Raw genomic sequence first — 230,686 nt, forward strand, 5'->3', positions numbered from 1 at the left:
TGTATCAGGGAGTCATTGTGAGCAACTGTGATCTGCATATCGATACGTATAAGCCTGCGGACCGGACGATGTATTACGGCGGCAATAACCACGGCAGCATCGTGGAGGTTAATGGAGCGTGGTATATCTTCTATCACCGGCATACCAACGGGACCGCGTTCTCGCGCCAGGGCTGCATCGAGCCGATTACGTTCCGTGAAGACGGCACCATCCCGCAGGTGGAGATCACAACCTCCGGCCCGAACGGCGGCCCGCTGGAGGGACGCGGAGAATATCCGGCTTATCTAGCCTGTCATTTGTTCACGAAGGATCAGGAGATGTATACCGGAGGGTTTGGCAAGGTGGGTGCGTGGATGGACAGCAGGTTCCCGAAGATTACCCAGGACGGCAGAGACGGCGACGAAGAGGTTGGCTATATTGCCAACATGACGGAGTCGGCGACCGCCGGGTTCAAGTATTTTGACTGCAAGGGAGTTAGCCGGGTCTCCATCAAGGTGCGGGGATATTGCCATGGGGAGTTCCAGGTGAAGACGGCTTGGGACGGGCCTGCGCTTGCTTCTATTCCGGTAGGCTTCACTAATGTCTGGAAAGAATATGCTGCGGAAGTGGAGATTCCGGACGGCGTGCAGGCCTTGTATTTCACATACACCGGAGGCGGCGGCGCTCAGTTTGCTTCATTTACACTGGAATAGACCGGAGGCATCAGACCAGGCATGACACAGACAGCAGGACCAGGGAGCGTGTTCCCGGTGCTGCTGTTTTGTCGTTCACATCGTAGAGCGTACGCTCTCAACCTGCTGCTACACGCCGGAAGAATACCGGGCCTTGTATTCTGAGGGGGTCATGTTCATATAATGCTTGAACCATTTGGAGAAATAGCTGACATGCTGGTAGCCTGACTCCAGTGCAGCCTCCAGCACATTGTATGATCCGCTGCGGAGCAGACTGGCCGCCTGGCTGATGCGGATATAATTCAGATACTCCATCGGGCGCATCCCTGTCTGAGCTTTGAAAAACTTGCAGAAATGCGAGCGGCTCAGCGCTACCACGGCGGCAAGCTGATCCAGCTCCAGCCTGTCGCGGGAATGCGCCTCCATATAGCTCAGCACCTCCCGGATCTGCCGGTTATATTCCCGGCCGTGCCGGGTCTCCGCGGCCGGGTTCAGCGTGGTCAGCCCGTATTGATAGCTGTCTGCGATGAACAGCAGTAAGAGCGCCTTCAGGCTCATTTCGTATGCCCCGGGCTTACGCTCATAGCGGCTTAACAGCTCCCTGATCAGCTGAAGCAAGGGGGAGTGGGCGGCATCTGCAGTAGATAACAGAGCGGGAAGCCGGACCTTCCCTTGCAGCACGGGGTCCAGGAACAGCTCCTGGACCCGGTCGGGCTGCGGCGAAGACAGCCAGGAGCCTTTGAACACGATGGAATAATAACAGGTGCCGCCCATTGCGGTGTCCATGCCCGAATGAAGCTCACCGGGATGAACGATCAGGGCATCTCCAGCCTGAATGGAGAACTCGCGGCTCTCAATATGGAAGGTAGCGTTGCCCTCTGCCAGATAGATCATCTCCATTTCGTTATGCCAGTGCACCGGAAGAATGGAATGCACGCGGGCCTGATGCTCCACCCGGTAGATATGCAGCGGGAATTCCGGCTGGCCGTGCAGCTTGTTCTCCCGGTAACGGTGTTCGTACATGATGCCCTCCTCTGAATCGCTATATTATGATGATATCGCGCAAATATATGTTAGATGAACCGCTATCAATAATAATATCATTATAACCAGAGGAAGTCATAAGGAAGGGTGGAACCATAATGAAACTGATAACTGTTCAATCCGGCGAGGCTGGCGTAAGGCTGGAGACTAGTGAGGGAATAATGCATATTGCCTGGTGTACGCCGGGGATTGCCAGAATCCGCTATACGCTGAATGCTGAGCTGAGCGGTAAAGAGAGTCTGATGGTGGTAAGCCGGCCAGAAGCCGAGACCGTACCTTACACTATCACAGAACCGCCCGGCCATCTGCAGATCTCAACGGCGCAGCTAATGATTGAAGTGGATAAAGAGACCTGTGCCTTCAGCTACAGAGCTGCGGACGGCACGCTGCTGACACGGGAGCCGGCCAGAGGCGGCAAAACCCTGGAGCGCACAGAGGTCTATCATACGGTATTCGATGCTTCGGCAGACACGGTAGAGACCGGACAGGGTGCGGATGGGCTGCGTGCCAGAGCGGAGGGAGTTAACCGGAGGCTGGACCGGGAGGCTTTTCATACAAAGGTGGAATTCGAATGGCAGGAAGGGGAGGCCCTGTACGGACTGGGCTCCCATGAAGAGGGGATGATGAACCTCCGGGGACGGCAGCAATACTTGTACCAGCAGAATATGAAGGCGGTTGTTCCGGTACTGGTGTCTACACGCGGCTACGGGATTCTGGTAGATTCGGGATCTTATATGACTTTTCATGACGATGCCTTTGGCTCGTACCTCTGGAGCGATGCGGATGAAGAGATGGATTACTATTTCATTTATGGTCCGGAATTCGATCAGATTACGGCGGGAATCCGCTATCTGACCGGAGAAGCACCGATGCTGCCGAAGTGGTCCTTCGGGTATGTGCAGTCCAAGGAAAGATACGTCTCCCAGGCGGAACTCCTTGCCACCGTGCAAGAGTATCGTGAACGTTCGCTTCCCCTCGACTGTATCGTACTTGACTGGCAGTCCTGGACGGGTAATCTGTGGGGACAAAAGACTTTCGATCCTGAGCGCTTCCCCGATCCCTCGCAGATGATGAACCGCCTGCACGCCATGAACGCCAAGCTGATGGTATCGATCTGGCCGATTATGGGCGCGGGCGGGGAGAATCATGAAGAGATGAAGGCACGCGGTTTCCTGCTCGGCAATCAGGCGACTTATGATGCCTTCTCGGAGGAGGCTCGTGCGCTGTACTGGAAGCAGGCCAACGAAGGGCTGTTCGCCCACGGCATTGATGCCTGGTGGTGCGATTGCACCGAGCCGTTCGAAGCGGACTGGAAGGGTGCGGTGAAGCCGGAGCCGGAGCAGCGGCTGCTGATTAATACGGAAGAATCGAAGCGGTACCTCGATCCGGGCTTGATCAATGCTTATTCCATGCAGCACTCCAAAGGGATCTATGAAGGCCAGCGTGCAGCGACCTCTGCGAAACGGGTGATCAATCTGACACGCTCCGCGTTCGCAGGACAGCACCGCTACGGCACGATTACATGGTCAGGCGATATAGCCGCCAACTGGGAGACGCTGAGGAAGCAGATAGCAGACGGCCTTAACTTTTGCATGACCGGTTCGCCTTATTGGACATTGGATATCGGGGCATTCTTCGTGAAGAATCACAAGGAGCAATGGTTCTGTAGCGGGGATTATGACGAAGGTGTTGCGGATCTGGGCTACCGGGAGCTGTATGTCCGCTGGTTCCAGCTCGGAGCCTTCCTGCCGATGTTCCGTTCCCATGGCACGGATACGCCGAGGGAGATATGGCAGTTCGGCCAGGAGGGTGAGCTGATGTATGACACGCTGGTGAACTATCTGAAGCTCCGTTACAGGCTCATGCCATACATCTACTCCCTGGCCGGAGCTGTGGCACACCGCAGCTATACTATGTTCCGTGCGCTGGCCTTCGATTACCGGGAAGATGTGCAGGTCCATGCCATCGGCGACCAGTTCATGTTCGGTCCGGCCTTCATGGTGGCTCCTGTGACAGAGGCCATGTATTACGGTCCCGGCTCCCGCGAGCTTGAGGGGGTTCTTAAGCAGCGCCGGGTCTACCTCCCTGAAGGCGAATGGTATGATTATTGGAGCGATGAACGGCTGGAGGGCGGCGTGACGATTGAAGCCAAGGCGGATCTGGAGACGCTACCCCTGTATGTCCGTGCCGGGTCCATTGTTCCGCTCGGCCCCGATGTTCAATATACGGATGAACAGCCGGAGGCGGTGACGAGACTCAAGGTATATGGCGGCAAGGATGCAGCCTTCACCCTGTATGAAGATGAAGGCGATAATTATAATTATGAGACCGGCGCCTATGCCATGATTGAGCTGAGCTGGTGTGAAGCGGACCGCAGCCTGACTATCGGGAAGCGGGCCGGAGACTATGCCGGAATGCAGGCGGTAAGGCAATTTGCCGTAGAGCTGGCCGGTTATGCGGGAAGCCGCATCGTCACTTATGAAGGGGAAGCTGTAATTGTCCGTGAAGCGGACCTGCAGAGCTGAGACTTCATTCGATGTGTGACTCATTGTACGCTTGATAGAGAAGCTCTACTAGGCTCTGTTACTCTTGCGGTAGGCGGCGGGTGTCATGCTGGTGATTCTTTTGAATGTACGGTAGAAATGGGGCAGGCTCTCGAAGCCGCAGGCCATGGCAATCTGCTCGATGGTATAGCTTGATTGCAGCAGGCTGTCCTTGGCGGCAAAAATCCGCTTCGTCGCAATATAATCCGTCACATTCATGCCCAGACGCTGCTTGAAGACCCGGCTGAAGTGGGCCGGTGAGATCGACGCCCGTGCAGCCAGAGAGCTTAGCTCCAGCGGCTGATCCAGATGATCGTTGATATAGCTGAGCGCCTCACGGAACCACTCCGGCAGCAAGGGACTTGAAGCGACAGGCTCAGTGGCTTGCGGCAGGCAGTAGCGGTTCAGATGCAGCAATGTAAGATGAAGCAGCAGCGTAAGCGCCTGCCCGCCGTCCGGCTGATTCTGCTCACGTTCCCGGTGGATCGCATCGATATCATTTTGCAGAATTTCAGCATGCTCTGGAGACAGGGTATACTTGTACTGCTTGTTTGTCTTGGCAGCGTCGAACAGCTTCAGATAGGGATAAGACTCACTGTAGGTATGGTTATGGACCAGAGCCGGGCTGAAAAAAAGGGCAGAGGAGGTCACCGGCTCCTCATTGTCGGGAAATCCCCGGTGTACCGTGTTTCCGGGAACGACAATAATGTCACCCGGATGCATCTCATAAAAGGTCTGATCGATGAAAAAGCTTCCTTTGCCGCCGTATACGTAAATGAATTCGTACCAGTCATGCTGGTGGTCGGGCAGCTCGCGCTGCGGACTTTTTGTTTCCTTATAGTCCAGCAGCAGCGTAACCGGCAATTGATGGTCAAAATGCCTGCGGATCGGTTCCATGAAGTCGCCCCCTGAGTTATATCTCTGCATTCTTACCCACATCATATCAAAATAAGGTATAGATTTGTTTGTTTAAGCTATTTTTATTCCTTTATCGGATGTTTACAATAAGGTGGAATGGAGGCGTTATCATGTATATTGATGCTCACCAGCATTATTGGAAGATAGACAGGGATGATTATGGATGGATTACGCCGGAGATTCCGGTGCTGTTCCGGGATTATCTGCCCGCTGATCTGGAGCCGGAGCTAATGAAGCACGGGATCAGCCGTACGATTGTCGTACAGGCTGCACCTACGGTGGAGGAGACGGAATATATTCTGGGACTCAGCGGGCAGGCGGAGTCTGTCGCGGGCGTGATTGGCTGGCTGGATCTGGCAAGCCCTTCCTTCCAGGCCGAATTCGAGCGTCTCAGCAGACATCCGAAGTTCACCGGGCTGCGGGTGATGATTCAGGAGATGGCGGACCCCGGTGTGCTTTTGACCCGGCCTTATATAGAAGCGCTCTCATACCTTGCGGAGCGGGATATGCCGGTGGACCTGCTGGTGCTGACCGATCAACTTCCGCAGCTCATTGAGATGCTGGAACAGGTTCCGGGACTGCGGGGAGTCATTGATCACCTGGCCAAGCCGCCGATTGCTTCGGGTAGCCTGGAGCCGTGGCGAAGCCTGATGGCGGAGGTTGCCAAGCATCCGGGAATTTACTGCAAGCTGTCCGGGATGGTCACTGAAGCAGATCCCCAGGGCTGGACGCAGGAGGATTTCACGGATTACGTACATGCTGTGCTGGAGCTGTTCGGACCCGGGCGGGTGATGTTCGGCAGCGACTGGCCTGTGTGCCTGATGGCGGCAACCTATGAGGAGGTTGTGGGGATTCTGCGCACAGCACTGCAAGGACGATTGTCTTCGGAAGAGATGGAGCCGGTATTTGGAGCGAATGCTGCTAGATTTTATAAGCTGGATTCACTAATTATAGGAGGTTGAGCGATATGAAATACAGAAAGCTGGGCAATACGGGACTGGATGTCTCCGCATTAAGCTTCGGGGCCTCTTCGCTGGGCAGCGTGTTCCGGGAGGTTCCGAAGGATGAGGCTATCCTCACGGTTCATACGGCGATTGATCTGGGGATTAACCTCATTGACGTCTCCCCTTACTACGGCCTGATGAAGGCGGAGACAGTGCTGGGTGAGGCACTCCAGACGGTACCGCGCGACAAGTATATCCTGAGCACGAAGGCCGGACGTTACGGCGAGGGGGAATTCGATTTCTCCAGAGAGCGGATCATCCGCAGCGCGGAAGAGAGCATGGCCCGCCTGGGCACGGATTACCTGGATATTCTGCTGCTGCATGATGTTGAATTCGGCTCGCTTACACAGGTGATGGAGGAGGGGATTCCGGCGTTGGAAGAGCTGAAGCAGGCGGGCAAAATCCGTTACTTCGGCGTCAGCGGCCTGCCGCTGAGTGTATTCGAGAAGGTGCTGCCGCAGACCAAGCTGGATGTCATTCTGTCCTATTGTCATTATTCGCTGAACGATACCACACTGCTCCGGCTCCTTCCGCTGCTGGAGGAGAGCGGCACAGGGCTGATGAATGCGTCGCCCATCTCGATGGGGCTGCTCAGCAACCGTAAGGTGCCGGATTGGCATCCGGCAGGAGCGGAGATTCAGGCCGCATGTCAGCGCGCCGCTGAGTATTGCAGGGACAAGGGAGAAGACATCGCCAAGCTGGCGGTCCAGTTCTCCACCGCGAACGAGCAGATTCCTACGACCTTGGTCAGCACGGCGACGCCAGCCAATATCCGCAACAATATCAAGTGGACCGAAGAGCCGATGGACGAACAATTACTGGCAGAAGTACGCGATATTCTGAAGCCGATTGATGGGGCTACTTGGCCGAGCGGCCGGGCAGAATGGAACGAAGCACCAGGCCGGAACGGGGAGCGCTTATAATGAAGGGAATTATTTGTGAGGAGATCGGAAAATTCGTATTCAGGGAAGATCTGCCGGAGCCGGAGCTGGTGGACGGGGAAGCGGTTGTAAGCATCCGCCGGATCGGCATCTGCGGGACAGATCTCCACGCTTACCGGGGCAACCAGCCTTATTTCACTTATCCGCGTGTGCTGGGGCATGAGCTGTCCGGGATTATTGAGCGCATTGGCGACAACGCGCAAGGGCTACAGGCCGGTGACCAGGTCAGTGTCATTCCGTATCTGCATTGCGGAGAGTGCCGGGCCTGTCTGAGCGGTAAAACGAATTGCTGCCAGAAAATGAGAGTGTTCGGTGTTCACCTGGATGGCGGAATGCGGGAACGGGTGAGTCTGCCTGTCGGCAATCTGCTGAAGACAGACGGGCTGACGCTGGATCAGGCGGCCATGCTGGAGCCGCTGGCGATCGGTGCCCATGCGGTGCGGCGCTCGGGTGTCGGTGCGGGGGAGCAGGTGCTGGTGATCGGGGCCGGACCGATCGGACTGGGCGTGATGGCCATGGCCCGGTACGCTGGGGCGAAGGTCATTGCGATGGATGTCAACGATGAACGTCTGGCCTTCTGCAAGGGCTGGGCGCAGGCAGAGCATACGGTAAGCGCCTTGAAGGAGCCGAATGAACAGCTATCGGCGCTTACAGACGGCAATTTCCTGCCGCATGTCATTGATTCCACCGGCAACATCTCTTCTATGGAAGGGGCTTTCGGATTGGTCGGGCATGGCGGTACGTTGACTTATGTCGGCTTGGTTAAAGGGAACATTACCTTCAGTGACCCTGATTTCCATGCCCGTGAGATGACGGTGCAGGGCAGCAGAAATGCGACCCGCGAGGACTTCGAACGGGTGATTAACGCCATTAGGGACGGTTATATTAATGTGGACCGCTATATTTCCCACCGCTGCTTCTTCGGTGAGATGATCGGGCAGTTCGAGAGCTGGCTGAATCCTGAAACCAAGGTGATCAAGGCGCTGGTGGAACTGAATTAACTGCGAAGGAGCGAAGAAACGATGACAAGCAAGGAACACAGCCAGCGGTTATGGTATAGTGAACCGGCACAGAATTGGAATGAGGCGCTGCCGATCGGCAACGGCCGGCTCGGGGCGATGATCTTTGGCGGGGTGGCTGAGGAGAAGCTGCAGCTTAATGAGGATTCCGTATGGTACGGAGGTCCGCGTGACCGCAACAATGAAGATGCGCTGCCCCACTTGCCGAAGCTCCGCCAGCTGATTCTGGAAGGCAAGCTGAGGGAGGCGGAGGAGCTGGCGGCCATGACGATGATGGGGCTGCCGGAAGCGCAGCGCCATTATCTGCCGCTTGGCGACCTGTTACTGTCGTTCGGCGGACATGAGCAGCCTGCTCAGGACTATCAGCGGGAGCTTAATCTCGAATCCGGTGTATCCCAGGTGAGTTATTCCACCGGCGGAGTGCGGTATACCCGTGAGCTGTTCGCCAGCTTCCCGGATCAAGCCATCGTGGTGCGGATTACCGCTGACCGGAAGAACGCAATCTCCCTGAAGGCCAGATTCAACCGCCAGAACTGGAGAATGCTGGAGAAAACCGAGAAATGGAATGACAGCGGGCTGGTGATGGGCGGAGAAAGCGGCGGGCGCGGAGGCAGCTCCTTCGCTGCCGTACTCAAGGCCGTCACAGAAGACGGAACCTGCCGCAACATCGGCGAATATGTGCTGGTGGAGGGGGCGAGCTCGGTTACGCTGCTGCTTGCCGCAGGAACCACGTTCCGCCATCTTGATCCGGCGCTGCATGCCAAGCTGCAGCTTGAAGAGCTAAGCAGCGTTCCTTATGACAAGCTGCTTGCCCGCCATGTCGCGGATTACCGCAGTTTGTATGGCCGGACCTCACTGACGCTCCCGGAGAACCCGGAGCTGAGCGGACTGCCGACCAGTGAACGGCTGAATCGGTTCCGGCAGGGGGGAGAGGATCACGGGCTAATTACAACCTACTTCCAGTATGGCCGTTATCTGCTGATCGCCTCCAGCCGTCCCGGCTCTCTGCCTGCGAATCTGCAGGGCATCTGGAATGACAGCTTCACCCCGGCTTGGGACAGCAAATTCACGATTAACATCAACGCGCAAATGAATTACTGGCCGGCCGAACTCTGCAATCTGGCGGAATGCCATGAGCCGCTGTTCGATCTGATCGAACGGATGCGTGAGCCGGGACGGGTGACCGCGAAGGTGATGTACGGCTGCGGCGGCTTCACGGCACACCACAATACAGACATCTGGGCAGATACTGCTCCTCAGGATACGTATATGTCAGCCTCGTTCTGGCCGCTGGGAGCAGCTTGGCTGTGTCTGCATATGTGGGAACATTACCGGTTCAGCCAGGACCGCCAGTATCTGGCGAATGCCTACGATACGATGAAGGAATCTGCACAGTTCCTGTTGGATTACCTGATAGAGGATGAATCGGGCCGGCTGATTACCTGCCCGTCCGTCTCGCCGGAGAACACGTACCAGCTTCCCGGCGGGGAATCAGGCGTGCTGTGTGCCGGAGCCTCCATGGACTTCCAGATTATTGAGGCGCTGTTCAAGGCCTGCATTCAGAGCGCGGAAATCATCGGACGGGATGAGGCATTCCGCGAAGAGCTCCGCTCAGCGCTGAACCGCTTGCCGGGGCCGCAGATCGGTAAATACGGCCAGATTCAGGAATGGATGGAGGATTATGAAGAGGTAGAGCCTGGGCACCGTCATATCTCGCATCTGTTTGCGCTATATCCGGGGGATGCCTTCACAGTGGAGCATACACCGGAGCTGGCGGCAGCTGCCCGTACGACGCTGGAACGCAGACTTGCCAGCGGCGGAGGACATACCGGCTGGAGCCGGGCGTGGATCATTAATTTCTGGGCGCGGCTCCAGGATGAAGGCAAGGCTTATACGAATGTACGGGCGCTGCTGGAGCATTCCACCTTGCCGAATCTATTCGATAACCATCCACCGTTCCAGATTGACGGGAACTTCGGAGGAACAGCGGGCATCGCGGAGATGCTGCTGCAGAGTCATACAGATAGAATCAGACTGCTGCCTGCATTGCCTGCGGACTGGAACGAGGGCAGTGTCAAGGGACTGCGGGCAAGAGGCGGCTATACGCTGGACTTCTCGTGGGCGGACGGACATGTTACTGAAGTGATTGTTACCTGTACGGTATCCGGCACATGCCGCCTGGAAGGCCCGGGACTGGCTCCGGTATCGTTCGCTGGAGAAGCGGGTAGTTCGTATACCTTCACCGGGTAGATTAATATTAGGCTGGCTAGTTGACGAATAGGATAGTATAGTAATGTGGGATTGGCGTATTTGCGCCAGTCCTTTTTGCGTGCGTGGTTGGCTAGAACGTCGAGCGGGCCGGATGTAATCGAAAAACCGATCACAATGGAACCGGGAGCGGCGCGTGGACCAATGAAGAGCATTAATGCCTTTGATTTCGCCGGAATCCGCCGGATTCCGCCAAAATCCGGCAACCCTTGCAGGCCGTAAGCAGGCTCATCCCCAAGCGCAGCCAGCTCTGAAAGAACGGCAATTCCGCTGCCACGCTGCAAGCAAGCGTTTTCTTTTTATGAATTTTCAGGGGGGAAGACCTATATTCTATGAATTGTAAGCGCATTCTGAAAACGTATAATTAAAGTTGTCACCAGGAGAAATGATAAGCATAAGCGATTAGCCAAAAAGGGGAGGCATAACAACATGCACAAAACGGCAAAACGTTCAGCAGCAGCCGCTGCGGCCGGTGTATTAGCACTCACACTGGCATTGACAGGCTGTGGATCAAGCAATAACACCAGCAACACAGGCACCAAGGATACCGCCACTGGAGGAAACGCCAGCCCGGCAGCAGCCGGAGACGACACGGCTCCGGTAACGTTCTCGGTATTCATGAACGGTCCCGGACAACAGCCAACGCCTGACAATAAGATTCTGAAGCTGATCAAAGACGAGACCGGAATCACCTTCAACCAGGAATTCCTGGTCGGCGACCTGCAGCAGAAGCTCGGGGTCATGATTGCCGGGGGCGATTACCCGGACATCCTGTCGGGTGACGACAAATTAATCAATGCCAAGGCATACATTCCGCTGGAGGATCTGATTGAGAAATACGCTCCCAACCTGAAGAAGCATTACGGTGCGGTCTGGAACCAGATCAAGGATGAGAGTGACGGCCACATCTACGTACTGCCAAGCTATGGCGTCTATCAAGGTAAAATTACCGAGCCTACTTATCAGGGACCAGGCTTCTGGCTGCAAAAAGGCGTGCTTGAGGAAATGGGCTACCCTACTCCCAAGACCCTGGATGAGTACTTCGATATCATTGCCAAATATAAAGAAAAACACCCGGATATGATCGGGTTCGAATCACTCAACTTCGACTGGCGCGTGTTCCCGCTGCAGAATCCCCCAGAGCATCTGTCGGGGCATCCGAATGACGGGGCCGTTATTGTAGATAACAATGTAGCACAGATTTTTGCCGACAAGGATATCTCCAAGACCTACTACAAGAAGCTTAATGATATCAACGCTCAAGGCTTGATGGATAAAGAAGCGTTCGTACAGAACTATGACCAGTACCTCGCCAAGGTAGCAAGCGGTAAGGTCATCGGGATGTTCGACCAGCACTGGAACTTCCAGGACGGCGAGAAATCCCTGATCTCCCAAGGCAAGCTGGAAAATACGTATATCGGCTTCCCTCTGCTCTATCCGGGCGCAGAAGAATGGTATCGTGACCGCGGAGCGGTCGGTACTAACCGCGGATTCGGAATTTCGATCAATGCTAAGGATCCTGTCCGCATTATCAAATTCTGGGATAAGATGATTACCGAGGATTGGCAGAAGACGCTTCAATGGGGCGTGAAAGGCGAAGATTATGAAGTGAATGCAGACGGCTCCTTCTACCGTACACCTGAGCAACGGGCCAATGCGGATCAGACCAGTTGGCAGGTTGCTAACAAAATCTCAGGGATGTTCGGTTACATGCCTAAGATTCAAGGTACGTACAGCGACGGCAACGCAGCAGATGCCGGTACACAGCCTCAGGAATTCTTCGACAGCCTGAAGCCTTACGACCAGAAGATTCTGAAGGCGTACAACAAGAAATCATGGTCCGAATTCTTCAAGGAACCAAAAGAGAACAATATCTACTTCCCTGCGTATTCCATCGTGCTTAAGGATGGTTCACCTGCACAGCTCGCACAGTCCAAACTGAATGACCTCATGATTAAGTATTTGCCGAAAGCCATTATGGCCAGCCCTGCTGAGTTCGACGGCGTGTGGCAGGATTATGTGGACAGAATCCACAAGCTGGACATCAAGGCCTATGAGGACCGGATGAATGAAGGCATTCAGCAGCGTATCGAAAAATGGAGCGTTAAATAAACCATTCAATACAGAAATAGGAGCGGGAAATGCTGTTTCCCGCTCTTCCTAAATAGGAATGCGTGAATAGGACAACGTGGAGAGAATGATTTTTACAGGAGGGAATACAACATGTCTGATGCCGTACTGGACAAACAGGTCAAAAAACAGAAGACCCGAAAAAGCAAAATCGATCCGGAAATCGGTGTGGAACTCAGCTGGAAAACACTGAAAACACAGAAGCAGCTTATTTTTATGTCCGTGCCGATTGCACTCTATCTGATTATCTTCAACTATGTTCCCATTTGGGGCTGGCTCATGGCCTTTCAGAATTACCGCCCGGCGGTGTCCTTCGGCCAGCAGGAATGGGTAGGCTTGCAGCAATTCAAGTTTTTATTCTCTGATGATACCTTTATGCTGGTGCTTCGCAATACCATTGCGATGAGTTTTATTAACCTTGTACTGGGTACGGTTACGGCTATCGGTCTGGCTCTGCTGCTGAATGAGATCAAGCTCAAGTTCTTCAAGCGCGCGGTTCAGTCGATTTCTTATTTGCCGCACTTTCTGTCCATGGTTATCGCTGCGGGGATTGTGTCCACTTCACTCTCCATCGATGGCGGGATTGTCAATGTCGTTCTAATGAAGCTCCACCTGATTAAAGATCCGATTATGTGGCTCAGTGAAGGGAAATACTTCTGGGGCATTATCGGGGCATCGAACGTGTGGAAAGAGGTGGGCTGGGGGACGATCATCTATCTGGCTGCTATTACCTCCATCGATCCTTCCCTGTACGAGGCAGCTTCCATTGACGGCGCGAAACGTTTTCAAAAGATGCGTTATATCACGCTTCCGGGAATCAAGGCTACATTCGTTATTTTGCTGATTATGAACATTGGACATATTCTGGATGCCGGCTTCGAGCTTCAATATCTGCTGGGCAACGGACTTACTGTGGACTATTCGCAAACCATTGATATCTTTGTAGTGAAGTATGGTCTGGCTATGGGTAACTACTCGCTGGCTACGGCGGCAGGGATCTTCAAAACGATTGTCAGTGTCATTCTCGTATTCATCGCAAACAATGTCGCAAAACGCCTCGGCGAAGAGCGATTACTATAGAGGAGGAAGCCCATATGAAAGCCGGGACCAAAGGTTCAAGCCGGATTGAGCCGGTTGTATTTCATACATTCAACACGATATTTATGCTCTTTGTGGTTACTGTCACGCTCTATCCGTTCCTCCAGACGCTGGCCGTATCCTTCAATGACGGAAGTGACACGCTTACCGGGGGAATCTACCTCTGGCCCCGTGTATGGACGCTGGAGAATTACCGGGCGGTCTTTATATCAGGAACGATCTATCATGCCGCATTTATCTCGGTATCCCGTACGATTATCTCAACGGTGCTTGGTGTTTTCCTTACTACGATGCTGGCGTATGCACTGGCGCAGCCGCAATATATTTTCCGCAAAAAGATCGGCCTGCTGTTCATCCTGACCATGTATTTCAATGCCGGGCTGATTCCGAACTACTTCCTGATCAAGAATATGGGCCTGCTGCATAACTTCATGGTCTATATCCTGCCGAGTCTGGTCAGCGCGTTCAACCTGATTATCATGCGGACGTATATCCGCGGGCTTCCGTTCAGCCTTACCGAATCAGCGAAGATTGACGGAGCAGGTGAATTCAGGATTTTCTGGAAAATCATCTTCCCGCTCTGTACGCCTGTCCTGGCAACCGTCGCATTGTTCATCGCGGTAGGCTCATGGAATTCCTGGTTTGACACATTCCTCTATGCCTCCTCGGATATCAAGCTCAGCACGCTGCAATACGAAATGATGAAGATGCTCGGCTCGATTATGAGTGCGAACAATGATCCGTCGATGCTTGCGGGAGGCCAGAACAATCAGGTCCAGTCGCTGGTTACGCCAGCCTCCATGCGTTCAGCCATTACGATCGTTACAGCAGTTCCGATTCTGTTCGTCTACCCTTTCTTGCAGAAGTATTTCGTGGTAGGATTGAACCTGGGTAGCGTAAAAGAGTAATTGTCAATACGTATTATAGTAAGAAAAATATGTATACTATAACCGTTTCGGGTGCAGCCGAAGCGGTTTCTCCTGTTCAACAGTGGTGAGCCAGCAGATCATAAAAAAACTAGAACAAAGATGGTGATTCCATGCTTAAGGTACTGTTTGCCGACGATGAGCCGATTATGCTGGAGGGGCTGCGCTTTCTGGTGGACTGGAAGGCACTCAACTATGAAGTATGCGGCGAGGCGCTGGACGGGGAGGATGCGCTGCAGCTAATTCACAGCACCCGTCCTGATCTGGTCATCACCGATGTGCGCATGCCGGTCATCGATGGCCTTGAGCTCATTCGAAGAGCCTCAGAAGGCGATTGCCGCCCGAAGTTTATTATTTTTAGCGGCTATGCTGACTTTGAGTATGCCAAGCGGGCTCTGAAATACGGAGTCTCAAACTATTTGACCAAGCCTCTGGATGAAAAGGAGCTGACGGAGGCGCTGCATACAGTAACCGAACAGATTCTTAAAGAACACAAGGCATCCTCACGGCGTGACGCGCTCTCGGCTCTGATGCAGGAGGATACGGTATCCCGGCTCCTGATGCGGGAGAATTCGGAGGAGGAGCGGGAGAAGGGGCTGAATATGCTGGGGATCGGCCCTGCCTCGCGGCTATGCTGTGTCCTGATCCATGGAGCCGCGCCGGACAGCCTGCAAATGCGCAAGCAGGTCGCCGCCATGAGCGGCAAGGAGCCGCTGCGCAGCATTTCAGTCTATCCGTTCACCGCAGGCAGCGGGAAGCACGGGTATCTGCTGGTGTCACCGCAGGAAGGGCCGGCGCTCGACCGGACACTGCTTACCCGGTGGATGGAGGAGATGCGGCCGCTGTACACCACGCCGGTCTTTTTCGCGGCAAGTCTCCAGCATCAGGGCAAGGAGGCCTTGAATACGGCATACCGTGAGGCGCTGGCTGCTGAGCTGTGCAGGCACGATACCACGGGGGGCGAGGCCGCCGGCTTCTTCGAGAAGCAGGATAAGTCGCAGATGGCCATGCTTCCGGCAGAGCTGAGACGATCGCTGTTGCAATCCGTCACCGAAGGGAAGGCCCAGCATCTCACGGATCAGCTTGGCGAGGTGTTCAAGATTTTCTCGGCGGAGGTGGCGTCCAGCTCCTGGATCGACGCTTTTCTGGCCAATGTCAAAGCTGAGCTGCTACGTGAAATTACCGCTAGAGGGGGAGACTATGCGCAGTGGGTGCAGAAATGGTTCCCGTCACGGCATACGGCCAATTGTCTGCCGCTGCTTGAGCGTCAGATAGAGGAGGAGCTGTGTGATGCTGCAGAGTGGTTCGCAGCGGCTGCGGACGGCAGGGCGGAGGATCAGATTGTGGCCGCAGCGATCGAGTATGTCCGCGGGCATTATCAGGAGAAGCTGAAGCTGCAGGATATTGCGGGGCACCTGCATGTGAACTCGGCCTACCTGGGACAACGGTTCAAGAAATATTACGGCAGCTCCTTTAACGATTATCTCCATGAATTCCGCATTGAAGAGGCGAAGAAGCTGCTGCGCCGGACCGATATGGGTATTTCCGATATTTCAAGCAGAGTGGGCTATTCAGACGCCGATGTGTTCGCCGCCAAGTTCAAGGCGCTTAACGGAGTTACACCTTCCGTGTACAAGAAGAGTTAATTCATGAGGAAGGAGGGGGCGTGCATGAAGAATAACCGGAAGCCATCTGCCTTCATCAATGATATTCCGCTTAAATACAAGTTTTTGTTTATCTACTTACTGTGTGTGCTCGTCCCCATACTTAGCATCAATGCCCTCTTTTATGTGCAGATCAGCCGTAATGTGGAGGCACGGGAGAGGGAGAATCTGGAGATTTCGGTAGACCGGGTGGCCTATGACCTGATGCAGATCGTGAACGAATGCTTGGCGATCAGCAATACGGTGGCTGCGGACCGGCCTTACATGGAGATGATGGATTACGCCTACCCGGATAATGAGGCTTATTATGATGCCTATAATGATTCTCTGAAGGATAAGCTGCGGCAGTACAGCACGCTCCACTCCTATATTTCGTGGATGGGCATATACACCTCTAATCCGACCATCCAGAACGGCAACAGCTACTTCATTCTGTCGTACGCGGATAAGCAGAGTGAATGGTACCGCAAAATCTCAAGCAGCACAGGTAAGGTGCTGCTCACTTCTTATCAGGGAACCGACCCGCTGAATCCGCCGCAGCAGGAGGTGCTGGTCAGCCTGATCCGCAAGCTGGATAACTTCACGGGCCAGCCCTACACGAAATATCTGAGGATTGATCTGCGGCTGAACAATGTACAGGAGCTGTTCCAGAAGGAACGTGACTATCTGGATTTCAAGCTGCTGGACGAGAAGAACCGGGTTGTGCTGGACTCGAACCGTTCCTTCTCCTCGCTGGATGCGAGTGCCTTGCTGAATGTGGACACCAGTCTTGACCAGCCTTCCAAGCAGATTGTCCGGGCGCTTAGCAGTGCGGCCTATACCAAGGGCTGGCGGCTGGTCGGAACGCCGGAAGGGCGTAAGATCAGCCATGAGATGGACCGTGCGCTCAGGAACTCGCTGATTCTGGTTCTGCTGACGATCATCCTTCCCACTCTGCTCATGATCGTGATTATACGCTCCTACAATCTGCGGGTACGGCTGCTCTACAAGCATATGAAGCTGGTCAAATATGAACAATTCGAGAGCATTGATATGTATGAGGGGAAGGATGAGATCGGCGGTCTGATCCGCAGCTTCAATCTGATGACCGGCAAAATCCGCAATCTGATCAATGATGTCTACAAGCTGGAGATCCAGAAGAAGGATCTGGAGCTGGAACGGGTGCGGGCGGAGCTGAAATATCTGGAGAGTCAGGTAGACCCTCATTTCCTTTTTAATACGCTGAATGCGATCCTGGTCATCTGTAAGAAGTATAAATATGAGCAGGTTACCGATGTCATTAGGAATCTGGCCCTGATTATGCGCAGGCTGCTGAGCTGGAAGGATGATCTGATTACGGTGGAGGAGGAGGTATCCTTCATCGAGATGTATCTGCAGATTGAGAAGTTCCGCTTCCAGAACCGCTTCTCTTATGTGCTGGATATTGCGCCTGAGGTGCTGAACTGCCGCATTCCCAAGATGAGTATACAGGCTCTGGTGGAGAATTCCTGCAAGCATGGCCTGCAATCGGTCAAATGGGCAAGGGAAATTCACGTGTCCGCTTCACGGAATGAGACAGGTCTGCTGATTGTGGTGACTGATAATGGCAAAGGAATCGAGAAGGAGAAGCTGGAATGGATCAGGTCCCATCTGGAGACAGAAGAGGATACGGGACAGAATGTTGGCCTCCGCAATGTGTATAAACGCCTCATGCTGTACTATAACGGCAGAGCCGAATTCAGTATTGAGAGCACCGAATACGAACGTACGGTCATTACTATCCAGATTCCCGAGGATTTGAGTCTGGTTCCGATGGGGGAGGGAGCTCATGTATAAAGTAGTGCTCGCAGATGATGAGACCATTGCCTTAGAGGGGCTGCGGACGCTGACCGACTGGGAGGAACTGGGCTTCGAGGTATGCGGCGCCTGTGAGAACGGGGAGGAAGCACTGGCTGCCGTTATCCGCAGCTCGCCGGATCTTGTGATTACGGATATCCGCATGCCCGAGATTGACGGGCTTGAGCTGATCCGGCGCGTACGCAGCCTTGATATGGAGCAGCCGGTCTTCATTGTGCTCAGCGGCTACGGCGAATTTGAATATGCCAGAACAGCCATCCGTTACGGGGTGAGGCATTACCTGCTGAAGCCGGTTATGGATGCGGAATGGGATAAGGTGCTTACGGACATTACGGATGAGCTGGAGCTGCGCCTTAAGCAGACCATGCAGCAGAGTATGCTGTCCAGCCGTCTGCTGCCGCTTGCCATTGCGCGCATGCTTGAGGGACACTGGGCAGAGCCGGATGAGGAAGCTGCTGAGCAGATGGACCGCCTGGATGAGGCGGCCACTGGGTGGACGTATGTGCATGTGGAGGGCAATAGCAGCCGGATTACGGAGCTGTGCCGGGAGCTTGCCGGACCGGCCGGTGCGATGCTCATTGATCTGCCCGGGGATCAGGCCGGGCTGGTCGTGGAGAGCTCGGGGGCGGCGGCAGGGCTGGCGGAGCAGCTATACGCCGGGCTGACCCGCAGCGGAGTAAAGGGCTCGGTCAGCATCGGGCCAAGTGTGCGGTCCCTCCGCGAGCTGCCGGTCTCCTACCGCGAAGCGGCAGACGCTGCGGCCCGCCACTACTTCTATTCGGACGGGTGCGGTCCGGTGGATTCGGCCAGTGAAGCCGAGGGCCAGGTTAATTACACGCTGCCTTCCGCAGAGCTGATTGAGGAGATCATCAGCGCAGTGGAGCGGCTGCATGAGCATAAGGCAGCGGAGAAGCTGGGCGAATTGTTCCGCGGGTTCAAGGAGAATCGGATAGATCCGGGAGTCGTCCAGATGACGGGTATGGATATCATGCTGCGGAGCATGGAGCTGCTAAAGGAATTTGGAGGCGCGGACGATCAGTGGATCGGCACGCTTGATTTTTTCAGAACCGAGCCGAGGTCCCTGGAAGCTCTGCAGGTCACCCTGGAGACAGCGCTCTCCACCAGTATGAACTATATCCGCCAGCACAAGGAGCGTAACTCCGAGCACCCGCTGACCCGCGTGGAATGCTTCCTGCGGGATCATTATCCGGAGCATCTGACGGTGAAAGAGATTGCAGAGCATTTCTATATCAATCCGGTGTATCTGGGCCAGGCCTTCATCAAAAAGCACGGCATCAGCATTCTGGAGTACATTCATAATTTGCGGATCGAAGCAGCCAAGAAGCGGCTGATCGACACTCAGGACACGGTCAGAAGCATTGTGGAGAGCATCGGTTACGTACACTATCACCATTTCTTAAGAGAGTTCGAGAAACGGACGGCGCTGAAGCCCGTTCAGTTCCGGGCACAGGCCCAATCTGAACAAGGCTAGGGTATCCATTTATTTATTAGGGTCCAAGTCTTTACTATGGTGATGGTAAACGCATTCAAATACGTTATGATAGAGATAGCTGTCCAAAAATTGCTATTCAATGGAGGTTAGAAAAGATGAAGCAAGCCAGCAGCGAAATTCCTGCATTACATGAGATGTTCCGGGAGGCCTTCAAGATAGGGGCTGCCGTCAGTACCGGCATTATATCTGCTCAGGGTTCATTCATTGCCAAGCATTACAACAGCATTACAGCCGAGAATGAAATGAAGCCGGTAGAGGTTCAGCCGGAGGAAGGGAGCTATACCTTCGATGCTGCGGACCGTATCTTTGAATTCGCAGAGGCACATGGAATCGGCGTCCGGGGGCATACGCTTCTGTGGCATAACCAGACCGGAGACTGGATGTTCAAGGAAGCGGAAGGCGGAGCCTGCAGCAGAGAGCAGCTGCTTGCCCGCCTGCAGACCCACATTAACACGGTAGTGGGCCGTTACCGGGGACGGGCCTATGCCTGGGATGTAGTGAATGAAGCGATTGAGGATAAAACAGACCAGTATCTGCGGGATACGCGGTGGCTTGAGATCATCGGCGAGGATTATCTCCGTCAGGCCTTTGAAATGGCACATCAGGCAGATCCTGATGCGCTGTTGTTCTACAACGACTATAATGAGACCGATCCTGTCAAAAGCGGCAAAATCTACAAGCTCGTGCGCAGCCTGCTGGATCAGAATACGCCGATTCACGGGATCGGAATGCAGGGACATTGGAATATCTACGGCCCTTCCATTGAGGAAATCCGTAGTGCTCTTAAGCTCTACGCGTCGCTGGGGCTTAAGATCCATATTACGGAGCTGGACCTCTCCGTGTTCCGTCATGACGACAAGCGCACGGATTTGAAAGCGCCAACAGCTGAAATGCTGAAGCTTCAGGAGGAGCGTTATGCCGAGATCTTCGCCCTTTTGCTGGAATTCAGAGACTCCATTGACTCGGTGACCTTCTGGGGCGTGGCCGATGACTACACCTGGCTGGACGGCTTCCCCGTCCGGGGACGCAAGAACTGGCCGTTCCTGTTCGATGAGCAGAAGCAGCCGAAGGCTTCATTCGCCCGGCTGGCCGAGCTGGCGGCTTCGCAATCTTAATATTCGTCCCAAGCTGGACACCATATCATTTCTGGAGGGAATCCAATGACAACTCAATTGAAGCAGGCTGCCGGCAAGGTACAGCCAAATGGCAATCCGCTGGTGGCACACAGATACGGAGCCGATCCTTATGCCCTGGTATTCGGGGACAGAGTCTATCTGTACATGACCAATGATGCGCTGGAGTATGATGAGAACGGTGTGGTGAAGGAGAACTCCTACAGCAGCATTAATACGATTACCGTAATCTCGTCCGCTGACCTGGTGAACTGGACCGATCATGGTCCGATAGCTGTAGCCGGACCGGAGGGTGCAGCGAAATGGGCAACCCAGTCCTGGGCACCGGCAGCACTTCATACCGTAATTGACGGTAAGGACAAGTTCTTCCTCTACTTCGCCAATAATGCCAGCGGCATCGGCGTTCTGTCGAGTGACAGTCCGGTGGGTCCATGGGTGGACCCGATCGGGGAGGCACTGATTCTGCGCTCCACTCCTGGGGTAGAGGATGTGACCTGGCTGTTCGACCCGGCAGTGCTGTTGGACGACGACGGCAAGGGGTATATCTACTTCGGAGGCGGCGTTCCGGAAGGACAGTTCGCCGAGCCGGGCACAGCACGGGTAATGCCGCTGGGTGAGGACATGACCAGTGTGGCGGGTACAGCGGCAGTGATTCCGGCCCCGTTCATGTTCGAGGATGCCGGAATCCATAAGTGGAATGGAGTCTACTATTATACCTACTGCTCGAACTTTTATGACGGGGAACGGCCGGAAGGCAGCCCTCCTGCGGGAGAGATCGCGTATATGACGAGCAGCAGCCCAATGGGTCCATGGACTTATCAGGGGACGATCCTGAAGAATCCGGGACATTTCTTCGGCGTATCCGGGAATAACCATCATGCGGTCTTCCAGTTCCATGACAGCTGGTATATAGCTTATCACGCCCAGACCTTGTCCAAGGCCCAAGGGATTGCGAACGGCTACCGCTCCACCCATCTTAACCGCCTGACTCATCATGAGGACGGGTCCATTCCCGAGATTCATGCGGATTACGAAGGTGTGCAGCAGCTTGCAACGTTGAATCCGTATGAACGGATTTCGGCGGCAACGATGGGCTGGAGCGCAGGGGTGAAGACAGAATACCTGGCCAAGGGCGGAGTTCAGGCGGTCACGGATGTGGAGCAGGGCGGCTGGATCGGACTTTCCGGGGTAGACTTCGGCAGCGGAGCTGAGTCGTTCCAAGTCTCGGTCCTGAGCCTGGAAGCGGGCGGCGTGCTGGAGCTGCATTTGGATGAGCCAGCGGGTCCGGTTATCGGCAGACTGACGGTTCCGGCGGCGGACGGCTCGCAGGAATGGGTAGAATTGAAGACAGAGGTCCAGGGAGCAGAGGGAGTTTACAACCTCTATCTGGTGTTCACAGGAGAGAGCGATAAGAGCCTGTTCAAGCTGGCCGCTTGGCAGTTCACTGCACAAGAACACTAACTTAAAGGGGGCAGAACATTGAATACAGCCAGAATTACCAATCCAGTGATATGGGCAGATGTCCCGGATGTGGATGTCATCCGGGTCGGCCCTGTGTTCTATATGGTCAGCACCAGCATGCACTCCATGCCGGGCTGCCCGATTATGAAATCGGTGAATCTGAAGGACTGGGAGATTGTCAGTTACGTCTTTGATACCTTCGAGGACACTCCGGCCTTCAGGCTGGAGGACGGCGAAGGCATTTACGGCGGCGGTTCCTGGGCTGCCTCGCTGCGGTGCAAGAACGGAATCTACTACGTATGCTTCTCCTCCAATGACACGGACCGGTTCTATATCTACCAGACTACAGATATTGAGCATGGACCCTGGGAACGTTCGGTTATTCCCGGACTCCATCATGACCCGGCTCTGCTGCTGGATGAAGATAACCGCAATTATGTAATCTATGGCAACGGGGACATCCGCATCAAGGAGTTGACGGAGGATCTGAGTGCGCTGAAGCCCGGCGGAGCCGATCAGCTGCTGCTGGAGGGCGAGCGGGAAGACATCGGTCTGCGGATTGAAGGCTGTCATGCGCATAAGCGGAACGGTTATTATTATCTGTTCTTCATCGAATGGCCGAGAACCGGCAATCAGCGCAGACGCCAGCTATGCTACCGTTCCCGTGAACTGCTCGGTCCTTACGAGTGGAAGGTTGTGCTGGATGACGATCTGGGGTATTTCAACAACGGGATCGCGCAAGGCGGCATTGTCGATACGCCGGATGGCGACTGGTACGCGGTGCTGTTCCAGGATCATGGGGCTGTCGGACGGATTCCCTGCGTTCTTCCCGTAAGCTGGGAGCAGGATTGGCCGGTAATCGGGGAGAATGGTGCAGCACCTAAAATGTTCCAGACGAAGCTTCCTGCGGGTGAGCCGAAGCCGCTGGTGATCAGCGATGAGTTCGATTATACCAGCGACCGGCTGGCGCTGAACTGGCAGTGGAACCATAATCCTGACAACGGTCTATGGTCGCTCACCGAGCGGCCGGGTTATCTGCGGCTGCGCGCCGGACGTACAGCAGACAGCATCCTGCGGGCGCGCAATACGCTGACCCAGCGGACGGAGGGTCCGGCGTGCAGCGCGGAGACCCTGCTGGATCTCTCAGGGATGCAGACCGGCGACAGGGCAGGGATGGTTGCCCTGCAGAACGGGTATGGGACGGTTGAGGCTGCCGCTTTGGAACAGGGCGGGTTCAACCTGAGTATGTGTGTCAACAGCGGTGACGGCTGCCCGCAGGAGGTGGAAAGTATTCCCTTCACCGGCAGCAGGCTATATCTCAGAATCGACTTCAATTTCGAGGACAGCGTGGACCAGGCCCATTTCTTCTATTCGGCAGATGGGGCGGCCTGGAAGCCTATTGGCGGGACTCTGCATATGAAATATTCGCTGGATCATTTCATGGGCTACCGGATCGGCTTGTTCAATTATGCGACCCGGCAGACCGGCGGCTATGCCGATTTCGATTATTTCCGTTATCACAGAGAGGATTAAGCCCGGGTCTGGAAATGGGAAGCATATTCGCTGGGTGTCATCGATGTATGCTGTTTGAATATTCTTCCGAAATACGTCAGGCCCGTGAATCCGACCCGGAAGGCCACCTCCTGAATCGAATGCCGGCGAAGCTGGAGCAAGCGGCTGGCCTCATGCACCCGCAGCATGTTCACATATTCGATTAAGGTCTTACCGGTATTCTTTTTGAACAGATGGCAAAAGTAGTTGGGGGTCACACAGCAGATCCGTGCGGCCTCCTCCACAGTCAGCGGTTCATGGAAATGGTTGCTAAGGTGAATCAGCAGGGGCTGGATGCCCGTCTCCTGCCGGTCTCTTTTGGAAGGCGGTGCTGTGAACTCTGCCAGGGGATAAGCTAGACCCAGGGAAGAGAACAGGCCGCCTTTGATACATAATTCATACCCGGGGCTCTTGCTCTGGTAGCTGTAAATAATCTGTTCAATGCATCCTCTGATCTGGCGGGTAACCGGCTGGTCCGCCCCATAGAAGGCGGGCAGCCGGATCTCACCGGAGAGGAGCGGCCGGATATGCTGAAGCTCAGTCAGGTCCCGTATACCGTTCAGCAGCGCTTCGTTGTAGACAACCGCATACAGCTCACTGCCATCCTCTGTCGGGTAGGCCGCATGAATCTGCGGACGGCTGACGAAGGCAAGCTCACCCTGCACCAGCTCTCTGGAGTGGGGGCCGACCTGGACGCGGAAGCGGCCCTTGGTCACGAGAATCCATTCGAGATGGTCATGCCAGTGAGGCGGAATAATACTGCGGTCCGGAAAGCAGATATGAAATACATTGATGGGAAACAGGCCCTCGGGAATTTCAGTGTGCTCTTTTTTCCATGGATACGGCTTGTCCTCGAACGCTCCACTCATCTTATTCCCTCCACACAATCGTAATATCGTATGATAGATGCGTACTTTTATGTATAGTATAGCGGCTTTGCACTCTTTATAATGTGGTTGCAACCTTATTATAGAACTGTTGGAGGGATCGCGCTATGTTTCGTGAAGAGAATGGCAGACTAATCAGAGAATATGACCATGAGAGAGTCTGGATAGAGCCTTGGGGAGAGCATTCGCTGCGTATCCGGGCTTCGTATGCGGAGATTACCGATGAGCAGTGGGCACTTCTGCCTGCTGTGCAGACGCTGAGTCATATATCGATTACCCCAGAACGTGCGACGATTGTGAACGGGAATATCCGGGCGGAAATAACAGATAAGGGACAGATCTTCTTCTATAACCAGCATGGCAAGCTGCTTCTTAACGAGACGGAGGATACCTATCAGTTAAAATACGGGGGCAGAGAGCTAAGCGCCATCCCCGGCAGCAGTGACTTCTCCGTGAAGCTCCGGCTGGAGGCGGACCCGCTAGAGAAGCTGTATGGCATGGGGCAGTATCAGCACTCCTTCCTGAACCTGAAGGGCTGCTCGCTGGAGCTGACCCACCGCAACAGCCAGATTAGCATTCCATTCGTGCTGTCCAGCGCCGGTTACGGGTTCCTGTGGCATAATCCGGCGATCGGACAGGCGCATTTCAGCCTGAATGTGACCGAATGGACAGCCCCGTCCACCAAGCAGCTGGATTATTGGATCACTGCCGGTGACTCGCCTGCCGAGATCGAGGAGGCATATGCCAAGGCTACGGGAACCGTGCCGATGATGCCGGAGTATGGCATGGGGTTCTGGCAATGCAAGCTCCGCTACCGTACGCAGGAGGAATTGCTGGAGGTGGCGAGGGAGCATAAACGGCGGGGTCTGCCGATCGACGTCATCGTCATTGATTTCTTCCACTGGACGAATCAGGGGGACTGGCGGTTTGACCCGGAATATTGGCCCGATCCTGAGGCGATGGTGCAGGAGCTGCAGGAGCTGGGCATTGAGCTGATGGTCTCGGTCTGGCCGACGGTCCAGACGGAGAGCGAGAATTATAAGGAGATGCTGGAGAAAGGGTACCTGTTGCGCTCGGACCGCGGGGTGCGGACGCAATTCCAGTTCCTCGGCCAGAATGCGATCTTCGATGCGACGAATCCGGAGGCCCGCAAGTTCCTGTGGGGACTGATTAAGCAGAATTATTATGATAAAGGGATCAAGGTCTTCTGGCTCGATGAGGCGGAGCCGGAGCTGACGGTCTATGACCATGATATCTACCGTTATCATATCGGCTCGAGCAAGCAGATCGGCAATATTTACCCCATGAAATACAGCCAGACCTTCTATGACGGCATGGCGGCTGAAGGCCAGGAGAATATCATCAATCTGGTCCGTACCGCCTGGGCGGGCAGCCAGCGCTACGGGGCGCTCGTATGGTCCGGAGATATTCACTCCAGCTTCAAGGTGCTCAGCATTCAGGTGCGGGCCGGACTGAATATGGCCGTGGCCGGGATTCCATGGTGGACCACCGACATCGGCGGCTTCCATGGGGGCAATCCGGCAGATGCCTCCTTCCGGGAGCTGATGGTCCGCTGGTTCCAGTACGGCGCATTCTCTCCGGTATTCAGGCTGCACGGGGACCGTTCCCCTTTTGTTCAGCCCACCGGAACGCGGGGCGGGGGCGTATGCGGAAGCGGCTCGGATAATGAAGTGTGGAGCTACGGGGATGAGGCGTATGTCATCTTCAAGGAGTTCATGCAGATGCGGGAGCGGCTGAAGCCGTATATCCGCGGGCTGATGCAGGCGGCACATGAGAAGGGCACGCCGCCTATGCGTCCATTGTTCTATGATTTCCCTCAGGACCCGGCGGCCTGGGATATCGAAGACCAGTATATGTTCGGTCCCGATCTGCTGGTCGCCCCGGTGCTGGGCGAGGGTGAACGGGCGCGTAAGGTGTACCTGCCGTCCGGCTCAGAGTGGACTCATGTCTATACCGGCACTGCCTATGCTGGCGGACAGGCTATTATGGTCGATGCGCCGCTTACGCAGATTCCGCTGTTTGTGCGGGACGGTGCCGAGTTGCCTGTGCTTGGCGGGACTGAGGAGTAAGGCAGAAAATAGTTAAATAGAGCAGCGATTCTCCTGATAGTGGAGGGTCGCTGCTCTGTTATGTGGGCCGAATGTAAGCAAAAAACCGAACACAATGGGCGTGGGCGAAGGTAGATAGCGAAAAGTAAAGCATTATTGGGGGGTATACAAGCTAGAAACAGCCTTGGCAAGGGTTTTGCCATGCCTCTAACTAGGATTAGTTGGAAATTATCCACGTGTTAAGGAACGGAGGAGCGCTAGCCAGAGAGCAGATGGAAAAACAGCACTTAATCTGAAGCGGAACATTCAAAGTGGAGGGAATCCTTGAATTTAAATGACGTTTATCCAACTATTTCCTTCAGATGCTGCGAATGATCACAATTAAGATACTTTTTTCCAACTATATAGATTGAACTAAAAACTTAAGTTAAGGGAAAAGTGGCGGAGGGGAATTTTGGAACTGGAGGAGCGGTAGCGACCGCCTTTGTATTTGGATTTCTACCGCTAAGAGCGGTTTTATTCAGGAAATTCAAATACAACAGCGGCCGGAAGTCCAAAACTTCTCTGGAGTCACGGCAATCCCAAAACATAAAAACCATTAGTTCAATTTATATAATTATTAATGTTGCTTGGAAGCCAACCGCTCCCGGTAGGCGCGGGGGGAGAAGCCGGTCAGTTGGCGGAACTGGCGGCAGAAATGCTCGACATTGGCGTAGCCGCAGAGGGCGGCGATCTCGGCGATTTTATGCTGGCCGAAGCCCAGCTTCTCCTTGGCCAGCCGAATCCGGCATTGGATGACATCCTCCATGCAGGAGATGCCGAAGGCGGATTTGTAGATGGTCTGGAGGTAGCCGGTGCTGATGTGCAGATACCCGGCCATCGAGGATACAGTCCAAGGGTGGCCCGGATTGCTGTACAGCGTCTTGCGCAGCTCCAGCAGATTATAATACTGCGGCGTCAGCTTGTCCTGGGACGCTTCGGACAGCTTGTTGAACAAGAGGCGGAACAGGTAGTCAATGGACAACTCCCGGTAATCGTTCTGGAACGAGTTCTCCAGCGACAGCAGCTGGAACAGCTGATGGCAATACCCGGGGTCGGGCAGGGAGAACGGGCTGCCCAGCGGCAGGACGCTTTCGGTGATATACGATTCATCCGCATCGAAACGGACCCAGTCGTTGACATACCTCCGGGAGCAGGCGCGGTAATAGATGTTGTGCCCTGGAGGATACAGAGCGACAGAGTGAGCGGGAAATTCCTTCAATTCACCGTCCACTTCGAACACCGCCGGAGTCTGGGTCAGGACAAGAAGCCAGGCGTCCAGTCCTTCGGGGATACTGTAGACGAAATTGGCCGGATGTGCGGCATCGTATTCCACGTAATGAATTGTGGGCATGGGCTTCTCCTTTCTGCGGATAGATCAATTAATGGTCAGTAAATATCATTGTTAGAATTTCGGTGAATCTCTATAATTTGTAGTGGATATAAGAGTGAATTCTAAGGTTAACCGAACAGTGCGTGATTATTGTTATTAGTAATTATCAATATGAAGGAAGGTTATGAATCCATGATACCACAACAAAACGAGGATCGGAAAGATATCCTTTGCTATACAAGACTGCCGCAGGAGGATATCGTGTATGCATCGAAGCTGGCTTACAGTATGCACCTGGCTTACAAGACGGAGAGGGGCCAGTATCAGGCATTGAATCATAACTCAGGTGTCCTGTTCGCCAAGGCGACGGAGAATGAGGATGGGACGCTCCGGGCCAAAAGCCTGAAGCAGCCGTATCTCTTTTACTTGGCAGACGGGAATTTCGGCGTCCTTGCCGTGCGCACCGAGGCAGACGGTGAAGCGGATGACCAAAGCAAGGGCAAGGTACTGCTATTCACTTCGGCCGATCTGCTGCAATACAGTGAGATTGGACTGCTGGAGCTTAAGGCGGACACTCATGTAAGCGATGTCTCCTGCACCTATGACCCGGAGCAGAGAGGTTACCTGATCCGCTGGATCGACGGGCAGGGTCAGGGCTATGAGAATTTCACCGCCGACATTATGAGCCTTACGAATGTCTCAGCACCGGTGGAAGCGGAGCCGTTCACGCTGGAAGCGGTGCAGACTGATATCGAGGGAATCCAGCCGCGTAATAGGATCGCTGTCTCCCCCGGGATAGCCCGCAGACTTTTCTGTAAGCTTACGGTACCGGAGAACATTGCTGTCGTAGTACCGGACCGTGTGAATGCGGCATCGGTGGAGGATGTGAAGGGGGTCCGGGCAACGGCCCTATATAGTGATGGAACGCAGGCTGTCAAAAAAGTCCATTGGAACACGGATGCCATCAACTGGGACAAGGCCGGAACCTATAGCATCTCCGGGAAGATCCATCAGGATCACTTTCCATTCCCGGTTGCACTTAACCGTGCGGACCCTTGCATTGCAGAGTGGAGGGGGAAATATTATTTCATTGCGACTAATGATGCGGATAAGGAACATACGTTGTATATGAGGGAAGCCGATACGATTCCTGGGCTGGTAACTGCCGAGGAAGCCCTGATCCTCGATTCCTCCACGTATGAAGAGATTGGCGGCCTGCTGTGGGCACCGGAACTCCATATCATTGAAGACGAGTTGTATATTTTCCATGCCGCAACGCCAGGGGAATTCTTCCACGAAGAGTCGCATGTGATGAAGCTGAGCCCCGGCGGAAATCCCATGAATGCTGCGGACTGGTCCAGGCCCCGCCGGGTAGTGAAGAAGGACGGCAGCTATCTGTGCGAAGCAGGCAAAACAATCTCGCTGGATATGACCGTCATCCGCTGGAACGGCAAACTCTATGCGGCATGGTCGGAGCGCCAATTCCTGCCGGTGGATCTTGGAGCCTGGGTCTATATCGCCACCATTGACCCGCAGGAGCCGTGGAGGCTGACGAGTGATCCGGTGCTGTTGACCCGGCCGGATTACGGCTGGGCCAATAACCATACGTTCGTGGATGAAGGTCCGTTTGCTCTGTATACCGATGATAAGCTGTACGTGACTTTTGCCAGTGCAGCGGTGGATGCTACTTATGTGGTCGGTCTGCTGACCGCAGACAAGGGGGCGGATTTGTTGGATATTAAGAGCTGGACCAAGGGCAATTATCCGCTGCTGACCTCCAGAAGCGTGCCGGGAGAATACGGGCCGGGCCATAATTCCTATGTGATGGACGAGGACGGGGTCATCTGGAACGCCTACCACGCCAGACCGGGAATCGAGGGACCGCGCAGCTCCGGCCTGCGCCGTGTGCATTTTGACATTGATGGTGCTCCAGTTCTGGATCTTACCGAGGAGAAGGACCTGAATCCGGGCCTGAAGCAGGTATCCATGGAAGTCATCGTAGGCTAGACTACGGGCCCGCCTAACTCTATAATATTCCTTATCATCGGGGAATCCTTGACCGTTTACTTAGGCCGGGGATTCCCTTTGTTTCACGATCTTACCGGAGGAGTGGATGCTGAAGTGTACGGGATCATTATTGTCGATGATGAGCTGTTTGTCCGCAAGGGCCTGATCGGAATGATTGACTGGGAGGGCAGCGGATTCCGGATAGTGGATGAGGCGGACAACGGGGAAGATGCGCTGGAGCTGATCCGGGCCAAGCGGCCGCAGCTCGTAATCACCGATATCCGCATGCCGGTCCTGGATGGCATCGGGCTGATTGAGGCGGTGACCGAGGAGCAGCTTGGAACGGAATTTATCATTATCAGCGGATATAACGATTTCCGGTATGCCCAGCAGGCGGTCCGGTATGGCGTGCTGGACTATGTGCTGAAGCCGATTAATGAGCACGAAATTGTGAAAGCGCTTCATAAGTTCCGCGATTTATTCACTGCGCGCAAGCAGCTCCAGGACCGGCTGAGCATTCATGAGGGAGTGAAGCGGGTGGAGGCGCTGATCCGGGGGGAAGCGGCGGATGAAGTGCTTGACGCCTGGGAGCAGCAGTGGATAGAGGCGGGGTCCCGCCAGTTCACCTATGTGCTGCTGGAGGTGAACAATGTGTTCCCCTGGAGCGGGCAGTCCATGCCCGGGAAGGCGGAGCTGAAGGAGGCGATCCGGCAGGCGGTGCAGCAGTTCACAGCAGAGACGCCTATTATCTATGAGCACCGGAGGTTCTTCGGCTTCATTGTGCCGGAACATTATCTGGCGAACCATGAAGGGGAGCTGCGCAGCTTCCTGGAGGATTGTCTGAGCAAGCTCTATCAGCGTTATCCCTTGCAGGTTCAAGCGTATGCGGGCAGACCGGTGAGCACGCTTCAGGAACTGAAGCATTCGTATACCTCGGCCAAGCAGACTGTGGAGTACAAATATGTCCGGCCTGCCCAGCCGATTCTGCTGTCCTCTGATATTGCCGGTCTGTCCCTGAACTACATCCATGCCAGTAGTAGGGGGTTTCAGGCGCTGATTGAAGCGATTGAGGAGGGTAAGCACACGGAGATCATGGGCGGGATCGGTAAGCTGTTCGCAGAATTTCAGGAGAAGCTGGTCTCCCGGGAAGCGATGAAGGCCGTAGCCATTCAATGCGTCCATAGTGTGCTGCATACTATACGGAGCATGGAGGGGGATGAGAAGCAGCTGGCGAGCCTTGTCCCGATGATGAACTGGCCGGATCATAACATCACCCTTGCGGAGCTGAGGTCCTTGTTCGAAGCCTTTGCGCTGGAAGCGGCGGAGCGGATTCAAGAGCTGTACCAGAGCTACGGCAGCAGCGGGCTGTACCGGATCAAGTGCTATGTGGACCGGAACTTCCATGAGAACCTGAACCTCAAGCAGATCGCAGGCCAGTTCTATATGAACTCAGCCTATCTTGGCCAGGTGTTCAAGAAGAATTACGGCATGTACTTCAATGACTATCTGCTCCAGCTGCGTATCACCGAGGCCAAGAAGCTGCTGCGGCAGACCGATCTGCGGATCTATGAAATCGCCGAGCAGGTCGGATTCAAGAATGCCGATTATTTCGTCACCCAGTTCGAGAAGCTGGAGCAGAGAACGCCTACAGAATATAGAAACCGGACGGGCAACCGTTAATGCCAGGAGGGGGCGCTGCATGAAGCTGCTGAATAATATCCGGCTCAGGAATAAAATGTTCCTCGTCTATTTCCTCGGGGTCATCGCTCCGATTATTCTCACGAATGTGATCTTCTACAACACGATTACCGGAAATGTAAAGGCGCAGCGGATCAAGGACATCGATCTGGCGGTGGAACAGATTAAGAATGAGTTCCGGCTGATAGTGGATCAGGCCGTGGGCTTGTCCTCTTTTTTCTATGCGGATTACAAGACCAATGAGGTGCTGGACCGTAACTTCACACAGACCGAAGACTATGTCGAGGCTTACGACCTCTATCTCAGGTCCACCCTGAACAACTATTCCCCGTTCTCTTCCTCGCTGCAAAACAAGACCATCTATGTGGATAACCCCACGCTGCTGAATTCTGGGAATATCGGGATTCTGTCTGCGGAGGTCCGGGAGAGTGTCTGGTATAAAGAGTGGATGCAGGAGGCCTCTTCCCAGCCGATGTTCGTCCGCACCCAGGATGCAGGCGGCCGGTTCCAGTCGTTCTCGCTGCTGCGGCGGATGGATTATTTCGCGGACCGCATGGTCAAGGAGAAGCTGGTGAAGATTGATTTTAAGACGATTGATCTGATGGAGGTCTTCGCCAATCTGAACGTGCAGGGGGATGTGTATCTGCTGGGGCCGGAGGGCCGGATTGAATATACGACGAACCGGGCCATAGACTGGCAGGGGAAGGACCGGCAGCGGTATGCCTCCCTGAAGCAGGAGCAACTCATTGATTTCGAGAAGGAATACGGCAGTATCAGCTATCTGTCCGGCTGGCGGATTGTCGGCACAGTGAATGAGAAGGAGATCATCAAGGAGGTGCTGAAATCCCGTTATTTCATCCTCTGGTCGGCCTGCCTGATGATGATTGTCCCCACCGTTATTATTCTGATCATTACCCGTTCGATCAACCTCCGGATTATTGAGATCCTGAAGCATATGAAAAAGGTGAAGACGCAGCAGTTCCAGATGATCATGCACGGGGAATCGCGCGATGAGATCGGCCAGCTGACCCTGGAGTTCAACAGTATGATTATGCAGATTAAGGCTCTGATTAACGATGTGTATCTTACAGAGATTCAGAAGAAGTCGCTGGAGCTGGAGCGGCGGAAGGCGCAGCTGAATGCTCTGCAGAGCCAGATTAACCCGCACTTCCTGTTCAATGCGCTGGAGACGATTCGGATGCGGAGCCTGCTGAAGCAGGAGAACGAGACGGCCAAAATCATCCAGAGCATGGCGATGATCCTGCGCAGCTCGCTGACCTGGAATAAGGAGTGGGTGAGCGTGGAGGAGGAGCTGGGCTTCATTCTTTGTTTTCTGGATATCCAGAAATACCGGTTCGAGGATAAGCTGAGCTATCATATCGATGTGCAGCCTGAGGCCTACGCCTGCGTTGTCCCCAAAATGGTGTTCCTGCCCTTCGTGGAGAACGCCAGTATTCATGGCATCGAGCCGCTCAAAAAAGGCGGAAGCATTAAGATCCGCATCAGCGTGGAGGGGGATGAGGTGGTCTTCCAAGTGGCGGACAACGGGATTGGCATGAGCAGTGAGCAGGTTGACACTCTGTACGGATACCTCGACATGGAAGGGATTATCGGCGAGCGTATCGGAATACAGAATGTTATCTATAGAGTAACCATGCTATATGGCAGGCGCGCAAACTTCCAGGTGGACAGCAGACCGGGTGAAGGTACACGGATTGAGCTGAGAATTCCAGTTAATCCATAGTTTTCAAAGGAGAAGCCATAATTTCACGGGTAACGGAGGAATGAAAACGCTTTTATACTAAAGGAGCACTAAACCATGAATATACAAGGGGGAGTACAGGCAATGGGTAAAAGCAAGAGAATATGGCTTCTCGCTCTGACGGCAGTCGTCTCATTATCCGTGGTGACGGCTTGCTCGGGGCCTAATAATGCCAAGAAGAATACGGGGACGACGGAGCCGACAAGCGCTGCCGCTACCACAGAGACCGAACCCAAGCAGGATAAGGTAACGTTCAAAATCTTCAACGGGGTGGCCGGCTCGAAGGACGGAAATACCAATGAGACGACCATCGGCAAGCTGCTGGAGGATCAGACCGGTGTCAATTTCAAGCTGGAATTCGTGGTGGGTGACCTCAATACTAAGATCGGAACGATGATTGCCGCCAACGATTACCCGGATGTGCTGATTCCCGATGCCGCTATAGAGGAAGTGCTGAATGCCGGTGCATTCATCCCGCTCGACGAGCTGATTGAGAAGTACGGGCCGAACATCCAGCGTGTCTACGGCAAATCGCTGAATCAGATGCGCTCCAAGGACGGTAAAATCTATTTCCTGCCGATTGCCGCCCAGGTGAACGATTTCATTCCTGAGCCGGAAGCCGGTGCGGGGTTCTGGGTTCAGCGCCGTGTGCTGGAGGAAGCGGGTTATCCGAAGATCAAGACGCTGGATCAATATATAGAGCTGATTAAGAATTACCGCGACAAGCACAAGGATGAGAATCTGACGGGCATGGTCTCTCTTACGCATGACTGGAGATTCTTCGCCACCTCCAACCCGCCGATGCATCTGATGGGCTATCCGAATGACGGTAACGTTACAGTGGATACGAACACCTGGGAAGCCAAGACCTATGCCGGTGCCGAGTCCACCAAAAAGTGGCTGAAGGCGCTGAATGACCTCAATGCTGCCGGTCTGTTCGATAAAGCCTCCTTCGTCGATAACTATGACCAGTATATCGCCAAATTAACCTCCCACAAGGTGCTCGGCTTCTTCGACTACCGCTGGCAGGTGGATAATGCGCTGAATGTGCTGAAGGATGCCGCCCGTAAAGATCCTTCCCTGGACGGCTTCAAGTATTTCCCGCTGCCGGTAACCTTCGAGGAAGGCACGCCGGATGCTTATCTTGATCCGCCTGGGGGCCTGGTAACGAACCGCGGAATCGGGATTACCGTCAGTGCCAAAGACCCGGTCCGCATCATCCAGTTCTTCGACAACATGCTGACCGAAGAGAACCAGACCCTGATGTCCTGGGGCATCAAAGGCGAGACGTATGAAGTGAATGAACAGGGCCGCTACTACCGTACGCAGGAGCAGATCGACAAGATTGACGAGCCGTTCAGAGAGAGCTTCGGCTTCAAGTACTTCAGCTGGAACTGGCCGATGTATAATGCCACTTCTACCCTGGCTGACGGAAATGCCAAGAATGTTGCCAGCCAGCCGGAGGTGTTCCAGATGACGCTGACCGACAAGGATAAGGCGATCTTAGAAAAATACGGCGTACAGACCTACAGCCAGCTGTTCGCTGAACCGGTTCCGCGTCCATACTTCCCGGCGTGGGGCTTCGCGAAGGAGCAGAATTCCCCGGAACAGCTCTGGGAAGCCAGCAAGGATGAAATGACGAAGAAATATTTCCCAAAGCTGGTGCTGACGACTCCCGATAAGTTCGAAGCAGTCTGGGAGGAATACATGAAGGAATTCGGCAAGCTCGATACTGCGGGTTATGAGAAATGGACCACTGAGCAAGTCAAAGCGAAGGTCGAACTGGCGAACCAATAGCCGCCGGAATCGGCGGGAAAGACCAGGGCTGTACCGAGATGCTGGTCTTTCCTGCTTGCCGCTTAGACACCCCGGTGCGCTGAAGGAGAGAGATACGGATGGATAAAAATACGGTACCCGCGTTATCCCGGCCGGCGGCGGATAAGGAGCCGGGCCGGATGAGGCTGTTCTTCAAAAAGCTGGGCCAGCAGCGGGCCTTGGCAGTGATGTCAGTCCCTTTTCTAATCTGGCTGTTTGTATTCAAATACTTGCCGCTGTGGGGCTGGAGCATTGCCTTCCAGGATTATAAGCCGGCCAGGAAGTTCATGGAGCAGACCTGGATTGGCTTCGAGCATTTCAAATTTCTGTTCGGGGATGACCGCTTCCTCCGGGTGCTCCGCAATACGCTGGCGATGAGCTCGATTAACCTGTTCTTCGGCTTCGTCACCGCGATCACCCTTGCGTTGCTGCTTAATGAAATACGCAATATTGCTTTCAAGCGTGTAGTGCAGACTGTCAGTTATTTGCCGCATTTTATCTCCTGGGTCGTGGCGGCGAGCATCATTCAGACGACGCTGTCCCCGGATGGTACGATTAACCAGCTGCTGGTGGGTCTGGGCTTCCTTGACCGCGGCAATGAAATCCTGTTCCTGGGTATCCCGGAATACTTCTGGACCATCTTCGGAGCCAGCTCTGTCTGGAAGGATATCGGCTGGAACACCATCGTCTACCTGGCCGCAATGACGACGATTGATCCCACACAGTATGAAGCAGCGGAGATCGACGGCGCGAACCGGTTCAAGAAAATGATCTATGTCACGCTTCCGGGCATCAAGTCTGTTGTGATTGTCCTGCTCATTATGAATATCGGCTATCTGCTGGAATCGGGATTCGAGCCGCAGTACCTGCTGGGCAACGGCATGAATGTGGACTATTCCGAGAACATTGATATATTCGTACTGAAATACGGAATTGCCCAGAGTAATTTCTCCCTGTCCATCGCAGCGGGAATGTTCAAGACGGTCGTCAGCTTCATCCTGCTGTTCATGGCGAATAATGCCGCGAAGCGCATGGGCGAAGCCAGGCTGTATTAATAAAGGAGGCGCAGGCATGGAAACCGCAGCTGTCCATAAGAAAAAACGCAAGCCCCCCATAAGCTCTTCCACCGGCGACCGCTTGTTTGTCATTTGCAACTACTGCTTCATGATCGCATTAATGATCGTTACCCTGTATCCGTTTGTGAATGTCCTTGCTGTGTCGCTTAATAACGCGCAAGACTCTATCAAAGGCGGAATCTACCTTCTTCCCAGAGAATGGACGCTGGCGAATTACAATTATATTCTGAGAGAGGCCACGATTTTTCATGCGACCTTCATCTCGGTGCTGCGCACCGTGATCGGAACGGTAGTCACTGTCTTCTGCTCGGCCATGCTGGCCTACACGCTTAGCAGACAGGATTATGTGCTGCGCAAATTCATCACCGTAGCTTTTATCATGACGATGTACTTCAACGGCGGCCTGATTCCCAATTACCTGCTGATACGGGATATGGGACTGGTCGGCAGCTTCTGGGTCTACATTCTTCCGGGGATCATCGGGGTGTTCAACCTGATTATTATCCGTTCCTTCATTGAAAATCTGCCGGAGAGCATCATCGAATCGGCTAAGATTGACGGTGCGGGCGATTACCGGACCTTCTTCAGCATCATCCTGCCGCTTACGGTACCCGTGCTGGCTACGGTGGCGCTGTTCTCGGGGGTGTTCCAGTGGAACTCGTGGTTCGATGTCTTCCTCTATAACTCGTCTGATGCAAGTCTCAGTACCCTGCAATATGAGTTGCAGAAGATTCTGCAGAACTCCAACACCACCACCGGCACCTCGTCGCTGGACGGGATGATCCAGGGGGCAACGGGAGGCCAGCAGAATGCGGTCACTCCGATGTCCGTGCGGGCAACGATGACGATAGTAGCGTCCGTGCCGATTATTATGGTGTATCCGTTCCTGCAGAAGTATTTTGTCAAAGGCATGATGGTCGGCGGGGTCAAAGGTTAGGTTGTCTAATTGTATACATGGTTATAGCAAAATAAAGTATTTTCATTTAAAATGTCCATATGACATACAAGAAAGAGGAGGATGCTCATATGGAATATCATGTTGCAATGCAAGGGAGCGATCAGGCTTCCGGTACAGCGGACAAGCCCTTCCGTTCCATTTCCCGCGCTGCGGCGCTGGCGGAGCCTGGAGATACGGTCACCGTTCATGCGGGGACATACAGGGAATGGGTGAACCCGGCTAACGGAGGAACAGAGGATCAGAGGATTGTCTATCAGGCTGCCGGGGACGGGGAAGTCGTCATCACAGGCGCTGAGCCGGTAGCTGACTGGCAAGATGAAGGGGACGGTGTATGGAGCGCGGAGGTGCCGAACAGCCTGTTTGCTGTGCGCAATCCTTTTGAAGAAAAATTATATGGCGACTGGCTGTTCGAAGGGGCGTTCGAGCCGCATCTGGGGGAGGTCTACCTGGACGGAAAATCGCTGTATGAGTGTGATAGCGTTACCAAGCTGCGCGATCCTCAGGTATGGCCGCAGGCCAAGTACCCGGCGGACTCTCTGCTCCAGTGGTATGCAGAAGTAGGCTCGGCTTCCACCAGGATCTGGGCGACCTTTGGGGGCAAGGACCCCCGCCGCGAGAATGTAGAGATCAGTGTTCGTCCTTATTGCTTCTGGCCGGAGCAAACGGGACGGGGCTACATTACGGTCAGAGGCTTCACGCTCCGGCAGGCCTCTCCGCAGTGGGCTCCGCCAACGGCGTTGCAGGAAGGGCTGATCGGACCTCACTGGAGCAAGGGCTGGATCATTGAGGACAACCACATCTGCGAGTCCAAATGCACAGGGGTGAGCCTGGGCAAAGAAATCTCAACCGGGCATAACGAGTGGTCAAATGGCCGGATGAAGGGCGGGACGCAGCGGGAGCAGGAGGTTATTTTCCGCGCACTCCGCCAGGATTGGCATAAGGACAACATTGGAAGTCATATCGTCCGCAATAATGTAATTCATGATTGTGAGCAGGCCGGGGTCGTCGGCCATTTGGGCGGGGCCTTCAGCCAGATTCTCCAGAACCGGATTTATAATATCCATCATAAACGGATTTTCCACGGGGCAGAGGTAGGCGGAATCAAGCTCCATGCTTCACTGGATACCCAGATTTGCGAAAATGTCATCTACAGCTCCTACCGGGCGTTATGGCTGGACTGGCAGGCACAGGGCACCCGGATCAGCCGGAATGTGTTCTACGACAACCTGTCCGAGGATTTCTTCATGGAGGTGTGCCACGGTCCTTATATGGTGGATCACAACCTGTTCCTGTCGCCGATGAACTTCCGCAATATGGCCCAGGGCGGCGCGTTCGTCCATAACCTGTTCGCCGGAAGATTCGTGGTGCGTCCCGAGCTTACCCGATATACACCGTACCATATGCCGCATGAGACAGCGGTTGCGGGCTACAGCAATATCGCGGGCGGGGACGACCGGTATTACAACAATATCTTCCTGCGTGATGAGGACACAGACAATGAGGTAGTGCCGATGACGTTCTTCGAGCATCTGCCGCTTACCCCGAGAGAGCAGCTTAATGATAACGGTGAACGGGTAATGGACGGTATCCCTGATAATTCCCGCTGTTATCTGCATCCTGTTGGACTGGGCGGCTATGACGAGCACCCGAATGCGCTGCATAAGCAGTGGTGGGAATTGACCAAGGAAGAGATCAAGGCGATGATCGATTCCGGCAAGCCGTTCCATCCCGAACAGATGGCCCTGCCTGTTGCCATTCAGGGCAACCTGTATCTGAAAGACGCGGTGCCGGGTGCGCATGAGCCGAACGCGAAGGTCTATGCTGATAAAGGCATTGAGATTGAGGTTGATCCGGCTTCCGGCAAGGTGCAGGTGCATATTGTGAACCCTGAGCTGCTGCGTGCTGCCGCGCCGACCGTGGTCACCACGAATCTGCTGGGCCGAAGCTATCACGCCGAGATGTGTTACGAGGAGCCGGACGGCTCGGCGTACCGGTTCGACCGCGACTTCTTCGGTAAGCAGCGCCCGGACTCGAATGTGACACCTGGACCGTTTGAATTATCCGATAATAGTCCGGTGAAGATTATGCTGTAAGTTAGAATAGTTGAAAGCCTGTCCGTGAGGACAGGCTTTTGTGTTCCTTTAGAAAGGTAGGCGATAAACCGAACACTATCGGTGCGTTGAGGATGCGTGGGCGGAATATGGTCGAAAAACCGACCACATTGGGCACGGCGTGGGCGCGTGGGCGGAATATGGTCGAAAAACCGACCACATTGGGCACGGCGTGGGTGCGTGGGCGGAATATGGTCGAAAAACCGACCACATTGGGCACGGCGTGGGTGCGTGCGTGGAATATGGTCGAAAAACCGAACACATTGGGCACGGCGTGGGCGCGTGGGCGGAATACGGTGCGACCCCCTTATCCCGGAGTCCTCCGTATAAAATCGGTACTTGTCGTAGATATGCTCTTTATTTCGCTTTTTCTCTCGGCCAGAAGAAGCGGGAGCGGTCTTCTAGGGTCAAGACCCATTCCGCAAAGGTAGCTGGCGGCATGTTCCGAAGGCTTGTATGCATTCTGCGATTGTTGTAGAAGTCCATGTACCGGTCCACGGCTTCATAGGCCTCTTCGAACGTGTCGAAGGCTTCTTTGCGGAATAAATCCCGATCGATATTACTGTGGAACGATTCAATAAAAGCATTTAAATCCGGCGTTCGAGGCGGAATGCGTTCATGGGTCATTTCCCAGCTTTCACACATGTCGCCAAACAGATGGCTGACGAACTGTGGGCCGTTGTCGGTGCGGATCACCGGGCGTGCGCTGTCAGGGGCGCAGTGTTGCTCCATGGCGCGTCCCAGCGTCTGGCAGGCGTGCTTGGCCTCACACGACGATCCGCGGTGGTAGCCGACGATGACACGGGTAAACACATCGATAATGCTAAGGACAAAGAAATGCCTATCGCGGCCCGCCACGTAACCGTACTTAATGTCCATCTGCCAGAGCTGGCCCGCCCCTGTAATGACCCGGTTCTCCGGCAGCTTCCGAGGGTGCTTAAAACGCTTGTGACGCTGCGGCTGCAGGATATCCAGCGCCTGACACAGCCGGTAGCTTTTCTTGTGATTGAGCCTCAGCCCGTGCTGGTTCCACAAGCACTTGGCCAGCAGTTTGTACCCGTACACGTGCTCCTCTCCAGCAATTAATTCCAGCAGCCATTCCTGGATTTCCTCGTCGCTAATCTTCTCTCCAGACTCGGTCAGGGAATAGCCGGGTACGGGTCTTCCGCGCCCCTGGGGTACGGCCTGTGCATCCTGCTTCTTGCGTTTCTTACGGTCGTAATACGTAGACTCTGCTAGCCCCACGAGACGTAGTACCAACGCTGCGGTATTCCCCTGCTTAATGAACATGTCGGCTACCTCGATTTTTTCGGATAAGCAGGGGTTGGCTTTTTTAGCAGTTCACGCAGAATCTCGATCTCTAACTCCTTTTCGCCGAGGATCTTGACGGCCTTCTCGTATTTCTGCTCCACGTCCAGGAGGCGCTTCAGTTCCTCCACCTGCTCCTGGGGATACGGATGATCTTGTTCCCCATGGGTCTCTCGGTAGTCCCTCACCCACTGATTCACCGTCGATGGGGTCACCCCATACTTGCGGGCAACCACCGCTGCCTTAATGCCAGACAACACCTCTTGCGCTGCCTTCTCTCTTGTTCCTGTTAAGTGTCCCATACCGTTCATCCTCCTCCTATATCTAGTCTACATTTTTGTGGGGGAGGACTCCAACTTCTTTAGGGGGCTGTGGAGAATATGGTCGAAAAACTGACCACATTGGGCACGCCGAGGGTGCGCGAGCCCAATGTAGGCGAAAAACCGACCACATTGGGCACGGCGGGGGTGCGTGGGCGGAATATGGTCGAAAAACCGACCACAATCGGTGCGTCGAGGGTGTGAGGGTGCGCCACGTAAGCCAAATGTATGCGGAAAACCGAACACAATCGGTGCCGCTGCGCTGAGGGATGGGCCCCATCTCCGCAGCCCGTACCCTTTTAGAGAAATCCTGCAAGAAATGCAGCAATGCGGCCTAAGTCACAGTATACAATGAGGCACAAAGCATCCTTCACCCGCAGGGTGAATTTGTTCTATACAGAGCAATGCAATAAATGATCCTAACAGATCTCTGCCTATAAAGGAAAAGTGGCCCTACGTATAATAGAAGAAGCGTGAATGATTAGAGTCGAAAGAATGGAGATGCGAAGATGACGGCGTTCAATGAAAAGTACATAGACACCCCGGAGAATTTCATCAACGTTCATGCCTTTCTTAGCAAAACGCTTACCTTGACAGGGCAGCTTCAAACCTGGGAATTTGTCAGATTCGAGTTCTGGAACCGGTACGAAGCGCCCAAAAGTGCAGACCCTAATTTCATGGAGTATAATGCACACCTATGGAAGAATGAAGCAGGTGAGATCACAGGCCTGTTCATTTCCGAATCTGGAGGCGGTTTCTTCAGTTTAATCGTTCATCCGGATTATCCGCATCTGGCGGACGAGATGGTCGCATGGACCCGGAATGTATGGGGCAAGGAGAAAAAGAAGCTCAACACCGATTGCTATCCCTACGGTCTGGAGGTTCAGGCATTATTAGACCATGGTTTTGTGCAGGATTCCCATATTGGGAATACAAGAAGATACGATCTTGTGCATACTGAGTACACTTTGAACCTGGAAGAAGGCTTCTACATCCGGTGCATGGCGGAAGGGGCAGACGAAGAATCGAAGGGCGAGTTGATTGAACAGATCTTCTCTCCATCTGATTCCGGCCCAGTCAAGGTAGAGTATTGGAGAAAAACTCTGCCGTCCTATCTTGCGGAGCTTGATTTCTCTGTGGTTGATGATAAGGGCCGGCATATTGCCTTCTGTTTCGGGTTCGTGGATCAGGATAACGGGATTGCGGTCATAGAGACCATTGGGACCCACCCCGATTACCGGCAACGCGGATTCGGCAAGGCGGTTGTTACTGCCTGCTTCTTGCGGCTGAAGGAGCAAGGTGTGACAACTGCTTATATAACGGGTTTTTCTGCTGAGGCTAATGCTCTATATCAATCCCTGCAGCCGGTGGAGATTACTACGATGCATTCGTATGTATACGAAGATTAAATACAATCGGGACTGTCCAATGTAGGAAAAAGCAGAAGACCTTCTATCCTACATATATTTTTTTCTGCAACAGGTTCCTCAGCAGGATTCTACACTTAGTTTATTGAATAAACTAAGTGTAGAGGAGTACATATAATCCAAGAGAGGAATGAGCAGCATTGGACATGAACCATCAGAAGTATACAACACAAGCAGCGGGATATGATCAGGAGAGAGAATGGATCGAGCGTGGTAAGATCACAATGATCGAATACCACTCTGCCACAGTAGGCAACACCCGGAAGGCCAGAGTCTATACGCCGCCTGGATACTCTAGCACAGAGAAATATAGTGTCTTGTATCTGCTGCACGGCATTGGCGGAGATGAAGACGAATGGTACACTCACGGCACGCCACAGATTATTCTGGACAACCTTTATGCTGATCACAAGCTGAAGCCCATGATTGTTGTATTGCCGAACGGGCGGGCGATGTTGAATGACCGGGCGGAGGGTGACATCTTCGCTCCTGACAAGTTGGAAGCCTTTGCAACCTTTGAGTCTGATCTGCTGAACGATCTGATCCCTTATATTGAAGCGAATTATTCTGTGCTGACGGACCGGGAGCACCGTGCGCTGGCCGGGTTGTCCATGGGCGGAGGGCAATCGCTCAACATGGGTCTGAATAACCTGGACCGATTCGCCTGGGTGGGAGCCTTCTCTGCGGCACCTAACACGAAGGAGCCTGAGCTGCTGGTACCCGACCCGCAGAAGGTAGCGGACGCGCTTAACCTGCTCTGGTTATCCTGCGGAGACCTCGACAGCCTCAAGTATGTCAGCGACCGCACCCATGCTTATTTCTCAGAGCATAACGTACCGCATATCTGGGTAGAAGAGCAGGGCGACCATGACTGGCCGGTCTGGAAGAACGGGCTGTATCAGTTCGCTCAGCTTATTTTCTAAATGGTTAGGGGGCGTTCGAAATGGGCGTCTCGTATGCCGCTCCGTCAATCGCCTATTAGTCACCCACCCAACGTCCGCCGATCGCCAACTAATCACTCACTAATCACTTACTAATCAATCACCTATCGTCCGCCAATTGCACAAGACTGCACTGCACGCGACCATGAGCACGTTATGAGGAAATAGTTGGATTTTCTACACTTGCTGGTGAACAAATCTGCCTTCCGGGAACAGTAGTTGGACAAACAACACTTAATCCATCACAATTCAACCAAAGTGGGTAAAAAAACAATATTAGATGCTGTTTTTCCACTTGCTTATCTGTAAACGCCGGAATCAGCTAAATTAAGATACCTTTTTCCATCTGCTTGCCAATGAGTGGGCTTGATTGGTTGGATGTGAGTAGGCAGATTGCCGACGAGGGGTTTCATTAGCCGGAGAAGTTGCTCTACATACTTAAGCGCAAGAGAGGCAGCCCCAAGCCATTTCCATGGCTCCGGGGCTGCCTCTTCTTTTACTTTTACAGCTTACGCAGTAACGCTCATTTGCTTACTTATTGGCAACCGCATCAGCGCGCATTTTAACGATTTTCTCTGCTCTTTCCTTGTCTACGGCGAACACATCGTTCCAGCCGAGCCCTTCGACATCGCTCTTCAGCTTGGTCCAGAGCTGGTCGAATTCGGCCTGGTCCTTGGCGAAGATCATTTTCCAGGAGGTGTTCTTGACATAATCCGAGATCTGGCTGCGTTTGTTCTTGACGTCAGAAGAATCGGAGCCAAGACTGGTATTGATATTCGGCACGATGTCGATCATGTTGTTCTTCGTATAGTACTCGGTCGGAGTAGTAGCATCATAGGTCTTCTGCCAGTCTGTAGTCAGCGCAGTCTTGTTGGCTTCAATGGTGGAAGCCCAGTACGTGCTGTTGTAGAATTCTTTGGTTTCCGGGTCGGTCACGAAATCACTCATAATCATCGAGTTGACCTTGCTCTGGCCGTCCTGGTAACCGCCGCCGCCGTATTCGGCAGGGACCGGGGTGTTTTCCTGGAATGCCGTCTGGCCGACTTCGGTCAGCTTGAATTTGCCGTCCGGTGTCTTCTCATAGTTGAAGCCTTCGAAGCCGTTGGTGTAGTAACGCAGACCTTCCGGTGAAGACATCCAGTCCATCAGTTCCATAATTCTTTCCGGCTCTTTCGCCTTGGAGCCGATAGCGAACACTCTACCGTTCCCGAAATAAGCATCACTGTTCTGGATCAGGTGGGTATCGCCGATCGGAACGGCTACGTTGCCGTCGCCCTGGTTGCCGCGTTCAATCGTATTGTAGAACCCTCTCTGCCAGGAGTACCACAGGAGCAGAACCTGCTTGTTGGTCAGCTTCTCAGATACCTTGTTCCAGTCCTGGGAAGGAGAGTCGGGGTCAACGAGACCCATTTTGTTCGCGTCATAATAGAACTGCAGAATCTTCTTGTACATGCTGTTGTCGTCCACGATTGGCACGATGTCACCTTTGGCATTCAATTGAATCGTTGTCGTGCCGTTCGGCTGCTCATAGCCATACCAGTTGCTGAGCCAGCGGACATTCTCCATGCTGCCGCCATCCCAGTCCTTCCAGAGGGTGATCGGAACAATCGGCTTGCCATCCGGAGTCTTCGGATATTTAGCCTGCATGTCCTTCAGGGCGGTCATCAGGTCGTTCAGATTATTCAGCTTCGGCGCGCCGATGCCCTTGTAATAATCCCAAGGCATAATCGGGCTGGAGTAAGGCAGCTCTTCTGAGAAAGTCGTTGGCGAAGTATCGGCGGTGAAGGCCGGGAGAGCATAGATTTTACCGTCCGGGTTCTGCTTCTCGAAGGCTACATTGAACGGCTTAAAGTGATTGTCTACATATTGGGACAGATGCTCCGTGTTCTTAATCATGTCGGTTAGATCCATAATCATGCCTGCCGGAATCAGTTCCTCGAGCTGGCTGTTCTCAATAATCAGGAGGTCGCCGAGGTCGCCGGATGCCGAGCGGGTCTTGTACAGCTGGTCGCCCGCTACCTGCGGAGCCAGAATGTTCAGCGTGATATTGAATTTGTCTTTCAGCAGCTTGCCGTACCATCCCGTCTGCTCGCCTTGATAGTTAGCTGCGTTGTCGAATACCGTAATGGTTAGAGGTTTGCTGTGATCGATGCCTGTGCTTGTGCCCGGATCGGATGACTCAGTAGGTGTTCCGGGTTCGGCCGTCCCCGCAGCAGTTCCTCCATTGTTGGAATTACCGCTGCAACCACTTAACGCCGTTGTTACCAGCAGGATGGTCGTCCCTAGTAACAGCGCGGACTTTCTGCCCAGCTTAATGTGTGTTTTCATGTGTAGCCCCCCGAATGATTAATGTATCATAATGGCGCAGGTCCGTTAGCCTTTCACAGCGCCAATTATAATTCCTTTGACAAAAAATCTCTGGAAGATCGGATATACCAGCAGGATTGGTGCGACTACGATAATGGTTACAGTCATGCGGATGGAGGTAGAGGTCTGCTTGGTCGCCAGAGTAGCCATAGCCGTTGAGCCGGCATTCTGCAGGTTGACCATGGTGGACAAGGAGCTCGCCTGGTTGATGTAGTTATACAGAATGAATTGGAGGCTGTAGAGCTTGCTGTCCGTCACCAGCAGGAGCGTATCCTGGAAGGAGTTCCACTGGTTGACTGCCGAGAAAATGGCAACGGTTGCAAGGATCGGCTTGCTGATCGGCAGAATGACTTTGTAGAAAATCGTGAAGATTCCTGCACCGTCAATGCTGGCCGCCTGCTGAAGCTCCTTCGGTGTTGCCTCTACGAAGGTTTTGACCAGGATAATGAAGAAGGGCGCTACTACGGACGGAAGAATATAAGCCAGGAAGTTGTCCGTCAAATGCAGCGATCTCATGGTCAGATACCAAGGGATAATCCCGGCATTGAAGAACATCGTGATGATTGTGAAGCGGTACCAGAATTTCTTGCCCCACATGTCCTCCTGGGCAAACATGAATCCGAGGAAGGCCGAAGCGCCGACTGTTAGCAGTGTACCGATCACAGTTCTGCCGAGGGAGATCATAAAGGCATTGCCCAGACCCGGGATTTTGAACACATCGATATAATTCTGGAAATGAATCCCCTTAGGCCAGAAAATAATTTCGCCCTTGGCGCTCAGGTCGTTCGCGCTGATCGTGTTGATAATGATCGAGTAGAACGGATAAACGCAGATGAAGGCGAACAGTGAGAACAGGATATAAATAATAGTAGAGATGATTTTATCGGTAGCGCTGACCTGCATTTTTACCGTTTTTTTGGTGATGTCGATCTCCCGGGTGTTTGGCGTAAGACTGGTCTGGTTGTCACTCATACAATGCCCTCTCCTCTCAGCATTTTGGACAGCCCGTTCACCGAAAAGAGAAGCACCACGCTGATTACACTCTTCAGCATACTGATCGCAACGGAGACGGAGTAGCTGCCGCCGCCCATGGCGAGGTTATACACATATAGATCAAGAACCTGAATAGTGTCCTTGTTAAACGCATTCTGGAACACGAAATACTGCTCCAATCCGTTGTTCAGGAAGCTGGCAATCTGGAGCATCAGCAGGACGAAGTAGGTTGGCATCATGCTTGGCAATACGACATGGCGGATAACCTGCATCCGGGTAGCCCCGTCCACATAAGCCGCTTCATACAGCGATTCGTCGATGCCCATGATGGCTGCGATGTACAGAATGGCGGACCAGCCGAGTGTCTTCCAGGTAGCCCAGGCCCACATCGTCCACCAGACATGCTCCGAGCTCTGAAGGAACATTGTAGGTGAATCGGTCAGCCCGGTCATATGCAGGAAGCCGTTGACCATCCCCTCACTGGAGAACATGGAGAAGGCGAGGGAGTACACAAGCACCCAACTGATAAAGTTCGGCAGCGTGGTGACCGTCTGGATGAATTTGCGGAACCGTACCGCCTTGATCTCGGTCAGGAAGATGGCGAAGATCATCGGGAGCCAGGAAAAGAGGATGCCCAGTCCGCTGATGCCGAAGGTATTCCAGATGACCTGCATCAGCTGGTCGATCTTGACCTGATTTTCAACCAGGGAATGGAACCATTTGAAGCCGACGAACTCAGATTGGGACAACGGGATAGGCGGGGTGTAGTCAAAAAATGCATATACCCAACCATAGAGCGGATAGTAGGCAAAGACAGCGAGTAAAAGCATAAAGGGAGAGATGTAAAGGAATTTCCGGAACGAATTGCTTCTCATGCTCTGGCTGCGCATTGTTTCACTCCTCATCATATTCTCTTTGTATGATTGCTTCCTGAAGCTAAGCCGGGGCAAGCAATCCCGGGCATCTTGTCTGTCTGTCATCCCCCTTCTTCAGTAAGCAACTTCCGTTTTTGATAACGCTTTCATGTATGAAACTATAATAAGTTATCGTTTATCTTCCTACAATGACCGATCCTCACCAATTATTGATCTATTGTCAGGTGAAAGAGACGCGGATGAGAAGGGCAATTGTATGGGAGGGGCAAGTGAGAGAAGCAGGAGTCGGAGCCGAAACGGGAGTTTATAGGAGTGGGAAGAAAGGAATGCGGGAGGCTAAGTGGAAAACGTGAGAGTGATGAGGGGCATTAGTGCACTTGATTTCATCAAAAGTGGGCGGATGATCCAAATGAGGGGCATTAGTGCCCCTGATTTCATCAAAAGTGGGCGGATGAGCCGAATGAGGGGCATTAGTGCCCCTGATTTCATCAAAAGTGGGCGGATGAGCCGAATGAGGGGCATTAGTGCCCCTGATTTCATCAAAGTTGGGCGGATGATCCAAATGAGGGGCATTAGTGCACCTGATTTCATCAAAAGTGGGCGGATGAGCCGAATGAGGGGCATTAGTGCCCCTGATTTCATTAAATGGACGGGGAGCAGCGCTTCGATGGTCTGGCAGGCAGCAGGCGTACTTATCCAGAGCCTTGCTCCAGATTTCGTACAGGCCGCTCCCTCCACTCCCCTCTGCCTCAGGCAATGACGAAGCATTGTTTGCGGTATTCATTGGCGCTGGTTCCCGTGTACTCTCTGAATTTCTTGTAGAACCAGTCGATTTCCGAATATCCGACAGCATCTGCAATCTCATAGATCTTCATGTCGGTCGTTTCCAGCAGCAGCTTGGCCTTCTCCATCCGCTGGCGCAGAAGGTATTCGTTGAAGGACATCTTCTCCTGCTGCTTGAATTTCTGTCCGAGATAGGCGCAATTGAAGTTCAGGGTGTCGGAGATCTGCTTGAGTGTAATATTATGATGGAGCTGCTCATCCACGCATTGCTTGATCGTACTGACGATCGGACACGGGGAGGACGGCTCTTTTTGAATGGTGAACTGAGCATAATCCCGCTCTACAGTAGCGGGTCTGCCAGCCTGAGCCAGCACCCGACTAACCGCCTCCAGACTTCCGCCCAGCTCAGCCGGGTCCACCGGGTCTGTTAAGTAATCGCTTACATTATAGAGTAAGGCTTGGCGCGCCAGCCCGAAATCTCCGCTGCCCCCGAGCAGAATAATCGGAACGGAGCTTCCCTGCCTGATCTGCTCACAGACTCTCATGCCCGGCGTATGGGCATTCCTGATATTCAGAAGAACCAGTGATATCCCCTCGCTGCGGATCAGCCGCAGAATATCGGATGAATAATCAGCATGCGCATGAATGATGAAATTCTTAAGTCTGCTCCCTGCCATATAAGAAGCGATCTCCCGCACTTGGGCGTTTCGCTCTACACATAAGATTCTGTACAACATGAAGACCCCGCTTTCAGAGAGAAGTTAAGCTTCCTTCATTCATTATGTGCAACAGAGCCGGGCGCTACAATGTGCAATTCTTGCACCAGGCTCCATTTGTTTACCTGATCGAAATCCGGTTGCCCGGTGGATAAGGACTTGCGGGCCGGACCTATAATTTGACAGGTGAACACCTGAAGTTAGACGGGTTGCTGCCTGAAAATGTAAGCGCTAAACTTTCGAGGTAAGTCATTCATACTTGGGGGGACAGATCATGCGGGCAAAAAAGGTAATGTCAGTATTCATTAGTATGTTGTTATTAGCTGCAACGACGGCATGTGGAGGAGCGGGGAACGGCGGGAACGCCGGCGGGGGAGCGTCAGCCCAGCCGGCAGCGGCTACAGAGGCTCCGGCAGCTGAAGCCACTGCAGAAGCTACACCGACTGCAGAGCCGAGCAATGCTACACCGGAAAAAGATTTCGATATGGGCGGCAGAACGATCAAGATTGTCTCCTGGTGGGATATGACGATTCCCGAGGACAATCCTGATAATATCCAGCGCTCGAAGAATCTGAAGGAATTGATGGCCAAGCATAATTTCAAGGTTGAATATGTAGCGCTGGACTTCGGTGAATACCAGAAGAAGGTTGTGGCTTCACTGGTCGCCGGTGAACCGCTTGGCGATATTGTCAGAATGGGCAAGGGCTATATGATTCCGGTGCTGACGAAGCAGGATATGTTCTGGCCGGTTGACGAGTACACCAAGAATGAGAATGCCTTCAATCAGCGTATGACTACAGAATTCTCGCAATATGAGGGCCGGGGCTATGGCTTCTCGGAGAATGCGGGCAACCTGATCAGCGGAGTATTCTATAACCGCACCCTGATGAAGAAGCTGGGCATGAAGCCGCTCCAGGAATATGTGAACGAGGATAACTGGAACTGGGAGACCTTCACCCAAGTCGCCAAAGAAGCGAACAAGGATACAGATAACAACGGAAAACTTGATGTTTGGGGTTTGGCCTCAGGGGGGTTCCTGGAAATGGCCCTGGCCTCCAACGAGACCGATCTGACCATTGACGATAAACAGAATCTCGATGATCCCAAGCTGCTGGAGGTCTTCAAGTTCATCGCCAAGCTGGGTGCCGAGAAGGTAGCGCGGCCGACAGAAGGCGGGGACTGGCAGGAACCGGCGCAGTTCTTCCGTCAGGGGAACACGCTGATGTATGCAGGAGCAGATTATGAGGCGAACGGCTTCAAGACGGATATGAAGGATTATGATATCGGCTTTGTTCCTTTTCCAAAAGGACCTAATGCTACCGAATACCACAGTGTGGAATCCAATGTCCAGTTCCTGACCATCCCGAAGAAGGCCGAGAATCCGGATCAGCTGCTGTATATCTGGGAGAAGATCAACGATATCGAGTCCATCTACGATTATCCGAAGCAGGCTTCCCTGGAGAGCACGTATGACAACGAGGATGATATCAACAACGCCAAGCTGGTCGAAGGCGGCATGCTGCTCACGAACCATAATACCTTCTCAACCATGCCTTACTACGAGATGATTGACGAACTGAAAAAGGGAACCTCGGCATCTACTGTCATTCAGAAGTACAAGGCGAAGGTTCAGGCTTCTGTAGACGCAGTCTACAAAAAATAAACGGATATCCGCATGGAACAACAGTCCCCCGCGGACTGTTGTTCCCATTCTTGCGGCAATTATAGAGCTGGAACTTGAAATATATGAACTTATGATCCATTGCTTAAGGGGAGGAGTACGTTGAATATTCGAATCAGGAACATAGCGATTATATTGGTTGTTGTCCTGCTGGCCGGGACGATCTGGATATTTAATTCCTCGGGGCAGCCTGTGCATTCCGACTCTCCCGCAGTAGGCAAGTTCACGGCAGCCGCGCAGGATGCTGAAGAAGGCAGCTATGAAGCCTATCTGAAGCAACACGGGGATGCCCCGCGCCCTGACCGGGAGATCCGCATCGAAGGGGAGAGCTATTCCCCCGGCAGCGGAGATGTCTTTGAGGTGAAGCAGCAATTCGAGGGGCTTGACGGAGCAGCAGTCATTACCCAGGAATCGGGAACCATCTCCTGGGAGGTGCCGGTTCCGGAATCCGGGCTGTACAACATCCGGGTTCATTATTATCCGGTGGAAGGCAAAAGCTCGTCCATTGAACGTTCCTTATCCATCAACCGGGAGGTGCCGTTCAAGGGAGCGGATACCTTGCTCTTCGACCGGGTCTGGGGGAACCGTGAGGAGGTCATTAAGCAGGATGACCGAGGCAACGATCTGCGCCCCAGACAGGTGGAGCAGCCGGTGTGGCAGTTCACGGTCATTGCGGACAGTGAAGGCTTCTATGAGGAGCCTTATGCCTTCTATCTGGAGCAGGGGAACCAGACCCTGTCGCTGACCGCACTCCGTGAGCCGATGGCCATTGATTATATTGAGCTGTTCCAGGACCGGACAGTGCGCTCCTATGCAGAGGCTAAGCAGGAGTATGAGACTAAGGGCCTTCAGCCGGTACAAGAGCCTTATATCGAGGTCCAGGCCGAAGCGGCATCCGCCAAATCCTCGCCTACCTTATACCCGTTATCCGACCGCTCCAGCCCGGCAGTGGTTCCTTATGCCGTCTCAAATTTAAGGATCAACACCATCGGCGGGGTGAACTGGAAGCTTCCGGGGCAATGGATCGAATGGGAGATTGATGTCCCTGAAGAAGGTCTGTACCGGATAGCGCTCAAGGAGAAGCAGAATCAGCTCCGGGGCGTCTATGCCAACCGCAGCCTGACCATTGATGGTGAATATCCGTTCACCGAGATGAAGCAGATCCGCTTCAATTACTCTCCCGGCTGGCAGATGAATGTACTCGGTGGGGAAGAGCCTTATCTGTTCCATCTTACACAAGGGACGCACAAGCTGAGACTGACCGTGACCCTGGGCGATATCGCGCCGCTGGTCCGTACCGTCCAGTCCAGTGTCCTGACCTTGAATGAAATGTACCGCAATATACTGGCGATTACCTCCAACAACCCGGATAAGTTCCGCGACTATCAGCTGGAGAAGCGGATACCGGAGATGACCAAGGTATTCCGGGAGCAGGCGGAGATTATCCGCGGTGTCGGCGAATACCTGGAGCAGGCCACCGGGGAACGCAGCGACAAGGTATCCGTGTTGTATTCGATGGTTACCCAGCTGGAGGATATGGCGAAGCATCCGGACACGGTAGCCAAACGGCTGGTCTCCTTCAAGACGAATGTCGGCGGACTGGGGACCTGGATTCTTAGCGTGCGGGAACAGCCGCTGACACTGGATTCACTGGTGATCTCGGCGCCGGATAAGCCGCTTCCGTCTGCGCAGGCGACCTTCTTCCAGAAGCTGAAGCATGAGCTGAGAGCGTATGGCGCCTCGTATACCGAAGACTATGACAGTATCGGTAACGTGACGAAGAACCAGAAGGCGATTACGGTCTGGATTTCGACCGGCCGGGATCAGGCTCAAGTGATGAAGAGCATGATTGACGATACCTTCACGCCGGATTCGGGCATCTCCGTGGCACTGCGGCTGGTGCCTCCGAACATTCTGCTGCCGGCAACCCTGGCGGGCGAAGGGCCGGATGTAGCCATGCAGATCGGTGAGGATCTTCCAGTGAACTATGCGATGCGCAAAGCATCGGCCGATCTGTCCCAGTTCGCCGATTTTAAAGAAGTGGCTGACCGCTTCCGCGACAGCGCCCTTACGCCTTATAAGTACAATGGAAGCGTCTACGGGCTGCCTGAGCAGCAGATCTTCCCGATGCTCTTTTACCGGAAGGATATTCTGCAGGAGCTTGGCCTGGAGCCCCCTACTACGTGGGAGGAAGTCTACAATGTCGTCTCTGTGCTGCAGAGACATAATCTGGAGTTCTATCTTCCCCTGGAGGATACACTGAACAATGCGACGCTGGTGCCCAATGCGGCCTTCACCATGCTGCTCTACCAGAACGGCGGGCAGCTCTACACGGACGACCAGAAGCGAAGCGCGCTGAACTCGGAGACCTCCATGAGTGAATTTAACAAGTGGACCCAGTTCTATACCAATTACAAGTTCCCGGTGAAGGTGGACTTTCCGAACCGTTTCCGTACAGGCGAGATCCCAATCGGGATTGCCGATTACACCATCTATAACAGCCTGACAGTAATGGCGCCGGAAATCCGCAATTTGTGGGAATTCACGGTGGTGCCGGGAACGAAGCAGGCGGACGGCACGGTGGACCATAGCGTAGCCAGCCATACAACCGGTGTCATGCTGCTGGAGAATGCCAAGGACAAGGATTCGTCCTGGGAATTCATGAAGTGGTGGACAGACAAGGACACCCAGGTCCAGTACGGCCGGGAAATGGAAGGGCTGATGGGAGCGGCGGCACGTTATCCGACCGCGAACATTGAAGCGCTGGAGGAGCTGCCGTGGCCGGTGAAGGATTACAAGGAGCTGGAGAGCCAGTGGCAATGGGTGAAGGGTAACCCTCAGGTTCCCGGCGGGTACTTCACAGGCCGGCATCTGGACAATGCGTTCCGCAAGGTGGTCAACGGGAATGTGAATCCGCGTGAAGCCCTGTCGGATTATCTGATCTACATTAACGATGAAATTCAGATCAAACGGAAGGAATTCAAACTTCCGTATTAGGTTGGAGGCTGTAAGCTGATGGTACAAATACAGAATACCACTGAACCAGCCTTGCCAGGGCTGGCTGGCGGTCCGGTCAAGGAATCCCGCCTGGCACAATTATGGAGAGATATCAAGAAGAGCAAGCATTATTATTTCATGATGAGTCCCTATATGATCATCTTCTTCCTGTTCACGGTGATCCCGGTGGTCGTCTCCTTCGGGCTGAGCTTCTTCTACTTCAATATGCTGGAGACGCCGAGATTCATCGGCTGGGAGAACTATTCCAGGCTGCTGCTGGGCGATGATGTGTTCATGATCGCACTGAAGAACACCTTTCTGTTCGCTGTGATCACAGGCCCGTTAAGCTATATCGCATGCTTCCTGTTCGCCTGGCTGATTAATGAGCTGTCGCCCTTTGTCCGGTCGCTGATGACGCTGGTCTTCTATGCGCCTTCGATCTCGGGCAATGTGTTCTTCATCTGGCTGATTGTCTTCTCGGGGGACAGCTATGGTTATCTTAACGGCTTCCTGATGAAGATCGGGGTGCTGCTGGAGCCGATTATATGGCTGCAGAATGAGAAGTACATTCTCCCCATTATCATTATTGTGCAGCTCTGGCTGAGTCTCGGCACAAGCTTCCTGGCCTTCATCGCCGGACTTCAGACCGTGGACCAGACGCTGTTCGAGGCGGGGGCGATGGACGGGATCAGGAACCGTTGGCAGGAGCTGTGGTTCATTACCTTGCCGTCCATGCGCCCGCAGCTGATGTTCGGCGCGGTCATGCAGATTACCGCCTCCTTCGCGGTGGCTGAGGTCTCTATTGCGCTGGCGGGCTTCCCGAGCGTTAACTATGCGGGACATACGGTGGTCACGCATCTGATGGATTACGGGACACTGCGCTTTGAGATGGGCTATGCCTCTGCGATTGCCACTATTCTCTTTGCAATTATGCTCGGAACCAACATGATGACCCAGAAGCTGCTTCGAAAGGTGGGTGAATGACCCTGTATTCAAGAGTGATAGGGGCCCTTCGCCCTCAAAAAAGACTGAACCGTTCCTTTGCTGTCAGCTTTATGCTTTTCGGCCTGCTGCTGGGCTTCGGCGCGTTCATGGTTCTTCCGCTGATCTACACGGTGAACAATGCCTTCAAGCCGCTGGATGAGCTGTTCATCTTCCCGCCGAGATTCCTGGTGCGGAACCCGACGCTGGAGAACTTCACCGATCTGATGGTGATCATGGGGAATTCCTGGGTGCCGTTCACCAGATACATTGCGAATACACTGCTGATCACCCTGGTAGGAACCGCAGGACATATCCTGCTGGCGTCGGCAGCGGCGTATCCGCTGGCCAAGTTCAAATTCCCGGGCTCCAGCATTCTGTTCAAGATTGTAGTGCTGTCCCTGATGTTCTCGCCGCATGTTACGGCAATACCGAACTATCTGGTCATGTCGCAGCTGGGGTGGATCAATACCCAGGCGGCGATTATCGTCCCGTCACTGGCCTTTTCACTAGGTTTGTTCCTGATGAAGCAGTTCATGGAGCAGATCCCGGATGCACTGATTGAGGCGGCCAAAATCGACGGTGCGAACGAGTACCGCGTGTTCTGGCAAATCGTAATGCCGAATGTGAAGCCGGCCTGGCTGACGCTGATGATCCTGCAATTTCCGGCGCTGTGGGGCACAGATGGAGGAAGCTTCATCTACAGTGAGAACCTGAAGACACTTCACTACGCGCTCAGCCAGGTCATCCAGGGCGGAATTGCGCGTGCCGGGGTCGGAGCGGCCGTCGCTCTGCTGCTGATGACCGTGCCGATTCTGTTGTTCATTATTTCACAGAGCAGTGTCATCCAGACGATGGCCACATCCGGTATGAAAGAGTAGAGAGGAGGAACGGTGACAATGGTCGCAAGGATAAAGAAACTGAGAACCGGTCTGCTGGCCTTGTGCTGCCTGGTCAGTCTGGGGCTTGGCGGAGAGCTGGCCCTGGCAGAGAGCGCAGCCCCTTCCTACAATTATTCATACTGGGGGAATGCGGTGGCGGCTCCGTCCGCCTACGAGGCTACTACGCTCATCACGGGTGCCAGCTCCGGTGCGGGCCCATTCAACAATCCGCAGGATATTCAGGTTACGGCGGATAAGCAGATCTATGTTCTGGATAGCGGCAATAACCGGTTTGTGATTCTGGATCAGGATTACAAATCCGTCAAGACGGTAGACGCGTTCCAGTTCAAGGGGAAGGCGGAGAAGTTCAACAATCCGCAGGGCATCTATGTGACGCAGCAGAAGGAGATTTATGTCGCGGATACGGGCAATAAGCGTATCGTCCATCTCGACAGCGACTTCAAGGCTGTGGGGATCATTGAAGCCCCGAAGTCCGAGCTATTGCAGGCGAACTTTGAATTTCAGCCTGTCCGTGTTGCTGTAGACAAGGCGGACCGCATCTATGTGATGTCGGCCGGCGTCTTCGACGGTTTCATGGAATTCGGGGCGGACGGTGTGTTCAAATCGTTCATTGGCGCGAACCGGGTGCATGTCGATGCGGTAGAGTATTTCTGGAAATCGATCTCCACCAAGGCGCAGCGTGAGCAGATGGTGATGTATACGCCTACCGAGTTCACGAATCTGGACATTAATGATGAAGGCTTTCTGTACGCTACCAACGGTGACGATTACGGGGACCCGATCAAGAAGCTGAACGCGCAGGGGGCAGATATTCTGCGGAGAGAGGGCTATTACAAGCCCAGCGGTGATCTGCTCTACTCCACGCGCTCAGGGGGTGCCCCGCGGCTCGTGGATATTGATGTGAGCGACAGTGAAATATACGCGGTGCTGGATGCCAGCCGGGGCCGGGTGTTCACGTACAACGGGGACGGCTATCTGCTGTACATTTTCGGCGGAATTGGTAACCGTATGGGCGAATTCAACACCCCGGTTGCCATTGAGCACAGCGGTGACGATATTCTGGTACTGGATCAGGCGCTGGGTGAAATCACGGTATTCCAGACCACAGAGTATGGAAGAACGCTGAACAGTGCTGTGCGCAGCTACTATAACGGTGATGAGGAGATGGCTTCCCAGGAGTTCAGCAAGGTCGTCAACTTGAATGCGAATATGGAGTATGCCTATGCGGGTATAGGCAAGGCTTATCTGCGGCAAGGCGAGTACAAGGAGTCGGCGGAGTATTTCGAGCGCAGTATGGACCGGACCAACTATTCCAAAGCGTTCCTGCTCTACCGTAAGGAAGTGCTTCGCGGACATTTCTCCACCATTATGACGGGTCTGATCGCGCTGGCAGCCCTATGGCTGGGCCTGAGAATGTACCGGAAAATGAAGGCCAGAAAGAAGGTGGAGCTCCATTGAACAGAGAAGCGCTGCAACATCCGCTGTATGTGATGGTTCATCCGTTCAACGGATACTGGGACCTCAAATATGAACGCAGTCAAAAAACCAGTCTGATCCTCTCGTTCGGCATTCTGTTTATGCTGATTCTGACGAATGTTCTGGGCAATCAATACAGCGGGTTCCTGGTAAATATGAATAATCCGAGGTATCTCAACAGCCTGCTGGAAGCGGTCTATGTGCTGGTTCCTGTTCTGTTCTGGTGTGTGGCGAACTGGTCGCTGACCACGCTGATGGACGGGGAGGGGAAGTTCGTGGAGATTTTTATTACCACCTGCTTCGCACTGCTTCCGGTTGTCCTGATTAATTTCCCCTGGATCTGGATCAGCAATTTCATCTCGGCCCAGGAGAGCTCTTTTTATTACTTTTTCAAAAACTTTGCCATTCTCTGGTCGGGACTGCTGCTGTATGTGGGCATTATGACCGTTCATCAGTTCTCCCCGTCCAAAACGATCGGGACGATTCTGCTGACGCTGCTCGCTATGGCCTTCATGGCTTTCCTGACCCTGCTGTTCTTCAGTCTGGTTCAGCAAATGATTGCATTCGTCTCAACCATATACCAAGAAATTGTCTTGAGGAGATAGGAGGAGGACCGGGAATGAGGAAGCCGTTAATCATGCTGCTCTCGATTCTCTTCAGTATGAGTGTGCTGGCCGGCTGTTCGGCGTCAAGTTCTGGCAGCCAGGCCAGCGGGCATGAACCGAATCTTGAAGTGTCCTTTACGGAAGGGAGCGCGCTGAAATCTGCCTTCACCGATACTGGGATGAGCGGGATGACAGGTGTGCTCGAGAACGCGCAGCTCCGGCTGTTCATGGATGAAGCTACCGGAGGGATCGCTGTCAAGAATCTGTCGGACGGGACGCTCTGGTACAGCAACCCGCTGGACCGTGAAGCGGATGCCAAGGCCAGCGGGGATAATAAAGACTTGCTGTCCGCGCAGCTCAAGCTGGATTTCTATAACAACCTGGGTCAAGTCAGCTCTGTCAATTCGTATACGGACAGCGTGGCCCATAAGCAAATGAAGATGGAACTGACACCGGAGGGCGTCAAGGTCTTTTACCAGTTCGGAACGGCCGCTGCAACAGCGGAGGATCTGCCGATGAAGATGGGCAAGGAGCGGTTCGAGGAGAAGATCATGAGCAAGATGGATAAGACTGGGCAGCGGACGATGAAAATTGCCTACAATTTCGATGAGGAGAACGGAGTATATACACGAAACGATGAAGCGCTGAAGGGGCTTCAGCTGGAGCGGACCCTGAAGGGCTTCGAGAAGGCGGGGTACACAGAGGAGGATCTGCAGCAGGATATCGCTGAGAACAACCTCAGCCAGACCAAGCCTGCGCCGCGTATTTTCCAGCTCGCCATTGAATATGCCCTGGACGGGGACCAGCTGGTCGTCAAGGTTCCGGTAGCGGATATCCGCTATCCTGCGGATTATCCGGTGAATGACATCTCCCTGCTGAGCTTCCTGGGTGCCGGAGGGAGCAAGGATTCCGGGTCCATCCTGGTGCCGGACGGCTCAGGAGCGCTGATTCATTTCAATAACGGCAAGACCCGTTATCCCGCATACAAGCAGGCAGTGTATGGTGTGGACGGGACGATGGAGACCACGGATGCCTATGCACAGCAGCAGGAGGTCAAGCTGCCGGTGTTCGGCCTGATCCGGGAGGAAGGCGCCATGCTGGGCATTATTGAACAGGGCGCGTCCTTGGCCACCATCAACGCGGATACCAGCGGCAGATTGAACGGCTACAACTATGTGTATCCGAGCTTCACCCTGATTGCCAAGGGGGATCTTACCCTGACGTCAAGCGATCAGAACCGCACCCTGCCGAAATTCCAGCAGGAGCCGCCTAAGACAGATTATATCGTCCGTTATGCGTTCCTGAGCGGATCGGAGGCGTCCTATCCGGGCATGGCGCGTTATTACCAGAGCTATCTGGCGGAGCATGGCGGACTGCCTGAGGCGCAGCCGGCAGCTTCCGCAGAAGCCCCTATGAATACGCCATTCTATCTGGAGCTGGTGGGCGGAATTACGAAGACCAAGCATGTCCTGGGTATTCCGTATCAATCGCTGGAGGCACTGACCACCTTCGAAGAGGCCCAGAGCATTCTGGAACAAATGAAGCAGCGCGGTATTGATAATATCAAGCTGAAATATGCCGGCTGGTTCAACCGGAGCCTCGATCACAAGGTACCGGACCGGCTGTCGGTGGATAAGGCAATCGGCGGCAGCAAGGGGCTGAACCGGCTGGCTGCATACGCCAAGGAGCAAGACATTCAGCTCTTCCCTGACGTAGCTCTGCTCCAGGCGAACCAGACCTCCGGCTTCCGGATTAACCAGAAGGCTTCCCGGATGCTCAGTGAGATTCCGGCAGCCGTCTATCCGTACAATATGGCCTTGAACCGGCGGGACCGTTCCTTCACCCCTGCCTACATTATTTCGCCAAGCAGGGTCGGCGGATATGTCGATGCCACGCTGAAGGAGCTTGCGCCGTTTCAGACCGGCGGCATCTCGCTGCGGGATATGGCCGATCAATTGAACAGTGATTTCCGCAAGAACCAGGAGATCGACCGGTCTGCGTCCGAGCAAATATCGGTCCAGTCGCTGGAGAAGATCACCGGACAGTCCTTGCGCATTCTCGCAGACGGCGGGAATGCCTACGCCCTCCCGTATCTCTCTGATATTACGGATGCTCCGGTGTCCAGCAGCCGGTTCAAGCTGGAGGATGAGGAGATTCCGTTCTATCCGATGGTGGTGCGGGGATATGTGAATTACACCGGTAAGCCTTTTAACCTGTCCACGTTCACGAATCCAAGGCAGTATATCCTGAAGAGTCTGGAGTACGGCTCCGGCCTCTATTATGAATGGATGTATGCGCCTAATTACAAGGTGAAGGATACCGACTTCGATAACCTGTATGCGGTCCATTATGAGCAGTGGATCAACCAGGCGGCTGATATGTATACCGAAGTGAACGGAGTGATGAAGAACGTTCAGCATCAACGGCTGACCGGTCATGAGAAACTGGCAGACGGTGTCTATAAAAGTACTTACGGTAACGGGATGTCTGTCATCGTCAACTACAATAAGACCGCAGTCCTTGCCGGGGGCCGGACGGTTGAAGCCGAAAGCTATATTACGGGTGGTGAGCAATCTTGAAATCCATACTTAGACTGGACCGCAGATCTTACAATGAGCAAAAGGCATTCATGGGCTTCTTCTATGTGCTGCCCTGGCTGCTCGGCTTCATCTTCTTCTTCCTGATTCCGTTGTTGTCTTCGCTGCGCTACAGCTTAAGCTCGGTGCAGGCCAATTCCGACGGACTGATTGTTCATTTCAGCGGCTTCCAGAATTACGTTGAAGCGCTGACGGTGAATACCGAATTCAACCGCTCGCTGGCCGATGCCATGATGAATATGGTCATCAATGTGCCGCTGATCGTTATCTTCAGCCTGTTTCTGGCGGTGCTGCTGAATCAGAAATTCATCGGCCGCTCGCTGGCCCGCTCGATCTTCTTCCTGCCTGTCATTCTGGCCTCCGGGGTCATTCTGAGCCTGGAGAGCAGCAGCCTGATTCAGGCGGTCAACGATCAGAATGCCGGTGCGGGGGCGATTCAGGGACTGGGCACCTTCGAGCTGGAGGGGCTGATGCTGGACGCGGGCTTAAGCGAATGGGTAGTGAACTATCTGACCAGCGCTGTGAGCCGTATCTATAGTATTGTGAGCCAGTCCGGCGTACAGATTCTGATTTTCCTGGCCGGCATCCAGACCATCTCGCCGCAGCTGTATGAGGCGTCCAAGATGGAAGGGGCAACCGGCTATGAGGCCTTTTGGAAAATCACTTTTCCCATGGTCAGCCCGCTCATTCTGGTGAATTCCATCTATACGATTATCGATTCCTTCTCGAATAACGCCATGACTGACCTGATCCGGGAGACCGGCTTCACCCAGTTCAACTTCGGTCTAAGCTCTGCGATGGCCTGGCTGTATTTCGCCGCAGTGGCCTTAATTCTGGCCGTCAGCAGCTATCTGATCTCGAAGAAGGTCTTCTACTATGATTAAAGGGAGGATGGGACTATTGCATGCGACCCGCTTACTGTCGCCCGAACGCTGGAAGAAATGGATATGGTCCTTCGTGCGGCTGACGCTCATTGCAGGCCTGTCGTTCGTGATCCTCTATCCGGTGCTCCAGAAGATATCCACGGCCTTCAAGGCCAAGAGCGATCTGTATTCACCGATTGTCGTCTGGCTTCCCGAGAATTATACGCTCGACAACTTCGTCAAAGCGATTGGAATTATGGATTACTGGCAGGCCTTGCTGAATACCTTCACCCTGTCGGCGCTGACTACAATCTTGACCGCCATCTCCTGCGCGCTTGCAGGGTATGGCTTCGCCCGGCTGAAGTTCAAGGGAAGCCAGCTGTTATTCGCCGGAGTCATATTGACGATTCTGGTCCCGCCGATCACGATTCTGATTCCGGTCTACCTGAATTTGAAGGATTTCAGCCTGATGGGGCTGATTCCGCTCTTAACCGGCGGCAAATCATTGAATCTGCTCAATACCTACTGGCCGTTTATTCTAACCTCTGCTACGGCGAACTCGTTGAAGGCGGGGCTGTACATTTTCATCTTCCGGCAGTTCTTCCGTGGGATTCCCAAAGAGGTGGAGGAAGCGGCTTACATCGACGGGGCCGGGGTAGGCAAGACCTTCATCCGAATTATGCTGCCTAATGCGATACCCTCCATTGTTACGGTGCTGCTCTTCTCGTTTGTGTGGCAATGGAACGACAGCTTCTTCACCACGACCTATCTGACCTCCAGCAAGGTAATGGCGACCCAGCTCGGCTCACTGCCGTATAATCTGGCGATTCTGCTGGAGGACGGGGCCAATTCCAAGGCTGATCCGTTCTACCTCAGCATGGTCCAGGATACAGGGATTCTGCTGGCGATTCTGCCGCTGATTATTATCTACCTGTTCGTGCAGCGGTATTTCGTGGAGAGTATTGAGCGTACCGGGATTGTGGGTTAACCGTAGAAGGAGGATGACTATGCGCCAAAATAACAGAACAAGCACTCCGGCCAGACTGGCCCGGAGTATAGTCTTCGCAGCCGCGCTTCTAGGGTTATCCGGTTGCTCCGCTCCGGGCGGGGATGCGGCTCCGGCTGCCCCCTCGCCGGGGCCGCAGGAGAGCGCAGCGTCATCCCCGGCAGCCTCGCCCGCCGGGACTCCGGCCGCTACAGCTTCGCCTGAAGCTGCGGCGGAAGCTCCGGCGCAGCAGGAGGCCCCGCCGCTGGCGGCAGCCTATGCGGATTACTTCCCCATAGGTGCTGCAGTGGAGCCGGACCAGACCGAAGGGGCCACGGCAGAGCTGCTGAAGCGGCATGTGAACTGGCTCGTGGCCGAGAATGCCATGAAGCCGGATGCGATTGCACCGGCTGAGGGCACCTTCACCTGGGAACGGGCCGACCGGATCGTCGCCTTCGCGAAGGCGAACGGCATGGGGCTGCGCTTCCACACCCTGGTGTGGCACAGCCAGACCCCGGAGTGGTTCTTCCGCGATGAAGCCGGTCAGGCGATGGTGGATGAGACCGATGCAGCAGGGCGCGAAGCGAACAAGAAGCTGCTGCTGAAGCGGCTCGACAGCTACATCACCGCTGTTGTCAGCCGTTACAAGGACGACATCTCCTCCTGGGATGTAGTGAATGAGGTGATTGAGCCGAATGACCCTGACGGTATGCGGGCCAGCGACTGGTACAAGATCACCGGCACCGGCTTCATCGAGACCGCCTTCCGGGCGGCCCGCAAGGCTGGAGGACCGGAGCTTAAACTGTACATTAATGATTACGGCACAGAGAGTCCGGAGAAGCGGGACCGGCTCTACGAGCTGGTGAAGGATATGCTGGCGAAGGGAGTGCCGATTGACGGGGTTGGCCACCAGACCCATATTAATCTGGAGTATCCTTCGGTGGAGAGCATAATCGAGTCCATGGAGAAGTTCCATGCCCTGGGCCTGGATAATCAGATCACCGAGCTGGATATGAGCCTGTATGTCTATAATGATCTCAGTGATGTCGGCCCTGTAGTTCCTGAGGATATCCTGCAGCGGCAGGCCGCGCGGTACGGCGAGCTATTCGCTGCTCTAAGAGATCGGAAGGAGCTGTTAAGCGGGGTCATGTTCTGGGGCATTGCAGATGATCATACCTGGCTGAGCACATTCCCGGCCAGGCGGACCGAGGCGCCGATGCTGTTCGACCGGCAGCATCAGCCCAAACCGGCCTTCCAGGCGGTCACGGATTTCTAAAAATATATAGAATTTATATGTTGCACACGATAACTTATCCTTCTATTTCCCGCTGAAACGGTACCGTCCTTAAAAAGGACGGCAAAGCCGTTTCCACTTGATTGGTAAAGAACGGGTAAGCCAAACAAGAAATGCACCTTACAATTCCTTTATTTTTGCCTGGATAATATAATATTCCGGTAATAAATAATCTTGCAAAGTGAGGTTGCAACTGGTGCCCAAAACAATCAAGAATACAATGGCCTGGACTGTCGCTGCATGCATGGCCGTACAACTGTTGACCGCTTGTGAGAAGAGTGATAGCCTTGCGGAGCGTTCTCCGGTCCCAGAAGGACAGCCGGGGAGCGCTCCGCTCTATGAGGAGCCGGGTCTAAGCAAATATGATCCGCCGATTCAGCTGTCGTTCGTACGTGAGAACAACGATGCGCTGGAAGAAATACTGAAGGAACTGCCGGGGGAGTCGCTGGAGCATAACCGCTGGACCGAGCTGTATGAAGAGGTGCTCGGGATTAAGATTACCTATGATTGGACGGAGTGGAGCTCCATCTACTCCCGTAAGCTGGGGGTATCTCTGGCCTCCGGGGATATCCCCGATATTGTGCGGGTGAATGCTTCGCAGCTCAGGGTGCTGAGCAATGCAGGGCTGATCCAGGACCTGAGCGAAGTCTATGACCAGTATGCAACCCCGTTAACCCGCAAGGTGCTGAACGAGGAAGGGACCGGTCCGTTCGAGACGGTTACCCTTGACGGCAAGCTTATGGCCATCCCGGAGACCAATTCGTCCATTGAGGGCGCGATGTTCCTGTGGATTCGGACGGACTGGCTGGAGCGGCTCGGCTTGCAGCCGCCGCAGACGATGGCAGAGGTGCTGGCTATTTCGAAAGCGTTTACGCAGCAAGATCCTGACGCTAACGGCAAGCATGATACTTACGGTCTTGCGGCAACCAAATACCTGTGGGACCCGGTCATGGGACTTACCGGCTTCATGGCCGGTTATGGTGCGTATCCCGGAATCTGGATGAAGGACAAGACCGGTAAGCTGGTCTATGGAGGTATCCAGCCGGAGGTCAAGCATGCCCTGCAGGTGCTTCAGGACTTGTACCGGACGGGACAGATTGACAGGGAATTCGCCTTCAAGGACGGGGTCAAGGCCAGCGGCTGGATTGAGCATGAGCAGGTCGGCATGATGTATGGGGAGCAGTGGGGCTCCTTCCTCGTGCAGCTCAGCCGTGAGCATAATCCGCAGGCCGAGTGGCAAGCCTTCCCGCTAGTCTCGGAGTCCGGGGCACCGCCGAAGGTGCCGCTTCCGTTCAGCACGAACCAGTTCCTGGCGGTCAAGCAAGGTGTTCAGCATCCTGAAGCGCTCATCAAGCTGATTAATCTGCATCTGGAGAAGAACTGGGGGACTACGAGTGAGGTGGAGCGGTATTATAACGCTCCGCAGGCGGTGTGGAAGCTGTCGCCGGTGACGCCGTTTCCGGTGCAGAAGAACCTGGAGGCCTTCCGGGAGCTGGAGACCTTCCGGCGCACCGGCGATGCCTCCGTGCTTCAGGATGAAGCGAAGACGATCCAGAAGCGGATTGCCGCATACGAGGCCGGAGGTGCGGACAGCGAGACAGGCTGGGGCTGGGAGCGGACGTATGGGCCTTCGGGTGCTTTTTCCATCCTGGACGGGTATGAACGTAAATCTCAGCTGCTCTATGAGAGCTTCGTCGGCGCACCTACAGAGACGATGATCGAGAAGCAGAATATTCTAAATAATCTTCAGATTGATGCCTTTCTTGATATCATTCAGGGCAGACCGATCAGTCAGTTCGATAATTTCGTGGCCCAGTGGAACAAGCTGGGCGGCGAGCAGATTACGGCTGAGGTTAATGACTGGTATGCAGAGAAGGGCGGGAGCGGCAAATGATCGGGCCTGAGCAGAGCAATGGAGGCGGTACACGTGCTTAAGTTTCCTGCGGTGTCGATGCGCCACACTATTTTTATCCGGATGGTTGTCACGTATCTCGCGATTATTCTGCCGATTCTGCTGCTGGGACTCTACCTCTACAACTGGAGCTACAGGAATGCAAGTCAGGATCTGTCCAGAGCGACTCTGTCGCAATTAACCTATTATCTGGAGGACCTGAACCGCGAGGTGGAGTGGATGGAGATCCAGCAGTATGATCTTGCCCAGGATACCGAGCTGAATAAGATTGCCGTTACCTGGAATTATATGGACGATGTTCAAAAGCGGGAGAGCCTGAACTACATCACGCAGCGGCTCACCTCCCTGAAGAACAGCAGCGCCTATATCGGCGATGTGTTCGTTCATATCCGGACCATTAACAAAACGCTGTCCGCGATGAATGGCATCGATGATTTTGACAGCAGCAAGTTCAATTTCTTCCGGTCGGTCGATCTGAGAAAAGAAGGCCGGCTGATCAATTGGAACAACTTCCTGGAGTTAAGCGTTACCCAATCCAGCGGCAGGAGGAATGAGCCACCGCTGTTCATCGTTCAGATTGAGCTGGATAACGAGAAGCTGAAGGATTCGCTCCGGGCGATCAACGCGTATGAGGAGAGCGGCTCGCTGCTGGTTTCGCGGCTGACGGACTTTGCACTCGGTACAGAGAACAGCTCCCCGGAGCTGATTGAGAGCTATCACCAGGCGATCGATGAAGGGAATCTGTATAACTGGGAGCTGGACGGAATCCGGTATCATATCGACAGCTTCACCTCGGACAAGCTGGGGATGGCTGTGGCTACCTACTTGCCGGAGAAGGCGGTCAAGCGGCCGCTGACCAAGTTCGTGGTCTGGGCCTGGCTGTTTGCAGCAGCGTCCTTTCTGGCGGTGCTGATCTATTCCTATGCGACCTATAAGTTCGTCCAGAAGCCGCTGCTTGTGCTGATCCGCAGCTTCAAACGGATGGAGAGCGGCTCGCTTGATATTCAGATTGACCATGGCCGCAAGGATGAATTCGGCTATCTGTATCTCCGGTTCAACCAGATGCTCAGCCGGCTGCGGATGCTGATTGACCAGGATTACACCCAGAAGCTGATGATGCAGCGGGCGGAGCTGAAGCAGCTCCAGTCGCAGATCAACCCGCATTTCCTCTATAACAGCTTCTTCATCCTTAGCGCCCTGGCGAAGCAGGGGGACAGCTCCCGGATCGAGGAGTTCTCCGGTATGCTGGGCGAATATTTCCGGTTCATCACCCGGAACGGGGAGGATAATGTCCGGCTTGCGGAGGAGACGCGCCATTCCCGGATGTATACGGAGATCCAGAAGATGCGCTTCTCCAGGCGCATTCAGGTGCAGTTCGACGAGCTGCCGGAAGCCATGAAGGAGCTGCGGGTTCCGCGTCTGATTATCCAGCCGATTATCGAGAATGCCTATGAGCATTGTCTGGAGAAGCAGGCGGAGGATGGGGAGCTGCGGGTTTCTTTTGAACAGGAGGAACGGGAGATCCGCATTATTGTCGAGGATAACGGAAGCGGGCTGACCGATGAACGGATCGAGACCTTGAGAAGGCGGCTGAATCAGAACGGCGGAACACATGAAGTTACCGGTATGAGCAATATTCACCGGCGCATCCAATTAATCTACGGGGAAGGCAGCGGCCTGTTCCTGGACAGAAGCACATTAAGCGGCCTCCGGGTAGTGATCCGGATCAGGCTGACAGGAGGTGAAGGTCTTGTACAGACTATTGATCGTTGATGATGAAGAGATAATAACAGACGGCTTATACGAGGCGTTCAACCAACTGCTTCCGGACAAGCTTGATGTCTACAAGGTCTATTCGGCAAAAGCGGCCCTGGAGTGGCTCGCGCGCACCCGGATCGATATTGTGCTGACGGATATCCGCATGCCCGGCATGAGCGGGCTGGAGATGTCTGAGCAGATCCGGGAGTTTTGGCCGCGGTCGCGGATTGTTTTTCTGACCGGCTACAGTGAATTCGATTACGCCTATAGTGCGCTGCAGATTCCCGGGGCCCGTTACCTGCTGAAGACGGAGGGCTTCGACAAGATTATTGAGACGGTGCAGGAGGTGCTGCAGGAGATTGAGCAGGGCAATATGCTGAGCGAGCTGCTGGAGCAGTCCAGGGAGCAGCGCGATTCCATGGAGACGGCGGCGCAGGGTGATTATCTCCGCCATCTGCTTCAGGACAGCCAGGTCTTGTGTGCGGATACGGATGCTTTAAGCGCAGATTTCAGCAAGCTGGGTATCAGTTTGGAAGCCCAATTCCCGGTCATGCTCGTGCTTGGACGGCTTACCTACCCGGAGGGCATCTCTTACATGGACCGGCGTGAGCTTCTGACCTCTTCCCGGCTGATCTGGAATTCCCATCTGGCGGAGATGACCCGGCATGCCTGGGTGCTTGACAGGCACGGGGATCTCCTGTGGCTGCTGCAGCCTCTGCATAATGCCGAGGCTGTCTTCGGCGGGAATTTCGCGCGGTATCTGGAGGGGACGCTGGAGATGATCCAGGAATCCTGCCGGCAGACGCTGGGCCTGCCGGTTGCTTTTACGGTCAGCGGCTCGGCCTGTACCTGGACAGAGACCGGACGCCATTACGAGCGGCTTCACCGGCTGCAGCAGATGAAGATCGGGGACGGCATCTCCATGGTGCAGATTGACCGCAGCGGTCCGCCCGAGCCTGACGTAATCCGTGAGACGGGGGTCCGGCTTCACCAGCGGGTGGAGAATCTTGCGGCCCATCTGGATGCCGGACGGCGGGAGCGGTTCGCCGAGACGCTGGAGGAGATCCGGGAAGGCATTCATTCGGGCGTCTCTGTGGAAGAAGCCGCCGAGCTGTATTATACAGTTGCCCTTGTCCTGCTGTCCCATATGAACCGCTCGGAGCTCTACAGCCTTGTCAATGAATATGGCAAGCTGATGCGGCTGGACGAGCATTCTTCCCTGGGGGAGGGCATCTATTATCTGGAGAGGCTGGCCGCAGATCTCTTCGAGCGGAGAAGCACAGCCGAGAAGGAACGTTCCTCGGAGGTTATTGAACGGATCTGCGAATATATCCACAGCCATTTGGGCGAGGACCTGTCTCTGGTGCGGCTGGCCGAGCTGCATTATTTCAATCCGTCGTACCTGTCCCGCTTCTTCAAGCAGGAGCAGGGCATTAACCTGTCAGAGTATATCGATCAGTGCCGGGCGGTCAAGGCGAAGGAGCTGCTGGGGAACGAGGCGCTCAAAATCCGCGATGTGGCGCAGGATGTCGGCTATGAGGCCCACCATTCCTTCACCCGGTTCTTCAAAAAAATGACGGGAATGACCCCCCAGGAATACAGGGAGTCTCTGCATGTAAATTTATAATCTGAGTCTATCAACTATAATTTGTAAGTCTATCAACTATAATCACACAGGTTTCCGCCTGTCTCCCCGCAGAGTACAATTCAAATGTATTCGCTTTCATTAAGACGGCATCCGCCGATTTCACGAAATGAGAAGGAGATGGGTATCTGTGAGAAAAAGGAAATTAAGCTGGTCCATGAAGCTGCTGGTGATGCTGGCCCTGCTGCTGACGCCAATGCAGTCCGGCGGCGGCACGGCAAACGCTTGGGAGGGTTCGCCTGTTCCCAAGCTGCATGTAAGCGGCAATCAGCTGGTGAACAGCAGCGGACAACCTGTGCTGCTGAGCGGCTGGCATCAGCCTACCGGGGCTTACTGGACGTATCAGAACAGCAATTATTATCTGAACCGCAACGGCGGGAACCGGCATAAGGCCACTCTGGAGTACCTGAAGGAGATCACGGATACCTTCACCAGCACCTCCGGCAAATACGGCAACAGCCACGGCTGGTACTCGAATCAGGTCCGCCTGTTCATCGACCGGGAGGATATGGGCGATGTCGCGGCAGGAACGTATAACTTCGCGGGCCTTCAGGCAGCTACCCAGAATCTGATCATTCCTTATGTGGAGTATGCGAAGACGAAGGGGCTGTATGTCACGCTGGGGCTGGACTTCACCCTGCTGGACAACAAAGCGACCACCCAGGCCAATCTGGACAAGTTCAATCAGATCTGGGGTTATCTGGCCTCTCAGCCGGGACTCAAGAGCGCGGATAATGTTATGTTCGAGCTGGTGAACGAGCCTGTGCTGAGCGATGTGAACGGACAATGGGGCGGCAATCCCTCCCAGCCGAACTTCGCGGCGTTCTGGAATTCGCTGAAGAATTTCCAGAACTCGATGATCTCGACCATCCGCAGCAAGGGCGCGGATAATGTGATCTGGGCTTCCGGGCTCGGCTGGGATCAGCATTATCAGCTGACGGCATCCAGTCCGCTGACCGACCCGCTGAACAATTACGGCTATGCCGTACACTGGTATCCGGGCTACGGTGCTTATGACAATTTCAACTCGCTTCAGCAGATCTGGGATAGCAGCATCAAGCCTGCTGCCGATGCTTACCCGATCAATATTACTGAAACTACCTGGTTCAAGAACCAGCCGGGAGACTCCTCGTATTGGGATCTGTTCAACGGTACGAACGCAGGCTTCGGCAAGAATACCAAAGCGATCTTCACCGCCGCCGGCAATGTCAGCATTGCCGTCCATATGAACGGCTTCCTGCTCGATTCCGGTCCCAAAAGCTCCTTCGCCGATCCGGACGGCGGATTGCTCTATGACGGCAACGCCACCCGGGACGGCATGGCGCGCTTTATCTTCGAATGGTATTATGAGCGGGCACAGTTCAACCCCTGGAACGGGGTGTGGAACGGAGTCACCAACAATGCGAAGTATAAGCTGATCAACCGGGCGTCAGGCAAGGCGATTGATGTGCCGAACGGGCAGAATACGAACTCCCTTCAGCTCCAGCAGTGGCCGGAGAACACCGCGCTGGCTCAGCAATGGACGGTTACGGATATGGGTACGTACAATAATATTTACCGGCTGCGCAGCGTGAATTCTTCCGACAATAAGGTGATGGATGTGCGTAACAGCACGAAGAATAACGGCGAAGCCATCCAGCTGATGCAGGATTTGAATAACACCGCCCAGCAGTTCCGCCTGATCAAGCTGAGTAATGGCTACTGGAGCATTCTTAATGTGAACAGTAACAAGGCAGTCGAAGTCACAGGAGCCTCCACCGCAGACGGCGCGAAGCTCCAGCAGAACCTCTACCGCGGCGATCTGCACCAGCAATGGAAGCTGGTTCAGGTGAACTAGAGCTTTATGGTAAGAGCCCCCTTCTCCATCTGCAGGGCGGTCCGGGACAGTACCGGATTGCCGCGTGGGGTGAAGGGGGCTTTTTTGAGCGTGCGGGAGGTGCGAGTGCCGAATGTAGTCGCAAAACCGATTACATTCGGCGCTGCGGAGGCGTGCGGGCGAAAGGTAATCGCAAAACCGATTACATTCGGCGCTGCGGAGGCGCGTGGGCTCAATGTAATCGAAAAACCGATTACATTCGGCGCTGCGGAGGCGCGTGGGCTCAATGTAATCGAAAAACCGATTACATTCGACGCTGCGGAGGCGCGCGGGCGCAATGTAATCGAAAAACCGATTACATTCGGCGCTGCGGAGGCACGTGGGCTCAATGTAATCGAAAAACCGATTACATTCGACGCTGCGGAGGCGCGTGGGCTCAATGTAATCGAAAAACCGATTACATTCGGCGCTGCGGAGGCGTGCGGGCTCAATGTAATCGAAAAACCGATTACATTCGGCGCTGCGGAGGCACGTGGGTGAAATGTAATCGAAAAACCGATTACATTCGGCGCTGCGGAGGCGTGCGGGCGAAAGGTAATCGAAAAACCGATTACATACGGCGGGCGAGGAGGTGTGGAGGACGGGTGGCGAAGGCTGGAGGTTCGGGCGCAAAGGTGTGGAGGGAAACAGTTGCCTTTTATACACTTACTGGTGAACAAAAGGCTCCTCCTACGGCAATGGTTGGATAAACAACACTTAATTTTGCGCATTTCCACTAAAGTGACGAAATCAAACCCATTAGATGCTCTTTATCCACTTGCTCCCGCCTAATCCTGAGAATACGGAAAATTAAGATACCCTTTTCCACCTATGTTCAGAAGTGGAGACGGATCAAGCAGTTTTGATGGCGGCTAAGGAGGCAGATAAGCATCGCACTCAAAAGCAACATTTGTCGATATGAAAGCAACGTCAAACTATAGATTACAAGGATTTGGTGTGATTAAATACATAAAGAATACAGCATTTATGCAGATGACTACTAGCTGGTAACTATTTATTTAATGATGGACTCGAAAGGATGAATACGAATGATGGACAAACAGCAACAGCTTGGCTTAACGCCGCCGATGGGATGGAATTCATGGAACACGTTTACTTGGGATATCAACGAGCAATTGATCCGGGAAGCGGCCGATACGCTGGTGGCGGACGGTTACAAGGATGCAGGGTACGAATACATTGTCATTGACGACTGCTGGAGCCTGAAGGAACGGGACAAGGATGGCAAGCTGGTGGCTGACCCGGACAAATTCCCGAACGGAATGAAGGCGGTTGCAGATTATATTCACTCCAAGGGACTGAAGTTCGGCATGTACTCTTGTGTGGGAACGCATACCTGCGCCGGGTATCCGGGCAGCTTCGAGCATGAATTTCAGGATGCGGAGTCCCTGGCTGAATGGGGCGTGGATTTTCTTAAGTACGACTATTGCTTCAAGCCGAGACATATGTCGGGAGAGCTGCTGTACAAGCGGATGAGTCTCGCACTTAAGAACTGCGGAAGAGATATTCTTTTCTCCGCATGTAACTGGGGTGAGGATAATGTCTACCAGTGGATTCGTGAATCCGGCGCGCATATGTACCGTTCCACCGGCGATATCCAGGACAGCTGGGAATCGATCAAGACCCTCGCGCTGTCGCAGCTCGACAAAGCCGCCTACACCGGAGCCTACTGCCATAATGATCTGGATATGCTGGTAGTCGGCATGTACGGGGGCAGCAACAGCGACTTCATCGGCAGCCAGATCGGCGGCTGCACGGATGTGGAGTACAAGACGCACTTCTCGCTGTGGAGCCTGCTGGGCTCTCCGCTGATGATCGGCAGTGACATCCGCAAGGCCAACGAAGCGACCAAGAACATTCTACTGAACCCGGATCTGATTGCCATCAACCAGGATATCGAGGGCCGCGGAGCTTACCGCATTAAGCCTGAGCCGCAGTGGTTCCATACCAATGAAGTATTCATGCTGGTAAAAGTATTAGCAGACGGTGACCTCGCGATCGGATTCTTCAATCTGAGTGATGGTCAAAGAGAGATGTCGCTGCAATTCTGGGATTTCGGGCTTCCGTATGCTTCCGGCAAATCGCTGTCCCTGTATGACTGCTGGGAGCACAAGGAGCTTGGGGTGTTCAGAGAACGGTTCGCTCCGGTCGTTCCAGCCCATGACTGTCTGATCGTGCGGGCGAAATTGGTCTGATTGGTCTAGAGATAAGAAAGAAGAGAAGCGTATGAGCATGAACAGAACCTGCAGACAATGCGGGGTCCCTCTGATGACGGATGATGTGGCGATTTACCTGAAGCTGGTCACGCGCAATGCCCAGGATTTCCTGTGTATCGACTGTCTTGGCGAGCAGCTGAAATGCGGACGCGAGCCGATTGAGCGGCTGATCAAGTATTTCAGGGAATCGGGGAAATGCGTGCTATTCCGTTAGTTATACCCTTGCATGACCCTCTATTGGCAGACACCAGAAGACAGCAGCGGACAGACTGCTGCGGACCGCGTGCTTGCCGGTAGTGGATTTTTCGCATATATAGAACGACAAAAAGCTCACCGTCAAGGCGATTGCCTCTTTGGTGGGCTTTTTGGCCCGGAATTACCGGGAGCGTAATTAGAGAAGCGTGCTCTCCCTGAATTCCTGGGGGGTGACGCCAAAATGCTCCTTGAAGACTTTGATGAAATACGTGGGGTTCTTGTATCCCAGGCGGTTCGCTACTTCATAAACTCTGTATTTACTGTCCTTCAGCAAGAATACAGCCTTCTCCATCCGCAGCCGCAGCAGGTAATCGGACAGGTTCTCTCCCGTCTCCCGCTTGAAGACCTTGGATACATGGGTTGGATGCATATACACATATTCGGCGATAGCCTGAAGGGAGACATCCTCCGACAGATGCTCCTGCACGAATTGATGAATCTGCGCGACAACGGAGTGACGGGAGGCGGACAGCTCGGTGTTCATCTCATGCTGCAGCCTGTCCAGCAAGCCCGTTGCCCAATATTCCAGTTCTCCGATGCTCCTGATATCAAGCGGCGTATGCAGGCGGTAGTCTGTCAGCAGACCGCCGTTCTTATGCACAAAGTAGGAGAACGCGGACTTCAATGCGTAAACAATCTCCGATAAATGCTCATACGAGCCGCTATACTTCGTGCCCCATTCCTGCAACACCACATGCAGCTTCTCTCTTGCCGCCTCCCAGTTCCCGGCCTCAAGCAGATGCGGGAACAGGGGAGGAGAGTAGAGGGAAGCGACCACCAGAGAGGCCGGTTTGACATTATGACCGCCGAGCTGGACGACGAAGTCGTTGTCGTAGCCGATCTGCGAGCGGACCGTGGCGACGCAGCGCTGATACAGCTCCTCCACACTGGCAGGAAAGGTCCCGGAAGGGGAGAGAATGACCGAGATCGTCAGATGCAGCAACCGGCTGACAATCTGCCTCATCTCATCCGCGGTCTGCTCCAGTTGACGTCCCCTTGCATCCCCGCCGCTATTCACAATGAACAGAAGATGGCCGTATACATCCTCGCAGCTCCAGCTTTTGAAGTGCTGGGACACCAGCTCCTCCACAATATTGGTAACGGCGAAGCCCGGGAGTGACATATCGGACGGATCGTAGCGCTTCTGCGGGTCCTCGATGCGGATCAGAATCAGGGAGATCGTATCACCTAATCCGATTGGAAGGCCGTATAACTGGAGCTGCTCTGTCAATTTGCGTTCAGTCCACATGCGTCCCTGGATCAGATGGTTCAGCAGGTTGGAGCGCAGGATAGGCAGATTGCGGTGAACCATCGCCTGGGACTGCACATAGGCGTTCATCTGCTCCCGCTCGGCCTGCAGCCCGCAGGCCGCTTCAGAGACGGCAGCGAGCAGCTCCTCATCCTTCACAGGCTTGAGGAAATAATGAGCCGCCCTAGCTTTCAGCCCCTGCTGCGCATATTCAAATTCTGCATGGCCGGTAAGCAGAATACAGACCGTCTGAGGCCAATTCTGCTTGACCGCCCGGATCAGCTCAATGCCGTTCATGCCGGGCATACGGACATCGGTCACCACGATGTCCGCGGCATGCTTCCCCATCAGCTCCAAAGCCTGCTTGCCGGAATAGGCTGAGAATACGCTGGTAATGCCAGCCGTCTCCCAGGCAATGCTTGCGGTCATGCTCTCCACTAAGTGCTCTTCATCATCCACGATTAACAGCTTCATCCTCCACCGCCTTCTCTGTCCAGTACAGCTCTACCCGCAGTCCCGATGCCGCATTGACCGACAGCCTCACCCCTGAATCCGCTCCGTACCGGAGCTGGAGCCGCCGGTGCACATTCAGCAGGCCGCAGGCTTCCGACCGTTCGCCATACCGGTTCGTGAGCAGCTTCTGTAGCTCCTGAAGCCGGACGGTGGTCATAGTACCGCCGTTGTCGTCAACTATCAACGAATATCCGTTGCCGTCCAGGCTCCCGCTAATCGTGATCCTCCCGGGGCCCTCCAGGGCTTCAATCCCGTGAATCAGCGCATTCTCGACGATCGGCTGGAGAATCAGCCGGGGCACTTCAAGGTCCCGCATGAGGTCCGCCACCTCGATGCTGTAGCGGATGCGGCTCATCCGCATCCGGTGGATGCTGAGGTAATCGGCAGCATTCTTCAGTTCATCCGCCAGCCTCACCGCCTGATTCTCCACCCGGGTCGTATAACGGTAATAATCGGACAGGTGATAAGCCATTTGCAGCACGGCATCCTTACGTTCCAGCTTGGTCATGCTGATCACGTAGGACAGGCTGTTATACAGAAAATGGGGATTAATCTGTGATTGCAGCTGCTTCAGCTCAGCTTCATGCGTGAGCAGCTGCTGCTCCAGCACATTCTCGATCAGCTGCTGGATTTGCGCCGACATGTCATTGAATCTCGATACAATGAGCCGGAACTCGTTGTTCGCCTGAAGCGGAATTCTGGTCTTGTATTGTCCCATCTTGATGAGCTGCACCCCTCTGACCAGAGCGCGCAGCGGGACCTGAACATTGCGGTACAGCAGCCACGATAAGGCAATGCCTACGATGAGGATCAGTCCGAGGACCAGATAGGCGAACCGGTTGGTCACCCTAAGTGGCGTCAGAATCTCGGATAAAGGCACAAGGTTAACCACATACCCGTCCAGCACCTGCACATCGGAATAAGACAGAAGATAGGAAGTTCCGCTGACATCCAGAGTAATATTGCCCTCATGCGCCAGCTGCGTCCGCTGCGTCCGCTTCAAGACGGATACAGCCTCCTGGAGAAGCTCAGGCGGGCAAGAGGGCGTGGATAAGAAGATGTCATCAGGTTTATAAAAAAGCGCTTCCCCAATTCCCTGCGATTGAAACTGCTCCAGCATCCGGATTACGTTGTTCATGTGAAAGCTGATTTCAATGATCGAATTGGCTCTGGCGATGCCGCTGCTGGACTGGTAGGGCTCAAAGGTCAAGTGGATGACCGTGCCCTGTTTATTTCCATGATCGTCATCCATAATGAAATTCCAGTTGTCCTTGCTCAGCCGCTGAAGACGTTCCAGATCATAGGAGGTTCCGTTGACCGTAGATATGGTCTGCCCTGAACGCGGCGAATAGACCGTGATTTCATTGATCCATTCCGTCGAGGCGCTTTGCAGATACAGCTTATCCTGAATGAGCTTTTTGCGGCTGATTTGTTCGTAGTAGCTGGAATTCAGCAAGGACAGGTCCTGAAATTCAATGACGTTCGGATCACGGATCAGGAGGTAGGTGAAGGTCTCCAGCTGAGTAATAATATTGTCCATCTGTGTGGCTAAGGTAGATAACCGGCTGATTCCTGATTGTTTGATTTGGCTGGTAATCACGTTCTCATTGACTCTGTTCGAATAGACCGACAAGATCAGAACCGGCAGTAACAATATAACCAGCGAGCCGACCAGCTTGGAGAAGAGACTGCGTTCCTTGTTGCCCATCTGCTTCTGACTCCTAAGTTTTGTGCTTATCTTATTCTTTAACCGCGCCCATCGTCAACCCTTGTACGAAGAACCTCTGCAGGAACGGATAGACGAGCAGGATCGGCAATGCTCCTATCAGGATTTGCGCAGAACGCACCGTGCGTTCCGACAGAATTTTCAGCTGACTGGGGTCAATGTTCGTGTTGCGCATGTCGCCGCTCTGAATGATCGTCTGCAGAAATGTCGCCAGCGGATACTGCCGGTAATCGGTCATATAGATCAGCCCGTCAAACCATGAGTTCCAGTGCCAGACCATCGAGAACAAGGATAAGGTGGCCAGGGAGGGAAGCGACAAGGGAAGATAGATCGTGATCAGAGACCTCAGATAACCCGCTCCGTCAATGCTTGCCGCCTCCTCCAGCTCTTTGGGAATGGCGCGGAAGAATTGCATCATCAGAATGGTATTGAACACGTTCACCGCAGACGGCAGAATCAGGACCCACAGCGTGTTGGTTAAATGAAGCTGCGTGATCAGCAGATAGGTTGGAATCAGGCCGCCGTTGAACAGCATGGTAAAGACAAAAAACCAGGAGTAGAAGCTTCTGCCGTAAAATGAGCGCGAAAGGGTATAAGCGGCGGTAACGGTCAATGCCATAGACAGCAGGGTTCCGGCGAGCGTTCTTTCCACAGATAGAATTAGGGAACGCAGAAACAAGGGATTCGTAAGCGTTCTGGAGTAGGCTTCAGCCGTGAAGCCGACCGGCCAGAAAAACACCTGATTAGCCGTAGCCGCCGCGCTGGAACTGAAGGATACGGCCGCTACGTGCACAAGGGGAAGAATACATAATATAGCCAGGACTGCAAGAAGCACAGTGTTGAGCACTGTAAACCAGCGGTAAGAGATTGTTTTCCGATACATAGATTCCGCCTGCCTTTACTCAAAAGATGCGATAATTTCCGAACCGGTAGGCCAGCCGGTAAGCCGTAACGATCAGGATGAAGCTGATGACCGATTTGAATAAGCCGACGGCGGTCGCGAAGCTGAAGGAGCCGTTCATGAGACCTACCCTGTAGACAAAGGTATCGATAATATCCCCTTCCCGGTAGACCAGCGGGTTGTACAGGTTGAAGATCTGGTCGAAGCCCGCATTGAGGATATTGCCCAGCGCGAGCGTGCCCACAACCAGGATAACGGGAACCAGCGCCGGCAAGGTGACATGGAGCGTCTGCTTGAACCGGCCTGCGCCGTCGATCTCGGCGGCTTCATACAGCGACATATTGATGCCGCTCATGGCGGCGAGATAGATAATTGCGGCGAAGCCGAACTCCTTCCAGACATCACTGACCACTACGGTGATCCGAAACCAGGTTCCGTCTCCAAGGAAAAATACAGTATCGGCGCCAAGGAGCGTCAGCAGGTGATTGACAATGCCTTTATTGCCGAGGATATCCGTCAGAATCCCTCCCAGAATCACCCAGGACAGGAAATGCGGGAGATACACGAGGGTCTGCACGAACCGTTTGAATAGCAGCGCGCGAACCTCATTCAGCAGCAAGGCAAAGAGGATCGGGACTATAATGTTGGCCGTAATCTTAAGTGAAGCGATGAGCAGGGTGTTATAAATGACCTGCACGCTGTCAGGATACGTAAACATATATTGAAAATGCTCCAGGCCCACCCATGGTGAATGCAGGAACCCAAGCCGGGGCTTGAAGTCCTGAAAAGCCATCAATAGCCCCGCCATAGGCGCATAATTGAAGATCAGCAAACAGATTACAGATGGCAGTATGAGCAAATGAAGAGGTAGCTGGCGAGTAAATCGCGTCTTGCTCTTCTTCCATTCCATCATCCGGACAACTCCTCTATAGGTTCATTTGGCAAAAGTCTTCTATTGGTTAAGCGCCTGATACCACTCGTTCACCTCTTTGGTAATATCATCTCCGCCGGAGGACTTCCATTTCTCCACGAAGCTGTCGAACGAATCCGGCGATTCTTGCCCGTAAATGATTTTCAGGAAAGCTTCACTTTCCATTTTGCGGAGCAGCTCGCCCTTTTGGGCCATGGTTGCTGTCGGAGGGCCGGTATATTTATCGAATACGGAGGCTTCGTCGATGTAAGTCTGCAGTACGGCAGCAGCCTCTGCCCATTTCTTCGGTCTGGCCGAGAAATACATTTCGTAAGGGGTTTCGGGTGTTTTGCCCTGGCCGAGCTTGGCCATGACCTCCAGCTCCTTTTTGGGCGTCTGAATGTCGTTGCCGTAGATGGTGTATTTCTTCACATCAATCCATCCGCCCGGGATTTTGTCCTGGTCATAGACCGGTTTGCCGTCCACGATGACATAGTCGTAGCCCTCGGCCCAGCCGTTAGCCAGTTCGGAGGAAGGATCGTAGAAGCCGGGTCCCATGATGGCGTCCAGATAGTTGAAGAAGGCCTCCATATATTTGAAATCCTTGTTGAAATAGAAGCGGACGGAGGATTGCGGTTCACTGCCAAAGCCCATTTTGCCGTCAATGCCTGCAGGAATGGGAACCGGTATATAATCAAAGGTCATATCCGCACTGAACGGATAGGAAGCCATCCAGGTCGGGCCGAAGACCATGCCAGATTTGCCCTGAACAAAGCTCTCCGCCGCCTTGGCTTCATCCATGATCCCGGCGTCTTTATCCAGATAGCCTTTGCTCATCCATTCGCTAAGCTTGATCAGGCCCTCCTTGACTGTAGGCTGAACAGAGCCGTACTGAAGCTTGCCGTCCGGCCCCTCTGTCCAGTAAGTAGGGATAGCAGATTGTCCGAACAGGAAATCGCTGGATACCATGAAGGTGTCCTTCACGGCCGTGACGCCTTTTTTGAGCGACAGGGATAATCCGAGGGTATCCTTGATCCCATTGCCGTCAGGGTCGCGGTTGACGAACGCATCCATTACAGCTTCCATATCCGCGATAGTCTCGGGCGCCTTCAGGCCTAAGGTATCCAGCCAATCCTGGCGAATCCAGAGCACACTGAAAGAGCTGTTGGCGTTGAAGGTAGGCAGGCCGTAATGCTTGCCGTCATAAGTAACCGTATTCCATATTTCGGGGTACTGGGCGTACAGATCCTTAAGCCGCTGCGAAGCGTACTTGTCAAAAGCCTCGTCGATATCCATCACCTTGCCGGAATCGACGACCTGATTCTCAAGCGTCGGATCGTTCAGGGTGAAGACATCCGGCAGCTTTTCATTGGAGTTAAGCAGAAGGCGGAGCTTGGTCGTGTAAGCATCTCCGGTTCCTACGGTCCAATCTACCTTAAAGTCAATGCCGAACTTCTCCTTGGCCCATTTGGTATGGACATTATTCTCGATGGTCTCCCCATTCTTGAATTTGTTGTCGGAGCCGACCACACGGCCTAAGGTAATCGTAGCCTCTTGTTGCCCGGTATTTCCCTGATCCCCCTGTACAGCCTGACCCGGATCGGATGCCGCACTGCAGCCGGCAACAGCTGTCAGCAGGACTCCGGCCACAAGGGCGATAGACGCCTGCTTCGCAAACTTTATCTTCATGTATTGACCTCCCTGTATGTGATGCTGTTTAGTATATAGCCCATGGGACCCAGGGATAAATAACAATATTGCGAGATTCATGCAAATATATTGGCCGTTCTATTTTACTTTCATTTTATTATATCAATTGATTCATTTATTATATTTCATATTATCAAGGCAGCATTTAATATAGTTTGTGTATTTTACTATTTTTATATGGCGGTGATTAGATTGTTGTATGCAGGAGCGAATTACCATCCGCATGACTGGCCCAAGGAGAGATGGGCACAAGATATTGAATGGATGCGGGCAGCATCCTTTAACGTTGTCCGGCTGGGGCATTTGTGCTGGGACAGCTTTGAGCCCTCTGAAGGCAACTTTACGTTTGAATGGTTCGATGAAGTCATGGATCTGTTTCACGAGGCGGGTATACAGGTCGTGCTGGATATCGCAACCCGCCCGGCTCCGACATGGCTCCACAAGAAGTATCCGGCGATTGACCGGACCGATACAAACGGCATCCGTATGGAAGCGCAAACACGCTATATGGAGGATATCGGCCACCCGGCCTTCCAGGAATACGCGTATAAGTTCGCCGAGACACTGGTATGTAAATACCGGAATCATCCGGCCCTGTATGCCTTCGGACTGTGCAATGAGCTGGGCTCGGGAGCGCCTTCCTATTCCAGAGAGGCCAGAGACCGCTTTGAAGCTTGGTTGAAAGACAAGTACGGCACGGTAGACCAGTTGAACCGGGCATGGACTACCCAGCGCTGGTCGCGCAAATTGAGCAGCTTCCACGATGTCGTGCTTCCAGTCTCCGGCCAGATTCATGGCGCGCCGGAACGGGTGCTGGACATGTGGCGATTTTATTCCGATGAAGTCTTGGCTTATATGCAGGGTCTGAGCCGGATTGTCAGGCAGTTCGCGCCTGAAGCCAGGGAATCGACGAATCACTGGTCAGAGAATCCCGGCTACGGGTTCGATTATCTGAAGCAATATGAGGAGATCATTGATCTCCCCGGTATCGGGTTCTACCCCGGCACCAATCCCGAGGACAGACGGGCCTTGACCGCCGCCTGCTTCTTCATGGATCACCGCATTGGCGAGCTTGACCAGCCCATCTGGTGTCTTGAATTCCAGACTGGCGACTTCGGAGGCTACGCTTCCCCGCGCCTGGCCATGAGAATGTATGCCTATCTCTCGCTTGTCCACAGGGCTCAGGCTGTCTGCGCATGGACCTGGCGGACGATGCTGGGCGGTGAGGAGCAATATGTATTTGGTCTGGTGGATCATGACGGCACGCCGGGCTGGAAGTATGAGGAGTTCAAACAAATCGCGGAGGAATTCAAGCTGCTGCAGGAACGCGGGCTTCCCAGACAGACCTCTCCGCAGATTGCCATCGCCTACTCGTACGAGAGCCTGAAGGTGATGGACGGCAACCGGAGCTTTTACAAGACCGATTATACCCAGCAAGTCCTCCAGGTCTACGAGGCTCTGGAGCGGGCCAATCTGGACTGTAATATTGTGAATCTGCGCAGTCTGCGTAAGGATTACAAGCTTCTGATCGTGCCGGGACATGCCGTCATGGATGCAGCCTCAGCGGCCGCTATTCGCACTTTCGTTGAGGCAGGTGGCACCGCTGTGATGACGGCGTATTCTGCGAAGGTCAATGAGCATAACCGCGTGTTCGATACCCCGATGCCCGGCGGGCTAAGCGATGTCTTCGGCATCCGCAGCGGAGCCTTCATGAGAACCAGAAGCCATACGCCTGCGGAGAATGCCGGAGGTCTTGAGAAGACAGAGCTTCATCTGGAACGGGAAAAGCCGGCTATTCTCCTCGGGGAGCAGGAAAGTCAGCCTGAGATCAGCTATTACGAGATACTGGAAGCCCGCACGGCAGAGACTGTGGCTTCGTTCACGAATACACTCGAGAAGTCGCCCGCAGTCACGCGGAACCGTTATGGCAAGGGAGAGGCGATCTATGTCGCGATACCGGCAGATGCCGATTTTCTAAGTCTGCTTCTTGATAGGCTGTACCCGGCGCTTGGCATCCAGAAAGGTCCGGTTACCCCTTCAGGCGTGGTCGCACGCAGCCTGGAAGACGGCTCTTTACTCTGTGTGAACACCACCGGTATAGAGCAGACCATACAGCTGGATAGGGAGGCATCCGGGCTGCTGTCCGGCAGCCGCTTCGCGGATTCGCTGACTTTGGGCGCTTATGAGGTAGAGCTGGTAACGTACTAGATAAGAAGCACTAAAGAAATAAACAAAAAGCAAAAGAAGCGGAGGGGAAATTTGGAGCTGTAGGAGCGGTAGCGTCCGCCTTTGTCAACGGATTTCACCCGCGAACAGCGGTTCAAAATCAAGAAATCTGGTGACAACAGCGGCCGGAAGTCCAAATGTTCACCGCAGTGACGACGAAGCTTCAAGTTCAAATCTTAAGTGCGTCTTATATAGACTACTATCAAAGGGGAGCATAGGGATGAATGATAATATCAGAATCGCAGCGCAAGTAGTACCTTCTCCACGGCAGCTGGCCTGGCAGGAGCTGGAATTCTATTCATTTATACATTTTGGAATCAATACGTTCACCGATAAGGAATGGGGGCTCGGCGACGAAGCACCGGCAATCTTCAATCCCGAAGAATTTGATGCCAAACAGTGGGTGGAGGTGTGTAAATCGGCGGGAATGAGAGGCTTGATCCTGACCTGCAAGCATCATGACGGCTTCTGTCTCTGGCCCAGCAGCCATACCGGGCATTCCGTGAAGCACAGTCCATGGCGTGATGGCCAAGGCGATATGGTACAGGAGGTAGCGGATGCCTGCCGTGAGGGAGGACTGAAATTCGGGGTGTACTTGTCTCCGTGGGACCGCCATGACGGACGGTACGGGACTTCGGAGTATAACGAATATCTCAAGGATCAATTACGTGAGCTGTTAACCGGGTACGGGGACATCTTCTGCGTCTGGTTCGACGGTGCATGCGGTGAAGGTCCGAATGGCTTGAAGCAGGTCTATGACTGGGACGGATATTATGAGGTGATCCGGGAGCTGCAGCCGGGCGCGGTGATCTCCGTATGCGGTCCGGACGTCCGCTGGTGCGGCAATGAGGCCGGCCATACCCGTGAGTCCGAGTGGAGTGTCGTTCCGGCAGAGCTGCAGGATTGCGAGAAAATCCAGGAAGAGTCGCAGCATGTGGACGACGGCGAATTCGCCAGACGCAGCAACTCCCGCGATGAGAATCTGGGCAGCCGGGAAGCCATCGCCGGGAAGGAGCTCGTCTGGTATCCGGCGGAAGTGAATACCTCGATCCGGCCCGGCTGGTTCTACCACGCTGCTGAGGACGACCAGGTCCGCAGCCTCGAAGAGCTGCTGGACATCTATGATAAGTCGGTTGGCGGCAACTCGACGTTCCTCCTCAATCTTCCGCCCGACAAGCGCGGTCTCATTCATGAGAACGATGCCCGCCGAATGGCCGAGCTGGGAGAGGTAATCCGGTCCACCTTCGAGTATAATCTGGCTGCGGGGGCTCAGGCCGCCGCAACGGAGACGGCGGGAGAGGCCAATGCGGCCGGCCGGGTACTGGACGGGAACAGAGATACATTCTGGTGCCCCAAGGAAGGAACGGAGCAGGCTTCCATTGAGCTTGACCTGAATGTGGAGCAGTCCTTCGATACGATCGTGCTCAAGGAGCATATCCAGTCAGGCCAGCGTATCGAAAAGCTTCATCTGGAATATCTGGACGGAGCTACCTGGAGAAGGTTCTGTGAATGTACGGTTATCGGACATAAGCGTATTCTCAAATTCCCGGAGCTTACGGCAAGGCAGATCCGCCTGACCATTGATCAATCACGCTGGTGCCCGACCTTATCCGCATTTGAAGTGTATCTGAGCGCGGTGGAGTAAGCCGAGATAGCAGGGGGCGTCCCATAAGCCATGTAATGGCTGCTTGGGACGCCCCTTTATCTAGGATTTGTTGTTCCTTATTTTTTGTAACAGTCGATCCAGAATGAAACCAACAAGATACCAGAAAGCTAATGTTGTGAGATAGACTACTGCTATTGGAATGCCTGTTTTTCGTACAAAATGAGATGATTCGTATATCCAGACCAACGGACTAGTTATGGCCAACAGGATGTTATAGTCGTCATTCCCTGAAATATTTACAACAATAGCAACAAATGAAATTAAAACTAACCAAAATCGGAATGATTTCATTAAACGAATTAGTTTCATTAATCACACCTCCAATTCACTTATGAGAGCGTCCCCATGGATGGAAACTTGGCGGTGAAAGTCTGCTACAGGCCGCTATGGGGCGAGTTATATGCTACTACCGTACACGATCTACCATCAAAAGTAAAAAGAAATTGGCTAAGATTGTTGAAGAAGCAAAATGAGCTGTAGCGGCTTGCTATGCGTTTAGATACCAAGGAAACTCCGGTTTTATGTGCAATCATTCCATCCTTTACATACATCAATCCACACTGAATAACTAGAGTATTGTTCTAATTGTTTTATTGTAAGTTCAAGCGCACTGTTGCTACTCCCGCAAGCTGGATAGATTGTCTTAAAACGTTTTAAAGAGATGTCTAGATAAACAGAAACATCATTTTTAATAGCAAATGGACAAACACCTCCAATTGCATGACCAACCCTATCAATGGCTTCATCTGGAGAAAGCATTTTTGCTTTTGTTTTGAAATACTCTTTGAATTTTTTGTTATCCACTTTTGCATCCCCGGCGGCAACTACTAAAACAGCTTGTCCATTTACCATAAAAGAAAGTGTTTTTGCGATTCTCTCTGGCTCACAACCTAATGCAGATGCAGCCAAATCCACGGTTGCACTAGATACTTCAAATTCTTTAATTTGAGAATCCATCCCATATTGTTTGAAAAAATCTTTTACTTTTTCAATTGCCATAATCATCACACCTCATTTTTAAATATTTTCTAGAAGATCTTAGATGAAACTTGCCTATGCTCTTGGGTAAAAAATCATGTTGTAAATGACACATGTTTCTTGATAGGGATTATTGTAGGAATGAGAAACATTAGCCCGAAAGCGGAGTGCTTGCTTTTCTTTTAGAACAATTTTGTTGTTGTTGACTACCATTTCTAACATACCTTGCTCCACAAAAACATATTCTTCCACACCATCAAGGTGCTTTTTAGATGGATGCTGGCATCCGGGATCAAATTCGATATAGAATATTTCAACGTTACGGGTAGGGTCAAAAGGAAAAACAGGAAAGGCTCTCATTTTTCCATCCTCTTCGAGGATAGCGTTTTTGGACAGTGTATCAACCACACTGCACTCCTCTTCTAGCTCTTCCAATAATAAAGATAAAGGAACTTTTAAGCCCACTGCGATTTTCCAAAGAGTTGTAATAGTTGGTGAAGACTGCCCTCTTTCAATTTGTCCAAGCATGGGCTTACTTACATCGGTAAGTTTAGAAACATCTTCAAGTGTAAGATTTCTAGTTGCTCGTATTTCTTTTAACCGTTCTCCAATAGCTAATACTGGCGATTGCACTGCATCACTCCTGATGTATGTCATAACATTTTTTAATATATTATAACATACAAACCACAGATGCAAGACCAATAAATGAAGTGCAAGAAATGTAAGCTGCCTTCTATAAACAAGCCTCCATAAACCAAAAACAGCAGAGCAGCGATTCTCCTGTTATTGGAGAATCGCTGCTCTGCTTGATTTTTATGGTGTTGATAGCATAGCTTAGTTCATTAATTTCGCTTGTGACAGCAAGCGGAGGATGACGGTTGCCGCTTCCGCACGGGTTGCGGATTGACCCGGCTGGAATTGCCCGGTAGGTGTACCGGTGATCAGGCCTGCCTGAACCGCCTTGGCCACATCCTGCTGCGCCCAGCCCGAAATTTTGTCTGCATCCTTGAAGGCTGCAGGCTGAAGCTCTGAAGCCGGGAGCGGCGAGCCTGCAAGGGCCATCGCCTTAACCAGAATAATGGTCATCTCCTGGCGGGTAATGATGTCGTTCGGCCGGAAATTATTGTCCGTTCCGCCCTGCACCAGACCCAGCTCTACGGCTGTTCCGACGCTTCCGGTGTACCATGCGCCGGAGGGGGTATCCTTAAACGAAACATCTGCTGAATCGGAGGAGGAGTAGCCCAGCGCACGAACTATCATCGCTGCGAATTCCGCGCGCGTTGTGGTAGCGTTCGGTGCGAACCTGCTGTCCGTTAAGCCGGTGAGGATGTACTTGGAGGCCAGCTTTTCGACGGATGCCTGTGCCCAGTGCCCCTTGATATCCTCGAATGTCTTGTTGCTTGAAATTACCGCAAATGTGCCGTTGTTCGGACTGTAGAAGGTTACACCGGTGCCGTTGAAGACCGCCGGGACGAAGGTGAAGCTTCCGTCCTTCCCGATCCGGACCACGGTCGTATTCCGGCTGTCTGCCGGACTGTCGAGCTGCAGGGTGCCCCGGGAATAGCTGCCCTTGAACCCTGGAATCTCCACTGTGCGTCCGTTGGCTTCAGCCGTTACCGTGTATTCAATGGCAGGGCTGATTAATTTGCCCTGGGCTGCCAGAACAGCCTGAAGGATCTCTTGCTGCCGCTGTTCCGGCAGGACCGTCATACTGACCTTAAGCTTCCAGTCCCCGGTTCCCAATTGCTGTCCCCAAGCTGCGGTATCAACCGCTTTTACAGGGAAGTGGAAGGTGCCGAGCGGAGACGAGACGGTGATCTGTTCTGCCGCTTTTACTTTCTGCGCATCCAGTGTGGCTGTAGCAGTAGTTCCTGTCACCTCTGCTTCGACGGTCAAATGGCCGCTGCCGCTTGGTGCTTCCGGCTGAACAGGGGTGATCGAACCAATGGTAGGGTTACCGCCGTTGCCACTACCGGCGTTAGTACCACCGTTATTGCCGCCGTCAGTTTCGCCGCCGCCGTTATTGCCGCCGCCAGGATCGCCGCCGCCGTTGTTACCGCCGCCAGGATCACCGCCGCCGTTGTTACCGCCGCCAGGATCACCGCCGCCGTTGTTGCCGCCGCCGGGATCACCGCCGCCGTTGTTACCGCCGCCAGGATCACCGCCGCCGTTATTGCCGCCGTCGTCAATCGCAAGCGTATGCCGCGCATAAATATCGAACCGGTCGAACGCAGGCGCGTATTGGCGCGGAACCGCTGTGTAAGGAGTGAAGCCTTGCGCCCCGGTTCCTCCATAAGGGTTGGAGCCGCCGTCATACGTATTATTATTGGAGAAACGGATGCTGTTGGTGCCTGCTTTCAGTTCAACATCAAAGGTCTGTGTGGCGAACTGCTGCCATGAGATGGTGTTCTTGAAGTAGACTGTCTGCGGCTCGCCGCCGTTGACGCTTACTTGCGCATAGCGTTCAACAACGTCATTGTTGTAAGCATGGGTCCCCGCACTTTCACCGTTCGCGTAGGTAACAACCAGTTTATAAGTGCCTGCTTTGGACACCGTGATGTCCTTAAGCTCCAGATACCGCTCTGCTCCGTCGAAGGAGGTAATGCCGTTCACATATTTGCCGCCGGAAGCGTATTTGGCAAAGGCATCCTCACGGATGAGTGGCAGCTCGGAGCCGGCTGGAGTACCTACGACCGTTGCCGCCTCTGCCTCAACGGAATATACAGAAGTCTGGTTGACGAAGGCTGCGTTAATATAATCGAGACTAAGCGCAGCGCTGGAACGTACATCAACCAGGTTAATGCCTGTGCGTAAGAAGGTTGGGACTGTAGCGGTCTGCCATTGTCCTCCAGTATCCGCAACAGGCAGATCCACGAGCGGCTTGCGGTCATGTTGAATTTGCATTTTGCCCGCGCCAGATGCGGCATAGCGGATCTGCAGATCATACATGCCGTCCTGCAGCACACTTACCACAAAGCGGGTATTGGCTTCCTGGCTGCTGCCGTAACCGGTCACATATCCGGCGCCCTCGAAGCCTTCAAGGCTGCTCTCTCTCGACAACCCCAGCGTAGGGTCGTAGTCGGCGAATTCCGCCTGCACACGGTAGTTGGGGTGTGCGCCCGGTAAGCCGCTATACGTTAGTTCGATTGCGTCAAGGGTGGATTCGCCCTGGCCTGCTTCTCCCGTATCCGGGTTGTATTTGCTGATGCCGATGGAATGTGTTCCTTGCGTCAGATCGGCAAAGATCGTATTGCCTCCCAGCAGCTGCATGTTGTAATCCGCACGCAGAACCACCTTCGTTGCCGGCTGATCGTCAATCTTGATGAACCATTCGGAATTGATGCGCTGATTCGCATCTCCGGTATTGGACTGATTGCGCAGGGTGGAGGTTGCGCCGCTGCCGCCAATCAGATCCAGACGGTAGCTCCCGTCTGCCGGAACCGTAACATCGGTCCACTTCACCAGGCTGTCCGCAGCCTTGATGCCTTGGACGTACTGGCCGTTCGAGGCGGAGCGTCCGGTACTCTTGCGCGGATAGTGATCCGTCAGGGTCACATTGGTCCGCACCTGCGCATTCTCAGCCTCGAAGCGCTTATAGAAAGTCTCCTTCGGGGCATGATCTACAGCCGGAGTAATGACTGCATAATACGCCGAGGTGTAATCGTTCAGGTTGACATCCAGTGTGACCGAGCCGTTCTTGACGGGATAATCACGGTCCAGGATCTGGGTAGGCTCTACGAGAAATCCGGTCAAGCCCGTATATCCAGCATGCCATACGGTGATATGCACCGCTTCTGCTTCTGTGAGGAAGGAGGGGCTGTTCCCATTGCCTGTCACGTTATTGAACACGATCTGGCCGTCTCCTTGGGTGCCTCCGAACGCGATACTGACCTGCTTTTTGTTGTCCTGAATGGAGCTTAGCCCGTACAAGCCGGGGCCGAAGGCATCATTCTCATGTCTGGCGTTGATGACCTCAATCTTGGCCATGTCGCCGCCCATCATATCGGCATACCACTTGTAGAGCCACCATGCCCCGTTAGGCTCGTTCTGCCCGGCGAGCAGGGACCCGTAGGAGTTGGCCGTGTTCCAATACGGCAGCATGCTGTTCATTTTCAGCTCATCATAACGTGCAATGTAATGAATCAGCGATCCGCCTACGGCAATCTCCGAGGTAGCGGCATACTCGTTGATGTCCACCTTGATCGGGAAGGGAACCGTCCGGTCCGGGTACAGCTCTTTATAGCGCTGCACGGACCCCGCTTCCACCGTCCGGAAGGTTGCTACGTTCGAGGGAGCCTGGTTGAAGGCTTTGTCCCACAGCATATGCCAGCTGATAATGTCCGGCAGACAGTCATTCTCTACGCAGTAGGGAATGAAATCCTCGAATACCTTGGCTCCGTACTGGGTTAGATTTACTCCAGAAATGACTGCACCTGGGTCAATCTCCTTGATTTTCTTCGTTACCGCCAGCCAGTCGCTGTTGAATACGGCTCTTGAATTCTTGCCTGTCTGGTTATCCGCCAGCAGCTGGGGATAACGGGTATTGTTCTGCTCAGGCTCATTGAACGGGATATAGATGAATCTGGCATCCGCATCCCGCCCCGGATTCGCCGCCGCCCATTGCTCTTTATACGCTTTGACTGCCGTTGTAATCGGAATGACGGCTTCCTGAATATATTCGTTAGCCGTTCTGGACGGATAGTACCAATGCTGATAATAATCCTGCATGACAATATTGACAGCTTCCCCGCCAGCCTCGAAGAAATAGTCCGACACCCGCAGCGCGTCACCAGTCGGGTGCTGGATGCCATTCGGCGGCTTCTGGGAGATATGCGAGGGCTTGATCGGAATCAGTGTATTGATATCCGGCACATTCGGCTCGCTGATCGCATACAGTGCGCCGGAAGAGCCATGGAATACAGGTCCGAGCGAGCGGTCTGCCAGATCGACCGAGATTTTGGCCGGCTTGGCTGAAGTGTTCTCTTCATGCTTCGTCGCCGCATAGAGTGCGCTTACCTGAGCGGCATTTAACTGGACATTGTAGATCCGCAGATCGTCGAATTTCCCCTTGATATCTCCATCTGAGGTATAGAGCGATCTGCCGAAATCATTGAATTTCAGGGCGTTCAGATAATCACGCGAGAAGAAATGCTCCAGAACGGAGGGCATGGTCGCTCCAGATGAGCTTTTGCTCTGATCCAGACCTTTGATGCCAACAGGAACACCGTCCAGGTATACCTCATAGGCCCCGCTGCTGGTCATAGTGACGGTCACCTGCTGCCACTTGCCCTTGGCCGGGTTGCGGTTCCAGACGATATCGCCTTTGTAGCTGGCAATCTGACTTGGATTCGTGCCGGTATAGATCCGGTTGCTGAACGTGCCGTCCCCGGCGATGATAATGAACTCGGAGTCCTGCCAGCCGCTTACCCCGGCATTGCTCAGCCCCTTCTCGGCAATTGTGGAGGACAGCAGACGGTTATAGGCGTTAGCCGAAGAGTCGATGTTGGCCCAAAAGGAGATGGACAGTTCATCCTTGATCCTGCTGTAGAGCTGATCGGGCAGCTTCAGCCAGGCAGTACCGTTCCCGCCGCCGGGTAAAGAGAGGACGTCTCCGCGCTGGTCGTCATAGACAATGGCAGCTACTCCCTTAAGCTCGGCGTGTTCAGCGGCCGCATCGGGGTAGACGCTGTTTACCACCGAGGTGCGGGCAAGCACCTGCCCGGAGCGGAAGCTCCACTGGAACAGCGGGGCCGCCTCAGCAGCGGTCTTCAACTGGAGCTGATCCGGCGCAGTCTCCTGAACAGTAGCAGCCTCCGGCAGTGCAGCAGCATCCGCCACCGCAGCAGCATCCGGCTCCGCCGGGGAAGCAGGGGTTTCATCGGAATCAGGTGCCGTAACCGGAGTGGTCACTAACTCCGAATCAGTCACCCATACAGAATCTTCCACAGGAACCGGGTCTGCGGCCGGAGCTGTGGAAGCGCTTGCCAAACTGGAGGGCAGGAGAGTCAGAATTGCCAGTATAGATATCAGTGAACGCTTAAGATATAGCCTCAATAGATACTCACCTCTTTTTGTTTTTTGGGGATACCTGTCCTAATAGAACGGTCTGCGCACTTGAAACACTTCTCTATTCACTAACACTTATCTCCGCATAGGCACCGCAACCTCCCTGTCATGGCTGTTCGCTTCACCGAGAATGTTAAGTGAATGACCCTTACTATAAAATCAAGCTTTTTTACTGTTTTTGTTCCTTTCTTTACGTCTCTGGGTTACTGCCTGGAGCGGGCAGACAGGGAAGCTGATGCGGGAGCCGTAGAATTCTGCCAGCCCTTTCTCCGTAATCCCCCTACATGTAAAAAAGGGAACGAAAAGAGTAAAAAAAAGACATGCAGAGCAGGGTGGCGGGAAAGCAGCCGGGAGTCTATCATTATAGGTATTCTACAAAGGTATTCCACCAACTCTGCCGCCGGAGGTTATGACTTGAAAGCTCCCTTCACCTTGAAGCCCAGCCGCCGTTTTGTGAGCGTGAAGAACAAGATGCTGTTCTTTTTCCTGCTGGCCATTCTGATTCCGGTTGTGATTCTGTTCGCTAACTCCTATATCTCCTCCCAGCAGATGCTTGAACGTAAATATACAGATCTGCTGGCCGATGTGACGAGACAGTCGAATATCCGCATCGAGGAATTCCTGGAGGACACGAAGCAGATTTCGCTCATCGCCAGCTACGGGATTAACAGCTACATCTCAGCGGTCTCGCAGGAGAACTACCCGGTACAGAACTATCTGCACGACAGCTCCGTGACGAACGAACTGCAGGCCACGCAATTGCTGATGAATTACATCACTATGAAGGACCGCGCCATCTCTATCTATGTCTACAATCTGGTGAATGGCAGCGACCTTTATGTGGCCCCGAACAAACCTGTCGATTATACCTACAACCCCCGCAAGGAGGACTGGTTCACCGAATTCCTGCGTTCTGACGATATTACGCGCGATTTGCCGACCCGGCTGGACCTGCAGACCAAGGCGGACAGCAATTGGACGATCTATAATCTGCGCAAAATCTTCGATATGGAGAACGGCAAGCTGATCGGCGTAATGGCGGTAAGTGTAGACATAGATTTCATCAACCGGTTGAACAAGCGGATGGAGGCGGGCAACCGTTCGGCCTTCACTGTTACCGATGACAGCGGCATAATTATATTCAACAACAATTATAACCTGATCGGCAAGCCGTTCAGGACACTTTTCCCGGTCCGTGAGGAAGAACTTGCCGCAGGTTCAGGCAGGCAGATTGTCCGTGTATCCGGCAAGGATTATATTCTGATCCAGTCGCCATTTGAGGAACATAACTGGAAGACTTATATGTATATGCCCGTGGAAGAGCTCGCGGTGGAAGGCGATATCCTGAAGCGGAATCTGTGGACGATTGCTGTCGTGCTTATCCTGTTCGCCCTGGCCAGCTCGGTGTACATGTCGAATCTGATCACCCGGCCGATCAAGCAGCTGATCCGCAATATGACGCTGGTGGAGCAAGGGAAATTCGATAATCTCCCGGCGGTCCGCTCGAATGATGAGATCGGTGTCATGGCCAGCCGGTTCGAGCAGATGTCCGCTGAACTCAAGCAGCTGGTGGAGCGGATCTACGTGGAGCAGGAGCAGAAGGTCGAGGCTGAAATTCGCGCGTTGCAGGCCCAAATCAGTCCGCATTTCCTGTACAATACGCTGAATTCAGTCAAATGGATCGCCACCATGCAGCAGTCGGAGAAGATTGTTGAGATGACCGGGGCGCTGATCTCCATGCTCCGTTATACTGCCAAGACGGACAACCGGCTGGTGCCGATCCGTGAGGAGCTGGAGCACATCGGCCATTATATAATCATTCAGAAGGTGCGATATTTCAACCGGATCGAGTTCCATTCGGAAGTGGAGGAGACGCTTGCGGAGCAGGAGATTCCGAAGCTGAGCATCCAACCGCTGGTCGAGAATGCGATCTTCCACGGAATTGCCGACCAGGAGGACGGGCTGCTGTCTATCGAGGTCAGGCGGGCCGGGAATGCTGAACTCACCATTACGGTCAGAGACAACGGTGCGGGCATGAGCGCTGAGGCGGCAGCGAAGCTGCGCAGCAGGCTGGGCGGTGCAGAGGACAGCGGCGGCATCGGCGTTATCAATGTGCATCAGCGGGTACGCCGGTTATACGGCGAGCCGTACGGGGTATCGTTCGAGAGCAGTCCGGGGCAAGGTGTGGTATTCGTAATCACAATTCCCATTCGGGACAGGAAGGGGGTCTATTGAGTATGCTGGGTGTGCTTATCGTGGATGACGAGCTGCTAATGCGTATCGGCCTGAAATCGATTATTCAATGGGAAGATGAGGGATTTACGATTCTGGGGGAGGCCGCAAACGGGCGCGAAGCGCTGGAACTGGCCGGGACGCACCGGCCGGATCTGATTATTACGGATATCAAAATGCCGGTGATGGACGGTCTGGAGCTGATCCGGGAGGCCCGGCGGCTGGACATCGGCGGGCAATTCGTCATCCTTAGCTGTCTGGAGGAATTCCAGTATGCCCAGGAGGCGCTCAGGCTCGGGGCGGCGGACTATCTGATCAAGAGCGATATGAAGCCGCACGAGCTGGTGCATGTGCTGGAGACGGTTAAGAAGCGGGCGGTCCGCATCTCCGCAGGCAGCTCCTCTGGAATGCCGCCCGGCTCCTACAAGGAGAGCATCGGGTATTTGAAGGAGACGCTCTTTAAGGAGCTGATCAGCGGCTTCAAGGCCGCCGGGGATGTGCGGGTTAACCGCGAATCTCTGCGCATCCGCTTGGCGGATGAGCCGATGGTGCTCCTGAAGCTGCGGATTAACCATTTTGAACAGCATAGACGCAAGTATGTGGAGCAGGATGAGAAGCTGCTGCGTTATTCAGTCACCAATATTCTTGAAGAGATTCTTCCGCGCAAGCGGGCGAAGGAGATCATTGTGATGAACTCTGCGGAATATGTGCTGCTGCTGGATCTCGGGCCGGAGGGGAGGATTGTCCGCGCGGAGATTGAACGCGCCGCCGCCAAGATTCAGGCGGCTATGAAGGATTTCCTGAAGCTGACGCTGTCCATCGGCGTCAGCGGTCCGGCTCCCGGCTTTGGCGGCCTGAAGCAGGCCTATCAGGAGGCAGACATGGCGCTTGACGAGCTGTTCTTCGCCAGCGGGAGCGGCCTGTCCTTCTATGATAAGGCCAGGAGCCGTCAGAGAAGGGGGGAGCGGCTGTTCATCGACAAGCCTTGCATGCGGAAGTTCAGGCAGGATACCGAGAGCGGAAGCGAAGGGGCGCTTGCCTTCCTGAACAGCCTGAAGGATACTATGCTGCTGGAGGGCTGCACGAAGCAGGCGGCGCGTTCGACCTACATACGGATGCTTGGTGCGATTCTGTCCTGCTTCCCGGCGCTTCCCGAGCCGAATGAAGCCGGGCTTACGGTGTACGAGAGCATTCTCCATGAAGAGAGTCTGGAGGGGCTGCACCAGACCGTCGCCGGTTATCTGGAGCAGTGCAGGGCGCAGATGTCGGAAGGCGAATCCTCCCGGAGCTATGCAGAGCAAGCGAGTGAACTCATCATGCAGCTGTATGCGGAGGATATCTCCCTGCAATCTGTAGCGGACCGGATCAACGTGAACGCCTCCTATCTCAGCAGGGTATTCAAGCAGGAGACCGGCGAGAACTTCGTCAGCTTCCTGACCCGGCTGCGCATGGAGAAGGCCAAGAGCCTGCTCAGGGACAGGAACATCAAGGTCTATGAGGTTGCTGAGCGTGTGGGTTATCCGAACACCGCGTACTTCAGCAAGCTGTTCAAGAAGCTGAGCGGGATGAGTCCCGAGGAATACCGGGGCTAGAAAAGTATTAGATTTAATTCAGTAAATAGGGTAAATCCCGCAGGTTCCGAAAAACGGAACTGCACTGGCCGGATGAGTTTGCTCCTAACGGACCTGAGAGACCACTATTCCCAGCAAAACGCCACCTTTTGCGGATTAACGGACTGAGGATCCCTTATCGTCTCTCTACGAGAGGTTTAGGAGTAGAGATTTCAAGAATAAGCTCCATGAGGTCCGTTACTACTTGCCCAAGTGGTAATGTTAAACCAGAATAAGCGCGCCTCAGTCCGTTACGCCGAGCTATTACGCCTTTAATGGACAACTCCCGTCTTCATCTGGGAATGGCACCTGAAGGGGCGCTCCACTCCTCTAGTCATTCAGGCAGGATAGTGGCCCATCCACCAGTATAAATCTGACGCTGTACTAGAACGGCAATTGTCAAAAAAAGAACAGAGTCTGTAAAAGAAGTGCATCCGCTGCGGGTGCGCTTTTTGCATCTTCCGGGGATTGGTCAAAAAAAGGAAATGTTCCGTAAAAAACAGCCATTTCGATACCTGCCCCCTTCACCTACTATTGGAAGTGCAGCAGATGCAGCACATCCTAAATGGAAGTTGGGGGTAATTCTAGTGAAGAAAAAAAGCTTAGCAACCGTATTGTCCATCCTGCTTGCAGCGGCCACCTTGACCGCTTGCGGCAGTGGCAACGGCAACAGCAATACATCGGCTTCACCACCGGCAGAGGCAACGGATGCCGCAGCGGCCACCCAGGCGGCAAGCGGAGAGAAGGTCCAGCTGACCTACGCGATCTGGGATTCCAATCAGGAGAAGGGTCTGCGGACCATTGCCGATGAATTCGAGAGCAAGAACCCGGACATCAAGGTCGATATCGAGGTGACCGGCTGGTCCGATTATTGGACGATGCTGGAAGCGGGAGCCACCGGCGGCTCGCTGCCGGATGTCTTCTGGATGCATTCCAATGAGATCTACCGCTATGCGAATAACGGCATGCTGCTTGACCTGACAGACCGCATCAGTAAGAGCGAGGACGTCAAGCTGGAGAATTACCCGGAAGGACTGAACCAGATCTATAATCTGGGGGGCAAGCAATATGCGGTTCCGAAGGATTTCGACACCATCGGGCTGTGGTACAACAAGACACTGTTTGACCAGGCGGGTGTGAAATACCCGGATGAGAACTGGACCTGGGATGATCTTCACAGCGCCGCGAAAGCGCTCACGAAGGATGGGGTATACGGCTTCCTCGCGCCGATGCATAACCAGGAGGGGTATTACAACTTCGTCTATCAGAATGGCGGCACCATTATTACAGCGGACAAGAAGTCAGGCTATGACGATCCGAAGACGATCGAAGCCCTGGATTTCTATATAAGCTTCGTACGTGACGGACTGTCCCCTGAGGTGTACGGAGATGCCGAGCGTGCCGATCTGCTGAAGAACGGCAAGGCGGCGATGGGCCTGTTCGGTTCATGGAACCTGAGCGGGTTCACAGAGAACGAATTCATGGCGAAGAATTTCGATGTGGCCGTCCTGCCCAAGAAGGCTGCGCAGGCCTCCATCTACAATGGTCTGGGCAATGCGATTGACGCCAAGACGAAGCATCCGGAGGAAGCGTGGAAGTTCGTGGAATACTTAAGCTCCAAGACCGGCCAGGAGCGCCAGGCGGAGCTGGGCGTTGCCATCTCGGCGTACAAAGGTGCAGCTGACAAGTGGGTGGATTCGAACAAGACCTTCAACATCAAGGCATTCGTTGACATGGTCAGCTATGGCGTAATCCGTCCGTATTCCAATACAACGGCTGTCTGGGAAGACAAGGCTTATGAAGCGCTGAAGCCGGCGTTCTCCGGCAAGGTGTCCGTAGAGGAAGCAGCCCGTAATGCAGCGAAGGTGATGAATGAGAGTCTGGCGGAAGAGAAATAAGCAAGAGTCATATGCCTGCGGCAGCCTCAGGGCTGCCGCAAGTTTGATAGGAGAGGGAAGCAGATGAATCATACCGTCAAGAGGAAAATTGGAGCCAAAACCTGGAATGAATGGTCCTGGGGCTGGTTCCTGATTGCGCCAACGATGATCGGCCTTATCGTCCTCAACTTCATTCCAATAGTGCAGACCGCTTACCTTAGCTTCTTCAAGAGCGGAGACTTCGGCAAAGGCAACATCTACATCGGGTGGGACAATTACCGCAAGCTGATTCAAGATCCCCAGGTATGGCATGCTGTCGGCAATACACTGCTCTACACCTTGCTGGTCGTTCCTGTCAGCATTGCCATCGCCATGCTGGTGGCCGTCCTGCTGAACGGTAAGCTCGCGGGCCGCTCGCTGTACCGCACGATCTATTTCATTCCGATGGTCGCCGCTCCTGCGGCAGTGACCATGGTATGGCGCTGGATGTATAACCAGCACTACGGGCTCATTAATTACGGGCTGTCCAAGCTGGGCCTTCCGGCCGTCAACTGGACGACGGACCCGAGGGTAGCGATCTTATCCATCGCGGTGATCGGAATCTGGAGTGTCATCGGCTATAATATGGTGCTGCTGCTCGCCGGTCTGCAGGAGATCCCGAAGGACTACTACGAGGCTTCGGATATCGACGGAGCCAGCCGGGTACGCCAATTTTTCGTGATTACCCTGCCGCTTGTAACGCCAACCCTGTTCTTTGTTGTGGTGACCACGATTATCCAGGCCATGCAAGTGTTCGATGTCATCTATATGATGATCGATGTGAGTAACCCGGCCTATGACCATACAGTATCGCTTGTGTATCTCTTCTATAATAACTCGTTCAAGTACTCGAACAAGGGTTATGGCTCAGCGATTGTAATGGTGTTGCTCGCGCTGATCATGATCATCACCTTCTTCCAGATGCGAGCGCAAAAAAAATGGGTCAACTACATGTAGGAGGCGGCACTATGGCCAAACATAAACAACTTAACCGTATCTTAGCCCACCTTGTGCTGCTCCTGGGAGCAGCCGCGATGATTCTTCCGTTCGTCTGGATGGTGCTGACCTCGTTCAAGTCGGTTACGGAGTCCACCTCGATGAATCCGTTTATCTTTTTCCCCAAGACCTGGAGGGCGGAGAATTATCTGGAGGTATGGCGGCAGAATAACTTCCTGATCCTGTACTGGAATACGTTTGCGATGATGGCTCTAAGGGTGCTGTGCGCGGTGATGTTCAGCGCGATGGCGGCGTATGCTTTTGCCAGACTAAGATTTCCGGGGCGTGACTTCTGCTTCAGTCTGGTGCTGTTCCAGATGATGGTGCCGACCCAGATCTTCATCATCCCGCAATATCTGATGGTCGATGCGCTGGGGATGCGCAATACGATCTTTGCCTTGCTGTTTCCAGGGCTGGTCAGTGCCTTCGGCACCTTCTTATTGAGACAATTCTTCATGGGCCTGCCTAAGGAGCTGGAGGAAGCGGCGAAGATCGACGGCTGCAATATCGGCCAGACCTTTGCCAGAATCATGCTCCCGCTGGTCCGCTCCGGTCTGGTGGCCCTCGGGATATTCACGGCTCTCTTCTCCTTCAAGGACCTGATGTGGCCGATGATCGTCAACACAAGCTCGGACGCGGCGACCCTCTCCTCGGCCCTGGCTAAGATTCAAAGCGCCTTCGCCGTGGACTACCCGGAGCTGATGGCGGCTTCCGTGCTGGCCATTTGGCCGATGCTGCTCATCTACATCCTGTTCCAGCGGCAATTTATCGAAGGAATTGCAACTTCGGGGGGCAAGCTATGATTGTTCGTTGACTGCAATCTATTGAATCGGTCAGAATATAACGATAGGGCAAGAACGTTACAGAACCGAACGGAGAATAGATTAAGGAAGGGGAAGCGTCATGAAGAAGTGGAGACCCGGTATCGGGGGCAGCATTGTTCTGCTGCTGTTCATGATTGGCGGCTGTGATAACCGGAGCAGTACAGACGCTTCCCTGCTGTCCGGCGGAGGCGGAGCGGCAGACACCCGCGAACCCGTCATCCTCCGCTACTCCAGCTATCTGCTGGATACGGCGCAAGCAGGCAAAGTGTATTTTGATGCGATTGCCGAATTCGAGAAGCTGTATCCCCATATCCGGATCGATGCAGATTTCATCCAGAACAATAATTATACGGCGGGGATTAAGATCAGGCTGCTTGGCGGTGAGCCGATGGATGTATTCGATACGTGGTCGCCCAGCCTGTTCGAGGAATTCCGTGCTCTGCGGAGCGATATGTACCTGGACCTGACCGGAGCCGATTTCCTCAAGGAATTCTACCCGAACTCCCTGCTGCCGGTTACGGTGGGCGGCCGGGTATACGGAGCGCCGGAGGTCATGCACAGTGACGGGCTGCTCTACAACAAAACCTTGTTCGACTCTCTCGGGCTGGAGGTTCCGCGCACCTGGGACGAGTTCCTTGCGCTCTGCGTGAAGCTGAAGCAGGAAGGGCTTATTCCGGTGGCAATGGATGCGGAGTGGTCCACAGCCCAGTTCTTCTGGGGGTCTATCATGTCGGATAACGGGGCGGATGCCGCCTGGACGAAGAAGCTGGAGAGCGGGGAGATCCGGACCCATGATCCGGTGTTCGTGGATGCCATCCAGAAGCACCGGGAGATTATCGACCGGGGGTTCGTGCCGCCGAACTGGAAGAGCCTGAAGCATGAGCAGGCCAAGGATCTGGTCGGCACAGGCCAGGCGGCCATGATTATTACCGGAACCTGGGACATCCCCAGCATCAAGGAGCGGAATCCGGCACAGGATATCCGCTTCATGATGGTGCCGGGCAGTGTGCGGACGGTGCCGAATATCAATGTCGGCACGTACCGGGTGATCAGCTCGCGGACGGAGCATCCCGAGGAGGCCAAGCAGTTCGTGGCGTTCATGAACGGCAGGGCTACGCAGGAGAAGCTGGCCGCAGGCGCTTTGGCAGTGCCTTCGGTCATCTCGGCCCCGACGGACCGGAGCGATTCGGTCTCGTCCATTGCCGCTGCGGTAACGCGCGAGGACGCCACGCTCTATTGGCCGCATACGGTATCGACCGAGTCGCTCCAGGTGAAGATTCTGGAGGGCGTCAACCAGTATCTTGCCGGACAGCCCTTGGAGACCGCACTGGCCAATATCCAGCAGGCGATTGATGAGGCTGCGGCCAAGCGGCGGAAATCTGAGTGACCTGAGCAGGAGATAGGAGATGCCTCTAGAATATAGTCAGGGAGGCAGTTGAATATATAGACTGAAAGGGTAGGACACAATGGTTAAATACAGAACGGCAGCTCCGCACGAACGCGAGGAATACATAGATTTGGCCAACCTTGCCTTCCGCTTTGATTTTGAGGTCCTGATGCCCAAGGCTTATGACAAAAGTGTAGATTCTTCCGCCATGCATAAGGTTGCGGTGGACGAGCAGGGCAGGCTGCGTGCGCTGGTGGCTGTTTTTCCAGAGTCACTGACGGTATGTGATCATACGCTGCGCACCGGCTATCTGGGTACGGTATCTGTTCATCCGCGTGCGCGAGGCGAAGGGCATATGAAAGCGCTTATGAACCTGTGGCTTGAAGAGCTGCGGGGTACCTGTGATATGGTTGTATTATATGGACAGCGGCAGAGATATGAGTATTTCGGCTTCACGCTTGGCGGTGTCAAGTTTAAATATACCGTGGCAGAGGCCAATGTGCGCCACAGCTTAAGAGGGGTGAATGACACCGGAATAACCTTCCGTCCGCTGTTTGAGGTTGAAGGAGGAGCAGAATTTGCGCATAACCTGAACACCTCGCGGCTTGCTTATGTTGAACGCAGCTTAGAGCAACTGCCGCTGATTTTCGGTACACTCTGTCAAAAGGCACTTGGCGTTCTGGATCAGGGCAAGCTGATCGGGTATGTGGTTGTCAACGAAGCGGGCGATGATATAGCTGAATTCGCGCTGGAGAAAGCGGATGATATCCAGCGTACGATTAAGGCTTACATGGCCTACAGCAGAGCCGGGCGAATAACGTTGCATGCGCCGGAATATGACCTGCCGCTGAACACAGCGCTTGGCAGCATTGCCGAAGACTTCGTAATCGAGAATTCGGATATGTATCATATTCTGGATTTCGCCAACATCCTGAAGGCTTACCTTACGCTGAAGTTCAAGACCACAGGCATTATCCCGGGAGAATTCTCCGCAGTAATGGACGGACAGCCGGTGACGGCGCGGGTGGACGAAGAGGGCGTGAGCGTCGAGCGGTCTGCCATGCCGGATGCAGTTGTCCTCAGCAAGCAGCAGGCTCAGACGCTTCTGCTTACCCAGCATGGCCGATATATGGCAGTGGATGCACCCGCAGGCTGGTTCCCGCTGCCTCTGTTCTGGTACAAGATTGATAAATACTGAGCCATCCGTTGCGCGATAATCCCTACCCGACGCGGGCAACGGACAAGCCGGAGACGGGCGCTTATGCGTCTGCCTCCGGCTTGTTGTTATACACCAGTCTAGAAGGACTTCCGGAATTCCGCCGGAGTCATGCCGGAGAAGTTACGGAACAGCTTGATGAAGTAGCTGACATTGTCATAACCCAGCTGCTCTGCGATTTCCACAATTGTCAGGTTCGTCTGATTGAGGAGGTCACGGGCGTGCTCCATTTTCACCCTGGTTACATACTCAATGAAGGTCAGCCCGGTCTCCAGACGGAATAACCGGCTGAAATGGGTGGGGTTCAGGCCCAGACGCTTCGCCATCTCCTCCATACCAGCCTTCTCGCTGATATGAGTCATTACATAACGTTTGGCTTCGGCTATTTCTTTGCGGACATTCTGCTTCCACATGGAGCTTAGCATGAGTATTTTATCCTTCAGGAATTCCTCCAGCCATTCCATGAGCTGCTCCAGCGTTTCGAATTCCTGGATCGAGCGCTGGAGCCGCTCACTGTTGAAGTTGCTGACGAAGTTCTGCATGACGACATATTTCAATTCCAGCTCCATCACCATCTTGAGCAGCCAGCTCTTCACACTCTCCACCGGATATTTCTGGTCCCCGATGTACTGCTTGATCTCCCTGACCTTGGCTGCAAGCTGTGAGCTGTCCTCCTGCTGAATGCAGTCCCTTAGCTGCTGGAGAATCTCCGAATAATGCACGAACAGGTCCTCGCCGCTGGTCTGGACAGGCGCAAGCTTCATAATCGCTCCCTCGGCGGCATAGAAGCGCAGGGCATGGGAATCCAGCAGCGCCTGAATCTGCTTCTTGATGTCGATCAGACTTGTAGTAGCCTCCCCGTAAAAGAAGGAAATCCCCATCCGCAAATGCAGCTTCGCCATTCTCTGGACATGCCGGAAGTTATCACGGAATTCCTCGTAAAGATTGCGGACGAGGATATGCGGCAAAGGAATGAACAGGATGAACTGCCGTTCCGTCAGCGCGAACTGGATAATGCCGTCTATCTCCAGGAATTCCTGCAGCACATTATCCATCACGAACTGCAGGTTCACCACTCCGCCGAACCGCCTCTCCAGCTCATAGGAGCGCTCCGGGACTGCCAGTACAGGCAGATACGGGGTGCCTGTGTGCAGGTGGATGCCCATCGCTTCGGCATGTCCGAACCACTCGGCTTCATCCCAGACCGGTTGCTCCACGAACATGCGGATGAACCGGGTCCGGATGGCGGCATGGTTCTGACTGACCAGCTTCTCCATCTGGAGATAGTGGTTACGGGATTTCAATTTCACCTCCAGCCGGGCCACCGCCTCCGTCAATACGGCAATTACCTGATCGATCTGCAGACTCTCCTTCAATATATATTCGGCCACATTCAGTTTCACAGCCTTCTGGGCATATTCGAATTCCCCGTGGCAGGACAGGATAATCGTCTGCAGCTGAGGGTTCACCTCCCGCGCCTTCTGGATTAGCTCCAGTCCATTCATCGCCGGCATGCCGATATCCGTAAGCAGAATATCCGGCTGATGCAGCTGGCAGGCTTCCCAGGCCTGTCTGCCGTCCGAGCAGCAAGCCGATAGTTCAAGGCCGAGGGTGTCCCAGGGAATCGAAGTGCTTAAATACTCCAACACCGGATAATGATCGTCTGCCAGTACTACTTTATAGGTCATGATTATCTGCTCCTATCCGCTTCACGGGCATGATTAACTGTACGGTGGTGCGTAGCCCGTGAATGCTCTCAATGTTCATCTCGAAGCGCTCCCCGTAGATTAGCTTGAGCCGCTGGTAGACGTTGATTAATCCGATGCCGCGAGCGGACTCTGCCACTGGCGTCCCGTCAGCACTCAGGGCACCTAACTCCGCATCCTTCTGCCTGATGTGCTGAAGCAGGGCTGCGAGTGTATGCTCCTCCATTCCCGTGCCGTTATCCTCGATGGTAATGGTCAGCCTGGACTGAACGAGTCCGATGGTGATGACGACCCGCCCTCCGCTCTGCAAGAACCCGTGCTTGTAAGCATTCTCAATAATGGGCTGCAGGATGAACCGCGGCACCGTCTCCAGCAACAGCTCTTTGTCCACATGCACTGCATATTCCGTAGGATATCTCATCGTGAACCGCATTAACTCCATATACTGCTTCGTGAAATCAAGCTCACTGGCAATGGAGACGAATTCCTCCCGGCTGGAGAAGCTGGCCCGCAGCATAGCGGAGAGGGAGCCGACGATCGCAGCATTCTCCTCATCCTGCTTCATCAGCAGCTTCAGCCGGATCGAACTAAGTACATTGAATAGAAAATGAGGGTTAATCTGGGCCTGCAGCATCGCAATCTCTGCCTGGCGCTTCAATTCCTGCTCCGTCTCCACCTGCCTGAGCATCAGCTGTACCCGGTCCAGCATGTTATCGAAGGAGTGTCCCAGGCTGCCGATCTCATCGGCTCCCCGGATGCCCGAGCGCACCATGAGATCCCCGTCCTCCACCCGGCGGGCCGCCTTGCCCAGGACAAGCACGGGCTTGGTGAATCTCCGCAGCAGAACCGTCAGCGCGAACAAGAAGCTGACAGCAAATATCGTCTGAATAATCAGGCCGGTCCGGTTAATCCCGTTCAACCTTTCCGTCAGCTGCTCATAGGGAGCAACACTGATGAGTCTCCATCTGGCAAACTTCAGCGGCAGTTCAAGGAGGAGCTGATTCTGCCCCTTGAACTTGACGATGTCAGGGAAGACCAGCTCATCTACAGGCAGCAGTTGATCAAAGCTTGTGCCTATCAGCTCCTGGTTCCGGTTCGACAGAATGTTCTCCTCTTCATCCAGCAGATACACATCCTCTTCCAGTGAAGCAAACCGCTCACGGATCGAAGCCTCACTGCGGCTGACAATCAGGTAGGCGTAGGGAGCGGCAGTCGTTTCTTCTCTTAAGGCACGCGCTGTCATGAAGATATACGGCTGCTCAGCCTGCAGGGAGGTCAGGTAATTGTCTTCTGCTCCCATAAATAAGGTGTCATACGGCGGGAGCTGCTCCAGAGTGGAGAACCAGCGCCGCTTCAGAAATTGCCGGGGATCATAATCATAGAAGGAATAATCGGAATAGGCATGTCCATCCTTATCCAGCAGAGTGATCCTCAGATCGATGGTATCTCCGGCCACCTGCTCCAGGCGGCTGGTCAGGTTCCGCGCAGCTACGGGATTGGTCTTGGCATCCTCCAGCAGGGTCTTGATCTCCGGATCGAAATGGACGAAGTTCGACACCGAGACCATCTCTTCGAAGATTACATCAATTTGCGACTGGACAATCCTCAGGGACTGCGTGGACTTCTCCAGGGAATGCTCCCGGATAATCAGCTTGGAATAGACATTGGTAATATAGAGCATCCCCAGTGCCGGAATTACGAGGCAGGCAATGGAGGTAAGGATTAGCTTTTGCCGGAAGGAGAGCTGACTGAGCCTGTGCTTTTCTTTCATTAATATCCCTCCAGTAGTATACCTTCACAGACTTATGGTACTTGATTCTGCGGTTCGGCTCATCCAATAATTTTTTCGATTTAGAAAAAATAATGCTATACAAAGTTTTCGCCACAGATAAATTCGTTGCATGTGCTATGAAATTTGCCCTTCTATAATAAAGCTACAAACATAAAAAGAGGTGGATAAAGTGGAGGTTATTACTGAAGAGGGGACGGCAAAACGGTCCGGCAGCCCCGGGATAAGCAAGATGCGCAAGCAATCCTTTTATGACAATATTGCAGGGTATTTATTCATTGCTCCCATGCTCATTCTGACCGTAACGCTGGTAATTATTCCGATTCTACTATCCGGTGTCATCAGCTTCTCGAACTGGAACTTTGTATCCGGTCTGGACGGGTTCGGGTTTGTCGGTCTGGATAACTACACCCGGCTGGTGCAGGACGAGTCCTTTCACCGCTCGCTCTACAACAACCTGATCATGATTGCCGTCGTTCCGGTCGCGATGTTCCTGGCGCTGGTGCTGGCGGTGCTGATCAACAAGGCAACCTATTTCAAAACCTTTTTCAAAGTGATCTACTTCATGCCCTTCATCTCGAGCTTCGTGGCCATCGCCCTGCTCTGGAGAGTACTCTATCACCCGAACAACGGTCCGATCAACGGCTTCCTCAGATCTATAGGGTTCGAGCATCCGCCCATGTGGCTGGCTGATCCCAAGTTTGCCCTGATCTCGGTCATGATTATTATGGTGTGGACTTCACTGGGCTTCAATATGGTCATCTATCTGGCGGGCCTTCAGAATATCTCACGGGATCTGTATGAAGCCGCCGATGTGGACGGGGCCTCACCGCTCAGACAATTCTTCAGAATTACACTGCCGATGCTGTCGCCTACGTCCTTCTTCCTGCTTATCACAGGAGTTGTCGGGTCCTTCAAGGTCTTCGATCTGATTATGGTGTTAACCGGCGGCGGCCCGGCAGGCTCAACCTCAGTTATTGTCTACTACCTGTATGAGGTGGCGTTCGTAAATCTGGAGTCGGGCTATGCTTCGGCGATGGGCATTATTCTGCTGATCCTCATCCTGCTGGTGACCTTGTTTCAATGGGTCGGACAAAAGAAATGGGTCAACTACTAGGAGGTATACACATGCGATCGATCAAGCTTAACCGTGTTATTGTTACCGTTTTCATGGGGGTTGCGGGCATCCTGTTCATCATGCCGTTCTTATGGATGCTCTCCGCCTCCTTCAAGCCCGAGCTGGATGTCATGAAATATCCGATAGAATGGATTCCCTCGAAATGGAATGCGGTGGAGAACTACAAGCAGGTATGGGCGGGAGCCGTGCCGTTCACACTCTATTACTGGAACACGACGAAGGTTACCCTGATGTCTACAGCGCTGTCGCTGATTATTTCCGCTATGGCGGCTTACGGCTTCTCCAAAATCATTTTCAAAGGGCGGGATATTCTCTTCCTGGTTGTCCTGGCCACCTTCATGATTCCGACGCAGGCCATTCTGGTTCCGCAGTTCATTATGTACCGCTGGCTTGGACTGTTCGACAGCCATTTCGGGCTGGTGCTGCTTGCCGCCTCCGGGGTGCTTGGAACCTTCCTGCTGAGACAGTTCTTCCTGGGAATCCATGATGAAATTATTGAATCGGCGCGGATTGATGCAGCGGGCCACTGGACGATCTTCATGCGGATTGCCATGCCACTGGTGCAGCCAGCCCTTGCTACCTATATGATTCTCCGCTTTATCTGGACCTGGAATGATTACCAGAATCCGCTGATCTTCCTTCGTTCCGATTCATTGTTTACCCTGCAGCTGGGCATCCGGAAATTCGCTGATTTCAGCGGCGAGTTCTACTCCTTGATGATGGCAGGTGCCGTATCAGCCATTCTGCCATTGTTAATTATTTTCATGATCGGCCAGAAGCAGGTGATTGAGGGAGTTGCGATGGGCAGTGTCAAAGGCTAGACTAATTACATTACAGGGGGCCAAATCATGTCAAAAGTAAAACGCAATCTATTCATCGCTGTACCGCTGTTATCCCTGCTGGTATCCGGTTGCGGAGGCGCCGGCAATGCAGAGAAGGAGCCAGCGGCAACGGGTACCGGAACAGATGCAGAACAAGCGGTAACCATTAAGCTGAGCAACTGGTACGCCAAAAAAATGGACAACTGGGATATCGTCATTGCCGAGTTCGAGAAGCAGCATCCGAACATTAAGGTGGAATTTGCCTCTGCGGAGGACAACAACTCCAACGAGTATTATAAAAAGCTCGACCTGGCGGTGGCCGGGGGCGATGATCTGGATATCCTCATGTTCAGTAATATGACCTTCCTGTCCCAGCGTGCAGGGCTCGGTATGATCCAGCCGCTGGATGATTATCTGGCGAAGGACGGCATTAATTTCAAGGATGAATATACAGCCGATACCAGCATTGACGGCAAGGTCTATGGACTGCCCGGCAAGTCCTCCCAGGGTCTGGTGATTATTAACGAGGATCATCTGAAGGAGGCAGGACTTGAGCTGCCTAAGGACTGGACCTGGGATCAGTACATGGATTACGCCAAGGCGATGTCGAAAAAAAATGGCGATAAGACCCGGTACGGCACCTACTTCCACAGCTGGATTCAATATGGATATGTGGCGCAGAACTTCGGCCAGCCGGTGAATGCCAATCTGACCACCGATGACGGCAAGACCGCCAATATCGACAATCCGTTCATGCGCAAGTCGCTTGAGCTGCGGCTTCGGGGAGAATCAGAAGGCTCCGCAACCCCGTATTCCGAGGTGGTCAGCCAGAAGCTGAACTACAGACCGCAATATTTCAACCAGGACACCAGTATGCTTGTTACGGGGACCTTCCTGATCCCGGAGACTGGCGGAACGGATACCATTCCAGCTACCTTCAAGACCGTGTTCGCTCCGCTGCCTAAGATGAAAGCGGAAGATCCGATGTCATCGAATGTGAGCGGGGATGTCCTGAGCATCTACAGCAAGTCCAAGCATAAAGACGAAGCCTACACCTTCATCCGCTGGTTCTCTACGGAAGGGATTGTACTGCAAGGCAAGAATATCCCGTCCTGGAAAAAAGCTGATCTGAATGATGTGGTGGACCGGATCATCGCAGGCAGCAAGACCCCGGAAATGATCGACAAAGCTTCCCTGCTCTATGTTCTGGAGAATACCAAATCTACTACTGCAGCTACGGCAGTACCTTATCATGCTGAGCTGGAGAAGGTGCTGCTGGAGGAGTTCGACAAAATGATGCTGTCCGGTCAAAGTATCGATGATACGATTCAGCATGCACAAACCAAGATTCAGAAGATTATTGATTCCAAATCCTAAGAAGCAGATATCACAGATTAGATAGGAGTGCTGCCCGTGCTGTATCCAATAATGACGGAAACCCGCAGTCTGTACGATCTGGGCGGGGTATGGAATTTCAAGCTGGACGATGGCTCCGGCTGGGACGAGAGCTGGCAGGCATCGAAGCTCACAGATACGATCCCTATGGCGGTGCCCTCGGCTTACAATGATCTTGGCGTAAGCCCGGAGATTCGTAATCATGTCGGCTGGGTCTGGTATGAGCGGGAGCTGTCCCTTCCGCGTAACGTCATGAATGAGCGGCTTGTCCTGAGGTTCGGGTCGGCGACCCATAAGGCGAAGGTATTTATCAATGGAAGCTTGGTGATGGAGCATGCCGGCGGCTTCCTTCCCTTCGAGGGAGTGATTAATGACTATATCCGGCCTGGAACGAACCGGCTGACGGTAGCTGTTCATAACGTCGTGGATTACACCACATTGCCTGTTGGCCTGTACACGGAGACCGAAGGGCCGGACGGGAAGCTTAGGGTGAAGAACCAGCCGAACTTTGATTTCTTCAACTTTGCCGGATTGCAGCGGCCGGTGAGAATCTACTCCACGCCACTCACCTTCGTTCAGGACGTCACTGTAGTGACCGATTATAAGGAGGAGCAGGGGGAGGAGAGGCAAGGGATAATCCGCTATAGCGTGGACATTAGCGGCGAAGCCGAGGTCCGGGTTACGGTACTGGATGAAGATGGGAACACGGTCTGCTCAGGGACGGAGCCGTCCGGTGTACTGGATATTCCATCTGTCAGACTATGGCAGCCGCTGAACGCCTACTTGTACACCCTGAAGATTGAGCTTCTGCAAGCGGAGCAGGTGGTTGATGTCTATGAGCTGCCGTTCGGCGTGCGGACGGTCGAAGTGCGGGACGGACAGTTCCTGATCAATGGCGAGCCGTTCTACTTCAAGGGCTACGGCAGACATGAGGATACTCCGTTCCATGGACGGGGTCTAGATGAAGCGGCGAACATTATGGATTTCAATCTGATGAAATGGTCCGGGGCCAACTCCTTCCGCACGGCGCATTATCCGTATGCCGAGGAAGTGATGCGGCTGGCCGACCGTGAAGGCTTCGTCGTGATTAATGAGACTCCGGCGGTAGGCCTGGATCTTAATTTCCTGGTGATGTTCTCAGGAGGTTCGAAGAAGGATACCTGGGCAGAGGTCCAGACCTTCGAGCATCACCGGCAGGTGATCCGGGAGCTGATTAACCGGGATAAGAACCATGCCTGTGTAGTGATGTGGAATGTAGCGAACGAACCGGCATCTTATGAGGACGGAGCGTACGAATACTTCAAGCCGCTGATTGAGCAGCTGCGGGAGGAAGATCCGCAGCACCGTCCGGTGACCCTGGTGACGCATATTGAGGCATCCCCGGCGAACGACAGAATCTCTGAGCTGATCGATGTGCTGGCCTTCAACCGGTACTACGGCTGGTATGTAGACGGGGGAGATCTGGAGTCAGCGAAGGTCAAGCTGCGGATGGAGCTGGAAGCTTGGAGCCGGCGGTGCCCCGGCAAGCCGATGATGATGACCGAATATGGAACCGATACCGTGGCCGGACTGCATGATGTGGAGCCGATCATGTTCACAGAGGAGTATCAGGTGGCGTTCTACAAGGCTAACCACGAGGTCTTCGACGAGTTCCAGGAGTTTGTGGGCGAGCAGGTATGGAATTTTGCCGACTTTGCCACCAGCCAGGGCATCATCCGGGTGCAGGGGAACAAGAAAGGCATCTTCACCCGTGACCGCAAGCCCAAGGCGGCAGCCCACGAGCTGCGCCGGAGATGGACGGAGATACCGGACTTTGGGTATAAGAAGTAATTTGAGTTTAAGTTGCAACGTAAGTTTGCAAGCCTTCAAGATTGCAAGCCTCGAAGCCTCGAAGCTTGCAAGTCTCCAACCCTTCAAGCCTCCCGTTATGGGAGGCTTTTTTTATACAATAACCCCCGGCTCGGCTGGGGGCCTTATGTGATACGTTGCAAGAGGGAAGGGCGGATATAGTTGGAAAAAAGGCACTTAATTTTGCCGAAATCGAGGGTTGAGAGCAAGCAGTTTGAAAAAGTACACTTAATTCCTGGAATCCGATGGATTTAGCAGAAGTCGGGCTGAGTAAGCTGCATTTTTCCAACTAATTAGTTTACGTACCCCTTTACCGCCAAATTAGATGTACAATTTCCACTTGTATAAGTCCGCCGCCATGAGTCAGACGCTGTAAGTCCCCCGCGCTCTCAACTGTAAGCAACACTCTCTCGAATCTGTAAATCCCCAGCCCACTAATGATCCAGTCCCGCCTTCCGCAGACACTGCGCCTGCCCGCTCCACTTCCCGCGAGACATCCTACAGTTCCTGCTTGGCGTATCTGCCCGGGGACATGCCGGCCACCTTGGTGAAGCTGCGGATGAAATTGGCATAATCGCTGAAGCCGGATTGATAACAGGCCTCGGTGATGCTAAACCCTTCGCGGAGGCAGGCCTTGGCTAACGAAATCCTGCGGTCCAGGATATAGGAACGTAGCGTCAGGCCTGTGTGTTGTTTGAACTGGCGGCTGATATAGGTGCTGTTCAAATGAAAGGTGCTGCTAAGCTGCTCAAGCGTGAGGGTCTGGCCCAGATGGGCATCAATATACTCCATCGTCCTGCGGACCAGCTCCGGCATGATATCTGCAGGAACGATGCTTGTTCTATGAAACACGGTGTTGGTCAGCACCAATAATTGAGCAAGCATGCTGTTGGCGAGGATATCTGCCCCATACGCATCCGATGAGAGGACCTCCTCCAGATCGCCGGTCAACCTGAGAACCTGCTGAAGCTCGGCTTCCTCCAGATGCACGATGTTGCCCTTACCCTTCGGGCGGTAGTCGAAGCACCAGGATAGAGGGGTAGCCGGAGTAGACAGGCGGTGCAGATAAGATTTTTGGAGATTGATCGTAATCCGTTCATATTCCGATTCATCCTGGCTGAAGGAACGATGCATTTCTTCCGGGTTCAGCACAAGCAGATCTCCGCGCTGCAGGTGGTAGCAGCTGTTCTCAATATAGAACTTGACGTTGCCGCGCAGAAATAAGTACAGCTCATACGCTTCATGGCGGTGATAGAAGGTTCCCATATTATAGGTGGTTGTCCTGTGCAGGTAGAGGTAAGCTTTATGGATAGGGTCATAGCGAAGCTCAAATGGCTCGTTCATGGGTAACCTCCGGATCATTTCGCGCAATAATAACAGCGGAACCTGCAATGATTCTTCTCTGGAACTACTTTAAAATGACATTATCCTAGCATGCAGGAATATGATTTGCAATCATTTTATTGTATTACAACAGACTGGAGGACAGGATAGTGGAACTGATCATAACGGCAAGAAGCAAGGCTCAGGAAGATCCTGAATATACCGGACTTAACGGGCATGGACTGCATGCATCCGTTGAGATAACAGGCGGGACAGGCAGTGCACAGCATCCCTTTCAGGCTCTTGTACAGATCACGAATCTGAACAGCACGCCTTGGTCAGGCGTTATTCATGTGGAGTTGCCGTTCGCCAAGGCTGATCCGCGCTTTTTTCTTCCCGCCTTTATGTATGGGCGCAACCGCGGAGAGGCTCCGCAGAATGTTCCGAATGAGTTTCCGAGATTAAGGAATGGGCAGCCTGCGCGTCCTTCTTCTTCCTGGTGGATGGTGCGCAGCGACCGGCTGTCGCATCCGGCGGCGCTGGTATATGACACGGGCAAAGTGTACGGATTATGCGCCAGCCCTTATTTTATATACAGGGAGGGGGAGAAGATCCAGTGGAAGCCTGGGCTAGAGGGGGAGTTCTTGCAGTATGGCGGCTTCACCTGCTCGCTTGCCAAGGGAACGGTCGGCTATACGCTGGGGTATGAGAATGCTCCGCTTCTGTTCATCAAATCGCGTCTTGTCAAGGAACGGGCACCGCTGGAGGAGAACTGCTTCGAACTGGCGGCCTCAGAGTCAGTAGCGTTCATGCTGGATTTGTATGACTACAAGGCTGAGTCTGAGCTAGGCATCAATGCTGCACTGGAAGAGATCTATTCCCGCTATCATCAGCCCCCAAGACCCGGGAGCGGGTTCAGGAGCGCTGCGGCCGATCTGTCGAAGGCCATCTATCAGTATGCGTGGCTGCCTGAGGACCGGAGTTACACAACCTTTGTCTATGAGGACAAGGAGACGGGCGGGTACCGGTACAATAAAATCATCTCCATCAGCTGGACAAACGGTCTGACTGTAGCCACTCCTATGCTGATGGCTGCGCTGCGGCTGGGAGATGAGCCTATGCGCGGGCAGGCGCTCTCCTGCATTGAGCATATCATCGGGAACTCCCTGAACCCGGCTTCCGGTCTTCCCTATGAGGCCTATCAGGACGGGAAATGGAGCATTCACGGCTGGTGGTTTGACGGGATGCGCACGCCCGGACATTCCGCTTATCTATGCGGACAGGCCTTGTTCTATATTATGAAGGCCTATGAATACGAGAAACGGCTCAAGCATGTCGTTCACGAGGAGTGGGTGGACTTCGTGCGGAAGATTCTCCCTGTACTGGAGAGAAGCCGGAATTCGGACGGTGAATACCCTACGATTCTCTCCGAGCGAACCGGTGCCGGGCTTGAATACGATTCCTTCAGCGGAACCTGGATCATGGCTGCCATAGCCTACTATAGCTGGCTAACCGGAAACCGGTCGCATCTGGACAGCCTGAAGCGCAGTGAGCGGCATTATTATGAGACCTATGTGATGCGGATGGAATGTTATGGAGCGCCGCTTGATGCAGATAAGGCGGTAGATTCTGAAGGGATTCTGGCGTATATCAGAGCGGTCAGATATCTGCATGCCCTCACTGGGGATGAGCTGTATCTGGATCATATGAGGGATGCACTTGCTTACGAATTTACCTTTAAATTTGCTTACAATTCACCAGTGAAGGTGCCGCCGCTAAGCACGGTGGGGTGGTCGAGCTGCGGGGGAAGCGTGACCTCCGTCGCCAATCCGCATATTCATCCTATGTCGAGCAGCGTGGTAGATGAGCTGTATTATTATGTGAAGCGGCGTGAAGATCCGTATGTGAAGCAGCGGATGCTGGATACCGTCGGCTGGGGCTGTCAGACCTACAACCGGTATGACCGGGAGTTCGATCACGGCCTGACGGGCTGGATGTCCGAGAGATTCTGCCACTCGGAGGGTCTGGTGACCGAGACCTACAGTGACGGTTCACCGGCCAGCACCTGGTTCTGTCTGATGCCTTGGGCCAGCGGCAGTATTATTGAAGGTCTGGTTGGCGAGTACTGGGAGGCGGACAGCGAGTAACGCTATTAATTCTCAATGTTGATATTCTGCCAAAAAGATGGGGCTGTCCCAAAAGGGACAGCCTCTTTTATCGTGTATGCGAAAAACAGCATACATTTGCTGGCGCGCAGGCGTGAGGCCCGAATGTATGCGAAAAACAGCATACATTTTGCTGACGAGCAGGCGTGAGGCCTGAATGTATGCGAAAAACAGCATACATTTTGCTGGCGCGCAGGCGTGAGGCCTGAATGTATGCGAAAAACAGCATACATTTTGCTGACGCGCAGGGAGCGGTCCCACTCCCCCAAATGCTTATGCTGAATCTACTCCAGCATAAAGAGCTATCGTAAATTTCATACCCATCGTCTGCACTGCATTTCCTTGAATTTCAGTGGAACCGTCTTCTACGAATACCGGAATTTCAAGTGCGGATATCAACTTCGTCCAGAACTTAACAGCTTTTACATTCGATTTGAACATCCCCACCTCATAGCGGCCAGAATGCAGTTGGAAGATTTGCATGACAGCATCTTTGGCTATATTCGTGCCTCTGTATTTGGGAAATACAAATAGCTCCTGCACTGAATAGTCTACTTCCTTTGCAACATAAGGAGGAGAGGTAACCAGAATAAAGCCAACGATTTTGTCATTAAACGTGATGAAGTAAGGATACAACCGTTCGTCCCTATAATATGGCGAGATATCTTCCATTTCGAATGTACCTTCTGCTCCAATATCCTCCTGTGAGTAAGCAGAAAGCTCATAGAGATAATAATTAAATAAATTTTCAAATGGTTCCTTGTTTGTTTCTGTTATATGCTGAATTGCCGTCTTCATCATTAACCTCCATATATTATTTTCTTTTCATTGCCCTAAGTTCGACGGACACTTGTGCAACCCTAAACCTACTGTATCAACACATTACGCCGGACGTAAGGGAAAAGACAGCTATAATGAACCTTACCTTTTTCAAAAGAATGCCCGGGCACTCAGGACAGCATACTGGCCCGGTACCTGCCCGGGGACATACCGGCTACCTTGGTGAAGCTGCGGATGAAGTTGGCGTAATCGCTGAAGCCGGACAGCTCGCAGGCGGCCGCGACACTCTTGCCGGAGGTAAGGTGGCTCATGGCCAGGGAGACGCGCTTGTTAACGATATAGGAGCGGACGGTAAGTCCCGTGTGCTCTTTGAACTGCTGGCTTATATATTTGCCGCTGTAATGAAATTCCTGCTCCAGCTGGGCGGAGTAGATCGGTTCGAGCAGATGCTCCTCGATGTAAGCCATCGTCCGGCGGACAAGCTCCGGCATGAGATTATGCGGCAGAGCGGCGGAGGACTGCTGCAGAGTGTTGATGAATACAAGCAGCCGGGTGGCATAGGAATCGGCCAGCAGATCCTGTCCGTACTCCTCGGAGTGCAGGCTATAGATCAATTGGTCCGCCAGTCTGGAATAGAAGGCGCACTGGTCGCGGGAGAGCCGGATCAGCGTGTTCAGCCCCGAGGGAAAGGCGTTGAAGCAGGCCAACAGGTTCGTGCGGCTGCTGGATAGCCGCCGCAGGGCGGATCTTCGCAGGTTCAGCCCGATCCGTTCATAGGTCTGGTTGTCGGCACAGACACAGCGGTGCATCTCACCTGGACGGATCAGAATCAGATCGCCGGGGGAGAGCTTGTAGCAGGACTGCTCCACATACATATAGGTATTGCCTCTCAGGAACAGGTAGATTTCGTAGGCATCGTGCCGGTGGTAAGGCTGAGCCGGGCTGAGCTGCTCCGTGGTGGTTGATTTGTGGAAGCAGATCATTTCTTCGGGGATCGGGGTGAACACATACTGGGCAAGCTGCTCCATGGCATCCATTCCTTTAATTGGATATATAAGGATTATCGGTATCCGCGCAATATAGTATCGCTGATATGCAACGACGATATATCAACTATTTAATATAATACAGGAATAGGAAGCGCTTGCAAGTGTTGCAAGGAAAAAGGACAAGCCTGTACAGGGTACAGCTGCCGCTTCGATTAGACAGGGGGTGCGACCAGAGGCAGAATTCGGCAGGAATGTTGTGCAGAAATCATATAATAAGGAGATGAAGCAATGAAATCAACGTTTAAAAAATCACTATGTACCTTGCTGGCAACGGTAACTATGTTGTCTATGCTGGTGGTGCCGCCGCCACCCAAAGTTTCAGCAGCCAGCGATGTGACGGTCAATCTGTCCGCCCAGAAGCAGGTGATCCGCGGATTCGGGGGCATCAACCACCCGGTCTGGATCGGGGATCTGACGGCCGCGCAGCGGGAGACCGCCTTCGGCAACGGAGCGAACCAGCTGGGATTATCCATTCTGAGAATCTCTGTGGACGATAACAAGAACAACTGGTCTAAGGAGCTGGACACGGCCAAGGCGGCCGTTGCCAAGGGAGCCATCGTCTTCGCTTCACCCTGGAATCCTCCTGCAAGTATGACGGAGACCTTCAACCACAATGGGAATACGTCAGCCAAGCGGCTCAGATATGATAAATACGGCGCATACGCCCAGCATCTGAATGACTTCGTGACATACATGAAGAATAACGGGGTTAACCTGTATGCGATCTCGATACAGAATGAACCGGACTATGCCGAGACCTGGACCTGGTGGACACCTGCCGAAGTCCTGAACTTTATGAAGAATTATGCCGGTTCCATCAATTGCCGGGTCATTGCTCCTGAGTCCTTCCAATATCTAAAGAATATGTCTGACCCGATTCTGAATGACTCCCAGGCGCTGGCCAATATGGACATTCTGGGTGCGCATTTGTATGGAACACAGGTGAACAACTTTGCCTATCCGCTCTTCAAGCAGAAGGGTGCAGGCAAAGAGCTGTGGATGACCGAGGTCTATTACCCGAACAGCAATAACAACTCGGCCAACCTGTGGCCGGAAGCGCTGGAAGTAGCCTACCATATGCACAATGCGCTGGTGGAAGGGGATTTCCAGGCTTATGTATGGTGGTATATCCGCCGCCAATACAGCCCGATGAATGAAGACGGCACGATCAGTAAGCGCGGGGACAGCATGGCCCAGTTCTCCAAGTTCGTCCGCCCGGGTTATGTAAGAGTTGATGCTACGAAGAACCCTAACACCAATGTCTATGTCTCGGCTTACAAGGGCAGTAACAAGGCAGTGATTGTCGCTATTAATAAAAGCACTTCGGCGGTCAGCCAGCGGTTCGTCCTGCAAAATGGCTCCGCATCGAGTGTGTCCCCATGGACCACAGACGCCAGCCGCAAGGTAGCCGCCGGCTCTAACATTAATGTGTCGAACGGCGCTTTCACCGCCCAACTGCCTGCGCTTAGTGTAACTACCTTTGTAGCCACACTCGGAAGCAGCAAAAGCTCAGTAACGGATGCAATCTATGACATTGAAGTAGATCCCGCCTTGGCTGAGGAAGTTCTTGCCCAGTAGAATACAGTCGCAGCATTTATGACTTAACCGAAGATAGAATCAGCATCCCGGCCTGTGAATCGCAGCTTGTATAGTGCGCTTACAGGCCGGGATTTTTGGTGCTTTCGGGTCATCGTTTAAATTTGAAAGAGAATAGTGTTATTTTAAAATGAATCGTGCATCCTTCTTCTATAAATGTACAATCTGATTTGTTAGGATATTACCAGGCAAAACAATGTAAGCGCATACAAGAGGAGGAATCTCTAGGATGAGTAAAAAGATCAGGAGAAAGGCACTCTCAGTTTCAATGGCTGGTGTGCTGCTGCTATCAGTCATTACCCCTATGCCATTCTCTAACCCGCTTCAAGCTGCTCCGGCTGCTGCCATGCAGGCTGCTATTGCTCCGGCACAGGTAACCGCCGATTGGTACAAGAGCTATCAGACGATGGATGGCGTAGGAGCCGCCTATGCGTATACGGATTCCGTCCATATGCTGCAGCTCGCTTCGGCCGGCCATCAGGATACGGTCCGGCATCTGCTGGATCTGACCTTCAGTGAACAGAAGGGTACAGGTCACGACATTGTCCGGGTGATCATCGGTGACAACGGCGGCCTGACGACTTCCGGGGCTACTGCGGCAAGCCCGGGGTTCAACCCGCTCACCAGTCTCCTGGCCGATGTGAATAATCCCGGCTTTGACATTGAGGGGAATGCCATTCCCATGCGTGGAACAGCAGGACAATACGGCTACAAGATCGAAGCGGAGAACCGCTATTATGACGGCAATACCGACAGCATCTGGCCGGTTGAACCGGAGCATGCTCCTGGAACGCTTGTACCTGTGCAAGACTTTGTATGGGATTATCCCTCCTGGAATCAGCCGATCGGCAATGACGACGGCGGCCCGACCAATCTCCTCAGTAAGCCCGGTGAACAGCCTGTAGTCATCAAGAATTCCCCGCGTACCCGCAAAGAGCTGTTCGATATCGATCAGGTCTGGACCATGCGCCAGGCACAGCAGTATGGCGTCAAGCAATTCTACGCCTGCACCTGGACCGTACCCTACTGGATGAGCCAGTCCAACACCAATTCTCCAAGCAAAATTGTCCGTGGCGACATCGCCACCATTGGCGGAAAACCAGTCAAAATATACTATCAGGCCTATGCAGATTATCTTGTCAATTATATCCGCGGTATGTGGGAGCAGTATGGGATTCCGGTTACCCACATCAATCCCTTCAACGAAGTCGATCTGGCGGGCGGCTCAGCCGCTTACGTTACGGAATTGATTAACGGTTACATCGGACCTGCCTTGAAAAAATCGATGCAGCCTGGCGGCGACCTCTATGATATTAAGAACCCGGAAGGCAAGCTCATTGACTTCATTCCCCAGCTAGCCGCAGTGGACGGCACCAATCTGGGCGCTTCCTTAAGCAGAGGCGGCGAGGTGTTCTCGCAGACGGACCCGGATAATGCGCTCGACAAGAATCCCTATCTCGATGTATTCACTACCCATCTCTACGGTACAGTTGGCATCGGTACGGATGAGAACAAGCTGTACCACACCGGGGATTTCTCCAAGAATCCTCTGGATTATACCAAGGATGGAAGCAAGTATCCCGAATATCTTACTAAGTATAAGCTCTGGCAGGCAGAATTCATGAACCAGGACACCGCTGACGGTTCGGCTGGAGCGTATACGCAGCGCTACGGCAATCAGAATATTAATGATGCCGTGCGCTGGTCAAATCTGATGACCAATATGTTCACCAGCAACCCGGGCTTCACCGGCTTTGTCTGGTGGAGCATGTGGGACAGCAACGGAGCAGACGGCTCTGACCTCATCCGCTTCGTGACGACCAACTCCCAGCAGGAGCCGGGACGGATCAGCACACTGACCGGTGAATACCGGTTGTTCAAGCGCTTTTACAGCTACGGGCATTTCTCCCGGTTCATGAATCCCGGCGATGTGCGCTTTGAGGTTACACGTGTACCGGCGCCTGATCTGAATGTGGTCGGCTTCAAGAATCCGGCTACGGGTGATTTCTCGATGACGGTATCGAGTGCCAACAACGATGACAGCGTTCAGCCGCTGGAATTCAATCTGAAGGACTTCCCGGCAGGAACAGATAGTGTGACGGTGTTCCGCACCTCGGGAAGCGAGAACCAGAAGAAGCTGGGTACGATTCCTGTATCGGGCGGCAAATTCGTCATTAATATTCCGTCGGCCAGCGTTGTGACGGTTGTTCCGTCCAAGGGAACCTTTGCCACTTATCAGGGGCTGGACGGGGAGCGCGATATCTTCTCCACGCTGGAAGCAGAGGGGAATGACAACAGCGTGCCCGGCGACAGTGCAGGCCAAGCAGGCCGTGCCAATGAGGCAGTGACACTGGGTGCAGGCGGTTATCTCGCTTACAACAATGTGAATTTTGCAGACGGCTCGGCGAACGGCGGTGTGGTCCGCAGACACTTGCTGTATCTTACCGCCCAGACGAAGTCGGCGCAGGGAGGCAAGCTTGCTGCTTATGTGCTTCCGGTGGGAACCCCTGCCGGCAGCAGCGCCGATATCCTGTCCCAAGGTACGCGGGTCGCAGAGATTCCGGTACCGGCCAATGACAGCTACGGCAAATTCCAGGACATGGTCGATACAGGCGATCTTAGTGCTTACGGCCATAAGGATCTGTATATCGTGGCCGAACCAAACGGGACTGCGGGTACGATCACCGTTGACCGCTTCCTGTTCGGAGCAGGCGATTCCGACTGGAGTACTGCCGCCAACAATTCTACAGTATCCATTCCGGGCAATCTGCTGCTCAACGGGGATTTTGATACGGCAACCGCTTCCAATACAGACAACTGGTCTGCCGGACGTTACAACAAGGGAACCTTTGAGCCTGCTGCTGCAGGACCAGTGTTAACGGCGGATACCATACAAAGCTATTCGGGTCTGTCACGTTACTTGAAGAACAGCTCGACCTCGAAGGTTGCCGGTTCCGGCAAGCTTGCTGGCCGCATCGACGCTGCGCAGCAGTATGATGGAATGTGGCAGGATGTTACCGGTAAGCTGAACAAGGGAGAGAGCTATAACTTCAAGGGCTACTTCCTCTCGATGATGAGCCGCCCGGACAGCTATGATGTTGCTGCAGAGCATCCGGGTGATGTCGAAGCGGCGCTGGTGTATTACGACGGGAACGGGAATCAGCTCGGAATGACTCCGATCAATGGCCGCGATATGCCTGAACCGTACGCAGCCCGTGAAGCCGGTGATCCTGCATACTGGGCGGGCGGCAAGTTCGTCGGACGCATTCTTGAGGGCGGGCCGCTTAGCTTAAGCTCCTTCCAGCCCGTGGATGTGAAGGTGGCAGACTGGCATGAGACGCCTAATCAGCCATTCACGTATGAGGAACCCGCAGGCACAGCGAAGGTGGTCCTGGCGGTGTATGCGAAGGATGCGAACATCCTGTATGCTGATCAAATGTCGCTTACTCCTGAGGCGGTCGTGTCGCACAACCTCTTTATTGATGGCGTTCAGCCGTCTGATTTTGACGAAGCGAAGCATGAATATAAATATACAGTCACCGGGAACGCCATTCCGAAGGTTACAGCGGTAACCAGCGATCCGGCTGAGCTTGTGAGTATCTCGCAGGCGGACAGTGCGCAGGGCACGGCAGTGGTCCGGTTTATCAAAGGGGAACAAGTTAAGACCTATAAAATCTTCTTCAGTACGAACGAGGTGGTTGATTTCTCGTATGGACTTCCGGCAGGCTGGGAGGTCGTGAATCCGGCTGATCCGCAGAACGTACTTAGCTATAGTGCTGAGGGTGCGGCCATCCAGACCTTGAAGAGCGATACGGACTATCCGGGCAGCCATAATATGCTGCAGATGCCGGGCTCTGCTGAAGGCAACTGGACGCTGACAGCGAAGCTCACCGTTGACAAACCGCTGAATGATCCGTCCATGGGTGAGAATGCCCAGGTTGGACTTGGCATCAGCGCTACTGCAAGCGGAGAATTTTACAGAATCAATGCAAGGAAGGTCAGCAGCAATATCAAAGTCAATAATTCAGGCAAAATTGGCACCCAATCCTTCACCAACAATACGAACCAGACTAACCTGAGCGGTACTAATTATTTCTTGCGGATTGTAAAAGAAGGCAATGTGGTGCAAGGCTATTTCTCCACAAACAGTGGTGCTTCCTGGCTGGCGATGGGGAATCCTTCAACGTATACCCCGGACTTCTTCAAGGATGCCAAGGTGCAGTTGTACGGAACCAATACGAGCGCTGTAACGGACTTCAAAGTCACCTTCTCGGGGGTTACCCTGGTGAAGACCCTGGGAGAGACGGGGGAAATTACTGCAGATCAACAGGCTGTAGAGGAAGCGGCGGCCTTGATTGGCAACCGGATTACCGTTCCTAATGCAGTGGAGGGTGAAGATAACACTAAGCTGATGGCCAAAGCGCAGGCGATTCTGGATGGCAATGAAGCGCTGAAGCAACTGGGAGTGAAGACCGCTATTACTCTCCAGGGAGGCGGATTCACGCTGACTGTAACTAAGGGAAGTGTCAGTGTAAAGGTCAGCCCGTTCACTATTGCAGCGGGGATGAAGGCGGTAAGAGATTTCGAGGATGGGACCGTGCAAGGCTTCCAGCCGAAGGGAAGTGCTGGCGTGAAGCTGGATCTTACCAAGGAAGCTAACCACACCACGGGCGGCGCTTATGCCCTGAAGGTCACAGGCAGAGCGGCTAACCCGGACGGACCTGCGGTCCAGGTCAAGGATGCCGTCACCATCGGCAACGAGTACAAAGCGGCGGTATGGGTTAAGCTGATCAGCCCGGCAAGCGCACAGCTCAAGCTGACGGCACAGGTCAATGCACCTACGCCGTACTATGTCAGTCTGGCTACACAGACGGTCAGTGCAGGCGGAGACTGGGTGAAGCTGGAGGGAACCTACCGTTATCTGCATGATGATGTCACTTTATATGTAGAGAGCCCTAATAGCACTACTGCATCTTACTATATCGATGATTTCAGCTTCACAGACACTGGTCTGGAGAGCATTCTTCCGCTCCAAGAAGTGTATAAGAACGACTTCCTGCTCGGCAATATACCCGGCACTAATGATCTTAATCCGGGCAACGGGCAGAATGCGTTCTTCAATTACCACTTCAATGCCGTGACCTTCGAGAACGAGATGAAGCCGGACGCGCTGCAGAAGACCAAAGGTACCTTTACCTTCAACAAATCAGACGATATGGTTGCCAAATCCCGGGCGATGGGGGCGGAGGTCCATGGGCATGTGCTGGTATGGCATAGCCAGACTCCGGCGTGGTTCACGCAGCAGGTGGATGCCTTAGGCAATGCCGTGAAGGATGGGACGGGGAATCCGGTCTATCTCAGCCGCAGTGAGGCACTGGCAAATATGAAAACCCATATCCGTACGGTCATGGAGCATTACAAGGATTCGGTGATCTCCTGGGATGTGGTCAATGAGGCGATGCAGGATGGTCCTCCGGCCGTAACGGACTGGAAGGATGCGCTGCGTAAGTCACCTTGGTACTATTCTGTCGGCCCTGACTTTGTAGAGCAGGCATTCCTTGCCGCCAGGGAAGTGCTGGATGAGCATCCGTCGTGGAATATCAAGCTGTATTACAATGATTTCAACGATGATTTCCCGGAGAAGCGGGATGCCATCTATGACATGGTCAAAGAGATCAATGACCGTTATGCGCTGGCCCATCCCGGCAAGCTGCTGGTTGACGGCATCGGGCTGCAATCCCACTACGACATGAGAACCAAGCCTGCCAATGTGGAAGCGGCGATTGAGAAATATGCTTCCCTGGGCGTGGAGCTCTCCATCAGCGAGCTGGATGTGCTGGCAGGCATGAATTATTCCCTCTCAGCAGAGTGGGCAGAGAAGCAGGCGAACCTGTATGCCCAATTGTTCCAGATCTACAAGAAGCATGCGGATGTAATCGCGCGTGTCACCCTTTGGGGATATGCAGACAGCGCGAGCTGGAGAGCAGGTCAGAATCCGTTGCCGTTCATCAGCTCGCTGGCACCGAAGCCGGCGTATTATGCCATCCTTGATCCTGAGAAGTATCTGGCCGGGCATCCGCTCTATGTGACTCCAGAGACTAAGAGCTCTACGGCGCTGTATGGTACCCCTGACATTGATGGAAGCATAGACGACCTCTGGGCGAATGCGCCGGAGATCCAGATTGACAATCATCTGATGGCGACATCGGAGACCACAGGAACCGCCCGGACGCTGTGGGATGAAGAGAATCTCTATGTGCTGTTCCAGGTCAAAGATACGCAGTTAAGCAAAGCCAGCACGGATAAGACGAAGCAGGACTCCGTGGAAGCTTATGTGGACGAAGACCGTATCAACGCCTGGCCGTACCGCGAGGATGACGGGCAATACCGGGTCAACTATGCCGGAGAGCAGTCCTTCAAGTTCCTCAGTAATTCGACACCGGCGGTCTCACCGGGATTTGAATCGGCGGCGGTAACCGAAGGGACGGCTTATACGGTGGAGATGAAGATTCCATTCCGCACACTGAGGCCGGAGAACGGGACACAGATCCGGTTCGATGCGCAGGTGAACAATGCAACCGGATCCAATCTGATCGGCGTAGCTACCTGGAATGATCTGCTGGGCCGGGCTGCGAAATCAACAGAGGTGTTCGGCAACCTTACTCTCAGCGGCAAGGGAGACGCAGCTCCGCCTGTGTGGGCTGAGGGAAGCAAGCTTGAAGCCACCGGTATTACGCCTACAGGAGTTACCTTATCGTGGCCGGCTGCAATGGATAATCTGGGTGTTACCGGATACCGCATCTACAATGGGATCGATTCCGAGTCGGTGCTTGTAACCGGTATCGAACCGGTGGAGACCGCAACCGGAGCCGTATATCGTTATGAGGTAGCTGGACTGCTGCCGAACACGTCATATACCTTCAAGGTAGAGGCAGGCGATGCAGCGGGGAACTGGAGTAAGGACGGACCGTACGTTATAGTGACCACCCTTCCAGGTGAAGACATCACGCCGCCGGTCTGGGCGGAAGGAAGCACGCTTGCCGCTTCCGGTATCACGAGTAGCGGACTGACGCTGACCTGGTCGGCTACGGCCACAGATGACAGCGGCATCTACGGGTACCGGATTACGAATGGAACCGGAGATAAGCCGATTACGGTTACAGATGCTGTGTATACGGAGACCGTAACCGGTGCTGTATACAGTCATCAAGTAAGGGGATTACAGCCGGGTAAGCAGTATACGTTCAAAGTAGAAGCGGGAGACACGGGCGGTAATTGGAGCGAGGGCGGGCCTTCTGTGTCAGCAACGACACTGCCTGCTACCGACACCACACCTCCGGTCTGGATGGAGGGAAGCAAGCTTGAAGCTTCACGGATCACAGCATCCGGTCTGACACTAACCTGGACGCGGGCTGCTGACGATACGGGAGTGACCGGCTACAAAGTCAATAGGGGAGCAGAGGAAATCGCTGCGTTGTCTGGAACAGAGCTGCGGTACGAGGTAACCGGGCTTGCCGCGGGAACAGAGTATCATTTCTCGGTGCAGGCCGGGGATGAAGCCGGGAACTGGAGCAAGAATGGTCCTGCCCTCTCTGTAACTACGCTGAAAGACAGCGGCGGTCCGTCTGAGCCGACGCCAACACCAACAACAAGACCAACACCGACACCGATGCCGACGCCAACACCAGTACCGACGTCAGTACCAACATCAACAGCTACGCCAACACCGACACCAACATCGACGCCGGGAGCAACAGGTACACCGGCTGCGTCACAGACACCAGCACCTACGCAGACACCAGCACCTACGCAGACACCAGTGCCAAGCAGCCCGTTCAAAGATGTAGGTGCCAAATACAGCTGGGCTTCGGAGGCGATTGACACACTGTACAGTCTGGGCATCATCCAAGGAACCTCCGCGGTCACCTTCAGCCCGGAGAAGAACATTACGAGAGCGGACTTTGTGCTGCTGGTAGTGAGAGCATTGGGTCTCGAAGCGGAATCCGGTTCCGGCTTTGCAGACGTAAGCCAGGGAGCCTACTATTATGAAGCGCTCAGTATTGCGAAGCAGCTGGGGATTATCAATGGAACAGACGGCAGCAACTTCAATCCGAAGGGCGAAATCTCGCGGCAGGATATGATGGTGATTGCAGCCAGAGCCTTGAAGGTAGTGAACAAATTATCTGCCGGCGGCAGTACCGGAGATTTAAGCGGCTATACGGACAGCAATAAGGTGGCGAAGTATGCTGTAAATAGTGTAGCCGCTCTGGTCAGAGAAGGCATCGTGCGGGGAGACGGCACATCCATTCATCCCGCTGCAGCCACCACCCGGGCGGAAGCCGCCGTCATGATCTTCCGCATACTGAAGAAGTAAAGAAGTAACACCCTGCAGGTAAAGCATAGAATCACATCATATAACCCTCACGGCCGCGAGCGTCCACCCATCGGAAGATGGGCCGGATGCTGGCTGGCCGGAGGGGATTTTTGAGTAATATAAACTTCCACGTACCAAGCGCAATCCCTCGCCATACCTACCCGCCGGACAACCTAGTAGACCATCAGAATTAAACAAGTGATTTCATTCCAACAAAGCGGTAAGGGATGAAGCTGCGTTTATAGCGAAAAAACAGGGATAAGTGTATTCAGTGCAACTAAAAACAGTGAAACGGATGGACATCCTCTTCTAATTGTATTTTGTGCAACTACATTTGCCCGGATGGGCGAAAATCCAGGTATAGGGGCATTTTAATTGCACGAACTACATCTAAACGGAGATTTGGCGGCACATCGGACGATTTAGTTGTACGAATTGCAATTAAGCCTCCAACTTGCCTCCTAATCGGGGTGAAGTAACCCCTCAGCAAGCCATTAGTTAAAGTAATTCTCCCGTGTAATCCTGCCCGGAAAAACGAAGCTACCGGAACCGGAATTGGGACTGGAACTAGTTGGAAAATGAACACTGGTGGATTAAGATACGTTTTTCCAACTGTATACTGCTCGAAGCTGTACGTTGGAGCCGGTTACTTCCTGTATCCGATGAGCCACACCCGCTACCTTGTTCCCTGTCATTACTCAACTATTCAGCCTGCCTAATAAACATCGCGTATCCTGCCTATCTCTGGGTCTTCCACATAGCATCCCGCATCCCACCTATTCTGGGTCTTCCCGCCCAGACCTGCCGCTACGCGTTTACCTTGCTGTTATACCGGAAGTACTAATATTTCCTCTGCATCTTCTTTTTTACAAATAATTAGTTTATCATTGCTTCATTCCAAAGATTAGGAGGATTTACTATGCATGGAGTAATAAAACATATAAGCCGATTGTGTGCGGGGCTTATGCTGCTGGGTGCTGTATCATATGCGGGAGGGGAGCAGGTACTGGCTTCGCCTGTCCAGAGTGGACAGGTGATCGGGACAGGCGAAGCGGCTCTGGCTGCTGTGGACGTCAGTTCTTCCATTACAGTGCTGGGCAGCCCGTTCAAGAAAGCGGCTTATGCGCGTAATGTCTGGGACATGCAGCTTTTTGGCGGCAAAATCTATCTGGGCCACGGCAACAGCAGCAACAATGCGCCTTCGCCCAATGCGGGGCCGGTTCCAATCTATTACTGGGATCTTGCCCAGAATAAATTCTCTGTGCAGGATGTTACGTATACGAACCCGGCGACAGGCAAGGTAACCACCAATGTCTATGTCATGGATGAGCAGATCGATACCTTCAAGGTGCTGAACGGGGAGCTGTATATTCCCGGGCATGACTCCAGGGTACCAGGGTGGGCTTACGGGAATTTTTATCGGCTGAACGGGGATCACTGGGATCAATACATGAACATTCCCGGAGGCATCCATGTGTACGATATGGCCTACTACAAAGGCAAGCTGTACGCAGCACTGGGCGCTAACGAAGGGCCCTTGATTTACGTATCTTCTAACGGAGGCAGCACCTGGACCCGCTTCGGCACGGTCTCCCAATACGGTATTATGCGTGCGTATAATTTGTTCGAGCTGGGTGACACACTGTTCGCTTCCTCGGCCACGGCAGGGAAGACCCAGGGGATTCCAAATGAAAAGGGGTATATGACCTCCATCAAGCAGAGCACAAGCGGGGGAATTCAGACCTCCAAGCTGACGTTTACCAGTACCCAACTGTTCCCGGGTCTCAGCTTCGTGACCAAACCCGGTGAAGTGAATGTTCCCGGTGTCAGCGGCCAGCCTTGGCTGAAGCTCCTGCGTACGACCCCGGTGAACGACCGGCTGCTCTATATTCCGGGTGTGATCTATAACGACCATCAATCTATCCCGCAAGGGCTGTACTCGGCAGCGGCCAACTTCCAGAATGTGCGCAAGGAGCTGTTGCCTGACTCTGCTGTAGTGCCTATGGATATTCTGGAGCGCGGGGAGACGGTGTATGTGCTCGGTTATGTCAAGGAAGCCTCGGGACAATATACGAATTACGTCTACCGCAAAAGCACCTCCAGCTTCGCAGCCGGCAGGGAGGGCTGGAGTGAAGTCTTCCACTTCAGCCGGGACACGTTCGCCCGTTCCTTCGAGGAACAGGGTGGCGATTTCTATTTCGGACTGGGGAGCTATGCCGACGTCCTTCCGGCTTCCACCGGCACGATTCTTAAGCTGAGCGCCGGGTCTTATTAATGGCTACTCCCCAATAATCGCAATATCCGTGTTGATCCATTTGGCTGTGTCTACACTCTTGGCCTGTAGAAGCAGCGTGTTGATGATATCCTCACCCCAGTTTTGCTCGTTCTGTGAGATCACACGGGTAATCTGGCCGTTATCCAGCGCTTGCTGCAAGGCCGGGGTCAGGCCGAGGGCGAGGTTATAACGCTTCAGCCCCTTGGCCTTCCAGACCAGGACAGAGCTGGTGCTGGAGACAAAATCCAGATTAACCAGCGCGCTGAAATGGGGATGATCCGAGATCATCTGCTCCAGCTGCCCGGCAGCCCGCTCCTCACTGCCGTCGTTGTGACGGATCTCCAGTACATCAATGTCCGTATGCTGAGTCAGGTAAGTCTCAAGTCCCAGCAGTCGTTCCCGGGTGCTCTGCATCCGGGACATTCCGGACTCCACCAAAATCATTCCTTTGCCGCTTAGCAGACGTTCCACCGTCTGTCCCATCACTGCGCCGGTTGCCCGGTTATCCGCCCCGATATAGGCTGCTCTCCGGCTGGCAGGCGAATCCGATTCGAAGCAGACCACAGGAATTCCTTGGGCGGCCGCTTTGTTAATCATGGCAGTGAGCGCCTGCGAATCCACCGGAGCAATCGCAATGCCGTCTACCCCCCGCTTAATCATCATCTCCATGATGCGGATCTGCTGCTCCAGATTGGCTTCATCGGGAGCTTGCACCAGCAGCTCTACATTATGCTTCCGCGCTACCGCTTCCGCTTTTCCGGTGATCATCTCGTAAGTGGCATTCACCATAGGGTAGATAATGCCGAAGGTCAGCGGAGGTTCTTCACCTGCACTTAACGGAGAATCTCCCGTTGTCTTCTCAGGAATATCCGCTGCTCCGGCTGCCTTAAGACAGCCGCCAAGCAGGAAGCCTGCCGTCAGCAGCAGGAGAACCACGGACCATCCCCTAAGCCTGTTTACGCTCACGCATGTCCCGCCCCTCTGCGGATCGTGTGCAGCTGCTCCCCGGTATTTCCCTGCCTGCGGAATTCCATGGGCGTCATCCCCGTTACTTTTTTGAACAGATTGGAGAAATAATGCTGATCGTTGTAGCCGACCAGATAGGCGATTTCAAAGGTTTTGTGCCCCGTGGATTTCAGTAGCTCCTTGGCCCGGTCCATACGTGTAGCTGTCAGGAATTCCGTGATGGTCTGCCCGGTCGCCTGACTGAAGGTCTTGCTCAGATGGCTGGGACTGACCCTGACCACCTTGGAGATGTCATTCAGGGAGAGCTGCTCCTTGTCGTATTGCTCACGGATATACTGCTTCACCCGGTCGATCAGCTCACGGTGCTTGTCTGCTCCTTCGGACCGCCATTCCCACAGCCGCTCGTACAGCTGCTTGAGATACTGAAGGCCGTCATCACTACTGGAGATTTGCTTCAGCTCTGTCTGCAATTCTTGGAGTATGCCGGCGTGGCCCGCGGCTGTGCGGAACCCGTTCTTCGCCGTCTGCACCAGCTCCAGGGTGATATCGTTCATCAGGTAACAGGCATATCCTGAGTTCCAGTTCATCTGCTCAAGCTCCTTGGACAGCTCCAGCAGGAAGCCGGACATCTGCCTGTGGTCGCCTGACTTCAGGAACTGGACCAGCCGGCTTCTGTCGAGCAGAACCCCATGGGCGCTAGGGTCATAATACGCCTCAAGCATAGCGGCGGAATGCATTCTGGACATCTGCTTGAACATCCGGTCATTCTCGGCCTCCAGATAGGAGAGGTGAATGCCCTGAAGACGTTCACAGACCTTGCCCCGGCTGACGGACAGCTCCAGCCCGCAGCCCTCCCTCAGCCGCTTCTTCGCAGCCGCGCACAGGTCATCCAGAGTATGGTTCATCCGGAGCGGATCACTGCCTTTATAGATCAGAACCATCTCCATGCGGCTGCGCTTGTAGATGAAGCTGTCGGCCGCCTCCTTGAGCAGGCCCGCTAACAGCGCCTCAGCATCCGGTGAAGCGGGGGGAAGCTCCGGGGACTCCTCCATATTGGGCGGATGCAGAGTAAATATAGCGGCGGCGTAGTAAGGAGCTGTTAACTGCAGCTCAAGCTGGGCCGCCGCTTCATAGGCGGCAGCGGTGCTGATCAGGCCTCCGCACAGATCGGCGAACAGATTCTCGGGGGTGTAGGCATATTTGTGCCTGATCCGTAATTCCTCATCAATCCGGGCGCTGACGCTGCGCAGAAGCTGCAGCAGGTCGGCTGCGCTGAATGGCTTCAGGCAGTAATCCTCGACCCCCAGGCGCAGCGCCTGCTGGGCATACTGGAAGTCATCATGGCCGCTGAGAATAATGATTTTGATCTGCGGGAATTTCTGGCGGACGACAGAGGTAAGCTCCAGGCCGTTCATGAACGGCATTTTGATATCGGTAATCAGAATGTCGGGCAGCTGCGCTTCAATAATAGGCAGCGCCAGCTCACCGTCGGGAGCGTCACCGCAATAGAGGAAGCCCTCCTTCTCCCAATCGATGCATTCCCGGATATTCTCGCGGATCAGGATCTCGTCATCCACCAGCATAATCTTCTTCATCACTAGACCCCCCTGTTCTTGGGTATGCGAACCGTAATCTGTGTGCCATAGCCTTCCGAGCTGTCCAGACGGATACCATATTCGGGCCCGAAATACAGCCGCAGCCGCTGATGCACATTCTGCAGGCCGAAGCCGCCCTGGCCGGTGTCCTCGGGTTCTTCCGACTGAATGGGATGCTCAACCGATTCCCTTAGCGCCTCCAGCCGCCCGGCGGGGATGCCGATGCCATTGTCCGAGACCGTAAGCATAATGGTGCCTCCGTCGGTGTACCCGCCAATGCGGATGAGTCCCATGCCCCGCTTATTCTTAATTCCGTGATACAGGGCGTTCTCAACCAGCGGCTGCAGGGTCATATTCAGAATCGGATACTCCTGCAGTTCCTCCGCCACCTCCACCTTGAACTCCAGGATGTCGTGGTAGCGCATCTGCTGGATGATCAGATAGCTCTGCACATGGGCAAGCTCGGAGCGGATCTGTATCCAGTCGCGCCCGTTGTTGAGACTAAGCCGGAAGAACGCGGATAACGCCTTCACTAGCCGGATCACGCCATCGTGATTCCCCGCTTCCGCCATCCAGACAATAGAATCCAGCGTGTTATATAGAAAATGAGGGTTAATCTGCGCCTGAAGCGTCCGCAGCTCTGCCTTTTGCAGCTGCTGCTGCTTACGGATGCTCTGGGCCAGCAGCTCTTTGATCTGCTCCACCATAATGTTGAAGCTCTGCCCGAGATCGGCGATCTCATCGGTACCGTCCGGCTTGACTTTGGCTTCCAGATAGCCACTTGCGGTCAGGCGCATCTTGTGCTGGAGCAGCTGGATGGGCCGGGTTAGCCGCCGGGTCAACAGATAATGGAGCGTGATCGCAAAAATAATGCTTAAGCCCACGCTGATAATAATCAGCTGCCTGATCCGGTTCGCCTCGGCCACGATCTCCTGCAGCGGGGCTATGCCGATAATCGTCCAGCCTGTTGCAAGCGACGAGGTATGGACGATGAACCGGGGCGGTCCGCCCGTCTGAAGCACGAAGCTGCCGCTTCTGCCCCGTTCCCCCGCAGGAATCAGGTTGTCCTGAATAACGGCAAGTTCTCCCGCCCTCACAGGAGGAACATAGAGGGGATTGTTCTGCTCGTCCAGCAGGTAGAAGAATCCGGTAGTACCGATCGTCACCTTGTCGCAGAACTCTTTAATGAAGGAATCGCTCAGATCCACAATGATATAACCGATGACCTCATGCGTAATCCGCTGCTTGACCGCCGTCATAATCGAGATCACACCCTCGTCCCCGTAGGTGAATCCGTCCACCCGGTCATAGCCGGTGATCAGCGGCGGGGGCACCCGGAGGATCAGCTCCGGATTCTGGGATAACGCCTGAAAATGCGGATTGCGCAGCGGGTTGCTGGCCGACTGGAAGATTCCCCGGCGCTCGCTGATGCCTTTGCCGTACAGATTAATCAGGCTGATGTTGAGCACATTCTCATACTTGTAGGTGTCCCGGTAGAGGGTGAAGGTCTGCAGAATGTCCTTGGCCTCCTGATAGGTCTCCGACTGCGAGAACAGAAAGTGGATGACCTGAGGATTATTGCTAAGCTCCAGCAGACGCTCGGTATCCTTGAACAGGTTGTCCATATTCGTTCCCAGCATTTCGGCCTGAAGCATGCTTGAAGCCTTGCTGTGACTGGAAATGGATTGGTAGGATTTCTGGTAGGAAATGAGGCCGACGGCAATCAGCGGTATGGTGGACAGCACTATGAACAAAGCCAGCAGTTTGGCTCTAAGACTGGAGGAGATCCAGCGTGTAATCCGCATTATCGGGAATTCCCTTTCACAAGTAGAGTAGATGCCGTTCCTAACTCTATTTTATAACAAATATTGGAATACCGAAACAAAAAAGAAAGCGCAAACAAAATATCCACCTTTTGAATAAAAAAGTACACCAAAATACCTATTCGGAGGGAATAAACCCAAAATTAGAAAGTAAACGCCAAAGGCTGCCCGTATAATGCTCTTCTGTAAGCGTTCTATAATGGGCACAACACCGGAACAAGGTGAACGTCAAGGGGGAGGAATAAGGAGATATGAAGAAGCTTGGAAAAGTGGGGGCTGTGCTGGCCCTGACCCTGTCCATGACCCTGTTAGGGGCATGCAGCAGCAATAACGGCGGGAACACGGCGGCGGATACAGGTAAGACAGACAGTGCAGCAACGAAGGCGCCGGCGGCAAATGCCACCAAAGAGGCCAAGGACATCACGCTCGGCTTCTCACAGGTTGGGGCGGAGAGCGGCTGGCGCAGCGCGAATACGAAGTCCATTCAGGATTCAGCCAAGGAAGCAGGCTACACGCTGAAATTCTCGGATGCCCAGCAGAAGCAGGAGAATCAGATCAAGGCACTGCGTTCTTTTATCCAGCAAAAGGTCGATGTCATCTCCTTCTCTCCGGTAGTAGAATCCGGCTGGGATACGGTGCTGAAGGAGGCTAAGGCTGCGGGCATCCCGGTTGTTCTGACAGACCGTGCGGTAGATTCCAAGGATACCTCACTGTATGTTACCTTCCTGGGCTCCGATTTCGTGGAAGAAGGCCGCAAGGCAGGGAAGTGGCTGACTGAGCAGTATAAGGACGCTTCCGAGGACGTTAACATTGTAGAGCTGCAGGGAACTACAGGCTCAGCTCCGGCTAATGACCGGATGGCAGGCTTCGCCGAGACCATCAAGGATAACCCGCACCTCAAGGTCATTGCTTCACAGACCGGCGACTTCACCCGCGCCAAGGGCAAGGAAGTCATGCAGGCCTTCCTGAAGGCCAATAAGGATATCGATGTGCTGTATGCCCATAACGACGATATGGCGCTGGGGGCGATTCAAGCGATAGAAGCAGCAGGCCTGAAGCCGGGCCAGGATATCAAGATCATCTCTGTCGATGCCGTGAAGGACGGCATGCAGGCGGCCAGTGAAGGTAAAATCAACTTCATCGTTGAGTGCAACCCGCTGCTTGGACCTCAGCTGATGCAGGTAGTTAAAGATGTGGTCGACGGCAAGCCGGTAGAGGCCCGGATCGTGACCGAGGAGACCACCTTCACTTCCGAGCAGGCCAAGGAAGCTTTGCCTAGCCGCCAGTATTAATCAGCAATTCGGGTAGAAACCTTGCTCCGGCGGTCCTTGAACCGCCGGAGTGGTTGTCTATGGAGAAGAAGGAGTGGATATAGCCTTGAGCACACAGCAGCCCATATTGCAAATGACCCGGATACATAAACGTTTTCCGGGGGTGAAAGCCCTGACAGATGTGAGTCTGCGCCTGTTCCCCGGCGAGGTTCATGCCTTGATGGGCGAGAACGGCGCCGGCAAGTCCACCTTGATCAAGGTGTTGACCGGCGTCTATTCGATTGATGAAGGACTTGTGGAGATGGAGGGCACAGCGATCTCCATGCGCAGCCCGCAGGAGTCGCAGGCTGCGGGCATCAGCACCGTGTATCAGGAGGTGAATCTGTGCCCCAACCTGACCGTGGCCGAGAATATCTTCATCGGCCGGGAGCCGCGGCGGTTCGGCTGCATCCAGTGGAAGCAGATGAACCTGCGGGCAGCGGAGCTGCTCCGGGAACGGATGAATCTGCACATTGACGTCACCCTGCCTCTACAGAGCTACTCTGTAGCGGTTCAGCAATTGGTTGCCATTGCCAGAGCGCTGAATATCTCGGCGAAGGTGCTGATTCTCGATGAGCCGACCTCAAGCCTGGATCAGAACGAAGTGGATCAGCTGTTCCGCATTATGAGGAAGCTTCAGCAGGAGGGGCTGTCGATCCTGTTTGTGACGCATTTTCTGGACCAGATGTATGAAATCTCCGACCGGGTCACTATTCTGCGCGGCGGCGAGCTGGTCGGAGAATACATGGCGAACGAGCTAAGCCGCCTGGATCTCGTACTCAAAATGATCGGCAAGGAGCTTCATCTGCTGGATGAGCTGCCTGAGCTTGCGGCACAGGACAAGAACAGCCTGGGCGATGAGCTGCTGAGGGCGGAAGGGCTGGGCCGCCGGGGCGGAATCGAGCCGTTCGACTTGAATATCCGTAAGGGAGAGGTCGTCGGACTGGCCGGGCTGCTGGGTTCCGGGCGGACGGAGGCGGCCCGGCTGTTGTTCGGTGCCGACAAGCCGGACTTCGGGCAAGTGATCCTGCCGTCAACTGGCGGCGGGGTGCACTCCCCCCGGGAAGCCATAGGACGGCGGATCGCCTTCTGCTCGGAGAACCGCAAGACCGAGGGGATCATCGGCGATCTGACAGTAAGAGAGAACATTATTCTGGCGCTCCAGGCCAAGGACGGGATGTTCAAGACGATCCCGCGCAAGCGGCAGGAGGAGCTGGCCGGAGAATACATCCGTATGCTGAATATCAACCCTCCCAGCCCGGACCAGCTGATCAAGAACCTCAGCGGCGGCAATCAGCAGAAGGTGCTGCTGGCCCGATGGCTGCTGACGGAGCCGGAGCTGTTCATCCTCGATGAGCCGACGCGGGGCATCGACATCGGAGCCAAGGCAGAGATTCAGAAGCTGGTGCTGACGCTCTCCCGGCAGGGGATGTCGTTCCTGTTCATCTCCTCGGAGCTGGAGGAGGTGCTGCGGGTCAGCGACCGGATCGCCATTCTGCGCGACCGCCGCAAGGTGAAGGAAATTTCAGAGAAGGACATGAGCCAGCAGCAGATTATGCAGGCGATTGCGGGAGGCTGAACCGATCATGAGCTCAATAATGAAGCATCACTTATTCTGGCCGCTGTGCGTTCTGGCTGCACTGCTGCTGTTCAACCTGTGTTATTCGCCGGATTTCTTCTCGATCACCGTCCATGACGGGCATTTATACGGCAGCTTGATCGACATACTGAACTTCGGTGCCCCGCTGATCCTCGTAGCTATCGGAATGACGCTGGTAGTCGCTACCAAGGGGATCGACCTGTCGGTCGGTTCCATAGTAGCCATCTCGGGCGCTATCGCATGCTTGAGTATCAGCAGGGGAGCGGATCAGAACAGTCTGGGGCTGATCCTGACCTCGGTGCTGCTCGCCGCAGGCTTGTCCCTGATGCTGGGAGCCTGGAATGGACTACTGGTCTCCGGGGCCGGGATTCAGCCGATTATTGCCACGCTGATTCTGATGGTTGCGGGAAGAGGCATCGCCCAGCTCATTACCGGCGGACAGATTATTACGGTAACCAGCACCAAGTATGCGTACATCGGGTCCGGTTCACTGGCGGCGCTGCCTTTTTCTATTTTTGTCGTAGCTCTGGTTCTGGTGATCGCTCTGCTGCTTACCCGGCGGACGGCCCTCGGCCTGTTCATCGAATCGGTGGGCTGCAATCCGGCCGCCAGTAAGATGTCCGGCATCCGTGCCCACTTAGTCATCTTGTCTGTCTATGTGTTCTGCGGCTTATGCGCCGGTATCGCCGGCCTGCTGCTTAGCTCGAATGTCTCCAGCGCTGACGGCAATAATGCCGGTCTCTGGTATGAGCTGGACGCTATTCTCGCCGTGGTCATCGGCGGGACGTCGCTGAACGGCGGCCGCTTCTATCTTACCGGCACCGTGATCGGAGCGCTGATCATCCAGACGCTGACCACCACCATCTATATGATCGGTGTGCCGCCGGAGATTACGCTGGTTGTTAAGGCCTGTGTCGTCCTGGCCGTCTGTCTGATCCAGTCGGATACCTTCCGCGCCGCGATTGCCGCCCGCTGGAAGTCGCGGCATTACCCCGCTGAGAAGGAGATGAGCCGTCATGTCTCTTAACCGCAAGTATATTCCGATCGTTGTCACCATTCTGCTATTCATCGTCATGTTCACCGCCGGTTCCTTCCGGTACACCGGCTTCTTCTCCCTTCAGGTGCTGATGAATCTGCTGGTGGACAATGCTTTTCTGCTAATCACGGCGGTGGGCATGTCCTTCGTCATCCTGTCCGGCGGTATCGATCTGTCGGTCGGCTCGGTAATTGCGTTATCCACTATGGTCTCGGCGAGCCTCGTGCAGCAGCAGGGCTGGCCGCCCGCCGTGGTGATCCCGCTTGTGCTCCTGATGGGTGCGGTATTCGGCACGGCTATGGGAGCGATTATTCATTATTTCTCCATCCAGCCGTTCATCGTCACACTGGCCGGAATGTTCCTGGCCCGGGGCTTATGCTATGTGATCAGCATCGATACCATTACTATTGATAACACCTTCTATACCGCTATGGCCCAGACGCGAATTCCGCTGCCGGGCGGCAGCTTCCTCTCCATCAGCGCTGTTATCGCTATACTTGTCGTAGCAGCCGCTATCTTCACGGCCCACTATACCCGGTTCGGGCGCAATGTGTATGCCCTTGGGGGCAGTGAGCAATCGGCACTGCTGATGGGGCTGCCTGTGGCGAGAACCAAGGTGCTGGTCTATACGCTTAGCGGGCTATGCTCGGCGCTGGCAGGCGTGGTGTTCACCTTTTACATGCTGTCGGGGTACGGGCTTCATGCCGTCGGCTTCGAGCTGGACACTATCGCGGCGGTCGTCATTGGCGGCACACTGCTGACCGGAGGTGTAGGATATGTGCTGGGCACCTTCTTCGGTGTACTGATTCAAGGCGTAATTCAGACGATTATCAGCTTCGAGGGCACACTCAGCTCCTGGTGGACGAAGATCGTCATCGGCCTGCTGCTGTTCATCTTCATCCTGCTGCAGCGGGTGCTAAGCTCCAGGCGGCTGACTTTAAAAGAATAAGCACTGCGCATGGAGAGACAAATTATACTTGTCTCTCCATTTTATTGAAATATAAGAATGTATATGTTTCACGCTATACATTATCCTTCTATTTCTCGCTGAAACGAATACCGTCCTTTAAAAGGATGGCAAAGCCGTTTCCACTTGCTATATAATTGTAATCGCTATCATACGGAAGGGGGGGAATCTGCTTGCGAACAGTAAAAGGGTACCTAGTGCTGCTGTTCTTCGTCCTAACACTGATGCTGACGGGCGGCTGCACGGGTGGCGGAAATAACGGCGGGCCACAGTCGATTCCCATGTCCGAGCCTTCTCCTGCGGCCCTTACAGGCCTGCTGCCATCCGCAGCGGAGATTGCCGCTGACAACAAGCCTATCGTGCTGGGCTTCTCCCAGCTCGGATCGGAGAGTACCTGGCGGGAAGCGAACACCGCCTCGATCCGCGAAGCCGCCGGGGAGGCGGGGATTACGCTGCTGCTGAAGAACGCCGAACAGGATCAGCAGCAGCAGTTCGAGGCCATCCGCTCTTTTATCCGCAGCGGGGTCGATGTGATCGCCATTGCGCCTGTGGTGCAGACCGGCTGGGAGCCGATTCTGCTGGAGATTAAGCAGGCCGGAATTCCGGTGATTATCCTGGACCGTTCAGTGAATGTACCGGACAGCTCGCTCTATGTCACGTTCATCGGCTCTGACTTCTACGAAGAAGGGGTGAAGGCGGCCAAGTATGTGAGGGACAAGATGCGCCATCACAGCGAAGAGATCCGCATTGCCGAATTGCAGGGAACCGTAGGCTCAACGCCGTCCATCGACCGCGGACGCGGGTTCCGCAAGCTGATCGCGGATCAGCCGAACCTGCGGATTACCCTGAGCGCCCCGGCAGATTTCACGCGCAGCGGTGGTCATGAGGTGATGAAGACCTTCCTGCAGCAGCCGAAGGAGCAGTGGCCCCGCGTACTCTATTCCCACAATGACGATATGGCGATCGGCGCGGTAGAGGCCATTAAGGAGGCAGGGCTTGTGCCGGGGGAGGATATAATCATTGTGTCGGTGGACGGGACGCGGCGGGCATTCGAGCAGATGGTGGCGGGAAGCATCAACGCGGTGGTCGAATGTAATCCGCTGCTCGGGCCTCTGCTCATGCAGGCCGTGAAGGAGATTATGGCCGGCCGGACCCTGCCGAAACGGATGGTGACCCCGGAGGATATATACACCCAGGAGCTGGCTGTAATAGAGATCAACAACCGCAAATATTAAGACAAAAAAACCAAAAAATTTCAACTTTTCAAACAAAAATCTACATTGTTCATTGGGCAGAAGTATAATAAGATGATCTCGAATAACAAATATTAGTAGATTCATTCAAGTAATTCAATAGGAGGGGAGGATTGTGAGCTTCCGGCATAAGTAACGCATCCGATTGAAAGGGTTTACAAAAAATGTAATGGAGGAGAATGCCGATGTTCAAAAAGCTCTCGGTGCTTGCGATGACCTTTGTTCTGCTGCTGGGCTGTCTGCCTATGCTGTCTGCTCAGGCGGCAGGGAATGCCACAGCCAAACAGCCGGGAAATTCCAATCCGCTGATGGACCACAAGCTGGGTGCCGATCCCTTCGCATTGACGTACAACGGAAGAGTCTATATCTATATGTCGAGTGATGCCTATGTCTATAACAGCAACGGAACGGTAAAGGATAATGATTTCAGCGCACTGAACAAAATTAATGTCATCTCTTCGGCAGATATGGTGAACTGGACAGACCATGGCGCCATCCCGGTAGCCGGAGCCAATAATGTCAACGGTTCTGCGGGTATTGCCAAATGGGCCTCGCTCTCCTGGGCGCCTTCAGCAGCCGTGAAGAAAATCAACGGACAGGACAAGTTCTTCCTGTACTTCGCCAACGGGGCATCAGGCATCGGGGTACTGACAGCCAACTCTCCGATTGGCCCATGGTCCGATCCGCTGGGCAAAGCGCTGGTGACAGGCAGTACGCCGGGAATGTCCGGGGTGACCTGGCTGTTTGACCCGGCGGTGCTGGTCGATGACGACGGCAGCGGTTACCTGTATGCAGGCGGGGGCATCCCCAACACTTCGGACCCGGCATCTATCGCGAGTCCCAAGACAGCCCGCGTGCTGAGACTGGGTGCGGATATGACCAGCATTGTTGGAAGCGCCTCCACTATTGATGCTCCCTATATGTTCGAGGATTCGGGCATCCACAAGTACGGCGGCAAGTATTATTACTCGTATTGCTTCAACTTCTCCGGCACGCACCCGGCTGCCTATCCGGCAGGTGAAATCGGGTACATGGTCAGCAACAGTCCGATGGGGCCATTTACGTACACCGGACATTTTCTGAAGAATCCTTACACCTTCTTCGGGGTAGGCGGCAACAACCACCATGCGGTATTTAACTTCAACAACCAATGGTATGTTGTCTATCACGCTCAGACTGTGGCGAAGGCTGTCCTCGGTGACGGCAAAGGCTACCGTTCTCCGCATATCAACAAGCTGGTCCATAATTCGAACGGAACCATCCAGGAGGTTCAAGGAGACATGGCGGGCATCGCCCAGATTGTAAGTCTCAATCCGTACACCCGGGTGGAAGCCGAGACGATCGGCTGGAATGCAGGCATTACAACGGAACGTACGCAGGCTGCGGGCGGTCCTGTCAGCAATATGAATGTGACCAATATTAACAATGGAGACTGGGTTGCTGTGGGCAATGCCGATTTCGGCTCCTCCGGCGCTTCCAGCTTCAAGGCGAATGTAGCTTCCGCCACAGGCGGCGGTAAAATCGAAATCCGGCTCGACAGCGCAACCGGCCCGCTGGTCGGCACGCTAAATGTTCCTAATACAGGAGGAGCCCAGTCCTGGCAGGAGGTACAGACTATGGTCAGCAATGCGACAGGAGTGCACAGACTCTATCTGGTCTTCACCGGATCAGGCTCCAACAATCTGTTCAACTTTGATTACTGGCAGTTCTCTACGGGCGGTGATGGCGGCACGACGCCTCCTCCGGTGAGCAAGGTGGAAGCGGAGGATATGACGCTCAGCGGGACCTATGCGGGCAAGATCACTTCCCCTTTCAGCGGAGTGGCGCTGTACGGGAATGATGACGCTGCTGCGTTCAATCAATATTATGCCTACGGCACGCATAACTTCTCGGTCCGGGGGGCTTCTAACAATTCCTCTACGGCGCGGGTGGATCTGCTGATCGGCGGTGTGAACGTTGGCTCCTTCAATTTTAGCGGCACAACCCCTTCTGTACAGACGTTGACCAATGTGGCCCACGCCACCGGCAATCAGGAGGTCAAGCTGGTCGTAACTACGGACAATGGAAGCTGGGACGCCTATGTGGATTATATTGAATGGAGCCAGTGACGAAGCAATGGGGCGGGAGGAATGGGATTATGGCTAAAAAGGCAGGGCTGTACCTGCTGGCAATTTCGCTCATGCTTGGCATCCTGTTCAATCCTTCTACGGCTGCGGCGGCGACCTTCACCAACCCGTTTATCTATGCCGATGCCCCGGACAATGATGTCATCAGGGTAGGCAATGTGTATTACATGACCAGTACCACCATGCATATGACCCCCGGAGTCCCTATCATGAAGTCCTATGATCTGGTGAACTGGGAAATCGTGAACTATGTCTACGATACGTATGCGAACGGGGATGCCCAGAACCTGAACAACGGACAGAATGAATATGGCAAGGGTTCCTGGGCCAGCAGCATCCGGTACAATAACGGGATCTACTATGTGTCCTTCGGGTCCAACTCAACCGGCCGGACTTATATCTATCAGACCTCGAATATTGAAAATGGCCCCTGGACCTCATCGGTCCTGAACAGCTATTATCACGATGCGTCGCTGCTGTTCGACAATGGCCGGGTCTTCCTGGTATACGGAGTGGATAATATCAGCCTGATTGAGCTGACGGCAGATGCCAAGGCGATTAAGTCTGGCGGAATCAGTCAGGTCATCATCCCGAATTCCAGCAATATTGCCGGTTCGAGCTTCATCGTGAAGGCCGAAGGCGCGCATATCCAGAAGATCAACGGCTATTATTATGTGTTCCTGATCTGCTGGCCTTCGGGAAGCGGACGCACCCAATTGACCTACCGCTCCACCAGCTTAACTGGAGGCTATACGGGGCAGGTGTCACTTAACGACTCGGGCATTGCCCAGGGTGGAATCGTGGACACGCCATCCGGCTCCTGGTACGCGATGCTCTTCAGAGACAGCGGGGCGGTCGGGCGGATGCCGTATCTGGTGCCGGTAACCTGGTCAGGGAACTGGCCGGTCTTCGGAAGCGGGGGCAAGGCGCCGCGGACCCTGAACCTGCCTGCCGAAGGGTATCCGGTGAAGAAGGTGTACGCGTCAGACGAGTTCACAGCCCCATCTTCAGGCTCAGGGCTGGCTAAGGTCTGGCAGTGGAACCACAATCCTGATAACTCGAAGTGGTCGCTGACTCAGCGCCAAGGCTTCATGCGGCTGACGACCGGCAAGGTAAGCACAAGTCTGCTGGATGCCCGGAACACGCTGACCCAGCGGACGTTCGGACCGAAGGGCACAGGCGTCACGGCTCTGGAGACGGGCGGAATGAAGGACGGGGACGTTGCCGGACTGGCAGCTTTTCAGGCGAAATACGGGTTCGTCGGTGTGAAAATGTCCGGCAATTCCAAATCCATTGTGATGGTCAATGCCAGCTCCGGGTCTATGACTCAAGTGGCGGGTGTGCCGCTCAGCCAGAACAGAGTCTATCTGAAGGTGCTCTGCGATTTCACTAATCAGACGGATAAGGCGTACTTCTCCTATAGTCTGGACGGCAACAACTGGACATCCATAGGGAATACGCTGCAGATGTCTTATACGCTGCCTCACTTTATGGGCTACCGGTTTGCGTTGTTCAATTATGCGACGAAGTCAGCGGGCGGCTATGCGGATTTTGATTATCTGCGTCTGGAATAGTTGTCTGAATTTCAACCCAATTAGAAGAAGGAGATGTATTCACTTGAAAAACAGAATTAAGAAGGTCGTGGGCGGGCTCGCCTTAGCGAGTGTCCTGCTCACCTCTGTGATGGCAGGCAATGCCAGCGCAGCGATTACCAATGGATCGAAATTTCTGGGGAATATCATTGCAGGCAGTGCTCCGGGCAACTTCACTACCTACTGGAATCAGGTAACGCCTGAGAACGGCACCAAATGGGGCTCCATCGAAGGCAACCGCAACCAGATGAACTGGGGCAATGCGGACATGATCTATAACTATGCTTCCAGTAGGAACATCCCGTTCAAGTTCCATACCCTCGTCTGGGGAAGCCAGGAACCGAACTGGGTGGCCGGCTTACCGGCATCGGAGCAGAAAGCGGAGATCAGCTCATTCATTGCTCAGGCAGGCCAGCGTTATTCGGCGAAGACTGCTTTCGTGGATGTCGTCAATGAACCGCTTCATGCCAAGCCGTCCTACCGCAATGCCATCGGCGGCGACGGAAGCACCGGCTGGGATTGGGTCATCTGGTCCTTTCAGCAGGCCAGAGCCGCCTTCCCTAACGCCAAGCTGCACATTAATGAATATGGCATTATCGGTGACCCCAGTGCGGCCGACAAGTACGTGAACATTATCAATATCCTGAAATCCAGAGGACTGATCGATGGTATTGGTATTCAGTGCCACTACTTCAATATGGATAACGTAAGTGTGAGCACCATGAATACTGTACTGGGTAAGCTTGCTGCAACAGGCCTGCCAATCTATGTCTCCGAGCTGGATATTACCGGTGATGACAACACCCAGCTTGCCAGATACCAACAGAAATTCCCTGTGCTCTGGAACCATCCTTCCGTTAAGGGCGTAACCCTGTGGGGCTACATCCAGAATCAGACCTGGGCAGCCAATACCCATCTGGTGAATTCCAACGGTACAGAGCGCCCTGCCCTGAAATGGCTAAAGCAATACCTGGGCGGCTCGTCAGCCCTGATGGAATCCAACGACGCCCAGGACCTCACTATCACTGACAGTCTGATCCAGCCGGACAGTGTGGTTGAGCCAGACCTGCAACTGGATCTCCAGCCCGTGCTGGAACCCGTTCCGGCCGAGTAAGTTGAGGCAGGCACGAAGTATGTACTAAAAGCATTACTTAAGGGCTGCTCCCGTGGCGCATTACACGCCGGGAGCAGCCCTTTTTTGCTGAGATGGGCAGTGTAGAGGCGCGTGGACCAAATGTAGTCGAAAAACCGAACACATTGGGCAGACGCGAGTTGTGCAATTGGCCGATTGTATACGAAATAACGAACGCCAGCATCAGGACCAGCATGGCTCACCCGCCCAGGCAAATTATCCGCGCGCCGCCCAGGCGTCCTCATGTGACCCACCTCATCCTCACCCCCTACCCCCATCCGCCGGAGGAAGAATGAGTGTCCCCTCCCTATACACCTTCCTGTACTGTGACGGCGTGTACGAAGTAACCTTCTTAAATATCTTCGAGAAGTACAGCGGGTCGTGGTAGCCGACTGAGTAAGACAACGACTTCACCGACAACCGCGACTCCGCCAGCAGCTCGGAGGCCCGCCGGATGCGCACGGTGGTCAGGTAGCCGGAGATAGAGGTGCCCGTCTCTTTTTTGAACAGCCGGAACAGGTAACTGCGCTCAATCGACACATATTCCACCACATCCAGCACCGACAAGGAAGACTTCCAATAGTTACTCTCAATAAAGGCCTTCGCTGACCCTACATAGTCCTTCTTGAGACTGGCCTGCTCACTCGGATAATATTCCATGTAATACGACAGCAGCAGATGAAGCGCCGCATCCGAGCGCTCCCGTGCATACGGCTCCTGTTGATACCCCTTGACCTGATCGAACATAGCCCTGAAATCCTGCGGGGCAGCCGTTACAACGGGCTGGTCCGGTGAGATATGAATCATGGCAAGTAAGCGCAGAGCCTCCGCCCCGCTGAACTCAATCCAGCAATACGCCCACGGGTCCTGCGGATCAGGATAATAATACACCTCCGTCTGCGGAAAAATCATAAAGCTCTCACCCGTCTCCACAGGGTGTACCGCCTGGCCGGTCTTCAAGTAACCTCTGCCGCTCACGATATAATGCAACGCATATACATCACGGACGCCGGGTCCCCATCTGTGCAGATTGGGGGGCTTGTACCCGTTCCCTTTTACCATTGGACCCTCGCCAAGTCCGAATTCCTTTGAGTTCATAGTTGGCACCTATATCCTTCATCTTAGAACTTCTGTTATAAGAAGCACTAATGAAATTAACGAAAAGCAAAAAGAAGCGTAGGGGAAATTTGGAACTGTAGGAGCGTTAGCGACCGCCTGAAAGCTTTCCGCAGGAAAGCTCGCATCGTAAGCATCAGCTAGTCACCGGATTTCTACCGCGAAGAGCAGATATAATCGGGAAATCCTAATACAACAGCGGCCGGAAGTCCAAATGTTCACCGCAGTGACGACCAAGCTTCAAGTTCAAATCTTAAGTCTGTCTTCTATACTATAAGACGAATACAACAAATAAACAAAGGAAGCGTATTCAAAAATGACAACGCTTTCTTAAGAATGTTGGCTTACGCCGTCCCCGGGCTTGCAGGTAAACTAAAGGTACGAGGGAGGAGCGCATATGGAATTGGAAACACAGCCAAGAAGTCTCGGAACCGGCGGCGGCCGGCGGTCGATATTATGGAAGCGGTTTAAAAAACAGAAAGTACTGCATTTGTTCGTCGGGCTAGGCATGATCTATCTGCTGATCTTCGCGTATACTCCGATGTTCGGTATTCTGATGGCGTTCAAGGATTACAGCATCTCCAGCGGCATCAAAGGAATCTTCACCAGCGATTGGGTCGGGCTGAGGTATTTCGATGAATTCGTCCATGACTATCAATTCGGCAAGCTGGTCCGCAACACGCTGGTCCTTAGTCTGCTGAAGGTCATCTTCGCCTTCCCGGCGCCGATCCTGCTGGCGATCATGCTGAACGAAGTGAAGCACATGGCCTTCAAGCGGTTTGTGCAGACAATCAGCTATCTGCCGCATTTTATCTCCTGGGTGGTCGTGGTTGGCGTATCCTATGCCTTCCTGTCCGCCGATGTCGGTGTGGTCAATAAGGCGCTGATGGCGATGGGCTTCACGGATGAGCCGCTGGCCTTCCTGACCAGTCCGAATTACTTTTGGGGGCTGGCGGTAGGGAGTGCGGTGTGGAAGGAGATGGGCTGGTGGACGATTATTTTTCTGGCGGCAATATCGGGGATCAGTCCTTCCCAGTATGAGGCTGCTGAGATTGACGGTGCCGGAAGGCTGGCGCGAATCCGTTATATCACCCTGCCGGGGATGAAGGGAACTATCGTTGTTGTGCTGGTGCTGACCATCGGGAGTATTCTCGGCGGCGGACTGGTCGGCTCCAACTTCGAGCAGGCCTACCTGTTAGGCAACAGTATCAATAATCCAACCTCTGAGATTGTCCAGACCTACGCATTCAGGGTGGGGTTAAGCGACGGGCGGTTCTCCTATGCAGCGGCGATAGATTTAATTCAATCGGTGATTTCGGTAGCGCTAATATTCTCCAGTAACTATATTGCCAAGCGGGTATCAGGCTCCAGTCTGTTTTAGAGAGAGAGGAGGGAAGGCTATGCTGAAGAGTCAGCGGCAGAAGGATTTGGTTTTTGACAGCGTGATCTATGTGGTATTGTTCATTATTATGCTCACGATGCTGTATCCGTTCTATTATGTGTTAATTGCTTCCTTCAATAAAGGCTCGGACTCGCTGCTGGGCGGTGTGTATCTGTGGCCCCGGAACTTTACCCTGGAGAATTACCGGGTGTTCATGGATGATCCCAAGTGGGTGAAGGCGTTCCTGATCTCCGTACTGCGGACGGTGTCCGGCACCTTGCTCGGACTGCTGCTCACCAGCATCGTCGCTTACGGTCTATCTCATCGTGATCTGTTATTCAGCAAGGTCTATTTCACAGTGATCGTATTCGCCATGTACTTCTCCGGCGGACTGATCCCTTATTATGTAGTCCTGCGTTCACTAGGCTTGTTAAATTCCTTTGCGGTGTACATTATCCCGTCCATGCTCAGCACGTTCTTCCTGCTCATTGCGATCTCGTTCTTCCGTGAAATTCCCGCTGAGCTAAAAGAATCTGCGCATATAGACGGGGCCGGTGAGCTTACGATATTCTTCCGCATCATCCTGCCGGTCTCAACGCCGGTGCTGGCAACTATGGCCTTGTTCATGGGGGTCGGGCAATGGAATTCCTGGCTGGATTCGGCTTATTTCGTCCAGTCCGAGGAGCTGCGTACGCTGGCCTTCCGCATGATGGAGGTCATCAACAAGAGCAACTCTCCGATGGATTCGCTGGCGGTAGCCAACAGTGCCTCGGCGGGTGTGACCAGCTTCTCCTTACAGGTCACTTCAATGGTGGTGTCGATTGTTCCCATTATCTGTGTGTACCCGTTCCTGCAGAAGTATTTCGTACATGGCATCATGCTGGGTTCGGTAAAAGGCTAGGCCAGTGCTTCAGTGTTCAAATGTTCCATTGCACATACAGCTCATTAATTCAATCATGGAGGGATTAGCTTGAACAAAAGCAGAAGCTTCAAGATCGTTGCAGCCGCACTCTCAATGGCCGTCGTGTTATCCGCCTGCGGCGGTAACGGGGGAAATACCGGCCAGCCCGCCCCGTCCGGCAGCCCGGACGCCGCAGCAGGCGGGAATGCGCCGGCCAAGCCCGGACAGGTGAAGGAGTTAAGCCTCTTCATCGATGCATCTTGGTACCCGGTTACGGAATGGAAGGGCCCGGTTGCCGACATGATTACCGAGAAGACAGGAGTGAAGCTGAAGGTTACGGTCGCTACCGATGATAAGCAGCTTCCGCTGATGATTGCCTCCGGTGACCTACCGGACCTGGTGTTCACCTCTTCCAACATAGACCGGTTATCCGACTCGAAGCTGTCATATTCCTGGAATGAGCTGATTGAGAAATATGCGCCGGATTTCAAGATTGACAAGACCCGGATTGCCATTCATACCATGGATGACGGCAAGTTCTATACCGTGCGGAACTCCTTTGCGACCCAGGAGGAGATGAAGAATAGTAAATATTCGTTAGGCAGCGACGGCAACCCGGGCATCGCGGTCCGGGAGGATATTCTGAAGGAGCTGGGGAATCCGCCGATCAAGACCCTGGATGATTTCGTCAAGGTGCTGGGCATGGTCAAGGAGAAATATCCCGAGATGGTCCCGCTGATCATGGACAAGGACTGGATCGAACAGTATTTCCTGGCCCAGTTCGGTACGGAGACCCTGCTCGACGGCTGGTATGAACAGGACGGCAAGGTGGAATATGCGATCAGACAGCCCAAGATGCTGGACTTCTTCAAGTTCATGAATAGCCTGTACCGCAATGGCTATATCCTGGCTGAGAATTTCGCACTGGCCAATGACCAGATTGATGATCAATATGCTACGGGCGGCAAAGCCTTCGCCCATAGCCATACGGTATCCACGGCAGATACCGATAACATCAAGATCAAGAGCAATCAGGGGAACTTCTCCTTCAAGATGCTGCCAAGCGTATTGTCGAAGGATGCCAAGGTAGTCAGCTCAGGACTGGGCTTCTCCGGAACCTTCATCACCAAGAAGAATAAGGACCCGGAGGCCTCCATCAAATTCCTTCAGTATCTGGCGAGCGATGAAGGCAAGAAGCTGACGATGTTCGGAGTCGAAGGGGTACACTGGACCTGGAATGAAGAGGGCCACCCCGACTTCAAATATAATCCGTCCGATGCTGATTTCGTGAACAGCAACGGGATTAAATGGTGGTATCTCTATAACGATGGGGTTACCGAAGGTATGCTGTCCTATGTTCCTGAGCTGCAGAAGACCCAGGCGCTGATGGAACTGAAGGCAGTCCGTATCTACAAGCCGGAGCTCGGCTTGATCCAGACCCAGCCGGATTCACAGGAGAAGACCATTAAGACCAAGATCGATGAGATGGTCAAGAATGAGAAGGTCAAAATCTATCTGGCTGAATCGGAGGAAGCCGCAGTAGCAGCCTATGAGAATATGCTGAAGAACGCAGAGAACATCGGCCTGCAGAAGCTGACCGACTGGGCGAATGCGACCTATCAGAAGAAGAAAGAACTGTTCAAGTAAGCGAATTCCTGCCGGTAGAGACCTGTCTCTACCGGGTTTTACATGTTCATGGTAGGATTAGAGAACACAAGTCGGGCACCGGAGGGACAGACTGCCGTGAGCATCGTACGCAAGATGATAGTAGGATATATCTTTCTGATTTTTATTCCTGTAGTTACGTTTGGCTACTATTATTATAGTAAGATCTATGACAGTGTAAGCAGCCAGTTTGTGGAGAGCCGTCAAAAGATACTGGAGCAGGCCTATGCCAATATGAAGGCGGATCTGGCCCGGATTGATTCCACCCAGCGTATGCTGCAGTACAACCCGTATGTCACTGACTATCTGGATGGCAGCTATGAGACGGACTCAGAGAGCATATATGCCTATAACCGTTATATCAATCCGGTGATTCTGCAATCGCTTAATATCAGTCCTGAGATCGACACGTTCAGAATCTATATAACCAAGCAGGGCGTGCTGCCCATTACTGACCGGCTGCTCGAACTATCGGCGCTAGATGAACAGGGTGCCGAGGCTACCCGTATGCTGCGGCCGGGACAGGGCAAGTGGATCATTCCCGATCCTGAGGTGGAAGCGCCCCCGCTGGTATTCTACCAGAAAATATATAACAATGACTTTACCGAGATTGTGGGATTGCTGGAGCTGCGGGTCGGCAGTGAGCTGATCCGCAAATTCTACCGGGCGACAGGCGGAGGGGATTGGACCGCGCTGCTTCTGCCGGCAGAGGGCGGGCCGCTGGAGAGGGAAGGTATCCCCGAAGCGGTGGACGATGCCACCTGGAGAAGACTGACTTCGGGAGAAGCGCAGACCTATTTTATCAACCGGGAGGTCATTGTTAATCAGCTATATATGAAGGAACTGGGCGTACGTGTCGCCGTCATCGGCAAGGTATCCGAGGTGTTCCGCTCGATCCGGAGCCAGGAGCTGGTGATGATTACGACATTCGCGGTGCTGCTTGCGTTATTGTCATTCGCCTATTACACACTCGCATCAACGATTACGAAGCGCGTACTCCGGCTCGCCAGACATATGCGCAACTTGAATGATGATAATCTGAAGCAGTCCATCAGCAAGGAAGATAAGCCGGGCCGCAGAGATGAGATCAGCTTCCTGACCGAGACCTATAATTCGATGCTCCTGCGCATGGATGAGCTGATCAACAATGTTCACCGGGCCGAGCTGCGCAATAAGGAAGCCGCTTACAAGGTGCTCCAGGCCCAGATAAAGCCGCATTTTCTATATAATACGCTGGAGACCATCCGCATGCTGGCTGAATCGAACAACGACAAGGAAGTGGCGGAGATCTCTTACTGGTTCGGTAAACTGATGCGCTACAGCCTGTCCGCCCAGGACGATCATACCGTTCTCTCCCAGGAGCTTGAGACCGTGGTCTTCTACCTCAATATTCACAAAATGCGGCTGCAAAAAAGACTTACCTATGAGGTCGATATCGCTGTGGCTGCGAAGACCCTGATCTGTCCAAGATTCATCCTCCAGCCGCTGGTTGAGAATAGTATTATTCACGGAGCTGCTGTGACGCTGCGGCCGGTCCATATCCTGATTCAAGCGCAGGAGACGGCAGAGGAGATCCGAATCAGCGTATCCGACAGCGGCATTGGCATTCCTGAGAACCAGGTGCGGCTTATTCAAGCTCGGTTATCCCGCGGGGAAGAGGTGAAGACTCAGGAAGAGGCGGAGGGAGGCGTGGGCCTGTATAATGTCAGCGAGCGAATTAAATCATTTTATGGCGGGACCTCACGGCTGGTTCTTGAGAGTGAGGAGGGCAAGGGGACCTGCCTGACCATCATCCTATCGAAAGGGGCGGCAGAGCAAGCATGAGAATTCTGATCGTAGACGATGAGCCGATTATCCTTGGAGGGCTGGTGAAGGTGATTGGCGGAGCCGCGCCGGTCGGGGCTGAGATCCGCGAGGCCGGTGACGCCTTCGAGGCGCTTCAGATTATGAAGGAATACATGCCGGATGTGACGGTAACCGATCTGCATATGCCGGAGAAAAACGGGTTCGAGATGATGGAGGAGGCGAAGGAGAACGGTTTATGTGAGCGCTTCATTATTCTTACCGGACATGATGACTTCGAATATGCCCGCCGGGCGCTCCGCTACGGGGTAGTGGACTACCTGCTGAAGCCGGTGGATAAGGAGGAGGTAGCCCGGCTGCTGAGTCAGGTGAACCGGAATCTTCCCTCCCTGGACAGTACGGACTGTCCGCCTCATGCCAAGCGGATTCTTGCCTATACCCGGCTGAATTATATGAATGACCTGTCCCTGGATCATTTGGCCGAGCTGATGAACCTTCATCCGAATTACATCAGCAGCCTGTTCAAGAAGGTCACGGGTGATACCTTTGTCAATTACCTGAATACCACCCGGATCAAGGAAGCGCAGAAGCTGCTGAGCCTCCACCGGGATCTGCCGATAGTCGAGATCGGACGCCGGGTCGGCTATGAGAACAAGCATTACTTCAACAAGGTGTTCAAAAAATATACCGGCAGCACCCCGGGCGCTTACCGGGAAGACCACTGAAGCTTGCGCTCGGCCGGGAGGCCGGGAGCAAGGATGGGGCATGCTGTACCTACACGCCTCTCTTGGCCTTCCGGCACTTCAGATTGTACGTACGCCCGTAGGCTTTGCCGTATCTCACGATCCGGTCCAGCATCCGGGTATCCTTCAGCTTGGTGAACGGGCAGGGATCAGGGGCGGTGTTCACTTCCAGAATCCAGGGAGTCAGCCGCTGGTCCAAGGCCACATCCAGGCCGATTTCCTTAAGTCCGGGATAGGCAGAGCTTAACTGGATGGCGCACTTCACGCCAAGTCCGTACATTTGGGCAAGCAGAGACTTGCGCTTCTCGGAACGGGTGTAAGCCTTCAGCAGCGTCTCCAACGGATAGATGGTTCCGCCCTGGCTGCCATTCGTAACCACCTTCTGCGGATGCGCTACGCGTCCCGCCGCTCCTGTAGCCTCCCACTTCCCCTGAAGATTACGCTGCACCATCACACGGATATCAAAAGGCCGTCCGCCGTAAGTCAGCAGCCGGATGCCCTTTTGTACCAGATAGGACCGGCCCCGGGTCTCCGCCAGGAGGGACTGATAGGCCTCGTTATAATTACCGAATGTGCTTATCCTTGTCCCTGCCTGATAGCGGTAGGACCGCGCGTTCCCCGAATCAGCCTCGCTTCCGCCAGCGCCGCTATTGCTCCGCAGTATCCGCTGTTCAACCCTTATGACCCCTTCGCCTAACGAACCGCAGCAGGGCTTAATATAGACCATCTGATGATTTTGCAGCATGGCCTGGAGTACTCTCCGGCTTAGTTTTCGGGTCTCCGGGATATGCCGCTTTAATTCAGACTTCTTCGCCAGTATCGTTGTCTTCGTTAATTTATTGGATATTCGGCTGATTTGCTCCTTCATGCTAATCCCCCGTTCTATGGACTCTAATAGGCTATAGTACGGTACAGAGCCGGATTTGGCTTGGGCGGATGCCCCGGGGCTGAACACACAGGCAGATGATTACATAGATTATTGAAGGTATTCATCCGGGAGGCTGCGTTCAGGCAACCGGTGCGGGAGGCGTCGAAAGGAATGGCGGAGCAGTGGCGGGATAAAGTAAACGAAGTAATCAGGTACTTCCCCTGGTACAAGGATCTTATCGGCAATGAGCACGTGAATTACAGTCTGGAGCATCTTCCCCTTATGACTTCGGATCTGCTGGATACTCATTATTACAATAACGAACCCGATGCTTCTCTTGCCGTCTACCGGACCTCGGGCACCAGTACAGGACGGCGCAAATCAATCGTCTATTCGGAAGAGGATGAACAGCATTATATCGATATCAAAACCAGGCTGTTCGAAAAATTGCTTCAGGGAAGCGGATGTGCAAGGGCGCTGGCGGATATGGGGACCGGACATGCTGCGAATACGGCGCTGGCTATTTTTGCACGGCTGGGACTGGTTAACAGCTCCATTCCCTTCGAGTTGCCGGTAGAACAGCATATTGAGCGTATTCAGGCTTTCCAGCCCGACCTGCTGTACACCATGCCCTCTATCCTGGATCATATCGTATATGCTGCGGAGGACCCCCGGGCATTTGGAATCCGCAAAATCATTCTGGTTGGCGAGATCGCTACCCGGGAGTGGCAGCAGAACATGGCCCGTCTGTTCGGCCTGAGGCCGCAGGATATTACCGATACTTACGGTTCGATTGAAATCGGCACGATTGCTTATTATTCGCATGAGCTGGGCCGCTATCTGCTGGCCGAGGGGATCGTTGCGGAGACCATCGGAACGGAAGGGTTAGGGGAAGGACTCGACCCGCTGGGCAACGGCGAAGGCATTCTTGTGCTTACCTCAACCGTGCGTAAGCTGCTGCCAGCCCTCCGGTTTGTCACCTATGATGTGGTGAGGGATTTCAGGACTGTGCAGGTAGACGGGGCGGAGCGGCAGAGCTTCCAGTCCATCGTCAAACGGGTGGGCCGTGAGCTGAAGCATGGGGAGAAAATCAGCATCTACGATATTGAACAGGTGGTCTACCGTCATCTTCAGCAGGCCAGGGTCCGGGTTCATGTCAGCCATAATGCATTATCCGTGTATATCCAGAGCAGGTCAGCAGCTCCCTCCTGCATTCCGGTCATCAGGGAAGAGATCAGGGCGTGCATCCCGGAGATTGGTCTGATGATCGCAAATCACCTGCTTGACGATATTGAGGTCATTCTGACGGAAGAGGACGAAGAGCTTATCGGCGGGCAGGTGAAGAACAAGAAGCTGTATTACCGGAAAGATCAAACGGAGCAGCAGACAGTGGAGCAGCGGGCAGAGCCTCAGCTTACCAGCGGGATTTTATCGGCCATTGGACATACACCGCTCCTCAAGCTGGAGCATCTGTTTGCTGCCAGCGGGTTCAGCGTATACGCCAAGCTGGAGCTGATGAACCCGGGAGGAAGCGCAAAGGACCGCCCAGCCTTGCGGATGATCCGGGAAGCATGGAAGGAAGGTCTTATCGGGCCGGGGACCGTTATTATTGAATCCAGTTCCGGGAATATGGCCATCAGCCTGGCCATGATATGCAAGCAGCTGGGGATGAGCTTCATCAGTGTGGTGGATGCCAGAACCACCGGGATGAATCTTCAGATGCTGAAGGCCCTGGGTGCGGACATTGATTTCATTGACCGTCCTGATCCCGAAACCGGGGAATTCCTGCCGGCCCGCCTGAAGCGTGTGCAGCAGCTGCTCGCGGAGAACCCGGGCAGCTATTGGCCGAATCAGTATGCCAATCCCAATAACTATCTATCCCATTATGATACGACTATGCCTGAGATCGTGAACGAGCTGGGGCAGGTCGATTACCTATTCTGTAGTGTCAGTACCTGCGGAACGATAAACGGGCTGGCAGAATACGTGAAGGACAAGGGATTGCGGACCCGAATTGTGGCGGTGGATGCAGAGGGTAGCGTTATTTTTGGCGGCCATCCGAAGAAGCGGCACTTCCCTGGACTGGGTGCCGGTATTGTGCCCCCGTTATGTAGACTGGACCTGATAGACCGGATTGTGCATGTTGCCGACGTTGATATGGTGAAGGGCTGCCGGGCGCTGGCCCGCAGGGAATCCATTCTGGCCGGAGCTTCCTCCGGGGCAGTGCTTGCTGCTATTCGGCAACTTAAGGAGGAGATTCCTCCCGGCGCAGTCTGCACCGCCATCTTGCATGATAAGGGAGAACGGTATCTCGATACGGTATACTCGGACACCTGGGTGCAGAACCAATTCGGAGCGGAGCTGCTGTCAGCCATGGATGAGTATCTGGTGTGACCACCTTACCTGAGCTTGGCCTTATCGGCTGTGGACCGATAAGGCCAAGCTTATTGTCAGATGACTATTAACGTTCCTTGGCGACCCGATCGAACGGATTCAGATATAGTCATCACCTGGGAAGAAGGCCTATGGTATGATGGACGTAATCGTAATAGCAGATCCGCCCGTGATTTTACACCCCATTAACATCCTTAATATGTTGGCGTGATATAACTGAAACAATCGGTTATAAGAGGAGAAGATGAGATGAAGCTAAGCAAAGAGGAGAGATCGTGGATTCTGTACGACTGCGGGAATTCCGCTTATTCGATGGCCGTGACTACGGCGCTGCTGCCGATTATCTTCGGGATGTTTGATAATGTGGGCAGCAGCATGGACCTGGGGTATTTCAACTCCATCGCCAGTATTCTGGTCGCGGTCCTCAGCCCGATTCTCGGTACGATTGCCGATTATAAGGACCGGAAGAAGCGGTTTTTTATTTTTTTCGCTGCGCTCGGTATCCTTGCCACCGCCTCCCTGGCCTTCGTGTCCCCGGACAGCGGTCAATGGCAGCTGCTCATCGCCTTTTACATTCTGTCAGCGGTCGGCTTCGCCGGGTCCAACATCTTCTACGATTCCTTCCTGGTGGATGTTACGGAGGATGAACGGATGGACAAGGTGTCTACCCGAGGGTTCGCCTACGGCTACATCTTCAGTTGTATTCCGTTCGGCATCAGCCTGCTGCTGATCTTCCTGCTGGGAATGGACAAGGCCATCGGCTACCAGATCGGGTTCATCATTACCGCGCTCTGGTGGGGACTGCTGACGGTGCCAATGATCCGCGATGTGAAGCAGAGATATTATATCGAGCCTGAGCCGAAGCCTGTTGCCCGGAGCTTCCAGCGTATCGCTGCCACCTTCAGGAATATCCGCCAGCACCGAATCGTCTTTGTGTTCCTGCTCGCCTACTTCTTCTACATTGACGGAGTAGATACGATTATCAAAATGGTCGTACCCTACGCTACCTCCGTCCTCGGCACAGATGCCCTGGATACCTTCACGCTGCTGGGAATTCTGCTCATCATCCAGATTATTGCCTTTCCCTGCGCGATTCTCTATGGCAATCTGGCCAAAACCTACTCCGCCCGGAATCTGATTATTGCCGGGATCTTCACCTACGTTATTTCTTGTATCGCAGCGTTCTTCATTAGCTCGGTATGGCATATTTTCCTGCTGGGTGCGCTGATCGGCTCGGCACAGGGCGGTATTCAGGCGCTTAGCCGGTCCTATTTCGCCAAAATCATCCCGAAGGAGAATTCCAACGAATTCTTCGGGTTCTATAATATTTTCGGCAAGTTCGCGGCGATTCTCGGCCCTGCCTTAATGTCTCTAACCACCACCTTGGTGGGGGATGCCCGCTATAGTATTTTGTCGATTATTCCGCTCTTTCTGATCGGCTTCTTCATCTTCATCACATTGCCAAAGGGGACATAGTATGGAATCTACTGGACTGCAACCGCCACCACCCTCAGCAGCCAAGCATCTGATCGTCATTTCCTATGATGCCTTCTCTGAAGATCACTGGGAGATGGCCAGCCGCCTGCCCAATCTGTCCAAGCTGATCACCAGCGGTGCCTGCAGCAACCGTCTCAGAAGTGTCTATCCCACGCTCACTTACGTGGTACATACGACCATCGCTACCGGCGTCTACCCGGATAAACACGGCATCTATCACAACAATCCGCTGCAGCCGTTCGTGCCGGAGGAGGAGCAGCGCTGGTTCTGGTTCCGGGAGGCGGTCCAGGTGCCAACGATCTATGATGCCGCGCGTAAGGCAGGGCTGAGTACGGCGGGACTGCTGTGGCCGGTAAGCGGCAAGTCCTCGATTCAGTATAATATTCCAGAGATCCGGGCGTTAAAAGGAGAGAATCAGGCGCTCAAGATACTGCGAAGCGGCAGTCCCCTGTACTGCGCCCGGCTGGAGCTGAAATACGGACGGATCAGGCAGGGCATCGCCCAGCCGCAGCTCGATAACTTCACCACGAAATGTGCTGCCGATACGATTAAGCGGCATAAGCCGAACCTGCTCATGATGCATCTAATCGACCTGGATGACACCAAGCATATGTACGGCACGGATAGCGGGGAAGTAGACGATGTCATCCTGCGGATGGACAACCGGCTGGGTGAGATCATGCAGGCGGTAGAGGATGCCGGAATCCGGGAGGAGACGGTAATTATGGTACTGGGTGATCATGGTCAGTTCAACGTGCGCTACAAGGTGCATTTGAACAACCTTTTGCAGGCTAAGGGGCTGATCTATGAGAAGGACGGCGTGATGCAGTGGCGGGCCTACTTCCAGAGCGGCGGCGGTTCAGCTAATCTGCATGTGCAGCCCGGAGATGAGGAAGCGCAGCGGCTGGCCTTGGCGGTGGTGGATGAATATAGGCGTGAGGGTGCACCAGGAATTGAGAGTGTATATACGGAAGAGACGCTGAAGCAGCTCCACGCCAGCCCGGTGGCAAAAGTCATGCTTGAAGCACAGCGGGGCTACAGCTTTGATGATGCGCTGGCGGACACGCTGATCACCGATCTGCAGGCTGAAGGCATACGCTATGCTACGCATGGCTACTCGCCGGATGCAAGCGGGTACCGCTGCAATCTCGTCATCGCAGGGGCCGGGATCAAGCAGGGCTATCCCATCGGCGATCTGGAGATGGTCGACATCGCCCCGACAATGGGACGGATTCTGGGGATGGAGTTCGGGCCGGGGGACGGGCGGGTGCTGGAGGAGATTTTTGAGGCATAGCTAGGGGGATAGTAATGGTAGTATGAATGATGAATAGAGCAACTTCCATCGGTCTGATCAGGATGTCCGCGCACGCGGCCGCCGGGTTAGGCTTTTTTTGTTGATAGGGTGGGTGAACAGGAGGATAGCTTGCTTATGCGGAGGTGTGGAGCGGGTGCACGCAAGCTGAATGTATGCGGAAAACCGAACACAATGTGCGCGCCGAGGTAGAGTGGCGTTTACCGCAGGAAATAGGTGAATTTCCTCCACTTGCTAATGAACGAATGAGCGCTTCCCGGACAACAGTTGTATAAACAACACTTAATTTCAGCCCATTTAGCCGCAGAAGCCCAAACAAACTATTTTAGTTGCACTATTTCCACTTGTTGCCATGCATTTGCCTGAAGTGGGCTAATTAAGATACGTTTTTCCACCTGTTTGCCGCTAAGAGGGAGGCGCTGCCCCTGAACATTAACCAACGCCACGACTGTAAATTAAATTTAAATTACCGTTGACAATTTGCCTATGATCAAATATATTATCCATAAGAATAAAAGTTTCCTTAAGGAAACATATATGCAGATGAGAAACAATAGACACATTAATAGGCCATATAGTTTGAACTGAATAATTCAAGTTGCGGGAAAAGTGGCGGAGGGGAATTTTGGAACTGGAGGAGCGGTAGCGGCCGGAAGTCCAAAACTTCTCTGGAGTCACGGCCAATCCCAAAACCTAAAAAGACTAGATAGGCTAAATAAGAGACGGGGTGCTGACATGATTCAGATTAAAGGTTTAAATGTTGATTATTTCGGCCATTCGGCGCTGGAAGGAGTGACGCTCGATATCCCCTTCGGGCATTCGGTAGGCATTATCGGGCCCAATGGCGCCGGGAAGTCCACGTTCATTAAGGCGCTGCTGGATGTGATCAAGAAGAGAAGCGGAACGGTGAAGGCAGAGGGGAAGGACATCGCCCTGTACAGACGGAATATCGCCTACGTACCGCAGAAGAACGATATTGACCTGACTTTTCCCATTACAGTGAAGGATACGGTGCTGACCGGAACTTATCCGAACCTGAAGCTGTTCCGGCGTCCGGGGAAGAAGGAGAGAGCGATTGCAGAGCGCAGCATGGCGATGGTGGAGATCGGTGACCTTGCGGATAAGCAGATCAGCAATTTGTCCGGCGGGCAGCTGCAGCGGGTGTTTATCGCCCGGGCGCTGGCCCAGGAGGCCAGTGTGTTTTTCCTGGATGAGCCGTTTGTGGGCATTGATATGGTCAGCGAGCGCATCATTGTGAACCTGTTCAAGCAGCTCCGCGAGGAAGGCAAGACCATCCTGGTAGTGCATCATGATCTGCATGAGGTCGAAGAATATTTTGACAAAATCATTCTGCTCAACAAGCAGCTAATCGCCTTCGGAGATGTGCAGGATACCTTCACCACGGAGAATATCCGCAGAGCCTACGGTACCTCCTTGGGCAATGTAATGATCCAGGGGGCAGGAGGTGCCGCTCATGCTTGAGTCCTTATCCAGCCTGCTGAACATTCCAGTGTACGCCATTAACGCCGGGCTATCTGCGATTATCCTCGGGATTGTCTCGGGGGCGCTGGGCAGCTTCATCGTTCTGCGCAAAATGTCGCTGATGGGCGATGCCTTATCTCACGCGGTGCTTCCGGGCGTCGCCCTGTCTTATATTTTGGGCATCAACATCCTGCTGGGCGCTTCGTTATTTGGCCTGTTAGCCGCTATTCTCATTCAATTCATCACCAGCCGCAGCAATATTAAGAGCGATACCTCCATCGGCATCATTCTCAGCTCCTTCTTTGCACTCGGCATTGTCTTGATTACGTTCGCCCGCAGCGGGCTGGATCTCACTCATATTCTGTTCGGCAACATTCTGGCCGTTCCGCAATCCGAGCTGCTGCAATCCTTCATCATCATGCTGGCGGTGCTTGCCATTATTACACTGCTGTACAAAGAACTGCTGATCAGCTCATTCGATCCGGTGGTAGCGAAGGCATACGGGCTGAAGACCGGCTTCTATCATTATCTGCTGATGATGCTGCTCTCCGTAGTGACCGTCTCCTCCTTGTCCCAGGTTGGGATTGTGCTGGTCATCGCCATGCTGGTCATCCCGGCAGCCACCTCGTATCTGTGGTCTAATTCCTTACTGCATATGATCGTTTTAGCCTCTGCAGTAGGGGCAGCCTCGGGGATCATCGGTGTATACGTGAGCTTCCGCTATAATCTGCCGACAAGTGCAACAATCGTGCTGGTAGGCGTCACGCTGTTCAGCATTTCATTCATCATATCGCCTAAGAATAATTTTCTGCGGAAAGGATTGAAGCAAGCATGAGACTGTTCAAAATACTATCGGCATCCGTACTCATTCTACTACTAGCAGCATGCTCCAACGCCAGTAAGGGGGGAGCGGATGACGGTAAGCTGGAGATCGTGGCCACGTATTCGATTATTGCAGACATGACCCGGAATATCACCGGAGATAAAGCGGAGGTCTACAGCATGGTGCCTATAGGCACAGATCCGCATATGTATGACCCGCTGCCCGCAGATACAGGTAAGGTCTCCAGTGCGGACCTTATTTTCTATAACGGCTTGAATCTGGAGACCGGCAAAGGCTGGTTCCAGGATCTGCTCAAGGTGACGAAGAAGGAAGCGGCCGCGTTTGCCGTCTCCGAAGAGGTCACGCCGATGTACCTAACCGAGAAGGGGAAGGAGTCCCAGGTTGACCCTCATGCTTGGCTGGATATACAGAACGCGGTCAAGTATGTGGATGTCATTACCGCTCGTGTGATCGAAAGAGACCCGGACAACAAGCAGTATTATCTGGATAACCAGACCGCGTATGTGAAGGAGCTGACGGAGCTGGATCAGTATGCCAAGGAAGCTGTGAGCAAGGTCCCGCAGGAGAAGCGCGTGCTGGTCACCAGTGAAGGTGCCTTCAAATACTTTTCCCAGGCCTATGGCTTCGAGTCCGCCTTCATCTGGGAGATCAACACGGACAGCCAGGGAACACCGGAGCAGATGAACCGGATCATCGGCATCATTAAGGAGAAGCAGATTCCGGCGTTATTCCTGGAGACGAGCGTCAACCCCAAGACGATGGAGACGATTTCCCGCGAGACCGGTGTGCCGGTGCACTCCAAGATTTTCACGGATTCTCTGGCTAAGGAAGGCGAAGACGGAGACACCTATCTGAAGATGATTAAGTGGAATATCGATCAGGTGATTGAGGGCTTATCGAAGGAATAGGCAGATGCCTGTGTGCGAAAAAGAGCCCGCAACAACAAATAACACGAAATAACAAATAACCCGCAAGGCCGGATAAGCATTGCTATCCTTGCCTGCGGGTTATTCGTTATCCTTAGGGGTTATTTTGTGTGGTGACAATCCCGAGCACGAAGCCGTCATAGCCCTTGCTGCCTACTGTCTGTATAGCAGTAGCATCTATACGCGGCTCTGCGGCGAGCAGCTCCATGAACTGCCGGATGCCTTGAACCCGGTCATCTGTACTGCCCGGGTCAATAACCTCGCCGTCACGCACCACGTTATCGGCTATGATGACTGCGCCCGGCCGGGCCAGCTTCAGCGCCCACTTCAGGTAATGCGGATTATTAGGCTTGTCGGCATCAATGAAGATGAAGTCAAACGGCTCATAGCCCCGGGCTTCCAGCAGCGCCAGCGAATCCAGCGCCGGGCCTTCAATTACCTCTGTCTTGTCTGCCAGCCCCGCCATTCTCAGATTATCCTCCGCTACAACGACATGCTTGTGCTCGAATTCCAGCGAGACCAGCCTGCCCGTCTCCGGCAACGCCCGCGCCAGCCAGATGGTGCTATAACCGCCCAGGGTGCCAATCTCCAGAATGTTGGACGCTCCCTTCATAAGGGCGAGCAGATGCAGAAGCTTCCCCTGATTAGGAGCGACATCAATCGCCGGTAAGCCGGCCCCTGTATTCGCATCCAGCACAGCTTCCAGGACCGGATCTGCCGCCAATAATCGGTCATTGAAATAAGCGTCTACGTTGCTCCATTTGTTCTGTTCTTCCATGTGAATCCCTCCGTTAGTTGTGTTTTTATATTGGTGTATTAGAACTGCTTTAAATATAAGGGATTATCATTCATAATACTAATATATGTTAATGTCATAATCATAAGTATTGATTATGAATGAAGCCTATGAATACAACCTATGAATAGGAGCGCATTTATGAACATTCATGCACTGAGGCTTTTTTATTATGTAGCCGAGACGGGAAGCGTTACGAAGGCGGCTGCCCGGCTGAGGATCAGCCAGCCGGCGGTGACCAGCCAGATCAAGAGACTGGAGAAGGAGTTGGGGCTGCCGCTGTGTAGTCCCAGCGGCCGGGGAATCTCGCTGACTCCCTTCGGGACAGAGCTGGCGAAGCAGGCAGGCAATCTCTTCACCTATGAAGAACGGATTGAGGAGTTCGTAGAGGATTACCGCCAGGGACGGAAGGGGAAGCTGCGCATTGCCGCCACCTATCTTCCGGCGAATTTCCTGGTCCCGGGCTGGGCCGCCCGGTTCAAGGCGGGGCAGCCTGAGATGGAGATTGAGATTACCACGACCAATTCCACGCAGGCCTTTGAACAATTGCAGCGTCATGAAGCAGATGTGGCCTTTTACGGGGGCGGAGCCAAGGAGAAGCCGGAGGATGTAGACTGGCTGGAGCTGTTTGAGGATGAGCTGTGGTTCGTAGTGGCCCCTTCCCATCCTTTTGCCAATGGTACGGTATCGCTGCCGGAGATGATGCAGGAGCCGTTCGTGATGCGTGAGGAAGGCAGCTCCACCCGGGAACGTCTGGTCTCGCTCTGTACAACCTACGGCCTGAAGCCGCCGCGTGTGACCCTGCAATTCAGCGGGCTGGGCGAAGTCATTCGTTCGGTCATGGCAGGGTATGGCGCCAACTTCATCTCCTCGCTGGCTGTGCGGGACTATGTGGAGTGGAAGCAGTTATGCCGGGTACAGGTGGAGGGTATTCAGCTTAGCAACCATATTGCTGTCTGTACACGCAAGAACGAGACCCTGTCAGCCGGGCTACAGCGGTTTATTGACATCTGCCGGCAATGATAAAACAATAATTAAATATTATTATTCAATCGAAATATATTGATAAACGATAAATTCTGTGTTAAATTGAACTCACAATTAATGAGTGAGGTGCTTGTCTTGATGAAACGTAAACCCGCTTCAACCACTTTTTTGAAGGCTGTGATTCTTCTGCTGGGCATGGGTGCACTGGCCCTGTGCATCTTTGCGGTTCCGTCCATCGCCGGCTTTGCAGCCGAGCTGTATCCGGAGCATGCGTACCTCAAGGCTCTGGTCATGATTGATTTATACGGGGCGGCGGTAGCTTTCTACATTGCGCTCTATCAGACCTTCAGGCTGCTGGGGTATATTGACCAGAACATGGCCTTCTCGGAGGCTTCGGTACAGGTGCTGAAGAATATCAAGCACTGCGCAGTGGCCATCAGCGGGATATTCGTTATAGGTATGCCACTGTTCTATCTGATGGCGGAGAAGGATGATGCTCCGGGGATCATCGTCATCGGGATGATCCTTATTTTTGCCTCGCTGGTCATTGCCGTGTTCGCGGCAGTTCTCCAGAAGCTTTTGAAAGACGCTATTGAACTGAAATCTGAAAATGATCTGACAGTCTGAGGTGACGACCATGGCGATTATAATCAACATTGATGTCATGCTGGCCAAACGGAAAATGAGCGTAACCGAGCTTACGGACCGGGTGGGCATTACGATGGCGAACCTGTCCATTCTGAAGAACGGCAAGGCCAAAGCGATCCGTTTCTCAACGCTTGAGGCGATATGTAAGGCGCTCGACTGCCAGCCGGGAGATATTCTGGAATATACAGCGGATAGCACGGAATAATGAGCGCCGGGAGCGGGGAGGGAACGGTATTGAGATCCATGACACAGCTGCTGCACTTCGGGTATCATCAGGCGATGAGCTGTATCTTTCCTGTAGCGATCTTTGGAACGTTAATCCTGACCCGGACAGCAGAGCTGCCGTTCATCCACCGCTATGATCTGATTCTGCTAATCCTGCTTACTGTACAGTATCTGATGTACCGGAGCGGGCTGGAGACGCTGGATGAGATCAAGGTCATCTGTGTGTTTCATGGGATTGGACTGGTGCTGGAGATGTATAAAATAAGAATGGGCTCCTGGGCCTACCCGGACCCCGGATATGCGAAGCTGCTCGGTGTGCCGCTGTACAGCGGATTCATGTATGCCAGTGTGGCAAGCTACATGTGCCAGATCTGGCGCAGGCTGAGGATGGAGTTGACCGGCTGGCCGGGTCTTGCCGCTGCGGGACTGCTGGGCGGAGCGATCTACCTGAACTTCTTCACCCACCACTATATTCCAGATTTCCGCTGGTGGCTGACAGCCCTGGTAGTAGTGGTATTCTGGAGAACCTGGATCATCTACCGGGTGCAGGGCAAGACGTACCGGATGCCGCTTGTGCTGGCTTTTGCCATTGTAGGCTTCTTCATCTGGCTGGCCGAGAATATTGCGACCTTCCTGGGGGCGTGGCAATACCCGGACCAGCACGAGAGCTGGCAGCTGGTAGGCTTCGGCAAGATCAGCTCATGGTTCCTGCTGGTGATTATCAGCGTGATTATTGTCGCCCAGCTTAAGCATGTTAAGGCCGGGCGGAGCGGGTCCAGATAGTCATTCCCTCCAGCTGATAACGGAAGGACGCTCCCGTTCCGCCGGAGACGGAAGGGATTAGCGAACATTGTTCCCCGTTGGAATCAAGGGAGAATAGCTGTTCAATATGATAGACACCGGGAGACGGTGCTGACTCATAGAGTCTCAAGGCGACTCCAGCAGCCGTTGCTGCTGTGATGGATGCTTCATGTACGCCTGTGATTCCGTATTCTCTGGAGGCGGGTATACCGTCCTTCATGCCACAGGCATCGACTTTGACCGCGTAGCGCTCGGACCCGAAGCGGAAGCGGGTGAACGCCTGGACCGCGAGGTTGCGGATCGTCCGGTTACGCAGCAGACGGGAGAGTCCGGTGCGGCGTAGCAGCGCTGCGGCTGAGGTCATGCTCCGTGAATCGAAGCAGAGCCGGGTCGAGACGGAAGGTACGGCAAGGGTCTGAGGCAGAGTCATCTGATCCGAAAAAGGAAAACGGTAGGCTCTATGCGTCCGCAGAGCAAAGCCGAAATCCGCCGCCTTAGCCTCCGTGAAGCTTGAGGCGGTGCGCGGTCTGCCGTGCTCGGTAATCTCGAAGTCGGCTCCAAGGTTGTCCACCGTCCACTCCATAGCCGCCTGTCCATGGCTGTCACCCAGTCCCAGCATGATCGAGATGTCGATCTGCTCTGTATGGTCCAGCTCCTGGACAGCCTGTGCCGCAAGCAGGTTCGTTAACCCCGGTGCGAGGCCGACACTCAGCACTGCTGCCGCCTTGAGCTTATGCTTCACAGGGTCGAGCCTTTGCAGCATAGTCAGGAAGTCTCCGCTTGCCGAGACATCTACATAATGGGTGCCGCTCTGGAGGCAGGCTTCGGCCAGCCGGGTGTCCTGCTGATCCAGACACATGACGACCAGCTTGACCTTCCCCAGCAGCTCTGGGGGAAGCGGCTTCTCTGCCGACAGGCGCAGCGGCTTCACATATCCGCCGGTACTGCGGGAGAATTCCTCGGCCCTGTTCAGGTTTCTTCCTGCCGCGTAGACTTTGCCGGGGTGCTGTGCCCCGAGTAGCCGGCATATCTGTGACCCGACATGCCCGTAGCCGCCGATTACTACAATATCTGTTTTCATGAGTATTCCCGTCCTTCGTGGTGGATTGCAGAATCTGCGGTATAATTAACGTTATGTATCATTATCCTGCTAAGGCGGGCGGCAGACTATCCCACATTTGTGGGATTTCGGGGAGGACAGAAGATGAACGAGGTTATGAGAAGCATTCTACAGCTTGACCCTGCCCGGGGTGGTCCGGTTCTGGATTCACAGCAGTACCGCGAAGCGGTGATTGCCAGGCTCCGCCTGCTGGTTCCGTTCGCTGCGGCCTGTTGTACGACAGTAGACCCGCACACGCTTTTAACCACAGGGGCAGTCACGGAGCAGGGACTTGAAGATGTTCATCCGCTATTGTTCGAGTATGAATATCTGCATGAGGATTATATGAAGTATGAGCAGTTAGCGGCGTCGGATATTCCGGCAGTCTGCTTAAGCGGAGTGACCGGGGGAAGTCTGGAGAAAAGCGCGCGTTACCGCAAGGTGCTGCAGCCCGCCGGATTCGGGGATGAGCTGCGTGTAGCGCTGCGCACAGGCGGGGTCTGCTGGGGGTTCCTGACCTTATTCCGTCCGCTGGGCCAGCCGACGTTTCAGGAGCAGGAATGCGCCTTGTTGGCTTCGGTAGCTCCGCTGATCGCTGAACGTCTGCGTGCGTATGCCTCTGTCCTGCCGGTATCCGGAGCGGACCGGGCAGTGCCGGAGGATAACGGTATTCTAGTGCTGAGTGAGCGGCTGGTAGCGGTCAGTGCGAATGCAGCAGCCCGTTATTGGCTGAAGCAGATCTGGAACCTGGAGCAGCTGGAAGAAGGGCAGCTTCCCGGTCCGGTGCGTGCCGTATGCCTGCGGGTGCTCGGCGCGAAGAAGCCCGCCGGAGCCGGGACTTCTCAGGCAAGAATAAGTCTTCCAATCGGAGACGGAGCGTATCTGACGGTTACCGCAAGCCTGCTTGGCGGCCCGCAGACACAGCTCGCCGTATCCTTGGTAAGTGCCCGCTCCGGGGATGTCTTCCGGGTGCTGGCCGAAGCCTTCGCCCTGACCGCACGGGAGAAGGAGCTGGCAGAGCTGCTGGCGCTGGGGTTATCGACCAAGGAGCTGGCAGAATCGCTGCATATCTCCGCCTACACGGTACAGGATCATTTGAAATCCATTTTCGCCAAGACAGGTGTATCCAGCCGCAGAGAGCTGATCAGCCGGCTGCTTCCGCGATAAGGGTCGAGAATTACTAATGTAGAACAAATAAGGGGAATCTCCACAGCCTTTGGCTGGAGATTCCCCTTGCTTCATGTTTAGACTTTTACAGATCTGGAACTGCTTCGAATGAACTCTTACTGGCGCAGTGTCTTCAGCGCGCCGCTCCAGGCCAAGACCTGATCCAGCATAGCATTGACATTGGCAGCATGCAGGTCAGCCGGCTTGAACACCGAGCCGTTCTCGAAGTCGGTGAACAGCGAGAGCAGCGGGTGGACACGAACATCGGCGACGGACAATTCGCCGAGAATACCGCGCAGATGCTCAGCAGCGCGGGCGCCACCGGCGGAGCCGTAGCTGACGATTCCGGCAGCCTTGTTGTTCCATTCTTCGCGGGCAGAATCCAGTGCGTTCTTCAGGGCACCGGAGAGACTGTGGTTATATTCCTGAACGATGAATACGAATCCGTCCAAGGTAGCCAGCTTAGCTGCCCAAGCCTGAGCTTCAGCGTAGCTGTCGCTCTCCCCGAGCAGCGGCAGCTTGAAGTCAGCAATATCTACGATTTCGTAATTAGCATCTCCACGGGCATCAGCGATCCCCTTCACCCATTCGCCTACCTGCGGGCTAACGCGGCCCTGGCGTGTGCTTCCAAGAATAATTCCGATATTAAGTGTTGTCATTGTAATTCCTCCTCGAATTTTGTTTTCCGTAATTTGTTTTGCTTGATATGTTTTTTATTATAGCTGATAACTTTAATAAAGCAAGTGAAATTTTGAAACCTAGTTAAATTTTTAGCTAAAAATTAAAACGGCCCAATCGCAGACCCGAATCTGGGAAGGCAATGGACCGCAATGGATGACTCTGGTTGCAGCTAATGGCCGGCTTCGGCCGAGTTCACTTTTACAGCCAGCCGTTTAACCACATAAGGTATGGTGATGGAAGTCAGGATGACAGTAAAAGCAATCTGTGCTATAGCTGTATCCGCATAAGGAGCATAAGCCGGGTTGAATCCGGCAGCCATCCCGGGCACAACCATCGATAGACCGGCAACTGAACAGGTAGCCGCCGCTGCATACCCCGGGCGTTTTAACAAGTGACGGTCAATCATAACCAGCGGCAGCAGACAAAGCAGGAAGAAGAGTAAGGTTAGCAGCAGGCCGGATAAGCTCGACCGGAAGGCCAGGCTAAGGTTGATGCTAGATCCGAAGCTAATGCCAAGGAATGGCAATAGGATAACTGTTCCCGGAGCAAACATCCTCTGGAGGTTAGCATCAAGATTGCCAAGCAGAATACCTACGGCAAAAGGAAGCAGCGTGGCCGCCACGCTAAGATAATCAATCCCTGCCCCGCTGGCCGAATTCAGGATCATGACCGGAATGACCGGAACAGCGATCAGGTTCAGAATTCCAAAGGCAGCCTGATCCATCTCATCTCCATAAGAATGCATCAGTGCCAGATATAGCCCCGGATTGCAGCTTGTCATCACGGCGATGAAGGCAATGGCAGAGATGCCGCCGAAGCCCTCCGCGCCGAACCCCTGCACAAAGGCCCAGCCGATCAGCCAGGCGATCAGGATTCTTGCCAGAGCATGCACCCCGGCGCGCTTCAGTGTAGCAGGGAGCAGGCGGAGGTCCAACTGCGTCCCGGATACAAACAGGATCAAGCCGATAAGCACCATCGTTCCTCTGGAGGTAAACAGAGCGGTTGTAGGATCACCAATGCCGAACAGCTGCGGAAACACCGTGTTGACGGCGGCTGCCAGCAGCATGGGGACGATAAGCAGACCGCCGGGTATTTTTTGGACAGACCGTAGTATATTCATACTGCCTACAGCTCGGCCCCGTTCGTCCGGATAACATTCTGATACCAATAGAAGGAATCCTTGAGGGTTCTCTTCATCGTCCCGTTGCCGTAGTCATCCTGATCCACATAGATGAATCCGTAACGTTTGCTCATTTCCGAGGTAGAAGAGCTGATCATGTCAATCGGCCCCCACATGGTATAGCCTATCATTTCGACACCATCCTGAATGGCCAGCCCCATCTGTTCGATATGTTTTCTCAAGAATTCTATGCGGTAAGGATCGTTCACAGTACCGTCTTCATTCAACTTGTCGTAGAAGCCTGAGCTGTTCTCCAGAATAAACACAGGCTTATTGTAGCGGTCATACACCAGATTCAACGTATACCGCAGCCCAACAGGGTCGATCTGCCAGCCCCACTCATTTTCCGGCAAATGCGGGTTTTTATAGACACTGTGTACGTTGCCTGCCGTCAGTTCGAGCTGCTCTGTGTCACTGCTGGAGATCATGGAGTTGTAGTAGGACATACCGACGTAATCCGCCGTATGTGCACGGATGCTGTCCAGATCGCCATCCTCGATGTGCAGCGTGATATTTTTGTCTTTGAAATACGTCTTGGCGTAATAAGGATACTCGCCCAGGTTCAAGACATCGAGGAAGAACTGGTTTTTCATCTGGTCATCCTTCTGCATCTGGAGGGCATCCTCCGGTTTGCAGGTGTACGGATAGGTCGTGAAGTAAGCGACCATGCTGCCGATTTGGTTAGCCGGATCAATCTCATGTGCCAACCGGGTTGCTCTGGATGCTGCTACGAACTGATGGTGTAACCCCTGGAACAGCATTTCCTCATAATTCGGTGCATCGTATTCGATAATTCCGAGTGTTTTTGCTCCGGCTTTGACACTCATATTGATTTCATTGAACGTCACCCAATACTTTACTTTGCCCTTGTAACGCTTGAATAACACCTCGCAGTAGTTGACATATAAGTCCACCAGCCTGCGGTTATACCAGCCGCCGAATTTGTCAATCAGCACGATTGGCGTATCGAAATGGCTAATGGTGATCAGCGGCTCCATGCCGTGCTTCAGGCACTCCTCAATCACCTGATCGTAGAATTGCAATGCCTTCTCGTTCGGAGCGGCATCGTCTCCGCCCGGGAATACACGGGCCCATGCGATGGAGTAACGGAAGACCTTGAAGCCCATTTCGGCGAACAGAGCGATATCCTCACGGAACGTGTGGTAAAAGTCGATGCCGCGGCGTTTTGGATATTTAACAGTATCTGGATCGTTTTTGGCCTCTTCAATCATCTCGCGGTTAATCTTCATCTGCTTGGTTACTTTACGATCGTTATTGGAGTTGAATTTCATCACATCAGGAATGGTCAGGCTCTTGCCGTCTATATTGTAAGCACCCTCCGCCTGACAGGCGGAGAGAGCGCCTCCCCACAGGAAGCCTTCCGGAAACAAAGATTGCGTCATTATAGTGTTCCTCCTTAATTGTATGAGTTACGGAATCAGTTTCAGCAGTGCTCCGCCTTCTTGGATTGAACCGCTATCTGAGGCCGTCAGTACATCGGCGAACTGCTGCATGTTGGTCACGACAATAGAGGTAATTGTAGGGTAGCCATCGGCAATAATTCCTTCGGAATCGAATTCCACCAGCAGGTCGCCAGCCTGAATGGATTGACCTTGCTCTACATAGGATTTGAAATGCTTGCCTTTCAGGCTCACCGTATTTACGCCGATATGAATCAGTATTTCCACGCCGTTCGCTGCTTTAAGCCCGATGGCGTGTTTGGTTCTGTACAATGCCTCAACCACTCCGTCAAAAGGTGCGTACACTCTGCCTTCACTCGGCACAATGGCAATGCCTTTACCCATCAGCTCCTGAGAAAAGGCTTGGTCCTCAACCTCGGCTAACGGCTTAATTTCACCTGTCATCGGGCTGACGATCAGCATACCAGCGGTATCCGCAGCGCGGGATGCCAAAGGGGTGGCATCCTGAGCGGCTGCCGGCGAAGCGGCGTTCTTCTTAGCCTTCGTAGTGGCTTGCCCGCCCGCATCTTCCTTGATGCCTGCGAGCAAGGTGAATACAAATCCCAGAACGATTGCTGCGATGGACCCGATCACAATATAGACGTAACGGTCTGCTGTATACGTTCCGAGGGCCAAGACTCCCGGAAGGGCGATGGCATTTGCACTCGCATGAACAATACTGTAGAAACCGCCTACGATTCCGGCTGCCGCACACCCGGCAAAGAACGGCCGTTTGTAACGAAGATTGACACCGTAAATCGCCGGCTCGGTAATGCCGAACAGGGCGGTGAAACCGCTTGACCCGGCTGCGGATTTCATCGTATTGCTCTTGGTAAGGACGAAGACACCGAAGGCGGCTCCCGCCTGGGCCAGGTTAGCTGCAAGAGAGGCCGGCAGCAGCATGGTCGAGCCTATGCTGGCAATCTGTTGAATCTGGATCGGCATAATGGCGTAATGCATGCCAAACATAACCATGATGGGCTTGAAGAACCCGAGAATCGTACCTGCCAATACGCCAACGGTTGCATACAGGTAGTTGATGCCGTCGGTCAGCCAAGTACCGATATAAGAGCCGACCGGTCCAAGTACGATCAGTTCCAGCGGGATCATGATGAACAATACAATCATTGGAGTTAAGAGCACCCGCAGAAACTTGGGAATGAATTTGTCCACTACAGGGTAGAGATAGCTCATGACCCACACGCCCAGAATGATTGGAATCACCGACGAGGAATATTTCATCAGCAGGATCGGCATGCCGAGGAAATCGATTGTTTTCACGCCGGTTTCGGCAATTTTGGCTGCGCCATCCAGAATCACGGGATGCATTAATCCGGCAGCAAGCGCAACGGCCAGATACGGATTGGTTTTAAATTTCTGGGCAGCACTTACAGCGATGAAGAAGGGCAGGAAGTAGAAAATCAGATCGCCAATCATATTGACGATGGACAGGAACCCGGAGCCTTCCATCCATCCTAGCGCTGCCAATACTGTAGCCACGCACTTGATCATACCGCAGCCGATCAAGGCCGGGAGCACTGGAGTGAAGATGCCTGCAATCGTCTCAAGGACCACATTTACCGGATTTTGTTTCTTTTTGGGAGCTGCATCCCCGTCTTCGCTCTGGAGGTTCTCCGAGGTGAGATTGCGCAGCTCAGCATACACAGCATCTACCTTGTTCCCGACCACCACTTGAACCTGCCCGCCTGCATTCTGCGCCTTCAGTACGCCTTCGAGTCGGTCCAGCGCCTTCAGATCGGCCTTTCTGTCTTCTTTAAGCACGAATCTCAGCCGTGTTGCACAGTGGGTGAGCGATGAGATATTACGTTCGCCGCCTACAAGCTCCAGTACGTTTTGGGCCAATTCCTTGTTGTTCATGACCATTCTCCTTACATAAAGTAGTCTGGGAATAAAAAAATGACCAAGCAAGGGAATCGTCATTCCCGTGTGCTTGGTCATGCCTGATCGAATCAGTAACAGTCCAATTCATAGTATGCAATTATCGGGCAGGGCCGGCTAGTCGTTGGAGATTAACCTTTGAATGTGAAGAATCAGATACAGCTTCTCATCATTGGTGCAGCTCCAGCCGTAATTGTTCTGCAGGAATGCCGCGATCTTCTCCACACACTCCAGTTCACGCGGGAATTTCTCTGTTACCATCTCAAACAACGCTTCATTCTCTTTCTTCAGCGACTTGCCGCTCATCTGCCGCATGATGAAATAACGGACATGGGTGGCGAAGCGCATGAAGTGAATGGACTCTTCCTCAAAATCAATTTTCAGCGCGTATTTGATGATGGACAGCATCTCGCCGGTAACGGTGGTAATTTTGGTTGTATCGCTCATTTCTCCAGACCCCACCTGGGCATTCACAAAATGTAAGGCAATCAGGGTCGTTTCGGCTGCCGGGAGACGGACTCCCGCTGTAGCTTCAATTAACCGGACTGCAGCTTCACCTACACGGGTCTCATCCGGGTATAGGGTGCGCACTTCCCATTCCAGCGGATTCTTGATGGAGACACCTTCACGGGTACGGGCCAGAGCGAAACTTATATGGTCAGAGAGAGTGAGCAGCAGATTGGTATTGAACGTCTTATGCAGAATGTCGCTGCCCATGGTAATGACTTCTTCCGCCAGATAGATATGCTCAATCGGAATGCTGTTCAACAAGTCGTACATGCGGATGTTTTTGGGAGCGACAAAGATTTTCTCCACCACCATATCGGTTTCAGTCAACTGATAGGGGGTTTTTGGGAAACCAACTCCCTTGCCAACCACAAACACTTCCTCATTGTTGTCATTAATAGCAATAGCTACATTGTTGTTCACTTTTTTGATGACCTTCATACATACTCACCTCCCCTCCAAATAAAAATGACCGAAAAGGATTACAAAAAAATGTAATCGTTTTCGGTCATGCCTGGTTGCCCAGTAACAGTCCGTGTAAGGAATATAACCTTATTATAATCAGCAGCTTCGAAAAGTCAATCATGCATTTTATGGGTATTAGAAATCAATTTATATGTCATTTTGCATAACATTGAATAGCTGATTTTAGGCTCGAATACAAAATATTCAGCGAAATAATTGATTGTCATGATGAAATTAGCTTAAAATACACTCAACAAGTCAGTTATTCTGACATATAATTAAGGAATCTTAAGTATCTATAATATATGGAGAGGTGGGGCAGCCATGATAGAGGAAAAGAAACGGCAGGCAGAGCTTGAGCTCCCGCGTGATTGCACCTTCTCGCCTGAAGACTGGCGTATTCTGGCCCAGTACTGGTATCCGGTGGCTACGGCAGCAGAGGTACAGGATCAGCCGGTGGCTGTGAAGCTGCTGGATATGAAGCTGGTATGCTACCGCAGCGGAGGCAAGGTGGTTATTGCCCGGGATCTGTGTTTTCACCGGGGAGCCCCGCTGAGTAAGGGATGGGTGGAGAACGGGGAGATTGTCTGCCCGTATCACGGGTTCCGCTATAATTGTGAGGGGAAATGTACTGCGGTACCGGCACATCCAAGCGCCAAAATCTCGCCCAAATTGAAATTGATTGTCTATCCGGCCATCGAACGCTACGGTCTGATCTGGACCTGCCTGGCAGATGCGCCGGAGCAGATTCCCGCCTTCCCGGCCTGGGATGATCCCGACTATATTAATATTCTGATCCCAAGCTTCGATATTGCCGGCTCCTCCGGGCGGCAGATGGAAGGCTTCCTTGATGTATCCCATTTCGCTTACGTGCATACGGCAACCTTCGGTGACCGCAATAATACAGAGGTTCCCCAGTACAAGGTGTGGCGTGAAGGGGAGACGGAGCTGGTGGCAGAATACTGGAGCACGGTCAGCAACTATGGCAAAGGGCAGGAGAATCCTGCGCCGGAAGGCTTCCAGTGGCTGCGGGAGTTCCGTGTATTCGCACCGTTCGCCGCTTCGCTAACTGTCTATTTCCCGGATGAGGGCAGGCTGAAGATTCTGAACTGTGCTTCTCCGGTGTCGGCCCGTTATACCCGGCTGTTCTGCCCGATCTCGCGGAATTTTGACAAGAACGCCCCCTTGGAGGACACGGTGAAATTCAATCTGCAGGTGTTCCAGGAGGATGCGGAGATGGTGGAGTCGCAGACGCCGGAGGATCTCCCGCTGGATCTGCAGGCTGAAGCCCATATTCCGGCAGACCGCACCTCCATTGCTTATAGACAGCTGCTAAGCAGTCTAGGGCTGGGGCAGAATTATACGTCCTGAGCATTATTAACAGCACACGCCCGGCAGCAGAGAGCAGAAGCTCGGCAGCCGGGCGTGTGCTGTTGTGTTGATTGGGTCTAGGCTGCCTGCGTAACGTCGAGTCAGCGGCAGCAGCTAGACCGTATAATTTTCCAGAGAAAGGCTCCATCTTCCGTCCACAAGCTCAATTCTGTGCAGGCTGGCATAGGAAGCCGGGAATTTACTGCCACGGTTATTCCAATCGATCCCTTTGATGATGTGATAGATGATATTTATGACACCGCCGTGTGTAACAATAATTATGTTATCATCGGGGCCGCTGTCCGCATGCTCTTCGCAGAGCCGGGTGAAGGTCTCTTGAATCCGTGTGAAAAATTCGAGCGGACTCTCTCCGCCGGGATAACGCTCGTCCATCCGCAGTCCTGAGAAGTATAAGCCGGGGTACCGTTCGTTCACGATTTCGTTCGGCATACCGGCGATCACGCCATTGTTCATCTCCCGCCAATCCATGCTGCGCACCAAGGGTAACTTCAGCTCTCTTGCCAGCTCGCCGGCTGTATCCAGCGCCCGCTGCAGATCACTGCTGACTATACGTTGTATAGGGAATGAAGCCGAATTCTCTCTCAAAAAACAGCCCAGCTTCTCGGCTTGTCTGTAGCCTTGGGTATTTAGCCCCCGCTGGCTCCATCCGCCGCGATATCCTTCGTCATCCTTGCCGTGTCTTACCAGATATATCGCCAACTGCTCCTCGGCCCCCTGTTCTATGATGCGTAAGTATGATTCCTTAAAAGGTTCCTTCAAAAAGGATATCCTGCTAAGTCTATCACTTACTTTCCAGAATGTTCAAGAACAGAAGTTACAGTAGGAGTAACGTAGCTTGACAATACCCGGACATAGCTTGCTTGGAGGGTTCGGGAAACTACTTGTTGTGCGGCACGAAGACAATACGCTGCTGACTGCCCGGCGGAGTCTTCCATACTTGTTCAATTTCGGATAGCGGGTAAACTACAGGGTTGGCTGTAAGCTGACCCTCTGCAATCGCTTGGATCAACGCCGGGAATTCGGCCAGATATCCGGCAGGCGTGACGGACCCCTGGCCGCTGCCGATGATCTGGAAGTTGGCAGAACGGAGTGCAGCGGAAGGAATCGCGGCGTCCGCGCCTGCCATGGAACCGATCTGAATCCAGGTTAACAGCCGGCTGCGGTCGGACCGGCGGGTTAACATCGGGAGCATGGCGAGTGCAGCAGGCTCACCCCACAGATAGTCGAGAACGATATCGACTTCAGCTGAGGCTTCGCCGAGGTTCCGGGCCACTGCCCCGGGATCTCCGGTAAGCGATATGACTACATCTGCACCAAGCTGTGTAAGCGAACGGAGACGTTCCGGGTTCCGCCCGGCAGCGATGATCTGACTGGCTCCTATAAGCTTGGCGATCTGCACGGCCATCTGCCCGGAGTTGCCGGTAGCACCCAGAATAAGAACCTTGAACCCGGGCTTAGCCTGAACCCGGCGGCGGAGAGTTACCCAGGAGGACATGGCCGGATTCATCGCGGCAGCGATGAGCACGGGATCAGCATCTGCGGGGAGCGGGACAGCACGGCGAAGATCGATGAGGGTCTGGTCTGCGAATGATCCCAGGGCCGTATCGGTGGCTACAAAATAGACCAGCTTGCCATCCGGGAGCCGTCCGACGCCATCAATACCTGGGATTAGCGGCAGTTCATCCGTACTGGTGTAGTGAGAACCATCGGCTTGTGCCAGGACCCGGAGATGTAATCCGGCGGCCAGTACCTCCACCAGAGCCTCGTGTTCTCCTGAAGGTACCGGAGCTTCAACCTTTTCGTATTTCGGACCTGAATCGAATGATCTTACAATAGCAGCGTACATAAATAGGCCTCCATTTGCCCGGCTAATTACCCGGGTGAGTGTTTTTGGTTTGTGAAACAAACTAAAAAGTTTGTAATACAAACAATATAGTTTGTATTACGTACAATGTCAACGGCTACTGTGGTACAATAGGAGCAAACAGGTCTGAAATATACAAAAGTGCGGAGTGAAATTAATGAGCAGTTACGATAATTCTTTTGATAAGCTGGATGATCTGTCGATGGTAGACAGCCTTGTGCAGCTATCCTTCCTGGTGCAGAATATCCTTGCCCGGATAGGCACGGAGCATGATCTGTCGATCATTCAGATCCGTCTGCTGGGGATACTGCGCGACCGGGAGCCGGGAATGCTGCAGCTGGCCAAGCATCTGGGCCTCGACAAATCCAGTATTACAGGGCTCGTTGACCGGGCGCAGCGCCGCGGGCTGGTAGAGCGTACCGTATCAGAGAGTGACCGGCGGGCATTCAATGTGAGGGCTACTCCGGCAGGCTGGAAGATTATTCACGAGGTCGGGGAGCAGATCGAGCGGCAGATTACGGCGGTAACCGATGGTCTTACCGGAGAGGAACGGGCACAGATGATAGCCCTGGCCAGCAAGATTCTGGTCACTGCTCCAGGGATGAGCCGCTGAACGAAACGATAGGATTCGTGACGATGAAGCACATAGGAGGGATTTTCATGGATCAGGAGCTTATGAATGAGCTGGCATCTCAATTCAAGAATTCGCTGAAGGTGCTGAACGCGGTCGGTGCCGAGACCCGGCAAGCCATTCTGATGGCCTTGCTGCAAGGGCCGCAAGATCCGGGCATGCGTGTAGGCGAGATAAGAGGGATCACCCACTTTTCCCGTCCGGTCGTGTCCCATCATCTTAGAATATTGTTAGAGGCCGGAATTGTTAGCGTCCGAAAAGACGGCACCCGCAACTATTACCGGCTGGACTCCGGAAGCAAGCTGATGGTGCTCAAAAGCTTGGTGAGCGGGCTGGAGAAGGTTCTGGCACAATGCGAGCGTGAGGCAGGGATTCTCTGATTATGGAGAATCCCTGCTGTGCGTTATGCGGAAAACCGAATACAATCGCTGCTGTGAGGTGCGTGGGTGCACAGGACAAATGTATATGCAAAATTTAAGCTACCTTGTTTCAGAAAAGCATGCTATGCTATAATCACTTACCGACAGACAGTCGGTCGGTGATTGTTTATTTACAAATAAAGCTACAGTTACACCCAAAGTTGCATGTACAGTTACTCCCAAAGTTAGTATCATCCCACCTTCACATAAGGAGACATGACCATGAGAGTTGTAAAAGAAGCAGAAGCCCGCAGAAATGAGATTCTGGATGCAGCAGAGGAGCTGTTCGGACAGAAGGGCTTCGACGGTACCAGCACGGGCGATATTCTGGGCAAGGTCGGCATTGCGCGCGGGACACTGTATTATCACTTCAAGTCGAAGGAGGATATTATGGACGCGCTGATTGAGCGGACGAATGCCACTATCCTTCATGCCGCGCAGCAGATTGCTGAAGACAAGAGCATCCCCGTCATTGAGCGGATTCTCCGTGCGGTCATGGCGCTGAACATCAGCAGCGGAGACGGCAGCAGCACGGAGATTATGGAGCATATCCACAAGCCGCAGAATGCGCTGATGCATCAGAAGGTTCAGAAGGCGGTCATACGCAGCGTTCCGCCCATTCTGGCCTCCATCATCAGCGAGGGGATTGAGCAGGGGATATTCAATACGCCTTATCCGTATGAATGTATGGAGATGGTTGTGGTCTACGCCACCACCATTTTTGACCAAGATATGGTCGAAATGACGGAGGACGAGCGAATGTCACGCATTCTGGCCTTCATCGCCAATGTGGAAAGGCTGCTCGGTGCCGGGAGCGGAAGTCTGATGAGCGTGATGCAGATGTTCGGCGGCTCCGGTGGAGTGGAAGCGGGCAATGGTGATGAATAGATCCGGCACAGGCTTCGGCAGATTCCTGTTTTTGTGGTCAGGACAACTGATCTCAGCTATCGGCGGCGGGCTCACCGCGTTCGGGCTGGGGATCTATACCTTACAGCAGACCGGGCAGGCTTCGGCTATGGCGCTGGTGACATTACTGGCATTCATGCCTTCCCTCCTACTCAGTCCAGTCGCTGGCGTGCTAGCGGACCGCTATGACCGCAGGCTGCTGATGGTGCTGGGGGATACGCTCTCTGCCTTAGGTCTAATCTATATTCTGGTCTGTCTGCTGAATGGAGATGCACAGCTGTGGCAGATCTGCGTAGGAGTGACTGTAAGCTCGGTATTCTCCTCGTTGCTAGATCCCGCCTATAAGGCTACGATAACGGATCTGCTTACCGAGGAGCAGTATACGAAGGCCAGCGGGTTTGTGCAGATTGCCGGCTCCGCGAAATATCTGATTTCGCCGCTCATTGCCGGGCTGCTGCTTACAGTCTCTGATGTGAAGCTGCTGCTGATTATCGACATCTGTACTTTTTTTCTAACCGTGCCTACTACGCTTGCAGTCCGCAGCGGTCTTACCTCCAAGAAGACGGAGCAGGCACCGGCCTTTATCCGTGAATTTCAAGAAGGCTGGAGAGCAGTCTCCGGGAATCGGGGAGTACTGGTGCTGGTGATTATGACCTCGGTCATGACCTTCTTCATCGGGTTCATCGAGACCTTGTCGATGCCGATGATTCTGGCGTTCTCCAGCAGTGCGGTCCTGGGGACGCTTGAGACGGTCATGGCATCGGGAATGCTGGTGTCGAGTGTCATTATAGGGATGCTGCATATACAAAAAAATTTCGTACGCATGCTGACAGTGTCGCTTTTTTGCTCAGGAATCAGTATCGCCGTCTTCGGACTGCGTGAGAATATTGTGCTGATTGGCGCTGCCGGATTTATGTTTTTTGCTATGTTGCCCTTTACGAACACGGCCCTGGATTATCTGGTCCGCACCAATATTGACAATTCCGTTCAGGGGAGGGCCTGGTCATTGATCGGACTGCTCTCACAGCTGGGATTCGTGGCGGCTTATATGCTGGCAGGTGTGCTGGCAGACTACGTATTTACTCCCTTGCTGGTGAGCGGCGGAGTTCTGGCGGATAGTGTGGGGCGGATCATCGGCACTGGCAGCGGGCGGGGGATGGGACTTCTCATCATCATTGCCGGGCTGCTGTTAAGCGCTGCTTCGGTCATGATCTATCGGCTCAAATCCATTACAAGTCTTGAGAGCAGGGGGTAACTTATGTTTTACCGAATCATCCGTAGAGATATCCGCACAAGTAAGGGAATTACGCTCACGACTATGCTGTTCGTAGCAGCTGCAGCCATGCTCGTCTCTCTGTCAGCTATTCTGGTCGTCAATCTGAGCGGGGCCATCGATCATTTGATGACACAAGCGAAGACGCCGCATTTCCTGCAGATGCATTCCGGCCAGCTGGATCAAGCCCGGCTCAAGGCCTTTGCAGAGCAGAACAACAAGGTGGAAGATTACCAGGTGCTTGATTTCCTCAATGTAGAAGGCGCGAGGATTGTCATGGACGGGCATACGCTTGCGGACAGTGTTCAGGATAACGGCTTCAGCACACAGAGCGGGAAGTTTGATTATCTGCTTGATCTGGACGGGAATGTGATTGATGTACGGGGCGGCGAGGTGTATGTCCCGATCAGTTATATGAAGGATGGCTCCGTCAAGGCCGGAGGGAAGGTTACCGTGGGGGACACAAGTCTCACCGTAGCGGGGTTCCTGCGGGATTCACAGATGAACTCGCTGCTCGCTTCATCGAAGCGGTTCCTCGTCAGCGCGGAGGATTATGCGGAGCTGGCGCAGTACGGAACCACGGAATATCTGATTGAGTTCAGATTGAAAGACCTGTCGATGCTGGGAGCCTTCGAGACCGACTATACCGCAGCAGGACTTGAGGGGAACGGTCCGGTGATTACATATCCCCTGTTCAGAGTGCTTAATGCGATCTCGGACGGGCTGATGATTGCGGTGATCCTGCTGGCGAGTGTGCTGGTTGTTATTATTGCTTTTCTATGTATACGGTTCACCCTCATGGCAACCATCGAGAGCGATTACCGCGAGATCGGTGTCATGAAGGCCATCGGTCTGCGCGTCTCGGATCTCAAAAAAATCTATCTGGCCAAATACGCAGCGATAGCAGCTCTGGGCAGTATCCTCGGCTTGGCATTATCGTTCAGCTTCAGAGGTCTGCTGCTTGAGAATATCAGGCTGTATATGGGAGAAAGTGCACATCCGGTACTTGCTCTGGCCTGCGGTATCCTTGGCGTACTGCTCGTATTCCTCATTATTGTTGCCTATGTGAACAGGGTGCTGAAGCGTTTCCGGAAGATTTCGGCGGTCGAAGCCATCCGTTTCGGTACATCCCAGCAGACCCGGACGGGCTCAGGGCGGTTTAGCTTGAGCGGCAACCGGCTGCTGAACACGAATGTCTACCTGGGCGTTAAGGATGTCTTGTCCAGAAAAAGTCTATACGCAACCATGCTTGCGGTGCTCGTCATCTCTTCCTTCCTTATGATTGTGCCCCAGAATCTCTATCATACGATCTCCTCTCCAAGCTTCATTACATACATGGGCATCGGTGACAGTGATCTGCGCATGGATATCCAGCAGACGGACCATATTGCAGAGAAGGCCGCAGATATTGCGCGGGTGATGGAGCAGGATGTGATGATCTTCCGTTTTGCCGTGCTGACCACTCAGGCGCTGAACGTGAAGCTGGACAATGGTGTCGTTGAGCGGATAAAGGTTGAGCTGGGTGACCATTCCATTTTTCCGGTTGCCTATGGTGAAGGACATGGCCCGGTTGCAGCGAATGAGATTGCCCTCTCCGCCGCGAATGCAAAGGAACTGGGCAAGCAAGCCGGTGATTCCCTGACCCTGCTCGTAAACGGAGAAGCGAAGGAGCTTACGGTATCCGGGATTTATTCGGATGTGACCAACGGCGGGAAAACAGCCAAGGCCACCTTCACCACGACTTCTGATCAGGCCATGTGGGCCGTGATTTATGCGGAGCTTGCAGATTCCATGCTAATCAGCAGCAAGGTGAGCGAATATGCAGAGCGGTTCAGTTATGCGAAGGTGTCCGATATCGGGGAATATGTGACGCAGACCTTCGGCTCTACCATTAGCTCAGTCGGTAAGGCTGCATGGGCTGCTCTAGCCGTGATGCTGGTCCTGAATGTACTGATTACACTCTTGTTCATGCGGATGCTGGTAGCTAAGGACCGTTACCCTATCGCCGTCATGAAATCGATGGGCTTCCGGAATTCCGATCTGACTGTACAGTATTATGCGCGTTCTATATTTGTACTGGTGACCGGGATGGTTCTGGGCACCCTGCTGGCGAACACTCTGGGGCAGATTCTTGCCGGTGCTGTGATCTCCTCCTTCGGGGCTTCGTCGTTCAAGTTCGTGGTCCATCCACTCTCGGCGTATCTGCTGTGTCCGCTAATCATGACCGGTTCTGTACTCATCGGGGCGGTTATCGGCACATCGGGCATCGGCCGAATTCAAATATCCGGCAATATTAAGGAGTAGATCAAGAAGATGAAGAAGATTATTTCGGGTGAAAATATAACCAAACAATACGGCACCGGCGAGGAGCGCCGCAAGGTGCTGGACGAAGTATCCGTCGATATTCACGAAGGTGAATTCGTCTCGGTGATGGGACCTTCAGGCTCAGGGAAATCCACGCTCCTGTTTGCACTGAGCGGAATGGATCGGATCGACTGGGGACTGGTTACTTTTGAGGGCAGAGATCTGGGGATACTTGAAGAGGATGAGCTTGCGGATCTCCGCAGAACGGAAATGGGCTTCGTGTTCCAGCAGCCGACGCTGATGAAGAATCTGAACATCCTGGATAATATCATTCTGCCGTCGATGCGCGGCAACCGGCGAAAGGTTGCGGCGATTACGGATAAGGCGCAGCAGCTTATGCAGAAGGTGGGCATCGCGGAGCTGGCGAAGCGTGATATCACGGAGGCTTCGGGGGGACAGCTGCAGCGGGCCGGCATCTGCCGCGCGCTGATGGGCAGTCCGCGCATTATTTTCGGGGATGAGCCGACCGGTGCGCTGAATCTGAAGGCTGCCGAGGAGATCATGGACCTGCTGTCCGGGATCAATGAGGAAGGGACGGCCATCATGCTGGTCACCCATGATGCCACTGTGGCGGCCAGGACGCAGCGGATTATGTTCATGTGCGACGGCAGGATTGTCGATGAGATACGCCTGCCGAAATACAGCGGAGAGACGCTTGAGCCCCGCATGAACTTAATCACGGCAAAAATGCGGGAGAATGGGATTTAATATTGAAATGAACCATTAGCCCGGGCTGTTCGTATTATAGTTATTTGCTAACACCAAGGAAGAGGTGAGAGGAAATGCTGACGATTAGACATTTTACGAAGAGCTATAAGGGCGGCAAAAAAGCAGTAGATGATCTCAGTCTGGTAGTTGAACGGGGCGACATCTATGGCTTCATCGGCCATAACGGCGCTGGCAAGACCACGACTATCCGCGCTGTGGTGGGCGTGCTTGATTTTGAACAAGGGGAGATTGAAATTGACGGCATCTCAATTAAAAAAGATCCGTTAGCCTGCAAGGCGAAGCTTGCATACATCCCGGATAACCCGGACTTGTACGATCACCTGACGGGGATTCAGTACCTGAATTTCATCGGCGATCTCTTCAGTGTATCGGGGGCCAACCGGGAGCGGCTGATTGGGCAGTACGGCGATGCCTTCCAGCTTACAGCGAGTCTGGGCGATCTGATCTCCTCGTATTCCCACGGCATGAAGCAGAAGCTGGCCATTATCTCTGCCCTGATCCATGAGCCGAAGCTGTTAGTGCTGGATGAGCCTTTTGTGGGACTTGATCCGAAAGCGGCGCATACGCTGAAGACGATCATGGCAGATGTGTGCAGCAGAGGCAGTGCGATTTTCTTCTCCACGCATGTGCTGGATACCGCTGAGAAGCTCTGCAATAAGATTGCGATCATCAAAGGCGGACGGCTGATTGCCCATGGTAAGACCGAAGAGGTCAGAGGCGAAAACAGCCTGGAGGATGTATTCATGGAGCTGATCGATCATGATTAATGTCTGGAGATTAACGAAGCTGCAGCTGTTGTCCTCCTTCGGCCTCAATAAAGCGCTGCATACGAAAGACTCTGCACAGAGACGGAAGGCGCTGCTGCTCAGCATCGCGATGATAGCCGGGATACTCATGATCGGAGCCGTGTCATTCGGCTACAGCTTCATGATGGCGCAGTCGTTCGAGCAGCTTGGGCGGATGGACTTATTGCTGGCAGTGATGATGGCGGTCACTTCGCTGGTCGGCTTCTTCACTACGGTCTATAAGGCAAGCGGGGTATTATTCAGTTATAAAGACTACGATATGATCATGTCCCTCCCGGTGAAGACCAGCCATGTGGTGGCGAGCCGGGTGCTTCAGCTCTATGTGATGAACCTGTTCTTCACACTGCTGGTCATGCTTCCGGCGGGGGCGGTGTATGCGATACATGTGAAGCCGGGCGTGCTGTTCTATCTGTTTTTCCTATTGACGCTCTTCTTCATTACTCTGTTGCCGATTATAGCGGCTACGCTTGTGGGCACCCTCATTAGCTGGGTCTCTTCCCGGTTCCGGGCGAGCAAAATCCTGAATATGATCCTCACGTTCGCCTTCATCATTATACTGATGTTGGGCTCGTTCACGCTCAATCAAGGCCAGCAGGCGATTGCAGATGTTGGAGCCGCCTTGGGTGATATGATCTTCAAGGTGTATCCTCCGGCTTCCCTGTACGTTGATGCGGTCTGCTCGTACCGGGTAAGTGCCTTGCTCTTCTTCATCGCGGTGTCTGTGCTGGTCTTTATGCTGTTCTCAATCCTGCTGGCGACCCGGTATAAGGCGATTCATACAGGGCTTATGACCAGCCGCGCAAGCCGCGGATATACGATGAAGCCGCTACAGGCTAATTCAGCATTCAAGGCCTTGTATCTAAAGGAGCTGCGGCGTTATTTCAGCTCGGTCAATTATGTGCTGAACACAGGGATCGGGATGGTGCTGCTCCTGATGATGTCCATTTCCTTATTATTCGTCAGCTCAGAGCAGCTGGGAACTATACTTGACATCCCGCAGCTGTCGGACTCCCTAAGTACGCTGAGTCCGCTGGTGATCTCTCTATTCGTTGTTCTGAGCTGTACGACAGCCTGCTCTATTTCGCTGGAAGGCAATCATCTGTGGATCTTGACCAGCTCCCCCGTGCCCAAACCGGCAATTGTATTCAGCAAGGTGGCGGTGAATCTCACTATTACGTTACCGGTTACAGCCGTAAGCTGGGGGCTGCTGGTCTATACCCTGCGTGCCGGGTTGACGGAGAGTATATTGATGCTGGCCGTTCCGGTAATCTATGCCTGCTATTCTGCGCTGCTGGGCGTTATGGTGAACCTGAAGCTGCCCAAGCTGGACTGGACCAGTGAAGTTGCGGCGATCAAGCAGAGTGCGTCGGTGCTGGTAACGATGGTTATCGGCGTTCTCACGCTGGCTGTTCCCGCCGTACTATTCATGCTTCTTCCTGGGATGGACGGAAATCTCATCCTGCTGGGATACTGCATTCTAATGGCAGCGGTCTGCGCCGGCATGTACAGATATATCCAGATCAATGGGGAACGGTTATTTGCGAAGCTGTAGCTGCCGGTTTATCTGTGCGGATAATCATGGGTATTAGTGTCACCAGAGCGGCAAAGAACAGAAATATCGCCCAGTAAGGGCTGTTCAGCGACAGCATCCGGCTCGACAGTGCAGGTCCTGCCGCCATGCCCGCGAAGTTAATCAGATTGAACAGCCCGAAGCCTGCGGCACTCGCTGGTGCAGGAACGGTCAGGGGAACGCTATGGTTCAGTCCGATCTGTACAGCGCAATTCCCGATGTAGATACACACCAGAGCGACTACTAAGAGGGCCAGTGAGGTGTGAGCTCCTTGAGCCATGAGAACAAAGCCGGAAATGGCTGCCAGGCTAAAGACGCTGATTAACCGCTTAGGGGTCCATATCTGCAGCAGACGTCCAGCCAGCAGGTTCGTGCCCACATTGAACAGTGCGGTGGCGAATAGAATCAAGCCGATTGTAACAGGAGATATCCTGTAGGTATGTGTAAGCAGCAATGGAAACAGATAGAGGACAGCCACGATAGAGGCGCTGTTCAGAGAGGTTGCCGCAAGCAGCTTTTGAAAAGGCTTCAGCTTCAGCATATGTATATCTACAAAAGGGTTCATCCGGTCTTTACTGGCATAAGCCTTCATGAGTACAATCATTATTAGGGTGATGATGAACAGCCAGAGATTCAGTGAAATAGCGAGCAAAAATGAGACGATGATCAGCGTCACCATCACTGCACCTGCCCTATCGAATTGCTGCCGGTCATGGTCTTCTCTGAGGTAAGCTCTAGGCATGAAGGCATAGATCCCGAAGAATCCCAGGGCAATTAGGAACATGAACAGGAAGAGGAAATGCCACCCGAAGAAGGTGGTAATAGCGCCGCCGAGCAGAAAGCCGGCTCCTGAGCCGAGGGTCATCATCGAACTGATTAGGGTTAGACCAAGCTTCCTGTGAGCCGGCTGCAGATAGTGGCTGACGGTAATCATGGACAAGGGAACGAAGCAAGATCCGCCACTGGCTTGAATCACGCGTGCTGCAATGAGCAGGAGGTAGTGCCCGCTGAGGTATCCAAGAATGGAGCCTCCGACAAACAGGCTAATTCCTGTCAGGAGCAGCGTTCTGATCTGATAGTGCTCGGATAATTTGCTGTACGTTAAAGCTCCGATGGAGATGATGCAGGTATAGCAGGTAATGATCAGGCTGGCCTTCGTGGTTGTGAGATGCAGATCGGCTATGATGCTTGGCAGGGCCACGTTAAATAAAATAGCATTAGACACGCCCATCAGCACGAGAAAACATAAGGTTGCCAGCAAGGCAGCCTCTTTGTTCATCATTTTCATCCGTGATTCTCCTTCGTATTTGTTATTGTTTAATAGTCATAAAACTTTATGACTATTAAGGCAAAAAAAAGCTACTGCCCTAGAGAGTAGCTAAGAACCCGGGTAAATAGGCCTCAAAGGTGTCCAGGTTCAAACTGATATGCTTATGTACACCTTCCTTCCTTATATTCACCAGCCCGGATTCAGACAACAGCTTAAGATGATACGAGCTGTTGGATTTGCTGATTCCGAGGCTCTGCCCGACCTCCCCGCAGATAGGGGGCCGCTCTATATTCTTCAGAAAGCGGATAATCTCGATCCGCTTCTCATCCGACAACGTCTGAAATATGCGGACACGCTGCGTGTCCGTTAATGGTTGTAAAGTCATGTGACTATGATACTCTGGGGCATTCCGGTTGTCAACGGCAATGGTGTATCCGCTTTATCATTGCATAAATGTATAATTATGTATTACAGTGTTTTTACAACACCATCCCCAATAAGTTAGGAGATGAACCCGTGCAGTCCCTACTTGAGCAGCTTGAAGATTATACGAATAAATACCTGAAGCTATTCGGGTAACTACTAATGATGACCTCATTCCAGCCCAGCGGATGTATGAGCGCGTTGGTTTTGTTTTGCAACAGAAACGGCACATGGGTCCTGACTCCGTACTTAAGGGTGAACATTGGGATTACGTGTATAGGGTATAAAGCCAGGAGGTACATACAATGAAACAGTCAGAGGTTACATTAAGTAAAGCTACGTTGGAGGATGCGGCGGATATTCATGCTATGCAGCTTCAGGCCTTTCTGCCGCTCTTGGAGAAATATCAGGATTATGAGACAAGCCCGGCCAATGAAACGGTGGAGAGAGTGGCGGAACGGCTTAATCAGGCTTTTGTAGATTATTACATCATCCGGTATGCCGGTGTCGCAGCAGGTAGCATTAGGGTCAAGAAGACAGATGAGCAGAAATATTGGCTAGGCCAAATATTTATCTTGCCGGAGTATCAAGGCCTGGGCATAGCCCAGCAGGTATTCGCCCAAATCGAGCAAATCTATGCTGACGCTACAGTCTGGGGACTGGCTACCATCGTGCAAGAGGAAAGAAACTGCTATTTGTATGAGAAGATGGGTTACAGAAAGACGGGGGAGACTCAAGAAATCAACGACAAGCTGACCTTGTGCTATTATGAAAAAGAGGTTAATTAACCTAAGTATTATAGCGAATGTAAACTATCTTTGTTCTGTTTTCGGATCGTCAAAATGAAGCGTGGGAGGCCAACAGATGATTTCTCAAACTAGTCTTGAAGGCTATAAGGGAGCATCTCTCATTCGTGACAAGCATTTTTTGTATGTCTCCCCGCATCTCTTGTTGCGGCCTTTTATCTCTAGCTATACGATTTCCACTCCAACGGTGCAGACGATGTCGGATGAGTATGCTGTTCTGCCGTCTGCAAGCTCTACACTGGTGCTATCGGTGACACATCATAACATCATCTCAAGTTTGCGGGGTACAAACACCAAGGTGTGCCATGTCGGAGCATTTGCTAATAAGCTGAAGCTGTTATTTTTGATTGAGTTTCATCCGGGCGGACTGTATCCTTTCATTAAGGCTGACCAGTCCGAATTGCTGGATGCCTCCTTTATGCTGGACCAGCTGGATAAGACTCTGAAGCAAGCTCTGGAGGACATACTGCTGGAATCGGAGAGTATCGTTTCGCTGCTGAATACAGTTAACAGAATTTTCATCCATAGGCTATATGCTCGTCCTATAAGCAAGGACGTCTCTGCGATCATGAACAGTATAATTAGCAAGCATGGGAATGTAAGCGCTAAGAAATTATCCTCCGATTTCTACTATAGCGAGAAGCACATCCGGCGTTTGTTTCTAAGACATATTGGCACCAGCCCGAAGATGTTTTCCAGGATAGTCCGTGTCAATTACGCGCTGAAGCTATTGCAGAATAAGCCAGAGTCGTTCACGGAAGTTGCTGTACAGGCCGGGTTCTTCGATCAGCCGCATTTCAATAAGGACTTCAAGATGCTTTGCGGTCTGACTCCGCAGGATTATCTGAAGAACATGTCCGTTTTTTACAATGACAGCTTCAAAATGTAGCTTACAATTAGCGCATGGAGCCGTGTTCATCCAGGCCAGCAATGGCCCATAGCCTGCTGCTCCTTATAGGAAGGGGGTTTGTTATGATCGTGCCAGCGATACATTTACCGGGGAATTGTAAAGAAGCTATAGAGTTTTATCAGCAGGTTTTTGATGTGACGGATGTCTGCATAGATTACTTCAGAAATGCCCCGCCGGATCCGAGCTTCCCTGTGTCAGAGGATATACATGATCATGTTATGCATAGTGAAATCACAATCTGTGGATCAAGGCTCAACATGAGCGACACGCAAGAGAAACTAGCAGCGGGGAACATGATATGCCTGAATGTCTTCTTCAAGTCTGGTGACGAGGTATGCCAGGTATTCCAACGGCTTAAGGAAGGCGGCAAGGTTGTGGTGGAACTGGGGCCACAATTTTTCAGCCCTATGTACGGGTCTATTGAAGATAAGTTTGGCTTGAAATGGCAGTTAATCTCATAACCCTTGGAGGAAACCGATCATGGCAGCTGACAGAGAAGACACAAGCTCAACCGCTGGAGTAACAACACCGAACGGTAGTAAGAAGCTAAGCAGGCAGGCATTTGAGGAAATTCGGCAGTGGATGCATCGCAACGCCCGGCCTGTTGAACTCTCCGTTTGGAAATATGAGTTCGAAAGAGGTAGTAAGGAAGAGGTGCTCGCGGAATTAGCTTACTACCAGAATAGAGATGGAGGCTTCGGAAACGGACTCGAGGCAGATAGCTGGAATCCACATTCCTCACCGTATACAACCGTGACTGCCATTCATATCCTGAGGAATGTAAGTTTTACCGATACTAAGCACCCAATTATGCAAGGGATAATAAGGTTTCTTGAAAGCGGGGCTTATTTCTCGAAAGATTACTGGTTCTTCAGTATTCCATCTAACAATGACTACCCGCATGCCCCATGGTGGACCTTCAATGCGGAGTCCAACAAGGTGGAAAGCGTAGGCGTCACGGCTGAAATCGTCAGCTTCATCTTGAATTTCACGGACCCCGGCAGCAGCATATACCAAAAAGCCACGCAGGTATCACGTCAACTGATATACCGGCTCAAAACGACGGATAACTATGGGGACATGGGTATCGCAGGCTGCTGCACTCTTCTGGACACCGTACAGCAGTGTGGCTTAGCAGATATATTGGAGTATGATTTTTTACAGGATACCTTAAGAAAATTAGTCTATGAGTCTATTGAAAAGGACATCTGCAAGTGGGTTTATTATGGTGTGCGGCCCTCGAATTATATCACTTCCCCTGGCAGCAGGTTCTATTCGGGTAATGAAGCTTGGATACATCAAGAACTGGATTACCTCATTGATACAAAGCCGGAGGGCGAAGTATGGGGGATCAATTGGAGCTGGTTCCAAAACAATGAAGTGTACGCCAAAGAGTTTGCCATCAGCGAGAACTGGTGGAAGGCGGCTAAGGCCATTGAGAAAACCAAGCTGCTTCGGGATTTCGGCAGGCTTGATTCAGGAGGATGAAGATGGAGCATATTCAGGCACTCGTTCAAGGAAATCAAGCAGGCGCTATGTGCAGGATTGAATATTGTTATCCGCTTGACAAGGGGAGCAATAAAAAGTAAAGTGAGAACATATAATATCTTAACTTAAAGATAATATTAAAGTTAATATCTTAATGTAAAGATAATTTAGGCAAATCAAACAAAAAGGAGTGAATTCAAATGAACAAACAAACCATGGGTATTCATCATATCACCGCGATTGTCGGGCATCCGCAGGAGAATATGGACTTTTATGCAGGGGTACTGGGGCTGCGGCTGGTGAAGCAAACGGTCAATTTCGACGATCCGGGAACGTATCACTTCTACTTCGGCAATGATGGCGGGAAGCCGGGAACGATTATTACCTTCTTCCCGTGGGCGGATGCGTATCAGGGTAAGATCGGCGGCGGGCAGGTTGGTGTGACTTCATATGTGATTCCGGTTGGGGCGATGGCGTTCTGGAGAGAGCGGCTCACGGCATTCAAGGTGGCTTACACAGAGATGGAGCGGTTCGGAGAGCACTACCTGGAATTCGATGATCCGCACGGTCTGCATCTGGAGCTGGTGGAACGGGAGGCGGGTGAGCGTAATGAATGGACCTTCAGCGGCGTAACCCCCGAGGTGGCGATCAAGGGCTTCGGCGGCGCAACACTGCTGTCCACTCAACCTGAACAAACGGCGGAGCTGCTGGAGAAGGTGATGGGACTTACATTCGTGGGGCAGGAAGGCGATGTCGCCCGCTACCGCTCGGCTGCGGATCTGGGCAATGTGGTTGAGCTGAAGGTAACGGCTGTACCGCGCGGTGAAATGGGTGTCGGCACCGTACATCATATCGCCTGGAGAGCGAAGGATGATCAGGATCAGCTTGAATGGCAGGAAGTTGTGCATGATAATGGATATGGGGTAACGCCTGTGCAGGACCGGAATTATTTCAACGCCATTTACTTCAGAGAGCATGGGGAGATTCTGTTCGAGATCGCTACCGATCCTCCGGGCTTCGCTCATGATGAAACGCCGGAGACGATGGGGACCAGCCTGATGCTGCCGGAACAATACGAGCCGCACAGAGCACAGATTGAACAAGTTCTGCTGCCGGTTACTGTAAGAGAGCTTGACTAATCTGCTTTGACATTAAAAAGGAGGCACGAGCATGATCACTATTGATCCGAAGCACCGCACCGAACGGGATAATTATAAGCTTCTGGTCGGGACGATTATTCCGCGTCCGATTGCTTTTGTAACTACCTTGTCGGAGAATGGGGTCTTGAACGGTGCGCCGTTCAGCTACTTCAATATTGTATCCTCCAACCCGCCTATGATCTCTATCTCTATTCAGCATGCCGGGGGTCAGCCCAAGGATACTGCACGCAACATCAAGCACATGAAGGAGTTTGTGGTTCATATTGTGGATGAGCAGAATGTCAGACAAGTGAATAGGACTGCCGCACCATTGCAGCCTGACCAGAGTGAGGTCGCCTTAGCTGGTATGACGCCTGTGGATAGCCTACGCATTAAGGTCCCCGGCGTCCAGGAAGCGAAGGTGCGGTTGGAATGTATGTTGGAGCATTGCCTGGAGCTGCCTAATAATGATCTGTTGATCGGCAGGATCGTGCAGTTTCATCTGGACGAGGCGATCTACGAGCAGGGGAGAATTAATCCGGTGGCATTAGGGGCGGTAAGCCGTCTGGCCGGGAATAACTATGCGGGGATTGGGGAGATTTTTGAGATCGAGCGGCCTGTGTAATAGGACAAGTTATCACCTAAACAACAAAACCCTGGCGCAAGCGCCAGGGTTAATTATGATTCAGGAAGTATTGCAGGCAAAGAAATAATATGCTAATGTTATAAGACTGTTGACTATTTTCGAAAATCGGATCGGAGGTAACGCATCTTATTTATATCTTAATTATAGCAAAGGGACATCCGGTTTGTCAACCCGCCTGTTTGGGACTATTTCAAGAAAGAGGAGTGATCAGGTGATGGAGAAGGTAAGCAGCTGGGAGCAGGAGCAGGAGTGGCTGGAGCAGGTCAAAGAGAAGCTGAAATCGGGGATCGCAAACCTGGAGCCGGAGGTTGGCCAGCTGAAGGAGCAGGCCACAGATATCCGCCGGAGATTCTGGGAAGAGGTTACGGTCAATACGAGTACGGAGGAGGATTTCGAAGAGAGCTTCTTCACCATTACCCAGCAGGACGCAGTCCTGTCAGAACGGGAACGCAGTCATGCGCGGAAGCTGCGGCAATGGAAGAATATGCAGCGGCTGCTGCCGTCGCCTTATTTTGGCCGGATTGATTTTCACGAGGAGGGTCAGAAGGCTGTGGAACAGGTCTATATCGGAGTGTCCTCCTTCATCGAAGAGGATGGTCTGAGCTTCGTGGTCTATGACTGGCGGACCCCCATTGCGAGCCTGTACTACGACTATCCGCCAGGAAAAGCAGCCTTCGACACACCCGGAGGACGGATTAGCGGAACGATGGAACTGAAGCGGCAGTACCAGATCCGTGACGGTCAGCTCCAGCATTTGTTCGATTCGAGCGTTACGATCGGAGATGAGCTGCTCCAGCAGGTGCTTGGCAAAGGCGCAGATTCACAAATGAAGAGCATTGTAGCCACGATTCAGGCCGAGCAGAACGCGATTATCCGTAACGATACGAGCCGGATGCTTATTGTGCAGGGAGCGGCGGGCAGCGGCAAAACCTCGGCAGCGCTCCAGCGCGTAGCCTACCTGCTGTACAAACACCGCGAGCGGCTGACGGCGGATCAGATTGTGTTATTTTCCCCTAACCCGATGTTCAACAGCTATGTATCTACCGTTCTTCCGGAGCTGGGTGAAGAGAATATGCAGCAGGTCACCTTTCAGGAATATCTGGAAACATGGCTGGGGCAGGATTACCGGATTGAAGATTCGTTCGATCAGATGGAATACGTGCTTACCGCTCAGCAGGAAGAGGGGTATGAAGCCCGTCTCAAGGGAGTCGGATATAAGGCGTTGGAAGCCTTCCTCCGGGCACTTCAGGGTTATGCGCAGTGGCTGAAGCTGGAGGGAATGCTGTTCAAGGACATTCGCTTCCGGGACCGCGTGTTAATCTCGGGGGAGCTAATCAAGAGCAAGCTATACAGCTTTGATCCTTCGATTCGTCTGCCTAACCGGATTACGCTGGTGCAGAAATGGCTGCTCGAAGAGCTGACCAGACTGCAAAAGCTGGAGCAGGGAGCCTCCTGGGTAGAGGAAGAGATGAATTACCTCGACAATGACCAATACGCTGAAGTATACCGGATGCTGCACAGGGAACGGGGCGTGTTTGATTTTGCCGAGAAATACCTCCGCCTTCAGGAATTGCTGGTCCACAAGCGCGAGCAGGATGAGAGTGACTTTGATTTCGCCGAACGGGAGGAAGAGCTGCTGGCCCAGATGATCGTGAAGGAGCAGTTCAAACCGCTGAGACGGGGGATCAGGAAGTTCACCTTTATCGACATGGCCGGGCTCTACCGTCAATTGTTCAGTGATGAAACGGCCTACAGGGAAATGACGGGTGAAGCGGAGGTGCCGGAGCTGTGGCTGGAGATCTGCGGGCAGACCCGGAAGATGCTGGATAGCGGGACACTCTGGTATGAAGATGCGACCCCGTATTTGTATTTAAAAGAGCTAATCGAAGGTGTGCGGACGAATACGCAGGTGCGGCATATTTTTGTGGATGAAGGCCAGGATTATTCCATGTTCCAGTATGAGTTCCTCAAAAAGCTGTTTCCGCGTGCCCGCATGACGGTGCTGGGAGACTTCGGCCAGGCGATCTTCACGCAGGCGACGAATCTGTATGGAAGCAGCTCACCGCTGCTGAAGCTCTATGGAGAAGAAGAGACTAGCCAGTTCCTGCTGGTCCGCAGCTACCGCTCGACCTTTGAGATTGTGGAGTTTACGAAGCGGCTGCTGCCCGGCGGCGAGGCGATTGTGGCTTTTGAACGGAGGGGCCGGAAGCCGGTATTGGCTAAGCTGGACAATCGTGAGTTGAGGGCGGAGCGCATCGTGAAAGATCTCGCGGAGCTTCAGGCTGAAGGCTATAGCTCCATCGCTGTGATTACGAAGACGGCCGCAGAGAGCAGAGAAGCTTATGAGTGCCTGACTGCCCAAGGTGGCGCCCCGGAGCTGAGGCTGATTACGAAGAATACGCCAACTTTTGAAAAAGGAATACAGGTGATCCCCGCTTATCTGGCCAAAGGCGTGGAGTTCGATGCCGTACTGATCTACGACGCCTCTCCGCAGACGTATCACAGGGAGAGTGAGCGGAAGCTTTTTTATACGGCATGTACTCGGGCTATGCACCGGCTGCAGTTGTATACTGCAGGGGAGTGGACGCCGTTTGTCGGTGGGGTAGATGGGGCGTTGTATGAGCAGACAGTAGCTACGCTATAGATATAAGAAGGCCTCTCTAATTTAATGGAGGGGTCTTTGCATGTTGAGCCAGGTTTACCTAAAAGAATGCAGTGGATGGATCTGTGATACTTTTTTCATATCAAAACACTCATTAAATGATATTTCACCTATTAATAGTAATTTGTTACGCTTAAATAGCTATTAAAAGGAGGTAAGAAGATGGAATATCGTAAATTGGGTGCCAGCGGCTTATCGGTCAGTGAGATTGCTTTTGGCAACTGGATTACGCATGGGGCTCAAGTGGATAATGACACCGCTAAAGCTTGTGTCCACGCTGCATTGAATGCGGGAATTACTACATTTGACACCGCAGATGTGTATTCGGATACGAAGGCTGAGACGGTGCTGGGACAAGTCTTAACAGGTGTGCGGCGGGAGAGCATCGAGTTATGTACCAAGGTCTATCAGCCTACAGGAACAGGCCCCAATGACCGGGGATTATCCCGGAAGCATATCATGGAAGCTTGTAACTCTTCGTTAAAAAGGTTACAGACGGATTATATAGATATTTATTATGCCCATAGATTTGACAAGAAGGTTTCGCTGGAGGAGACCTTCCTGGCCTTCTCTGATCTGGTGCGTCAAGGGAAGGTTCTGTATGTGGGGATCAGCGAATGGACGGCGGAACAGATCACACAAGCTGCGGTGTTGGCCCGGGAGCTGAGGGTTCCTCTGGTGGCTAGCCAGCCGCAATATTCGATGTTATGGCGGGTGATCGAAGCGGAGGTTATCCAGGCTTCTGAGCAGGAAGGAATCGGGCAGGTTGTCTGGTCACCGCTGGCCCAAGGCATTCTGTCGGGAAAATATCTGCCGAATCAACCGGTCCCGCAGGGGTCCCGCGCTTCGACTTCGGCGGGTTCTCCGTTTTTTGAACGATTGGCTGGCCAGTGGCTGCACACAGAGGTTCTTACGGCGGTCTCCCGGCTGTCCTCACTTGCACACGAAGCGGGGCTGACACTGCCGCAATTGGCCATCGCATGGGTGCTGCAGAATCCGCAGGTGTCGGCTGCAATCATTGGGGCATCCAGACCAGAGCAGGTACAAGAGAATGTGAAGGCTTCGGGCGTGCGTCTTGAATCTGATTTGCTGAGTGAGATCGACAGAATATTAGAGGGGCTAGTTGAGCGTGATCCTGCAAAAACCGGGTGAATAACGCTGTCCGCTCACCTTTCACCTGGAATTATGTTCTTGTAAAATCTCTATAAATGCAGAGAGGATGGCCTGATTCGTATCCGTTCTCCAGGCAGCGTAGAAGGGAACAGGCGGCGCATTTTCTTCGAAGGGTCTGAACACGACCCCGCTGCGCTGGAAGACGGAAACTGAAGAAGGGACAATGGAAACTCCCAGGTTCGCTGCCACAAGGTTAACAATGGTATACATCTGCACGGCTTCCTGTACAACCTGAGGGTAAATATCATGCTCAGCGCAGAAGCCCATAATCAGATCATGAAAAGGAAGACCGTGCTTACGCGGAAAGAAGATAAAAGGCTCGGAACGCAAAGCGGAGACCGGCAATGCAGGAAGCTTGGCGAGCGGATGTTGATCAGGCAGCACGGCAACCAGAGTTTCGTTGATCAGGCTGCAATGATTAATATTCTGTGTCGGCTCAATGAAGCGCATGAATCCAATATGGATGGTACCGTCATGCAACGCCTGCCATTGCTGGGCAGAAGTCATCTCCAGCAGGTTCAGCTGTATTTGAGGAAACCGTTGCCGGAATATTTTGAGTACATCGACCATGATTCCGCCTTCTGCTGAACCGATGAATGCAATGTTCAAATGTCCAATGATGCCTTGGCTAGCCAGCCGTACAGTTTGAATAGACCGCTCCAGTTGAGCTAAAACCCGGCTGGCTTCCTCATAAAAAACAGCTCCCGCCGGTGTGAGGCGGACCTGACGCTTGTTCCGTTCAAATAGCTTCACACCAAGCTCTTGTTCCAGGGCTTGTATCTGCTGGGTCAACGGAGGTTGTGTCATATGTAATTTCTCTGCGGCACGATGGAAATGAAGCTCTTCCGCAACCGCAATGAAGTATTGTAATTTTCGTATATCCATTGTTGTGGTCCTCTTTTCCTACAGATAAAGCTAGTATAGCATCATAAGGGAAGTAGGGGGTTGGCTGCGCTGTATGGGCCTAATTTATTGTTGTAAATTCTTTCGACCAGGAAACTATTAGCTAAAAACACCCTTACCAACATTAGGGGACAGTCCCTGGTCAGAGAGGGTGTTTTATGATTTTAATAATTGCATAAATTATGAATATCAGGAGTTATTGTACAGTTACTTTAAATATCAATCTGTCACCTTGTGGAGTGATCTCAGCAGCTACAACCGAATATCCTGGAGAAAGACCGATGAATCTTCCATCTTCTGTTACTAGCAAACTGCCATCCCACCGAAGGAAATGCCATAGATAAGGGTAAAATTCAACAGTTTCACCTACAGCAATTGTTAAATCGCGAACATAATCATTAGGCGCGGATTGAGCAACATTAGTTGGAAGGAATGCGTTGGGAGCCAGAGTAGTTTCAACGCTAGAAGCAAAGGATGTTGATCCTAAAGAAAAACAGGCAGATACAGTCAATAACCCGGCGAGAAATTTCTTATTCATAAATTCTCACTCCATTTCAAATATTAGGATATTATTAAATATTACAGAAGAAATATCCATATGTAAAGGATTATACATAAAAATATGAATTAATTTATTAATAAAGGGAATTAGGATGAGATATTATTCCACTTCACTCTGTCAAAACATGAATATTGACAACACAATACAGTTACACTAAACTGTAACGTATACAGTGTAGTGTAACTTTTTTTGTTTGGATAAGAAAGGGGAGTACGATGCATACGTACACTGCTAAGCAGTTGGCTGAGGTGTTACAGAATGAAGATCCGCAGATGAATCTGCGGACAGTCAGGTACTATACGCAGATCGGGATGCTGCCGCCGCTGGAACTGGTGGGCAATAAGAGGGCGTATACAGATAGTCATTTGCATTATTTACGGGCGATCCTTGTATTAACCAGGAGCGGCGAGACGTTGGCCTCGGCCCAAGAGAAGTTAGCCGGACTGACGATGGACGAAATCATGAAGCTGGGCGATAACCTGCGGCTCTACCAATCGGATCAGATGCTCCAGAGTGAGCTGCATGTTGTTAGTGAGGATGTCATTCTCTCCGTTAGTCCGCGCATCTCAACGGCGCTGAAGGAGAAGATGCTTGAGACGATTACTAGACTACTTCAAGAGGAGGGGCAGGTATGATCCATATCCGCTTTGCAAAATCTGCTATAGAGCAGGAAGAAGGAATGAATCATCTCTGGCTTCACATCGCGCTGCCCGGCGGGGTGCAGAATGCCCGCTTACAATTAATCCTTCCGGCAGGGCTTCACCGGTCCCCTAATCTGAATGGTGCTGTTGAAGACAGCAGTGGGAGAATATGGATTGACGATACGCAGTCAGTAACGGACCTGTACGTTGAAATCTTCACCAGGGAGCCAGTCCCTTGCGGGCAGTATAGTCTGGCGGTTGAATTGTCTTACAAGGATAGGGATGGAACGGGTACCAGTGTTAAGCAGGTGATTCCGCTGAAGGTCGTGTCTGAGGAGGAGTCGGTGGAGATTCATACCGATGAGGAAGTGGTGCGCAGAATTAAAGAACTGCGACTTCCACAAGACAAAAGTGAGCTGAATGAGTATAACGAATACACCCCGGCCAAGCTAATCAGGCTTGATTCCAACGCTATGTCGGAATGGGAGAAGAAATACCGCGTGGAAGGAGCTAAGATCGAGAGCATATGAGAACCCAATTACCATTATTCATTATCACCGGAGCCAGCGGAGTAGGTAAAACCACGGTCATGCATGAGTTGAGGGAGCAGATGCCGGAATTTGTTCTATTCAGTACGGATGACGATAATTTCGGGACGACGGGGAAGAAGCTGGAGTACCAGGACCGGTATAATGTGCTGTTTCATTGTGCGCATGCCGTTGCGTTGTCGGGAAGAGGAACGATTATTTGCGGGACGATGATGCCCTGGGACGCCAAGAAATGCGATGTTTATGATGCTTTCAGTGAAGTGCACTTTATTAACCTGCATTGTGACGATGCCACCCGAAATGCCCGCCTGCGGGGCCGGGAGGATGCAGCGACCTGGACAGAGGATATGCTCAGGCAGCACGAGGAATTCGCGCAGTGGCTGCTGGACCATGCAGATACGGAGTATGATCCGCCGATGCCTACTTTTGACACCACTTCTACACCTACGGCCGCGCTGGCGGAACAGATCAAGGAGTATATTAAGGAAAAATGGAAGGGTAGCACGGGAATTGTCTCTTAGGTGAATAAATCTGCGGTGTATAGGATGGTTTACTTTCTATTCGTGTGTAAAAGCTTAAGGCCATCCCGGCAGGGATGGCCTTTGAACTATTTTAGGTTATCCCACAGCGCCTGGAAAGCACCGGGCTCAACCTCGAAGAATACTGGCGCATTGCCGTAGCGCACAAGTCCCTTGCCGAACAAGGTTAGCTCAACCCGGGCTTTGTCAGCAAGTTCGAGGTAAACCAGCTTGCGGTCCTCATTGTCATAGATGCCTTGCGCCATGAGCGAGTCTGCGGACAGCGGCTTGGCGGCATTAAGCGCGCTCAGGAAGCCGTTAAGCGCTGCGTCTTCCGGCAGCGGAAGGTATTGCTGCTTGCCGTTGTTCCAGCTATCGAAGCTCTCCCACTGGGCAGAGGCGATGCGCCCGTCCAGGTTCAGCTTGCCGATCAGATCGGCTCCGCTGTTCACGGTAATTCCGTTCGTATGCTCGTACAGCTCCGCGAACACCTGACCGTCTGCCTCTGTATAAGACATGACCAGGAAGCCGGAATCATATCCTTTGACAGCATAGATATCCGTCTCCCCGATGTTCGAGGCCAGCTCCGTATACGCATCCTTGCCGCTCCATTCATCAATCCCGCTGGTGGTGCGGCCCAGCTTCTCCCCGCGCAGTGCAGCCGCATCGGCTGCTTCAATGCGGATCGCCGCCTGGGTATAGATATTGCCCTGGTAGACGACCAGGCCGATCATATCGGCTTGGGCACCGGAGCTTTTATCCGACAGCTCGATCTTGGGAATGACGACTCCGGCAGAATTCCCTGCCGAAGGCGTGCCCGGATCTACCTGGGCTACTTGATTAGGGGAAGCTGTACCATTTAGCTGCTTCATTACGCTGGGTCCGGCCAGGCCGATTCCGGCGGCGACCAACACGCTTGCTGCGATATAGACCATCTTACGCGGACGGCGCTTTTGTTCCATTTTACCTTCTAAACCTTGCTTCATTTCTCTGCTTGAACTCATAGTATCCACCGCTTTCTTATATTGGGTTCGAAACTGATCTTCCTTCATTCCGCTTTTGCTCCTTCCAGCTCCAGTCTTAACAGCTGCCGCCCGCGCTGAAGTCTCATCTTCACGGCAGACTCGCTGATCTGCAGAATTCTGCTGATCTCCTGGACAGGGTAATCCTCATAATAGTATAGATGAATGACAGTCTTATACTTCACCGGCAGTGCCAGCACGAGCTGCAAGACCGCCAGCTCCTCGGGGTTATCGGCCGTAACCGGCTCCACCCCTTCGAGCTTGACCTCGCGCTTGCGCCAGCCTCTGCCCAGCAGATTCTTGCAATGATTGGTGATGACCCGGATCAGCCAGGCCTTCTGGTGTTCGTCATCTTTGAATACGGGAGCCTTCTCCATCAGCTTGATGAAGGTGTCCTGCGTAGCCTCTTCGGCATCCTGGCGGCTGCCCAGATGAACCAGGGCAATCCGGTACAGCATATCTGCATATTGTTCGTAGCTCTTCATCACAGGATGGCCCGGCCGGGTCATGGGTTGCTGCATGAGGTTATGCCCTCCTTTATCTATAACACCCTTTAGGACGGCATCCGGTCACATTTTGTTTCCGGGAATTTATTCTGCTTGCCTTAAGCTTACCCTGATACAGCAAAAAACAGGGGATGAAGAAGTCCAAGACTTCCTCATCCCCTGCGATAGAGGCCGTATGAAGCAGCCGGCTCATCCGGCCGATTGTCTGTTTGAAGCAATCCCGCGGTTACTCCGGCGTTCCTTGGGTTACCCCGTGTATATAAGTCTTCCAGGGGGTGTCCAGCGCCCCTTGGCCCGGATTGTAAGTGAAGAAATACTCTACGGAATCGCCTTGCTGCACGTTATTGACCGCGTAGGTGTAATTGCCGTTGCCTGCGGAGGTCATGGCTACGTTCTGCTGGCCGCCGCCGTTGATCTTGTAATGCAGATCGGCAAAGGTGGCGCCGTTGACATAAAAGAGCAGGTTATTGCCTGTTTTCTTCAAACCGCGCACCTGATCGCCGATCACAATGGTTGCTGGCGGCGGGGAGACTACAGTGATTGTGCTGCTGGAGGTTTTGTTACCATCCACGGTTGTTGCAGTAACGGTAGTGGTTCCCGTTGCAATTCCGGTAACAAGACCACTCTGGCTCACTGATGCAATGTTGCTGTTCGCTACGCTCCAGTTCGCCTGTTTGTTGGACGCACCAGAAGGTGCTACGTTAGCTGTTAACTGGACATTCTGCCCAATCTCCACCTGGGAGGTGGACGGGGTTACGGTAACGCCGCTAACCGGAACGGTACCCGGATTGCCCGGGTTCCCGGGATTTCCGCCGCCGCTGCCTTCCTTATACACCCGTACATAATCGACCTGCATCGTTGCCGGGATATCGGACGGAGCCGGAGTCAGTCCGCCGTCGAAATGTCCGCCCACTGCCAGATTCATAATCAGATAGAAGGGCTTGTCGAAGGGAGCATTAGGGTTGTTCGGTGCCGCTACAGAATACCACTGCTCTCTATTGACCTTGAAGAAGAATTTGCCGTCCACATACCATTTCACGTTGTCTTCTTCCCAGACCATGGAATATACGTGATAGTCGTTCGCAAAAGTCTGACCTTGCGGGAAGTGATACTCCCCGGCGATGTACTTGTTCACCGGCCATTGTCCGCCGAAGTGAACCGCGCCGCTGGTTGTGCCGGGCAGCCGTCCCTTGGCTTCCATGATGTCAATCTCGCCGGATGCCGCCCAGGCACCGTAAGCCGCATCCTGTGGCAGCATCCACAGGGCGGGCCAGATCCCGTTCCCTGTCGGCAGCTTGGCACGGATGTCCACCCGGCCGTACTGGAAGGATAGATGGTCTTTGGTGTTGATTTTGCCGGAGGAATATTGTGCATAACGGTTCGGGTCCTGCGGGAAGGACTTCGGATCGTTCTTGGCCCGGATATTCAGTTGTCCGTTCTGGACAAATACATTCTCGGTACTATTCGTATAATGCTGCAGCTCGTTATTCCCCCAGCCCCAGCTGTTAGGGTCATTGGTGATATAGTAACCCTGCTCATAGTTCCACTTGCTGGTATCCAGTACGGTTCCGCTGAACTCATCCTGCCAGAGCAGGTTCATGCCTGCTACGGCAGGATCTGATGGAGTACCCAACGTAATATCTTCCTGATCGCTTTCATCTGGACGCGGGGCATTCGGATTGCCGGTGAAGGTATAATACACATAATTGCTGCCGATATTGCCGCCCTGCTGGCCGTTTAACGGATAGCCGATGCGGATCTCCATATTCTCCTGGATCGGCTGGAACCACAATCCATACACATAATCTGCCCAATAGCCCCACTGGTTGGCCGCGGACATATTGTTGTAGCCGTTGCCTGCATAGACGAAGCCGCTCTGGGCGGAATTGCTCAGATCGACCCACTGGCCGCCGATTTTGATCTGATACACATATTTGTTCAGCTCGCTGCCAATCGGTGCGCCGCCGTCAATTTTCGGCAAAGGGAAACCAATTGATCCGTTGTTATCTGCAGTGAAAGCTGTGCCTTCATAGGCGGTGAGTACATAGGAATTTCTGACCGGCTGGTTGAAGGTAAGGGTGTAGATCAGATTGGCTGATGAGGTCTTAGATTGCAGCTTCACATTGATCGATTCGGTGACGGTGAACCAGTATCCGCCGCCGCCTTCGGTGAACTGGCCGAAGTTGCTGTCGTAGATCCAGCCGCTGGCTGCATTGTTATCAATGTCAATCCAGGTGCTGCTGTTCACCGGCTTCACATATACCTTCAGATCATCGGCCACAGCTTCATAGGTGAGCGCCGGATCATTATTGAAGGTAGGGTAGGTGAAGCCTGCGCCGCCCGTGAAGCCTGCTGTAATCTGCGGGCCCTGGGTCGGTGCCATTGCGGTGATGGTGGTCTTGTTCAGGTTCTGAAAAGCCAGTGTATAATTCAGCGTAACCCCGCTATTCGCCTTGGAGTAGAGCTGGATCTCGGTTGTAGCCGAGAGGGTAAACCAGTAGCCGTTCTGGCCTCCGTCGCTCCAGTGTCCCCAGTTCTGGTTGTAGACAAAGCTGCCAACGCTGTCGATGTCTACCCAATTGCCATTTACTTTCACTTTGACGCCTACATCATCCGAAACATCGCTCCAGGACGCAGCCCCGCCGTTGAATACCGGCATCACGAACCCGTAGCTCGCCTGCCCGACGCCTGATTTGGAGATGACCGGACCGTCTGCCGCTGAGAAATAAGCCATTGAGCTAACTGTAGTTCCTGCGGCCTCTGCGCGCTGAATGCCTGAAGCAGGGAGCTGGCCGATGCCGGACAGCAGCAGCAGGACCAGGAACAGACTAAGCACCTTCTGCTTGAAACCGGGTTGCGTAACATAAAGTCGCTTCATACTTGCCCTCCTTTAATAAAATGGTAGTGAAGGTAACCGCTTACATGTGAGAGAACATCTTTATTCTATCGAAACTTGTCAGCTGCTAAAAGGGACAATCCTTTTTGTTTTGACCCAATTTTTTGGGTCGCTTAGCTGCTGCGGCGAAAATATTGGCAAGTGTGTGTCCAGAAACATCATGAAGCGGTGGGATGGAGTGTGGGCAGGGGGGCGCGTGGGCCAGATGTATGCGGAAAACAGCATACAAAGGGCTCGCTGAAGGCGCGTGGGCCAAATGTATGCGAAAAACAGCATACAATGGGCTCGCTGAAGGCGCGTGGGCCAAATGTATGCGAAAAACAGCATACAATGGGCTCGCTGAAGGCGCGTGGGCGAAATGTATGCGGAAAACAGCATACAATGGGCTCGCTGAAGGCGCGTGGGCCAGATGTATGCGAAAAACAGCATACAAAGGGCTCGCTGAAGGCGCGTGAGCCAGATGTATGCGAAAAACAGCATACAATGGGCTCGCTGAAGGCGCGTGGGCGAAATGTATGCGGAAAACAGCATACAATGGGCTCGCTGAAGGCGAGTGGGCGAAATGTATGCGGAAAACAGCATACATTTGGCTCGCGCTACCCGCGCGGGCCCACTGGGGTTCAGCTTTTTTCACAGCACCGTGTCCCGGTAATCCTCTTCAATGGCAGGCTTCCGGCGGATCAGCAGACGGTATTCGGTCGGCTGCATGTCCATGGCTTCGCGGAAGGCGCGGGTGAAGCTTTTGTAGCTCTCGTAGCCGACCATGGCGGCAATCTGAATGATCTTGTGATCGGTCTCGGCCAGCAGACGCCGCGCTTTGCCCAGACGCACATCACGCAGGTATTCGGCGAAGCCCTTGCCGATATTCTTCTTGAACTGGTTGGAGAAGTAGGCGTAATTCAGCGAGACATGATTGGACACCATCGCGAGATCCAGCGGCTTGTGGTAATTCTCGTGGATGAAGCGGATGGCCTCATTCAGATCCTGCGAGCTGCGGTAGCTGCACTTGTATTCATAGTAGAACTGGTCCAGGCGCAGGAGCTGCTGCTGCAAGGCTTGGATATATTCGCGGATGCCGGGATAGTCGAACAGATTGCGCAGACACTCCAGATCCAGCGCTTCTTCACCCAGATAAGGACGGATGACACGCTCATAATCCTCCATCATCCGGACAACAGCGCGGCATAGCTGCTGGGTGTAACGGATGTGATAGCGCTGAAGCACCTCCTTGTGGAAGAGGCTGGAGATCCCTTGGGTGATTCTGCCGCTGTTACTTGTGCCGGTTAACTGGAAGAGGGCGTACAGCTCCTCATAGGGAAGCTCCCAGTGCTGCTCCAGCCGCGCGATGTGCTGAGGCAGCAGGCAGCGCGTATCCGGGAAAAGAAAGCTGTGGCGGTACAGATCAAGCACCTGTGTATAACTGCCCGGCAGAGTGCTTAATCCTTGGTGCGGATCAGTCATGGCCGTGACGGCCCCGATCTGCTCTTCGCTGAGCGCAGCAGGCAAGGCTCCCGGATCTATGGCTGCATCCACGGCCAGGACCAGGTGGGGGCGGTGCTGGAGACAGATGCAGCTCTGTCTGCCGTACACACGGTAGGCCACGGCTTCGATGCTGTGACTGCTGATGGCCCCCGGCTGGTTAATCCAGCGTTCCTCGCGCAGATGGCACAGGCGGTAGCTGCGCCACAGCGCCGGGTTCTGCTGCTCAGTTGCAGCAATCCACGCTTCATCGCCCGCCGCACCTTGCATATACATCCGCAGCTCCTTGCGGTCCGTCTCCCGGGCGCGCTGCGAGAGCCGCTCGATATTGCTGGTGAGCAATCTGCGCGTCTCGATCTCCTGCCAGATATGCTCCACCGAGACCTGCAGGTCTTCACGCTTCACAGGCTTGAGCAGGTACCCTTTGGCCCCGAGCTCAATGGCCTTCTGGGCATAGGCGAAATCGCTGTATCCGCTAATGATCAGATAATCCGCCTTCAGGCCTTCCTGCCGGCTTTGCGCCATAAGCGCAAGGCCGTCCATATCCGGCATGCGGATATCGGTAATGACGAGCTGGATGCTGTGCGCCCGGAGAAGCTCCAGGGCTTCAAGCCCGTTAGCGGCGCTGTACATATGCCCCGGCTGTTGCGGGAACTGGCAGAGCATCGCCTGCAGCCCGTCGCGGATATGCTTTTGATCGTCCACCACCAGAATATTGATCATGCCTACCAACCTCCAAGATTCTCATTTTCCCAGGGCAGCCTCAGGGTTACACAGGTATGTTCCCCTTGAACGCTGCTGATCCACAGGCCGCAATCCGTGCCGTAATGGAGCTGCAGGCGCTTATGTACATTGTCCAGCCCCAGCCCGCTACTGCTGCTGCTGATAATCGGAGTGTCAGAATCGCCCCGCAGCACAGACTGCAGGCTGTCCAGCATCCGGGGAGCTACCCCGGCGCCGTCATCGCGGATCTCGATCAGCAGCAGGCTGTCATTCTCTACCCGTACCGAAATGGTGATCTGAATACTGCCGCCGGAAGGGGCCGCATGGTGTACGGCGTTCTCGACAATGGGCTGCATGCACATCTTGGGGATGCGGTAGCGCTGCACCTCCGGCGGAAGATCTGCCGCGAGCTCAATACTCCCGCCTTCCATGAAGTTGATGAACCGGATATAGCTGCGGATGTTGGCCAGCTCCTCGCTCAGCGAGACCGTATCGCTGCGCCACTGCATACTGTACCGCAGCAGGGAGCCCAGCGAGACCAGTGCGCCTGCAATGGCAGGCTGCCGTTCCACCTCTGCGCGCATTCTGATAGATTCCAGCGCATTGTACAGAAAGTGGGAGTTGATCTGCGAATGGAGAGAGTGGAGCTGCGCGTTCTTGGCAATAAGCTGCTTATCTACTACCTGTGTCATCAGCTGCTGGATTTCGTCCAGCATACTATTGTAGCTGACGGCGACATAGTCAATTTCGTCACCGGTTTCGTTCGCGCCAAGGCCGGTATCAATCTTGGCATCCAACTGGCCCCTGCGCACCTTGCGCATCGACCCCAGCACCTTCTCCAGCCGGCGGAAGATGCGCCGGGTCATCCTCGATACCAGCAGCAGCATCAGCAGCAGGACGGAGGAGGTGATCGCGATGACCAGCAGGTATCCGTCGCGCGGACCTTTTGTCAGCTCATGGCGGGAAGCGATGTCTACCACATAGGCGTTGAGGGGAGCGATGTAACGGTACAGCGCATAGTAGGACTGATCCCCGGACTGGACGGTAACGGGACTCTTCTGCTCCAGTACGTCCATTTGTGCATGAACCCGGCTAAGGATATCGTCCAGCTTCGCTCCGGCTTTCTGCGGCAGCTCATGCCCCGAAAGATACACATTGCGGGAAGCATCCGCGCCGTCCATGATTACCGTGAAGAAGTCGCGCCCGCTGTCCTCCAGCAGGTCATTGAACAGCACGTTGTGCTTCGCACGGACCTCCATAATGGTGGGCAGCTTCTGATGCTTGCCCTGAAGCCGCACCAGCCTGTAATAAGACAGCGTATCCGCGCCATCCTTGAAGGCAGACAGCCGGAACGCCGCGCCGCCCTCATCCCGCAGCGTCATCCAGTAGTCCTGCGGCCAGAACTTGGAGTAATGATAGATTTCCGGCCAGATCTCATAGACCTCAGGGTTATCCACATAGAAGCTCAGACTGCTGATCATCTCATGACTCTGAATGATGTTATGCATCTGTTCGTACTGGTTCTGCTTGAACTTCACAAGCCTCAGACCGTCTGCACGCATATTGGAGTGGATGAAATCCACGAATCCTTTCTGGGTCAGGGCGGTCGCGGAAGCGTTCTCAAGAAGTTCAAGCCGGCTGCGCAGCCGTTCGTTCAGCCGGGCCACATGATTGCTGCCTTCGGCCATGGCCTGCTTGAACAGCTGGCTCTCCTGGTTGCGGATGAACAGGAAGGAAACCACAACAGCGGGAACGGCAATCATCAGGCTGAAGGCCAGGAACAGCTTCTGCGAGATCGGGGCATTGCGGTATAGTCTTCGCATCGTTGTCAGCAGCTTCTTCACCGGTAACACCTCCCGTTCTGTAATCTAGCATATCGCAGAAATCTGCTCCTTCCAAGCAGGAATACCGGCCGCCTCATGGGCAGCCGGTACTGAATAAGCGGGCGGAACTATTCGGCCGCCATCTTAGCCTTGCGCGCATCCAGCTCGGTCTGGCGGTATTCCATCACCTGCGCGAACCCGTAGCCGTCGCGGCGGGAGCGGAAGCTCTCGAACACCTTGTCAAAAGCCGCCTCATCCTTGGCCGTAATCAGCTCCGGCAGCACCTCTTCCCAGTTCTGGGAGATCCGCGACCAGGCGACCGCCACATCAGAATCGCCGAGCGGGTCCAGGCCTTTGTAGATCCCGCTGTCAATATCGGCCTGCGCATTCGCGAAGTCCTCCATCTGCTTGATGACCGGGGCTTTCTCCGGTCTCCACTGGTTGACGATGACCGGGTTACGCATCATCCAGTAAGTGTCCAGAATGCCGTATTCCTTCTCCAGCTTCTCGATATTACTGCCCAGCATATCGGCGAACTCGGCCTTCAGCTGCGGCTTGCCGTCCACGGAATCCCAGGTTTCGCCTTCCTTGCCGAGGAACAGGTCGCGCTGGCCCTCCTCGCTGGCGAGGTAGGTCAGGAAGCGGATCGCCCGCTCCGGATTCTCCGTGGATTTGCTGATCATGGTCACCATCCAGCCGTCCATGTTGCCGGGGAACAGCTTGGCGCTCTCGCCCTTGTTATTCTGCGGCCCGTCAACCGCGATGTAGTAGGAGTCCGGGTTGGCCCCCGCCGCCAGCATCGGATTGACCGCTGACATGCCGGTCCATTCGCGGATCATCATGAAGTAACGGGCGTTATTCGTTTTCTCTTCCACCTGGGTATCTGAATCCACCAGGAAATCGACGTTAATCAGTCCGCGCTCGTACGCTGTGCGGAAGGTTTTGAGCCAGGTGATGTAATCAGGATCGGTAATACGGTCATACACTTTGCCATCCTTCTCATGCGGAACCGCCAGCAGATTCTGGAGATATTCCGTCATCCCGTAAGGCACATTGCCCTGGGCGAAAAAGGGGCTGATCGGCTGGCCCTTATACTCGGGGTACTTATCCTTCAGCAGCTGCAGCGCACCCAGGAAGCCTTCCGGGGTACTGAGGTCCGGCTTGCCCATCTCCTCGTACAGATCATTGCGGACCAGGAAGGTCTGGTTGGCCGCCGTCATGCCGGTCTCGTGCATCAGGTTAGGGCTGTAGGAATCATTGGGCACTCCGTAGGTGTTGCCGTTCTCCTGCCGGTACCACTTCAGCGTGCCGTCACCGGCGACCTTGAAGAAGTAGGGATCATACTTGTCGGCCAGTTCATTGAGCGCATAGACATGATCACCTTCCCACAGCTTTTTGACAGCGGTCTCCCAGGAGCCCATGCTGATCAGGTCCGGCAGCTTGCCAGAGGTCATCATCAGCGTAACCTGCTCGTTCGCTTCTCCGGAGGGAACCTCCAGCTTGACGTTCACGCCCGTCTTCTCGGTGACATACTTGGAGGCTAGGCTCTCACCCCAGGTGTGGGCATACCAGTTCGCGCCGACGAACCAGGTGAGATCCACCGGACTGGTATCGAGCTTCCAGGCGGGCTCCTCCGCATTCAGCTTGGTTTCGGTCTGCGGTTCCGGTGACGCTTCGGCCTGAGGCGCAGCCGTCGGCATATTCTCCTTAGTGGCGGAATTGCTGCTGCAGGCGGCTATGCTTAAGGCCAAGGTTACGGTCATCATTGCGGCCAGGATGGGGCGTACAGGTTTGCTTTTCACAGCATAATCATCCTTTCGGGTTAGGTGTGGTTAGACTTCCTACGGTTATCCCTTAATCGCGCCGATCATCACACCCTTGACCAGATAACGCTGAATGAAGGGGTAGAAGATCAGGATCGGCAGCGTAGCCACCATCATGGACGCGAATTTGATCGAGTTGCCGGGCAGCCGGGCACCGAATTGGGCCATAGCCTGCTGCTGCATGAAGGACATGGAGTTCTCGGCGATGATTTTGTACAGCATGGTCTGCAATGGCAGCAGCTCCTGGGAATGGATGTAGATAACACCCTGATAATAATCATTCCAGTGATAGACGGCGGAGAACAGGGCGATGGTCGCAATGACCGCCATGCTGTTGGGCAGTACAATCCGGAACAGCACGCCGTAATCCGAAGCGCCGTCTACCTTGGCCGACTCCTCCAGGCTGTCAGGAATGGTACGGAAGAAGCTCATGAAGATGACCATATTAAAGAAAGTATACATGGACGGGATGATGAACACCCAGAAGCTATCATACAGGCCGAGCTTCGTCATGAGAATGAAGGAGGGGATGAGCCCGCCTGAGAAGAGCATGGTGATCAGAGAGATTTTGAGATAGAGCTTGCGGCCGATCAGGTTAGTCTTGCTGATTCCGTAAGCGATAATTGCGGTGAACAGCACATGCACCACCGTTCCGATAACTGTCCGCATTGTAGTGATGTAGAACCCGTTCATCAAGGTCTTATCGTTAAAAGCCACACTGTAGCTGGCCAGCGACAGCTCTGAGGGGAACCAGTTGACGGTGCCGAGTGAAGCCTGCTCCGGCGAATTCAGCGAATTGACGAGCACGAACCACATCGGGTACAGCGTCAGGAAGCAGACGGCCAGCATCAGCAGCGTATTGAAGATCTCAAACAAGCCGATCCGCCGCAATCCTCCATGTCTTGCCATGAATCGTTGGTCTCCTTTCCAAGTGAATTTCTTGTGTTCAAAAAATACTGTCCCCCGTAAGCTTCTTGGAACTCTGATTGGCTAACAGCAGCAGTCCCAGCGCTACAATGGAGCGGGCGAACAGGACGGCGGTGGAGAAGGAATGGCGCCCGGAGACCAGCCCCATGTTATAGATGTAGAGGTCCAGGCTCTCCGCCATCTTCATGTTCATATTGTTCTTCAGCATGAAGATCTGCTCGAAGTTGCTGCCGAGAATGCCGCTGACGGCGAGGATGAAGAGGATGGCAATGGTCGGGCGGATGCTCTGCACCGTGATATGCCACATCCGCTGCCAGCGGTTCGCGCCGTCCAGCTCCGCTGCTTCATACAGCCCGGGATCAATGCCGGCAATGGCGGCTATGTAGATGATCGCGCTCCACCCGGTCTCCTTCAGCGTATCGGTGAAGAAGGTGATCCACCAGAAGTACTGCGGCTCACTGTTAAACAGGATATCCCGGTCCTGAAGCCCCAGCGCCATCATCAGCTGGTTAATGACACCGCCTTCGCCCAGCCAGTTGAGCGCGATGCCGCCGAAGATCGTCCAGGCGATGAAATGCGGCAGGTAGGAAATCGTCTGCACCGTGCGCTTGAACCGCAGGCTGCGGATTTCATTCAGCAGCAGGGCGAATAGAATAGGGATGGGAAAACCGAGAACGAGCTTGATGCTGCTCATCCCGAGGGTGTTGCGGATCGAGCGCCAGAACCGGTCATCTGTCAGGAAATCGCGGAAATGCTTCAGCCCGACAAACGGAGATTCCAGCATAGGCTTCGCGATACTGAAATCCATAAAGGCTATGATCAGCCAGAGCATGGGGATGTAACAAAAGATAAACATCCAGAGAATGCCCGGGATCACCATGCTTTGCAGCTGCCACTGCCTAAGAAGCGCTTTCATTTGTCCCGTTCGGGTGTGGAACATGTACTGTACCCCCTTCCTTCTTCATCGTATGAAAAAGGCTGGCGGAAAAAAAGGCCATGATTATTGGCCCTATCCCAATTTTTTGGATTCCTCCCGCTGGGGCCGGAAATTCAGTATGCTGTGATTACATGAAGGGAGTGGGCCAAACGATGAACAGACTGGTATGGGAGCAGGATTTCCAAGGGGGAACTGCTGATTTGAAGCTATGGAACATCCGCCTTGGCAATGATCTGCTGGACAATGACGGGAATGCGATCTTCCCGGGCTGGGGGAATGGAGAGCAGCAATTCTATACGGGGCGGCCGGGGAATCTGTCGGTTGACGGGGAGGGACTGCGGCTGTGTGCGCGCCGTGAGGTCACAGAGCAGGAGGGGCGGAGCTTCGCTTATACCTCGGCCCGGATCGATACAAGAGATCACTTCGCGTTCTGCTACGGCAGGCTGACCGTGCGTGCCAAGCTGCCGGCCGGGCAGGGAATCTGGCCTGCGATCTGGCTGCTTCCACAGGATCAGGCGTATGGACCCTGGCCGGCTTCCGGCGAGATCGATATTCTGGAGGCGAAGGGGCGTCTGCCCCGGAAGATAGCCGGAACTCTGCATTACGGTGCAGACATCGAGCGGAAGATTGTTGAAGAGTTCACTTACGAATTAGAGCGCGGAACGATTGAAGAATTCCGGGATTACACGCTGGAATGGCAGGAAGGCTCCATGAGATGGCTGGTGGACGGGCACTGCTTCGCCGAGCGGCGGCTTGAGCCGGGGATGCCGTTCGACCAGCCTTTTTATCTGCTGCTTAATCTTGCCGTTGGCGGATGGTATGACCCTGTCGCGGTAGATGAAGCTGCGCTGCCTGCGGTAATGACGGTGTCGGGCATCCGGCTGTATCAGAGCTAAGGACTATCTCTCAGATCCCGGTAAAAATATCATTCAAGCGGTCCCAGTTGGCCGCGATCCAATGATTCTCCTGACGGAAGCGGACGAGCGGAGGGAATTCATCCTGCTGAGGCACAGCAATCCATTCGGCTTCCTTCCACCAGGTTAATTTAAGCGACCGGATGAGTGTACTTGCGGGCAAGGGGGTATATTCACGGTAGCCCGTCACGAAGGCCCGTACCCGGTCCTGCCCGATTCCGTCCTCAGATAACGCGCAGGAGAGGATCGGCCGGGCTATATCGAACTCCGGGTAGACAAAATGCAGCCGGTCGAAGTCAAGGATCGCCGCCACCTGATCTGCGCTGAACAGCATATTATCCACGAACAGGTCCCGGTGCCCCCAGCCCCGTTCGCAGTCCGCGAAGATGCCAGTGTCCATCCGGTCGATGATCCTCCGCTGAAGCTCAAGCGCCGATAGAGTATCCTCGCTCTGCCGGGCGGTGGCCTGATGATAGCGTGCCTCCCAGTTTCTCACCATAGACGCCTTACTGCGGACTTCCCAGTACAGCGGCAACGAAGCAGGCTGAGCGTTAAGTAACTTGTGCATCCGGCCGACCACCCTGCCCAACGAATACATCTGCTGCTCCGTGGCCGATCCGGGGGCAATACTGTGCCCGTCACACAGGGTCATCAGGACATAACGTTCCTGTGAAGGCGTTCTCAATACATAATTTCCCTCATGCGAAAATAGCTTCGGAACAGGAAGGCCTTCCAGGTACAGATGATCCTGATGGCTTAAGGAGACCTCCAGTCCGAGGGTGAGGGCTTCAGGGTAACGGATCTTGCTGTACTGCTTCACGAACAGACGGCCTTGATCACTGTCCAGCCTCCACTTCAGATTCAGGAAGCCCTGATCGATCTGGACCGCTTCAGTGACATGCAACCCGAATCTTTGTGTCATGGAGCCAAGGATCTCATCCCGGATTCTTGCGGCGGTGTCTGACATACAATATCTCCTCACCGGGGTAATATAGGGGCTGGGTTAGCGAAGTGTTCACACTAGTGTAATCTCAGTAAGGCTGAAAGAGATAGGGTTACAGGAATGGAAAAAAAGAGCGCAATAAACCTCGCTTCCTTGGTGGAGACGTCAGCCTGCCAGCGGCAACCGGATAAAGCTCTTCACGCGGGGAGAGGGATGGACTGCCGGGCTTCTGCATCGTTTCCAGCGATGCGGATAATTCCTTAATCATTACTCGCATATCCTCAAGCTCTGCACGCTGCTGGAGCAGCTGTACCGAAACGATCTCGCTCGCTTTTTGATCCAGTGCATGTTCAATATACTCGATCCGGGACCATATTTTATTCATAGGGTCACCGTCTGTATATAGGCTTGGATTCTCATGCAGCGGGCCCCTTGGCAGCTTGTCGTTCGTAAGATCCGGATCTATGCCTTCCAGTGCTTCCCCCTGATTAATACGGTCTTTAATATGATTGAGCTGGCTGATTTGCTGCTCCGAGAAGGTATAATGTCCAAGACGGTCCTTTGGAAAGAAATCGGGGAACATGGCCGCCCAGCGTTTGATCGTAGTCTGGCTAACGGACAGCAGCTCCGCAGCTTCCTTAGTTTTCAGAATTTCCATATCAATCCCTCCAGTGTAGTAGTCTTCTATGAGTAATTCGTTATTCTTCGGCGGCTCCCTGCACAGGTGACAAAGGAAGTGCTGATTCGCCAAGCAAAGTGGTATTACGACTATTCTTGCTCTCTAGAGAGCAGTGCAATACTTACATTACGGAGGTAGAATCTATAAAAAAGAAAAAGCTTTCCATAACCCCTTTCGGGTAATTATGAAAAGCTATCTTCAGTTCATTATAGACATTGTGCTGAGCTGTCTTAAGGGAGAAGGCTAGTTATAGCAGGCAGAGCTTGAACTTGAAGGTATACGGACGGTTGGCAGGTAAAGTGAACTGTTCATGGGTTGGCGCACCCCAGCTGTCATCGCCGCCCACGCCCATTTGCTTGTAATTGACACGCAGCACGGTCTTGTCAGAAGCTGGCAGCTTGTAGCCGTGGTCGCTGGCTTCAAGCTCTGCCGGAGACCAAGGCAGCGCATTGACTTCAAGCGGTACGGCCCCTTCCACGGATAATCCGTGTCCTTCGCTTCCTGCGGTGACGGAAGCATACCGGACATCGGTCTTGTTGCCGCACTCCTGAGGGCGGAGATAATTCGTGAACTGCTCACTGACCTTGCCTGTGTAGAGTCCCAGCGGAGCTCCGGCCTTACGGTCCCAATAGTTCTCATGCGGCCCGCGGCCATACCAGAGAATCGTGTCCAGGCTGCTGTCCAGCTCGAAGACCAACCCGAATTCCGGGATCTCCGGCAGGGTGCTGCTGCCCGGGTTAAGCTCCTGTACAATCTCGACCGAACCATCCGTACGAATCTCGTAGTGAACACGCAGGGTGGACTGCGGCTGCGTACCCAGCAGATAGTCAGCGGTCACGAATCCGAGGCCCCCTTCCACACGGCAGCTGAACCGGGCCAGCTGACGCTCGTAGGACGCTTCCTTCCAGATCGCACAGCGCTCAGGATGCTTGTTGCCCAGATCATTGTCGGTTACAGCTCTCCAGAAGTTAGGTCTGACCGGTGCGTGCAGAACTTCCTTCCCGGAGGACTTCAGCGAGACAAGCGCGCCGGTTGCTGTCTCGAAGGCAAGCGCGAATCCGTTGCCCTCGAAGTTCACGAAGCCATCCTGTTCCTTCACTTGCAGGGTGCCGCCCGAAAGGTCCGGGTTACGGGACGGAATATACGGGGTTAACACGAACTGTTCCCAGGCAACTTCATGCGCGGCCTCAGACCAGGCGGTTGCGTCCTCCTGAACGAACGACACCGTAAGTACAGCTTCCTTGTCAGATTCCAGCAGCGCTGAATCCAGCGGAACCGTGAAGCTGACCGCTTCGCCAGGCGCTGCGGAGAGCGGCAATTGTCCTTCCTGGGCCGCTACGCCGTTCAGCGCCAGCGTCCATCTCAGCTGATAGTCTGCCAGATCCGTGAACAGGAAGTTGTTGCGGGCCTCGAAGCTCCCGCTCTTCAGATCCAGTGCGGTGATGGTGATATTCTGATAGCATTTCTTCACTTCGTAGAGCTTAGGCGTCACGCTGCGGTCCGCGAACAGCAGCCCGTTGCCGCTGAAGTTGCCGTCATGCGGCTTCTCTCCGAAATCCCCGCCGTAAGCCAGATAAGACACGCCTTCTGGAGTGGTTGTACGGATCGCCTGATCCACCCAGTCCCAGATGAATCCGCCCTGAATGCTGTCATATTTGTCGAACAGCTCCGTGTACAGATGCAGGCCGCCGCAGGAGTTGCCCATGGCATGGCTGTATTCACATAGAATGTACGGCTTCTTCGGATTGCTGAGAGCGTACTCCACGACTTCATCCGGCTTGATGTACATCGTCGATTCAATATCGCTGGCCGCGTCCGAAGGTCTGTAATGATAAGTGCCTTCATAATGCACCGGACGGGTCGGGTCAGCTTGCTTCAAGTGGTCATACATGGCCAGGAAGTTATCGCCGCCGAAGGATTCGTTGCCAAGCGACCAGATAATGACGGACGTGTGGTTCTTGTCGCGCTGCATCATGGAGTTACAGCGGTCAATGACGTTCGCGCGCCATTCCGGGCGGCTGCCGGGAACGTTCCCCTCATGCAGCTCCTTCTGCCCGTATTGCCAGGAGCCATGTGTCTCCAGGTTCGTCTCGTCAATCACATAGAGACCATATTCGTCGCACAGCTCGTACCATACCGGTTGATTCGGATAGTGGGAGGTCCGCACGGCATTGATATTGTGCAGCTTCATCAGCTTAATGTCGGTGATCATATCTTCCTTGGAGAGCGCACGGCCGGTATCGCAGGAGAATTCATGGCGGTTCGTTCCCTTGAATACAATCCGTTTGCCGTTAATCTTCATCAGGCCGTCCCGGATCTCGAAGGTCCGGAAGCCTGTCTTGCAGCTGAGCGCTTCCAGCAGCTGTCCCTGATCGTCCTTCACAGAAATCAGCAGGGTGTAGAGGTTAGGCTTCTCCGCGCTCCATTTCAGCGGGTTCTTCACGGCTGCGGACAGCTTAAGCAGCTGAGTTCCTTCTTGTTCAAAAGCAAATCCGGCTGACACCGGCGCTGCCCATACCGGCTGCTGCTTGCTGTCGTAGAGCTGTACTTCAACGGTGTGTGCCCCGATGACCCGGTTATAATAGTTCTCCAGAGTCAGGTCGACCTGCAGCTCCGCATCGGTGAAGCTCTTGTCCAGCTCGGTGCGGACGAAGAAGTCGGCTACCCGTACTGGAGGCGCAGTGTAGAGATAGACATCGCGGAAAATTCCGCTCAGACGCCAGAAGTCCTGATCTTCCAGCCAGCTTGCATCACACCAGCGGTAGACTTCAACGGCCAGCTTGTTCTCGCCGGGAAGCAGGTAGGCGGTGATATCGAATTCTGACGGTGTGAAGGTATCCTCAGAGTATCCGGCAAGTTCGCCGTTCACCCATACGTAGAAGGCGGATTCCACACCTTGGAAGCTGAGGAATACCGGCTGTCCGTCCCAATCCTGCGGAACGCTGAAAGAACGGATATAGGAGCCTACCGGATTGTATACCGTCGGAGCGAAGGGAGGCTTCAGATCCGGCTCGGATACTTCCCAAGGATAGCGTACATTGGTGTATTGGGGATAATCATAGCCCTGGAACTGCCAGTGGGAAGGGACGGCGATATCTGCCCAGCCGGCAGCGTCGTATCCGGCCTTATAGAAGTCCTTGATCCGTGCATCCGGTGTCTCGGCAAATGCGAATTTCCATGTTCCGTTCAGCGTCTGGTAACGGGATGAGGACGCTTTATCCCCTTGCAGAGCGTCGGCTGCTGCCGGGAAGGACATCATGGAAGCGTGGGCATCTATACGGTTCAATTGAAAAATCTCAGGATTATTGTTCCATTCGGGATATCCGTTGGCAGGCTGCTGATATGAGAGTTTGTTGCGCAAGTTAACATCTCCTTATATTGTTATATTCATATTATAGAATGGGAAATGTTCTGGGTATATATAATGATTTTGTTTAGATATAATAGAATATGAAACTAAGTGATGTCAGATTGCATCTAGAGGGAGGCTGCTATGGACAGTACGATGATCTTTTGCGAAATGGAAGATATGCTTCTGCTGCCCCTGTATCCCATGACCATCGGGTATTGGGAGCATCAGGGGGAGATGTCCCGGCCTGCGGGCTTCCCGGATTATCAGCTGCACCAGGTCCTCGGCGGCAAGGGTGAAGTGAATATCAAGGGGAAATCCTATATTGCCGAGGCGGGCGATATCTTCTGTCTCTACCCGGATGTGCCCCACTCTTATACGCCGCTTACCCGTGAATGGGAGCTGGCCTGGATCTCCTTCAACGGAAGAGAAGCAGCCCAGATGCTGCTCTACGCCGGAATACGGGAGTCCGGGGTGGGACGTCTCAGAGCAGAATCCATCCTTGCTCCGCTTGAGGAGATGCTTACGCTCTCCTGCGGCAATGAGCTTCAGGACAACATGGAGCGTTCCAAGCTGCTGTACGCGCTGCTGCTCGATCTGAAGCGCAGCCTGCTTCCGGACTCGAATGAGGACAATGAGCTTGCGCGGATGAAGCCGGTCCTGCAATATATTGAGCTTCACCTGCACCGCCCGCTGCTGCTGAAGGAGCTGGCCGAAGTGGCGTCAGTCTCGCCGCAGTATCTGTGCCGGCTGTTCCAGCGGACGGTCCGTGAACGGCCGGTGGCCTATATTAACAAGCAGCGGATCAACCGGAGCAAGCAGCTGATGTTCAGCAGCCGGGGCCAGCGGATCTATGAAATCGCCCAGCGGGCAGGCTTCGAGAATGTCAGCTATTTCTGCGCCGTCTTCAAACGGACTACCGGCATGCAGCCGGAAGAGTGGAGAGGACTGCACGGATTGGACTAGAGTAGCGGCTTCAAAGATAGCTCACGCCAGCTCCAGCTTGAACACAACCGGCAAGGCGCTTGTGACCGCAGTGGTGCGGATCGTTAAGGCCTCAGTATCCCGTTCCCAGGCCGGCTGCTCGCTGAATCCGAGGACTGTAATGTCCCTCAGGATTCCCTCGAAGCAGGGGGATTTCTCCCGGAGCGACTGGATGCGCACGATACCATCTTCCGGGTACACCAGGACGGTTGCATACAGGCAGCTACCCTTCACGGTGAAGCGGATGTCTTCCGGTGTGAACGTTTTGGCCTGGCCATCAGTGAATTGTCCTTCTTCAATACGTGTCGGCCCTTCACCAAATATGCGCCAGAAGGAGGTACCATAGATCGCTTCTCCGTTTGTTCCCAGCCAGCTGCCGATGGCCGTCAGAATTGCCTGATCCTCCTCTGCGAAGCTGCCATCGGCCTTGGGCCCCACGTTCAGGAGCAGATTGCCATTCTTGCTGACGATATCAACCAGGTCGCGGATGATTTCTGCGGCGGATTTGTAATCGTTATTCTCCGTATAACACCAGGAATTACGCGCTGCCGCCGTATCTGTCTGCCAGAAGAAGGGCTTCAGCTCGGCGAATTGCCCGCGCTCGACATCGGGGACCGCACTGCCGAACATGAAGGCATCATGCTTATAATTAATAGCTGCCGGCATTCCGCGCTCTGCCGCGCGATTGTAGTAGTAGGCCGCGAACTTTTGCAGATAGGGCCGGAAGGCCGCATTCTCAATCCACCAGTCGAAGTAAAAAATCTTGGGCTGGTACTGATCGACCAGCTCGCAGCAGCGGATCAGCCAGTCCTCCAGATACTCCCCGGACGGGGGAGAGCCATAGGGATCATGATGTTCCGGTTCCGGCATAGCCGGCCAGTAGAAGTCGCCGCGGACAAGCGGCTCGCGGATATCGGAGTCGAACGCCTTGCCGTGGGACATGAAGAACCAGTGCTCCGCACGGTGGGAGGAGACGCCCAGCTCCAGCCCCTGCTCTTCGAAGGCCGCCTTCAGCTCGCCGAGAATATCCCGCCCGGGACCCATGTCATAAGTGTTATAATGAGAGACAGCGCTTTTATACATCTGGAAGCCGTCATGGTGTTCCGCCACGGGAATGACATATCTGGCGCCGGAGGCCTTGAATAGTGCAGCCCACCCGCCCGGATCGAACTGCTTCGCAGTGAACAGGGGAATGAAGTCCTTGTACCCGAACTCCTTGTGGTTCCCGTAGACTGCCAGATGATGCTCATATTCTTTCGTGCCCTGAATGTACATATTGCGTGAATACCATTCATTGCTGAAGGCCGGAACCGAATACAGCCCCCAGTGAATGAAGATCCCGAATTTGGCCTGGCGGTACCACTGCGGCACCTCATAAGCGCTTAGCGACTCCCAATTCGCCTTGTAAGGGCCGTTCTTAATCGTCTCGTCAATAACCTGCAGATAATCAGTTGTGTTCATCATGCGCCAGTCATCTCCCTTTGTATGAGGTAATACCTTCATTGTACCGGGCGGCAGGACAGGTAAGAATGTACGGCACTAACTTTTTGATGTACAAAAATAACCTTTAAGGCGGTCTGTCCCATGGACTCCCATACTCTGCTTACCAGCTACCTGGCCAATCTCAAGGTTGACCTGATCGTAGCAGACTATAACGAATGCTCTACGGACTGGAGGGATCTGGACTATACTCCGGATTACAGCAAGTTTTATTACATAATCGGGGGAGAAGGCTGGCTGAAGATCGGGGATAAGGAGTATTATCCGAAGCCGGGTGAGCTGATTCTGATGCCGGAGGGTGTGAGGCAATCCTATGCCTGCATCAGCGAACGTCCTTTTCTCAAATACTGGTGTCATTTCAGTGCCAAGGTCGGGGAGATGAACCTGTTCCGTGTGCTTGAGCTGAGTCATGTCTGTATTCCTGAGAATCCCGCTGCGGTTGAGGCGGCGTTCAAGGGGATCACCGATAGTGCCAGATCTGATGCGGTCTACGCCCCGCTGCTGGCGAGAAGCAAGCTGCTTGAGCTGATGTCTTATTACATGATGAATCTCAAGCTGGATGAGCTGTCTTATAAGAATCTCGGGGCGGCCCGGAAGCTGACGGCTGTCCTGGATTATATCGCGGAGAATATCGAGCAGAATATGACCATTCATGATCTTGCCGAGATTGCATACATGCACCCGAACTACTTCATGCGCCTGTTCAAGCAGCAGATCGGCGTGCCCCCCATCCAGTACATTACCCGGCAAAAGATTGAAAAGGCCAAAGAGCTGCTGACCACCACCTCCGGTTCGGTCAGTGCGATTGCCGACCAGCTCGGCTTCGGCGATCTGTTCTATTTCTCCAAGCAGTTCAAGAAGCATGCCGGGCTTACGCCCACCGAATTCAGGAAACACAAGAGCGGAGGGATGATATAGTGATTCTGGAACAGAGCAGAGGTTATCAGATCCGGTTAATGGATGAGCAGGCGGCCAGGGAGATTGTTAATTGGAGATACGAGACGCCATATGCCCTGTACAATATGCTGGATGCGGCTGATGACGCAGAGGATATCGAGGAGCTGCTGGACGGCTCTTATTTCAGTGTAGCTGCGGCGGACGGAGCGTTGATCGGGTTCTTCTGTTACGGACAGAACGCGCAGGTGGGGGAAGGGATAGAGAGCGGACTCTACCTGGAGGGAACTTCCCTCGATATCGGCTTGGGGCTAAGACCGGATCTGACCGGGCAGGGCCGTGGACTGGCCTTCCTGCAAGCGGGGATGAAGTTTGCAGAGCAGACGTATGACGCGAAGAGATTCAGATTGTCGGTGGCTGCCTTCAACCTGAGGGCAGTTAGCGTGTATAAGAAGGCAGGCTTCGTACTCCTGCACAGCTTCGTACACCAGCACGGGGACAGCGAAATGGAGTTCCTGCTGATGGAGACCCGGGACATTGCTGCCCGCCTATAGCGCGAGTGGAGAATTCAGGGTGAAGTCTGTTAATATAGAACTACGGCATCATCCATATCAAAGGAGAATTCAATGTGAACGAGAACCTGAAGCAAGCGTATGTGCAGTTAGGATTACCTGAAACCGTAACCAGAGAGGAACTGAACAAGCGGTTCGACCTGCTCCTGAAGCGAAGACGCGCCTTGACCACAGAGGAAGAGATAGCAGCCTATGAAGCGGATTTCCGGGCGTACAAGCTGATTCTCGATACCTGGGATGAGCAGGAGATCCAGAAGGCCGAAGATGAGCGGCTTGCCAAGTACGGGCGCTTCTCCGGTACGGCAAGCAAGTGGGAGACCTTCATGCGGCTATACCGGACACATGTGATCCTCGGCATTATCGGGCTGCTGGTAGTGATTTTTGGCGGGAAGGCGCTCTATGACAATTATCAGCATAGACAATATCTAGCTTCTCTGCCGCCAGTAGATGCTAAGATTATGTTCATCGGCAACTTCGGAGTCACGGATACCAGCGGCAAGACCGAGGAGCTGGAGAAGGCGATCATCGCGGCTTATCCGGAATGGAAGCGGGTGGAGACGGTGATGACTTATCTGCCCAGAACGGGCGAAGGCTCTGACTCACTGGATATGAATTATATGCAAAAGGCTGTTGTGGAGCTGGCGGCGAACCGGCCGGATATCCTCATTCTGGATGAGGCCACCGTCAAGTGGATTGGCGGACAGACCGGATTCCAGAATCTGGAGCCGATCACAACGGACGGGAAGCTTGCCGCTGACGATACCCGCATGCAGTGGGGAGTCAACGAGGACACGGGCAAGAATGAGCTGTATGGTGTAGATATTCTGAAATCTCCGTTCATCTCAGAGCTGCCTATCAATTATAATGCGAAATCCATCATTATCGGTGTACTGAATGACAAGGACAAGGATAAGATGCTGGCGTTTGTGAAGCATATTGCGGAGGAGCCGCCCGTTAAGTAAGCAGGAATTGGCTCTAAATTCCTTTTGAAAAAACAACGAAAACCTCTCTTCTATGGCTGGTTACACCGCCATCATGAAGAGAGGTTTTTGTCTGCTGGTTGTTAGCTTGCTTGATTATCCGTTCAGTCTTACTGCTCCAGACGGTAGCCCCCATGGAATACAGGACCGACATACTCATTGAACGCATAGCCATTGCGGATGGCGGCGGATACGAAATCCTTCGCCTTCACCACAGCATCCTTCACCGACAAGCCGTTAGCCAATCCGCCGGTAATCGCTGCGGCGAAGGTGCATCCCGCTCCATGGTTATGGGCAGGCTCGATCTTCGCAGTCTCCAGGACGAGGTATTCGCTACCGTCGAAGAAGATATCAATCGCCTTGTCGCCGCCCAGCGCCTTGCCGCCCTTGACGACAACATTCCGGGTGCCGAGCTGATGGATCAGGCGGGCAGCTTCCTTCATCTGATCAAGCGTAGTCAGCTTGCCGAGACCCGAGAGCACTCCGGCTTCGAACAGATTCGGAGTAGCCACCGTAGCCAGCGGCAGCAGCAGATCGCGGATGGCATCTGCACTCTCCGGGTTCAGTACTTCATCCTCGCCTTTGCATACCATAACCGGATCGATCACGACATTGGTCTGCTTGTTGCTCTTCAGGGCCTGTTCAGTAACCTTAACAATGTCCACACTGCCGAGCATACCGGTCTTCATGGCATCCACAGGACCGCCGGCGAAGATCGTCTTAAGCTGTTCGGCAACAATGGCAGCATCGACAGGGTATACATTATGATGCCAGCCCCGGTCAGGGTCCATCGTTACAATGGTAGTCAGGGCACTAAGGCCGTAAGTACCGTATTCCTCAAAGGTTTTGAGGTCTGCCTGAATGCCTGCGCCTCCGCTGGAGTCACTGCCGGCAATGGTTAATGTCTTAATGATTTTTGACAAAGGTAACGTCCCCTTCTTGTATATAAATAGTATGCTGCTTATTATAACAAAAATCATCGGCTTAGTCCGCAAAAAAAGTATAAGCTCCAAAAACGCACCGCTGCCCTTGGGTGAGAGCAAGGGTTTGCCGGCTGCTGCACTGCATATCATGGTAGTCTAGTGGATTATGTATTCAGGAGGCTGCCATGATTGAGATCAGTTTATGCATGATTGTCCGCAATGAGGAGAAGAGCCTGCCCCGCTGCCTGGCTTCTGTGGAAGGGCTGGTCGATGAGATCGTCATTGTAGATACGGGATCGGCAGACCGCACCAAGGAGATTGCCGGTGCCTTTGGAGCCGCAATTTATGATTTTACCTGGATTGACGATTTCTCCGCTGCCCGTAATTACGCCTTCAGCAAGGCGACCCGGGATTATATCTTCTGGCTGGATGCGGACGACTATCTGAGAGAAGAGGATCAGGCGCTGTTCAGGGAGCTGAAGTCTTCGCTGCCGGAACACGTGGACAGTGTGAATATGCAGTATAATCTCGCTTTTGACGGAGAGGGAAGGGTGACGACCTCCTTGCGGCGCAACCGGCTGGTCCGCCGGGCGTGCGGGTTCCGCTGGATCGGTCCGGTGCATGAATATCTGGAGGTGTACGGCCCGTCGCTGGCAAGCAGAGTCTGTGTCACCCATGAGAAGGATAAAGCTTACACGGACCGCAATCTGCAGATCTACCGCAAACGGGAAGCGGCAGGAGAAAGCTTCTCTGCGCGCGATCAATATTATTACGCCAATGAGCTGCGCGACCACGGAATTCACCGGGAGGCCTGCCGGTATTACGAGCTGTTCCTCAGCGGCGGGCAGGGCTGGATTGAAGATAATATTCAGGCCTGCCTGCGGCTGGCCGAATGCCTGGAAGCACTTGGGGACAAGGAAGCGGCCTTCACTGCGGTCACCCGCACGCTGCAATATGATGCCCCGCGTGCCGAAGGCTGCTGCCGGCTGGGGGCCTGGCATCTGGAGAAGGGCCAGCTTCATCCGGCGATCTACTGGTTTGAGCTTGCTATTCAGCTGCCCGGACAGGCGGAGTCCATGGCGATGAAGAATGAGGCCTTCGCCACCTGGATTCCGAATCTGCAGCTTGCGCTCTGCTATGACCGGCTGGGCCAGCATGAGCGGGCCAACCGCTATAATGAGACTGCGCTGCTTCATTCCCCCGGCCATCCCAGCATGCTGTATAACCGGAATTACTTCCAGAAGCTACTGGGCGACAAGTATGTCTCCTTGCAGCAGCCCTGAACACATAACAAGCGCTCCCCTGCCGAGGCTGGGGGAGCGCTTGTTATTGTCTACGGATGTCCAGGCATTGCCGCAGGCTCCAGCAGCAGCTGAGGTTCACTCATGCGGATGAATTCCAGCACCTTGTCGTAGATAATCCGGTGGCCCTCCCGGTTGGGGTGGATGCCGTCCCGGCAGATGAACTTGGTGTAATCCGGCTGCTGCAGGAAGGCGCCCCGGACATCGATAATCTTGGTCCTGGTGCTCTCGGCGACCTTGAGGATAGCGGAGTTATAACGCTCCTGCCACCAGTAGATTTTGGTGACGCTGCCGAGGAACTTCATAATGTTCACTTCGGAATCGGGATTGTTGCCGCTGACCCACTTGAAGTAGTTGTCCGCATTCAGCGGAGGCAGACTCATCAGAATTGGCGTGATCCCCTGGTTCTTCAGGAAATGAATCATATCAGCCAGCATCCGCTCGAAGGCCGGAAAATCTGTCTTGGGACTATGCTCTGCCTCGGGATTGCTCGCAATCTCACTCCAGTGGTAGTCACAGTCATTGCCGCCGTATTCAATCAGCACCACATCCGGCTTCTCCTTCAGGACATCCCGCTTCAGATTACCGAAGCCCTTCATCAGCGTATTGCCGAATCTGGCAGTATTGCGCATAGCGCCCTTGAGCTTGCCCTGAAGCATGGATACATAATTATCCTCCAGAATGACATACTTGCTTCGGGTCTCGTCATACACAACGCCCTTGGAGATAGAATCCCCGCTGACCATATATTTGAACTGAGACCCCATGGACTCTTGCTGCTCCTCATTCCTGTTCATGCTCCCGCCTCCGATAACCCTAGTATATATACAATCAGTGTAAACCATACGTGCAGCCGTGCCTATGTATAGATGTCATGGGTTCTTAGTCTTGCCGGCAGTATTCTGGCGGATCAGTGGAAAATACAGAAAAGGTTCAACCTTATCCTCATAAGTTGAACCTTTTTCTGCATTCTCCGGGACCTCTACCCATTTTCTGCAAAAGGTCGGCTGGAGCGCGATTTTCCCGCACCGTTCCCTTTTAAAAAGGCAGCGGCTGTCCGTTCCATGATTTTGACACTGTTCTCCCAGGTCCATGATCTTGAATCGGTCTCCCCGCGTGCGGCGATCCGGTTCCGGAGTGCGGGATCTTGAATGAGCCGCATCACATCCGCCGCAAGCCGGTTCTCATACCGGTAGGACAACAAGGAGTTCTCCTCATGGCGGGCATACTCCAGATTTCCTCCCGCATAGACAGAGACCAACGCCGCCCCGCAGCGCATCGCCTCCAGCCCGGGCAACGAGCCGGTGTCGAAAATGCTGGAGCTGACAAAAATATCAGCACCGTTATAGTGATAGCATAGCTCCTCGTCATTGAGCGGCGTGAAGAAGCGGTATTTGCCGCTGTTCATCATCCTTTTTAGTGAATCGGAGGTGAAGCATTCATCCGGCGGACTGATGAAATTGATATTGACCCACGGGAAGTTCTGCTTCACGATATCCAGCTGATTCACCAGGTAATCCTGCTCGCGGTGCCAGGAGAAGCCGTGCTCCACCTTGCGCAGGATCGCTGTAATGTTCAGCGGTTCCTGAAGCTCCTTACGGATGTTCATGTTTCGGAATGAAGCACTGATCCCTACCGGTACAATGCTTCCGCTGATTCCGTGACCCAGCCTAATCAACTCCTGTTGCCATCTGGAGAGGACGATCAGCTTATCGGTAATGTGATAGGAAGGGAAGGATACCTCGTTCTGCGGCAGAAACAGCGGTTCATAGCATAAGGAGAGGCGGATATGCATGCCTTTGCCGTTCAGGCTGGCTGCCTGTGAGACCGGAACCGTAGTGTAGAAATTGGAGACGATGATATCACTGACGGGGAAATCGGATTCGCGAAGCAGCGGGTAGTCGGTAATCAGCAGAGTGGAACGGACGTCATAGGAAACATCCCCTCCCAGCGGCATGACAATCACAACCTGGTGGCCCCGGGCCGTAAGACCGTTCGTAAGCTCCACGAGCATGCGTTGTGCCCCGCCATGGCTTAAGGTAAGAATGGGGAAAGTGAACCGCATCTGTGATCCCTTCCTTTCAGCACCATCGCTCTGCAAAAATGCGATAGGTATACTATTTTATTCAGTGAAAAGCGAAAAGTACCGCTAAGCGGTACTTTTGGAGGAAATGGGGTTATGGCCGGATTATAACGATTTGCGCAGATTGCGCAGCAGATTCACAGTGTCCCGGATCTCCAGGCTGGTGACATCCTCCAGCGAGACATCGATCATCGGCTTATGCGCCTCAAGCTTGTTCAGGAACTCAGCGGTGTGGAATAGACCGGCTCCGGGAGCGCCGTGACGAATGCGTCCGCCGTCCTCATAGATTCCTTTGAGATGGGCGAGGATGATCCGGTCGCCGAACAGGCTGAAGGATTGATTGACGATCTCATCCTGGAGATGAACCTCTTCACCGATCAGGTTGCACGGGTCGAATACTACACCAATCGCGCTGGAAGGCACCTCATCGAGGATGCGCCGCATTTTGGCCGGAGTGGACAGGGTATGGGTACTGACGCCTTCAAGCCCTAAGAATACGCCCCACTTCTCCGCCTCCTCTGCCAGCTCCTCAATCGTTGCCTTAAGGGCATCCCAGCCGAGCTCCTCATAGCGGTAAGGATCAAGCTCCTGGAAGGTCGTGAGTGCTCCCGTCTCCGTGGCGACCATAGGGGCACCGAACAGGCGTGCATAGCGCAGATGCTCCTTGAAGCGGTCAATCTCCGCCCGGCGGACCGCAGGATCGGGGTGGATCGGATTGATGTAGCAGCCCAGCACGCCGATGCGGATACCGGCCCTGTCAAATTGCTCACCGATATAGGAAGCCAGACCAGGACTCAGCTTGCCGGTGGAGAGGTCGATATCCTGTATGGCTTTGGACAGGGCGAGCTGTACGAAATCAATATTGTAGGTCTGAAGAGCGGCAATCAATTCCTTAATCGGCAGGCAGCCGGCAGTGTGTGCCAACGTTCCGTAACGAATAATAAACAACTCCTTTGGAATTCTATGAATTTATATCTATAATATTAATGACGCTTACATAGACATGCAAGGTTTTAAGAATGCATGCAACACAGGAGGAATTGAGATGAATGCAATAGAGATGCGTAAGCAAGAGCTGGAGAACTGCCGTCCAGAGCCTACACTGGACCGGGAGACGATTGATGAATTCTGGAATGATCTGCTCGCGGAAGATGAAGAGCAGCCGCTGGATGTGAGCATCACCCCTGAAGATACCCCCTATCCGGGCATGAAGGTGAGCAAGGTCAGCTATATGAGCTATGGGGAGACTACGATCAATGCCTGGTATATCCAGCCTGCCGGTGATACGGCCGGCATGGGAGACCGGCCGTGTGTTGTGACCTTTCCGGGTTACACTGGTGACCGGGGATATCCCGAGCGTTACGCAGATTTCTTGCTGCTTGGATACACAGTACTGGCCGTAGATGTTCGTGGTCAGCTTGGAGAGACCGGCAATCTGCTGCCGCAAGAGCACGGGATTGTCAGAGGGTGGATTACCCAGGGGCTGCTGGAGAAGGAGCAGTCCTACTATCTGGCGTTAGCCATAGATACCGTACGGGCTATAGAGACGGCAGCACAGCTGCCGGGGGTTGATCCGGCGCGTATTGCGATTACAGGAGCCAGCCAGGGCGGAGGGATCGCTCTGTTGGCGGGAGCGCTCAGCCGCCGCGTGGCTGCGGTAGCCGCAGATATTCCTAATCTGTGCCGGCTGGATTTCGGGGTGCTGAATTCCACCAGCTCACTTACTGAGATCGCGGAATACCTGAAGCGCTATCCGGAGCATCTGGAGCGTGTGTTTGGGAATCTGGCCTTTTTCGATATCGTCAATCTGGCTCACCGCTTCACCGTCCCTGTTCAGATGTCCGTAGGCTGGAAGGATACGGTATGTATGCCGGAGACGATCTATGCCGCGTATAACCGGATAGAATCGCCTAAGGAGATTATGGATTATCCGTTCTCCGGGCATGAGGTGGGCGAATTCCAGCGCAGACAGACGGCGTTGTTCTTCCAGGAGCATCTGGGCTCCTAAGTGAAGTATTATAAGCCACAGTGATTAGCTTCAAGGGAATGGTGTGAAGATATAGTAAGGGTTGGCGCGAGGCCATATATAGGCAGTCTAATCACCGGGAGGGAACTACGGATGGACAATCAGACAGGTAAGCTGCCGGCAGGAGTATTGGTGGAGAGCTTTGAGTATGACAAGAAGAATGAGGAGCTTGTGAAGAAGAGCTTCTGGAGCAAAACCAGGAAAGCCGCCGGTAAAATTCCCTTCACCAGAGAAGCGATAGCCATGTACTACTGTGCTATGGATGCCAAAACACCGCTATGGGCGAAAGGGATTGCTTTTGGAGCGCTGGCGTATTTCATTTCCCCGATCGATGCTATTCCCGATGCGCTGATCGGCCTGGGCTTCACAGACGATGCTGCCGTCATGGCGGCGGGCATCCGGGCTATTGCCGGACAGGTCAAGGAGGAGCATAAGCAGAAGGCGGAGGAGTTTTTCGAAGATTCAAAATAGACTGGAAAACGGCCCCTTTTTTTAAGCAGGATTAACGTGAGTACTTGGGTGGACGCTGCGTGAACGAACCGTTGTTCCAATCGCTGTGGTCTCCAGATTTTTTTCATTCCCCTTAGCGGTGAAAATCCGGAGACCAAGGCGACCGCTGACGCTTTTACACAATCGTTTCGTCCTCTCCGCTGTTTAAGTGGGATACGAAAATACATTTTTTAAACACAAAAAAGAAACCGTCCTTTGGAAAAATGGAGTTACCACGGCGTCTGCGCTTTCTGCTTCGCGTCATATATAAAGTGACGCTTGAGGTCGGATGGCATTCGCTTGCCCACAATCTATTAAACAAGCATCAATGGACCAAAAATAGAATGCAGCGATTCTCCAATAACGAGAATCGCTGTTTTTTTAACATTTGAAGCTTTTTGAACATCTGAGATCTGACTCGTCAATAGAATAGCTACTTTTGGGACTGCCCTATTCTGATGTGCCCTGCTACACTCCGGTGTCTATAGTTGGACGCTCTGAAGTCTGCTGCTTCGCCTGGTACTCCAGACCCCAATCTCTCATCAGCTTGATGATCGGAATCAGAGACCGACCGAAATCAGTCAAGGAGTACTCAACCTTCGGCGGCACCTGATGATAGACCTCACGGTGTACGACGCCATCCTCCTCCAGCTCGCGGAGCTGCAGGGTCAGCATGCGCTGGGTGATGCCGGGGCAGATGCGGCGGAATTCGTTGAACCGGACTGTGGAATCCATCATATGGTACAGCAGCACACCCTTCCATTTACCGCCGATAACATCGAGGGTGAATTCTACAGGACAAGCAAAGGCATTGCTATCAGGGCAAGTGCCGAAACCGCCTTTACGGTTGCGCATCACTTAACACGCTCCTTAGTATCATTTTGTATACTACATCACAAAAATGTGCGTACTTCTAAATGTGTTGTATATCCATTACTATAGGCATGGGAACAGGAAAACGTCAATTCCTTATCATGAACGGTACACAGAAAGGGAGTATGGAGGATGGAGAACACAAGCACAGCAACTCAAATGACGAAAGAGCAGATTTTGGCAGCCTATGAGTTCAGACATGCGACTAAGGAATTCGACAGCAGCAGAAAAATCAGCGGGGAGGATTTCGGCTTCATTCTGGAGACGGGACGTCTGTCACCGAGTTCGTTCGGCTTCGAGCCCTGGAAGTTTGTAGTTGTCCAGAACCCGGAGCTCCGTCAGAAGCTGCTGCCATACGCCTGGGGCGCGCAGAAGCAGCTTCCGACCGCAAGTCATTTCGTGCTTATTCTGGCCAGACAGCCGCGTGATCTGGCAGCTGACTCAGAATATATTCAGAGTATGATGTCGGAGGTACAGAAGCTGCCGGTTGAGATTGCAGAGGGCAAGCAGCGGGTCTACGGCGCATTCCTGAAAAACGATTTCGGCCTGGCTGGCAATGAGCGGGCGATCTTCGAGTGGGGCGCGCGTCAGACCTATCTGCCCCTTGGCAATATGATGACCGCAGCTGCGCTGATCGGCATCGATTCCTGTCCGATTGAAGGCTTCGATAAGCAGAAAATGGAGCAGCTTCTGGCCGACGAGGGGATTATGGACCCTGAACATTTCGGGCTGGCCTGCATGGTAGCCTTCGGCTACCGGAGCGGTGAGCCGCGTGTGAAGACCCGGCAGAACGCTTCGCAGGTGGTAGAGTGGGTCTAAGGGCGATAAGGCCTGCGAGCCGGAGGCTTTTATGAGGATGACAAAGAAACGGATGCTGCCCTGAGGGGTTGCATCCGTTTCTTTTTTTTTGAAATATTAGATCAATAATGAAAGTACATAGAAGAGTCGAAAACTTATTGAAAATTTGCTGAAAACTCTGCTACTCTTAGGAAGTCAGCCTGCTGCCGGTAAGCGGCTGCTTATGATCGTCATTTCAAGATTGAAGGGATTCCTGCATTATGAAAATCACCCGCATTATCGCCGAGGTCTGCTTGCTGTATGTGTTCTTCCTGGCCGGAGGCTATCTGCAAGAGCTGCTGCATTTGCCGATTCCAGGCAGTATCGTGGGACTGTTGCTGCTCTTCGTGCTGCTTTTGCTAAAGATTGTGCCCGTGAAGCTGATCGAGAACGGCTCGTCCTTTATACTGGCGTATCTGCCCATGTTCTTCATCCCGGCCACCGCAGGCATCATGAACCATCTGGATATCTTTAGCGGAAGAGGCTTGCTCTTGATCGGCATTCTCGTCATCAGCAGTGTGTTGACCATGGTTGTTACAGCACATTCCAGCCAGTGGATTGCCGCCCGCAGCGTCAAACGCTTAACACGCCGGACGTACCGTGCCCGTAATGTCCAAGGGAAGGGGAAGGAAGCATGAGAATTCTGCTGGCTGTCAGCTTCGTGCTGATGAACGTCGTGATCTATCTGGTCATGTCCATACTGTACAGACGTTACCGTCTTCCTGTCCTCCTGCCCGCGCTCACCGCAACGTTCACGGTTGTTGTGCTGCTCATGGGCTTCCATATCTCTTATGAGACTTATATGATCGGCGGCGACTGGATTAACCGCCTGCTGGGACCAGCGGTAGTATCGCTGGCTTATCCCTTATACAAACAGCGGCATGTACTGTGGAAGAATCTCCCTGCCATTCTCGGCGGAACGGTCACCGGACTTATGGTCGGAATGTTCAGCGGGCTGCTGATGGCAGCCGGACTCGGCTTCTCCAAGCTGTATGTGCTGTCCATTCTGCCCAAGTCGATTACCACCGCTGTAGCGATCCAGATCTCCAGCAATCTCGGCGGAGATTCATCGCTGACCTCCGTATTCGTCATGGTTGCCGGCTTCACGGGAGCAATCGGCGGCCCCTATATAATTAAGCTGTTCAGAATCCGCAGCGAGTCGGGGATCGGCATTGGCCTGGGCACAGCTTCCCATGCCCTCGGCACCGCTAAGGCACTGGAATACGGCGAAGAGTCGGTGTCCATGAGCTCTGTAGCCATGACTGTGTGCGCGATTGTCGGCTCCATCGCCGGACCGCTAGTCGCCTGGATCATGTACCATTAAGCTTGCAGCATTCAGTAATCAGCCGTTCACACGCAGCCGGATTACGTTCCAGGAAGCAGCCGGAAGCATTGCGCTCACCCGGCCGCCGTCTGCGGCTGCTGTTCCCCGGTTGTGCGGAAGCACATTCGACGGGTTGGAGCGGGTATTGGCCGCCTGAAGATCCTCATGCTCAAGAACCGTGTGCTGAATAACCTCTACAGCGCCGAAGCTCCGCAGATCAACCGCCAGCTCCATGCCTTTGCTCAGATGACGGTTTACTGCAAATACAGTAACCTCGTTCAGTTCCTCATTATACACACTAACCGCTTCCAGGTATGGAACGTCGGTGAAATCCTTGGAATCATATTTCGAGC

173 protein-coding genes (2 of these 173 running past the window's edge) are annotated in these 230,686 nt (G+C 53.6%); 114 read left to right on the forward strand and 59 right to left on the reverse strand.

Annotated elements, in window-relative coordinates:
- Window positions 1-692, forward strand: the 3' portion of a protein-coding gene (locus NST69_RS10250; protein WP_342549167.1) for a family 43 glycosylhydrolase. 736 nt of this gene lie to the left of the window's left edge; the window shows 692 of its 1,428 coding nt (coding positions 737-1,428); the start codon falls outside the window, past its left edge; it ends in the stop codon at window positions 690-692.
- Window positions 693-800: 108 nt separating this feature from the next.
- On the opposite strand, the gene NST69_RS10255 is transcribed toward NST69_RS10250, so the two are convergent.
- Window positions 801-1,694, reverse strand: coding sequence for an AraC family transcriptional regulator (locus NST69_RS10255; RefSeq protein WP_342549168.1), 894 nt, complete (start codon window positions 1,692-1,694; stop codon window positions 801-803).
- Window positions 1,695-1,813: 119 nt separating this feature from the next.
- Here NST69_RS10255 and NST69_RS10260 point away from each other — a divergent pair, with 119 nt between their 5' ends.
- Window positions 1,814-4,240 carry a TIM-barrel domain-containing protein gene (locus NST69_RS10260; protein WP_342549169.1) on the forward strand — a complete coding sequence of 809 codons (2,427 nt, stop codon included), beginning with the start codon at window positions 1,814-1,816 and terminating at the stop codon, window positions 4,238-4,240.
- A gap of 48 nt (window positions 4,241-4,288) precedes the next feature.
- On the opposite strand, the gene NST69_RS10265 is transcribed toward NST69_RS10260, so the two are convergent.
- Window positions 4,289-5,155: an AraC family transcriptional regulator gene (locus tag NST69_RS10265; protein ID WP_342549170.1), complete on the reverse strand. Its 867-nt coding sequence runs from the start codon at window positions 5,153-5,155 to the stop codon at window positions 4,289-4,291.
- Between the two features lie 131 nt (window positions 5,156-5,286).
- Between NST69_RS10265 and NST69_RS10270 the strand changes: the two genes are divergently transcribed.
- From NST69_RS10270 to NST69_RS10330, 13 genes are all read left to right on the forward strand, one after another.
- Window positions 5,287-6,138, forward strand: coding sequence for an amidohydrolase family protein (locus tag NST69_RS10270; RefSeq protein ID WP_342549171.1), 852 nt, complete (start codon window positions 5,287-5,289; stop codon window positions 6,136-6,138).
- 5 nt (window positions 6,139-6,143) lie between these two features.
- Window positions 6,144-7,103 (forward strand): aldo/keto reductase, encoded by a 960-nt coding sequence (locus NST69_RS10275; RefSeq protein WP_209878089.1) that lies wholly within the window; start codon window positions 6,144-6,146, stop codon window positions 7,101-7,103.
- Entirely contained in the window at window positions 7,103-8,122 is a 1,020-nt protein-coding gene (locus tag NST69_RS10280) for a zinc-binding alcohol dehydrogenase family protein (RefSeq protein ID WP_342549172.1), read from the forward strand. Before NST69_RS10275 ends, NST69_RS10280 begins: the two co-directional genes overlap by 1 nt.
- 21 nt (window positions 8,123-8,143) lie before the next feature.
- The gene (locus tag NST69_RS10285) at window positions 8,144-10,390 is read left to right on the forward strand and encodes a glycoside hydrolase family 95 protein (protein WP_342549173.1); all 2,247 of its coding nucleotides are present in this window, start codon (window positions 8,144-8,146) and stop codon (window positions 10,388-10,390) included.
- A gap of 447 nt (window positions 10,391-10,837) precedes the next feature.
- On the forward strand, window positions 10,838-12,520 hold the full coding sequence (locus tag NST69_RS10290; protein ID WP_036724956.1) for an extracellular solute-binding protein: 1,683 nt from the start codon (window positions 10,838-10,840) through the stop codon (window positions 12,518-12,520).
- A gap of 111 nt (window positions 12,521-12,631) precedes the next feature.
- On the forward strand, window positions 12,632-13,618 hold the full coding sequence (locus tag NST69_RS10295; RefSeq protein ID WP_036693453.1) for an ABC transporter permease subunit: 987 nt from the start codon (window positions 12,632-12,634) through the stop codon (window positions 13,616-13,618).
- Between the two features lie 14 nt (window positions 13,619-13,632).
- Window positions 13,633-14,544: a carbohydrate ABC transporter permease gene (locus tag NST69_RS10300; protein WP_036724944.1), complete on the forward strand. Its 912-nt coding sequence runs from the start codon at window positions 13,633-13,635 to the stop codon at window positions 14,542-14,544.
- Window positions 14,545-14,675: 131 nt separating this feature from the next.
- Window positions 14,676-16,208 carry a response regulator transcription factor gene (locus tag NST69_RS10305; RefSeq protein WP_342549175.1) on the forward strand — a complete coding sequence of 511 codons (1,533 nt, stop codon included), beginning with the start codon at window positions 14,676-14,678 and terminating at the stop codon, window positions 16,206-16,208.
- Between the two features lie 24 nt (window positions 16,209-16,232).
- Complete coding sequence (locus tag NST69_RS10310; protein ID WP_342549176.1) at window positions 16,233-18,041, forward strand: histidine kinase; 1,809 nt, start codon at window positions 16,233-16,235, stop codon at window positions 18,039-18,041.
- Window positions 18,034-19,554 carry a response regulator gene (locus NST69_RS10315; protein WP_342549177.1) on the forward strand — a complete coding sequence of 507 codons (1,521 nt, stop codon included), beginning with the start codon at window positions 18,034-18,036 and terminating at the stop codon, window positions 19,552-19,554. The genes NST69_RS10310 and NST69_RS10315 overlap by 8 nt, the downstream gene beginning before the upstream one ends.
- A 116-nt stretch (window positions 19,555-19,670) precedes the next feature.
- Window positions 19,671-20,690 carry an endo-1,4-beta-xylanase gene (locus tag NST69_RS10320; protein ID WP_036724941.1) on the forward strand — a complete coding sequence of 340 codons (1,020 nt, stop codon included), beginning with the start codon at window positions 19,671-19,673 and terminating at the stop codon, window positions 20,688-20,690.
- 45 nt (window positions 20,691-20,735) lie between these two features.
- Window positions 20,736-22,169 (forward strand): glycoside hydrolase family 43 protein, encoded by a 1,434-nt coding sequence (locus tag NST69_RS10325; protein ID WP_342549179.1) that lies wholly within the window; start codon window positions 20,736-20,738, stop codon window positions 22,167-22,169.
- 18 nt (window positions 22,170-22,187) lie between these two features.
- Window positions 22,188-23,702: a glycoside hydrolase 43 family protein gene (locus NST69_RS10330; RefSeq protein ID WP_342549180.1), complete on the forward strand. Its 1,515-nt coding sequence runs from the start codon at window positions 22,188-22,190 to the stop codon at window positions 23,700-23,702.
- Here the strand turns inward: NST69_RS10330 and NST69_RS10335 are convergent.
- The gene (locus NST69_RS10335) at window positions 23,699-24,589 is read right to left on the reverse strand and encodes an AraC family transcriptional regulator (RefSeq protein ID WP_036724938.1); all 891 of its coding nucleotides are present in this window, start codon (window positions 24,587-24,589) and stop codon (window positions 23,699-23,701) included. The two genes, NST69_RS10330 and NST69_RS10335, sit on opposite strands and share 4 nt — an antisense overlap.
- A 125-nt stretch (window positions 24,590-24,714) precedes the next feature.
- On the opposite strand from NST69_RS10335, the gene NST69_RS10340 reads away from it, so the two are divergent.
- A complete protein-coding gene (locus NST69_RS10340; RefSeq protein ID WP_340979171.1) occupies window positions 24,715-26,697 on the forward strand; it encodes a glycoside hydrolase family 31 protein in 1,983 nt (660 codons plus the stop codon).
- 598 nt (window positions 26,698-27,295) lie between these two features.
- Here the strand turns inward: NST69_RS10340 and NST69_RS10345 are convergent.
- Window positions 27,296-28,069: an AraC family transcriptional regulator gene (locus NST69_RS10345; RefSeq protein WP_036724936.1), complete on the reverse strand. Its 774-nt coding sequence runs from the start codon at window positions 28,067-28,069 to the stop codon at window positions 27,296-27,298.
- A 171-nt stretch (window positions 28,070-28,240) separates the two neighbouring features.
- Here NST69_RS10345 and NST69_RS10350 point away from each other — a divergent pair, with 171 nt between their 5' ends.
- The 7 genes from NST69_RS10350 (at window position 28,241) to NST69_RS10380 (ending at window position 39,457) form a co-directional block, all read left to right on the forward strand.
- Window positions 28,241-30,055, forward strand: a complete 1,815-nt coding sequence (locus NST69_RS10350) for a family 43 glycosylhydrolase (protein ID WP_342549182.1) — start codon at window positions 28,241-28,243, stop codon at window positions 30,053-30,055.
- A gap of 78 nt (window positions 30,056-30,133) precedes the next feature.
- Window positions 30,134-31,735 carry a response regulator gene (locus NST69_RS10355; protein WP_342549184.1) on the forward strand — a complete coding sequence of 534 codons (1,602 nt, stop codon included), beginning with the start codon at window positions 30,134-30,136 and terminating at the stop codon, window positions 31,733-31,735.
- Window positions 31,736-31,754: 19 nt separating this feature from the next.
- Entirely contained in the window at window positions 31,755-33,497 is a 1,743-nt protein-coding gene (locus tag NST69_RS10360; RefSeq protein WP_342549185.1) for a histidine kinase, read from the forward strand.
- 102 nt (window positions 33,498-33,599) lie between these two features.
- Window positions 33,600-35,312, forward strand: a complete 1,713-nt coding sequence (locus NST69_RS10365) for an ABC transporter substrate-binding protein (protein WP_209875808.1) — start codon at window positions 33,600-33,602, stop codon at window positions 35,310-35,312.
- A 158-nt stretch (window positions 35,313-35,470) separates the two neighbouring features.
- The gene (locus NST69_RS10370) at window positions 35,471-36,385 is read left to right on the forward strand and encodes an ABC transporter permease subunit (RefSeq protein ID WP_235218379.1); all 915 of its coding nucleotides are present in this window, start codon (window positions 35,471-35,473) and stop codon (window positions 36,383-36,385) included.
- A gap of 16 nt (window positions 36,386-36,401) precedes the next feature.
- Window positions 36,402-37,343, forward strand: coding sequence for a carbohydrate ABC transporter permease (locus NST69_RS10375; RefSeq protein WP_051477981.1), 942 nt, complete (start codon window positions 36,402-36,404; stop codon window positions 37,341-37,343).
- A gap of 89 nt (window positions 37,344-37,432) precedes the next feature.
- A complete protein-coding gene (locus tag NST69_RS10380) occupies window positions 37,433-39,457 on the forward strand; it encodes a right-handed parallel beta-helix repeat-containing protein (protein ID WP_342549186.1) in 2,025 nt (674 codons plus the stop codon).
- A gap of 375 nt (window positions 39,458-39,832) precedes the next feature.
- Here the strand turns inward: NST69_RS10380 and NST69_RS10385 are convergent, their stop codons facing one another.
- Window positions 39,833-40,765 carry an IS3 family transposase gene (locus NST69_RS10385; RefSeq protein ID WP_339310604.1) on the reverse strand — a complete coding sequence of 311 codons (933 nt, stop codon included), beginning with the start codon at window positions 40,763-40,765 and terminating at the stop codon, window positions 39,833-39,835.
- Between the two features lie 5 nt (window positions 40,766-40,770).
- On the reverse strand, window positions 40,771-41,085 hold the full coding sequence (locus tag NST69_RS10390) for a helix-turn-helix domain-containing protein (RefSeq protein ID WP_339310606.1): 315 nt from the start codon (window positions 41,083-41,085) through the stop codon (window positions 40,771-40,773).
- Window positions 41,086-41,612: 527 nt separating this feature from the next.
- Here NST69_RS10390 and NST69_RS10395 point away from each other — a divergent pair.
- A complete protein-coding gene (locus tag NST69_RS10395) occupies window positions 41,613-42,512 on the forward strand; it encodes a GNAT family N-acetyltransferase (RefSeq protein ID WP_339313680.1) in 900 nt (299 codons plus the stop codon).
- A 164-nt stretch (window positions 42,513-42,676) separates the two neighbouring features.
- Entirely contained in the window at window positions 42,677-43,453 is a 777-nt protein-coding gene (locus NST69_RS10400; RefSeq protein WP_339313682.1) for an alpha/beta hydrolase-fold protein, read from the forward strand.
- Between the two features lie 549 nt (window positions 43,454-44,002).
- On the opposite strand, the gene NST69_RS10405 is transcribed toward NST69_RS10400, so the two are convergent.
- The 4 genes from NST69_RS10405 to NST69_RS10420 all read right to left on the reverse strand — a co-directional run bounded on the left by NST69_RS10405 (window position 44,003) and on the right by NST69_RS10420 (window position 49,226).
- Window positions 44,003-45,799 carry a hypothetical protein gene (locus NST69_RS10405; RefSeq protein WP_209875800.1) on the reverse strand — a complete coding sequence of 599 codons (1,797 nt, stop codon included), beginning with the start codon at window positions 45,797-45,799 and terminating at the stop codon, window positions 44,003-44,005.
- 45 nt (window positions 45,800-45,844) lie between these two features.
- Window positions 45,845-46,810: a carbohydrate ABC transporter permease gene (locus NST69_RS10410; protein ID WP_081751123.1), complete on the reverse strand. Its 966-nt coding sequence runs from the start codon at window positions 46,808-46,810 to the stop codon at window positions 45,845-45,847.
- Window positions 46,807-47,721 (reverse strand): ABC transporter permease subunit, encoded by a 915-nt coding sequence (locus tag NST69_RS10415; RefSeq protein WP_036724924.1) that lies wholly within the window; start codon window positions 47,719-47,721, stop codon window positions 46,807-46,809. The genes NST69_RS10410 and NST69_RS10415 overlap by 4 nt, the downstream gene beginning before the upstream one ends.
- 734 nt (window positions 47,722-48,455) lie before the next feature.
- Window positions 48,456-49,226, reverse strand: coding sequence for a helix-turn-helix domain-containing protein (locus tag NST69_RS10420; protein ID WP_342549187.1), 771 nt, complete (start codon window positions 49,224-49,226; stop codon window positions 48,456-48,458).
- A 253-nt stretch (window positions 49,227-49,479) separates the two neighbouring features.
- Between NST69_RS10420 and NST69_RS10425 the strand changes: the two genes are divergently transcribed.
- The 17 genes from NST69_RS10425 to NST69_RS10505 all read left to right on the forward strand — a co-directional run bounded on the left by NST69_RS10425 (window position 49,480) and on the right by NST69_RS10505 (window position 73,207).
- Window positions 49,480-50,868 (forward strand): extracellular solute-binding protein, encoded by a 1,389-nt coding sequence (locus tag NST69_RS10425; protein ID WP_209875794.1) that lies wholly within the window; start codon window positions 49,480-49,482, stop codon window positions 50,866-50,868.
- 120 nt (window positions 50,869-50,988) lie between these two features.
- Window positions 50,989-53,883, forward strand: coding sequence for an extracellular solute-binding protein (locus NST69_RS10430; protein ID WP_342549188.1), 2,895 nt, complete (start codon window positions 50,989-50,991; stop codon window positions 53,881-53,883).
- Window positions 53,884-53,901: 18 nt separating this feature from the next.
- Window positions 53,902-54,867 carry a sugar ABC transporter permease gene (locus NST69_RS10435; protein ID WP_076073655.1) on the forward strand — a complete coding sequence of 322 codons (966 nt, stop codon included), beginning with the start codon at window positions 53,902-53,904 and terminating at the stop codon, window positions 54,865-54,867.
- The gene (locus tag NST69_RS10440) at window positions 54,864-55,745 is read left to right on the forward strand and encodes a carbohydrate ABC transporter permease (protein ID WP_036724919.1); all 882 of its coding nucleotides are present in this window, start codon (window positions 54,864-54,866) and stop codon (window positions 55,743-55,745) included. The genes NST69_RS10435 and NST69_RS10440 overlap by 4 nt, the downstream gene beginning before the upstream one ends.
- An 18-nt stretch (window positions 55,746-55,763) precedes the next feature.
- Window positions 55,764-57,224, forward strand: coding sequence for a hypothetical protein (locus tag NST69_RS10445; RefSeq protein ID WP_342549189.1), 1,461 nt, complete (start codon window positions 55,764-55,766; stop codon window positions 57,222-57,224).
- Window positions 57,221-57,847, forward strand: a complete 627-nt coding sequence (locus NST69_RS10450; protein WP_342549190.1) for a YIP1 family protein — start codon at window positions 57,221-57,223, stop codon at window positions 57,845-57,847. The genes NST69_RS10445 and NST69_RS10450 overlap by 4 nt, the downstream gene beginning before the upstream one ends.
- Window positions 57,848-57,861: 14 nt before the next feature.
- The gene (locus NST69_RS10455) at window positions 57,862-60,426 is read left to right on the forward strand and encodes a DUF5696 domain-containing protein (RefSeq protein ID WP_342549192.1); all 2,565 of its coding nucleotides are present in this window, start codon (window positions 57,862-57,864) and stop codon (window positions 60,424-60,426) included.
- Window positions 60,423-61,328 (forward strand): sugar ABC transporter permease, encoded by a 906-nt coding sequence (locus NST69_RS10460; protein WP_342549193.1) that lies wholly within the window; start codon window positions 60,423-60,425, stop codon window positions 61,326-61,328. The genes NST69_RS10455 and NST69_RS10460 overlap by 4 nt, the downstream gene beginning before the upstream one ends.
- A 16-nt stretch (window positions 61,329-61,344) precedes the next feature.
- Window positions 61,345-62,295, forward strand: coding sequence for a carbohydrate ABC transporter permease (locus NST69_RS10465; protein WP_342550138.1), 951 nt, complete (start codon window positions 61,345-61,347; stop codon window positions 62,293-62,295).
- A 19-nt stretch (window positions 62,296-62,314) separates the two neighbouring features.
- The gene (locus NST69_RS10470; RefSeq protein ID WP_342549194.1) at window positions 62,315-63,568 is read left to right on the forward strand and encodes an endo-1,4-beta-xylanase; all 1,254 of its coding nucleotides are present in this window, start codon (window positions 62,315-62,317) and stop codon (window positions 63,566-63,568) included.
- A 238-nt stretch (window positions 63,569-63,806) separates the two neighbouring features.
- Window positions 63,807-65,480 (forward strand): extracellular solute-binding protein, encoded by a 1,674-nt coding sequence (locus NST69_RS10475; protein WP_342550140.1) that lies wholly within the window; start codon window positions 63,807-63,809, stop codon window positions 65,478-65,480.
- Window positions 65,481-65,513: 33 nt separating this feature from the next.
- The gene (locus NST69_RS10480) at window positions 65,514-67,271 is read left to right on the forward strand and encodes a histidine kinase (RefSeq protein ID WP_342549195.1); all 1,758 of its coding nucleotides are present in this window, start codon (window positions 65,514-65,516) and stop codon (window positions 67,269-67,271) included.
- On the forward strand, window positions 67,240-68,883 hold the full coding sequence (locus NST69_RS10485; RefSeq protein WP_342549196.1) for a response regulator: 1,644 nt from the start codon (window positions 67,240-67,242) through the stop codon (window positions 68,881-68,883). Before NST69_RS10480 ends, NST69_RS10485 begins: the two co-directional genes overlap by 32 nt.
- Window positions 68,884-69,031: 148 nt before the next feature.
- Window positions 69,032-70,738 carry an RICIN domain-containing protein gene (locus NST69_RS10490; protein WP_342549198.1) on the forward strand — a complete coding sequence of 569 codons (1,707 nt, stop codon included), beginning with the start codon at window positions 69,032-69,034 and terminating at the stop codon, window positions 70,736-70,738.
- 90 nt (window positions 70,739-70,828) lie between these two features.
- A complete protein-coding gene (locus NST69_RS10495; RefSeq protein ID WP_342549200.1) occupies window positions 70,829-71,257 on the forward strand; it encodes a hypothetical protein in 429 nt (142 codons plus the stop codon).
- A gap of 548 nt (window positions 71,258-71,805) precedes the next feature.
- Window positions 71,806-72,972 (forward strand): glycoside hydrolase family 27 protein, encoded by a 1,167-nt coding sequence (locus tag NST69_RS10500; protein ID WP_342549202.1) that lies wholly within the window; start codon window positions 71,806-71,808, stop codon window positions 72,970-72,972.
- Between the two features lie 31 nt (window positions 72,973-73,003).
- A complete protein-coding gene (locus tag NST69_RS10505; protein ID WP_036724896.1) occupies window positions 73,004-73,207 on the forward strand; it encodes a hypothetical protein in 204 nt (67 codons plus the stop codon).
- A 177-nt stretch (window positions 73,208-73,384) separates the two neighbouring features.
- Here NST69_RS10505 and NST69_RS10510 read toward each other — a convergent pair whose 3' ends face one another.
- The 5 genes from NST69_RS10510 to NST69_RS10530 are packed head-to-tail and all read right to left on the reverse strand — an operon-like array spanning window position 73,385 to window position 80,236.
- Window positions 73,385-74,971: a response regulator gene (locus NST69_RS10510; RefSeq protein ID WP_342549204.1), complete on the reverse strand. Its 1,587-nt coding sequence runs from the start codon at window positions 74,969-74,971 to the stop codon at window positions 73,385-73,387.
- Window positions 74,949-76,718 (reverse strand): histidine kinase, encoded by a 1,770-nt coding sequence (locus NST69_RS10515; RefSeq protein ID WP_342549206.1) that lies wholly within the window; start codon window positions 76,716-76,718, stop codon window positions 74,949-74,951. The genes NST69_RS10510 and NST69_RS10515 overlap by 23 nt, the downstream gene beginning before the upstream one ends.
- Before the next feature lie 31 nt (window positions 76,719-76,749).
- Entirely contained in the window at window positions 76,750-77,619 is an 870-nt protein-coding gene (locus NST69_RS10520) for a carbohydrate ABC transporter permease (protein ID WP_076073683.1), read from the reverse strand.
- Window positions 77,620-77,638: 19 nt separating this feature from the next.
- A complete protein-coding gene (locus NST69_RS10525) occupies window positions 77,639-78,550 on the reverse strand; it encodes an ABC transporter permease subunit (protein WP_342549207.1) in 912 nt (303 codons plus the stop codon).
- Between the two features lie 39 nt (window positions 78,551-78,589).
- The gene (locus NST69_RS10530) at window positions 78,590-80,236 is read right to left on the reverse strand and encodes an extracellular solute-binding protein (RefSeq protein ID WP_036724891.1); all 1,647 of its coding nucleotides are present in this window, start codon (window positions 80,234-80,236) and stop codon (window positions 78,590-78,592) included.
- A 213-nt stretch (window positions 80,237-80,449) separates the two neighbouring features.
- Between NST69_RS10530 and NST69_RS10535 the strand changes: the two genes are divergently transcribed.
- Complete coding sequence (locus NST69_RS10535) at window positions 80,450-82,465, forward strand: beta-galactosidase (protein WP_342549210.1); 2,016 nt, start codon at window positions 80,450-80,452, stop codon at window positions 82,463-82,465.
- A gap of 238 nt (window positions 82,466-82,703) precedes the next feature.
- On the forward strand, window positions 82,704-84,128 hold the full coding sequence (locus NST69_RS10540; protein ID WP_342549211.1) for an alpha-L-fucosidase: 1,425 nt from the start codon (window positions 82,704-82,706) through the stop codon (window positions 84,126-84,128).
- Between the two features lie 540 nt (window positions 84,129-84,668).
- Here NST69_RS10540 and NST69_RS10545 read toward each other — a convergent pair.
- The 3 genes from NST69_RS10545 to NST69_RS10555 all read right to left on the reverse strand — a co-directional run bounded on the left by NST69_RS10545 (window position 84,669) and on the right by NST69_RS10555 (window position 91,184).
- Window positions 84,669-85,148: a YbaK/EbsC family protein gene (locus NST69_RS10545; protein WP_339313705.1), complete on the reverse strand. Its 480-nt coding sequence runs from the start codon at window positions 85,146-85,148 to the stop codon at window positions 84,669-84,671.
- Window positions 85,149-85,202: 54 nt separating this feature from the next.
- The gene (locus NST69_RS10550; protein WP_339313706.1) at window positions 85,203-85,760 is read right to left on the reverse strand and encodes an XRE family transcriptional regulator; all 558 of its coding nucleotides are present in this window, start codon (window positions 85,758-85,760) and stop codon (window positions 85,203-85,205) included.
- 204 nt (window positions 85,761-85,964) lie between these two features.
- Complete coding sequence (locus NST69_RS10555; RefSeq protein ID WP_342549212.1) at window positions 85,965-91,184, reverse strand: S-layer homology domain-containing protein; 5,220 nt, start codon at window positions 91,182-91,184, stop codon at window positions 85,965-85,967.
- Window positions 91,185-91,610: 426 nt separating this feature from the next.
- Between NST69_RS10555 and NST69_RS10560 the strand changes: the two genes are divergently transcribed.
- The 7 genes from NST69_RS10560 (at window position 91,611) to NST69_RS10590 (ending at window position 101,359) form a co-directional block, all read left to right on the forward strand.
- Window positions 91,611-93,431: a sensor histidine kinase gene (locus NST69_RS10560; RefSeq protein WP_342549213.1), complete on the forward strand. Its 1,821-nt coding sequence runs from the start codon at window positions 91,611-91,613 to the stop codon at window positions 93,429-93,431.
- Between the two features lie 2 nt (window positions 93,432-93,433).
- Window positions 93,434-95,020, forward strand: coding sequence for a response regulator (locus tag NST69_RS10565; protein WP_342550142.1), 1,587 nt, complete (start codon window positions 93,434-93,436; stop codon window positions 95,018-95,020).
- A gap of 605 nt (window positions 95,021-95,625) precedes the next feature.
- Window positions 95,626-96,936: a sugar ABC transporter substrate-binding protein gene (locus tag NST69_RS10570; RefSeq protein ID WP_339255627.1), complete on the forward strand. Its 1,311-nt coding sequence runs from the start codon at window positions 95,626-95,628 to the stop codon at window positions 96,934-96,936.
- A 63-nt stretch (window positions 96,937-96,999) separates the two neighbouring features.
- The gene (locus NST69_RS10575; protein WP_339313709.1) at window positions 97,000-97,911 is read left to right on the forward strand and encodes a sugar ABC transporter permease; all 912 of its coding nucleotides are present in this window, start codon (window positions 97,000-97,002) and stop codon (window positions 97,909-97,911) included.
- Between the two features lie 11 nt (window positions 97,912-97,922).
- Complete coding sequence (locus NST69_RS10580; RefSeq protein ID WP_036729981.1) at window positions 97,923-98,753, forward strand: carbohydrate ABC transporter permease; 831 nt, start codon at window positions 97,923-97,925, stop codon at window positions 98,751-98,753.
- Window positions 98,754-98,853: 100 nt separating this feature from the next.
- Entirely contained in the window at window positions 98,854-100,161 is a 1,308-nt protein-coding gene (locus tag NST69_RS10585) for an extracellular solute-binding protein (RefSeq protein ID WP_342549214.1), read from the forward strand.
- Between the two features lie 79 nt (window positions 100,162-100,240).
- A complete protein-coding gene (locus tag NST69_RS10590) occupies window positions 100,241-101,359 on the forward strand; it encodes a GNAT family N-acetyltransferase (protein ID WP_342549215.1) in 1,119 nt (372 codons plus the stop codon).
- A 98-nt stretch (window positions 101,360-101,457) separates the two neighbouring features.
- On the opposite strand, the gene NST69_RS10595 is transcribed toward NST69_RS10590, so the two are convergent.
- Both NST69_RS10595 and NST69_RS10600 read right to left on the reverse strand, forming a co-directional pair.
- On the reverse strand, window positions 101,458-103,065 hold the full coding sequence (locus NST69_RS10595) for a helix-turn-helix domain-containing protein (protein WP_342549216.1): 1,608 nt from the start codon (window positions 103,063-103,065) through the stop codon (window positions 101,458-101,460).
- Window positions 103,055-104,854, reverse strand: a complete 1,800-nt coding sequence (locus NST69_RS10600; RefSeq protein ID WP_342549217.1) for a histidine kinase — start codon at window positions 104,852-104,854, stop codon at window positions 103,055-103,057. The genes NST69_RS10595 and NST69_RS10600 overlap by 11 nt, the downstream gene beginning before the upstream one ends.
- A gap of 190 nt (window positions 104,855-105,044) precedes the next feature.
- Between NST69_RS10600 and NST69_RS10605 the strand changes: the two genes are divergently transcribed.
- The 4 genes from NST69_RS10605 to uidA are packed head-to-tail and all read left to right on the forward strand — an operon-like array spanning window position 105,045 to window position 110,056.
- On the forward strand, window positions 105,045-105,989 hold the full coding sequence (locus NST69_RS10605; protein ID WP_340953865.1) for a sugar ABC transporter permease: 945 nt from the start codon (window positions 105,045-105,047) through the stop codon (window positions 105,987-105,989).
- Between the two features lie 11 nt (window positions 105,990-106,000).
- Window positions 106,001-106,831 carry a carbohydrate ABC transporter permease gene (locus tag NST69_RS10610; protein WP_209875756.1) on the forward strand — a complete coding sequence of 277 codons (831 nt, stop codon included), beginning with the start codon at window positions 106,001-106,003 and terminating at the stop codon, window positions 106,829-106,831.
- A gap of 27 nt (window positions 106,832-106,858) precedes the next feature.
- Window positions 106,859-108,208: a sugar ABC transporter substrate-binding protein gene (locus NST69_RS10615; protein WP_342549218.1), complete on the forward strand. Its 1,350-nt coding sequence runs from the start codon at window positions 106,859-106,861 to the stop codon at window positions 108,206-108,208.
- Window positions 108,209-108,244: 36 nt separating this feature from the next.
- Window positions 108,245-110,056, forward strand: coding sequence for a beta-glucuronidase (gene uidA, locus NST69_RS10620; RefSeq protein WP_342549219.1), 1,812 nt, complete (start codon window positions 108,245-108,247; stop codon window positions 110,054-110,056).
- A gap of 516 nt (window positions 110,057-110,572) precedes the next feature.
- On the opposite strand, the gene NST69_RS10625 is transcribed toward uidA, so the two are convergent.
- Complete coding sequence (locus NST69_RS10625; protein WP_342549220.1) at window positions 110,573-111,418, reverse strand: AraC family transcriptional regulator; 846 nt, start codon at window positions 111,416-111,418, stop codon at window positions 110,573-110,575.
- Between the two features lie 149 nt (window positions 111,419-111,567).
- Between NST69_RS10625 and NST69_RS10630 the strand changes: the two genes are divergently transcribed.
- A complete protein-coding gene (locus tag NST69_RS10630; RefSeq protein ID WP_342549221.1) occupies window positions 111,568-113,544 on the forward strand; it encodes a hypothetical protein in 1,977 nt (658 codons plus the stop codon).
- Window positions 113,545-113,835: 291 nt separating this feature from the next.
- On the opposite strand, the gene NST69_RS10635 is transcribed toward NST69_RS10630, so the two are convergent.
- Both NST69_RS10635 and NST69_RS10640 read right to left on the reverse strand, forming a co-directional pair.
- The gene (locus NST69_RS10635) at window positions 113,836-114,360 is read right to left on the reverse strand and encodes a GNAT family N-acetyltransferase (protein ID WP_342549222.1); all 525 of its coding nucleotides are present in this window, start codon (window positions 114,358-114,360) and stop codon (window positions 113,836-113,838) included.
- A 152-nt stretch (window positions 114,361-114,512) separates the two neighbouring features.
- Window positions 114,513-115,370, reverse strand: a complete 858-nt coding sequence (locus NST69_RS10640) for an AraC family transcriptional regulator (protein ID WP_342549223.1) — start codon at window positions 115,368-115,370, stop codon at window positions 114,513-114,515.
- Window positions 115,371-115,619: 249 nt separating this feature from the next.
- Between NST69_RS10640 and NST69_RS10645 the strand changes: the two genes are divergently transcribed.
- The 3 genes from NST69_RS10645 (at window position 115,620) to NST69_RS10655 (ending at window position 127,636) form a co-directional block, all read left to right on the forward strand.
- Window positions 115,620-116,969, forward strand: a complete 1,350-nt coding sequence (locus NST69_RS10645) for a glucuronoxylanase (protein ID WP_339255651.1) — start codon at window positions 115,620-115,622, stop codon at window positions 116,967-116,969.
- Window positions 116,970-117,216: 247 nt separating this feature from the next.
- Complete coding sequence (locus tag NST69_RS10650) at window positions 117,217-125,361, forward strand: endo-1,4-beta-xylanase (RefSeq protein ID WP_342549224.1); 8,145 nt, start codon at window positions 117,217-117,219, stop codon at window positions 125,359-125,361.
- Between the two features lie 919 nt (window positions 125,362-126,280).
- Complete coding sequence (locus NST69_RS10655; protein WP_342549225.1) at window positions 126,281-127,636, forward strand: hypothetical protein; 1,356 nt, start codon at window positions 126,281-126,283, stop codon at window positions 127,634-127,636.
- 3 nt (window positions 127,637-127,639) lie between these two features.
- Here the strand turns inward: NST69_RS10655 and NST69_RS10660 are convergent, their stop codons facing one another.
- From NST69_RS10660 to NST69_RS10670, 3 genes are read right to left on the reverse strand one after another with little or no spacing between them, the layout of a single operon-like run.
- Window positions 127,640-128,602: a substrate-binding domain-containing protein gene (locus NST69_RS10660; RefSeq protein WP_339313727.1), complete on the reverse strand. Its 963-nt coding sequence runs from the start codon at window positions 128,600-128,602 to the stop codon at window positions 127,640-127,642.
- Complete coding sequence (locus NST69_RS10665) at window positions 128,599-130,197, reverse strand: response regulator (protein WP_342549226.1); 1,599 nt, start codon at window positions 130,195-130,197, stop codon at window positions 128,599-128,601. The genes NST69_RS10660 and NST69_RS10665 overlap by 4 nt, the downstream gene beginning before the upstream one ends.
- A 2-nt stretch (window positions 130,198-130,199) precedes the next feature.
- Complete coding sequence (locus tag NST69_RS10670; RefSeq protein ID WP_209875733.1) at window positions 130,200-132,002, reverse strand: sensor histidine kinase; 1,803 nt, start codon at window positions 132,000-132,002, stop codon at window positions 130,200-130,202.
- 269 nt (window positions 132,003-132,271) lie between these two features.
- On the opposite strand from NST69_RS10670, the gene NST69_RS10675 reads away from it, so the two are divergent.
- The 8 genes from NST69_RS10675 (at window position 132,272) to NST69_RS10710 (ending at window position 143,018) form a co-directional block, all read left to right on the forward strand.
- The gene (locus NST69_RS10675) at window positions 132,272-133,312 is read left to right on the forward strand and encodes an ABC transporter substrate-binding protein (protein ID WP_342549228.1); all 1,041 of its coding nucleotides are present in this window, start codon (window positions 132,272-132,274) and stop codon (window positions 133,310-133,312) included.
- A gap of 73 nt (window positions 133,313-133,385) precedes the next feature.
- On the forward strand, window positions 133,386-134,909 hold the full coding sequence (locus NST69_RS10680; RefSeq protein WP_342549229.1) for a sugar ABC transporter ATP-binding protein: 1,524 nt from the start codon (window positions 133,386-133,388) through the stop codon (window positions 134,907-134,909).
- A 7-nt stretch (window positions 134,910-134,916) separates the two neighbouring features.
- Window positions 134,917-135,957, forward strand: coding sequence for an ABC transporter permease (locus NST69_RS10685; RefSeq protein WP_340979208.1), 1,041 nt, complete (start codon window positions 134,917-134,919; stop codon window positions 135,955-135,957).
- Window positions 135,947-136,915, forward strand: coding sequence for a galactofuranose ABC transporter, permease protein YjfF (gene yjfF, locus NST69_RS10690; RefSeq protein WP_342549230.1), 969 nt, complete (start codon window positions 135,947-135,949; stop codon window positions 136,913-136,915). The genes NST69_RS10685 and yjfF overlap by 11 nt, the downstream gene beginning before the upstream one ends.
- A gap of 191 nt (window positions 136,916-137,106) precedes the next feature.
- On the forward strand, window positions 137,107-138,168 hold the full coding sequence (locus NST69_RS10695) for an ABC transporter substrate-binding protein (RefSeq protein WP_342549232.1): 1,062 nt from the start codon (window positions 137,107-137,109) through the stop codon (window positions 138,166-138,168).
- A gap of 203 nt (window positions 138,169-138,371) precedes the next feature.
- Window positions 138,372-140,294, forward strand: a complete 1,923-nt coding sequence (locus NST69_RS10700) for a carbohydrate-binding protein (protein ID WP_342549233.1) — start codon at window positions 138,372-138,374, stop codon at window positions 140,292-140,294.
- Between the two features lie 29 nt (window positions 140,295-140,323).
- Complete coding sequence (locus tag NST69_RS10705; protein WP_342549234.1) at window positions 140,324-141,886, forward strand: glycoside hydrolase 43 family protein; 1,563 nt, start codon at window positions 140,324-140,326, stop codon at window positions 141,884-141,886.
- Between the two features lie 43 nt (window positions 141,887-141,929).
- A complete protein-coding gene (locus NST69_RS10710; RefSeq protein WP_342549235.1) occupies window positions 141,930-143,018 on the forward strand; it encodes an endo-1,4-beta-xylanase in 1,089 nt (362 codons plus the stop codon).
- Window positions 143,019-143,297: 279 nt separating this feature from the next.
- Here NST69_RS10710 and NST69_RS10715 read toward each other — a convergent pair whose 3' ends face one another.
- Complete coding sequence (locus tag NST69_RS10715) at window positions 143,298-144,134, reverse strand: AraC family transcriptional regulator (RefSeq protein WP_342549236.1); 837 nt, start codon at window positions 144,132-144,134, stop codon at window positions 143,298-143,300.
- Between the two features lie 415 nt (window positions 144,135-144,549).
- Here NST69_RS10715 and NST69_RS10720 point away from each other — a divergent pair, with 415 nt between their 5' ends.
- The 5 genes from NST69_RS10720 to NST69_RS10740 all read left to right on the forward strand — a co-directional run bounded on the left by NST69_RS10720 (window position 144,550) and on the right by NST69_RS10740 (window position 150,627).
- Entirely contained in the window at window positions 144,550-145,533 is a 984-nt protein-coding gene (locus NST69_RS10720) for an ABC transporter permease subunit (protein ID WP_036729919.1), read from the forward strand.
- Between the two features lie 19 nt (window positions 145,534-145,552).
- Window positions 145,553-146,434 (forward strand): carbohydrate ABC transporter permease, encoded by an 882-nt coding sequence (locus tag NST69_RS10725; RefSeq protein ID WP_036729917.1) that lies wholly within the window; start codon window positions 145,553-145,555, stop codon window positions 146,432-146,434.
- A 69-nt stretch (window positions 146,435-146,503) separates the two neighbouring features.
- Entirely contained in the window at window positions 146,504-148,081 is a 1,578-nt protein-coding gene (locus NST69_RS10730; protein WP_235192010.1) for an extracellular solute-binding protein, read from the forward strand.
- Window positions 148,082-148,177: 96 nt separating this feature from the next.
- Window positions 148,178-149,923 (forward strand): sensor histidine kinase, encoded by a 1,746-nt coding sequence (locus tag NST69_RS10735; RefSeq protein ID WP_340953801.1) that lies wholly within the window; start codon window positions 148,178-148,180, stop codon window positions 149,921-149,923.
- Window positions 149,920-150,627, forward strand: a complete 708-nt coding sequence (locus NST69_RS10740; RefSeq protein WP_036729911.1) for a response regulator — start codon at window positions 149,920-149,922, stop codon at window positions 150,625-150,627. The genes NST69_RS10735 and NST69_RS10740 overlap by 4 nt, the downstream gene beginning before the upstream one ends.
- A gap of 49 nt (window positions 150,628-150,676) precedes the next feature.
- On the opposite strand, the gene NST69_RS10745 is transcribed toward NST69_RS10740, so the two are convergent.
- Complete coding sequence (locus NST69_RS10745) at window positions 150,677-151,513, reverse strand: YheC/YheD family protein (RefSeq protein WP_342549237.1); 837 nt, start codon at window positions 151,511-151,513, stop codon at window positions 150,677-150,679.
- Window positions 151,514-151,684: 171 nt separating this feature from the next.
- Between NST69_RS10745 and sbnA the strand changes: the two genes are divergently transcribed.
- The 6 genes from sbnA to NST69_RS10775 all read left to right on the forward strand — a co-directional run bounded on the left by sbnA (window position 151,685) and on the right by NST69_RS10775 (window position 159,950).
- Window positions 151,685-153,907, forward strand: coding sequence for a 2,3-diaminopropionate biosynthesis protein SbnA (gene sbnA, locus NST69_RS10750; protein ID WP_342549238.1), 2,223 nt, complete (start codon window positions 151,685-151,687; stop codon window positions 153,905-153,907).
- 249 nt (window positions 153,908-154,156) lie between these two features.
- Window positions 154,157-155,383, forward strand: coding sequence for an MFS transporter (locus NST69_RS10755; protein WP_342549239.1), 1,227 nt, complete (start codon window positions 154,157-154,159; stop codon window positions 155,381-155,383).
- A 1-nt stretch (window position 155,384) separates the two neighbouring features.
- Window positions 155,385-156,698: an ectonucleotide pyrophosphatase/phosphodiesterase gene (locus tag NST69_RS10760; RefSeq protein ID WP_342549240.1), complete on the forward strand. Its 1,314-nt coding sequence runs from the start codon at window positions 155,385-155,387 to the stop codon at window positions 156,696-156,698.
- A 756-nt stretch (window positions 156,699-157,454) separates the two neighbouring features.
- On the forward strand, window positions 157,455-158,198 hold the full coding sequence (locus NST69_RS10765) for a metal ABC transporter ATP-binding protein (RefSeq protein ID WP_339257435.1): 744 nt from the start codon (window positions 157,455-157,457) through the stop codon (window positions 158,196-158,198).
- Window positions 158,191-159,033, forward strand: a complete 843-nt coding sequence (locus tag NST69_RS10770) for a metal ABC transporter permease (RefSeq protein ID WP_036729903.1) — start codon at window positions 158,191-158,193, stop codon at window positions 159,031-159,033. Before NST69_RS10765 ends, NST69_RS10770 begins: the two co-directional genes overlap by 8 nt.
- A complete protein-coding gene (locus NST69_RS10775) occupies window positions 159,030-159,950 on the forward strand; it encodes a metal ABC transporter substrate-binding protein (RefSeq protein ID WP_342549244.1) in 921 nt (306 codons plus the stop codon). The genes NST69_RS10770 and NST69_RS10775 overlap by 4 nt, the downstream gene beginning before the upstream one ends.
- Window positions 159,951-160,062: 112 nt before the next feature.
- On the opposite strand, the gene NST69_RS10780 is transcribed toward NST69_RS10775, so the two are convergent.
- Window positions 160,063-160,746, reverse strand: coding sequence for an O-methyltransferase (locus tag NST69_RS10780; RefSeq protein WP_339313754.1), 684 nt, complete (start codon window positions 160,744-160,746; stop codon window positions 160,063-160,065).
- A 159-nt stretch (window positions 160,747-160,905) separates the two neighbouring features.
- Here NST69_RS10780 and NST69_RS10785 point away from each other — a divergent pair, with 159 nt between their 5' ends.
- The 4 genes from NST69_RS10785 (at window position 160,906) to NST69_RS10800 (ending at window position 163,407) form a co-directional block, all read left to right on the forward strand.
- The gene (locus tag NST69_RS10785) at window positions 160,906-161,787 is read left to right on the forward strand and encodes a LysR family transcriptional regulator (RefSeq protein WP_342549245.1); all 882 of its coding nucleotides are present in this window, start codon (window positions 160,906-160,908) and stop codon (window positions 161,785-161,787) included.
- A 102-nt stretch (window positions 161,788-161,889) separates the two neighbouring features.
- Entirely contained in the window at window positions 161,890-162,378 is a 489-nt protein-coding gene (locus tag NST69_RS10790) for a DUF2975 domain-containing protein (RefSeq protein WP_076073827.1), read from the forward strand.
- 10 nt (window positions 162,379-162,388) lie between these two features.
- A complete protein-coding gene (locus NST69_RS10795; RefSeq protein WP_342549247.1) occupies window positions 162,389-162,604 on the forward strand; it encodes a helix-turn-helix transcriptional regulator in 216 nt (71 codons plus the stop codon).
- A gap of 29 nt (window positions 162,605-162,633) precedes the next feature.
- Window positions 162,634-163,407: a DUF817 domain-containing protein gene (locus tag NST69_RS10800; RefSeq protein ID WP_342549248.1), complete on the forward strand. Its 774-nt coding sequence runs from the start codon at window positions 162,634-162,636 to the stop codon at window positions 163,405-163,407.
- On the opposite strand, the gene NST69_RS10805 is transcribed toward NST69_RS10800, so the two are convergent.
- Window positions 163,379-164,506 carry a saccharopine dehydrogenase NADP-binding domain-containing protein gene (locus NST69_RS10805; RefSeq protein ID WP_342549249.1) on the reverse strand — a complete coding sequence of 376 codons (1,128 nt, stop codon included), beginning with the start codon at window positions 164,504-164,506 and terminating at the stop codon, window positions 163,379-163,381. The genes NST69_RS10800 and NST69_RS10805 overlap by 29 nt on opposite strands.
- Window positions 164,507-164,629: 123 nt before the next feature.
- On the opposite strand from NST69_RS10805, the gene NST69_RS10810 reads away from it, so the two are divergent.
- Window positions 164,630-165,691: a LuxR C-terminal-related transcriptional regulator gene (locus NST69_RS10810; RefSeq protein ID WP_342549250.1), complete on the forward strand. Its 1,062-nt coding sequence runs from the start codon at window positions 164,630-164,632 to the stop codon at window positions 165,689-165,691.
- Window positions 165,692-165,807: 116 nt separating this feature from the next.
- Here the strand turns inward: NST69_RS10810 and NST69_RS10815 are convergent, their stop codons facing one another.
- The 5 genes from NST69_RS10815 to NST69_RS10835 all read right to left on the reverse strand — a co-directional run bounded on the left by NST69_RS10815 (window position 165,808) and on the right by NST69_RS10835 (window position 171,859).
- The gene (locus NST69_RS10815) at window positions 165,808-166,350 is read right to left on the reverse strand and encodes an NADPH-dependent FMN reductase (protein WP_036729889.1); all 543 of its coding nucleotides are present in this window, start codon (window positions 166,348-166,350) and stop codon (window positions 165,808-165,810) included.
- A gap of 191 nt (window positions 166,351-166,541) precedes the next feature.
- Window positions 166,542-167,492 carry a 2-keto-3-deoxygluconate permease gene (locus tag NST69_RS10820; RefSeq protein WP_342549251.1) on the reverse strand — a complete coding sequence of 317 codons (951 nt, stop codon included), beginning with the start codon at window positions 167,490-167,492 and terminating at the stop codon, window positions 166,542-166,544.
- Between the two features lie 5 nt (window positions 167,493-167,497).
- Complete coding sequence (locus tag NST69_RS10825) at window positions 167,498-168,955, reverse strand: family 1 glycosylhydrolase (RefSeq protein WP_342549252.1); 1,458 nt, start codon at window positions 168,953-168,955, stop codon at window positions 167,498-167,500.
- A gap of 27 nt (window positions 168,956-168,982) precedes the next feature.
- Complete coding sequence (locus tag NST69_RS10830; RefSeq protein ID WP_342549253.1) at window positions 168,983-170,890, reverse strand: beta-glucoside-specific PTS transporter subunit IIABC; 1,908 nt, start codon at window positions 170,888-170,890, stop codon at window positions 168,983-168,985.
- Window positions 170,891-171,028: 138 nt separating this feature from the next.
- Window positions 171,029-171,859, reverse strand: a complete 831-nt coding sequence (locus NST69_RS10835; protein WP_036729881.1) for a PRD domain-containing protein — start codon at window positions 171,857-171,859, stop codon at window positions 171,029-171,031.
- A 348-nt stretch (window positions 171,860-172,207) separates the two neighbouring features.
- Between NST69_RS10835 and NST69_RS10840 the strand changes: the two genes are divergently transcribed.
- Window positions 172,208-173,254, forward strand: coding sequence for an aromatic ring-hydroxylating dioxygenase subunit alpha (locus NST69_RS10840; protein ID WP_036729879.1), 1,047 nt, complete (start codon window positions 172,208-172,210; stop codon window positions 173,252-173,254).
- Window positions 173,255-173,368: 114 nt separating this feature from the next.
- Here the strand turns inward: NST69_RS10840 and NST69_RS10845 are convergent, their stop codons facing one another.
- Together NST69_RS10845 and NST69_RS10850 are read right to left on the reverse strand one after the other, a co-directional pair.
- A complete protein-coding gene (locus tag NST69_RS10845; protein WP_339255708.1) occupies window positions 173,369-173,974 on the reverse strand; it encodes a histidine phosphatase family protein in 606 nt (201 codons plus the stop codon).
- Between the two features lie 178 nt (window positions 173,975-174,152).
- Entirely contained in the window at window positions 174,153-175,121 is a 969-nt protein-coding gene (locus tag NST69_RS10850) for a zinc-binding alcohol dehydrogenase family protein (RefSeq protein WP_342549254.1), read from the reverse strand.
- A 175-nt stretch (window positions 175,122-175,296) separates the two neighbouring features.
- On the opposite strand from NST69_RS10850, the gene NST69_RS10855 reads away from it, so the two are divergent.
- From NST69_RS10855 to NST69_RS10890, 8 genes are all read left to right on the forward strand, one after another.
- Window positions 175,297-175,752, forward strand: coding sequence for a MarR family transcriptional regulator (locus tag NST69_RS10855; RefSeq protein WP_342549256.1), 456 nt, complete (start codon window positions 175,297-175,299; stop codon window positions 175,750-175,752).
- A 47-nt stretch (window positions 175,753-175,799) separates the two neighbouring features.
- Window positions 175,800-176,150, forward strand: coding sequence for a metalloregulator ArsR/SmtB family transcription factor (locus tag NST69_RS10860; protein ID WP_339255713.1), 351 nt, complete (start codon window positions 175,800-175,802; stop codon window positions 176,148-176,150).
- A 261-nt stretch (window positions 176,151-176,411) separates the two neighbouring features.
- Window positions 176,412-177,077 (forward strand): TetR/AcrR family transcriptional regulator, encoded by a 666-nt coding sequence (locus tag NST69_RS10865; protein ID WP_342549257.1) that lies wholly within the window; start codon window positions 176,412-176,414, stop codon window positions 177,075-177,077.
- The gene (locus NST69_RS10870) at window positions 177,070-178,350 is read left to right on the forward strand and encodes an MFS transporter (RefSeq protein ID WP_342550144.1); all 1,281 of its coding nucleotides are present in this window, start codon (window positions 177,070-177,072) and stop codon (window positions 178,348-178,350) included. The genes NST69_RS10865 and NST69_RS10870 overlap by 8 nt, the downstream gene beginning before the upstream one ends.
- 3 nt (window positions 178,351-178,353) lie before the next feature.
- Window positions 178,354-180,672, forward strand: coding sequence for an FtsX-like permease family protein (locus tag NST69_RS10875; RefSeq protein WP_342549258.1), 2,319 nt, complete (start codon window positions 178,354-178,356; stop codon window positions 180,670-180,672).
- Window positions 180,673-180,681: 9 nt separating this feature from the next.
- Window positions 180,682-181,440 carry an ABC transporter ATP-binding protein gene (locus NST69_RS10880; RefSeq protein ID WP_342549259.1) on the forward strand — a complete coding sequence of 253 codons (759 nt, stop codon included), beginning with the start codon at window positions 180,682-180,684 and terminating at the stop codon, window positions 181,438-181,440.
- Between the two features lie 74 nt (window positions 181,441-181,514).
- Entirely contained in the window at window positions 181,515-182,228 is a 714-nt protein-coding gene (locus NST69_RS10885) for an ABC transporter ATP-binding protein (RefSeq protein WP_036729857.1), read from the forward strand.
- Complete coding sequence (locus NST69_RS10890; RefSeq protein WP_342549260.1) at window positions 182,221-183,819, forward strand: hypothetical protein; 1,599 nt, start codon at window positions 182,221-182,223, stop codon at window positions 183,817-183,819. The genes NST69_RS10885 and NST69_RS10890 overlap by 8 nt, the downstream gene beginning before the upstream one ends.
- On the opposite strand, the gene NST69_RS10895 is transcribed toward NST69_RS10890, so the two are convergent.
- Window positions 183,788-185,125, reverse strand: coding sequence for an MFS transporter (locus NST69_RS10895; protein WP_342549261.1), 1,338 nt, complete (start codon window positions 185,123-185,125; stop codon window positions 183,788-183,790). The two genes, NST69_RS10890 and NST69_RS10895, sit on opposite strands and share 32 nt — an antisense overlap.
- 79 nt (window positions 185,126-185,204) lie before the next feature.
- The gene (locus NST69_RS10900) at window positions 185,205-185,492 is read right to left on the reverse strand and encodes a helix-turn-helix transcriptional regulator (RefSeq protein ID WP_036729848.1); all 288 of its coding nucleotides are present in this window, start codon (window positions 185,490-185,492) and stop codon (window positions 185,205-185,207) included.
- Window positions 185,493-185,835: 343 nt separating this feature from the next.
- On the opposite strand from NST69_RS10900, the gene NST69_RS10905 reads away from it, so the two are divergent.
- From NST69_RS10905 to NST69_RS10940, 8 genes are all read left to right on the forward strand, one after another.
- Window positions 185,836-186,318, forward strand: coding sequence for a GNAT family N-acetyltransferase (locus NST69_RS10905; RefSeq protein WP_342549262.1), 483 nt, complete (start codon window positions 185,836-185,838; stop codon window positions 186,316-186,318).
- 76 nt (window positions 186,319-186,394) lie between these two features.
- On the forward strand, window positions 186,395-187,225 hold the full coding sequence (locus tag NST69_RS10910; RefSeq protein ID WP_342549263.1) for a helix-turn-helix domain-containing protein: 831 nt from the start codon (window positions 186,395-186,397) through the stop codon (window positions 187,223-187,225).
- A gap of 83 nt (window positions 187,226-187,308) precedes the next feature.
- Window positions 187,309-187,707, forward strand: coding sequence for a VOC family protein (locus NST69_RS10915; RefSeq protein ID WP_342549265.1), 399 nt, complete (start codon window positions 187,309-187,311; stop codon window positions 187,705-187,707).
- 19 nt (window positions 187,708-187,726) lie between these two features.
- On the forward strand, window positions 187,727-188,734 hold the full coding sequence (locus NST69_RS10920) for a hypothetical protein (protein ID WP_342549266.1): 1,008 nt from the start codon (window positions 187,727-187,729) through the stop codon (window positions 188,732-188,734).
- A 200-nt stretch (window positions 188,735-188,934) separates the two neighbouring features.
- Window positions 188,935-189,873 (forward strand): ring-cleaving dioxygenase, encoded by a 939-nt coding sequence (locus NST69_RS10925; RefSeq protein ID WP_342549267.1) that lies wholly within the window; start codon window positions 188,935-188,937, stop codon window positions 189,871-189,873.
- A 31-nt stretch (window positions 189,874-189,904) separates the two neighbouring features.
- Window positions 189,905-190,498 carry a flavin reductase family protein gene (locus NST69_RS10930; RefSeq protein ID WP_342549268.1) on the forward strand — a complete coding sequence of 198 codons (594 nt, stop codon included), beginning with the start codon at window positions 189,905-189,907 and terminating at the stop codon, window positions 190,496-190,498.
- A 235-nt stretch (window positions 190,499-190,733) separates the two neighbouring features.
- Window positions 190,734-193,163 carry an RNA polymerase recycling motor HelD gene (gene helD / locus NST69_RS10935; protein WP_342549269.1) on the forward strand — a complete coding sequence of 810 codons (2,430 nt, stop codon included), beginning with the start codon at window positions 190,734-190,736 and terminating at the stop codon, window positions 193,161-193,163.
- Between the two features lie 180 nt (window positions 193,164-193,343).
- Window positions 193,344-194,333: an aldo/keto reductase family protein gene (locus NST69_RS10940; protein WP_342549270.1), complete on the forward strand. Its 990-nt coding sequence runs from the start codon at window positions 193,344-193,346 to the stop codon at window positions 194,331-194,333.
- Window positions 194,334-194,354: 21 nt separating this feature from the next.
- On the opposite strand, the gene NST69_RS10945 is transcribed toward NST69_RS10940, so the two are convergent.
- On the reverse strand, window positions 194,355-195,239 hold the full coding sequence (locus NST69_RS10945) for a LysR substrate-binding domain-containing protein (RefSeq protein ID WP_342549271.1): 885 nt from the start codon (window positions 195,237-195,239) through the stop codon (window positions 194,355-194,357).
- Window positions 195,240-195,453: 214 nt separating this feature from the next.
- On the reverse strand, window positions 195,454-195,795 hold the full coding sequence (locus NST69_RS10950; RefSeq protein WP_342549272.1) for a hypothetical protein: 342 nt from the start codon (window positions 195,793-195,795) through the stop codon (window positions 195,454-195,456).
- Window positions 195,796-196,034: 239 nt separating this feature from the next.
- Between NST69_RS10950 and NST69_RS10955 the strand changes: the two genes are divergently transcribed.
- The 3 genes from NST69_RS10955 to NST69_RS10965 are packed head-to-tail and all read left to right on the forward strand — an operon-like array spanning window position 196,035 to window position 197,529.
- Window positions 196,035-196,454 carry a MerR family transcriptional regulator gene (locus tag NST69_RS10955; protein WP_341168971.1) on the forward strand — a complete coding sequence of 140 codons (420 nt, stop codon included), beginning with the start codon at window positions 196,035-196,037 and terminating at the stop codon, window positions 196,452-196,454.
- On the forward strand, window positions 196,451-196,990 hold the full coding sequence (locus NST69_RS10960; RefSeq protein ID WP_342549274.1) for a hypothetical protein: 540 nt from the start codon (window positions 196,451-196,453) through the stop codon (window positions 196,988-196,990). The genes NST69_RS10955 and NST69_RS10960 overlap by 4 nt, the downstream gene beginning before the upstream one ends.
- On the forward strand, window positions 196,987-197,529 hold the full coding sequence (locus tag NST69_RS10965) for an AAA family ATPase (RefSeq protein ID WP_076073916.1): 543 nt from the start codon (window positions 196,987-196,989) through the stop codon (window positions 197,527-197,529). Before NST69_RS10960 ends, NST69_RS10965 begins: the two co-directional genes overlap by 4 nt.
- Window positions 197,530-197,615: 86 nt before the next feature.
- On the opposite strand, the gene NST69_RS10970 is transcribed toward NST69_RS10965, so the two are convergent.
- The 8 genes from NST69_RS10970 to NST69_RS11005 all read right to left on the reverse strand — a co-directional run bounded on the left by NST69_RS10970 (window position 197,616) and on the right by NST69_RS11005 (window position 209,665).
- Window positions 197,616-198,578, reverse strand: a complete 963-nt coding sequence (locus tag NST69_RS10970) for a hypothetical protein (protein ID WP_342549275.1) — start codon at window positions 198,576-198,578, stop codon at window positions 197,616-197,618.
- On the reverse strand, window positions 198,575-199,069 hold the full coding sequence (locus NST69_RS10975) for an RNA polymerase sigma factor (RefSeq protein ID WP_342549276.1): 495 nt from the start codon (window positions 199,067-199,069) through the stop codon (window positions 198,575-198,577). Before NST69_RS10975 ends, NST69_RS10970 begins: the two co-directional genes overlap by 4 nt.
- Window positions 199,070-199,280: 211 nt before the next feature.
- The gene (locus tag NST69_RS10980; RefSeq protein ID WP_342549277.1) at window positions 199,281-201,932 is read right to left on the reverse strand and encodes a family 16 glycosylhydrolase; all 2,652 of its coding nucleotides are present in this window, start codon (window positions 201,930-201,932) and stop codon (window positions 199,281-199,283) included.
- A gap of 648 nt (window positions 201,933-202,580) precedes the next feature.
- Entirely contained in the window at window positions 202,581-204,152 is a 1,572-nt protein-coding gene (locus NST69_RS10985) for a response regulator (RefSeq protein ID WP_342549278.1), read from the reverse strand.
- 2 nt (window positions 204,153-204,154) lie between these two features.
- The gene (locus tag NST69_RS10990) at window positions 204,155-205,996 is read right to left on the reverse strand and encodes a histidine kinase (protein ID WP_342549280.1); all 1,842 of its coding nucleotides are present in this window, start codon (window positions 205,994-205,996) and stop codon (window positions 204,155-204,157) included.
- A gap of 107 nt (window positions 205,997-206,103) precedes the next feature.
- Window positions 206,104-207,777: an extracellular solute-binding protein gene (locus NST69_RS10995; RefSeq protein WP_342549281.1), complete on the reverse strand. Its 1,674-nt coding sequence runs from the start codon at window positions 207,775-207,777 to the stop codon at window positions 206,104-206,106.
- A 45-nt stretch (window positions 207,778-207,822) separates the two neighbouring features.
- On the reverse strand, window positions 207,823-208,707 hold the full coding sequence (locus NST69_RS11000; RefSeq protein WP_209875651.1) for a carbohydrate ABC transporter permease: 885 nt from the start codon (window positions 208,705-208,707) through the stop codon (window positions 207,823-207,825).
- 37 nt (window positions 208,708-208,744) lie between these two features.
- Complete coding sequence (locus NST69_RS11005; RefSeq protein ID WP_036729794.1) at window positions 208,745-209,665, reverse strand: ABC transporter permease subunit; 921 nt, start codon at window positions 209,663-209,665, stop codon at window positions 208,745-208,747.
- 149 nt (window positions 209,666-209,814) lie between these two features.
- Here NST69_RS11005 and NST69_RS11010 point away from each other — a divergent pair, with 149 nt between their 5' ends.
- A complete protein-coding gene (locus NST69_RS11010; RefSeq protein ID WP_342549283.1) occupies window positions 209,815-210,558 on the forward strand; it encodes a glycoside hydrolase family 16 protein in 744 nt (247 codons plus the stop codon).
- A 10-nt stretch (window positions 210,559-210,568) separates the two neighbouring features.
- Here the strand turns inward: NST69_RS11010 and NST69_RS11015 are convergent, their stop codons facing one another.
- From NST69_RS11015 to NST69_RS11025, 3 genes are all read right to left on the reverse strand, one after another.
- Window positions 210,569-211,543 carry a phosphotransferase gene (locus NST69_RS11015; RefSeq protein ID WP_342549284.1) on the reverse strand — a complete coding sequence of 325 codons (975 nt, stop codon included), beginning with the start codon at window positions 211,541-211,543 and terminating at the stop codon, window positions 210,569-210,571.
- An 88-nt stretch (window positions 211,544-211,631) separates the two neighbouring features.
- Window positions 211,632-212,177 (reverse strand): MerR family transcriptional regulator, encoded by a 546-nt coding sequence (locus tag NST69_RS11020; RefSeq protein WP_036729788.1) that lies wholly within the window; start codon window positions 212,175-212,177, stop codon window positions 211,632-211,634.
- Window positions 212,178-212,445: 268 nt separating this feature from the next.
- Window positions 212,446-215,559: a glycoside hydrolase family 2 TIM barrel-domain containing protein gene (locus tag NST69_RS11025; RefSeq protein WP_342549285.1), complete on the reverse strand. Its 3,114-nt coding sequence runs from the start codon at window positions 215,557-215,559 to the stop codon at window positions 212,446-212,448.
- A gap of 132 nt (window positions 215,560-215,691) precedes the next feature.
- On the opposite strand from NST69_RS11025, the gene NST69_RS11030 reads away from it, so the two are divergent.
- Window positions 215,692-216,513 carry an AraC family transcriptional regulator gene (locus tag NST69_RS11030; protein WP_342549286.1) on the forward strand — a complete coding sequence of 274 codons (822 nt, stop codon included), beginning with the start codon at window positions 215,692-215,694 and terminating at the stop codon, window positions 216,511-216,513.
- Between the two features lie 21 nt (window positions 216,514-216,534).
- Here the strand turns inward: NST69_RS11030 and NST69_RS11035 are convergent, their stop codons facing one another.
- Window positions 216,535-217,995 (reverse strand): alpha-L-fucosidase, encoded by a 1,461-nt coding sequence (locus NST69_RS11035; protein ID WP_342549287.1) that lies wholly within the window; start codon window positions 217,993-217,995, stop codon window positions 216,535-216,537.
- Window positions 217,996-218,115: 120 nt separating this feature from the next.
- Here NST69_RS11035 and NST69_RS11040 point away from each other — a divergent pair, with 120 nt between their 5' ends.
- The 3 genes from NST69_RS11040 to NST69_RS11050 all read left to right on the forward strand — a co-directional run bounded on the left by NST69_RS11040 (window position 218,116) and on the right by NST69_RS11050 (window position 220,459).
- Complete coding sequence (locus NST69_RS11040; protein WP_076073962.1) at window positions 218,116-218,949, forward strand: AraC family transcriptional regulator; 834 nt, start codon at window positions 218,116-218,118, stop codon at window positions 218,947-218,949.
- On the forward strand, window positions 218,949-219,479 hold the full coding sequence (locus NST69_RS11045) for a GNAT family N-acetyltransferase (RefSeq protein WP_342549288.1): 531 nt from the start codon (window positions 218,949-218,951) through the stop codon (window positions 219,477-219,479). Before NST69_RS11040 ends, NST69_RS11045 begins: the two co-directional genes overlap by 1 nt.
- A gap of 74 nt (window positions 219,480-219,553) precedes the next feature.
- Window positions 219,554-220,459: a hypothetical protein gene (locus NST69_RS11050; RefSeq protein ID WP_339255774.1), complete on the forward strand. Its 906-nt coding sequence runs from the start codon at window positions 219,554-219,556 to the stop codon at window positions 220,457-220,459.
- A 128-nt stretch (window positions 220,460-220,587) separates the two neighbouring features.
- On the opposite strand, the gene thiD is transcribed toward NST69_RS11050, so the two are convergent.
- Window positions 220,588-221,400 (reverse strand): bifunctional hydroxymethylpyrimidine kinase/phosphomethylpyrimidine kinase, encoded by an 813-nt coding sequence (thiD, locus tag NST69_RS11055; RefSeq protein ID WP_340941592.1) that lies wholly within the window; start codon window positions 221,398-221,400, stop codon window positions 220,588-220,590.
- 185 nt (window positions 221,401-221,585) lie between these two features.
- Here thiD and NST69_RS11060 point away from each other — a divergent pair, with 185 nt between their 5' ends.
- Window positions 221,586-222,683 carry a glycosyltransferase family 2 protein gene (locus NST69_RS11060; protein WP_342549289.1) on the forward strand — a complete coding sequence of 366 codons (1,098 nt, stop codon included), beginning with the start codon at window positions 221,586-221,588 and terminating at the stop codon, window positions 222,681-222,683.
- A gap of 50 nt (window positions 222,684-222,733) precedes the next feature.
- Here the strand turns inward: NST69_RS11060 and NST69_RS11065 are convergent, their stop codons facing one another.
- The 3 genes from NST69_RS11065 to NST69_RS11075 form a co-directional block, all read right to left on the reverse strand.
- The gene (locus NST69_RS11065) at window positions 222,734-223,498 is read right to left on the reverse strand and encodes an SGNH/GDSL hydrolase family protein (protein WP_051478358.1); all 765 of its coding nucleotides are present in this window, start codon (window positions 223,496-223,498) and stop codon (window positions 222,734-222,736) included.
- 185 nt (window positions 223,499-223,683) lie between these two features.
- A complete protein-coding gene (locus NST69_RS11070; protein ID WP_342549291.1) occupies window positions 223,684-224,766 on the reverse strand; it encodes a glycosyltransferase family 4 protein in 1,083 nt (360 codons plus the stop codon).
- Between the two features lie 123 nt (window positions 224,767-224,889).
- Complete coding sequence (locus tag NST69_RS11075; protein ID WP_342549292.1) at window positions 224,890-225,732, reverse strand: sugar phosphate isomerase/epimerase family protein; 843 nt, start codon at window positions 225,730-225,732, stop codon at window positions 224,890-224,892.
- Window positions 225,733-225,829: 97 nt separating this feature from the next.
- Here NST69_RS11075 and NST69_RS11080 point away from each other — a divergent pair, with 97 nt between their 5' ends.
- Window positions 225,830-226,792, forward strand: coding sequence for an acetylxylan esterase (locus NST69_RS11080; protein ID WP_342549293.1), 963 nt, complete (start codon window positions 225,830-225,832; stop codon window positions 226,790-226,792).
- A gap of 111 nt (window positions 226,793-226,903) precedes the next feature.
- Entirely contained in the window at window positions 226,904-227,281 is a 378-nt protein-coding gene (locus tag NST69_RS11085; RefSeq protein WP_339313813.1) for a YkvA family protein, read from the forward strand.
- A gap of 486 nt (window positions 227,282-227,767) precedes the next feature.
- Here NST69_RS11085 and NST69_RS11090 read toward each other — a convergent pair whose 3' ends face one another.
- Window positions 227,768-228,154 (reverse strand): helix-turn-helix domain-containing protein, encoded by a 387-nt coding sequence (locus NST69_RS11090; protein WP_340953683.1) that lies wholly within the window; start codon window positions 228,152-228,154, stop codon window positions 227,768-227,770.
- Between the two features lie 150 nt (window positions 228,155-228,304).
- On the opposite strand from NST69_RS11090, the gene NST69_RS11095 reads away from it, so the two are divergent.
- From NST69_RS11095 to NST69_RS11105, 3 genes are all read left to right on the forward strand, one after another.
- A complete protein-coding gene (locus tag NST69_RS11095; protein ID WP_342549295.1) occupies window positions 228,305-228,991 on the forward strand; it encodes an NAD(P)H-dependent oxidoreductase in 687 nt (228 codons plus the stop codon).
- Window positions 228,992-229,230: 239 nt separating this feature from the next.
- Window positions 229,231-229,647 carry a CidA/LrgA family protein gene (locus NST69_RS11100; RefSeq protein WP_342549298.1) on the forward strand — a complete coding sequence of 139 codons (417 nt, stop codon included), beginning with the start codon at window positions 229,231-229,233 and terminating at the stop codon, window positions 229,645-229,647.
- Window positions 229,644-230,333 (forward strand): LrgB family protein, encoded by a 690-nt coding sequence (locus NST69_RS11105; protein ID WP_342549300.1) that lies wholly within the window; start codon window positions 229,644-229,646, stop codon window positions 230,331-230,333. Before NST69_RS11100 ends, NST69_RS11105 begins: the two co-directional genes overlap by 4 nt.
- Window positions 230,334-230,351: 18 nt before the next feature.
- Here the strand turns inward: NST69_RS11105 and NST69_RS11110 are convergent, their stop codons facing one another.
- Window positions 230,352-230,686, reverse strand: partial view of an alpha-N-arabinofuranosidase gene (locus NST69_RS11110; protein ID WP_342549302.1) — the end only. The gene runs 1,174 nt beyond the window's last position; the window shows 335 of its 1,509 coding nt (coding positions 1,175-1,509); the start codon falls outside the window, past its right edge; its stop codon occupies window positions 230,352-230,354.

The sequence above is a fragment of the Paenibacillus sp. FSL P2-0089 genome (assembly GCF_038595095.1).
Lineage (GTDB): Bacteria > Bacillota > Bacilli > Paenibacillales > Paenibacillaceae > Paenibacillus_AQ > Paenibacillus_AQ silagei.

What these genes read in the sequence shown, in the direction of transcription:
- NST69_RS10860 (WP_339255713.1), top strand. Translation starts at nt 175,800, where the DNA reads ATGGATCAGGAGCTTATGAATGAGCTGGCATCTCAATTCAAGAATTCG.
- NST69_RS10870 (WP_342550144.1), top strand. Translation starts at nt 177,070, where the DNA reads ATGAATAGATCCGGCACAGGCTTCGGCAGATTCCTGTTTTTGTGGTCA.
- NST69_RS10720 (WP_036729919.1), top strand. Translation starts at nt 144,550, where the DNA reads ATGGAATTGGAAACACAGCCAAGAAGTCTCGGAACCGGCGGCGGCCGG.
- NST69_RS11095 (WP_342549295.1), top strand. Translation starts at nt 228,305, where the DNA reads ATGGAGAACACAAGCACAGCAACTCAAATGACGAAAGAGCAGATTTTG.
- NST69_RS10960 (WP_342549274.1), top strand. Translation starts at nt 196,451, where the DNA reads ATGATCCATATCCGCTTTGCAAAATCTGCTATAGAGCAGGAAGAAGGA.
- NST69_RS10940 (WP_342549270.1), top strand. Translation starts at nt 193,344, where the DNA reads ATGGAATATCGTAAATTGGGTGCCAGCGGCTTATCGGTCAGTGAGATT.
- NST69_RS10545 (WP_339313705.1), bottom strand. Translation starts at nt 85,148, where the DNA reads ATGGCAATTGAAAAAGTAAAAGATTTTTTCAAACAATATGGGATGGAT.
- NST69_RS10595 (WP_342549216.1), bottom strand. Translation starts at nt 103,065, where the DNA reads ATGACCTATAAAGTAGTACTGGCAGACGATCATTATCCGGTGTTGGAG.
- NST69_RS10635 (WP_342549222.1), bottom strand. Translation starts at nt 114,360, where the DNA reads ATGAAGACGGCAATTCAGCATATAACAGAAACAAACAAGGAACCATTT.
- NST69_RS10705 (WP_342549234.1), top strand. Translation starts at nt 140,324, where the DNA reads ATGGCTAAAAAGGCAGGGCTGTACCTGCTGGCAATTTCGCTCATGCTT.
- NST69_RS10715 (WP_342549236.1), bottom strand. Translation starts at nt 144,134, where the DNA reads ATGAACTCAAAGGAATTCGGACTTGGCGAGGGTCCAATGGTAAAAGGG.
- NST69_RS10950 (WP_342549272.1), bottom strand. Translation starts at nt 195,795, where the DNA reads ATGAATAAGAAATTTCTCGCCGGGTTATTGACTGTATCTGCCTGTTTT.
- NST69_RS10970 (WP_342549275.1), bottom strand. Translation starts at nt 198,578, where the DNA reads ATGAAGGAAGATCAGTTTCGAACCCAATATAAGAAAGCGGTGGATACT.
- NST69_RS10835 (WP_036729881.1), bottom strand. Translation starts at nt 171,859, where the DNA reads ATGAAGGTCATCAAAAAAGTGAACAACAATGTAGCTATTGCTATTAAT.
- helD (WP_342549269.1), top strand. Translation starts at nt 190,734, where the DNA reads ATGGAGAAGGTAAGCAGCTGGGAGCAGGAGCAGGAGTGGCTGGAGCAG.
- NST69_RS11015 (WP_342549284.1), bottom strand. Translation starts at nt 211,543, where the DNA reads ATGTCAGACACCGCCGCAAGAATCCGGGATGAGATCCTTGGCTCCATG.
- NST69_RS10700 (WP_342549233.1), top strand. Translation starts at nt 138,372, where the DNA reads ATGTTCAAAAAGCTCTCGGTGCTTGCGATGACCTTTGTTCTGCTGCTG.
- NST69_RS10470 (WP_342549194.1), top strand. Translation starts at nt 62,315, where the DNA reads ATGCGCCAAAATAACAGAACAAGCACTCCGGCCAGACTGGCCCGGAGT.
- NST69_RS10280 (WP_342549172.1), top strand. Translation starts at nt 7,103, where the DNA reads ATGAAGGGAATTATTTGTGAGGAGATCGGAAAATTCGTATTCAGGGAA.
- NST69_RS10910 (WP_342549263.1), top strand. Translation starts at nt 186,395, where the DNA reads ATGATTTCTCAAACTAGTCTTGAAGGCTATAAGGGAGCATCTCTCATT.
- NST69_RS10615 (WP_342549218.1), top strand. Translation starts at nt 106,859, where the DNA reads ATGTCAAAAGTAAAACGCAATCTATTCATCGCTGTACCGCTGTTATCC.
- NST69_RS10440 (WP_036724919.1), top strand. Translation starts at nt 54,864, where the DNA reads ATGACCCTGTATTCAAGAGTGATAGGGGCCCTTCGCCCTCAAAAAAGA.
- NST69_RS11070 (WP_342549291.1), bottom strand. Translation starts at nt 224,766, where the DNA reads ATGCGGTTCACTTTCCCCATTCTTACCTTAAGCCATGGCGGGGCACAA.
- NST69_RS11090 (WP_340953683.1), bottom strand. Translation starts at nt 228,154, where the DNA reads ATGCGCAACCGTAAAGGCGGTTTCGGCACTTGCCCTGATAGCAATGCC.
- NST69_RS10820 (WP_342549251.1), bottom strand. Translation starts at nt 167,492, where the DNA reads ATGAATATACTACGGTCTGTCCAAAAAATACCCGGCGGTCTGCTTATC.
- NST69_RS10875 (WP_342549258.1), top strand. Translation starts at nt 178,354, where the DNA reads ATGTTTTACCGAATCATCCGTAGAGATATCCGCACAAGTAAGGGAATT.
- NST69_RS11100 (WP_342549298.1), top strand. Translation starts at nt 229,231, where the DNA reads ATGAAAATCACCCGCATTATCGCCGAGGTCTGCTTGCTGTATGTGTTC.
- NST69_RS10780 (WP_339313754.1), bottom strand. Translation starts at nt 160,746, where the DNA reads ATGGAAGAACAGAACAAATGGAGCAACGTAGACGCTTATTTCAATGAC.
- NST69_RS10975 (WP_342549276.1), bottom strand. Translation starts at nt 199,069, where the DNA reads ATGCAGCAACCCATGACCCGGCCGGGCCATCCTGTGATGAAGAGCTAC.
- NST69_RS10575 (WP_339313709.1), top strand. Translation starts at nt 97,000, where the DNA reads ATGAATCATACCGTCAAGAGGAAAATTGGAGCCAAAACCTGGAATGAA.
- NST69_RS11030 (WP_342549286.1), top strand. Translation starts at nt 215,692, where the DNA reads ATGGACAGTACGATGATCTTTTGCGAAATGGAAGATATGCTTCTGCTG.
- NST69_RS10325 (WP_342549179.1), top strand. Translation starts at nt 20,736, where the DNA reads ATGACAACTCAATTGAAGCAGGCTGCCGGCAAGGTACAGCCAAATGGC.
- NST69_RS10640 (WP_342549223.1), bottom strand. Translation starts at nt 115,370, where the DNA reads ATGGAGCAGCTTGCCCAGTATGTGTTCACCCCGATCCCCGAAGAAATG.
- NST69_RS10955 (WP_341168971.1), top strand. Translation starts at nt 196,035, where the DNA reads ATGCATACGTACACTGCTAAGCAGTTGGCTGAGGTGTTACAGAATGAA.
- NST69_RS10380 (WP_342549186.1), top strand. Translation starts at nt 37,433, where the DNA reads ATGGAATATCATGTTGCAATGCAAGGGAGCGATCAGGCTTCCGGTACA.
- NST69_RS10405 (WP_209875800.1), bottom strand. Translation starts at nt 45,799, where the DNA reads ATGAAAACACACATTAAGCTGGGCAGAAAGTCCGCGCTGTTACTAGGG.
- NST69_RS10905 (WP_342549262.1), top strand. Translation starts at nt 185,836, where the DNA reads ATGAAACAGTCAGAGGTTACATTAAGTAAAGCTACGTTGGAGGATGCG.
- NST69_RS10825 (WP_342549252.1), bottom strand. Translation starts at nt 168,955, where the DNA reads ATGACGCAATCTTTGTTTCCGGAAGGCTTCCTGTGGGGAGGCGCTCTC.
- NST69_RS10385 (WP_339310604.1), bottom strand. Translation starts at nt 40,765, where the DNA reads ATGTTCATTAAGCAGGGGAATACCGCAGCGTTGGTACTACGTCTCGTG.
- NST69_RS10815 (WP_036729889.1), bottom strand. Translation starts at nt 166,350, where the DNA reads ATGACAACACTTAATATCGGAATTATTCTTGGAAGCACACGCCAGGGC.
- NST69_RS10300 (WP_036724944.1), top strand. Translation starts at nt 13,633, where the DNA reads ATGAAAGCCGGGACCAAAGGTTCAAGCCGGATTGAGCCGGTTGTATTT.
- NST69_RS10275 (WP_209878089.1), top strand. Translation starts at nt 6,144, where the DNA reads ATGAAATACAGAAAGCTGGGCAATACGGGACTGGATGTCTCCGCATTA.
- NST69_RS10520 (WP_076073683.1), bottom strand. Translation starts at nt 77,619, where the DNA reads ATGTATCGGAAAACAATCTCTTACCGCTGGTTTACAGTGCTCAACACT.
- NST69_RS10600 (WP_342549217.1), bottom strand. Translation starts at nt 104,854, where the DNA reads ATGAAAGAAAAGCACAGGCTCAGTCAGCTCTCCTTCCGGCAAAAGCTA.
- NST69_RS10410 (WP_081751123.1), bottom strand. Translation starts at nt 46,810, where the DNA reads ATGAGTGACAACCAGACCAGTCTTACGCCAAACACCCGGGAGATCGAC.
- NST69_RS10320 (WP_036724941.1), top strand. Translation starts at nt 19,671, where the DNA reads ATGAAGCAAGCCAGCAGCGAAATTCCTGCATTACATGAGATGTTCCGG.
- NST69_RS10755 (WP_342549239.1), top strand. Translation starts at nt 154,157, where the DNA reads ATGAAGCTAAGCAAAGAGGAGAGATCGTGGATTCTGTACGACTGCGGG.
- NST69_RS10980 (WP_342549277.1), bottom strand. Translation starts at nt 201,932, where the DNA reads ATGAAGCGACTTTATGTTACGCAACCCGGTTTCAAGCAGAAGGTGCTT.
- yjfF (WP_342549230.1), top strand. Translation starts at nt 135,947, where the DNA reads ATGTCTCTTAACCGCAAGTATATTCCGATCGTTGTCACCATTCTGCTA.
- NST69_RS10915 (WP_342549265.1), top strand. Translation starts at nt 187,309, where the DNA reads ATGATCGTGCCAGCGATACATTTACCGGGGAATTGTAAAGAAGCTATA.
- NST69_RS10435 (WP_076073655.1), top strand. Translation starts at nt 53,902, where the DNA reads ATGGTACAAATACAGAATACCACTGAACCAGCCTTGCCAGGGCTGGCT.
- NST69_RS10745 (WP_342549237.1), bottom strand. Translation starts at nt 151,513, where the DNA reads ATGAAGGAGCAAATCAGCCGAATATCCAATAAATTAACGAAGACAACG.
- NST69_RS10840 (WP_036729879.1), top strand. Translation starts at nt 172,208, where the DNA reads ATGATAGAGGAAAAGAAACGGCAGGCAGAGCTTGAGCTCCCGCGTGAT.
- NST69_RS10585 (WP_342549214.1), top strand. Translation starts at nt 98,854, where the DNA reads ATGAAGAAGTGGAGACCCGGTATCGGGGGCAGCATTGTTCTGCTGCTG.
- NST69_RS10455 (WP_342549192.1), top strand. Translation starts at nt 57,862, where the DNA reads ATGAGGAAGCCGTTAATCATGCTGCTCTCGATTCTCTTCAGTATGAGT.
- NST69_RS10515 (WP_342549206.1), bottom strand. Translation starts at nt 76,718, where the DNA reads ATGGGCAACAAGGAACGCAGTCTCTTCTCCAAGCTGGTCGGCTCGCTG.
- NST69_RS10525 (WP_342549207.1), bottom strand. Translation starts at nt 78,550, where the DNA reads ATGATGGAATGGAAGAAGAGCAAGACGCGATTTACTCGCCAGCTACCT.
- NST69_RS11080 (WP_342549293.1), top strand. Translation starts at nt 225,830, where the DNA reads ATGAATGCAATAGAGATGCGTAAGCAAGAGCTGGAGAACTGCCGTCCA.
- NST69_RS10295 (WP_036693453.1), top strand. Translation starts at nt 12,632, where the DNA reads ATGTCTGATGCCGTACTGGACAAACAGGTCAAAAAACAGAAGACCCGA.
- NST69_RS10925 (WP_342549267.1), top strand. Translation starts at nt 188,935, where the DNA reads ATGAACAAACAAACCATGGGTATTCATCATATCACCGCGATTGTCGGG.
- NST69_RS10360 (WP_342549185.1), top strand. Translation starts at nt 31,755, where the DNA reads ATGAAGCTGCTGAATAATATCCGGCTCAGGAATAAAATGTTCCTCGTC.
- NST69_RS10645 (WP_339255651.1), top strand. Translation starts at nt 115,620, where the DNA reads ATGAAATCAACGTTTAAAAAATCACTATGTACCTTGCTGGCAACGGTA.
- NST69_RS10445 (WP_342549189.1), top strand. Translation starts at nt 55,764, where the DNA reads ATGGTCGCAAGGATAAAGAAACTGAGAACCGGTCTGCTGGCCTTGTGC.
- NST69_RS10625 (WP_342549220.1), bottom strand. Translation starts at nt 111,418, where the DNA reads ATGAACGAGCCATTTGAGCTTCGCTATGACCCTATCCATAAAGCTTAC.
- NST69_RS10310 (WP_342549176.1), top strand. Translation starts at nt 16,233, where the DNA reads ATGAAGAATAACCGGAAGCCATCTGCCTTCATCAATGATATTCCGCTT.
- NST69_RS10530 (WP_036724891.1), bottom strand. Translation starts at nt 80,236, where the DNA reads ATGAAGATAAAGTTTGCGAAGCAGGCGTCTATCGCCCTTGTGGCCGGA.
- NST69_RS10850 (WP_342549254.1), bottom strand. Translation starts at nt 175,121, where the DNA reads ATGTACGCTGCTATTGTAAGATCATTCGATTCAGGTCCGAAATACGAA.
- NST69_RS10285 (WP_342549173.1), top strand. Translation starts at nt 8,144, where the DNA reads ATGACAAGCAAGGAACACAGCCAGCGGTTATGGTATAGTGAACCGGCA.
- NST69_RS10565 (WP_342550142.1), top strand. Translation starts at nt 93,434, where the DNA reads ATGCTGGGTGTGCTTATCGTGGATGACGAGCTGCTAATGCGTATCGGC.
- NST69_RS10390 (WP_339310606.1), bottom strand. Translation starts at nt 41,085, where the DNA reads ATGGGACACTTAACAGGAACAAGAGAGAAGGCAGCGCAAGAGGTGTTG.
- NST69_RS10340 (WP_340979171.1), top strand. Translation starts at nt 24,715, where the DNA reads ATGTTTCGTGAAGAGAATGGCAGACTAATCAGAGAATATGACCATGAG.
- NST69_RS10920 (WP_342549266.1), top strand. Translation starts at nt 187,727, where the DNA reads ATGGCAGCTGACAGAGAAGACACAAGCTCAACCGCTGGAGTAACAACA.
- NST69_RS10685 (WP_340979208.1), top strand. Translation starts at nt 134,917, where the DNA reads ATGAGCTCAATAATGAAGCATCACTTATTCTGGCCGCTGTGCGTTCTG.
- NST69_RS10675 (WP_342549228.1), top strand. Translation starts at nt 132,272, where the DNA reads ATGAAGAAGCTTGGAAAAGTGGGGGCTGTGCTGGCCCTGACCCTGTCC.
- NST69_RS10290 (WP_036724956.1), top strand. Translation starts at nt 10,838, where the DNA reads ATGCACAAAACGGCAAAACGTTCAGCAGCAGCCGCTGCGGCCGGTGTA.
- NST69_RS10740 (WP_036729911.1), top strand. Translation starts at nt 149,920, where the DNA reads ATGAGAATTCTGATCGTAGACGATGAGCCGATTATCCTTGGAGGGCTG.
- NST69_RS10590 (WP_342549215.1), top strand. Translation starts at nt 100,241, where the DNA reads ATGGTTAAATACAGAACGGCAGCTCCGCACGAACGCGAGGAATACATA.
- NST69_RS10255 (WP_342549168.1), bottom strand. Translation starts at nt 1,694, where the DNA reads ATGTACGAACACCGTTACCGGGAGAACAAGCTGCACGGCCAGCCGGAA.
- NST69_RS10260 (WP_342549169.1), top strand. Translation starts at nt 1,814, where the DNA reads ATGAAACTGATAACTGTTCAATCCGGCGAGGCTGGCGTAAGGCTGGAG.
- NST69_RS10830 (WP_342549253.1), bottom strand. Translation starts at nt 170,890, where the DNA reads ATGAACAACAAGGAATTGGCCCAAAACGTACTGGAGCTTGTAGGCGGC.
- NST69_RS10665 (WP_342549226.1), bottom strand. Translation starts at nt 130,197, where the DNA reads ATGAAGAAGATTATGCTGGTGGATGACGAGATCCTGATCCGCGAGAAT.
- NST69_RS10395 (WP_339313680.1), top strand. Translation starts at nt 41,613, where the DNA reads ATGACGGCGTTCAATGAAAAGTACATAGACACCCCGGAGAATTTCATC.
- NST69_RS10375 (WP_051477981.1), top strand. Translation starts at nt 36,402, where the DNA reads ATGGAAACCGCAGCTGTCCATAAGAAAAAACGCAAGCCCCCCATAAGC.
- NST69_RS10350 (WP_342549182.1), top strand. Translation starts at nt 28,241, where the DNA reads ATGATACCACAACAAAACGAGGATCGGAAAGATATCCTTTGCTATACA.
- NST69_RS10655 (WP_342549225.1), top strand. Translation starts at nt 126,281, where the DNA reads ATGCATGGAGTAATAAAACATATAAGCCGATTGTGTGCGGGGCTTATG.
- NST69_RS11010 (WP_342549283.1), top strand. Translation starts at nt 209,815, where the DNA reads ATGAACAGACTGGTATGGGAGCAGGATTTCCAAGGGGGAACTGCTGAT.
- NST69_RS10500 (WP_342549202.1), top strand. Translation starts at nt 71,806, where the DNA reads ATGATGGACAAACAGCAACAGCTTGGCTTAACGCCGCCGATGGGATGG.
- NST69_RS10810 (WP_342549250.1), top strand. Translation starts at nt 164,630, where the DNA reads ATGAACGAGGTTATGAGAAGCATTCTACAGCTTGACCCTGCCCGGGGT.
- NST69_RS11020 (WP_036729788.1), bottom strand. Translation starts at nt 212,177, where the DNA reads ATGGAAATTCTGAAAACTAAGGAAGCTGCGGAGCTGCTGTCCGTTAGC.
- NST69_RS10930 (WP_342549268.1), top strand. Translation starts at nt 189,905, where the DNA reads ATGATCACTATTGATCCGAAGCACCGCACCGAACGGGATAATTATAAG.
- NST69_RS11105 (WP_342549300.1), top strand. Translation starts at nt 229,644, where the DNA reads ATGAGAATTCTGCTGGCTGTCAGCTTCGTGCTGATGAACGTCGTGATC.
- NST69_RS10985 (WP_342549278.1), bottom strand. Translation starts at nt 204,152, where the DNA reads ATGATCAATATTCTGGTGGTGGACGATCAAAAGCATATCCGCGACGGG.
- NST69_RS10415 (WP_036724924.1), bottom strand. Translation starts at nt 47,721, where the DNA reads ATGCGCAGCCAGAGCATGAGAAGCAATTCGTTCCGGAAATTCCTTTAC.
- NST69_RS10945 (WP_342549271.1), bottom strand. Translation starts at nt 195,239, where the DNA reads ATGGATATACGAAAATTACAATACTTCATTGCGGTTGCGGAAGAGCTT.
- NST69_RS10795 (WP_342549247.1), top strand. Translation starts at nt 162,389, where the DNA reads ATGGCGATTATAATCAACATTGATGTCATGCTGGCCAAACGGAAAATG.
- NST69_RS10510 (WP_342549204.1), bottom strand. Translation starts at nt 74,971, where the DNA reads ATGAAGCTGTTAATCGTGGATGATGAAGAGCACTTAGTGGAGAGCATG.
- NST69_RS10880 (WP_342549259.1), top strand. Translation starts at nt 180,682, where the DNA reads ATGAAGAAGATTATTTCGGGTGAAAATATAACCAAACAATACGGCACC.
- NST69_RS10505 (WP_036724896.1), top strand. Translation starts at nt 73,004, where the DNA reads ATGAGCATGAACAGAACCTGCAGACAATGCGGGGTCCCTCTGATGACG.
- NST69_RS10365 (WP_209875808.1), top strand. Translation starts at nt 33,600, where the DNA reads ATGGGTAAAAGCAAGAGAATATGGCTTCTCGCTCTGACGGCAGTCGTC.
- NST69_RS10885 (WP_036729857.1), top strand. Translation starts at nt 181,515, where the DNA reads ATGCTGACGATTAGACATTTTACGAAGAGCTATAAGGGCGGCAAAAAA.
- NST69_RS10865 (WP_342549257.1), top strand. Translation starts at nt 176,412, where the DNA reads ATGAGAGTTGTAAAAGAAGCAGAAGCCCGCAGAAATGAGATTCTGGAT.
- NST69_RS10475 (WP_342550140.1), top strand. Translation starts at nt 63,807, where the DNA reads ATGGCCTGGACTGTCGCTGCATGCATGGCCGTACAACTGTTGACCGCT.
- NST69_RS10265 (WP_342549170.1), bottom strand. Translation starts at nt 5,155, where the DNA reads ATGGAACCGATCCGCAGGCATTTTGACCATCAATTGCCGGTTACGCTG.
- NST69_RS10725 (WP_036729917.1), top strand. Translation starts at nt 145,553, where the DNA reads ATGCTGAAGAGTCAGCGGCAGAAGGATTTGGTTTTTGACAGCGTGATC.
- NST69_RS10785 (WP_342549245.1), top strand. Translation starts at nt 160,906, where the DNA reads ATGAACATTCATGCACTGAGGCTTTTTTATTATGTAGCCGAGACGGGA.
- NST69_RS10425 (WP_209875794.1), top strand. Translation starts at nt 49,480, where the DNA reads ATGCGGGCAAAAAAGGTAATGTCAGTATTCATTAGTATGTTGTTATTA.
- NST69_RS10610 (WP_209875756.1), top strand. Translation starts at nt 106,001, where the DNA reads ATGCGATCGATCAAGCTTAACCGTGTTATTGTTACCGTTTTCATGGGG.
- NST69_RS11060 (WP_342549289.1), top strand. Translation starts at nt 221,586, where the DNA reads ATGATTGAGATCAGTTTATGCATGATTGTCCGCAATGAGGAGAAGAGC.
- NST69_RS10305 (WP_342549175.1), top strand. Translation starts at nt 14,676, where the DNA reads ATGCTTAAGGTACTGTTTGCCGACGATGAGCCGATTATGCTGGAGGGG.
- NST69_RS10900 (WP_036729848.1), bottom strand. Translation starts at nt 185,492, where the DNA reads ATGACTTTACAACCATTAACGGACACGCAGCGTGTCCGCATATTTCAG.
- NST69_RS10540 (WP_342549211.1), top strand. Translation starts at nt 82,704, where the DNA reads ATGAATGATAATATCAGAATCGCAGCGCAAGTAGTACCTTCTCCACGG.
- NST69_RS11085 (WP_339313813.1), top strand. Translation starts at nt 226,904, where the DNA reads ATGGACAATCAGACAGGTAAGCTGCCGGCAGGAGTATTGGTGGAGAGC.
- NST69_RS11035 (WP_342549287.1), bottom strand. Translation starts at nt 217,995, where the DNA reads ATGATGAACACAACTGATTATCTGCAGGTTATTGACGAGACGATTAAG.
- NST69_RS10805 (WP_342549249.1), bottom strand. Translation starts at nt 164,506, where the DNA reads ATGAAAACAGATATTGTAGTAATCGGCGGCTACGGGCATGTCGGGTCA.
- NST69_RS10345 (WP_036724936.1), bottom strand. Translation starts at nt 28,069, where the DNA reads ATGCCCACAATTCATTACGTGGAATACGATGCCGCACATCCGGCCAAT.
- NST69_RS10775 (WP_342549244.1), top strand. Translation starts at nt 159,030, where the DNA reads ATGAGACTGTTCAAAATACTATCGGCATCCGTACTCATTCTACTACTA.
- NST69_RS11000 (WP_209875651.1), bottom strand. Translation starts at nt 208,707, where the DNA reads ATGGCAAGACATGGAGGATTGCGGCGGATCGGCTTGTTTGAGATCTTC.
- NST69_RS10770 (WP_036729903.1), top strand. Translation starts at nt 158,191, where the DNA reads ATGCTTGAGTCCTTATCCAGCCTGCTGAACATTCCAGTGTACGCCATT.
- NST69_RS10370 (WP_235218379.1), top strand. Translation starts at nt 35,471, where the DNA reads ATGAGGCTGTTCTTCAAAAAGCTGGGCCAGCAGCGGGCCTTGGCAGTG.
- NST69_RS10855 (WP_342549256.1), top strand. Translation starts at nt 175,297, where the DNA reads ATGAGCAGTTACGATAATTCTTTTGATAAGCTGGATGATCTGTCGATG.
- NST69_RS10315 (WP_342549177.1), top strand. Translation starts at nt 18,034, where the DNA reads ATGTATAAAGTAGTGCTCGCAGATGATGAGACCATTGCCTTAGAGGGG.
- NST69_RS10670 (WP_209875733.1), bottom strand. Translation starts at nt 132,002, where the DNA reads ATGCGGATTACACGCTGGATCTCCTCCAGTCTTAGAGCCAAACTGCTG.
- NST69_RS11005 (WP_036729794.1), bottom strand. Translation starts at nt 209,665, where the DNA reads ATGTTCCACACCCGAACGGGACAAATGAAAGCGCTTCTTAGGCAGTGG.
- NST69_RS10965 (WP_076073916.1), top strand. Translation starts at nt 196,987, where the DNA reads ATGAGAACCCAATTACCATTATTCATTATCACCGGAGCCAGCGGAGTA.
- NST69_RS10650 (WP_342549224.1), top strand. Translation starts at nt 117,217, where the DNA reads ATGAGTAAAAAGATCAGGAGAAAGGCACTCTCAGTTTCAATGGCTGGT.
- NST69_RS10895 (WP_342549261.1), bottom strand. Translation starts at nt 185,125, where the DNA reads ATGAAAATGATGAACAAAGAGGCTGCCTTGCTGGCAACCTTATGTTTT.
- NST69_RS10335 (WP_036724938.1), bottom strand. Translation starts at nt 24,589, where the DNA reads ATGAGTGGAGCGTTCGAGGACAAGCCGTATCCATGGAAAAAAGAGCAC.
- NST69_RS10420 (WP_342549187.1), bottom strand. Translation starts at nt 49,226, where the DNA reads ATGTTGTACAGAATCTTATGTGTAGAGCGAAACGCCCAAGTGCGGGAG.
- NST69_RS11065 (WP_051478358.1), bottom strand. Translation starts at nt 223,498, where the DNA reads ATGAACAGGAATGAGGAGCAGCAAGAGTCCATGGGGTCTCAGTTCAAA.
- NST69_RS10580 (WP_036729981.1), top strand. Translation starts at nt 97,923, where the DNA reads ATGGCCAAACATAAACAACTTAACCGTATCTTAGCCCACCTTGTGCTG.
- NST69_RS10760 (WP_342549240.1), top strand. Translation starts at nt 155,385, where the DNA reads ATGGAATCTACTGGACTGCAACCGCCACCACCCTCAGCAGCCAAGCAT.
- NST69_RS10890 (WP_342549260.1), top strand. Translation starts at nt 182,221, where the DNA reads ATGATTAATGTCTGGAGATTAACGAAGCTGCAGCTGTTGTCCTCCTTC.
- sbnA (WP_342549238.1), top strand. Translation starts at nt 151,685, where the DNA reads ATGGCGGAGCAGTGGCGGGATAAAGTAAACGAAGTAATCAGGTACTTC.
- NST69_RS10400 (WP_339313682.1), top strand. Translation starts at nt 42,677, where the DNA reads ATGAACCATCAGAAGTATACAACACAAGCAGCGGGATATGATCAGGAG.
- NST69_RS11040 (WP_076073962.1), top strand. Translation starts at nt 218,116, where the DNA reads ATGGACTCCCATACTCTGCTTACCAGCTACCTGGCCAATCTCAAGGTT.
- NST69_RS10790 (WP_076073827.1), top strand. Translation starts at nt 161,890, where the DNA reads ATGAAACGTAAACCCGCTTCAACCACTTTTTTGAAGGCTGTGATTCTT.
- NST69_RS10270 (WP_342549171.1), top strand. Translation starts at nt 5,287, where the DNA reads ATGTATATTGATGCTCACCAGCATTATTGGAAGATAGACAGGGATGAT.